The sequence below is a fragment of the Arcticibacter tournemirensis genome (assembly GCF_006716645.1).
Taxonomy (GTDB): domain Bacteria; phylum Bacteroidota; class Bacteroidia; order Sphingobacteriales; family Sphingobacteriaceae; genus Arcticibacter; species Arcticibacter tournemirensis.
Map to the genome: position 1 here is coordinate 5,014,975 of NZ_VFPL01000001.1, position 170,962 is coordinate 5,185,936.

The following is a 170,962-nucleotide window of genomic DNA, read 5'->3' on the forward strand; positions in this document are numbered from 1 at the left end:
AATTGTCCATTGTCCTTTGTCAATTGTCAATTGTCCATTATCAAAAGAATGAGGAAAAACAAAAATTGCGTTATAAACAAGACTGGCGCAGCTGGATTATGTTTCTTAAAAGGGAGATGCATAAAAAGGTATAACAGTGCAAAAGAAAACAGGTACCATGCAACATAATTCTGCGGGGGAATATCGTAGGTTTTCCATGACCAGTAATCAAAGCGAATAGCCACGGGCTCTATCACAAAGTCGAGCAGTGTGACAAATGTGGATCCCACAGCTGCAGCTAAAACAGTATTTTTTATACCTATAGATTTTACAAGCATTCCGGCGGAATAGATCACCAGGATCCAGTTAACTCCAATCATCAGGGGTATTTCCATCAGTTTCAGGCCTAAAGTGCTCCCATAAGAATATTCGCCGAAGATCATTCCTGTATGCACTCCAATCAGCTCTATCGTATATCCCGCTATATATGTAATAACAAGGAATATATAAAATGAGGAGTTCTTCTCCGGCTGACTGAAGATCATTAGAAACAGCATCAGCAGCAGGTGAAATGGTACAAGCTGCTTAAATAGCCCATTGAACGCCGGCACCATAAAGCCTGTCAGCCCCACTACGTGAAATATCACGATCAGTAAAACACATATTGAGTTACGGCTCAGCTTCATTAATTCGTATATCCAAAACAAGCATCAAGTCGTTCAATTCTGCCCGACAGCACGATATGCGTCAAGCTTCGACTTTAAACTTTTAACGTTCAACTTTCAATCCTCAACTTTCCACTCTCAACATTCAACTCTCCACTCTCCTCTCAACATTCAATTCTCCACTCTCCGCCCCTTCCAGGTAATTGTTTTGGTCAAATGTTTTTGTATCGACAAAAAAGATATAAGCACAAATGCAGCCATCTGAAAAGGGTGGAGTAAAATATTAACCAGTGGATTCTGCCCGCTTAATAAGGAAATCATCAGGCGCGAAAGGATTATCAGCGTGACAGCAAAAAATAGCAGCTGGATATCCAGATACAAAGCGATGAAAAGAGGTCCCATCATAACGAGCAGCAAATAACATATTAGTCCGGCAATATTATTATTAAACCCGGCAAGCAGATTCTTACTAAATCCAGCAGCGGCTTCTTTAAAGCCTGTATACATCCGGCAAGAAACAAATCCATTGGCGAGTAAAGCCTCTGCTTTATACTGGTAAGCTTTTATCAGTTTCATAATTGCAATATCCTCAACTACACGGTCTTTAACCTGCGCATGCCAATGATGACTATGATAGTTCGAAGCATCAAACAACATGAACTGGCCGCTTGCAGCAGAGAATGCAGTATTCCTGGTGAGGCGCACCAGGCGCAGAGGAAGCAGGTTAAGCAGTAAAAAGTGCATCAGGGGAACCACCATCCATTCTCCCAATGTGCTCATTACCTGGTTTGTAAAAAGGCTTAATAATGTCAATTTCCCCATCTTCATCCGGTTAATCGAATTATTAATCAGTCCGGGTGATATAAAAGTGTCGGCATCAAGAAACAATAAATATCTTCCTACGGCCAGATGTGCCAGCTGGTGGCATGCAAAGTTCTTCCCCAGCCATCCTTCGGGCAGAGGCTCTCCCCTCACTACCCTAAAACGGTTGTCTGTTTTGACGAAGTTTGCACAGATATCATATGTAAGGTCCGTAGAGGAATCGTCAAGCACAATCACTTCAAAATTTTGATAATCCTGGTGCTTAATAGATTCAAGGAGCTTTAAGATATCGTGCTGTTCGTTCCTTGCCGGAATAACAATTGAAACCAAATCAGTGTACTTTCTTGCAGTCTTGTTTAGCTTCGGATTGGAAATAAAATTGAATAAGGTGACAGCAAACCGAAGTATGAGAAAGAAGAAGACTACATAATATATCAACATGGTTAAACGATAGTGCGGTTTTGCAAATTCCGCGAAATTTCGTAATGTTTATTATAAGCCCGTTTAATTAGTTGCAGACTAGTAAACTCGGCATCTTCCCAGCTCATCAGATAACAATTAACAGAGGGCTTGCGGTTTTCAAAATAATCAACGAAAGAAGCAGCAAAAACGTATTGAAATCTTTTGTCGGACGAATTGATGAGATTAAGCAAGCCTTTCTCAAACTTTATCTCGTGGGTATGCGACGAATATAATTTCCCCTGCGGAAACACCAATACCAGGTTACTCTTATCATTCAAAAGTTTGCCTGCATACTCGAGAGCCTCCACAACACTCTTGGAGTGCTTTTTGACCGGAAAAGCACCGAGATATTTAAGAAACCACAGTTTTCGGTAGTTTTCTTCATTTACCATCACATGGAAGTTCTTTTTAAAGAGTCGCTTATTAAGCTCAAACATCAGAAAGCCATCCCACCATGAAAAATGATTAGCGATAAGGAGCACAGCCCTGTCCTGATCAAAAACAGGTTGATGGAAAGAGAATTCCCTAAAGTCGCGGCCAATAATCCGGCTGATGTACCACGAAAAGAAAGCTTTTACAACACGCTTATGCATGCTGCAAGTTAATGTATTTAAGGTTAGAATAAAATAGTAACAGGAACCGTTCGCCGCATTTATCAGAACCTAAACCCCGGAAAAATATCTAATTCCCCACAACCCACAACCTGCAACTTACAACTCTTACAACTCTTATAAGCCCTCAAACTTTTCCCAAAAACCGTCATGGGGCAAGGGCGCCTCAATCACTACTTCTTCTTTCTTTACCGGATGAATAAAACGAAGTCTTTTAGCATGAAGAGAAATAGTCTTCCTCAGGCTTCCCCTCGGATAACCATATTTATTATCACCTACGATGGGGCATTTTAATGTAGAGAGCTGAACCCTGATCTGATGGGGCCGACCTGTAATTGGATCTACTTCGATAAGATAATATCCTCCAACCTCTCCTATCAGCTTATAATTAAGCTCAGAACGCAGGCTGCCTGTTACTTCATGATCGTAAGCAGTAGTAACGTTCTTCTGAGGGTTTTTAACAAGCCAGTGAACAAGGTTACCACTTTCGGGGACCGGCCGGTTCCGCACCACCGCCAGGTAAGTTTTTTTCATCTCCCTGTTTTTAAACATACTATTTATCCGGTCAAGAGCCTTGCTGGTTTTTGCAAAGAGGATCACACCGCTTACAGGGCGATCAAGCCGGTGCACAACTCCCAGAAATGCGCCATTGGGTTTATTATATTTTTTCGTCAGATATCTTTTAACCTTTTCGTCTAAAGGTTCGTCACCTGTATCGTCAACCTGCACGATATCTCCCCCCCTTTTATTCACTGCAATCAGATGATTATCCTCGTACAGGATATCCAGATCAGTAATATCTGAAGCGGGAGTTTGAAAGTTTGATTTGCCCATTATCTAAAAAAAGCTGTTTTTTGCTTTGAAAGTAAGTATGGTGGTTTCACGTGCGCAAACCCCCAATATTTAATTCCTGATTCTTGTTTCTTGATACCTGATGCTAGCTACCTGATACTAGATACCTGATACTAAGCTAGTATTGTTCCTTTTCATCCGGAAAGTCACCCGCTTTAACATCATTAAGATAGGCTTTTACCGCACCGTTAATTTCATCAAAGAGATTGAGATACTGCCGCAGAAACCTTGGCTTAAATCCCTTATTAAGACCGAGCATGTCATGGATCACCAGAACCTGGCCATCGCAACCCGGACCGGCGCCAATGCCGATAGTGGGAATCTTCACGCTTGCGGTAGCTTCTTCTGCCAGTTTAGCCGGGATTTTCTCAAGCACTGTGGCAAAGCAGCCAGCTTCCTGCAAGGCTATGATATCTGCCTTCAGCTTATTAGCTTCAGCTTCTTCCTTTGCCCGTACCGTATAAGTTCCAAACTTATGGATCGACTGCGGAGTCAAACCCAGATGGCCCATTACCGGGATGCCGGCGGTGATAATACGCGCTACCGACTCACAAATCTCCTGTCCGCCTTCGAGCTTAACCGCATGGGCGCCCGACTCTTTCATGATCCTGATAGCTGAATGCAAAGCCTCCTTTGAATTTCCCTGGTATGAACCAAAAGGAAGATCGACAACAACAAGACTCCTTTTTGCAGCCCTTACAACAGACGCAGCATGATAGATCATCTGATCGAGCGTAATCGGAAGCGTTGTTTCATGACCGGCCATAACATTCGAGGCGGAGTCGCCTACCAGGATAACATCTATTCCGGCATCATCCACAATTTTCGCCATCGAGTAATCATAGGATGTGAGCATTGCAATCTTTTCACCCCGCATCTTCATATCCTGCAGCGTGTTTGTAGTGATCCGTTTAATCACTGAATTAACTGACATATCGGCTTTCAATTTAAATTCGTGGCAAATGTACATGTAAAATTCAATAAAATAATTCCAGTTCAACTATTTAAAACGGACACGGGCCTGACTCTTTTTTATCACATAACCCTTCCGTATTCGACATTATTTATCTACCTTTGTCCCCTGTGAAAATTGAAGACAACTGCTTCAGTCTGTTGTACTCGGAACCGGGTGATTCTACCGGGAAACTCAAGCTTTTTCATTTATTTTCTGACATCAATCTTTGGGATACGGATGGAAAAGGATTTATTATAGCTTATGGTCCCGGCGTAGAGTTTGCATCACACGAGTGGCTGAATGACACTATCAACCAACAACATATTAAAAATTCATACCACATAAACTGAAATGATCAACTACATCAAATTACCTGCTGTACTCCTGCTCGAAGACGGAACGGTATTCAATGGAAAAGCGGCTGGAAAAATCGGCACTACTACCGGGGAAATTTGTTTCAATACGGGGATGACAGGGTATCAGGAAATCTTTACCGACCCTTCTTACTTTGGTCAGATCATGGTTACTACCAATGCCCATATCGGCAACTATGGTGTAACCAGTGAAGAAACAGAATCAGGAGACATAAAGATCGCCGGACTTGTTTGCAAGAATTTTAACATTGCCTACAGCAGAAAGATGTCGGAGAAATCCATACAGGACTATTTCCAGGAGGAAAACCTTATTGGTATTTCTGATGTTGATACCCGGGCTCTTGTTCGCCACATAAGGGATAAAGGAGCAATGAATGCCATTATCTCCTCAGAGATTCTTGACATTGAAGAGTTAAAGCAAAAACTTTCAGAAGTGCCTTCCATGGCAGGCCTTGAGCTTTCTTCGAAGGTAAGCACCAAAGAACCCTATTTTTACGGAAAGGAAGATGGCCGGCATAAAATTGCGGTACTTGATCTTGGTGTAAAGAAGAATATTCTCCGCAATTTTGATCACCGTGATGTTTATGCGAAAGTGTTCCCTGCCAAAACATCTTTTGAAGAGATGGAGAAATGGGCTCCCGACGGATACTTCATTTCGAACGGTCCGGGCGACCCTTCTGCAATGCCTTATGCCGTAGAAACGGTAAAGAAAGTATTGTCTGCTGATAAACCCCTATTTGGCATCTGCTTAGGTCACCAGCTGCTGGCGCTGGCAAATGATATACGTACGCAAAAGATGTTTAACGGACATCGCGGTTTAAATCATCCGGTAAAAAACATCATCCTTGATCATTGTGAAGTAACATCGCAGAATCATGGCTTTGGTGTAGTTGCCGATGACGTGCGCGACTCCGACAAGGTAGAAATCACCCATGTAAACTTGAACGATAATTCGATAGAAGGCATCAGGGTTAAGAACAAAAAGGCTTTCTCGGTACAGTATCACCCCGAGTCGTCGCCAGGCCCGCATGATTCGCGCTATCTGTTCGATCAGTTCGTGGATATGATGCAATAACGAAAAAGCCGCTTGCCTGGTTGGGCAAGCGGCTTTTTTGTTAGCAATTGGCATTTGGCCGTTAGCTATTGGCTCCGGCGAAAATACTGAAAGAGTGCCAGGCAATGGTCTGACATGAAATCCAAAGCTAATTGCCAATAGTTAAAAGCCGGCGGACAGCGGTCAGCCACTGTGCGCTAAATCACAAATTAATGTAATATTCGTTATTTTTGAAACATACAAAAACACTACTTTTGGCCTGCCTGCTTAGTGTTTATCTATACGATGTATCCTTCTTTTGAATCACGCAAAGAAGATCATCCATAAAACAAAAAAGCCAATTAGGTATTAATAATTAATAAAAAAAACAATGAGCTTAATTTTAGATGTCCATGCCCGTCAGATACTCGACTCCAGGGGCAATCCTACTGTTGAAGTAGACGTAATTACAGAAAATGGTATCCTTGGCCGTGCAGCAGTACCATCAGGTGCATCAACAGGTATGTATGAAGCTGTTGAACTTCGTGATAACGATAAGGCAACTTACATGGGTAAAGGTGTTTTAAATGCTGTTAAAAATGTAAACGAAATATTAGCTGAGAAGCTTAAAGGCATGGATGTATTTGAACAAAATGCGATCGATGCTTTAATGATCGAAGTTGACGGCACAGAGAACAAAGGTAAAATTGGTGCAAATGCTATTTTAGGTGTTTCTTTAGCAGTTGCAAAAGCAGCAGCACAAGAAAGCCGTCAGCCTCTTTACCGTTACATTGGTGGCGTTAATGCTAACACGCTTCCTATCCCAATGATGAACATCATCAATGGTGGTTCTCACTCTGATGCTCCTATCGCTTTCCAGGAATTCATGATCATGCCAGCTGGTGCTCCTTCTTTCTCTGAAGCATTACGTTGGGGTGCAGAAGTTTTCCATAACCTTAAGAAAATCCTTCATGACAGAGGCTTATCTACTGCAGTAGGTGACGAAGGCGGATTTGCTCCGACTTTCGATGGTACTGAAGATGCGGCTGAAACTATCTTAAAGGCGATTGAAAAAGCAGGTTACAAACCAGGTGTTGATATTTTCTTAGCTCTTGATTGTGCTTCTTCTGAGTTCTACAAAGACGGCATTTACGATTATACTAAATTTGAAGGTGAGAAAGGTGCAAAACGCACTAGTGCAGAACAAGCAGATTACCTTGCTCAATTAACTCAGAAATACCCTATCATTTCTATTGAAGATGGTATGGACGAAAATGACTGGGATGGCTGGAAATTGTTAACTGACAAAATCGGCGACAAAGTTCAATTAGTTGGTGATGATTTATTTGTAACTAACGTTACTCGTCTTCAAAAAGGTATCGATAGCAAAACCGGTAACTCGATCCTTGTAAAAGTTAACCAAATCGGTTCATTAACTGAAACTATCAATGCAGTATCATTAGCACAAACTAATGGTTATACTTCAGTGATGTCTCACCGTTCTGGCGAAACAGAAGATGTTACCATTGCCGACTTAGCTGTAGCATTAAACTGCGGTCAGATCAAAACTGGTTCAGCTTCACGTTCAGACAGGATTGCAAAATACAATCAGTTAATCCGTATTGAGGAAGAACTTGGTGCTTCTGCACGTTTCTTAGGCAAAGATTTCAAGTTTGTGAAATAGCATATCTCAAGATAGACTTGAGTCTTGAGATTTTAGATAATAGAAAAGGGGGCCGGTTACTGGTCCCCTTTTTTATGAGATCAACACTGATATCTCATAACTAATATCTCAATATTATTTTTATATATTTGTTATATGAAGAGGGTGCTCAGCTTATTCAGTAATAAATACTTCCTTTCTACAACAGTCTTTGTGGTCTGGATGATGTTTTTTGACAGGAATGACCTGATGTCGCAGGCCGAATACCGGGCTCAGCTTGATAAACTAAAGGAAGAAAGAGACTTTTATATCGAGGAGACCGGCCGGGTAAAGAAGGACCTTGAAGAGCTAACGACAAACAGGGAAAAGCTTGAAAAATTTGCCCGCGAAAAATACCTGATGAAGAAAGCAAACGAGGATGTTTATGTTCTTATTCCCGAAAAGGATAAAGAAGAGGACAAAACTCTGTTTTGATCTTCGATATATTGCATTTAAAACTAAGTTGTGAGTTTATCTGGTAAATCTGCTATTACCGTCTTAACTGCGGTCGTTTCATTTTCGACTGCCCAGGTATTTGCCCAGGCTGACAGCAGTGCTTCCAGGAAATTAATCATCCTCGATAAAACTACAACGCTCATTCAACCCGCTTCCGCGCTTAACTACATTGGAGAAATTAAGGGGCGCTCATATATCAAATTAACTCTCCATCCTTTAGAAAAGAGAGGAGCTAATTCTGACGAAACGACCGGCATTGAGCAGTATAAAGGAAGCTACTATGAGTCTGTAAGTGGCAAAACCTATACATTAACAGGCAGTTTTGACCCGGGAACCAAAATATGGAATCTAAAATGTTATAATAGCCGAAAACAATACGTTTCGTTATTTCAAGGCAGGGAAACATCTGAAGACGTCATTGAAGGCGTTTGGAAAAACAAGCACCAAAGTCTCTCCTTTTATCTTTTCAAAAAAGACACCCAAAATTGATTATAATTCTCCGCTCCGTTTTCTTACTAACCATTCGGTGCTCAGCAACACAATAATCATAACAAAAATCCATTTCATATCTATCATCTCTTCGAATGTCCTGTTCTCATAAGAAATAGTCTTTACCAGCTCATTTTTCGAAACACGTTCATACAAGTCATCTATGCCGTCAGGCATTACCATTTCACCTCCGCTTTGCTTCGCTAAAACATTTAAAAGCTGATGATTTGCGATTGTCTGTCTCAATTCAACGCGTTCTTTTGACACGATAAACTTCCCCTCTGCCTTGTATTTCCTTTCTCCTAACTGCGTTACCGCTCCAAAAGAATACTCTCCCGAAGGCAAGGATCCTGCATCGAGAGCATACGCATTACTGGTTCTGGAAAACTGGAAAGGAAATTTTCTATTTCCGTTGCCGCTTAACACCACCGAAACATCGGGAGTATTTATAAGTTCATTTGCGTCATTATACAATTCAGCATTCAAAAGTACATGATCATTCTCATCAAATGCATTACGAGCTGTATAAACCCTGAACTTTCTCTTATCATCCTTTTCAGACAGGTACTGCACCGATTTTGCAAGCAATGCATCTGTTGCATTATGATTCCCTCTAAGCCTGAATTCATTGAGCCTCCATCGCCATATTCCCTCGCCGGCGAGAACGCCAACCTTTTGTTCTGAAGTATTAGAAAACAGCAAGAGAGGCCGGTCTGATAAAATGCTGCCTAATTGCTGATAAAGAAAAATGGATGCAGGAGATTTTATCCTGTAGCTGCCCGACGGTGAGACTAAAGGACCTAGGGCAGATAGCTGCTTTGCAAGCCCGTCAGGAATTACAAATGTATGGAAATCACTATTCACACCGGCTGTTGCTTCGAGCATACTTCCTGCAGACGTTATTTCGAGAAGATGCTGTGACTGGGAAAGCGCGGGAATGTTGCTTTGGGCACCCGTAATGAACAAAACCGGCTTCCCGCGCATTTTCCGAATAAGGCTTTGCATAGGTACAGAAACAGAAGGAAGCTGATGAAGGATCAAAAGATCCGCATCTTTCATACCCCCAGCCTCTGCCCCTGAAGCTAGTCCGCTGCTGACTTCATAGTTTTTGTTTGACTCTATAGCCTGCTTTAATGCGGCAATGTCCGGATGCGGAGAGTTAGCCAGTATAAATACTTTAACTTTTCCTTCAAGCACTTCTACAAAAAAGTCCTCTTTATTGTTTTCTATTGAAAGTTCACCCTGAAGAGGTGAGAGCGCGACCGTAAAACGATGAATGCCCGCCTTCCCTGCATGTAACGTAACCGGTACGGTTACTTGATACTCGTTAGACCGTATCTCTATTTCCTTCCCGAAAACCTGTCCATCCTTATCTGAAACCGTTAAGCGGCTCCTCATTCCCAGGCTCTGATGTGCTTCTATGCTCACTTCTGCCTGAAAGTCATTACCCGACCAGACTATCGAATTATAGTTTATGTTAGCTACCAGGAGATCCTTCCTGGGAATAGTATCGCCTAAAGCAATGGTAAAAACCGGAGCCTTTAAAGCCCTGGCCTCATATTGCGGATTGCCTCCGCGATTATAAATACCGTCACTTGCAAGAATAACTGCGCCTATATTGCGATTAGCAAACCGGTCGTTTATAAAACGAAAAAAGGAATTGATGTCTGTAGTAGTTTCATTGAAATGGAAAGAACTTCCCGGCCTAAGCTGCGATCCCAGGGTAAACGAACGTACCTCATATGCAGAAGCAAAACGAGATTGTAATGCTTTAACTTTAGCAGAGTAAGCCGCCAAATTAAAGTTCAGAGGCTTTGAAACATTCAAAGAGGCCGAATTGTCCTGAGCAAAAATAATCAGCGGTTTTTCTGTTATCCTTTCGGTTTGCTTAACAAAAGGAGCAAACAGAAGAAAACATATAACTGCGGCAGTTAAAAACCGGAATGTGAATAACCAGGCTCTTGCGGCCGTAGAAATGGAGTTCCTCCTGTTGTATAAAGCGAAAGCATAACCTGCTCCGAGTAACAGACTAAACAGTAACCACAGAAAAGAAACACCACTCAACTGAAGCATAAAAATAAGCTCTTAGCAATAAGCTATTGGCAGTAAGCAAATAGCATTTGTAGCGTCTCTGTTAAAATTAATCTTTGTTTATTTCTGCTTAACCAATAGCTAATGGCCAACCGCCAAAGGCAAAACTTCGGCTAAAAGCCGAAGTTTATAAAGTTTACAGCATTCCTCCGTCAACGGCCAGTACCTGCCCGGTAACGTAAGCACTCATATCTGATGCAAGGAAAACACAAACATTAGCTACATCATCAGTTTCGCCAGCTCTCTTCATAGGAATATTCTGCTCCCAGCCTTCTACCACTTTGGGATCGAGTACCTCTGTCATCTCGGTTTTAATAAAACCGGGGGCAACAACATTTGTTCGGATATTTCTTGAACCAAGTTCTTTTGCCATTGACTTTGAAAATCCAATAATACCAGCCTTAGACGCAGCATAATTGCCCTGGCCCGCATTACCCTGTACGCCCACAACAGAACTCATGTTGATGAATACACCTTTACGGTTCTTCATCATAATTTTGGATGCAGCCTTGGTTACATTAAAAATTGATTTGAGGTTCACCTCTATCACCTCATCCCATTGCTGTTCACTCATTCGCATTAACAAACCATCTTTGGTTATTCCCGCATTGTTTACAACGATATCAAGCGTACCAAAATCAGCAACAATATCATTGATCAATTTCTCAGCAGCATCAAACTTAGAGGCATCAGACTGGTAGCCCTTCACTTTAGTACCTGCCTGCTGCAACTCCTGTTCTAAGGCTTGTCCTTTCTCTACAGAAGAAAGATATGTGAAAGCAACGTTAGCGCCATGCTCTGCGAACTTTTCCGCAATTTTCCGGCCTATCCCTTTTGAAGCCCCGGTAACGAGAGCTGTTTTTCCTTCAAGTAATTTCATAAAGAATAATTATAGAGCACGAAGTTAAGATTTTTTTAATATTAGTGCCCGGGCCACATTCACATGTAACCGCAACTGATTCCCTCTCCAAAGTGAACCGGAGCACGCAGAATTACACATTTCTCTCCAGGTGCTCGAGGATAGAAACCGGCCGTTTGTCTTCACCCAAAGCGACAAAAGTTAAAACGCCATGAATAGCCAGTTCCCTATGTTCCTCATACATTTGCTCCACATATATATCAATACCTACCTTCAAACTGGTTCTTCCCACTTCTGTAACTTTTGCCACCAGTTCAACGATCGTTCCTGAAGGAATGGGTTTATTAAAATTGATACGATCTGAGGAAACAGTAACTACAGGCAGACGCGTAAAACGGGTAGCTGCGATAAAAGCGGCCTCGTCCATCATATGCATAGCAACACCACCATGAAGAGTATCATAATGATTGGTATTTGTAGCAAACACAGGCTTAAACATCCGTGTTTCCGATTTTTCTATACGTTCTTCAATATTCATTTACCACAAAGATAGTCAAAAGGGGAAAGCGGAAAGTTGAAAGTTAAGAGTTAAAAGTTCAGAGCGAAAAGCAGAAAGTTCAGAGTAGAAAGTTAAAAGCAAATGGCGAACGCTAAAAGCGGAAGCCAGGTCAATTGGATGTTATATTAAAGGCTGCCAGCTGTTTACTGCAGGCTTTTAGCAGTCAGCCTAAAGGAAAGCAGGGGCTACCTTAAACTTTCAGCTTTTAACTTTCTACTTTAAACCTCCTACTTTAAACTTCCTCTACTTCCCAGCTGGAACAAAGTTCATAGAAATTGAATTCACACAATGCCTAGTATCTTTGGATGTAAAGCCTTCTCCCAAAAAAACATGTCCTAAGTGCGCGCCGCAATTCGCACAAACGATCTCTGTTCTTCGGCCATCGGCATCCGGAACTCTTTTAACGGCTCCTTTTATCTCGTCATCAAAACTTGGCCATCCGCAATGAGAGTCAAATTTATCTTCCGAGTTATAAAGAGGAGCATTACACCGCTTACAGGTATAAGTCCCTTTTTCCTTATTATTCAAATATTCCCCAGTACCAGGGTATTCAGTTCCCTTGTTAATAATAACCCGTTCTTCCTCCGGAGTTAACTTATTATAATTCATATTTTTAGTAGTTTTTACAGGTTGATCACTTTTAACCTTTTTATCCTGCCCACACGAATAAAGAGTTGCAAGTAAGAGACAGTATAACAAACAGATAGTTTTTTTCATTCCCGTTTTTTACAATATAACGAAATAAAGGCGTCTCTGATATCTGAATGAGAAGATCTTACAATTCTACTACCTATTTAGCTTATGAACAGAATCATGTACTTTTGCTGTCATGAAAATTACTCTCCTCGTACTTGGGAAAACGGAAGACAAATATCTTAAGGAGGGAATCGAAAAATACACCAAGCGGCTTAAACACTATATCAATTTCAGTATAGTAGAAATTCCTGAGCTGAAGAACACGAAGAATCTCAGCGAGGATCAGCAAAAAACAAAAGAATCGGAATTGATTAGAAAGTTCGTCAGTCCTGCCGATCACCTTATCCTGCTCGACGAACGGGGAGAAGAATTCACGTCGTCTCAATTTGCTGGCTTTATTAACAAAAAAATGCTGGGGAGTATCCATAACCTGGTATTTGTTGTTGGCGGTCCTTATGGCTTTGACCATACTATTTACCAGGCGGCAGGCGGCAAAATATCTCTGTCGAAAATGACTTTCTCTCACCAAATGGTGCGCTTGTTTTTTGTTGAACAAATTTACAGGGCTTTTACCATTTTAAAGGGTGAGCCATACCATCACGAATAAAAACTACGTTAGTAAGTTATGCAGATCGATCCGAAAAAATACACAAGAAATTACAGGTTCAGAGGAGGCAACACGGGAAGTGAACAAAAGCGCTTTTGGATTTTCCTCGTTATAGGACTGTTGATAGGAATGGCTATTGTCTATTTATTTTAAGCAATTGACAGTGGACAATTGATAATGGACAGTTGACAAGGGACAGTGGACAATGGACAGAGAATAGGAAAATGCATTTATGAAATTATATGCTCTATTCAATTAACCATTATAATGTACTATTTTATATTTCTTCATTTTCAATTGTCAACTGTCCACTGTCAACTTTCCATTGTCAACTGTCAGTTGCCTTAATCCTGCGGAGCAGCTGAAGCAGGTGCTTCTTCTGCAAAGAGGGGCAGTTCCTTTAAGATATTAAACCAGTTGACTATCTTCTTAATATCGGAGGCATATACTTTCTCCTCGTCGTGACCTGGAGCAACTTCCCTAAAAAATGACCGTAAGCTCTTACCGTCAGCCTTCGCATCAGGCACAGATGAACTTTCTTTTATTCGTTCAAAGATTTCGATTAACTTCAGGTCATCATCTTCACCAAAAATGGTAATATCCTCGAGAGAGGCCATCTTAGACGTTGAAAGATTTACTACAAGCTTTAATTTCTGTTCATCAAGACTCTCAAGCACGAAGCCTGATTTATTCTGTCCTATTACTTTATACAATCCCGGTTTACCCGAAACGGATACTATTCCTCTTAAATTCATGATTTTATATTAGATATGAGGTGTGAGTATTTAGATTATCTCAATACTCTTCACTCAATTCTTACTCCTCAATTATGTCAATTCCCAGGATTTTATCGCCCTGACGAATGTCATCTACAACATCCACGTTCTCTACAACTTTGCCGAAACATGTATGATTCCTATCGAGGTGAGCAGTATTCTTCCGGCTGTGGCAAATAAAGAATTGTGAGCTTCCTGTGTCGCGACCTGCATGGGCCATGGATAATACACCCCTGTCATGGTACTGATTGTCGCCCGTCAGCTCGCACTTAATACGAGTACCCGAACCTCCGGCTCCTGTACCTGTTGGATCGCCCCCCTGGATTACAAAATCAGGAATTACACGGTGAAAGGTAACACCATCATAAAATTTTTCCTTAGCCAACTTCAAAAAGTTCGCTACAGTATTCGGAGCATCTTTGTCGTAGAACTCTACGGTCATGTCTCCTTTTTCTGTTCTTATAATCGCTTTACTCATAATCTTTCAATTTTGAATCGGCAAAGTTAACAATTTTTGGCTATTGACAGTGAGCTAACAACTTTTAGAATTAGTAATCAGATGGCAGTTGTCGGCCAATCAACATTCACCAGTTTATTAAAACACAGCTTACATTCCTTATCCTCAACCTGCAACATACAACCTCATTTCATTTAAGTACTTTTGTATGGTAATCTTTCGTTATCAATAGCATGCGCAGACTAAATATCGTTTTACTTCTGATTTTCATTACGATCAGTGCGCGGGCGGCTTCCATGTTAATACCCATGGATGAAGAACAGAAGAACCACCTGAAGGCATACGGCCTTACCTACTGGGTATTAAAAAATGGGCTCGAATCAAACTGGCTGCTTAACTATAGAGGCGGCAGTTTTCTGATGAACTACAACCAAAACGTAGAAAGCGAATGTAAGATCAGAGGAATATCCTATGAAGTGCTGGCAGACGCAAAGGCAAGTGCTATTCTGACGGAAATCAGCAACCCCGAAGTGAACATGGAAATTGTTAAGCTCGAAAAAGCGCCAAAGATTGCTGTTTACTCGCCAAAAAACAAGTTGCCATGGGACGATGCAGTTACATTGGTACTTACCTATGCTGAAATCCCTTACGACATAGTCTATGATGAAGAAGTGTTGAAAGGCGAATTGCCTAAATACGACTGGCTGCACCTCCATCATGAAGATTTTACAGGTCAGTACGGACGGTTCTGGTCGGCTTTTCGCACTGCACCCTGGTATACTGAAGATGTAAAGCTGCAGGAAGCTACAGCCCGGAAACTGGGCTACAAGAAAGTATCGCAAATGAAATTGGCAGTGGCAAAATCTATAAGGGCCTTCTGTGCTGGCGGCGGCTTTCTTTTCGCCATGTGCTCGGGCACCGATAGCTTTGATATAGCGCTTGCTGCCGAGGGGACTGATATCTGCGAAAGCATGTTTGATGGAGATGGCGCCGACCCTAATGCTCAGTCAAAATTGGATTTTAACCAGACATTCGCTTTTCAAAACTTTAATATTGACCTTAATCCCTATAATTATGAATTCTCGAATATCGATGTAACCCAGTCACGAACGCTGCAGCAAACAGAAGACTTCTTTACGTTATTCGATTTTTCAGCTAAATGGGATATTATTCCGACCATTCTAACCCAGAATCACGACAAAGTAGTAAAGGGTTTTATGGGACAAACCACAGCTTTCAGAAAGTCTGTTCTCAAACCGGATGTACTGGTGATGGGAGAAACAAAAATTGCAGATGAAGCACGTTACATACACGGCGAATTTGGGAAAGGGCAATGGACATTCTACGGGGGGCACGATCCCGAAGATTATCAGCACGCTATTGGCGACCCGCCTACCGATCTTAGTCTACACCCCAATTCCACCGGATACCGGCTCATCCTAAACAACGTACTGTTTCCCGCAGCAAAAAAGAAGAAGCAAAAAACATAAAGAAGGCCCGTGTCTTTCGGAATGTATCAGCAGGGCGAGAGTTGAGTTATAGGTTGGGGTTGCAGGTTGTAAGTTGTAAGTTGCAGGATGCGGGTTGCAGGCCACCAGGACAAAAGTCAAAATCGCTTTAATTTCTTGTAAAAGAATGATATAAAGCATCTTATACTTATTACATACAACTTATTACTTACAACCAGCTTTAATCGTAAAAATTCCAGCTCACGCCATATTTCAACAGGGCGCTTGGCATAGGATATCTGTTCACTGTATAGTATCCTTTTGAGAACAGTCCCTGGTTGAGGTAATCATAGCGGACAAATATATTTGCTCTCCGCAGTGAAAACCTCGCCCACACGTCTACGATAGGATATGACGAGAATTTAGCAGGATAGCCATTATAGAATTGACTAATATTTATGGCGTATGAAGGTGCCAGGAAAGCTGTATTCATCTTTACGTCGAACCCAAGATTTGCAGCAAGAGCGTTCTTAAAGAACCTGTTGCCGTAGTAAAAACTATTATAGGTATAAAACTCAGGTACCCTAAGCAAATCCTGATAATCTGTCTTTTGGTATACAGCGTAGCTTTCCAGGTTGAAATTACCCATTCTGAATGTTTTACCTGCCGAGAGCTTCAACATACTGATGTTGCCCCCTTCCTGCCGGGGCTCTATTACATTAGGGAATGTAGTTTCTGCCAGGTACAGATAGTTAGTCATTAGAAAATATTCCGCTTTAAGGTTAAACCGGTATTTGGGATTAACATAAGCGAACGACAAGTTATTTATTTTGGTCTTATCAAAGCTATTATCCCAGTTGTGATAAGTATAATTCAACCTATCATAAATTTGTTCGGGCGACTTATTCTGCGAATAGGCTCCCAGAATGATCCGGCCAACTGAACGGCTCAGGTTAAATTGTGCCTGCGCCTCATAAAGAAAATCACCAGCGTTTCTCCCCTGAAAAACCTGCTGAAGGTTCCCGTTTATAGTAACACGGTTACTGAAACGGTATCCGATATTGCCCTTGAAGGTTATATTCTGAAAACTCAGGTCATACCCCTCCTGATTATATTTGTAAAGGTCGTGCTGCAATCCCAGGTCGAGCTTCACTTCATTTTTAATAAAGCTTACAGCCTTCCCCCTGAGGTAAAAACTATACATAAACTCATTTCTGAAGTTACTCACCGTGGTAGTATCAACAACAAGAGCGGCATCATTGGCAATGTCGGGGAAAACATTATAAGGGTCGGCGTCATTTTTATAAAAGCGGTAGAAGTCTTTTGTATAGTTTAAAGAATGCGACAAACGCTGCGTTGGTAATACCTTAGACGCCGAATCTTTAACAAGGCTATCAATCCTGCCGATATAGTAAAACTGTTTCAAAAAGAAACCTTTCTGCTTCGACGTCTGCCGTACCGGGTCACTTGAATTATTTAGCCTGACCGTTTCCTGCGCGGCTCCCAGAGTGCTGGTAGAATTGAATATGGTGTCGTTAAGCACCGACCCGTTCTCCTCCGTCTTTAACGTATTGAAAAGTCCGTTCACCATAATATTATACCTCTTCTTTGGTGATTCATACCAGGTGAAAACAGCAGCATTCATGTGGTCGGCATTCTGATTACGATATGTTCCGCGTGCCCCGATTCGAAAATAATTGGCACCTACATTCCAGTTCGGTTTTATATTCTGAGTGTGTATCACCCTGAGGATTTGTTCGGCAGTGGATCCATTGACATAGTAAAGTGAGGTAAATGGCGTCCGGGCACGGTAATATCTCAGAGAGTCCTGCGTGAGGCGATAAATATCCATCGAATGAAAACCAGGATCAAAACCAATAGTCTTCGAGGGGTTAAATAGCATCTCCCTGTATGGAAGACCCAGATTCCCAAGGTTGACTGTAGGTCTTTCAGGCTGATTCAGTGGATTATAGTTATGAAAACGATATAAAGTGGTATCGATGGGCACCGTTTGCGTACTGTCTTTCAGCAAACCAAGGTTTGTGTACCTGATATATTTCGAATTAAAGATGAGTGTATCACGGGCCGCTTCCTCAAGCTTTCGAAGAGAATCCAGATCCGAGCCCTGCTCTGCCTTAACCGGCTCCTGTGCAAACGCTTGGATCCCTAACAGCATAAGCACTCCCGTAAGTACAACTAATAAATATTTCATTAAAAATATATTATAAAGTAGCCAGCAGCTCTTTAAGGATCAGTGTCATCTTAGGTTCAGCTCCCTCAGCAACCTTTAGTATCTCTTCTACGGATATCGGATCAGGACTCGTCTGAAAGCCCTCATCTGTGATGACCGAGACAGCAAACACCGGAAGCCCCATATGATTTGCAACAATAACTTCCGGAACAGTACTCATGCCAACCGCATCACCCCCAATTATACGAAGATATCTATACTCTGCACGGGTTTCAAGATTTGGCCCTGCCACCGATACGTAAACGCCCTTATTGCATCTAATGTTATTAGCCTTTGCTATTTCAAGCGCTTTTTCTATCATTTCCTGACTATAAGGCCTGCTCATATCAGGAAAACGCGGACCGAAATCATCGTAATTCCTGCCTCTCAATGGATTATCCGGTTGAAGGTTGATATGATCTTCAATGATCATCAGATCGCCTTTAACAATCTCAGGGTTCAGTGAGCCGCTCGCATTTGACACAAATAAATGTTTAATCCCCAGCGCCTTCATCACTCTTACCGGAAAAGTGATCTGCTTCATATCATATCCTTCATAATAATGAAGTCGTCCCTGCATTGCTACAACCTTCTTCCCTTGTAAAGTACCAAAGATCAATCGTCCGGAATGAAATTCTACGGTTGAAATGGGAAAATCAGGAATATTGGTGTACATCAGCTTGTGCTGTATTTCAATTTCACTCACCAACCCACCCAGGCCTGTTCCAAGTATAATACCCACTTCAGGCTCAAAATCGCCGATACGTTTTTTAATGTACTCTGTTGTGCTGTAAATGTTCTGAAACATATCTTTCTATTAAATAATCAAATTTATTTGCATCGGGTTCATGTATGCGTGCCCTTACCGGCAGATAATAAACCGGGAGAGCCGACAAAAGTTCAGTAAGCTCAGGATCCATCAGCCGCTGAGAGTCTTTCTCAGTGGTGACGATCAACTTTAAGGCCGCTCTATCCTGTTTAAAATCTTCTGCAAGTTTAGCAATATTTTTCGTGCTGAAAGGATGATGATCGGGGTAATCGTAATGACTGATCTTATTGGTATAGCCTTCCAGCTTACTTAACAGAGGAGAGGGATTGGCTATACCTGTAATAAGGAATAGCCGCGTCTCCTGATCTATCTTATCGAGCGGAATTTCCTGCCCTTCTCCAAATAAGGGAATAAGGTTCCCATACTCAAGAAAAGAAAAATATATTGATTGATAACTAAAAGGCTTGAGCCGTCGTACCATCCACGTTTTGTGTTCGGGTGAAAGCACCTCAGGAGTCTTGGTTACCACCAGCACATCCGCCCTTTTTCTTCCCCAAAAAGGTTCTCTTAAATTTCCCGCGGGGAGCACCAGCATAAAATCACGAAGACGCGTATAATCAAACAGAAGGATATTAAGACCTGGTTTGACAGCCCTGTGTTGAAAGGCATCGTCCAGGATAATCACCTCATGATCGTTGCGGAGATTCTCAATACCAGTTACTCTCTTCTCGGCGACGGCCACGGTGATCGGGACAAACTTACGCCTGAACTGAAGAGGTTCGTCGCCCGCCTGCTGCGCTGTATCCGAAGTTTCTACGATTCTGAACCCTTTAGTCTTTCGCCCATACCCACGGCTAAGAACTGCAACTTTCCGTTGATCCTTCAGCAAACGGATAATGTATTCAGCCATGGGGCTCTTTCCGGCGCCACCTACTGCAAGATTTCCGATACAGATCACCGGAAGATCAAATTTTCGCGACGAAAAAATACCGGCGTCATACGCAGCATTCCGTAGCAAAATAATCAATCCGTACAGCCATGAAAATGGAAGCAAAAGAAGACGCAAATATTGCATGCCGTAAAAATAGGGTTAAATTAACGAGCTGCAAACAAATATGCAGCTGCATCAAATACACTAATATGCAAAGGTGGGCAGATTTTTATGCCAGAAATAGCAAGTATTCCCAACATTCGAAAATTATTCTTGCAAATTCAAAAATTAAATCATTGCTTTGCATTTCAAAGTTCTTTTACAAATGAAAGAAAAAGACATTTATTCGGAGCTTAGTTCTATCAGAAGTTTGATGGAGCGATCCTCTAAATTTATTTCACTGAGTGGGCTCTCAGGCATTTTAGCGGGCATATACGCGCTGATCGGCGCCGGCATCGCTTATAAACTGGTTTATAGCGGGAATGCTGGTCTTGGTTACAGGGACTTCTATATCAACGAGCCTCTGATTTTATGGCAACTCTTTTTCATCGCGGCAACGGTATTAGTTCTTTCGCTCATTACGGGGGTTTGGTTAACCATCCGTCAGGCTCGTAAGAAAGGAGAAAACGTTTGGAATCCTGTTAGCAAACGATTACTTGTAAACATGTCAATCCCGTTATTCACAGGCGGCTTTTTTATCCTGATACTGCTGCTCCGCGGGGAATATGGTATCATAGCGCCTTCCTGTCTGATATTCTATGGCCTGGCCCTCATCGCAGGCAGCCATTACACTTTTTCAGATGTAAAATGGCTTGGGTTCTTCGAGATTGTTCTTGGCCTGGCAGCGGCCTTACTTCCAGGTTATGGAATAGTATTCTGGACAATCGGATTTAGCCTGCTCCATATAATTTACGGCTCTGTTATGCATTTTAAATACAATAAGTGAAAATTCCATTAGAACAATTTGATAAAGCTTTTGAAAACCGGCTGCGTCTCCAGATAATGAGCGTACTGGTAGCCAACGAGAGTTACGATTTTAACTCTCTGAAAGAGCTATTGAATGCAACCGACGGAAATCTTGCCTCCCATCTTAAAGCCCTGGAAAAAGAACAATATATCACTGTAGAAAAAAGTTTCATAGGCCGTAAACCCAACACCCGCTACTCTGCTTCAGCGACAGGTCGTAATGCTTTTAAAAAACATCTTGAAGCCCTCGAAAATTTAATCAGGCAACAAAAAAAGAATTAATTCAGCCCCCTCTTCCTTTATAAAAGTCGCCTTATTACCATGCCTAAAGTGCACATGACATTTTATCAGGGCATCCCTTATTTGGTAACAAATGAGGAGTAAATCAGGTCGTAAATATGCTTCAATTTGTATTGTAAATAACGAAGCAATACAAAATGAAAAAACACAATTTTATTATGATTCTGGGGATCCTGTTTCTTCAAAACTATTCAATAGCTCAGGATACAACAAGCTGTGGCGAGCATAAGGTGAACATACCACATTATAAAGCAGAGCAAGCATTTGAGGTAGAATCCTTATTTCCAATGTTCTTTACAGGTGGGTTTCATGCAGCTATTGGATATAGATATGGCAAGTTTCGCCTCAGGGCAAGTGTCATCAACGGAGGAGATTACAATGCCGAGCCCGCCGGACTGGATAATCAAAAGGATACGTTCAAACGGTTCTATAAAACCTCGCCGGGCTTTTTTCTGGGATACAACATATGGAAAAATCTTGAAACCTATACTTTCGTAGAAATGCACACTTTTGCTGTAGAACAGAAAGCCACAGGAAGGAGACAGAACATACGCAGTAATGATTTTGGAGGAGGTGTCAGCTACCAGTTTTTCTTTGGCAAATATGTATACCTTCAGCCTGGATTACACCTGTATTTGCGGAGCGACAAAAGTCGTGATTTTAACGGAGAAAGATATACTATTCCTAATGCCGATATTTCTCCTGTTATACGCATAGGATTCAGAATTTGGGAGAAACAGTAAGCAGACAATTTTTACGGGCTAATGTTCTCTTTACTCCGGTATATTCCATTTCAAGGCACGTTTATAACCAGTATCTTTGATGGTATAATGGGAACAGCCATCGACCTGAAAGATCAGGTACTAAAAGTATGCAATCTGAATGAAAAGGAGTGGGATATCTTTTCCAGCCATATCCGTTATAAAGAAGTACAAGGGAATCAATTTCTGCTCAGACAGGGGAATATTTGTGATTTTGTTGGCTTTATCAGGTCGGGAAGCTTTGTATATTCACGTTTCCTTGAAAACGGAGAAAGCTTCACTACTGATTTTGGATTTGCCGGGCACTGGATTACGGATATCTACAGCCGCCTCAACCATTTACCGTCTTTTTTGAATATTATCGCATTGGAGCGGTCGGAGGTGTATTTGCTTCAGAGTGAAGTATTGGATGAGCTGTATATAAAGATACCAAAGCTAGAACGTCTTGGAAGAGTATTGACAGAGAATGCTTTTATGCGCATTGTGAGGCAGACATTGAACCTTCAGATATCTGATGCTAAAGAACGCTATCTCCAGCTAATTCATGATGAGCCTGAGATAATACAAAAAATCCCACTTTATCATATTGCTAATTACCTGGGCATTGCCCCGAAGTCGCTCAGTCGCATCAGGAAAGAAATTGTAACAGGGAATCCTAAATGATGCTTTTCAGGAATTACTACTTGTTATCTCCAATTCCTCACTTCCACTCAGCAGGCCCAGCGTACTGGCCAGAGCAGCTTCCACTGTTCCTCCGTAAATACCCTGATAGGCAGCTTCTCCGGCAAAATAGATCGTGTCTGCTACAGGCGCAGCAAGTACTTCAGAGGGTTGCGGAACACTTACAGTCGGATAGGTATAGGCACCGTTTGCAAACGGATTAGCGGCCCAGTTAGAGATCTTAAAGGCTAAAAGAGATTTTTTTAGTTCTGCCCTTTCCATATCAAATATTCTGCTTAATGAGTGTAAAGCCATTTCCAGCAGCTCGTCTTCAGTTGCATTACGGTAAGATTCGGCATCCGGACCGCCCAGCCATCCTGTAAGTACCGGATGGCTCAATGGGTACTGTGTCCACCATGTAGGAAAAGCTTCATCGGAAAATATAAAGCCTGTATCAGTACCCGTTTTCGCTTCCCAAAAGGCGCCTTCAAAATACAGCACCGCTTTTATGACAGATCCAAAACCGATTGAACGGATCAGTGCGATCCTTTCAGGCAAAGGAGGATTAAACTCTATGGCACCGGGTTCAGTCACCTCCATCTTTAACACTCCGACTGGTACGGTAATAATAATCTTTTCAGCACTATAACAATTACCCGAAGAAGTTATAACTTCGGCAAAGCCCGTCCGCCAGTTGACTTTTTTTACAGTTTCTCTATAGCATATTTCGGCTCCATACAAAAGACATTCACTCTCCATAAAATCAATCAGCCGGCCGTATCCCCCTTCAATCCTGTATTGTTCGCCCTCTTCCTGCTGCCATTCCTTCGAGAGCGATAACGAACTGGCGTAGTCGGGGTCAGCAGCATCAAATCCTTTAGCAAAATCCAGCACCGACTCTCTCAACCCTTCATATTTCTCTCCGCCAATATACCGGCTCAGAAATTCTGACAGGCTGATATCCTCTTTCAGCGACTTCAGTTTTTCCATTACAAGCGACCAGTCATCTTCGTCTCCCCGCTGTTCCTTGCCTTTAAACATTCTTACACTTTTTCCATCAACAGGATAATAATGGATTCCTGCCTCCTTAAGAAGGGCCATAGTGAGCGGAAGTTTCCCGTGTATAAATTCGGCACCTAACATCACGGGCTGAGGAAAACCGGGCTCCCGCAAATCTGCAATCCGTCCTCCTGCCCTGTCTGCAGCTTCGAGGATCAGTACTTTTTTAAAGTCCCTGGTTAGTTTACGGGCGGCAGCCAGGCCTGAGATACCAGCGCCAACTATAAGAACATCAAATTGTGGCATATTACCATCATTATATGTTTTCAACAATTAGAGAAGCGACTAGTTTGCTATATAACACAAGCAGTGCTCTGCCTACTGTTACAATCAACAATAAAGTTTAAATGTATCAATCATAAAGGATTTATCAAAACTTCACCCTCTTTCCATTCAATGAGGCGATATCGTTTATGGCCGCCTTTGATCGTTGCCGAGGTTTCGTCTTTTTAGGCACCTTCTTCCCATTGGGCCACATCGCCTCCCGCAGGATATCGTTGCCGAAGTATTCCAGCATGTCAAACACCCGCTGGGGCCGCCCCGATGATTTCATCTCCCTGACGTCATCATCCACACGCTTTTCTCCGTAACCTGCAGGCGCTTCGTCCTGAGATGGATAGGTGGCGATTAGGGCCGCAGGACTATACTCTTTGGTGTTCATGCTCTCATAGCGCAGCTCATAATCGTTGTAATCCAGGCAGCTTACCGAAGCCACCAGGATCAAAAGGCTCCCCTGGGGCACCTCTCCCTCAAACAGCAGCTCCTGCGCTGCTACCCTCTCCTCTCTGCCCATCTCCACATCCTTTACACCCACATATTCATAGAACTCCTGCCTGAAATTGAAGGCTACCAGCATGAAGCGCAGCCGGTACCGGTCGATCTTCTCCGTTTTAAAGGGCGAAACAATATCTCTTTGGGCATTGATCTCTGGAAGGCTTACCAGCACCTGTCCTTGTTCATTACGCCGCACTGCCGGTTTTACCTTCAGGCAGTCGGAGAGCCTGCTGTGGAGGTTAAACTCCATCCCTTCGAGAAAACCCAGCTCGCCGTCGTGCAGGTCGCGTTCCCCGCGTCCCTTGCTGCGGCTGTTGCGGATACACTGGTAAACTGTCCGCGAGAGGCGGTTGATCATACCACCGTCGTAAAGATCGCGGTATGCCGGAAGGAAGGCCTCGCGGATGATCCTCCCGCAGCTGCTGGACATGCCGAACTCCGAGGAACTCTCCCTGCTGGCCTCTGTTTGCTGAAACTTTTTGGGCTGGCCCTGAACAATGGTCATGCCCCTGTACCTGCGATAGATGACGTTCCCGGCCTTGCCGTGGATACCGCCTTTAGTGTCTAAAATTGCCATATATCAAGCTATTCTGCTTTTACAGCAGCCAGCCATCAGCAATACGGTAAAGGAAACAGCACTGTCCGGGATATTAAGGTCTTGCAAATGCCTGCCTGCACGGAGAGTAAAGTTGGCGATAAAAAGAAAAAGATGCAGAAAAAACTGCAATTTAAAACGGATATAAAATGCAGAAAATGAAAACATTGGAGAGGTGCAGCCCTCACCGGCGTGTAGTCCGGCTGAGTATGTTGCAAAAGAGAACCATTACAAAACCAGCAGTGAGCCCACGTTTTGTATGAAAAGGTGGACTTATAATGGGCTTTGCATGGGTTGGGTATGGGTTCATAGGTACCCGGGGGATAACGGGGTTAGGGTTGGACTACAGACGCCCAACAAAAGAGATTCCTACCGAAAAGGCGGTTAAGAGAACCGCATTCTGTAGGTCATGTAAACTACCAAATGATATTTAGGGGTTGTCCATACCTGACAGCTTCATTACCTATATAATCACGAAAACCTTTTTCGGCCGAGAAAATCTTGTCGCTTTTCTCCCAGCCAGAATAAAATCTAAAATCAGAAGTTCTTCCGGGAGAGATCTTCATACTAACATAATAGGTATTTTTCACATCCGTTCCTTCGTTAGGCGTTGTGCCCGTCCCGTCACAGAGAGAGGCGGGTGTTAGAATCGCCATACCAAGATGGTCTTTATTTTCCGACTGCAGGTCGTATGTAAACAGCCCCTGTACCCCTCCTCTTGCAACAGGAGTCGACTTTTTACTATTCAGATTAACGATGCCACTCACCAGCCTGGCTCCTGCAGGAGCATTATAAACACTTACTTTGCTTTCGTAGAAATACTGTCCGCCCCAGATACTTATTTCTTCGGTCAGATCAAGGGCAGGAATCGACTCCAAAGCCTTCCAATCCGGATAATGCAACCTGAATATGGCTCTAACCGGTCCATCGGCTATCTTTTCATAAATAACGGGCCCCATATTCTGCCCTCCAAGCCTGATTAACGTATCCTTTTTCCCTGTAAGAGGCATGGACATCGCCAGAGAACCGGCGCCAAGAGACTTGCCTACAGCGAGAATATCCATTCCCCAACCGGCCAGATGGTGATAAGAATCTGAAGGATCCGCTCCTACCGTATCCAGCATCATTTTAGAAGTTGTTTTACCCCAGATATCTTTCGTATTACGTACATCGAAATAAATGCGGAAGCCCACTTTGTCATTCTCCCAGGCCGGACCTTCTGTAAGAAAGGGAGGCAATTTCTGTTGAGAGAAATCGGTATTTGGTTGTCCTGCAGGGACGCTGTCGCGTTCAAGCGCGGGACCAAATGTGGCATCGGTGTTTTTTCTTCTCTGGCGAACGTGTGCACGGACAACGGCCTTCCCCAGCAATCTGCCGGTTACGGAGACATTAAAAACCACCTTCTCGCCGGGCTTAAAAGAATAAAGAAAAGCTGCTTCATCCCACTTTTCATCTTTATCCATATCATCGAACTGAACGACCACAGGCCGGTTTGCACTTTCAATAATGCTGATGTAATTACCTTCGGGAATCTTACCAAGCTTCCTTTCGATCATTTTTCTTGAAAGTACTATAAGTTCATCCGGGCGACAGAAATCAGAGGGATTTGAAACAGATAGCTGCTTTGCTTTTTGTGCAAATAATCCGGCAGAGCTGAAAAGCATTAGTACAAAGAGAGGAAACAGGGGTCTTGTTTTAAATTTCATAGACATCTGGCTATTATGGCGTTTACGACTTCAGGAATACTATCAGGCTTCAAACATAGATAAATTGCTTTTATATGCAAAATACATAAACAGTTTACCGTTCCTTAGCATACAGTTACAAATCAAGCAGGAGAAACATCAGTAGAAAACGGGAAACAACAAAGAATAAGGTGTCCTGAAAAAAGTGTATGTCATCCTCAGATTATTACATAAAGTACTATTGCCTTTTCATTAATATTCCTTCCTGTACTTTTGATTTAAGAGCTTGATAAGCAGAAGGGTTTGATTTCCAATTCAGTTATAAACGATAGTATTAATATCCATGAAAAGAAGATGCATTTTAATTCTTCCGGTTTTTTTTATGTCGAGTTTTGTCTTCGCCCAGAACCGGATCCATCTCAGGAAGTTTAACGATAGTACGGCTCATTCGCCGTTAAAGGCTTTGGTTCCTGATCATTCGGCAGTTAGCAACCGTTCTCCCCTTTTCACCCCAAAGATTATAGACGACATAAGAAGCGGTAAGATAAGTGTAATCAAACCCGCTGTGAAGAATTCTGACGGTAAAATGTCGGAAGCACGACAAAAAACGGGGCAATTAAGTAAACCGATTTCCGCCAACACCCAAACGGACTCATCTTTTTTTAGAAAGATCTATAAATCGGAAATGTTGAAAGCAAAAGCTTTTAAATGGTATAAACCTGAAACAGACAATTAAAAATCAAAAAAATGAAAAAGCATTCTCTGATTTTAATTTGTATTTGTTTAATCTTAACCGGAGTACGGGGGCAATCACCCCGTTTCTTCTATTCTATACAAAGCCCCAATGCATCCGTCTTTAAATCGGGAGTAGAATCTCCGGTAACGCTCGACATTGGAAAGGCAGGCGTGAATATCCCCGTCTACACGCTGGAGGATAAAGACCTGAAACTGGATTTATCACTCAGTTATAATTCAAACGGGGTAAAGCCAGATGTGCATCCGGGCTGGGTAGGGCAAAACTGGAATCTTTCAGCGGGTATGGTCACGAGAAATATCCGTGGTGTACCAGATGAAGCTTACTGGAGGGAGGATTATGTGTTAACCATTGATGGTGACAACACTGGTACTATTGTTATGCCTGTCGGATATTTCTATAACTACGGAACGCTTGCAGGCAGCGACTGGAACTCCAACTCTAAAATTACCGGTCTCGCTAAGGATGGCAGTGAGCCTAACACCTTCTGGAAGGAAGCTGAACCTGACGAGTTTGTTTTTAACTGTGGCAGGTATTCGGGAAAGTTTTACTTAACTCAAAATGGTTATGTGCAAGTGCAAGGGCATCCGGACCTGAAAGTAGATGTCGACATCGTTTATAATATACCATTTGGATTTGATCCTCAAGTGCCTCTTAACCCAAACGATCCGAACTCTTTTACATCAGTACAAGACGACGGAATCTTTTACCGGTATTGCAGGTCTCGTATAGCACGTATTATGGGTTTTCGGATTACAACACCAGATGGTGTTACTTATGAGTATGGAATGTACGGAAAGGACTATGACGAATCAGACACTTTTGACGAAGTAGAGTTCACAGCTGACATTTTTGACCAGTATTACTTCAGTGAAATTTTCACTACATGGTATTTAAAGAAAATCACTTCTCCTGTTACCGGAGCGACTATCAACCTGTTTTACGGGAGAGGATACCCTATTATGCAAGCTGGCAGGAGTTTCTCTTTTTACAAAATGGGAGGAAGTGCAAAAGGTTTTATGGGTTGGCTATTTGGAGGTGTTTCTTCATATACCGAAGAGGCGAAGGAGGAATATGCCGGAAGGTTCATCAGGCCCACTTATCTTAAATATATTGAAACATCAGACTCTCGTATGGATTTTGTCTCAAGTCCATCTACGGAACTGAAATACAATTATGTTCCTATTGTCATGGATATACTGGACCGAAGCCGGTATTACGACCGTGATTATATCGCTCCTGCCCTTTATTCGCGTCTTATGCTGGGTAATCTGTATTACAATCCCAATCTGGAACCCAAAATAATCCGCTATTCAGATGAACGGTTTACTATAATCCGATATGACGGCTATATTGAAGATCTCTATTTCGACCAATTAAAATGGCAAAAACTGGATTATATAGGTCTGAAACCAAAAGGGGCTGCGGAGTATTCTAGGCGCTGGACATTTAACTACTCGAATAGCACGGCTGAGCGACTTCGCCTGTTAGGTATGCAAGACTCGAATATTCCGCAGCCCTATAACTTTAGCTATGACAACTCATCGTCGTTGCCCGGATACAATTCAATGCTGATCGATCACTGGGGATATTTCAATAACAGGTTTGTTCAAGTAAATATTGATAATTTTCAAACACTCATTGATTATAAGGGCCTTCGGGAGCCCGTTGACGCCTATCTCTATTCGGGGATACTTAACAAAGTAACGTACCCTACAGGTGGCTATAAAGAATTTACTTACGAGCCTAATAAATATAAGGCAATTGTTAGTCGTAACTCTGGCGACGGGTCTTTTTATATCACGCCACTAGACTCAGAAAAAAATGGCGGAGGTTTACGTATTAAGCAAATAAGAGAGTCGGGCGGAAATGGATTGCCGGATATCACCACTCTTTACGAATATGGAGACGGACTACTGAATGGCGACGTCCAGTATTACTGGCCAGGATATCAGGGATCTCTTTTTAATGGAAATGTTTATCAATCGGACCGGTTTGTTACAGAATCGCTGATTCCAGCTACGGAAAATACTTCGGGGGGAATTGTGTCATATGAGAAAGTAACGGAAAAGCAGAGTGGGTTGGGCCGAAAAGAATATTACTTTACGGGTTTTAACACGAACCCGGATATTCAGGGTAATAGTATTGATCCGCAAAAGTCAGTGTATTCGCCATTTGGATCGAAAAGCTTTGAACGGGGACTTGTAAAGGAAGTTAGGACATTTGATAATTCGTCGGCTTTGCCTTTAATAAAAGAAAAGTATCTGTACCAACCTAATCCTGGCCTGGCTGCTAATGTTGCAAGAGCAGTGCAATCAAGAGGATTGAGGCTGTTTGGTGGTGATAAAGTTAATGCGATGGAAGGCACTTCTTACGCACACTATTTGTATCCCTATCAGCAGAAAAGCAAACAAACAGATGTCCTCGATAAATCAAGCGGTACTTATCTGACAACATTGGAAGAATACACATATGATAATGATCCTCAGTACAACGACAACCTTTTAAAAGAGGTGAAGGTTACGGCCAGCGATGGCAGTATTGTAACAACGGTAAACAAGCACACCCTCGATTTCACTATCGGTAACCTTGGCACCGCATATACGGAAAGCAGTGGATTGTCGGCTCTTCTGGAGAAACACATCTTAGACAGAGAAATTTCTTCGTATAAATTGATTCAAAAATCAGGATCTACAGCCAATTTAGTAAAGGCTGCTATCTGTAACACTTTTAAAAGACAGCCTAATGGGACACCAGTGGGATATAAATCATATAACTTGGAACTATCCACGCCTGCAAGTTCGTTCTCGCTTGCTTTTAATCAGAGCAGCTATCAGTTAGACGACCGTTTTAAGGAAGTTGCTTATTATAAAGAATATGATAGTTATAACAATCCTGTAGAAATCACTCAAAACACATCCGGCAATGAGGCATACATATGGGGGTACAACGGGCGGTTTGTGGTTGCTGCAGCTAAAAATGCCCCATGGAAAGAGGTGGCTTATACCAGTTTTGAATCTGGAGAAAAGGGTAATTGGAGCTACGCAGGGACAACCACCGAGGATGTAACAGCCCCTACGGGACGAAGGGTGTATAATCTTGGACTCGGGCCTCTGATGCTTACCGGACTGAATAGTGGAAAAACCTATGTATTAACATACTGGATAAAGGGTTCTGCTACTCCAATAATAAGTGCAGGTTCGGAGATACCTGACCGGTCAGGAGCGCTGCATACATTTAGAGGATGGACTCAACTTCGCAGAACCTTCACCGCGGCTACAAGTATTAATATTGATGGCAATATGCTAATAGACGAAGTCCGGCTTTGTCCGGAAGATGCTGCCATGGAGACGTGCACTTATGACCCTCTCGTAGGAATAACAAGTAAAACTAATGATCGGGGAGAAATAACATATTATGAATATGACAGTTCCCAACGACTTAAAACAATCATAGACCAGAACGGCAAACAGATTAAAGCCTATAATTACCACTATCACACACCTTGATTTATATTCGGCAAAGACCAACAGTATAACAAATAGAAATGGCACGAACATATTGCATCAATTTAAAATAAGTTATGAAAGCGTTCTTGATTTTTACCACCTTTTTTATCGGATATTTCACTTCATTTCACTCAGCGAATGCTCAAACCGGGCCCGACAGTGTCCGAATGAAACAGCGCATGCTCAGCAGCACCGAACAGAAACACATTCGGGTCAATTACTATAAAGGCATCCTGAAAGTGGATTCCATTAAGGCAGACCAAGTGAACAAAGTGCAGTCGGATTTTAAAGCATCCGTGAAGGCTCTGGCCTCAGATAAAACGCTCGGTGATGACACCCGAAGAGCGGGGATCCAAAGCCTGATAGCGGAGCGGAACCGGAAGCTAGGCGCCATTTTAAGCCCGGAACAGATGGAAAAGATCATACCGTCCACGGAGCGGCAGGCAGCCAAAGGAATAAAAAAGGATTAACAGAGGATTTTCAAAGAGCTAACCATGAACCAACCTTTAAGATATAAAATCCAGGCAGCCAGATGGATGTTTCTATTGCTCATCCCCTTCCTGCTCATGATCACCAGCGGAGTACTTGCCCAGGACGGGACCGATATGTCCCAAGCAATTAATGCCGGTGTCTTCGGCGATAGAACCTTTCATGATTCCCGGGACAATACCTCAGATCGCTGGACAACCTATTACAACACCTATGATGAATATGACAACAGTGAACAGCGATATGGCCAGCCAAGTCCTGATGTTTGGTACAAGCTGACCGTATCGGGCACGACGGATCTCACTGTATCTCTCTGTGGAAGCTTGCTGGATACCTATGTTCACCTGGTGAACGAAAACGGCAGCGAGATCATAAGCAATGATGACTATTGTGATGGCGCTTCCTGGATTTCGTATTCAATACAAGAGGCCGGCACTTATTATGTGGTAGTAGAGGGTTATAATTACCTTACCGGCCCATATACGCTGGAGATAACCGGCAGCTCATCCACTATTACCCCGCCCAAAGGAACGGTCAATGCTGGCACCTTTGGGTGTGGCAACAACACGTTCTACGATTCACGGAGTAACTCTGATTATAACGGAGTACCCTATGAGGACAATTACAACGCCGATAACAACAGTGAACAGCGGTACGGCCAACCCGGTCCTGATGTTTGGTACAAGCTGACTGTATCCGGTACTACAGATCTCACCGTATCGCTTTGCGAAAGTCTTATGGATACGTATGTCCACCTGGTAGATGGATCCGGCAGTGAGATCATCAGCAATGACGAGTACTGTGGCGGAGCCTCTTATATATCGTATCCCGGGCTGACGCCCGGTACGTATTACGTGGTGGTAGAAGGCTACGGCGAACAAACCGATTACTATTTCCTGGAGATCACCGGCAATGCTTCAGGTAACCTCCCCGAAGGGGCCACCATGTATAATGCGATCAATGCCGGAACTTACAGTAATTCAGGAAATTACACTCATACTTTGAGCAATGCAGATCCCTGCCTGGGCAATGAGATGGGCCAGCCGAACAACGATATCTATTACCGGTTTACCCTAAAGGGCTTGGCAACTGTTACCTTGTCGCAATGCGGCAGTATGTTTGATACCTTCTTATACCTGCTGGACAACAGCGGGAAAGTGATTGCCCAAGACAACGGTTCCCCCGGACCGGAGTGCCCGGGGGAGCACTCCTGGTTTCAGGTGGACCTTTCTGCCGGAACCTATTATGTGGTGTCGGAGGGGTCAGGTAAAGCTACCGGCGATATCACCACGCGTATTACGGTCAATATGACCCCTCAATCACCGGTGATTGCCTACTCCTTTCCATCAGAAGTGATTATAGACAGACCTATATCGGTTAACGTCACCAGCAGCGGGCCCGCAGCAGTTTTCAGCCGAAGTGTCAGTACCTATGCAGGAACCGGATTTTACGGGTATACCAATAGTACTGCCCTGTCTTCCACCTTCTATACCCCTCAGGGGGTAGCATCCGATACATCCGGGAACATTTACGTAGTCGATGAGGGGAGTAATACAATCCGTAAGATCGCCCGCACAGGGATTGTCAGCACGCTGGCGGGAGGAGGCTATTCCAACAATTATGCAGAAGGCACCGGCCGGGCTGCCCGGTTCTTTCAGCCCTCAGCCCTGGTAGTTGATACCATAGGAAATATTATCGTTGCCGACGAAGGAAACCACCGGATCCGGAAGATCAGCCCTATAGGTACCACCAGTCTGCTTGCCGGCAGTGGGGAAATGGGGTTTGCCGACGGTATCGGCAGTTCAGCGCGTTTTAAGTATCCTGCAGGTCTGGCACTCGACACAGCCGGAAACTTATATGTAAGTGATATGGAAAACCATAGAATCCGCAAGATTACCTCCGCAGGAGAGGTAACCACCTTTGCCGGGACGGGGGTGCAGGGGAGCACAGATGGGGCTGCTCTTTCAGCAACCTTTACATATCCTGCGGGCCTGGCATTTGACCGCTACGGGAACCTGTATGTAGCAGAGCAGCGGGGAAACAGGATCCGGAAAATCAGCCACTCCGGAGAGGTGAGCACACTGGCAGGAAGCGGCACCGCAGGCTTTGCAAACGGCACCGGCAAAGCGGCCTCTTTCAACAAGCCTAATGCCATCCTGTGTGATAATACTGGAATGTTGTACGTGTGTGACGAGCTGAACAATATGGTCAGGAGGATCAGCCCTTCAGGAGTAGTAACGACCTTTGCCGGAACGACTATTGCAGGTATTGTTAATGGAACAGGTAATGAGGTGAGAATGAACGCCCCCTTTGGGATCTGCCAGGACAATCAGGGCAATATTTACGTTGGTAACAGAACCGGGAGCGTGGTCCGCAAGATTGAGGTAAATCCAGCCTTCACAATCAGCCCTGCACTTCCCGAAGGTCTTAGCCTGGATCCCGAAACCGGAACGATCGGCGGTACTCCTATAGCAACTTGCCAGGCTACCACCTATACGATTACCGCACGTAACAGCAGCGGAGGAACCGGTAGCACTACTATTACCTTTGCAGTACTTAATGGCGGGCCGAAGCCGAGCCAGGACCAGAACTATATTCTGACGATGACTCCAAGAAAGGCTTTTGACGGAGCTACAGACCTCACAAGCAAAAATGCCGGTGAGGTACAATCTACGATCCTGTATTTCGACGGGTTGGGCAGGCCTCTTCAGACGGTACAGTACGTTGGAAGCCCTGGCAGAGACAAAGATATTGTGATCCCTAATGAATACGATGCCTTCGGGCGGGAGGCAAAGAAATACCTGGGCTATGCCGATGTATCCAATACAGGAAGCTATAAGCCAAACGCCCTGACGTCTTTACCATCCTACTTCAGCGCCCCCGGAGCAGGATCCGGAGTAAGCGCTGTTCCATCCCCCTTTTCAGAGACGCGGTTTGAGCCTTCACCGCTGAACCGGGTGGAAGAACAGGGTGCACCGGGGAACCCCTGGCAGCTAAGCACCAGCGGGATCAGCGGCAGCGGCCATACGGTAAAGATTGAATACGGGACCAATACAGCTTCCGGAGATCGGGCGGTACGGTTATACTACGCCAATGTAGTGACTACCGCAGGTGAAGGATACAAGCGGACATTGAGCAGCACGGGCAACTATGAGGCCAGTCAGCTGTACCTGACCATCACCAAAGATGAGAACTGGACAAGCGGTAAAGCCGGTACAACGGAAGAGTATAAAGACAAACAGGGACAGGTAGTACTTAAACGAACCTGGAAGGATGAAAGCACCCCTTATTCCACCTACTACGTCTATGATGACTTTGGAGACCTGAGCTTCGTACTCCCTCCGGGATCAGAGCCCGACGGGGGCATGGACGACGCCCGCCTGAACAAATACGGCTATCAGTACCGTTACGACGGAAGAAGGCGTCTGATTGAAAAGAAGATCCCGGGAAAGGACGGCTGGGAAAGCATGGTGTACAATAAGATCGATCAGGTAGTTCTAACTCAGGATCCCCGGCAGGCACAGAGCGGCAAATGGAACTTTAGCAAATACGACGGGCTGGGCCGGGTAGTGATGAGCGGGGAGTACCAGAACAGTACCGGCACGCGTACTTCACTTCAGACTACAGCCGATGCCCAGACCGACACCCTGTGGGAAAGGTATACAGGAGGCAGTACAGGAGAAGGCTATACCAACCGGACTTTCCCCACCAGCTACAGCAAACTGCTGAGTGTGAACTATTACGATGACTATACCTTCCCGGGCAGCACTACATTCGGCGCCCTTCCGGTAGCCCGGAGCCGGATGATCAAAAGCCTGCTGACGGGAACAAAGACGAATGTTCTGGGCACAACAACCATGCTCACCAGCCTGACCTTCTATGACGACGACGGCCGGGTGATGCAGGTCAAAAGCCAGAACTACCGGGGAGGAGTGGACAGTGTGCTGACCACCTACACGTTTACCGACCAGCCGGAGACAGTTACCCGCTATCACACTAGTCCCTCAAACAGTGTAACGGTAAAGACCCGCTATCAGTACGATCACATGGGCAGAAAGACCCATACCTGGGAAAGCATCAATAATGCAGCCGAAGTGCTGCTGGCAAAAAACAACTATAATGAAGTCGGCCAACTGTGGAAGAAGGAACTGCATAACGGACTACAGACCACCACCTATACATATAACGAGCGGGGCTGGCTGAGCGGATCTAATTCGACAAAGTTCGACCTGCAGCTGAGGTATAACCAAACAACAAAAGGCGCCCTCCCGCAGTACAACGGGAATATCTCCGAGCAGGAATACACGGGGGACTACAGCGGCCATCGCTGGTTCACTTATCAGTATGACGCGCTGAACCGCTTAGAGAAATCAGTATATAACAACAGTAACCTTCTTGGCGAGCAGCTGGCGTACGACAAGATGGGCAACATCACCAGCCTGACCCGATCAGGATACGGGCCACTGACATATACGTATGACGGCTATGGTCGTTTGGGCAGTGTATCAGGCTTTAAGGCAGGAAGCTATGTTTATGATGCCAACGGCAATGCTTACTCAGACGGTACCCGGGGTGTTACCATTACGTATAACGAGCTGAACCTTCCTTCGCTGGTAAGCGGAACGGGTACAGCCACCTATACGTATGATGCAGCAGGAAACAAACTGCGGTCTGTACAGGGAGGAACGACCAGGGACTATATCGCAGGGATCCAGTATACCAACGGCGAGATCGATTTCATTCAGACCGAAGAAGGCAGGGCAGTACGCAAAAGCGATGGCAGCTACGCCTACGAATACAACCTGAAGGACCATCTGGGCAACACCAGGGTGGTGATAGACGACAACGGCAACAATACCCAGCGGGTGGTACAGGAAGACGAGTATTATGCCTTCGGACTGAATGTTGGAAAATATACACTTGGGAATAAAAATAATTATCTTTACAATGGAAAGGAGAAACAGGATGTCTTAACAGATGAGTATGATTATGGGGCAAGGTTCTATGACCCGGTGATTGGGAGATGGACGACGGTGGATCCGCTAGCGGAAAACCATCATGATTTTAATCCTTACAACTATACTTTAAGTAACCCATTAAGGTATACAGATCCCTTAGGATTAGACACTCTTGGAATTAATAGTACGACACAAATTCACAGGGGAGATCAAGTTGAAATATCTAAAGGTCAATATGTTACAGCTTCTTCTGATGAGATAACCGTATCAGCCTCTGGTCCGAATCACTCAGTAGCTAAGCAAGATAATACAAAATTGACTTCAAATCGAATTACTCCATCTAATGGTGCTGATGGCCTGAGTCCAACTGTAGAGATGTTAGAAAAAATAAATACGCCACTTTCAATAATAAATGAGGTCGACCCCAATAAATTTAAATACTCAAATGCCCTTTCAAACGCTGTTAATGCATATAAGTTAGCTAATAGTCAAAGTGATTTGGACCTTCAGACAGCACTTTTAGAGTTAGCAATGGAAAGGATTATAAATTCAAATACTATTACTACCGGTATTCAATTGGGTGTTGCCTATAGGAATAGTGAAAGTGGAAGGATAATGATAGGAACTAATGCAGCACAGGAGCTAAAATTAAATGAACAACTTTATAATGCCACAGGAAACCGAATGTATCAAAGAAGAGCCGAATTTTACCAAAAAAAGATGTACGAAGAAGCAAGAAAAATACTGGAATCGCGTCAAAATAAATAAGTTTTTTATAATAATAGGTATATTAATTTATTGTTCCTGTTCCAGCAATAATAAAAAAGGCCTTCATAGAGGTAGTAAAAGTAATACAATTGACGGAAAGGAAGTAATAAGTGACGAACAGTATGCGATAGAAAAAGATAAACTATTAACAAGAAAAATGTATTTAGACAGTATAATCCACGTACAGCCATCTGGAAGGGCCTATCATGAAAGGGGAGAGGTGAATTTACTCTTATTAGGACTGGATTCTTCGATTCTCGATTTTAAGCGATCGATCCGATTTAACTATAAAGTAAGTAGGTCAAATAAGATTATATCAGATATTTTTCAACTTAAGGGGATGCCAGATTCTTCGATGTTTTATAAGCTTAAATAAATGCAAATTCTGCTGTTCCATTTAGCTGTTTTATATAGTGCATTTCGCAAGTCGAATTTAACTAAAATGGAATATAACAGTTGGAGTAGATTTGCCGAAGCAATTTTTGAAGCGGCATTGGGGAATTCTCTCTATATCAGGCATTTGTTGCTATTGACAGGGAATAAAGACTATAATCAGTATTTTAAATGGTCTTTAATTGTGTTATTGATTCTGTTTTCTGTTATATGTTATTCTTCTTCAGGAAAAATCAAGCAATTAGTAGTGAAAGTCCAGAAAGATAAGGATGTCTTATTAAAGAAATGGGCTATCTACTTTTACTATATCCTTTCTGTTCTCTTGATTTTTATACTATGAGCCGTAACAGTCACACGCTACCACAGCAGTCCCTCAAACAGTGTAACGGTAAAGACCCGCTATCAGTACGATCACATGGGCAGAAAGACCCATACCTGGGAAAGCATCAATAATGCAACCGAAGTCCTTCTGGCAAAGAATACTTATAACGAAGTCGGCCAGTTGTGGAAGAAGGAGTTGCATAACGGACTCCAGACCACCACCTACACATATAATGAGCGGGGCTGGCTGAGCGGATCCAGTTCTCCGAAGTTCGACCTGAAGCTGAGGTATAACCAAACAACCAAAGGCGCCCTCCCGCAGTACAACGGAAATATCTCCGAACAGGAATACACGGGGGACTACAGCGGCAACCGCTGGTTCACCTACCAGTATGACGCCCTGAACCGCCTGACCACATCAGCATATAACAACAGCAACCTTCTTGGCGAGCAGCTGGCATATGACAAGATGGGGAACATCACCAGTCTGACGCGAGGAAACTACGGAACGCTGGGATATGTTTACGACGGAAACCGTTTAAGCAGTGTATCAGGCTTTAAGGCCGGAAGCTATGGTTACGATGCCAACGGCAATGCCACCACAGACGGCACCAGGGGTGTTACCATTACGTATAACGAGCTGAACCTTCCTTTACAGGTAAGCGGAACGGGTACAGCCGCCTATACCTATGATGCCGCAGGAAACAAACTGCGGTCGGTACAGGGAGGGACTACCAGGGACTATATTGGTGGCATCCAGTATACCAACGGAGTGATCGACTTTATTCAGACCGAAGAAGGCAGGGCAGTGAGGAAAAGCGATGGCAGCTACGCCTACGAATACAACCTGAAGGACCATCTGGGCAACACCAGGGTGGTGATAGACGACAACGGCAACAATACCCAGCGGGTGGTACAGGAAGACGAGTATTATGCCTTCGGATTGAATGTTGGAAGATATACACTCGGGAATAAAAATAATTATCTTTATAACGGAAAGGAGAAACAGGATGTCTTAACAGATGAATATGATTATGGGGCCAGGTTTTATGATCCGGTGATTGGGAGATTTACGACTGTCGATCCTAAGGCAGAGCTATACCGAATGGGATCTACGTACTTGTATGGAGCTAATAATCCGATCCGGTTTATTGATATAAACGGTGAAGGCCCGGGTGATAGAATCAAGGCGGCAAGAAGCATGACCGGAACGCCATATAAACAGGAAACCGGCTCGAACAGAACAGCAAATACACCCGAAGGAAGAAAGTATATGGACTGTTCGGAGTTTGTTTCAAGGGTCTTGGCAGCCGATCAGGTAACGGATGGAGTGAAAGGAATGAATACGAAAGATATTAAGGCTTTTGTAGGCAATAAAGACCAATTCGAACATTCTAATACCCCCGAAGTCGGTGACATTGCACTGTGGGACGGTCATGTAGGTATCGTAACTGCTGTAGACAAAGGGGGTAAGATCAAACTGATACATGCCCGGGGTGCAGGAAAAGACGCAAAGGAGAACCCTTATGCCATACTCCCAAGCCAGTATCGCAACTCGGACTTTTTTGGCTATTACCGGCCAATAGAGGAAACACCCGATGGAAAACTGGATGGAGCGAATATGTCTACAACTACTAAGCCTGCAAAGCCAGAGGAAGACAACAGGATATATAATGGGGGAACGCTTAAGGAGGCGCCTGTTACATCAACAAGAAGAACAGAAGAACAAGGACATAACTAAACAATGAGAAAGCTGAACATTAAATCGATTTGCTATTGCTTTTGCGCTATCATCTTTATCACCGCAGGCTGCTCTAACGGAAGTGCATCATCTGGCGGGCCAGAAAAAGATTCTGTTGTCACGATAGATAGTCAGGCAGTTTCTCAGGAAACGGCAGTAACTTTAAAGGATAGTCTGAAAAACCTGGCTAAAAAAGACTTCGAACTGGTCGAGCTGTCTACAAAAGGAGATACCCTCAATATCGTTTCTACTAGTGCTTTTCTGTATTATCCCCTGGGTAAGTTTCGAAGCATTGACGACTTTTCCAAAACATTTAAAAATCTAAATGTGACAACAGAACATGATGTTACTGATTCATCGATAGTGCTTAACCGGGCAAGCGGTGATGGCTGTTTTATTAAGCTGTTCAAGGATAGCGAAAAAAATGCCCTTGAGATCGTTTCCGGAAGGATCATTAATGACCAGGTAAAATTGGTAAACGGGATCGGGACTGGAATGAATAAGGTCGATTTCCTTAAGATCTTTTTTAAAGACGTTCCACCCAATGAGATCGAAAAAGTCAAGGTGATAAAGCTCATATCAGGCTTAGAAGGAATATCCCATGTCTACGTTTTTAGCCCGGACAGGTTGATTCTCTTGTACTTTGATACAGACTATTCGTTTAATAAAGACTAAGTTATCCATTAAGCCCCGGGGGTCTACCTCGGGCTTTAAACAGCTAAAAACCCGATGATGAACCTATCCCTGCTGTTATTCCTTTCCCTGGCTTCACAGCCGGGGAGCAAACGGTCAAAAGCGATAACGGCCATACGAAGAGGAATACCTACAAATGCCACCTGATGCGTAAAGATCCGGGGCAAAAGAACCCTTACACACTGCCGACGGCGTAAGGCGAAGAAGCCAGCCGTAAAATTACGGCGCATGGTTTTATGACCCCATAATCAGGGCATTTTACTATCATAAAATTAACTAACAGATACTCATTATTTTACTGGATATCTATATCAAAATCTCATTCGGGCCTTCCAATAACCTTACACTATAGGCCCTAGCGTTATTCCTTTAACGTGTTAATCTAATTTCTCTTTTCCATTTAAGGAACTCTCTTCTATAATGAAGTCCGATGGGAATTCGAAGCTTGGGGTCTTTTAAGATGACAAACTCACAACCTTCAACTGAAGTTATTTTATCTGCGTTTATAATGACAGACTTATTGATTCTTTTAAATTGCACAGGTAACTTCGTTTCAATGAACCTCAGAGACATCATGGTACAAAAACTCATGTCATTGTCAGTATAGAACGTCAGGTAATTTCTGGACGATTCAATGTATAAAATATTAGAAATGTCGATTCTTGTTTCAATCTTCCCTCCTACTCCTTTCGCGTTAGTTCGTATAAAGACTGCGGTATCGTCAATCAGACCGTAATGATACAAGATACTGTTGCTTTCAAGATCTTGATAGGGAAACGTTGACATATATCTGTGTTTAGGCAAGGGGGTATGCAAAAAAAAGTCGTTTTGAATCTCGCTTGCAGTGGTAACCTTCTTTGAGGAATATACAACCAGGGATAAGCGCTGGAGTAAGGTTACTTCTGTTGGATTTCTAAATGCAATTTCTTCGTCTACGATAACAACCTCAGGTTTATTGCTTAGTATTTCCAGAAATGCAGTTCTGAAGTTAATAGAAGATCCAACACATCTATATGAAACGAAGGTAAGATCGTTAACAGAATTGATAAGAGAGCTATCTCCATAGATATATAGGCTAATCATATGAAAGATTTAAGTTGTTGCTAAAAATAATATAAACTCTACCGGCCCCATCTTTATGGTTAGTTCAGAGAAGCTTCTAATGAGTCAAATCAAAGGAATGAAGCCAATATTTTTTGTTCAATGTTTTGCCGATTTGTCTCAAATTTACGGCAGGCAAGATGCAGACGCTCGTGTTATCGCACTGAGAAGATATAAACCATGAAACATATAAAGCGAAAAACTGTCTTTTAGACAAAATTTGGATGTTTGTCAGATAAGAATAACCCATTTATGAGATAGAATGAGAATTCATTCTTAAATTGCGTTTGAACTTCAATCCAGTCAGAAATGAATAATTATCAATCGGTGCTTGATCAGGTTCGTCATTATGTTACCTCTTACTATAAGCAAAATGACAAAGCTGACTTCACATACCATAATCTTAAGCATACAGAAGCAGTTGTTAAGGCGGCGACGAATATTTCCAACCATTACCAGCTGGATGATAAAAACTTCTTCGTTGTACTGTGTGCAGCCTGGTTTCACGATATAGGCTATTATGCCTCCACATCCAATCATGAGCAGAAAGGAGCCGATATGGCCGTTGCGTTTTTAAAAGAGCACGGAATGGACGAGGCTATCGATATTGAAGTAAAGTCATGCATTCTCTCTACCCGTATCCCACAGCATCCATCCAACCTGAACGAACAAATCATTTGCGATGCCGACCTTTTTCATTTCGGCACAGACGATTTTAAAGAAAACAACAAACGAATGAGAAAGGAGTATGAGGCTCTTCATCATATTCCGGTCGATAAAAGTGAATGGAGACGGAGTACAATAAAGCTGCTTGAACAACATCAGTTTCATACAGATTTCTGCCGTTTACTTCTGTCGGACAAGAAGGAGGAAAACCTCCGGGAGCTTAGGAAAAAGGCGACTCCGGAAAGTGATAAGCCAAAGGAACGAACTTTTGATACCGAACTGCCCGCAACAGTCCCACTAGCTGAACCGCTGGGGAAAAAGAATAAGGATAAACCCGAAAGAGGGATAGAAACGATGTTCAGGATCAGCTCTTCGAACCATCAGCGGCTTAGTGATATGGCCGATAATAAGGCACACATCCTTATTACTGTGAATTCGATCATCCTTTCAGCAATTATCAGTTTGCTGCTGCGCCGGCTTGAAGACAATATGTATCTGGCTCTTCCCACCTTTCTTCTTTTGACCGCAAGCCTCTTAACGATGATCTACGCGATACTTGCCACCCGGCCGAGTATTCCCGAAGGCACTTTCGTTCAAAAGGATATAGAAGAGAAAAAGGTGAACCTTCTTTTTTTCGGGAACTTTTACAAAATGAGCCTCGATGATTATGCTGCGGGAATGTGGAAGACGATGGACGACAAAGAATTTCTTTACGGAAGCCTCATACGCGATGTTTACTCACAGGGTGTGGTACTGGGCCGCAAATACCGCCTGCTGCGTATCGCTTACAATATTTTCATGTACGGCCTGATCATCTCCGTACTTGCGTTCATCATTGCTTCTGCCATACATGGGAAAGATTAATCAGGATACGATGACGAATTCTTTTTTTAACAGGGATATAAGCTGGCTGTCTTTTAACGAACGTGTACTAGAAGAGGCTGCCCGGGAAAACATACCCTTACTCGAAAGGATAAAGTTTCTTTCCATCTATTCATCAAATCTCGACGAGTTTTTCAGAGTAAGGATGCCGGTTATCAAAGCGCTGGGCAAAATTGAAAAGAAGCAAAAAGACAATAACATTATTGCCGAAAATGCAAGCGCCATTATAAATATACAGCAGGCCCGCTTCGGTAATATTTTAACACAAAGCATCCTTCCCCGGTTGGAAGACCATAAAGTACATCTTATATACAATGAGCCCCTGCCAAAAATTATACAGGATGATATAAGGGAGTATTTCCTGAATGAAGTACTGGCGTTTCTGCAGTTAGTTAACCTTAGTGATGAAACGATCGGCTTCTTTCCTGAAAACAATAAGCTTTATTTCCTTCTGAATGTTGTGAAAGACGGCGAAGAGCATACTATCATTGTGAATATTCCTTCCGATCAGCTACCCCGCTTCTACAGCAAAAGAGCGGAGGATGGCATTCTTTATATTGTCTTTCTCGACGATATTGTGAGATACAATACCGACCTGCTGTTCAAAGGATCAGTTGTTACGGAGTGCTTTAGCTTCAAAGTTACACGGGATGCAGAAATCGATCTTGCTGATGAGTATTCCGGAGATTTACTGGATCAGATTTCCAGGGTCATATTAAAAAGGGAACAGGGGCTGGCCACACGCTTTCTTCATCAGCCCGGCATTCCGGGAACGATGTTCAAGATCATAAATAATAAACTGAACCTGAAGCACGCGCAATTTATGGAAGGCGGGGTTTATCATAACCTTAAAGACCTGATGAACTTTCCATACTTCAACAGGGATCTTTCTTATAAGAAATGGGAACCTGTTCGTGTTAGTTCAATAAAGGCTGCATTGCCCATGTGCCAGCAAATAGCACATAAAGATCTGATATTTCACACGCCATACCATTCATACAATCCCGTCCTCCGGTTTTTCAATGAAGCAGCTACAAACGCAGATGTTGAGGAGATATACGTTACCCTTTACAGAGTGGCCAGCAACTCGAGAATAGTAAATGCGCTGATAACCGCTGCAAAGAACGGAAAAAAAGTTACCGTTCTTGTAGAACTTAAGGCCAGGTTCGATGAGGCAAACAACGTTAAGTGGGCTAGAAAGATGAAGGAGGCCGGTGTACGGCTTATTTATAGTATTTCGTCCCTTAAGGTACATGCTAAGATAGCTCTTGTAAAAAAGAGGGACGGGACGCGTTTAAAATATACCGGATTACTTGCAACGGGGAATTTTAACGAAAAAACAGCCTCTTTGTATACCGATCATATCCTGATGACTTCACACAAAGGAATCTTAAGAGAAATTGAGTTGCTCTTTATTTTCCTGGCGAGAAAAGAACGGCCCAAATCACCGGAGCTAATCCCCTTTAAATACCTTCTGGTATCTCAATTCAACCTTCTGAGCCGTTTCCTCGAATTACTCGATAGAGAGATATCGTTTGCCAATCAGGGTAAGGAGGCTGCGGTAACGATCAAGCTTAATAATCTGGAGGAGCAGGTTCTGATCAGCAAATTATATGAAGCTTCTGCTGCAGGAGTTAAGATCAGCTTAATTGTTCGTGGCATATGCTGTCTGATACCTGGTGTTGAAGGGATGAGTGAGAATATCAAGGTTAGAAGGATAGTCGACCGCTATCTTGAACATGGACGAATATTTTTGTTTAACAACGGCGGCGAGCAGCAACTGTTCCTCGGTTCGGCAGACTGGATGAACCGCAATATATACAGAAGGATCGAAGTTTGTTTTCCTATTTTAGACGGGGATGTTAAGAAGGAGATTATCTCCATTCTAAATCTCCAGCTAATGGACAACATTCAGGCGGTAAATATAACCTCTTCGGATATGAATGCTCCTTTAAGCACAGGCAATAGAGCGGTTCAATCTCAGAAGGCTATTTATGATCTGATATACTCAAAGAATGATCAAATAACGACAGAACATGATTAATTTAAGATTTACGCATATTGCTGCAGTATTATCATATGCATTTCTTGCGGCATGCGGTCAGAGCAATACGCCCACCAGGAGTCCCGATGGATATGATCTTTCAAACCCGCAAAAATTTAACATGCCTGAATCGCTTTTGGAAATATCAGGCATCCAGTTTAGTAAAGGCAATTCGGACACCGTTTATGCAGTGCAGGATGAAGAGGGAAAGATATTTCGTCTGCGTTTAGGGGATGACAGAGCAAAGCATTCAAAGTTTAGCAAGAGCGGTGATTATGAAGACCTCGCCATTCTGAAGGGCCAGATGTTTGTTCTTAAAAGTAATGGAACGATCTTTTCTTTTACTAAGCCTATGGGCGAAGAGGCTGGCATGGTGAATGAAATCAAAGGGATGTTACCAAAAGGAGAATATGAAGGAATGTTCGCCGACGAGTCGGACAACCGGCTTTACGTGCTGTGCAAAAACTGCAAAACCGACAAGGGTACAAGTGAGAGCACAGGATATATCCTGAAGGTTGAATCAGCGGATAAGCTGGTTATGGAAAAAACATTCGTTGTGAATGCTGATGATGTTGAAAATTCCCCAGGGAAGAAGAATACCCGTTTCCAGCCATCCGCACTGGCAAAGAACCCCCAAACGGGTGAATGGTTCATTCTCTCTTCGGCAAACAATTCGCTCGTTGTATGCGATGGGGCATTTAAAACCAAAGCGGCGTATGATTTAAATTCGGGATCTTTTCTTCAACCAGAGGGTATTGCCTTTGATATTCATAACAATCTTTATATATCTAACGAAGGAGACGAGCTAAGCACAGGTAATATTCTCAAATTTGTTTATTCGACACAGAAAGCCAGGAAACAGTAATCTTTTCCTGGCATTTAAAACAAAATTCCTTAATTTATCAAAATGAAATCAGCGGTTCTCCGGTTTAATAAAGAAGCAGGTCGTCAGATCGTAGACTCTGCGTTATCGTTTAAACCCTTCCTCCAGATTCTTTCCGACAGGGCAGACACCGAAGCTTCGGAAAAGAAAAAGTTTTATGATTTTATTCTTGATAAATTCAATGAACACGGCTTAGCTTCTGACCGAGTTGAGCCTGAGTGTGTTGTAAACAAAAAGGACATACTCGAACTTATCTTTGCAACCCTGACTCCGCTAATAACAGCTGAAAAAGACTACCTCTGGGCTCTGGGCACTCCGGTCCCTGAAGCTATCTTTTATTGTACGGATGCTTTCGCCCAATTTTTTGAGAATAACATTTTAGCTAACCACAGTAACGATCACGAGCACTTTGAGAGGTCTAAATATGAGTTTATATATTCTCTCGTACTGAAAAAATACTATAATATAGACGCGTTCATCAAAGATGAAAAGCTCTACGCTTACACCGATCCCCATACAGGGCTTTCTAAGTATTTAAGTATTCAGGCGGATACCCGCTTTATCGATATATCTCTTAAGGGACCACTTCCAGACCTCAACATTGCAGACATAGAACACCATATTTACGACAAAGAGGCATACCAGACTCTTATTGAATTACTACCCCTGGAACTTTTCAGAGTTGATGGATTTTCGGTTCTGACTTTTTCGGATGTTACATTAAGACATGCGATCGAGAACATCAGGAATTTGATCATAAGCAATGACTACAATCCGGCTGCATTATACGAGTCTGTTATTCAGTCTTTAAAAACCTTAGCGGGCGACAATAAAGTTGAGTTTGGCCTGCTTCCTTTTCTTATGTTAAATGGCAAACCCGTTTTTGAAGACAATGATTCATTCAGAAGTATTCTGGTTAACTGTGCATTACAGAAAGATTCTGTCGACGAGATATTTGAGGTTCTGGTCAATTCATATCAAAAGAATCCAAAGCCCGTTTTCTTTGGAACCTTAACCGAAGAGAAGACAGAACTTCACCCTGTGCTGGATTTGTTGAGGCAGAACGGCATTGTCTCGTATGCTGTATTACCTATATTTTACAACAATCAACTACCAGGTGTTCTGGAGATCTACAGCCGTGAAGGGACAATTTCGTATGAGCATATTCTCGCGCGGCTTGAACTTGCCATACCCCTGCTTGCACAGCTACTGCAGAATGTGGCAGATGAATTCAAATCAAAAATAGAAAGAGTTATTAAAAGAAAATTCACATCTCTTCAACCTTCCGTTCAATGGAAGTTTAATGAAGCTGCCTGGAATTATCTTAAGGCGAAGAGGAAAGACGGTGCTGCAAGCGCTGAAATAGAAACCATTTCGTTTAAAGATGTTTATCCCCTTTACGGAGCTATAGACATCCGCGACTCAACAACGGCGAGAAACCTCGCCGTAAAGGAAGACTCTGCCGTTCTTTTGAGATTGTGTGCCAATACCCTGCTCGAAATTAAAAAGCATCACCAACTCACTCTGATTGACGAACTGATTTATGAGTGCAATAAATGGGCAGAAAAGATCAGCGCTCAAATGGGCACCAATGACGAAATCCTGCTGTCGCAGTTTTTTGAACAAAAGGCAGATCCATTCCTGCTGCATTTTAAAAGTACATCACCTGAGCTGACCGGGGTATTGCAGGAATACTTTCGGGCAACAAAGCACGACGATGGTATCGCTTTTTCAAGGAGAAGGGAGCTTGAAGCTTCTATTCAAACGATTAACGATTCGGTCAACTCCTATATGGAGCAGGTTCAGCCCGAGTTGCAGCAGTCCTATCCCTGTTATTTTGAGAAGTTCAGAACCGACGGCGTGGAATATGATATTTACATTGGGCAATCTATAGCACCCGACAAAGCATTCAATAATCTTTATATAAAGAACCTTCGCTTGTGGCAACTTAAATCAATGATCGAAATAGCCGGCATTACTCACTCACTTTTATCAAAAACGGCCATCCCACTGCAAACGACACAGTTAATTTTCATCCACTCAAATCCGATAGATATCAGTTTCAGGAATGATGAACGAAGGTTTGATGTTGAAGGAACGTATAACATCAGATACGAAATCCTGAAAAAGAGGATAGACAAGGTGCGTTTAAAAGGAAGTGAAGAACGGTTGACGCAGCCCGACAAAATAGCGCTTGTATACTTTAACTATAAAGAAGCCGAGGAGTATGTTCAATATATCTCTTATCTGCAGGAACAGACCTTGCTGAAAATCGATCTGGAGCATCTCGAGCTGGAAGAATTACAAGGAGTTACAGGACTGAAGGCTCTCAGGGTGGGGGTAAACTATAACGATTAACGACAGGGACGCACATTGCTGCAGCTTGACTAACAGACGAGACTAAAGGATGCTGATTTACAACAAACTGACTATTTCTTTTATAATTCTTCTTTATGGATCTGCAGCTTTGGCCGTTGGTAACAAGCCGCAGAGTCGCGATACTATCACCATTGCTATAGCACCTGAATACAATGAGGTTAGCAGCTCACATCGTTTTTGGCTTGGCGAAAACTACCGGAAACTATGGGCTACCCCCGTGCGGATGCGTATTCTCGATTTAAAAAGTGAGCGGGGCGGTTTGTCTGTTGTTAAACTGGGCGGCGGCATGCAAACCAAATCACTGCGGCTTAAAGACGGCCAGGGGCAGGAATGGGTACTGCGCACTATCCAAAAATACCCCGAGCGCGGACTTCCTGAAAACCTCAGGCCGACTGTTGCAAGGGATATCCTCCAGGATCAGGTTTCTACTGCGCATCCTTATGGGGCACTAGCGGTTCCGTTACTGGCAGAAGCGCTTCAGCTTCCGCATTCAAACCCTGAAATAGTTTATGTAGCCGACGATCCGGGACTGGGCGAATACAGAGAGGAATTCGCCAACGCAGTGTACCTTTTTGAGGAAAGAGAACCGGTGGGGTTGGAAGATACTGATAATACGCTGAAGGTTCAGGATGAACTGGAGGAAGATAATGATGCCAGGGTTATTCAAAAGCTTGTACTGCGGGCTCGGCTGCTCGACTTTATGGTTGGCGACTGGGACCGTCACGAGGATAACTGGCGATGGGGCCGCGAGAAATCGAAGGGTGAAAAAATCTATACGCCTGTCCCCCGCGACCGCGATAAGGTTTTTTATAAAACTTCGGGTGTTTTCCCATGGATCCTCTCCCATCAATGGCTTAAATCAAACCTCCAGCCTTATGACAAAGGGATAAGGGACATTGCCGGCTGGAATTATAACGCCCGGTACTTTGATCGTTATTTCCTTACTCAGCTTGCTGAAAACGACTGGAAGGAGGAAATCGCCAATGTACAGAAGACAATTACAGATAGCCTTGCTGAAAAAGCAATAAGGCAAATGCCTGATACTATTTTTGCATTAAGCGGTTTGGATGTACTGGACAAGCTTAAAGGCCGGAGGGATAACCTGAATAAAATCGCACTGGATTACTATCATTTTCTTGCCGGAAACGTGGATATTCCGCTTTCTCAAAAAAGGGAATTTATTGATGTTAAATACCGCCGTGACGGGAACATTGAAGTTAGCGTATATAACAAAAAAAAGGATGGCAGTAAAGGAAGACTGCTCTATCAGCGTGTATTTATACCCAAAGAAACAAATGAGATAAGAATCTATGGGCTGGCAGGGGAAGATGTTTACACCGTGAGCGGTAAGGGGAAGCCGGCTATCAAAGTCCGTTTGGCAGGAGGAAAAGATCGCGATGTTTTTTCTGTAAACAGCTCTTTCACCAACAGGAAGCACTTATATATTTACGACCAGCCCGACAGTAATATATTTCCAGACCGCTCTCTGGCAAAACTCCGGCTTTCTAACGATAGTACCGTAAACTCTTTTGACCGTAAAGCTTTCAAATACGACCGTTTTGGTCCCATGGCGCTCATAAATTACAATATAGACCAGGGTATCCAGCTAAGGGCAGGCATCCTCTATGAAAAACAGGGATTCAGAAAAACCCCTTTCGCTGTGAAGCATGAGTTCTGGGCTAACTACTCCACCGGAAGAAATTCCTACATTTTCAACTACCTGGGGGAGTTCAAAAAAGCAATAGGAAAAAACGACCTCAGCATTGACTTAAATTCATGGGGGCCTAATAATCAAACTAACTTTTTCGGGCGGGGGAATGAAAGCATTTTTCTGCGGCATGATGAAGGAGGGATAGGTTTTTACCGCAATCGTTTCGACTATCTTACGGCAAGCGTTCGTCTCCATAGAAACATTGTAAAAAATCTAAGGGTAAATGCTGGCATCGGCACTGAGTTTTATACGAGTGCAGAAGAAGACAACAAGGCTCACTTTTTTGAAAGCTATGCTATTTCAAACCCTGAGGCCAATGTGTTCTCAGACAAGCTTTACGCCGGCTTAGTCGCAGGAGCCAGATATGACACAAGGGACGATGAATCTATGCCGACAAGAGGAGTGTATTGGAACATGCATATAACCGCTAAAAGGCAAATGAACGGCGAAAACAACAGTTATGGAAGCCTTAAGTCAGACCTTAGCTTATACGTATCCCCCCCTGGATCTGATCTCGTGATCGCAAACAGATTGGGCGGAGGAACAACGTTCGGCAATCCTGCATTCTTTCAGGAGATGCAGCTTGGCGGGGTAAACAATCTGCGAGGCTTTCACACAAACCGTTTTACCGGCAAAACAATGCTATATCATAATCTGGATCTCCGCTTACGGCTTTTTCATTTCACCTCCTATCTTTTTCCCGGCTCAGTTGGCGTTCTCGGATTTCACGACACGGGAAGAGTATGGCTCCCATCTCAATCATCAAACAAGTGGCACCACGGTTATGGCGGCGGATTATATGTTGTCCCTGCAGAGCTGATCCTGATCCAGGGAGCGGTTGGTTTTTCCAAAGAGGGATCGCTGCCTTATATTTCTGTTGGGTTTAATTTTTAAAGACGATTTCCTACACGGGGCTTACGCCCCGTGTTAGTATGGAGGCAAATTATACGTTCAGCATCTATGTCCTAAACCCTTTATTTTATCCCCAGCTCCTTTTGTATCTGTTCCAGCGACCTTCCTTTCGTTTCGGGCATAACGCGCCAAATAAATATGAAGGAGATAACCATCATCACGCTATAAAATACAAAGGAATAAAAACCACCGTTGGGACTACTTTCTACAATTACAGGAAAAGTCCACGATATAATGGCGGCCATGATCCAATGGGTGAAGCTTCCGAGGGAGCCGCCTTGCGACCGGACGGAGTTAGGGAAGATTTCTGAGATGAACACCCATATCACAGCACCCTGAGAAAAAGCAAAAAACGCAATAAAACCGATAATATAAATCAGAACTCCACTGTGTACGCCGTCTGAGGAACTAAAAGCATTAGCTGTCAGTCCGAGGAAAACGATCATCCCGGTACAGCCAATCAGCAACAACTTCTTTCTTCCAAACTTATCAATCACTGTCATAGCCAGAAGAGTAAAAAACAGGTTGGCCGCGCCTATGTAAACAGGCTGGAGATAAGCATCGGCCTTACCAAACCCGGCCATTTCAAATATTCTCGGGGCGTAATAGAGAATGGCATTAATGCCCGACAGCTGATTGAACATGGCGAGTATCACTGCATAAAGTATCGGTTTATTGAATTTCCCGTTAAACAAGCTTTCTTTCGTCCCCTTCTTGGACGATTCATGTTCTATGCGGATTAAATCAAGGGCATTATCTTCTCCAATTCTTTCGAACACCATCTTTGCTTCATGATCGCGGTTGTTCAGCACGAGCCACCTGGGACTTTCGGGAATGAATTGCAATAGAATAGCAAACAGCGCTGCCGGTATTACCATAATCCCGAGCATCCACCGCCATCCTTCATCGCCCATCCCTGCAAATAAAAAGTTGGTTAGGTACGCTACAAATATACCTGTAACTATCATCAGTTGAAAAGATCCGGCGAGCCTTCCGCGCAGATGAGCAGGGGAAACCTCAGAAATATACATCGGTCCGACAACAGAGGAGGCGCCCACTGCCAGGCCGCCAATCACCCTGAATGATATAAATAACAACCATGTGGACGTAAGGGCGCAGCCTATAGCGGAAAGTAAATACATAATAGCTATAACCATCAGCACTTTTTTACGTCCAAATTTCTGGGCAGGCACTCCGGCTATTAATGAACCGATAACTGTGCCTATGAGACTGGCGGCTACCGTAAAACCTTGCCAGAATGAGCTTAATGACCACAACTGCTGAATGATTTTTTCGGCGCCCGAAATCACCGCTGTTTCAAATCCGAAGAGAAACCCTCCCAGTGCGGCTATAAGCGAAATCCGTATAGCGTACCTGGAATTAGACAATGATCTTCTATTGGACGTGTTTTCTGCATTAATATTGCCTGATTGTGCATGCATGGTTTTTTATCAATTGGTTGCTTCAAATATAAAAACTAAAATGATTTAGCAATAAAGTTTCGTCAAAAAAACAATGACACCCTGCTGATAAGCAGAATCCTAAAGAAACACGCAAATTTGTATCTTTGCAGCCTAATTCATTGATTTATGACAAAGGGATTCTTCAATGTACCTGCGCCGGTGAATGAACCGGTTTTATCTTATGCACCCGGCAGCAGAGAACGCTCACTATTAAAAGAAGCCATTTCTATAGCATATTCTGAACAGATTGATATTCCGATGTATATAGGCGGAAAAGAAATACGTTCGGATAAAAAGGTTGAGATCAGGCCTCCTCATAATCATCAGCAAGTAATCGGCTGGTACAATGCAGGTGAAAAGAAGCATGTGCAGCAGGCTATTGATGCCGCTCTGGCAGCAAAAGAAGCTTGGGAAGCTTTAGCATGGGAACAACGCGCTGCTATCTTCCTGAAGGCTGCTGACCTGATTGCCGGTCCTTACCGCTACAAGATCAATGCTGCTACCATGCTCGGTCAGTCAAAAAATGCCTACCAGGCAGAAATAGATTCCGCTTGTGAGCTGATCGACTTTTTACGCTTCAACGTAAAATATATGGCTGAAATTTATGGCCAACAGCCGCCTGTATCTCCGAGGGGAAGCTGGAACCGACTGGAGCAACGGCCCCTGGAAGGTTTCGTATTTGCACTTACGCCCTTTAACTTCACCGCTATCGCCGGCAATCTTCCCACTTCTGCGGCCCTGATGGGTAATGTTGTGGTATGGAAACCATCAAATGCGCAGATCTACGCAGCGCGGGTAATCATGGAGGTCCTTATCGAGGCTGGTTTGCCAGATGGAGTGATTAACCTAATATATGTTTCCGGTCCGGATGCTGGTGACGTCATATTTAATCATCCTGATTTTTCAGGAATTCACTTTACGGGATCAACCGGAGTATTTCAGGACATCTGGAAAACTATAGGAAATAACATTCATAAATATAAAAGCTATCCGAGGATAGTTGGCGAAACAGGAGGGAAAGACTATATCCTTGTTCACGGCTCGGCCGACCTACAAGTTGCTAACACTGCTATTTTAAGAGGTGCTTTCGAGTATCAGGGGCAAAAGTGCTCTGCTGCTTCGAGAGTGTATATAGCAAAATCTGTATGGCCAGAACTTCGCCAGCTGATGCAACGCGACCTTGCAACATTCAAAGTTGGTCCGGTGGAAGACTTTAGCAATTTCGTCAATGCAGTGATCGACGAAAAGTCATTCAATATGCTGTCGAAAGCTATTGATGACGCGAAAGCAGATGACAGCGTGGAGATTATCGCAGGCGGGTCTTACGATAAATCAAAGGGATATTTTATTGAACCTACCGTAATCGTTACTAAAGATCCATATTATATTACCATGTGCGACGAACTGTTCGGCCCGATATTAACAGTTCATGTTTATGACGATGAGGAGTTTGATAAGATTCTTAATGTGATAGACAACACGTCTATCTATGCTTTAACCGGGGCTGTGATTGCACGTGACCGTTATGTTATAGAAAAGGCGACTTATGCTCTGCGCAATTCTGCCGGGAACTTCTACATTAACGACAAATGTACAGGTGCCGTTGTAGGCCAGCAACCGTTTGGCGGTGCAAGAGGCTCGGGCACGAATGACAAAGCAGGTTCTATGATCAACCTGCTCTTCTGGGTTTCGCCAAGAACGATCAAGGAAACACTTGATCCTGCGAAAGATTACCGCTATCCTTTTCACGAGGAAGATTGAGGTGGGTTGTGAGTTGTGTGTTAAAAGGTGAAAGGGAAAAGCTAAAAGCAAAATCTGATTGCTAATAGCCGAAAGCTAAAGCTGAAAAAATTAAGGAGCTGTCTTTGGACAGCTCTTTTTTTGTCTTATTTTACAAACGCTTACAAGCAAATCAAAAAAACCTGGAAGTTTTATTCAGGTCCTTCTTTCCTTCCATCTTCAGGATCTTTAACAATACGCCGTTTGTCCAGCCGAAGCCATCCTGATTGGGATATTCCCCGCCGCCTGCTATTAACGTAGTATCGGTAACATTATACTTCTCGAGCAGCTTGCCGGTCTTGTTAAATACCCGGATATTTTGTCTGCTCCAGCGATCCGCTATCTCTGAGGATAAATCATTCTTATTATAGTTTTTGAGTCCGGCAATTGCCATCCATTGTAGTGGGGCCCAGCCATTGGGGGAATCCCATTGCTGTCCGGTATTAACCAATGTCGTTACAAGGCCGCCGGGTTTCAGAAAACGCTGGTTGAGTAATTGGGCGACACTGTCGGCCTGGCCCTGAGTTGCTATTTTGAAATACAAAGGATATGTCGCGGCGAGATTTAAAGACTGGGTTTGCACCTTTTCTTTCCAGTCGTAGTCCTTGAACCATCCGGTATTACGGTCCCAGCAATAACGCAGTATCGCGTTCTTTCGTAGACGGGCCTGCTCAAGCATATGCTTATGTGCACGACCGTCTCCATCCCGGTTGTATGCGATGGCAAGCATCTGCTCTAGATGATAAAGAAGACAGTTGAGGTCAACTGGAATAATGGCTGTTGTACGAACTGTAGGAAGCGAGCGACCATCCGCAAACCAGCGGCTGCTGAAATCCCAGCCTGATTCAGCTCCTGAACGTAGATCGCGATATACTTCACTTTTTGGACGTTTGCTCTCTACAGCAGTCGTGACATCCTCATTATAGGCTTCCTCCCTCGGCCAGTCGCCCGCGTCAAAGTATCGGTTCATAACTGATCCGTCGGGCAAATGGACCACATGGCCAGTGGCAATCTCTTTCTTTCTACCATTGTTCATCCAGAAATGGTATTCCTTCTCAAGCACATCAAGGTTTGCTTTGAGAACAGAATCTGCTTTCCCTTTCTTGTTCTCCATCAACAGCTTTAACATAAGCGAGAAGTAAGGAGGCTGTGAACGGGTGAGGTAGTAGGTTCGATTGCCATTGGGAATAAAACCATATGTACGTATCAGAAACGCGAAATTATTCAGCATATTTTCCACAAGGTCGCCCCGTCCGCTTTCTTCGAGCCCTAACATTGTAAAATACGAATCCCAGTAATAGATTTCGCGAAAACGTCCTCCCGGGACTATATAAGGGAAAGGCAAACTAATGAGCGATGTATATTGAGCATACTTGTCGGGGTTCCGTTGCAGTACTTTCCAAAGCTCATTGATATGAGCTTCTACCCCGGCTTTGATATCACTTTTATAGATGCTGCCAGCATGATCAGGTAACTCAAAATTTTTCTCTACAAAATCATGTAGGTTAAAGTCAGGTTTGCTTTTATTTTCCCGATATTCTTGGATGATATCATCAGGCTTACCCTTGGGAGTACAATCAGGAAAGGTTTTACTATCTTCAAATATACCCGCTGATTGTACGGCTTCAAAAAGAGCCGGATATAAGTCGCGCGGCGAATCGTGTTTTACCATCTTCTTTTCTTTGCACGAGGCAAGAGAAATGAGAATCAAAACTACTGAAAGGAACGAAGTTGGCTTCAAGTTCATCATAATCGGAAAAAGAATACACAGTAAGAACACGAAATATGCCAGAGAAGTTTCCTAATACTCTTCTCCCGAATTGTCACAGTTTAGAAAGAATATAAGTTACAACATACATATCTCAACTAATCATCTATTTTTGGATGTAAAATCAGAAAGATGAAAATAAAAACACTTTTCGCAGCAGTTGCAATACTGGCATTCGCGGCATTCAAACCAGCTTTAAAAACAGAAACATTTACAATTGACACTAAAAACTCATCAATAGAGTGGGTTGCGGCAAAAGTAACAGGGAAGCATAATGGGACGGTTAAGATCTCCTCAGGAAACCTGGTATTTAACGGCAAATCGCTTCAGGGTGGTTCATTTACAACAGATATGAACAGTATCGCTGTAGTTGACCTGCAGGGAGAATCAGCGCAGAAACTAATCGGGCATTTAAGATCGGATGATTTCTTCTCGGTTGAGAAACACCCCACTTCCGAGTTCAGGATTACTAAAGTGAGCCCTGCGGGAACGGATCAGGTGAACATCACCGGAGATCTTACGATCAAGGGAATCACTCAACCGATCACTTTTCCTGCTATTGTAAAAAGACAAGGCAACGCCGTCGTTGCTGTTGCCAAAGGAGTTAAAGTTGACAGAACGAAATACGACATTAAATACGGTTCCAAGAGCTTTTTCGGCGGTATAGGCGACAAAGCAATTGACGACGAATTTACACTATCGATTAATCTGGCAGGGAAAAAATAAGTTGTGAGTTGTAGGTTGAGGGTTGTAAGTTGTGTGTGTTGTAAGTTAATATATTCAGAGCAAGATACTTAACTCATCTATTTATTAATTAAACAGTGAAACTCACAACCTGCAACCTGCAACTCACAACTCTCCCCGTATCCTGAAAGCATCATCCTTCAGTTCTACCCTGCCCATAGGTTCACTTTTAGCATGGTAGAACAGGCAAAGCCAGTTTTCTTTTGCGGCGAGTTTTCCGAACTCTTCGCGAAGTTCCATTGAACGGGCTCCATCGAAGTCGTATTTTGCTTTAAATCTGCGTAGTAGCTGCTCGGGTTCGGGAAGGATATCTCCTCCGTAAAACGCCTTTTCGCCTCCATCATTGATAAGAAATACCTGGTGAAAGGGACAGTGTCCGCCCGTAACTTCGTAGCTGATCCGCTCATTCAGCTGTCCGTTGCCTTCTATAAAATGAATGCTTCCGCTTCTCTGAACTACGTCGAATATATCTGTATGGTAAGAGCTTGAATGGCTACTGTATGCTGTTTCCCATTCATTGCGATTGATGACGTACTCTGCATTAGGAAAAGTGAGCTGCATACTGCCATTATTATCGAAGATCATCCCTGCGGCATGATCAAAATGGAGATGCGACATCAGTACCATACTTACGTCTTCGGGGTCATACCCGGCTTTTCGTATGTTTTCATGAATTATAAGCTTCCCCTCATCATTTTTGTAGCCCAGTCCCGTATCAAAAACGAGTAAACCCGCCGATGTTTCGACCAGGAATGGCTGGACATAAACAAACAATGACGCGGGACGATCTTTCGGATTATGTACTTCCGGATCGAAGGGAATAAATTTTTTTGATTTATCAACAGAGTAAGAACCTTCGTATAATGGAACAACTTTCACAATAAACTGAATAAACTGACAGTGAACAACTTAAAAACAAACGCCGAATAAATAAGAGATTAAATAGTATATTTATCCCGTAGCCTAAACAAAGATATGCAAAAAAGGTGGGTAGAAAATGAAGTTACAGACCACAAGGCTGTAGAGGAACTGAAACATCTATTAAATATAGATGAAGTTCTTGCTGCCTTGCTGGTAAGCCGTGGTATCACTTCTTTTGAAGCTGCACGCTGTTTTTTCAGGCCCGATCTTTGCCATCTGCATGATCCTTTTCTAATCAAAGATATGGAGGCTGCTGTTGTAAGGATCGAGCAAGCGTTAAGGAATAAAGAGAAGATACTGATTTACGGTGATTACGATGTAGATGGCACGACAGCAGTATCGCTGGTTTACCATTTTTTCAGCAAATACCACTATTCTATTGAATATTATATCCCTGACCGATATAAGGAAGGATACGGAATTTCAACTCAGGGAGTAGATTACGCAGCTGCGAACGGCTTCAGCCTGATTATCGCTCTGGACTGTGGAATAAAATCAAACGATAAGATTGATTATGCCAACAGTTTAGGTATTGATTTTATCATTTGTGACCATCACTTCCCCGGAACTGCCCTGCCAGATGCAGTAGCGGTTCTTGATCCAAAGCGTGCCGACTGCAACTATCCCTATAAAGAACTTTCTGGTTGTGGCTTAGGATTTAAGCTAATCCAGGCCTTTGCTCAGCGCAATGATATTCCCTTCGAAAGTATTTTATGCTATCTCGATTTGGTAGCTGTAAGTATTGCATCGGATATCGTACCGGTTACAGGCGAAAACAGGACGCTCGCGTGGTATGGTCTAAAGCGACTGAATGAGTCGCCCTGTTATGGACTGTCTGCGCTCATGGAGTTATCGGGTAAAAAACAATATACCATTTCGGATGTAGTGTTTACTATCGGTCCGCGGATTAATGCATGCGGCAGAATAGACGATGCCAGGCATTCTGTGAATCTCCTAATATCATCGACACGTGAAGCAGCAAAAAGTCAGAGCGCCTTGGTAGATCTGAAGAATGCGGAGCGAAAAGAGCATGATGTTTCTATCACAGAGCAGGCATTAAAAATGATAGAAGCAGAGCCGGCTTTATTGAACCGCAAAACCACAGTGGTTTATAATGAAGGCTGGCATAAGGGAGTAATTGGAATAGTGGCCTCGAGATTAACGGAGAAATATTACAGACCGACCATTGTACTGACGAAGTCGAACGGACATATCGCAGGTTCGGCACGTTCGGTATTAGGGTTTGACCTGTACGAAGCGCTCAGCGGATGCAGCGATCTTCTTGAGCAGTTTGGAGGCCATAAATATGCAGCAGGACTAACTCTTAAGCCGGAAAATATTCATGCACTTCGAGAGCGGTTTGAGGATATTGTTTCGCAAACGATCCCTGACCAATTGCTTACACAGGAAATCAGTATTGACGGAAGTTTAGATCTCGCAGCCATTAATGGTAAGTTTTTCAGAGTTCTTACCCAGTTTGCTCCATTCGGCCCGCTGAACCCAACACCTGTTTTTCTCAGTAAAAACGTGTACGTTTGCGGTTCGGCCTCGATTGTTGGCAGCAACCACATTAAGATGACTGTAAAACAGAAAGGATCGCCAGCGTTTGACTGCATCGGTTTTGGAATGGGCCAGTATTTGCCTCTGGTCGACAAGGGACAGGTCTTTGATATATGTTATACTATCGAAGAAAACATTTGGAAGGATAAACGTAGTGTACAACTTAACATTAAAGGGATCAGAAGTGCATCATAAGCATAAAGCAACATGATACTTAGAGCAGAGAATCTTGTAAAAAAATACAAACAACGGACGGTAGTTAACAATGTTTCTTTTCATGTAGAGCAGGGCGAGATTGTAGGGCTGCTTGGCCCGAATGGAGCAGGAAAAACGACTTCATTTTATATGATTGTAGGCCTGATCAAACCAAATGAGGGGCATGTTTATTTAGAGTCTGAAGATATCACGTCCGACCCAATGTACCGGCGTGCGCAAAAGGGAATTGGTTATCTTGCCCAGGAAGCCTCCGTATTCAGGAAGCTTACTGTAGAAGATAATGTAAAAGCCGTTCTCGAAATGTCGAAACTTAGCAAGGCAGAACAAAAGGATAAACTTGAAGAACTTCTTACTGAATTTAGTTTACACCGTGTCAGGAAAAACAGAGGCGACTTGCTTTCGGGAGGGGAACGCAGAAGAACAGAAATCGCCCGTGCACTCGCAGCAGATCCGAATTTTATTCTTCTTGACGAACCATTTGCCGGAGTGGATCCCATTGCGGTTGAAGAAATACAATCTATTGTAGCCAAATTAAAGAACCGAAATATTGGAATCCTGATTACAGACCATAATGTGCAGGAAACCCTTTCTATAACAGACAGAGCTTATCTTCTGACAGAGGGAAAAATTATGCTAACAGGCACTCCACAGGAAATAGCAAACAATGAGATGGCCAGAAAATTCTATCTCGGCCAGCATTTCGAACTTCGTAAAAAGAAACCCAGCAACACGCCCTCGTCATGACTTTTGTAAACTCAATTTTTACCTGGTTCATGAAGAAAAGAATGCACCAGATAGATCTATTTGTTAAGTATCCGCATGATGTACAGGACGAAGTGTTCAGAAACCTCATAGCATCGGCAAGAACTACCGAATGGGGTAAGCTCCATAACTACGATTATATATTTAATCAGGAACAGTTTAAGCAGGCCTTCCCTGTACAGAGCTATGAGACTTTGAAACCTTACATCGAAAGGATGATGAAGGGTGAACAGAATATTCTCTGGAGTTCAGAAATAAACTGGTTTGCAAAATCCTCCGGAACGACAAACGACAGGAGTAAGTTTATTCCAGTGAGTGCAGAGTCGCTGGAAGAATGTCATTACAAAGGGGGCAAGGATATGCTTTCTATCTATTGTAATAACAGGCCGGACTCTATGATCTTTACCGGCAAATCATTGGCCCTTGGTGGCAGTCACCAGGTAAATAACCTTAATGAGAATATTTTCTATGGGGATCTGTCTGCTGTTCTAATCAAAAATTTACCATTCTGGGCCGAATTTTACCGAACACCGGATATGTCTATTACATTAATGGACAATTATGAGCAGAAGATCGATGCCATGGCCAGAGCGACTGAGCATGTAAATGTGACAAATATCTCGGGAGTGCCAACATGGACCGTTGTACTTGCAAAACAACTACTGGAACTTACAGAGAAGGATAATTTGCTGGAAATTTGGCCTAATCTGGAACTATATATCCACGGAGCAGTAAAATTCACACCTTACAGGGAACAGTTCAGGAAGCTAATCCCCTCTGACTCAATGTATTATCTGGAAACCTATAATGCATCAGAAGGTTTTTTTGGCATTCAGGATCTTTCAGACTCCGAAGAAATGCTATTGATGCTTGATTACGGGATCTTCTACGAGTTTTTGCCGATGGAAAACTTTGGTGATGAAAACCCTTCAACCCTTGGTCTTTCGGAGGTGGAAATAAACAAGAATTACGCCCTTATCATATCGACCAATGGAGGCCTATGGCGCTATATGATCGGTGACACAATAAAATTCACATCGCTATCGCCTTTCAGGATACAAATTACAGGCCGAACGAAACATTTTATCAACGCCTTTGGAGAAGAGGTGATCATAGATAACGCCGAAAAAGCACTGACAAAAGCATGCTCCGAAACAGGAGCGATTATCCGCGACTATACTGCCTGTCCTATTTATTTTGAAGGAAATGACGCCGGCGGACACGAATGGATCATTGAATTTGAGCAGATGCCCAATAACATAGAGATCTTCACCGACACGCTGGACAATACCTTAAGAGAAATAAACTCGGATTACGATGCTAAGCGTTTTAAAGACATGGCATTACGCCGTCCTTTAATACACATAGCCCCCGAAGGTACATTTTATAACTGGCTTAAGAGTCTCGGCAAGCTTGGCGGACAGCATAAAGTACCCAGACTGGCTAATGAAAGGCAATACGTAGAGCAGATACTGCTGTTGATGAAAAAGAAGGGCTGATAGGAATATTTCGAAACTGAGATATCCCCCGCTTCATTCTCAATTGTCCATTTTCAATTGCTCATTGTCATGTCCTGATTTCTTTTTCCGTTTTTTTGGAAACATTAAGGAAGCCACGACACTCACTGTCAATATCAGCACAATTATCAGCAAAGAATGGGATGTTGTGAAACCCCAGCTCTTCAACCAACCGTGCGCCAGCATTTTCACGCCTATAAACACGAGGAGAACCGCCAGCCCTACTTTCAGATAATGAAACTTGTGAATGATATTTACTAACAGGAAGAACATCGACCTTAGGCCGAGAATAGCGAATATATTAGAAAAGAAAACAATATAAGGATCCTTGGTGACTGCAAAAATTGCAGGGATAGAATCTACGGCAAAGATCAGATCGGTAAACTCAATAATAAGTAAAACTAAAAAAAGAGGTGTTATATACTTCTTTCCCTGCTTTTTAATAAAGAATTTGTTCCCAACAAACTGAGGATAAACAGAGAAGTACCTCGAGGCAAATTTAACCACTTTATGATTTTCAGGATCAATAGTCTCCTCTTGATTCCGGTTGACAAACATCATTATTCCCGTGTAAACCAGAAACGCTCCGAATACATAAAGGATCCAACCGAATTGATTGATAAGCGTAGCTCCGAGGAAAATAAAAAGGAAGCGCATGATTACAGCGCCCACAATTCCCCAAAATAAAACGCGGTGGTAGTATTTGGGCTCCACGGAAAAAGCAGTAAAGATCAATACCATTACGAAAATATTATCCACGGAGAGAGCGTATTCAATCACATAGCCTGTTAAGAACTCGAGAGCAAGGTTCTGCCGGTATATCTGGAGACTGCCATAAAAATCGTGAGGATTTAACTGGATATTATGAAGGTGGCTTTTCGTGATGAAAGCAAGCCGTTCAAAAGTCTCAATACCATGTAACTTATGACCTTCTGCGAGCAGGAGAAAATAAAACCCAATAGCCAGCGACACCCATACCGAACTCATTATTGCTGCTTCTTTTAAACTTACAGCATGATCACGTTTATTAAACAGGCCCAGGTCGATGGACAACATCAAAATAATAAAGAGTAAAAACCCTCCAAAAAAAACAATTTCGCTTGACATATCTACTTTTTACGTTCAGTGGTGAACCTTACTAACTGCTCAAGGGCTATCCGGGTTTCGTTTTCGGGAAATGTATTAAGGATTTCAAAAGCTTCGTCCTGAAATCTGAGCATCTGCATTTCTGCATAGGCCAGGCCCCCGTTATTCTTCACAAAATGAACTACTTCGGCCACCTTTGAGCTGTCTTCATTATGGTTCTTAACGAGATTAATGATCCGTTGTTTTTCAGATTTTCCAACCTTACTTAAGGCATATATCAGCGGCAGGGTAATTTTCTTCTCTTTGATATCAATTCCAAGCGGCTTTCCAACGTCGTCTGTACCAAAATCAAAAAGGTCGTCTTTAATCTGGAATGCCATGCCGATTTTTTCGCCGAAGAGACGCATGCGTCGTACAGTTTCTTCATCAGCTCCGGCTGATGAAGCACCGCAGGCGCAGCATGAAGCAATAAGTGTAGCAGTTTTCTGCCTGATTACCTCGTAATAAATATCTTCACTGATGTCCAGTTTCCGCGCCTTTTCCATCTGCAGCAATTCACCTTCGCTCATCTCCTTCATTGTATCGGAAATGATCTTGAGCAACTTGAAATCCTCATTATTTAACGCCAACAGCATTCCAGTCGCCAGAAGATAGTCGCCAACTAAAACCGCTACTTTATTCTTCCACAAGGCGTTCACTGAAAAGAAGCCTCGCCTTTCATATGAATTATCAACCACATCGTCGTGAACCAGGGTTGCAGTATGGATAAGCTCTACAAAAGTGGCCGCCCGGTAAGTCGCTTCTGAAACACCACCACAGAGGTTTGCGGAGAAGAATACAAACATAGGCCTGATTTGCTTTCCCTTTCGCTTAACTATATAATGAGTAATGCGATCAAGGAGAGGAACGGAACTCTTCATCGAGGATTTGAACTTCGCCTCAAAATTATCCAGTTCTTTTTCTATCGGTCTTTTTATCTCGTCGAGCTTTGACATGAAATCCTTTAAAGAGTGCCTGGCAGTGCTAGTTGCCCTTAAACTGCAAACATAACCTAAAAAGTATCAAGTTGAAAGTTTAAAGTTGAAAGTGGGTTGCGGGTAGGGTTTCGAGTTGTAGGTGCAGGCTGGGCAGGAAGGTGAAAGCAGAAAGGTGAAAGGTGAAAGGAGAAAGGTGAATAAACAGCTGACGGCTGATTACTGAAGGCTGATAGCTTTCAGCTGAAAGCCAAAAAAAAAGCCCCAGGTGGGCACCTGAGGACTTTTAGTATGATGAGTTTAGAAAAGGGGCTTTAGTCAATCTCTGCGTAAACAGGTTTCTTTACACCGTTGTCATAAGGCTTAAGACTCTTCTTAAGTAATTTACGTGCAACGTGTATACGAGTTTTAACAGTTCCAATAGGGATACTCAAATAATCAGCGATCTCATGATATTTATGCCCTTCGAAGTACATGCTGAATGGCACGTAGTACTCCTGAGGTAGCTTGCCTAAAGCCAGCTTAATATCATCCATTATAAATTTAGATTCGCCCTGATTTTTTGTAGAACTGAATACAAGATTCGCAGAGGAAATTTCTTCGGATTTGGTAACAAAGGAACTGATCTTCACAAAACGACGGTAGTTGTTAATGAAAGTGTTTTTCATAATAGTATACAACCATCCTTTAAGATTAGTACCTTCTTTAAACTTATTGTAATACGTAATAGCTTTTAATAAAGTGTCCTGAACCAGATCATTTGCATCATCTGCATCGTGGGTAAAATGCAGAGCATACATCTTTAATGAACCTGCCTGACGCATAACCATTGTATTAAATTCGATCTTAGTCATTTTTAAAGGAGTTAAGGGTGATTGTTACATTAATTATCTGTTAAAGCAATCAGTTGTTTTTCATAAACTAACTTGCTCTGACCAGTGCAACAACTATGCTAAACCACCGACGTCTTTTAAAATCAGGCCATGAATAAGAATAATTTAATAAAGAATTAACTCAAATTACACATTATATAACATTTACTTCACGCTCTAATGTAACGCCAAATCGGTTCCTTACATCCTCAATAATGCGTTCAGAAAGCGCGTAAATATCTGATCCTGTAGCATTTCCGAAATTAACCAACACCAACGCCTGGTTCTTCCAGGTGCCGGCCTCACCAATTTTTTTACCTTTCCAGCCGGATTGCTCAAGCAGCCAGCCAGCGGCCAGCTTTATTGTACTATTTGATAGACAGTAGTGTACTATGTCTGGAAAAACAGACTGTAATTGTCTGAATTCATCTGCCGAAACCACCGGGTTTTTAAAAAAGCTTCCGGCATTTCCTATGGTAGAGGGGTCCGGCAGTTTATTAACCCGTATGGAAGATACTACATCAGAAATGTCTTTTATATCAGGACTCTCTATCCCTCTATTCATCAATTCCTGATTTATGGCGCCATAACTCGTATTGATATCAGGAATAGCAGAAAGCTTATAGCAAACCTCAGTAATTAAAGTCCTACCCTTGAGGCTCTTTTTAAAGATACTATCCCTGTAGCCAAATGCACAATCGTCTTTTAAGAAAACACTTATCTTTCCGCTTTCCACATTAAACACCCTGCACGAGTAGAACACATCTTTTAATTCCACACCATAAGCACCAATATTTTGAACGGGCGAAGCCCCCACAGTTCCAGGGATCAAACTTAAATTCTCAACTCCGGCGAAACCGTTTCCTACGCAGTATTTCACCAGATCGTTCCACACTTCCCCACCACCTGCTTTAACAAAGATATCTGCGCCTTTTACCTCGTGACTTATTCCTTTAATATTCATTCTGATGACAAGTCCTTCAAAGTCGCGGGTAAATAATATATTGCTTCCCCCTCCTATTATAAGCTGTGGTACCCCTTTCCATCTCCCGTCAGAAAACAATTCCTGAAGGTCGTTCTCTGAATTAATTGTAACTAACCATCTGGCGTATGCTTCTACTCCGAATGTATTAAGTTCCTTTAGCGAAACATTCTCTGAAATATGCAACATCTTTTATATTTTTCGGGGTCCAATTTCGGATTAAAATCGAAGTATCTGTAATAAAAATAAAACAGAAGTCTTTATTGTTTATTTTAAGGGCCAAAAAAGGAAATAAAACTATAATTTTGACTACGTGGAAAATCAGGATAAAAAGAAAGAATTAATTATTGATGCTGCCCTCAAACGCTTTGCCCACTTCGGACTGTCAAAAACTACGATGACAGAGATCGCCAACGATCTCTCTCTGTCAAAAGCTCTCTTATATTATTATTTCCCCGACAAAATAAGCCTTTACTCTGCTGTTCTCGGTAACATTATTAGTTTAATGGACAGCGAACTTAAAAAAGGAACAGCCCGTGCTGCAAACAGTCACGAAGCTCTTGGGCTTTTTTTAAATAAACGACAGGAGTTTATAAGCAAATACTACAACCTGCTTGATTTTACCAAAATAACCGGGTCTGATCTTCCCGAAGAGCTTGGTTCTATGTTTAAAAAAGCCAAACAGTCTGAAGTAGCAATACTCACATCCATTCTTAACAAGGGCATGGAAAGCGGCGAACTCGACACATGTGATCCTCAGGAAACCGCGATGTTGCTGATGGAGGCCTTAGGAGGTATCGTTTTCAACGTATTAAAAGTTCACACCAGGCCTTTTTTCCCCGAAAAGGAACAATTTGACATGATTTTAAAAAGACAGCAAAAGCTGGGTATCATTTTTCTAAAAGGTCTTAAAAAGCTGAATTAACCCTGTTACAACCCTTTCTCCCACCTGTTTATTAAAAAATTTTATCTTTTTTCTCTGAGTACAATTTTTTGGCAATATATTTGACCAACTTATTAAAAAAGTCAGAATATTAGATGAGTGAAAACGATAGAAAACGAGAATTAATAATTGAAAGTGCGATGAAACGTTTCTCACGCTTCGGTGTGCAGAAAACCACGATGAACGAGATAGCCGACGATATGGCGGTTACCCAACCTTCGCTGTATTATTATTTCCCTGATAAAACGAGTTTGATCGTTGCTGTGGTAGAAAAAGTTCTGAAGGATTATTTCAGCGATCTCGAATTACAGGTTAAGGGGCTTACTTCTTTGAGAGAGTTTTTTTACAGGGTCATTGAAGCGAGAAGAGCCTTCCTTGAAAGGTATTTCATGCTGCACCTTACAGACACCCCAACTGATGCCGTTATAAGAGAGAGTTGCGCTTCAGTTTTAAGTGCAAGCCGTGAAAAAGAGGTTTCTATAGTCGCAAACTTTATAAAAGAATCGGCAAGCAAAGGCGAGATAAGTACAGCAGATCCCCAAAAAACCAGTTCTCTATATCTTGATTCTATCACAGGATTAAGCATGTGGGTGATCTCCCGAAGTGAAAAAAAGATCTTTCCCGAAAGCGAGCAGTTTGAGTTAGTAGTAGCAAGACAACAGGAACTGGCTGAAATTTTTCTCAGGGGATTGAAATACGATGAAAATCAGACTGGAAGCAATAGAGGATTATAATAACACCAATAATACGAATGAACAGAATAACAAATAAATTTTTAGTACTCGCAGCGGTACTGGTACTATCCGGCATCAAAGGACTGAATGCTCAGACAGTACAATTAACCCTGAAAGATGCGTTGAATTACGCGCTCAAGAACAACGAAAACGTAAGGAAAGCAAGGCTGGATATAGAAGGTGGAAAAGCTAAAACGAACGAAGTAAGGGCTCAGGCGCTTCCTCAGATAACCGGGTCAGCAAGCATTAACGACAACCTGTTACTTCAGAAGAGTCCTATCCCTGGAGAAATCTTCGGGCGACCGGGGGAAACGATTTTTGTAGCGTTTGGCCAAAAGTATAATACCACGGCATCGGCACAACTAAGCCAGCAGTTATTCAACCAGTCTGTCTTTACAGGTTTGAAGGCAGCGAGGGCTGGTGAGGACTACTACAACCTTAATGCAGCGTTGAGCGAAGAAAACATGCTACAACAGGTAGCGTCTTCCTATTATCAGGTACTCGTATCAAGAGAAAAAATGGCCGTGATTGACACAAATATCAACTCTCTTGTCAGAATTGAAAAGACAGTTGCCGATCAGTTCAGGAATGGGCTGGCCAGAAAAATCGACCTCGATCGGGTGAAGGTAAATCTTACCAATCTGCGCACTCAACGCCAGGAGCTCGAGAACGGTGTAATACAGCAGGAAAACCTACTTAAGTTTTATATTGGCATGCCAATTAACAATACCATCCTTATACCTCAGGCTCAGTTGTCGGCTATCCCTGCCGAGGCGAGCGGGATGGCAGATGAATTGAATGTTGCAGACCTGACGCAGTATCGTTTAATTAAAAAGCAGGAGGAGCTACTCAATTATCAGAAGAAGGCATATCAGGCTGAGTATATTCCGAAGCTGTCATTTAATACCAATTTTGTTTATACAGGGTTCGGGAACAAGTTCGATTTACTGAGAAGCAACAGTACCACACAATGGGCCAAGGCATCTGCGTTAACATTAAACCTGTCAATACCTATTTTTGACGGTTTTGCCAGAAAGTCGAGGGTAAAACAGGCTGAAATCGACCTGCTGAAAGCGCAGGAAGATATCAGAAATACTACTCAATCATTAAACCTGGCTCATGATAACGCCACAATACAGATAAAAAACAGTATAAGCACCATAAAAGCGCAGGTGGAAAACATGAAGCTCGCACAAGAGGTGTATGCAAGTACGCAAAATAATTACCATAACGGATTAGCCACCCTAACAGACCTTCTTGATGCAGAAAACTCACTTGTGAGTGCCCAAAACAGTTACACGCAGGCTCTGCTTAATTATAAACTGGCCGAAATCCAGTTGTTAAAATCTAAAGGTAATATCAAATCACTATTAAACTAATTAAACGGGCAGGAACAGTCCGGATGTAAGAAAAACACATCGTCACGGACAATATAAGTACGGGGCCCTCAATCGAACAATAAAATGAAAAAGAGAAGTATAATAACAGTAATAGTAGTTGTCCTTGTACTGGCTTTAATTGCCTGGGTGTTGCAGAACAATAAAAAGAGCAACCAGGCGAAGACGGCGGTCGTTGCCGAAGGCAATACAGGTGCCGTAGCCGTGAAGACTGAAACAGCCAAAACGGGCACGGTTGATCTCGACTTTAGTGCAAACGGCAATTTTGCCGCCAATCAGGATTTAACGCTATCTGCCGAAAACTCCGGAAGAGTAACACGTATTACTGTAGATGAAGGCGACCATGTACAGCGTGGTCAGGTCGTTGCACGCATCGACGACGAACTGCTTTCTGTAGAAGCCCAGGCCGCTCAGGCAAATTATCAGAATGCGGTACGCGACCTTGAACGGTACGAAAGCTCATTTAAGACCGGCGGAGTGACACAGCAACAGGTAGATGCTATGCGATTAAACGTCAGGAATGCACTGGCCCGCGTACAAACGGCAAAGAGAAAGTCAAACGACGCAGATATCAAAGCACCTATTTCGGGGATCGTTAACAAACGCTTTATAGAAAAAGGTTCTTTTGTATCTCCCGGAACTCAGCTGTTTGAAATAGTTGACCTTTCCAAGCTCAAGCTTAAAGTGACAGCAAATGAAACACAGGTTGTTAACCTTAAAGTTGGAGACAGGGTAAAAATCACTTCAAAAGTTTTTCCGGAAAAAGAGTTTACAGGTAAGATTAGTTTTATTGCTCCCAAAGCCGATAACAGTCTGAACTTCCCGGTAGAGATTGAAGTAAGCAATAATAGCGGAAACGAGTTGAAAGCAGGAATGTACGGAACTGCAGTATTTGATTTACCACAACAGCGTCCGGTTATTACAGTTCCAAGGACAGCATTTGCAGGAAGTGTGAACAGCAATAAGGTGTTTGTTCTTGATGGAAGTACAGCACGCTCCAGAAATGTAACTCCCGGAAGAATCGCAGGCGAACGTGTCGAAATCCTCGAAGGACTAAAAGAAGGTGAAACAGTTATAACCAGCGGGCAGGTTAATCTCACAGATGGGACTCAGGTACAAGCAGTGAAATAAGATAAGTATAAGTGGCTTGTACCAGAAACTATTAATCAAAATTAAAAAATGAAATTAGCTGAAATATCGATAAAGAGACCCACCATTGTAGTAGTGCTGTTCACAGTACTTTCCCTGCTGGGGTTTATAAGCTACAGATCCCTTAACTACGAAATGTTACCGAAGTTTTCGCCGGGGGTGGTGTCGGTTACAACAACCTATCCGGGTGCTTCGCCAACAGAAGTAGAGAACACGGTCACAAAAAAAATCGAGGATGCCGTATCCTCGATGGAAAACATTAAGAAGATTACAGCTACCTCGTATGAGAGCCTGTCATCCGTAGTTATCCAGTTGAATAGTGGCGCAGATGTCGACCTCGCATTGAACGATGCACAGAGAAAAGTAAATGCAATTCTCTCTGATTTACCTGACGATGCAGAAGCACCATCACTAAACAAGTTTTCGCTCGACGATCTTCCCATTCTGACAATGTCGTCTACATCAAATATGGACGATGCTGCATTTTACGACCTGATGGATAACCGGATTGTACCTAACATCTCAAGGGTAAACGGCGTAGCTCAGGTAAATATCATTGGCGGTCGTGAGCGCGAAATCCAGGTGAATATTGACGAAAACAAACTGCAAGGTTACGGATTGTCACTCACTACAGTGCAGCAAGCTATTCGAAGCTCGAATCTTGACTTCCCTACCGGAAGTATCAGGACCGAAAACCGCGACATTCTTATTAGGCTGGCGGGGAAGTATGGAAGTGTCGAAGAACTGAGGAACCTGGTTGTTTCGGATAAGAACAACGTGCAAGTAAGACTTAGAGACATTGCCGATGTCCAGGATAGTCAAAAAGACGTCGAAAAGATCGCCAGGGTTGACCGTAAAGCAGCCCTTGCACTTCAGGTTTTAAAACAGACGGATGCTAATGCCGTAGAGGTGAGCGAAGGCGTACGCAACATAATAACAAGTCTGAAAACTGACTACAAAAACATCGACCTTAACATTACGATAGCGTCTGATAGTTCGACATACACCCTCGAATCGGCCGATGCTGTTATTCATGACTTGATATTGGCGGTAATTCTGGTGGCGTTTGTAATGCTTTTCTTCCTGCATAGTTTGCGTAATGCGGCCATTGTGATGGTATCGATCCCTGCTTCGCTGATTGCAACTTTTATAGGAATAAAACTCTTTGGATTTACGCTTAACCTGATGTCGTTACTGGGTCTTTCACTTGTAGTAGGTATCCTTGTCGACGATGCGATTGTTGTACTTGAAAACATTTACCGGCATATGGAGATGGGCAAGAACCGCGTACGCGCTGCCTATGATGCAACAAAAGAAATCGGATTTACAGTTACCTCCATCACACTGGTAATTGTGGTTGTTTTCTTCCCTATTGCTATCAGTACAGGTCTTGTTTCGGATATATTGCGGGAGTTTTGTGTGGTAGTCATCATTGCAACGTTACTTAGTTTACTTGCTTCCTTTACCATTGTACCGTTGCTGTCTTCGAGATTCGGAAAGCTTGAGCACATTGAAGGGAAGAATTTCTTTGGAAAGATTATCCTTTCATTTGAAAGACGCCTCGACAGGTTCACCGCCTGGATCACCAGCCTGCTTACATGGTCGCTGGGACATAAATGGATAGTACTGGGAGGAACGGTTGTTCTGCTCTTCTCCTCAGTTGCCCTTATTGGCGCCGGCTTTATCGGAACTGAATTTTTCCCAAAAAGTGACCGCGGAGAATTCATCGTGCAAATTGAAATGCCGAAAGATGCGTCTATTGAACAAACCAATCTGGCAACGAGTAAAGCCGAAGCTATTTTAAGCCGGAAGCCTGAAGTTACAAGACTGATCACAACTGTGGGTCAGACGAGTGATGGAATGGGGGCATCGTTAGCTACAGCATACAAGTCGGAGATAAATGTGCAGCTTGTCGATCGCAAAGAGAGAACCGACCCGTCCGACGTTTATGCTGCCCGAATAAAAAAAGAACTTGCACCTCAATTAGTGGGAGCAAAAGTTAAGACCACACCAGTGAGCATCCTCGGAAGTGCAGAACGAGCTCCTGTTGAAGTTGTAGTAAGGGGGAGTGAACTCGACAGCGTAATGAAGTTCGCCAATGTGGTAAAATCAAAGCTCGAGAAAATTGATGGAGCCACCGAAGTTAAGCTCTCTGTCGAAAGCGGAAATCCTGAAATAAGGGTACAAGTAGACAGGGATAAAATGTCGGCTCTCGGCTTAAGTCTTCAAACTGTCGGCGCTACCATGCAAACAGCATTTAGCGGAAACACCGACAGTAAGTTCAGGCAGGGAGAGTACGAATACGACATCAACATCCGGCTTGACAATTTTAATAGAAAGAGCATGGACGATGTTAAGAACCTCACGTTTATAAACAAAGACGAACAACAAATCCATCTCGAGCAGTTTGCTACGGTTACAGAAAGTTCGGGGCCAAGTCAGCTTGAACGCCAGGATAAAAGCACGAAGGTATCAGTGCAGTCGCAGGTGGTGGGGCGACCGTCAGGAACTATTTTCTCTGAACTTGAAACCCAGATTAAAGACCTGCCCAGGCCAGCCGGAGTTAGCTTTATCTTTGGCGGTGATATGGAAAACCAATCAGAAGGCTTTGGAACATTAGGTGTTGCCCTGCTGATGTCTATCATCTTGGTTTACCTTATTATGGTAGCCCTCTACGACAACTATGTATACCCATTTGTGGTGATGTTTTCTATCCCGCTATCGGTAATAGGGGCTTTGCTCGCCCTGGCACTCACAAATAACTCTCTGAATATATTCACCATTCTTGGTTTGATCATGCTTATTGGATTGGTTGCAAAGAACGCCATTATCCTTGTCGACTTTACAAATCAGCAGAAAGCGGAGGGTAAGAGTACAAGGGAAGCATTAATTATGGCCAACCACGCCCGGCTCCGCCCTATTCTGATGACAACCATTGCGATGGTTATCGGTATGCTTCCTATCGCAATTGCAAAAGGCGCAGGGGCAGAATGGAAAAATGGTTTGGCCTGGGTTATTATGGGGGGCCTTACCAGTTCCCTATTCCTCACACTCATTATCGTTCCGGTAATTTATGAAGCTTTTGATAAGATTCTTACTTACTTCGGGTTCAATAAGCACGACGACGATATAGATGTTCTGATGACGGAGCCCTATACTGGCGAGATCGACGACGACGAGTATGAAATGATGCAATATAATAAATAGGCATTAATTGATTCATGATATATAAAAAAGGGGCTTAAGGCCCCTTTTTTATGTCACCCAGATAAAGTATATTCGCTAAAATGACCGGTTATGCTTAGTCTTTTAATTAACTTCATCTGTCTTTTCAGCGCGTGTATGACATCAAACCAATTCACACTAGACGTAAAGCCGAAACAGGCGACAATTCTTGTTTTTTACAAAACGGGAGGTTATTATCATAAATCTATTCCTGCCGGTATCATGGTCATCCAGGCCCTTGGAAAGAATAATAGCTTCAAAGTTGATACAACTGCAGATGCTTCGCATTTCACCGGGGGAAACTTAAAAAAATATGCCGCTGTCATTTTTCTTAACACCACACACGAAGTTCTTGACCCCGGGCAGCAGAAGGCATTCGAAACCTATATAAGGTCAGGAAAGGGCTTTGTGGGCGTTCATGCGGCCACTGATACGGAGTATGAATGGCCATGGTATGGAAAATTAGTTGGCGCTTACTTTACAAACCATCCGAAAGTACAGAAAGCCATTATCAAAGTAACCGACAAGAAACATCCTTCCACTAAATTGCTGCCGGATGTTTGGGAACACACCGACGAGTGGTATAACTTTAAAGACATCAATCCGGACATGAAAGTGCTTGCCTGGCTTGACGAGAAAAGTTACGAAGGCGGAACGAACGGGAACGAACACCCTATCGCCTGGTATCATGAATATGATGGCGGACGCGCATTTTATACAGGCCTGGGCCACACTGAAGAAAGCTACAGTGACCCACTGTTTTTAAAACACCTGCTTGGAGGAATTCAATACGCAATAGGCAAATAGAAAGGGCCGAAATACCTGGATATTTCAGCCCTTATGTAATATTATTTCAAAGGAAATGTACTGATACTGCCGTCAGTAAACATTTCTTTGCAATTCTAACAGTAGTTAAACGGTGCCAAACAAGATCTGTTAAGAGGATTGTTATGCCGCGACTCTCAACTCTGGACATTCAACTACTTTTCACCTTCAACTCATATATGGATAGCTCTGTTATCAGAAGCAGCCAACGACGCTTCTTTAAACGCCTCCGTATAGGTTGGGTGTGCATGACTGATGCGGCCGATATCTTCAGCCGAAGCGCGGAACTCCATAGCCACTACAGCCTCCGCGATCATATCGGCAGCGCGGGGACCGATTATGTGAACTCCAAGGATCTCATCTGTTTGAGCGTCTGAGAGTACTTTTACCAGGCCATCTGTGTCCATGCTTGCACGCGCCCTGCCACTAGCTTTAAATGGGAATGAACCCGTCTTGTATTTCGTGCCCTGTTGCTTTAGTTGTTCTTCGGTAGATCCCACACTTGCTACTTCAGGCCAGGTATACACAACTCCAGGTATTAAATTGTAGTTTATATGTGGTTTCTGTCCGGCAATGGTTTCTGCTACAAACACCCCTTCCTCTTCCGCTTTGTGAGCAAGCATGGCGCCCTTTATCACATCACCGATGGCATATACTCCCTTTACAGAAGTTTCCAGATGGTCATCTACCGGTATTTTCCTGCCCCGCTCTTCAGGCTTAATTCCAATATTTTCCAATCCCAGGCCCTCTGTATATGCGGTACGACCGACAGCCACGATACAATAATCACCCTCAATAGTTATATTATCCCCTTTCGGACTTTCGGCAGTAACACTCACCCTCTTTCCCTTTACAGATGCTCCCGTGACTTTGTGACTCAAAAGGAATTCGAAACCCAGCTTAGTAAGAGATTTCTGCAATTCTTTACCCATGGTCTTGTCCATTGTAGCAATAATTGAATCGAGAAACTCAACTACTGTTACCTTAGCTCCAAGTCGTGCATAAACCGAACCAAGCTCGAGGCCGATCACGCCCCCTCCGATAACAATAAGATGTTTCGGCACTTCCGGAAGATTCAAGGCCTCTGTAGAAGTAATGATCCTTTTCTTATCAATTGGAAGAAAAGGTAAGGCAGTAGGCTTCGAGCCCGTAGCTATGATTACTTTTTCAGATGTAATCGTTTCCTCCGAGCCATCCTGTTTGCTGATCTTTATGGTGTTTTTATCTTTAAAGGAGGCAACTCCGGTATAGGGAGTAATCTTATTCTTTTTAATGAGATAAGAAATGCCCGAAGTGTTCTCCTGAACCACCTGATTTTTGCGGGAGATCATCTGTGGAAGATCAACCTTCAGATCTTTTATTAAAATACCATGTGTTTTAAAGGTGTGAGCGGCATTATAATAATGCTCAGAAGAATCGAGAAGAGCTTTTGAAGGTATACATCCTACATTCAGACAAGTACCGCCAAAAGTGTTATACTTTTCAATTATGGCAGTTTTAAGTCCTAACTGAGCACAACGGATAGCGGCAACATATCCGCCGGGTCCGCTGCCTATTACTGTTACATCGTATTGCATAATGATATCTGTTTATTCAAAGTTAAGTCAATCTATATAAAGATAAGGTCATTAAATCTCAGGATGACGTTTAAATTCACTCGAGCGATCAAAAAGGTACCGGTAAGTATGATGCGTTTTATAAACTCTGGCGCCGATCTGTTCAGCTATGTGCATCATCCTGGGGTTAAAATCACCAATCCAGTTCATCTGAACGTTCTCATAGGCCTTGTTATTTAACAGGGAGTTTGCGGCAGCGACAATCATTGCTATCTCAACGCCCTTCTTTTGCTGTTCTGGTATTATGCCAAAAACGAGGCCATACATTGTCCGGCATTTCCCCGTCCACTTGTTAAAAAGCAATCTAAGCTTTGTTGTCAGATTTAGTTTACCTTTTGCATATTTGACGAAGAGCTCATTCAACTCCGGAATACTGAGAAAAAAACCAACAGGTTCATTCTTATAATAAGCAAACCAGGCGATCCGCTCGTCGATAACCGGCGTCAGAGAGCTAATCATTTTCCTGGCAGCCTCGAAGCTCATCTCTCCTACGCCTTCATGGTTCACCCATGCTTTATTATATACAGCGCGAAAATCATGGATGTAGGATTCAAGATTCTTCTTTTTAATATTCCTGAAAGAGTAATCGGGATTACGAAATATTCTTGCTGCAACATCATAGTACACTTTTTTTAAAGGTTCTCTAACGTTTCGGAGATAGGTATACTGCTTAAAAAACACTTTAAAGCCATACTCTTCAAAAAAATCCCGGTACCAGTAAGGGTTATAATTACAACAATAACAAGGTGGGCTGAAGCCTTCAACGAGCAAGCCCCACCAACGTTCACGGCTACCGAGATTAACCGGGCCATCCATCGCTTCCATATTCTGCTGCTTCAACCAATCGCGAGCTGCATCAAAAAGCATAAACGCCGCCTTTTTGTCGTTAATACATTCAAAAAAACCTATACCACCCGTAGGCTGTTCGAAAGTGTAAGCCGAAAAAGGATTTACGAACGCAGCAATCCTTCCTATCGCTTTGTTCGTCTTATCGGTTAAAATCCATCGGATACACTTCCCTGCCTCATAGTATTTGTTATTGCCTTCAGTAAATACATTCTCTACATCTTCATCCAATGGTCTTATATAATTAGGATTGTCTTTATATAGATCTACGGGAACTTGCAGAAACTGCCGGATCAAAAAAGGATTATTTACTTCTGTTAAATTCATTAAAATTCGGAAGGAAATTATTAAAACGGCGTCAAAGCTATAACTGTTTTCCTAAATTAGCAGCATTACATTGTTTTATTCATGAAAAGATACATTATCCTGTTTTTTTTAACACTTTCTTTACAATTACGGGCCCAAACCGCCGATTCGGCGTATATACATGATCATTACAGTAAGATTGAAAAGTATATCACCATGCGCGACGGTGTGAGGTTGTTTACTTCAATCTATGTTCCTAAAGACCGGACAAAAAAATATCCGATACTTTTAAACCGAACTCCTTATACTGTAGCACCTTACGGCAGTAACGAGTATAAAAAAACCCTCGGCCCCTCGATGCTTTTCGCACGTGAAGGATACATCTTCGTTTATCAGGATGTTCGTGGAAAATGGATGAGCGAAGGTACATATGAAGATATCCGGCCTCATGTAGCGTCAAAGAAAAATAAAAAAAACATCGATGAAAGTACGGATACATACGACACGATCGACTGGCTGATAAAGAACATAAAGGAGAATAATGGGAAAGCGGGAATTTACGGTATCTCCTATCCAGGCTTCTACTCAACTGCTTCGCTTCCCGATGCACATCCCGCATTAAAAGCTGCTTCTCCGCAGGCTCCGGTAACCAACTGGTTTATCGGAGATGATTTTCACCATAACGGAGCACTCTTTCTCGCCGACGCATTTTCATTCTACTCGACCTTTGGAGTACCCCGGCCAAAGCCTATCACCCCGGATAAGGGCCCAAAAAGCTTTTCGTATTATACTCGCGACAATTATAAATTCTTCATGGACCTGGGCCCGGTTAAGAATGTAAGTAAGAAATATTTCGGCGATTCCATTAAATTCTGGAATGATGTTACTACTCACGGAACCTATGATGAATTTTGGAAAGCCCGGCTTATAACACCTCATTTGAAAAATATTAAACCTGCCACACTTATAGTCGGCGGACTTTTTGATGCGGAGGATTGTTATGGAGCATTTGCCACCTATGAGGCCATCGAAAAGCAAAATGCTAAAAACAAAAATACCCTTGTAATGGGCCCCTGGTTTCATGGAGGGTGGTCCAGATCCACAGGTGAAAGCTTTGGAGATATAAAATTTGATCAGGCAACGAGTACCTGGTACCAGGAAAATGTCGAATTCCCTTTCTTTCAGCATTATCTTAAAGACAAGCCAGCGCCCGATCTTCCTGAGGCGTTAGTATTTGAAACCGGATCTAATAAATGGAAAAAATACACAGCCTGGCCACCAGCCGAAGCAAAGCAGGAGAAGCTATACTTCCAGCCGGATAGTAAGCTTGCCTTTAATAAGCCAGATAAAGATAATAGCTATGACGAATATGTAAGTGATCCTTCACGCCCTGTACCCTATGCCGACGGCGTTCATTTGCAGCGAACCAGAGAGTATATGATCGACGACCAGCGCTTCGCATCAAAACGACCTGATGTTATGGTGTATCAAACCGAACCCCTGACGGCAGATCTCACAATTGCAGGCCCGGTAATAGCCGACCTGATGGTTTCAACTACTGGCACAGACGCCGATTATGTTGTCAAGCTGATTGATGTTTACCCTGACGACTATCCTAATAACACCCCCAACCCACGAAATATTCAAATGGGTGGATATCAAATGCTGGTACGGGGAGAAGTGATGCGGGGAAAGTTCAGAAACAGCTATGAAAAGCCGGAACCTTTTAATCCCGGCAAAATCACTCAGGTGAAGTATTCAATGCCTGATGTATCACATACCTTTAAAGCGGGACACCGTATCATGGTCCAGGTTCAAAATTCATGGTTCCCATTGGTAGACAGGAATCCGCAGAAGTTTGTTGATATCTATAATGCTGACGAAAAAGACTTTCAAAAAGCGACGCACCGCATTTATCACGAAACCCCGAACGCTTCGTGCATTATCATTCCGGTTGTAAAATAGTAGTAATGATGAGAATACGGCTCCGTTTCTTTTTGCCATTGCTGACATGCCTGATATATAGTACTATCGCACACAGCCAGTTGCTTAACAGAACTGAATTGTTTACTCGGGCCGATACCCTTAGAGGAATGCTTTCTCCGCTAAGAACCTGTTACAATATCTCTTACTACCATCTTGACCTGAAGGTCGATCCGGGAAAGAAGTATATTGTAGGATCCAATAAGTTCAGGTTTACTGCCACCACTGATTTTCGAAAATTGCAGTTTGACCTGTTTAATAATCTTAACATAGAAAAGATCCTTTTTAAAGGGAACGTACTTAAGTATACCCGAGAATACAATGCAGTTTTTGTTGATTTTGAAGATACCATCAAGAAAGGTTCTTCAGAAGAATTTACAGTATACTATTCCGGAAAACCCGTAGTTGCTAAAAATCCACCCTGGGATGGCGGCTTTATATTTACAAAAACAAGCAAGGGAAAACCATGGATAGCAGTGAGCTGCCAGGGTCTGGGAGCGAGCAGCTGGTGGCCAAATAAGGACCACCAGTCGGATGAAGTGGACAGTATGATGATAAGCATATCGACACCATCGGGTCTGGCCGATATCAGTAACGGCCGGTTGCGCTCTACTGAAAAACTAGATGACGGATATGTGAGATATAACTGGTTCGTTTCTTACCCCATTAACAATTACAACGTAACACTGAACATTGCCGATTTTAGTCACTTTTCTGATGAGTATGAAGGAGAATCGGGAAAGCTGACCCTTGATTATTATGTACTGCCGGAAAATTTAAAGAAAGCAGGGCCTCACTTTGCCAGCGATGTAAAACCGATGCTACAATGCTTTGAACGCTGGTTTGGCTCCTACCCTTTTTACCGCGATGGTTATAAGCTGATAGAAACGCCCTATCTGGGAATGGAACACCAAAGTGCGGTTGCTTATGGCAACCGGTATCAAAAAGGGTACCTGGGCAAAGATCTTTCAGAGACTGGATTAGGACTGAAGTGGGACTATATCATTATTCACGAGTCAGGACATGAATGGTTCGGTAACAACATTACATCTAAGGATATCGCCGACATGTGGATCCATGAAGCGTTTACTACTTATTCAGAAGGATTATTTGTGGAATGCAAAGAGGGTAAGGAAGCTGGAGCGAAATATATCAGGGGACAACGCAGCGCAATCCTGAATGACATTCCTCTTATAGGCCCGTATGATGTAAATAAGGAAGGATCAGGGGATATGTATTTCAAAGGCAGTAACATGCTTCATACCCTGCGTTCCGTAATCAACGACGATGAAAAATGGCGGCTGATATTAAAAGGTCTCAATAAAACCTTTGGACTGAAGACCGTTACAACTGCAGATATCATTACATATATAAACAAAGAAGCAGGAAGGGACCTAACGCCCGTTTTTGATCAGTATCTTCGCTTTACCAGCATTCCAACCCTGGAAATTAAAAAAGCCAGAGGAGGTAAAAATACGTTGATCTACCGATGGAAAGCGACAGCCACCGGCTTTAATATGCCGGTAAAGGTGCGTTTTACCGACAATAACAAAGATAAAAATAACTGGTTCTTCATTGAGCCATCAGGCAACTGGCAAAGCCTCGATTTACCCTTATCTGCACATGGTATAGAGGCTGATACCGATAACTTTTATATTAATACTAATTTACTTTAAAATATCTGTAACGTTAGGCACCCAGCCAGCGTCTTATTGATACGGAAAGAGAGGAATCCTTCATGGATATTAATCATCATCCCTGGAAACGCTACTACCGCAGAAAATAGTTTAAAATGAAAAAGATATTTGCATCATTCGGCTGGATATTGTTATTACTGCCTTTTTTAAGCTTCGCAGGTACAAGGACTATGTTTAGTCCGGTTAGTCACCCTATGGCTGATACTGAAACCAGACAGGTTTCGGGCTTTCATTCAATTAGCTCCGGAGGTTCGTTCGATGTTTTTGTTAAACTTGGCAACACTGAAAGCCTTCGTTTAGAGGGCGACGAGGATTTGTTTAGCAAGATTGAAACAAGGGTGGAGAACGGCGACTTAAAAATACGCTACAAGACTGGGGTACGCATTAGTGGATGGAACAAAAAAGTGTCGGTTTATATTACGGCCCGCTCGCTGCGCAGCCTTAGTGTCAGCGGATCGGGCGATATGGAAGTAAGCGGAACAATAAAGGGCGACAAGCTGGATACCCGTGTAAGCGGATCTGGAAGCATTACTCTTACAGCTTCAGTTAACGCGTTTACTTCCGCAGTAAGCGGATCGGGCGAAATAAAAGCTGAAGGATCTGCAAAGACTGCCAGTATACAAATCAGCGGTTCCGGTGAGTTTGAAGGAAAAGAATTACGGACAGATAAGGCAGATGTTAAAGTGAGCGGATCCGGCAGCGTAACGATTCATGCAAATACATTGCTGAATGCTGTTGTGAGCGGATCAGGTGACGTTTATTATTCGGGCAATCCCCGCGTAAATCAAACGAAAAGCGGTTCGGGAAAAGTATCAAGAATCTAAGCACAGCAGCTACATACACTTATATATTTGAAACCTCGGGCGGTGCGGTCCGGGGTTTTTTTATGAGGAAAAGCGGACTCCAAACACTATTTCTGCAACGGAGTGTCTGAAATTTACAATCAGCATTATTCAACAAGTGCAACCCTTCTAACGATGTACACTTACACCTCCTTTTAAAACCTGGTATAAACAGCCAGTTGAACAACATGGTTTGCTGTGTTACTGTTGAGGCCCCTGACGTATTGATTGAGATACCCCGCTTCGATATCTGCTTTGGGACTTAAGCGGAAACCTGCAGCTACATAAGCCCGGTTCTGATCGAACACCTTGTTATTCAAATCGCTCTTGTTCTGAAGATTTAAGAATACCTCATTTTGTAAAGCTGCAAACAGACCGCTCTTGAAGTTTCCTGAAGTACTTTTAAAGGGAATCATCAAACGGGCAAAGTATCTTAATCGTTGTGAAAACAAGTCATCATTGCTTCTTTCTATAAACCTTTGCTCTACCCGAAACCTATGGGTTAAAGGGAGAGCTTTAATTTTATGAGCAAAAATATATTGCTCCCATATACGATGTTCGGTAAGATCTTTCCCTCCAGGTATATCGCTATCGGCAAAAGTTTTTATCAAAGCATAACCGGCAGTTACATTATGCTGAGCGTTAAAATGGTAAGTTAAGCCCGGCCGTATAAGCAGATTCTTTACATATTCCCAATTATCGGCAGAGCGCGCCTGTACGTCAAAATGTATCCCTAAACGGGGAGAAACCTTATAACTATTAAACCAGGCAAGCCAGCCACTCTGCTCTGTTTGGGTCTTTTGAGCGAAAGCAGGAAGAAAGGATAAAATGAGCAGAATTAAAGTAACAATTCTTAAAATAACAGGTAGTGTGTGCATTTATGAAGATAAAAGGTAAAAGTCTAAAGGTAAAAGTGCAGAGCCAGGGGTTTTACACTTTTACCTTTATGTTGTATTTATCAGACGCCTAAGAGTAAGCGTGCCGGATCCTCGAGAAGCTGTTTTACTCTTACAAGAAAGCTAACGGATTCCCTTCCGTCAATTATCCTATGATCATATGAAAGAGCAACATACATTATCGGGCGTATTACAACTTCGCCGTTTAAAGCCACAGGGCGTTCAACGATATTATGCATTCCCAGAATAGCTGATTGAGGCGCGTTTATAATCGGAGTTGACATCATGGATCCAAATACCCCTCCGTTGGTAATAGTGAATGTACCACCCGTCATTTCCTCTATAGTTAGCTTGTTATCACGGGCTTTTCCTGCAAGAGTCAATACAGCCTTTTCAATTTCGGCCAATGTCATCGACTCAGCATTCCTGATAACAGGGACAACCAAGCCTTTAGGCGCTGATACAGCTATTGATATATCTGCAAAGTCACTGTATACCACTTCATCATTGTCAATTCGTGCGTTTACACTAGGAAACTCCTTCAAGGCCTCACATACTGCCTTTGTGAAGAACGACATGAAACCCAGACCTACACCATATTTGTCTTTAAACTTTTCCTTATACTTTGACCTGAGATCCATTACCGGCTTCATATCTACCTCGTTGAAAGTAGTAAGCATGGCTGTCTCATTTTTCACAGATACAAGCCGCCTTGCTACGGTCTTACGCAGAGACGACATCTTCTCACGGCGCTCGTTTCGGTTACCCGAAGAAACACTAACCGACACCTGCGCTTTGGCTTCCGGCTTTACCGGTTCGGCAGGGCCGGCGCCTTGTGTTTGCGTCCTGGCGGCCTGAGCTTTCTGAGCATCTTCCTTCGTTATCCTGCCTCCAACACCCGATCCATTTACAGAAGCAGGGTCCACGCCTTTCTCAGATAAAATCTTTGCGGCAGATGGAGAAGGAGTACCTGCTGCATAAGATGGCGCCCGATCCGGAACCGCCTTAACAGCCGACTCTTTCGACGGACTTTCTCCGTTCGACTTAGGAGCAGGTGAACCCGCACCTTTACTTATAGAACAAACAACAGCTCCAATTTCAAGTGTATCGCCTTCTTTCGCAATGTAGTGAAGCGTACCAGCAACTTCTGCAGTCAACTCAAAAGTTGCTTTATCTGATTCAAGTTCGGCAATCTGCTCATCCATTTCTACCTGATCACCATCATTCTTAAGCCACTTCGATAGTGTCACCTCGGTTATGGACTCTCCAACCGGTGGAACCTTTATCTCAAGCGACTCTGATTTCCCCGACTGAGCGGTGGACGTACTATCAGCATCCTCAACGCTTTCGTTTGCCGCATCGGCTTCGGGTTTTGTACCCCCGGCACTGCTTTCTTCAATTGAACAAACCACAGCTCCGATTTGGAGTGTATCTCCTTCAGATGCAATAGTTTTTAAAGTTCCCGCAGCTTCTGCTGTTAACTCAAAAGTTGCCTTGTCAGATTCAAGCTCAGCGATAACCTCATCCATCTCAACAAACTCACCATCTTTCCTGATCCATCTAGACAAGGTTACTTCTGAAATCGATTCGCCGACCGTTGGAACTTTGATCTCTAAACTCATAATATATTTATTTTTATATAATGTTCTTTTGTACCTCTTCCGGTCACCCTATCACCACTACACGGCATACTCCATCTATCCCGGCATCTTGAATATGTTGTTTCTTAAATCCTGACTCTTGCATCTTGATACTTGCATCTTGATACTTGATACCTAATCTACGTTTACAACCTTTTTGGTGGTTTTCACTACCGATTTTTTCACTTCCTTACCCGCTGCATCTTCAAAAGACTTACCAACGATATATAACTGCTGTGAAATATGCTGCTTGGAATAACCAGTAGCAGTACTGCTGCTTTCCTTTCTTGATATAACTTCAAGGTTGAAACTTGAATTCCTGAATTTCCTGCAGATAAAAGGCCATGCCCCCATATTCTCGGGTTCTTCCTGTACCCAAATGAATTCTTCGGCTTTGTTGTATTTTTCCTTAACAGCTTTTAACTGCGTATATGGGATGGGGTATACCTGCTCAACACGTACTATAGCCACGTCGCCTCTTTTATCAACCTGCTGTTTCTCCAAAAGGTCATAATAGACCTTTCCAGTGCAAAACAATACCCTTTTTACGTCCTTAGGCTTTACAAATGCATCGTCTATAACTTCTTTGAAATGCCCTTCTGTGAATTCGGAAATGTTGCTCACGCATAAAGGATGCCGCAACAGGCTCTTCGGCGTAAAAACCACCAATGGTTTACGGAAGTCGCGTTTCAACTGGCGTCTTAATAAATGGAAGAAGTTAGCCGGCGTTGTACAGTTAGCAACCTGTATATTATTTTCTGCACATTGTTCAAGGAAACGCTCAATTCTTCCGGAGGAGTGTTCAGGGCCCTGTCCTTCATAACCATGCGGAAGCAATAACACAAGGCCGTTAGAGCGCTGCCATTTTGTTTCTGCACTTACCAAAAACTGATCGAGGATAGTTTGAGCACCATTTACAAAGTCGCCAAACTGCGCCTCCCAGATAGTAAGGGATTGTGGATTGGCTAAAGCATATCCGTATTCAAAGCCTAAAACGCCATACTCCGACAGGTGAGAATTATAGATATCGAACTTATTTGCACTTCCTTCCTTCTGAATTTCACATAGAGGGACATACTCTTCTTCCGAATCCTCCATTTTAACGACAGCATGACGATGAGAAAAAGTTCCTCTCTCGACATCCTGGCCGCTTACCCTTACCCTGAAACCTTCATCCAACAAAGTACCGTAAGCAAGCAGCTCGCCCATGGCCCAGTCAAAAGTCTCGTTTTGGACCATCTTTTTGCGGTCTTCGAACAACTTCTCAATCTTCTTAAAAAATTTTTTATCGGCAGGCAAGGATGTGATTTTCTCTGCAATTTTTGTCAAAGCATCCTTTGGTACCGCTGTCTGCGACGTCTCTTCAAAGTCCTCCGGCTTTGCCATTCTAAGTCCGCTCCATGCACCCGAAAACATCGGATTGGGTTCATAGGTATTGCTTTCTTTTGATTCATTCAGCCTCTCCTGCAGCAGGGCCCTGAAGTCCTTTTCCATCTCTTTTGCAAGGCTGGCATCCACACTTCCCTGTTCAAGAAGCTTTTTATTATAAATCTCCCTTGGATTAGGGTGTTGTTCAATAATCTTATACAGGGAGGGCTGAGTAAATTTCGGTTCATCAGCTTCGTTGTGCCCGTAACGCCGATAACAAAGTATATCAATAAATACATCATTATGAAAGCGTTGCCTGTATTCCACAGCCATACCAATAGCATAGATCAAAGCCTCTACATCATCTCCATTAACATGGAAAACAGGCGACAACGTTACTTTTGCCACATCTGTACAATACGTTGACGAACGGGCATCTTTATAGTTCGTAGTAAAACCAACCTGGTTATTGATTACAAGGTGAATTGTTCCGCCTGTCTTGTAACCGTCCAGCTTAGCCATCTGAAGGACTTCGTATACAATACCCTGACCGGCAATTGATGAGTCACCATGAATCAGAATGGGAGCCAGGCGTGTATTGTCTCCGTTATACTTAAAATCAATTTTTGAACGGCTTATTCCTTCTACAACCGGATCAACAGCTTCAAGATGTGAAGGATTCGGACAAAGGCTTAAATGAACCTTCTTCCCCGATTCGGTTTCAACATCTGTTGAAAAGCCCAGATGGTATTTTACATCACCACCATAAGGTTTCGATTCATCAAACGCCCGGCCTTCAAACTCTGCAAAAATGTCTTTATAGGTTTTATGCATGATATTGGCAAGAACGTTTAAACGTCCACGGTGTGCCATGCCAATTACAAACTCTTCTATTCCGAGTTCAGCACCCTTTTCAATTACGTAATCAAGCCCGGGTATTAAACTTTCAGCCCCTTCCAGCGAAAAGCGCTTTTGTCCGAGGAACTTTGTACCAAGGAAGTTTTCAAAAACTACAGCCTCGTTCAGCTTTTTTAAAATCCGCTTTTTGGTTTCGATCGAAAGGTTGGGCGTATTACGCTCCCTTTCCATCCGCTCCCTGAACCATTTAACTTTGTGGGGATTACGTATGTATACAAACTCCGCTCCTATAGACTGGCAATAGGTTTGTTCCAGAAGATTATGGATGTCACGCAAAGTTGCAGGACCAAGGCCTACTTCTGCACCTGCGTTGAATACGGTATCAAGGTCGGATTCAGCCAGGCCAAATGTTTCAAGTTCCTTTCCTGGATAATACTTTCTGCGTTCGCGTACCGGGTTGGTTTTCGTAAACAAGTGCCCGCGCTGACGGTACCCATAAATCATATTCATCACTTTCATTTCCTTCAGGAAATGATCGGAGTTCCCGTCCTGAGCAACTTTGCCTTCGGCTTCCCTTCCGAAATCAAATCCCTCGAAAAATTTCTGCCATCCAAAATCTACTGATTCGGGATCCTGCAGATATGACTGATAAAGAGAATCTATATAAGATGAATGTGCGTTACTGAGGTATGACAAATTGTCCATGAATATCAAATTCTTAAGATAGGTCAAAAATAAAAGTTTAACCTTATAATAACTAAGTATTTTCTGTCAAAAATTATTTGGAAGGGTAAAACAACTGCCCATTGGCTTACGAGGCGTTATTGTATTCACTAAACCATTTTTTTATATCATCTTCCTGCGCCACTTCCTCAAATTTAACTATAATATTTTTGTTTGACGACAGGATCCGGCTTCCCAGTATTGTCGCCCAGGTGCCGAGATTGTTTGCAGGTGAAAAGTCAATCGCCTTTTCTTCATAGTATGCCGAACCAGCCATCCACGGAACCTTCAATGTCTTAACAAGAAACGTACCGGCATATTGTTTACATATATCACTAATGTACCCAGTAGCGTTTAGTTTCCGCATACAAGCGTCCGTCAGAGGTTCTCCGGTAACCCCCGATTTCCATCCCTCGAACTTAGTCTTCTCTTTGGAGGAAAGCGCCTTCCTGGTCTCTTCTTTTTGAGGAATTATACTGCCATGCTTTTTTAGCATAAATCGAAAGTAATCGCGCCATTGTAATTCAATAATCATTCTGGCTGCCAGATCAGGCATCTGCTTTTGGTATTTCTTTACCTCCCAATACACTTCTCTTGGAGAAAGACAACCCGCTGAAAGCCACGGTGAGAGCTTCGGCGAAAGAGACCTGCTGCCTTTATTTCCAAGCAACCCGGCTCCAAGCAGAAAGTCCTTCAGTTTTTTAATTCCTTCCGACTCCCCACCTTTAACCTCTAATTTTATGTGATCATCCTCTGGATCGGCATCAATCCCCAGAAAACTAAGATCAGGCAGCGATTCATTCCTTATCCCATCCGGGACCTTAACAAGTCCGGGAGTATCGAAACAAGGGCGCACAGTGCTGTCTCTTTCTATCTTCTTCCTGAACACAGAAAAGTCGTCGGGGATATTCTTAATAGGGAAAGGCAGATCCTCTTTATGATACAATGTGTGTCCGATAAAGTGCTTAAGGTTTATATGTTGTTTCCATAACGCAGCTTCAACCTTCGCAGAGATGTTTGTTTCCTCTGGTGCCACTTCCCGGTGATGATATACTTCTTTTACGTTATAAAGGTGACAGATATCGGGCAACACTTCTTCGGGCTTTCCTTTTTTTACGACAAGATCTCCACCCAGGCTACGCAGCGATTCTCTTAGGTTGATTACGCTTTCAAATAAGAACCGCGCTCTGAAAGCGCCGGTTTTCTTAGCCCCAAAGTCGGTCTTTTTAAAATACCTGGGATCAAAGCAATATACCGGTATAACTTTGCCGGCACGCTTTACCGCTTCAATAAGGATCTCATTATCGTGTATTCTTAAATCATTCCGAAACCAAATTAATATGGTTTTTTCACTCATGTCAATTAGCGCCGTAAAACTGGCAATATAACTAAAAAAACAGATCATCTCTCTCTCTAAGAAGGCCCTGAAACAGAATATTTACATCATCAAGACAAACACTTCACTTTCTTTTAATACAGTTATTGATTTCCAAAAAAGTGTTATATTAGGTTCAGAACAGAATATGTTTTAACTTTATGTAAAACGACCCATTTATGAAGACAGTAAGATATATTTTGCAGAACAAGCCCGGCGCTGTTTACTCAGTTGGTGTTAATACTTCGGTGCTCGAAGCGCTGAATGTAATGATGGATAAGAATATCAGCGCCCTGTTAATTACAGAAGGTGATTTGCTTCTAGGAATATTTACAGAAAGGGATTATGCACGAAAAATTGCGTTAAGGGGGAAATCGTCGAAAGATACACCCATAACTGAAGTAATGACAGCAACACCAATTACTGTTTCTCTGGATGATGAGATCGACGTATGTATGCAGCTAATGACAAATAAACACATCCGCCACTTACCCGTTACCGATCAGGAAAAGATAATCGGAATGGTATCTATCGGAGATGTGGTTAAGTCAATAATTGAGATACAGAAAGAAACGATCAAACAACTCGAAAGCTACATCAACAGCTAAGTCGCTATTTCTTTAGGGCACGCAGCTTATCGAAGTCCATAACCAGGCGTTCTACAACCCGGCCATTTTCAAGATGTTCAGTTACAATCTCTTCGACGTCTGCTAACTGAACATTCCCATAAAATACTCCCTCGGGGTATACCGCGACAGAGGGACCAAGTTCGCAGGCTTCCAAACAGCCCGCCTTCTGAGCCCTGATTTCGGTGTTCAGCTGCTTGTCTTTAATTAGTTTTTTGAATGCAGCCACCAGAGAAAGTCCGTGCCCTTCACCGCAACTTACCCGGCTTCCCTCGGGTCGTTGATTGGTACAGATAAATAGATGTTTTGTATAAAGCATAATAACAAAGATATGATAAAAGATGATTAAAACAGTTCTGATAACTGGCGCAACAGGCCTCATCGGAACGCGCCTTGCGCAATTGCTATTGAACGAAGGCTATGTTATTCATACGTTGAGCAGGAAAGGAATATCCGGTCAGCCTGAAATTAAAGCATTTAAATGGGACCCCGAAAGAGGCACTATTGACGAAAAATGCCTGGAAAATGTCGATGCAATAATCCATCTGGCAGGCGAAAGTATTGCCGGTAAAGCATGGACTAAAAGCCGTAAACAAAAGATCATTAGAAGCCGGACTGATTCGGTACGACTCATATATCAGCTTATTCAAAATAATCCTTTGTCGAAAGTAAATACTATTATATCAGCTTCAGCTGTTGGATATTATGGTGACCGCGCCGATGAATTGCTAACGGAAGAGTCACTGCCAGGCAATGATTTTATGGCTCAAACCTGCACTACCTGGGAAGATGCAGTTGACTATGGAGAATCCCTGGGACTAAGGGTTGTGAAGCTAAGAACCGGTATTGTTCTCGCATCAGAAGGTGGAGCATTACCACAACTGGCGGGTACGGTAAGAACAGGGTTTGGTGCAGTTTTAGGTTCAGGAAAACAATGGATGCCATGGATCCATCTTGATGATGCTGTGCGAATGTATAAGTTTGTCCTGACTAACGAAAAAGCCACAGGAACTTACAATCAATGCAGCCCTAACCCGGTTACCAATAAGCAAATGACCCTTGCTATTGCCGATGTTCTGAGAAAACCTTTATGGCTGCCCCGGGTTCCTTCCTTTATTTTAGGTATTGTCCTTGGCGAAATGAAGGCAGTGGTTTTGAACAGCACCAGGACGTCTGCAGGAAAAATCCTAAATTTGGGATTCACCTTCCGGTTCAACACCCTTGGGGAAGCTCTTGAGAGTATATATGGAAAAAAGTCGCGTTAACATATTCTGGTTTCGAAGAGATTTACGGCTCCACGACAACGCGGGATTGTACCACGCTCTAAAAGCGGGCCTGCCTGTTCTCCCGCTCTTTATCTTCGACCTCAATATTCTTGACAAGTTACAGGATAAAGATGATGCCCGTGTAACCTTCATTTTCGACGCCCTGGAAGCACTCAACAAAGAACTTGTTTCTTATGGATCGTCTCTTGTTGTTAAATATAATTTCCCGGAGCGTGCCTGGGAAGAACTTACCGGAGAATTTAATATTCAACAGGTTTTCACCAATAACGACTATGAACCTTACGCCCTCGAACGCGATGCTGAGATCTTAAAATTACTAGCGGAAAAAAGCATTCCGCTTCTCTCCTTTAAAGATCATGTGATCTTCGAAAAAGATGAAGTAAAAAAAGACGATAAACAACCATATACTGTTTTCTCTGCTTATAAAAGGAAATGGCATGAAATACTCAAACCCCAACAGCATTTTAGTTCATATCCGATTGAAAGTTATTTCCATAACTTCCACCATTACCAACCATTAGAAATACCAGGATTAAAGGCTATAGGGTTTCAAAGAAGCCCTATCACGTTCCCTTCAAAGCATTACGAGCATCTTATAGCGAATTATAAAGAAACACGTGACATACCGGGGATTGAAGGCACAACGAAAATAGGCATTCATTTACGGTTCGGAACACTTAGCATACGAGACCTTGCCCGCTCAGCGTATGCTCAGCCTGATGATACCTGGCTAAGTGAATTGATCTGGCGAGATTTCTATGCCATGATACTATGGCATTTCCCAACGACCACAACACATTCATTCAAAAAGGAATTCGACAATATAAACTGGAGAAACAATGAAAAGGAGTTCTTATGCTGGTGTGAAGGTAAAACGGGGTATCCGATTGTAGATGCTGGTATGCGGCAGTTAAATGAAAGCGGCTGGATGCACAACAGGGCTAGGATGATTACAGCGAGCTTTCTTACGAAGCATCTCTTAATAGACTGGCGATGGGGCGAAGCTTACTTCGCCAGAAAACTGTTAGACTACGATATGGCCAGCAATATTGGCGGCTGGCAATGGGCGGCCGGATCGGGCAATGATGCGGTGCCCTACTTCAGAGTATTCAACCCTGAACTCCAGACTAAAAAGTTTGATCCGCAATTCAAATATATAAAGAAGTGGGTGCCGGAAGTAGGCGATCCCTTCACATACCCCCAACCTATTGTCGAACATACATTTGCGCGGCAAAGAGCTCTCACTGAATTTAGAAAAGCCCTGGCGTCCAAGTTTTAACACTGAATTTACTTGATTTATACAAACATTACTATTTCAAAGCGGTTATCCCCTATTATCAAGGTATCTTGATACTTATATCTTGATACTTGATACCATAATCTATATTTTAGCCGAATGAAACCAACATTACTTATTCTAGCCGCAGGCATGGCCAGCCGCTATGGAAGCATGAAACAAGTTGACGGATTTGGTCCCAATAACGAAACTATTATTGATTACTCAATCTACGATGCGATTCGGGCTGGATTTGGCAAAGTAAGTTTCATAATCCGTGAAGAATTTCTCGACAGCTTTAAATCAATATTTGAGCCTAAACTGAAGGGAAAGGTTGAGATCGATTATGTTTTCCAAAGTTACGACCTTTCAAAATATGGTATTACTAAAAATATCGAAAGGCAGAAACCATGGGGCACTGGTCACGCAGTACTTGAAGCAGGTGCGCAGATCAACGAACCTTTCTGTGTTATCAATGCAGATGACTTCTATGGATATGATGCTTTCCAAAAAATGGCCAACTTCCTGAACTCTGAAGTCCGCGACGACAACTATTCTCTAATGGGTTACGAAGTAGATAAAACCTTGTCAGAATACGGTGCTGTATCACGCGGAATTTGTAGAGTAAACAGCGAAGGCTACCTGCAGGAAATCAATGAGCGCACAAAAGTCTATACAAAAGAAGGACAGATTGTTTTTGAAGAAGATAACGGGAACATAACTCCTTTGCATGAAGATGCACGTGCATCAATGAATTTCTGGGGTTTTACACCAGCAATCTTTGAACAAGCGAAGCCTATGTTTACCCGCTTCGTTGAGGCCAATGAGAACAATCCCAAAGCCGAATTCTTTATCCCTTTAATGGCCGAAGAACTTGTTAAAACCGGCCAGGCCAACTTCAAAGTAATTCCGACTTCTTCGAAATGGTTTGGAGTAACCTATAAGGAAGATAAACCGATTGTTCAAAAGAGTCTTGCTGACCTGGTAGAAAACGGTACATATCCGGATAAACTCTGGTAAACAAATAATTACCAAAAAAAAGAAGCTGCTCTTTCGAACAGCTTCTTTTTTTTTTTGATATATAAAGAAGAGTATTACTCTGCTTTATCTTCACCCTTTGCAGGTCCTGTCTCAGGAGCATTGTCTTCAGCAGAAGGCTCAGCTTCTGCACTAACAGGAGCTTCTGTTTCAGCAACTGGAGCAGTTTCTGCCTTCTTTGCTTTACCAGAACCACGTCTGCGTGTTGTTTTCTTTTCAGGTTGCGCAGCAGCCTCAGCTTTGTAAGTAGTATTATAGTCTACCAGCTCAATAAGCGCCATTTCTGCGTTATCACCCAAGCGGTTAACCAACTTTATAATACGGGTATAACCTCCAGGACGGTTGGCAACCTTCGCTGCTACATCGCGAAATAATTCAGTAACTACTTCCTTATCCTGAAGATAACTGAAAACAGTTCTGCGTGAATGAGTTGTATCATTCTTAGCCTTTGTGATTAAAGGTTCAACATAGGTACGTAAAGCTTTAGCTTTAGCCAATGTTGTAGTGATACGCTTGTGTTTAATAAGCGAAGAAGCCATATTTGCCATCATCGCTTTACGATGGCTGTCAGTACGGCCTAAATGATTGATTTTCTTTCCGTGTCGCATTTTACTTTTGTTTTACATGCTTATACCGTTCCGGTTTGCTGGAGGAATTATAAACATGTCGCTTACTCTTTTATTATTCCCTGTCCTCTCGACAAGGCTTATTCTTCTTCTAATTTATATTTAGACAGGTTCATTCCAAAAGAAAGACCTTTTGACTTTACCAAATCCTGGATCTCTGTTAATGATTTCTTACCAAAGTTTCTGAATTTAAGCATATCTGCTACATCATATGAAACCAGGTCAGCAAGTGTGCGAATATCTGCAGCTTTCAGGCAGTTAAGGGCACGTACTGAAAGATCTAAATCAACTAATTCAGTCTTAAGGATCTTACGCATATGAAGAATTTCCTCGTCTACTTCCTTAGTCTCCTCTTTAGCCTGAGCTTCAAGCATGATATTTTCATCAGAAAATAACAGGAAGTGATGTATAAGGATCTTTGCAGCTTCTTTTAATGCATCTTCAGGATGAATAGAACCATCTGTTGTAATATCAAGAACAAGTTTCTCGTAGTCAGTTTTCTGTTCTACACGATAGTTCTCAATAGTATACTTAACGTTCTTAATAGGTGTGTAGATAGAATCTATAGCTATAACTCCTACGTTCGCATCAGGATTCTTATTTTCTTCAGCGGCTACATAACCTCTGCCTTTAACAACTGTTAGTTCAACCTCCAGAGTGACATTCGATTCCATATTACACAGAACCAAATCAGGATTCAATACAGTAAAGTTGCTCGAGAATCTGGTGATGTCTCCAGCTTTAAATTGCTCCTGACCGTTAATCATCACATATACCTTCTCTGATTCACCGGTTTCGCCAGTCTTTTTAAACCTTACCTGCTTCAGATTCAGGATAATCTCAGTAACATCTTCAACAACACCTTTTATGGTTGAGAATTCGTGAGAAACCCCAGAGAAACGTACAGACGTAATTGCATAACCTTCGAGGGAAGACAATAAAATACGACGTAAAGCATTACCTATGGTAACACCGAAACCAGGTTCCAACGGACGAAATTCAAACGTACCGTCGAAATCCGTAGATTTCTGCATGATAACTTTATCAGGTTTCTGGAATGCTAAAATTGCCATTTATTTTCAGTTAAGTTTTTTTAAACTGTAAAGACTGCCAGACACAACCGGTCTGGCAGTTATATATTATTACTTAGAGTACAACTCGACGATCAGGTTTTCCTTGATGTTTTCAGGAATCTCATCGCGGCTTGGGTAGTTCAGGAATTTTCCTGTAAAATTATTAACATCCCACTCTAACCATGCATATTTATTGATTCTGCGTCCGGCAACTGAGTTTGTTACGGTTTCAAGCGACTGTGAACGTTCGCGAACAGCAACAACATCACCAGCACGTAGAGAATACGAAGGAATATTTACAACTTCACCGTTAACAGTGATATGTTTATGACCAACTAACTGACGTGCTGCAGATCTTGTTGGTGCAATACCTAAACGGTAAACGGTATTATCTAAACGAGCTTCAAGGAGCTTCAGAAGGTTCTCTCCGGTAATTCCTTCCTTGGCAGAAGCCCGGTGAAATAAATTCTCAAACTGACGCTCAAGAACACCGTATGTATATTTAACTTTTTGTTTCTCCATCAGCTGAACAGCATATTCAGACTGTTTTCCACGGCGCTTTGAAGCACCATGCATTCCTGGAGGATAATTTTTTCTTTCTAATGCCTTGTCAGGACCAAAAATTGGTTCTCTGAACTTACGGGCGATCTTGGATTTAGGACCAGTGTATCTTGCCATTTTGTTCGTTTAAAGTATCAGGCAGCCCGCAGCTGCCGAATCTTATCTTTAATTAATTATTTACGTTCTTATGTCCACTGTTTCGTGGCACGTTTTGAGTTTAGTTTTAGCTTTCAGCTAATTAAACTCTTCTCCTCTTTGGAGGGCGGCATCCGTTGTGAGGAAGCGGAGTAATATCCTTAATGGTTGTTACTTCGATACCTGCTGTCTGTAGTGTACGGATGGCAGACTCACGACCAGCTCCCGGACCCTTAACAAATACTTCAACCTTACGGAGACCTAAATCAAATGCCACTTTACCGCAATCAGCAGCAGCTTGTGAAGCAGCATATGGGGTATTTTTCTTAGATCCTTTAAAACCCATCTTTCCTGCAGATGACCAGGATATTGCCTGACCCTGAGAGTTGGTTAAAGTCACTATGATATTATTGAAAGTAGCGTTTATGTGTGCCTGTCCAACCGGCTCAATAACCACAATACGCTTTTTCGTTACTTTTTTAGTCTTAGCCATTACTTATCTCGTATTATTTAGTAGCCTTTTTCTTGTTAGCAACAGTCTTACGTTTTCCTTTACGGGTACGGGTATTGTTCTTAGTCCTTTGTCCGCGTACAGGTAATCCTTTACGATGACGAAGACCACGGTAACATCCAATATCCATTAAACGCTTAATGTTCAACTGAACTTCAGAACGGAGAGAGCCCTCTACCTTAATCTGGTCGTTAATAATCGAACGGATCGCCGCTAACTGATCATCGGTCCACTCTTGTACTTTCACATCATACCCTATACCGGCTTGATCTAAAATGCTCTGAGCTGTAGCTCTTCCGATACCGTAAATGTAAGTAAGGCCGATCTCTCCTCTTTTGTTTCTTGGTAAATCAATACCTGCTATTCTTGCCATATTTTTTTAATGATTGATTGATTGAATGATCGATTGATTGAATACCGGATTAATCTTAGTCATTCAACCTTTCAGTCCTTCAATAATTATTTTACCCCTGGCGCTGCTTGTACTTAGGGTTCTTTTTGTTAATTACATAAAGTTTACCCTTACGGCGAATTATTTTGCAATCAGCGCTGCGCTTCTTTATGGATGCTCTAACTTTCATCTTATTTATATCTGTAAGTAATTCTGCCTTTTGTTAAATCGTATGGTGACATTTCCAGTTTTACCTTGTCGCCAGGCAATATCTTAATATAATGCATTCGCATTTTGCCTGATATATGAGCAATAATTTCATGCCCGTTTTCAAGCTCCACCCGGAACATGGCATTGGATAATGCTTCTTTTATTATACCGTCTTGTTCAATAGAGGCTTGTTTAGCCATATTTTATTGATTTCTATTTAATTATACCCTAACATTTGGGGTTGCAAAATTAAATAAAAAAATTTAATTTATTTGCTTCCTTCCTGTATTTTCTTATTTTTTGTTATATCGTCGCAGCGCCAAGCACTTCGTCGATATAATCAAATGAAGAAAGCACATCCGCTTTACCTTTGCGCACGGCAACGGTATGTTCATAATGTGCAGATGGTTTTCCGTCAATCGTACTTACAGTCCAGCCATCTTTCCAAAATTTCACTCCCGCTCGTCCCAGGTTGATCATTGGCTCTATCGCAATCACCATGCCTTCCTCCAGCTTCATTCCCGATCCGCGCTTACCGTAATTAGGTACCTCCGGCTTCTCATGGAGCGAATATCCAACCCCATGTCCCACCAATTCTTTAACTACGCCAAACCCGTTTTTTTCAGCATGATCCTGAACAGCAAAAGCGATATCTCCAATCCTCAAACCGGCTACAGCCTTTGCAACACCAAGGTCAAGACATTCCCTTGTAACTTTCAGAAGCTTCTTTACAGCCGGATCGATCTCTCCAACCGCGAAGGTAAACGCCGAATCGCTAACAAACTTATTCAGTATTACACCACAGTCAACGGAAATTATATCCCCCTCCTTCAATTCATAGCCCCCTGGGAAACCATGTACAATACTATCGTTAGTGGATATACATAGCGAATAAGGAAATCCATTGTAGTTCAGGAAAGCCGGCACACCGCCATTATCCCTGATATACGTCTCGGCAGCGTTATTGATCTCAATGGTTTTAACACCCGGACGAATAAGTTTTGCCATTTCGCCCAGGGTTTTTGAAAGAAGTGAAGAACTGGCTCTTATGAGCTCTATCTCCTCATCTGTCTTAAAATTAACCTTTGGCATGTTCTTAAATTAAAGTGCGGGACCAGTAGCCCCTGTTGCAACAGGAGTACGCCCTCTTAGTCTTCCCGTCTTCATCAATCCGTCGTAGTGACGCATTAACAAATGGCTTTCAATCTGCTGCAGTGTATCTAGAACAACACCCACCAGGATAAGGAGTGAAGTACCCCCATAGAAGTGAGCAAAGTTGCTGTTTATACCCAGAATGATCGCAATAGACGGTAGTATGGCAATAATTGCAAGGAAAACAGAGCCCGGAAGCGTTATTTTAGAAATAACAGCATCGATATACTCTCCTGTAACTTTGCCTGGTTTTATCCCCGGAACAAATCCGCCATTCTTCTTCATATCATCCGACATCTGAACGGGATTAACCGTTATCGCGGTATAGAAGAATGTAAAAGCAATAATCAAAAATGCAAATGTTCCATTATAGGCAACAGAAGTATAATTGGTTAATGCCGACAACACAGGTCCCTGAGCACCAGGGAAAAATTGCCCGATACTCATTGGTATAAACATCAGAGCCTGAGCGAAAATGATAGGCATTACACCAGCAGCATTCACCTTTAAAGGAATATACTGACGAACGCCTCCATATTGCTTATTTCCGACTATCTTTTTAGCATACTGAACAGGAATCTTTCGAACCCCCTGAACAATAAGGATAGTAAATACTACCACAAAGAATAAGGCGATAATTTCAACGATAAAAGGAATGATTCCACCACCAGTTAATCTTGAATCAAGCTCGGCTATAAAGGCTCCGGGAAGCTGGGCGATAATCCCAACCATGATGATCAATGAGATCCCGTTACCTATTCCTTTATCAGTTATTTTTTCCCCTAACCACATTACAAATAATGTACCTGCAGTAAGAATCACCATAGAAGAGATCGAGAACAAAGGTTCTCCAAGCATCTTCGCATCAGGAGTAATCTGTGTACGAACATACCCAACCGCTTGTAATAATGTGATAGCAACGGTAAGATAACGTGTGATCTGATTCAGTTTCTTCCTTCCGCTCTCTCCCTCCTTCTGCATCTTCTGAAAAGTTGGAACAGCAATACCTAACAGCTGCACAACAATGGATGCAGAGATATAGGGCATTACACCTAAGGCGAATATTGACGCCCTGGAGAATGAACCTCCTGCAAACATATTTAATAAACCAAGGAGGCCTTCCTGTGCCTGATGTTCAAGCGCAACAGGGTTTACTCCCGGCAATACAATGAAAGAACCAACACGGTAAATTAAAAGAAATAAGAGTGTGTTTAAAATACGCACTCTTAAGTCTTCAATTTTCCAGATATTGGAAAGGGTAGTGAATAACTTCTTCATTAATTACAATTTAACAATTGCACCACCGGCTGCTTCAATCGACTTCTGAGCAGAAGCTGTAAAAGCATGGGCTGTAACTTCAAGTTTGCTTGTTACTTCTCCTCTTCCAAGGATCTTTACACGGTCATTCTTTGATACTAATCCGTGTTCCTTTAAGGTGTCAAAGTTGACACTTGTAAGGCTGAATTTCTCTGCAAGGGCTTGTAAAACGTCTAAGTTAACGCCTACATATTCCACGCGGTTAACATTCTTAAAGCCAACCTTTGGTACCCGGCGTTGTAAAGGCATCTGTCCGCCTTCGAAACCAACTTTCGATGATGTACCTGAACGGGAACCAGCACCTTTATGACCACGGGTTGAAGTACCCCCGCGACCGGAACCAGTACCCCTGCCTATACGTTTCTTATTTTTAGTTGAACCTTCTGCAGGTTTCAAATTACTTAAGTTCATGATTAAATACTTTCTACTGCTACAAGATGATTAATTTTCCGTACCATCCCGATGATAGCCGGGGTAGCTTCTACCTCTACAGTCTGGCTGATTTTGTTCAAACCAAGAGCCTGCATGGTTCTTTTCTGGCGCTCGCTTCTGTCGATAACGCTTTTAATCTGAGTGATCCTGATTTTCGCCATGATACTTATCCGTTAAAAACTTTACTAAGATCCACACCACGTTGCTGCGCTACTGTGTACGCATCTCTCATCTGAGATAAAGCAGATACTGTTGCTTTTACCACGTTATGCGGGTTTGATGATCCTTTAGACTTTGCTAATACGTTATGAACACCGGCACTTTCAAGTACTGCACGCATAGCACCACCAGCAATAACTCCGGTACCATTTGAAGCAGGTTTGATTAACACATAACCACCTGAAAATTTTCCATATTGTTCGTGAGGCACAGTTCCGTTAATAACCGGAACTTTCACCAGGTTCTTTTTAGCATCATCGATACCTTTAGCGATTGCTTCGGTTACTTCTTTAGCTTTTCCAAGTCCATAGCCTACCACTCCGTTTTCATCACCAACCACTACGATTGCTGAGAAACTGAATGTACGGCCCCCTTTAGTAACTTTAGCAACACGCTGTATGCTAACTAAGCGATCCTTTAATTCGATTTCGCTTGATTTTACTCTTTTTATATTGATCGTTGACATCTATTCTTCAGATTAAAAATTAAGACCACCTTCACGTGCGCCTTCAGCCAGTGATTTAACACGTCCGTGGTATAAATAACCATTCCTATCAAATACCACCTGGCTGATACCGGCTGCAACAGCTTTCTCTGCTACAAGCTTACCAACAGCCTTAGACTGTTCAACTTTATTTCCATTTGCAGAAAACTCCTTTGATAAAGAAGATGCTGAAACGAGGGTCTTACCTGTAGTATCATCAATAACCTGAGCATAAATTCCTTTATTGCTTCTGTATACTGACAAACGGGGGCGTTCAGTAGAGCCAGCCAATCTGCGTCTGATGCCTTGTTTAATTCGCGCTCTGCGAGATAATTTACTTCCTGCCATGACTTATTATTTTTTAGCTGCTGATTTACCTGCTTTTCTTCTTAACACTTCACCTACAAACTTAATACCTTTTCCTTTGTAAGGCTCAGGAGCACGCAGGGAACGTATTTTAGCTGCAACTTGTCCTAATAATTGTTTGTCGATACTTTCCAGTATAATCGTTGGATTTTTACCTTTATCAGCAGTTGTTGTTACTTTAATTTCTTTAGGTAATTCAAACACATAATGGTGTGAATATCCAAGCACCAGGTCCAGGGTATTTCCTGTATTAGAGGCACGGTAACCCACGCCCACTAGCTCCTGCTGCAATTTATATCCTTCAGTAACACCTTTAACCATGTTGTTTAAAAGTGACCGGTAAAGACCGTGAAGGGCTTTATGGCGTTTCTGTTCAGACGGACGCACTACTAGTAGTTTTCCATCTTCCTGAGAAACAGTTATATCTCCGTCTAAACGTTGTGATAATTCACCTTTGGGGCCTTTTACTGTAACCACATTATCTGCAGATACGGTAATAGTAACACCACCAGGGATTTCTATTGGGGCTTTTCCTATTCTTGACATCCTTTAATCCTCCTGATTAATGTACGTAACATAATACTTCGCCACCAATGTTCAGGTTGCGGGCTTCCTTATCGGTCATTACTCCCTTAGAGGTAGAAATGATCGCAACTCCCAAACCATTTAATACACGTGGCATCTTGTCTACACCTGCATATTTTCTCAAACCAGGCTTACTCACACGTGTAAGGGTGCGAATAGCAGGAACTCTAGTTACCGGATGATATTTCAATGCAATTTTGATTGTACCCTGTGCATTGTTGTCCTCGAACTTGTAGTTCGCGATGTAACCTTTATCAAAAAGAACTTTTGTGATCTCCTTTTTGAGGTTTGATGCAGGAATTTCTACAACCCTGTGGTTGGCCTTAATGGCATTCCTTACTCTCGTAAGATAATCTGCTATTGGATCTGTATTCATTATTTGTTGTTTTTGGTAGTGGTATCACACATTGGACCTGCTACCGGTTAATATTTATTGTTGCGGGTTCCAGGTTGTAAGTTGTAGGATAAAGCGCCTTACAAAGGCCCGCAACCCACAACTTACAACCTGCAACTCTTTATTACCAGCTGGCCTTCTTTACTCCCGGAATCTTTCCGGCAAGAGCCATTTCGCGGAATGTTACACGAGAAATACCGAACTGCCTCATATATCCTCTCGGACGACCAGTTAATTTACAACGGTTGTGTAAACGAACCGGAGAAGCATTTTTAGGTAATTTATCCAATGCTGCAAAATCTCCTTCAGCTTTCAAAGCAGCTCTTTTCTCAGCATACTTGGCAACTAATTTAGCACGCTTAACTTCCCGTGCTTTTACACCTTCTTTAGCCATTATTTACTGTCTGATTTTTAAATGGTAAACCAAATTGCTTTAATAATTCCAGCGCCTCAACATCGTTTTTTGCTGAAGTTACAAAGGTAATATCCATTCCCATAATTTTACTGATCTTGTCAATATTGATTTCAGGGAAAATGATTTGCTCAGATATACCTAAAGTGTAATTGCCGTGTCCGTCAAAACCTTTGTCGTTGATTCCTTTGAAATCGCGGATACGAGGTAAAGCAACAGAGATCAAACGATCAAGGAACTCATACATCTGGCTGTCACGTAAAGTAACACGAACGCCAACCGGCATTCCCTTACGCAACTTAAAGTTAGAAATATCTTTCTTTGACTTTGCTGCAACCGCCTGCTGACCAGTAATTGTAGTAAGTTCGCTGATTGCCGTTTCTATTAACTTTTTGTCTGTAGTTGCTGCTCCAACACCCTGGTTGATAGCAATCTTTTCAAGCTTAGGAACCTGCATCACGCTCTTGTACTGAAATTTATCTTTCAGTGCAGTGCGGATCTCGTCCCTGTATTTTGATTTTAATCTTGGTACGTAACTCATTGCTTAATTTCCTCCCCGGATTTTTTAGCTATTCTAACTAGTTTACCTGCAGCATCCTTTTGTCTCCCGACACGGGTTGGCTTACCGGTTTTAGCATCAACAACCATCAGGTTAGAGATATGAATAGGAGCTTCCTTTTTAATAATACCGCCGTTAGGATTTGCAGCATTAGGCTTGGTATGGCGTGAAACCATGTTCGCACCTTCTACAATAGCCCTGTTATCTTTTAGAATTATTTCTAAAATTTTGCCCTGCTTACCTTTAGAGTCGCCGGCTATTACCTGAACCAAATCACCTTTACGGATTTTCAGCTTAGGCTTTACTTTATTATTCTTTACCATGTTACAATACCTCCGGTGCTAATGATACAATTTTCATGAATTGTTTTTCACGCAGCTCTCTTGCAACCGGACCGAAGATACGAGTACCACGTGGTTCGTCCTGATTATTCAATAATACAGCTGCGTTATCGTCGAAACGGATATAAGAGCCGTCCTTGCGCCTGATTTCCTTTTTGGTCCTTACCACAACTGCTTTCGACACAGTTCCTTTTTTAACGTTACCAGAAGGAAGCGCACTTTTCACGGTTACAACGATCTTGTCACCAACAGAAGCATAACGCTTCCCGGTGCCGCCCAGAACACGGATCACTAAAACTTCTTTAGCTCCGCTGTTATCTGCAACATTCAGTCTTGATTCCTGTTGTACCATTACTTAGCCCTTTCTAAAATTTCAACTAATCTCCAGTTTTTATTCTTACTCAGCGGACGAGTCTCCATAATCAACACTGTATCACCGATACCACAAGTGTTGCTTTCGTCATGAGCCATAAATTTGGTAGTCTTGTTAACAAACTTTCCATAGATCGGATGCTTAACCTTCCGTTCTACAGCAACCACGATGGACTTATCCATCTTGTTGCTAACTACCAACCCGGTACGGGTTTTTCTTAATTTTCTTTCCATTTCGACTCTAAAATTATTCAGTTTCAGAAGCGGACTCTGGCTTAGCAGCAGCATCTGCCGCTTTACGCTTAGTCAATTCTGTATTTAAACGTGCGATATCTTTTCTCACCTTGCTAATACGAGATGGATTCTCTATGGCAGAAACTGTATGCGCAAATTTTAATTTTGTGAGATTGGCTCTTTCCTCGCTTATGCGGGAAACAATCTCTTCAGTTGATAGCTCTAATATTTCTGAGGTTTTCATCTTTTCTTTATTTGTTGTGTGTTCCGGGTTGCGGGATGCGGGAAGGAACCCACAACATTCAACCTGCAACCTTCAACATTTATGCTTCTACGTAATCTCTACGTACTACAAATTTGGTTTGTACCGGTAATTTCTGAGCGGCTAAACGCAATGCCTCTTTAGCTATTTCCAAAGGCACACCTTCAGCTTCAAAAATCATTCTACCCGGACGGACAACGGCAACCCAGTATTCCGGAGCACCCTTACCTTTACCCATACGTACTTCCGCAGGTTTCTTGGTAACAGGCTTGTCAGGAAAAATCCGAATCCACACCTGGCCTTCACGTTTCATATAACGTGTAACCGCAATACGTGCAGCTTCTATCTGGCGACTTGTTATCCACGCCGGTTCCAATGATTTAATTCCGAAAGAACCGAAGGCAAGCTCAGCACCACGGGTAGCTAAACCTTTCATTTTGCCCTTCTGCATCTTTCTGAACTTCGTTCTTTTTGGCTGTAACATCTCTGTTTGTATTTATATCGTTAACGATGTCTGAACTTCTATTTATTTCTTTCCGCGAAATCCTCCGGCCGCGCCACCACGGTTCGGGCCAGCCTGGCCTCCGCGATTTTGTCCTCCGGGACGATTCTGACTGCCACCACGGTTCTGGCCACCCTGACCGCCACGGTTATCTCCTCCACTGCGTCTGTCGCCTCCACCGCGTCTGTCATTAGCGCCTCTGCGATCATTTCCACCTCTGCGGTCACCTCTTTCACCACCTCCGAAAGCTGCAGCGCCTTCGCCTCTGCCTCTTACGCCGGTTGTCTGACCGATATTCGGAGAAAGATCACGTTTACCGTAAACTTCACCTTTACAGATCCACACTTTCACGCCAATCTTACCATATGTAGTAAGAGCTTCTGCAAGTGCGTAATCAATATCAGCACGGAAAGTATGCAATGGAATTCTTCCTTCTTTATATTGCTCAGTACGTGCCATTTCAGCTCCACCTAAGCGGCCTGAACACATTACCTTGATTCCTTCGGCACCTATACGCATCGTTGAAGCGATAGAAGTTTTCATTGCACGACGGAAAGAGATACGAGCTTCGAGTTGCTTTGCAATTCCTTCTGCTACTAACTGAGCATCCAGTTCAGGACGTTTGATCTCGAAGATATTGATCTGAACATCTTTCTTTGTCAGCTTCTTTAACTCTTCCTTGATCTTATCAACTTCCTGACCACCTTTTCCGATAACAATACCTGGACGGGCAGTGTGGATGGTTACTGTAATACGCTTTAATGTACGTTCGATCACCAATTTAGCAACACCGCCTTTAGCGATACGAACAGAAAGATACTTGCGAATCTTTTCATCTTCAACTAATTTATCGGAGTAGTTGTTGCCACCGAACCAGTTAGAATCCCAACCTTTGATGATTCCTAATCTGTTACCTATTGGATGTGCTTTTTGTCCCATTTCTCCTTAATTAGTTTGTGTTTCTAGATTCTTGCTGTCAACAACCAGAGTTACGTGGTTAGAACGTTTACGAATTCTGAATCCACGGCCCTGAGGGGCAGGCCTAAGCCTTTTTAACTGACGGCCACCGTCTACAAACACTGTTTTCACAAACAATTCGTTGTCTTCCGGACGTTGTCCTTCGTTCTTGGCTTCCCAGTTTTTGATGGCCGATAACAAAAGTTTCTCAACTTTCTGGGCAGCTTCTTTATTTGTATACTTTAAAATATATAGTGCCTTTTCAACACGCTCACCACGGATAAGGTCAACAACCAGTCTCATCTTACGAGGCGAGGTAGGGCAATTATTTAGTTTTGCTACTGCTTCCATTGCTTATTTTCTCTTTTCAGCGTGACCTCTAAATGTTCTGGTTGGAGCAAATTCTCCCAACTTGTGACCAACCATGTTTTCAGTTACATAAACAGGTATAAACTTGTTACCATTATGTACTGCAAATGTATGACCTACGAAATCCGGAGAGATCATCGACCGGCGTGACCAGGTCTTAATAACTGATTTCTTACTGGTTTCGTTCATAGAAAGCACTTTGCCTTCCAGATTGTGATCAATATAAGGGCCTTTTTTAATCGAACGTGCCATTATTTCTTCCTCCCTTCAATAATATAACGATTTGAGGTTTTCTTCTTATTACGGGTCTTATAACCTTTCGAAAGTACCCCGGTTCTTGAACGTGGATGACCACCTGAAGCCCTTCCTTCACCACCACCCATAGGGTGATCGACAGGGTTCATTGCAACACCACGAACACGTGGGCGATAGCCCAGCCAGCGTTTTCTTCCAGCCTTACCCAAAACTTCATTTGCCTTTTCAGAATTTGAAACTGTTCCGATAGTGGCAATACAAGAGGCCAGGATCATACGGGTTTCGCCTGAAGGCATCTTAATGATAGCATACTTCCCGTCACGGGCAGATAGCTGAGCATAAGTACCTGCACTACGTGCAATCGACGCACCCTGACCCGGATTGAGCTCAATGTTATGAATAATTGAACCTAGAGGAATGTTCTTTAAGGGAAGAGCATTGCCTACTTCTGGTGCTACTCCTTCGCCGGATACTACGGTTTGACCAACCTGTAATCCTTCGGGAGCAATAATGTAGCGCTTTTCGCCGTCGGCATAGTGCAACAGAGCGATACGTGCAGTACGGTTAGGATCGTACTCTATAGTGGCAACAGTTGCGGGGATATTATTTTTATCGCGTTTAAAATCAATCAATCGGTATGCTTTTTTATGTCCCCCACCGAGATAACGCATAGTCATTTTACCGGAATTATTCCTACCGCCTGATTTCTTGATAGAAACTACTAACGACTTTTCAGGAACGTTTGTAGTAACATCTGAATAATCGCCTCCTACGCGGAAACGAGTACCAGGGGTAACCGGTTTAAATCTTCTAACTGCCATGTTCTAATTAAATATTGCTGTAAAAGTCAATAGTTTCACCATCTTTCAGCGTTACAATAGCTTTCTTGTATTTAGGCGAACGCCCGGAAACAAATCCTGCTTTTGTGTAACGGCTTTTTGCTTTACCAGAAACCACCATCGTGTTTATCGCCTGGATATTAACACCATACATTTGTTCAATTGCACCTTTGATCTGCAATTTGTTGGCTCTGTAATCTACTTTAAATGCAAACCGGTTTAACTTCTCAGTTAACGCGGATGCTTTCTCTGTTAAAATAGGTTTTTTTAAGATTTCCATAATTACCTGGCGAATGCCTCCTCCAATGTTTTAACAGAACCAGTAGTTAACAAAAGCTTTCCTGCGTTCAATACATCATAAGTATTCAACTGATCGGCAGTGATCACTTTCGCTTTCTTAATATTTCTGCTTGATAAATACACATTATTATTAGCAGCCGGTAATACCAGCAAAGTCTTTTCTGAAGCAATGTTCAGATCTGTCACCATCTTGATGTAGTTCTTTGTCTTTATAGAATCGAAAGAAAAATCTTCAAGAATGACAATGTTATTGTCTTTTGCCTTGTATGATAAAGCCGACTTACGGGCCAGTTGCTTTAACTTCTTGTTTAATTTAAAGCTGTAGTCGCGTGGCTGCGGACCGAAAATACGGCCACCACCATTAAACAATGGTGATTTAATGCTACCTGCACGCGCACCGCCTGTACCCTTTTGTTTATATAATTTACGGGTCGATCCGGCAATCTCGTTACGTTGCTTAGATTTATGCGTACCCTGACGTTGATTAGCAAGATATTGCTTAACGTCCAGATAAATTGCATGATCGTTAGGTTCTACACCAAAAATCTCTTCAGGAAGTTGCACCTTGGCACCTGTTTCTTTACCTGAAATGTTTAATACGCTAACTTCCATCTTATTTATCCACGATTACGTAAGAACCCTTAGCTCCCGGAATAGAACCGCTAACTACCAATAAATTTTGTTCAGGATAAATCTTCAAAACCTGAAGGTTCTGAACTTTAACTCTTGAACCACCTGTACGGCCTGCCATACGCATGCCTTTAAATACACGTGAAGGCCATGAAGAAGCACCTAACGAACCAGGAGCTCTTAGTCTGTTATGCTGTCCGTGAGTCGCCATACCAACACCACCAAAACCATGACGCTTCACAACGCCCTGGAAACCTTTACCTTTTGAAGTACCAACAACATCAACGAAGTCGCCTTCAGCAAAAAGTTCAACAGTTATTGTATCGCCCAAACTTTTCACATCTTCAAACGTTTTAAACTCCACAAGCTTCCGCTTTGGAGTAGTGTTTGCTTTTGCGAAATGGCCTTTTAACTGTTCGGTAGTGTTCTTTTCTTTCTTCTCGTCGAAAGCTAACTGAACTGCCTCGTACCCGTCTTTCTCAGAGGTACGAACCTGTGTTACAACACAGGGGCCAGCTTCGATAACCGTGCATGGAATATTGCGTCCATCGGCATCGAAAATGCTGGTCATTCCTACTTTTTTTCCAATAATACCTGACATTTTCTTTTATTTCTTTTGCGCCCATCGAAGCAGTAGGGCTTCGCTCAAGGCATAATAATCCCTCGAAAGGGAGGGCAAAGATAGAAATGTTTAATTAATTATCAAATAGTTAGGATGTTATTTTTTAAAGAAAATCGCAGCGAAGACTGTCACACTACTCCCCCGCTTTTAGTTAATACCAAAAACGTACTGTTTGCCCCGGCGGAATATCACTTGTGCGACAAATATATGTCGTTTCTCCGTCACGCTGACGAACAGCTGACGAACAACTGACGAACAATTGTAAAGCAGTTGACAAATAACTGACGAGCAATCGACAAGGGGTTGACGAACAGCTGTCTTGTCCTGAAATAGCTATACAGGTTAATGAATAAATCCTGAATTAATTATACACTTCGATTTGTTATTCCTGTTTCGATTATACACTGCAATTTGTTAATCCTGTTTGAACTATACAAGGACAAGTCCCTCCTTTTTTGATTTTTTATTTTTCCAGCGTTTCATCAAGACCCCTGCCCGTAAATGCGCCTGCTCAGGGGTTAGGTAATCACAACTGGCATGAGGTCTTACCTCATTATATGCCCGGATGCTTTCGGCGATCTTTGTTTTGGTGTCCTCAAAGCCGAGTCCTGAGTGATGCAGATTGAATTCTTCTTTGAGAATCCCGTTCACCCGTTCAGCCAGTGCATTTTCATAGGGATCGCCATTTTCGGTCATACTGATGGCAATCCTGCTGCCCAGTAAAACCTCTACATACTCTTTGCTGCAATACTGGGATCCCCGGTCGGAATGATGGATCAGTTCATCCTGATAGATCCGCTGGTCCAGGGCCATTCGCAGTGCTTCTACACATCCTTCCGCGCTGAGATCTTTATGAAAGCAGTAACCCATGATCTTGCGGGAGTAAGCATCCGTCACCAGGCTGAGATAACCCCATCCGCTGTTCATGCGGATATAAGTAATGTCACTCACCCATACCTGCTCGGGACGGTTAACCCTCAATTCTCTCACCAGATTGGCATATTTATGCATCCAATGGCGCGAATCGGTCGTCACTACCCGCCTCTTTCTGCGACGGATATCCAGTCCGTGCTCCCGCATCAGATCAAATAAATAGTCCCGCCCGATCCGGATGCCATGCTCTGCCAGCATGGGAGCGAGCATGTAATGTAATTTCAGGGTACCTGTCCGCGGAAGGCCCTGACGGATCTGATGGACATGCTGAAGGGTGATCTCCTCTTTTAATCCAATATCCTCATAGCGCCACTGGTGGTCATACCAGGCATGGCGGCTCTTGCCAAACAATCTGCACAGCGTCTTTATTCCCATTCGGGGCTCCTCCTGTTTCATTTTGGTGACTGTTTGGCTCCAGACTTTTTTCGGATATCGATTTTAAGCTGTTCTTCGGCTATATCGATCATCGTCTCCAGGGCCCGGATCTTTAACTGTGCCTCTGCCAGTTGTTCCGCCAACCTCTTGACCTGGCCTGACGAATCTCCTTTTGGTTCCTTCTCTTCTGATTTCACGGGTGCTATTTGACGCCTAAGTTCGGCATTTTCTGCTTTCTGTTGTCTTAGCCAGCCGGCTACTACTGTTTTGCTCCTTATTCCAAAAGCTATACATGCTTCCCGAACCGACATCCCTGACTCCACGGCCCGCAGCACTGACCGTTTCTCCGAGGGACTATACCTCCGGTTTTGCCCTGCATGATACGCCTCTGATCCATACCGGCTCATCCAATTGGTCAACGTTGATTTGTGCATCCCATATTCCCGCAGTATCTCCCGACGCGGAACTCCTGATTCGATCTTTTGGACTATTGTCTCAATTTCTCGCTTGGTAAAGGGAACATTCTTATTCTCCCTTGTTGACTTTTTTTCTCCTCTTTTTGTTTCCATACACTTCTTGTTGGGTGTATAGCTTTTTTAGGAATGGACAAGCTGACGAGGAAGAAGAAAGCCAGGAACGAATGAAAAACAACCAGAAAGCGAAGATCTAAGACAGAAACGAAAACCATGTGACGAACGTAAGAGAAAAATCAGGAGACAAGAATAGAGCGGGAGAATTATGTTTGTTCTCCCGCTCTATTCTTAAGAGTGCTGCCCTTCGTGAATACCTTCAGCAAACTCTTCACACATTTTCCGGTTAAACGCAGGAAGGTCGTCAGGGGTACGGCTTGTTACCAAACCCTGATCGACAACCACTTCACGATCTACCCAGTTTGCGCCCGCATATATAAGGTCTGCCTTAATTGAAGGATACGAAGTCATTTCCCTGCCTTCAACTACTCCTGCGGTAATGAGCGACTGAGGGCCATGACAAATTGCTGCCACAGGTTTACCGGCATCAAAGAAATCTTTAATAAAGCTTATCGCCTGGTCGTTGAGGCGCAACTGATCTGGATTAATCACTCCTCCCGGCAACACGAGCCCGTCATAATCTTCGACTTTTACCTCCGAAATGTGTTTATCAACCGGCACATCTATCGACCATTCATGATTTTTCATGGCTCTTACAGTCTCCTTTTGCGGCGAAATAACGTGCACGTTTGCCCCCGCTTCTTCCAGTGCCTTTTTCGGGCTGGTCAATTCAACTTCCTCAAAACCACTCTCCGTAAGAATAGCAATGTTGCGATTACTTAAATTTGCCATAATGTTTTTATTTGGTAGATTATAGATATAAAAAGTAACGCCTCGAAAAATCATTTGTTTTAAAGATTTTAAAGTGCAGCAGCCCTCTCTTCGGCGAGCAGCAGCTTTGGGCTTACACTTTTGTCCTCTTATCCCTTTTCCTTATCTTTGGATTGTAACTCATCACCATGCTAAAAAAACGTATTGCCATCTTTGCATCCGGTTCGGGCTCGAATGCCCAGAAGATAATGGAACATTTCAAAAAACACGCCGATGCAGAAGTAGCCATTGTACTTTCAAATAATCCAAATTCATACGTTTTGCAGCGCGCCGATAATTTTGAGATCCCGTCGCATGTATTCGACAGGTTTGAATTTTACAAAACAGATAATATCGTTACCCTCCTTAAAAAAATGGAGATTGATATTATAGTGCTGGCCGGTTTCGTATGGTTAATTCCGGAAAACCTTTTAAAGGCATTTCCTAATAAGATCATCAATATTCATCCGGCGCTTCTTCCCAAATATGGAGGCAAAGGAATGTATGGCGACAACGTTCATAAGGCCATACTTGCAAATCACGAATCCGAATCGGGTATTACTATTCATTTTGTAAACGAGAATTTTGATGATGGGGAAATTATCCACCAGTCCCGTTTCAAAATTGAAAAAGGCGATGACATCGAAATGATCAAATTTAAAGGTCAACAACTCGAACATCTGCATTATCCAAAAGTGGTAGAAAGCTTATTAAAAAAGATGAAGAGTCTGTAAAAGCAGAAATCAGCTGTCTTTCGGAAATTTTTTGTCGGGTAATGTAATTATTTTATGTTTTACCTCGTCATATCTAAAATCAATCTAATGAAACCATTATTTCCATCTGGTAAAAACCCTTTCAGTAGTGTTATATGGTCTCATTGTTTTTCTAACTCCACATCATTCACTGCTGTCAGTATTGTCTATGCTATAATTATGGCAATACTTATAGGCGGATGCAGTCACGACAGAGGCAAAATAAAGCTTCATGCCAGAGATTCTGCTGACAGCGCGATCTCCGGCCACTGGGTACTAATAGACAGTTCCTCAAAAAGCCAGCAAAGGAGTACATCGTTGGATCGGGATACTCTTACAGCTTTCATCCTGAACGAAGATCATTCAGCAACATTATACAAGAAGGGGCCTGCTGCAATTAAAGAAATGGCAGGAAACTGGAAATGGAGTAAAGAAATTAGTGATTCTGCAGGCCGGCCAGTAAAGCAGCATAGCAAAGCGATTGTGATCACTGATCACACAACAAACGATTCTATAATCAGCCTCAAAATCACGGGTGATCTGCAGAAAGACGAACCTATATTAAGCATCCCTAATAGTTTATCCTATAAAAAAGAGCCGGAAAGAACGCACTGATATCCTCTCCGGCAAAAGGCGCCCTCATGCGAACATGCGGACTCCTTTTCTTCTTCTTTCTGCGGGAACCAATCAGTCCCATATACTTTCAAGCTGGTACACTTTCAAATCAGAGACAGAGGCTGTACCTCCCCTGGCCGAAATGGAAAGTGACCGGATCTCTGGTTTTATATTTATATTGACCGGCATAAACAGCAGGCCATCACCCGCGAACACCTCCAGTCCGGTTCTGTCAGCGTATATTATTAATTTTTGTTTACCTTTTTGTAATGGGGCGGAGGCGGTAACTCCATCGATGGTGAGCTCCTGTTTAACCGCATTATAAATCACCGGAACCCCGCGAACGTTTAGTACTACTTCTTTCGCTGTACCAGGTTCAAACTCAAGCCTTATTTCTGCCAGCTCAATATCAAGGGAAGACAGAGGGTTTGCGGAGTTGTCCTTCAGCTTCATTTTGCCGTACGAATATGTTTTGTTACGTAGAGCTTCCAGCTCTTTAACAGGTCTGCGGATGAGTCTTAATCCCTCTGTTCTCCGTTCCAGTTTCAGTTCCAAAGGGATACTCATTGATTGGTTAAAGTTCATTCCCTCTCTGTCGGTATGAGTTCGCCACCAGCCAATCTCAATACGCCGGCCCTTAGGTTCGTTGCTGTAAGTTTGGGCGGCATAAAAATCCCTTCCCCGTTGTCCGTTTAACCTTTCTGTTTCGGGTTTAAAAACCTTACCGTCAAAGTTCCCTATAGCATATTCGCTGTTTGCCCCCGTAAGTATCCATTTCGTTTCTTTGCTTCCTTCAACAGTGAGTTGAAAAAACTCCGGACATTCAAACAGGTAGCCATCTCTGCCTGCTCCTCCATTGATACTACTGACAGGAGTCCAGTCCTTCAAGTCAGGAGAAGTGAGGAACTGCATACTATGCTGCTCGTGCGCTCTCTCCACATAAACCACCATCACCCATTGCTTAGACGGTTCGTACCATACTACTTTGGGATCCCGGTTGTCCTTGTTGATCCTCGGAACAACGGCCTTTTCGAGCTTCTGAAAACTACGGCCGTCTGTGCTCCAGGCCAGATACTGCGACCATGCTCTTGCACCAGTAAAAAACATCACCATCGCAGGCTTGCCGGGCTTACCCAAACCACTTGTATTCTCCTGATCAACCACGGCACCACCACTGAAAACCGGACCGAATGGACCAGGATGAAGAGCAACGTCCAGTTCTTTCCAATGTACCAGATCTTTACTTACAGCATGGCCCCAACTCATATTTCCCCATCCGCGTCCATAAGGATTATGCTGAAAAAAAAGATGGTATTCACCATTATAGTAGACCAATCCATTAGGGTCATTCGTCCAGCCTCTTTTAGGAGAGAAGTGAAACTGCCCGCGAAACTTTTCTTTATATAATCCGTCATCATTGCCGTCTGTATCGCTTTGCACTATCGGATTGAATACCCCCGACCCTTGCTTAATCTTATCCACCCTTAATTCGACTGGTTTTCCCTTCCACTGGGAAATATCAAGATAAGCCAGCCAATCGGGTGTTTCCTCAGCGAGCTCTATGTCAAAAAAACGTGTGTTAATACCATCCACCCAAAGTTCAACATTACGTTTAGGCGCGCCGTTCTTTACCGGCAAAACGAGGTACTTTTTTTCAGCTGTAAAATATTTGCTGTAATTCACCTCGGGCGGTGCATTACGCTCCTGTGCCCACGCTGTTATAGATAATAAAGCGAGAAAAAAAATGTTCGAGAATATCTTCATGAAATGTGATTTAAATTGACCTGACTTATTTACCATCCCTTATTCTGCTGGTACAATCCTTTACTGTAGTTTATTTGGTTAAGGGGAATGGGTAAGTATTCGTCCCTGCCCTTAGTAAATTTAGCCTCCGCTAAATGCGCTGACCTTGTCTTTTCAATGCTAAAGTAAGTATTTATTACTTCTGCAGCTATTCCCCATCTTACCAGATCAAAAAACCGGTAGCCTTCTGTTGCAAACTCCAGCCTGCGTTCCCACCTTAAAGCCTGGCGGGCAAAATCCCGGGTCCAGGTACAATTGATCCCTGGCTTATAGACGTCGATACCATAGTGAGAAATCGGAGTACCATCGGCTTTTTTCAGCAGAGAGAGACTACCAGCGGCCCGGGTTCTCAATTGATTAATCAGAGGCAAGGCTTCGTCCTGCCGCCCCAGCTCAATAAGCGCTTCGGCTTTGAACAGTAATACATCATCGTAACGTATTATATCCCAATTCTTAGAGCTTGACATAAAGGGCGGAATTTTCTGAAAGGAGGGGTCATCAGGGGCAACAACTTCCTTCATACTGGCAAAGGCATCATAAACTTCAGGAGCCCGCGCCCATGATCTTTGAAAGATGAAATTAGCTTTATACTTATAAGGATGTCCCGGAATAGCAACGGTGTGGTCGAGCCGCGGATCAAAAGTTCCGGTAGTATAATCGCCTGAGGCGGCAACATCATTACTATTGTATGAGTTATACATTGGAAGGCCTTTTTCATCCGTTTTAAAAGCGTTGATCAAATCGTGACTGGGGACGTGGAATCCACAGCATCCGTATTCCTGATTCATGGGGTAGCTCAGCTTATGCCCTTCGTCAAGTCTGCCCTTTGGCGTTCCATCATCTTTCGAATACTGAATAGCAAATACAGATTCGGCACTATTTTCGTGCTGGGTAAGAAAATTAGCGGCAAAGTCAGTATTTAAGTGATAGTTTCCGGAGTTGATCACCTCGTCGCAAAGATTGTTCACCTCAGTCAGCAAAGCAGCATCAACAGAAGTCACTGCATTATCTTCATTCTGTTTATATGCCTGATACAACAACGCTTTAGCTAAATAGGCCTTGGCTGCATATTTATCCGGCCTTCCCGCATCCGTTCTGGTCTGTGGGAGCCGATCGGCCGCATCCCGGAATCCTCCTGTTATTTTATTCCAAAGCTCATCATCAGATAGTGTTCTGTTAGATACAGAATCATAAGTTGCTTTGGGAACAGTTTCGTCTATATAGGGGACGTATTTAAAGAGTATTTTTGCAAGAAAGTAGAAATGTCCGCGAAGGAAATACATTTCTCCCAGGCGCTCCGATTTGAGGGGATAAACAGACTGATCTATTGCATTCAATCTTCTTAACGCGTCATTAACCCGGCCAATACATACATATAATCGATACCAAACAAGATCGGTTTTTGAATTATCTACCCGATTTAAAGAGAACGTTTCATAGAGGTGAAAGTCGCCTATATCACCAGGACCGTCTCCACCTTTATATGTATCTCCGCCACGAATGCTTCCGTAAGGCCACATACTTGAGTATGGGGCCTCGAAGTAGTCATTTCCCAGGCCTGAATAGGCGGCAATTACCATTTTATCAACGTTTTCAGGTGTATTAAGATCCTCATCAGATATAACGCCCTGCGGTGTTTCATCCAGAAACCTCTTACATGATGATAAAACCCCAAGAATGAGCACGATTATCAGGAATTTACTTTTCATATTCACTAATTTTAAGTTTTTAAAATGATACGTTTACTCCGATGGTGGTAATAGTCGGAATAGGGAAAGCCTGATTTGGGATTTCCGGATCGGCGGCGGTAAATGATTTACTCTTTATAGTAAAGAGATTACTGCCCTGCAAAAAAACGCGCGCTCCCTGGATCCCTGACGATTTAAAAAGATTTTTAAGATTATACCCCAGCTGAAGGTTTCTTAATTTTAAATACGAGCCCTTTTCATAAAAATAAGTTGACGCTCGCCCTTCGTTATTTCGATCGACTAAAGTTAGTGCCGGAATTTCCGAACTACTATTTTGAGGAGTCCAGGCATTCAGGGTTCTTTCGCCCCAGTTACTGCCCACCCACAGGGATGAAAAGTCGGTAAATGTTTTGAATTCATTATAAACATCATTGCCCTGAATACCCTGGAAGAAACAGCTGAAGTCAAAACCTTTGTATCGTAGTTCGAGATTAAGCCCATATTGAAATTTAGGATTACCGTCGGCAATGAAGTCGCGGTCTTTATCATCAATAACGTTGTCGCTGTTCAGATCTTTGTACCTTATGCGGCCAATACCCTTTCCGGTTTGAGCCGGAGAATTGTCCACTTCCTGTTGTGATTTAAACAATCCATCTGCCACATATCCGAAAGAAGAATTAATAGAGCGGCCAAGAATTGTTTTGTCAGTTCCATTACCGGGGTATGAAGCTAAAACCTGAGAAGGAAGAGAGGTTACTTTGTTCCTGTAGGCGGAAATATTTGCGGTTGCTGAAAAGGACCACTCCTTTGAAAGGTTTCCGTTATAAGAGAGCAAAAACTCAAGTCCCTTATTTTGCATGGAAGCTCCATTAAACCAATAATTTCCTCCTTCGCCTAATACAGCGAGGAACCCTGGACTAATTAAAATGTCGGAGGTCTTCTTTACGAAATAATCGACCGATCCGCTGAGGCGATTTCCAAATAAACCAAAGTCGGCACCCCAGTTCGACTCAGTTGTACTTTCCCACTTCAGTTTATCATTTGCCTGCTGGATCAAAGTAAACCCAGATGGCAGTTGTCCTGAACCTGCGCCGGTTATATCATAAGCAGATCCACTGTCGAAAGCAAAAGTCTGATCTATTCCATAAATAGCGGAATACAATGCATAAGTAGCGTTATTTGCTATTTCCTGGTTACCTGATTTGCCCCATCCATACCTAAGCTTAAGATCTGAAAGGATAGTATTGTTTTTCAGGAAAGGCTCCTCGCTGATTCTCCAGCCCAAAGAAAAGGCAGGAAAAACGCCGTACCTGTTATCTTTACCAAAGCGCGATGATCCGTCCCGGCGAAGAGTAACAGAAGCCAGATATTTATTATCATAAGAATAATTCCCTTTACCGAAAAAAGACAATAATGAATATCCCGTACCGCTCCCTCCGTTGTCTTTATTAGAGGAACCAGCATCGAGGTAAGCATAATCAATATTCTCCAGAGCATACCCTTGCCTTGATGCAAAAAAGTTCTGGTTGATATACTTAATCTGTTCATGCCCTAAAACGAAGTCGGCACGATGTTTAGCTGAACTCAACGTGTAGTTGATCGTGTTCTGCCATACCCAATTACCGTCGTAACCCTGATTGGTGACATTTTGATTAGAGGGGTCAGATAAAAACCCGGAAACGTATGACTTCCGAAGTGTCCTCTGATAAGATCCGTTATAATCTACGCCAAGACTGGTTCTGAAATGTAAATTTGGAACAACTGCGAAATCGGCATAGGCATTACCGAAAACGCGATAGAAATATCCTGAATTTTGCTTGTTGTCTTCTATCAGCCGCACAGGATTATGCCGGTCGGTCATGCCTGGTGCTGGTCCGCCCCATCCCCCATCTACGGTGTGTACAGGTACAACTGCCGGCTGTACAAGAGACGTAAAGAGGATATCACCGAGAGGGATTAATGCATTTTTAATGTAAGTAACATTCATGTTCTCCCCTACCTTCAGCTTATTCTTCCAAAAGCTATAGTCCGAGTTAAACCGGGAGTTAATCTTGTTACTTTTTGAGGATTTAACAATACCCTTATTGTCATAATAGCCCACAGAAAAGAGACTATTTCCACGTTCTCCGCTGTTGCTGAGCGAAATATTAACTTGTTGTATCTGGGATGTCTGGCTGATCTCGTCGTACCAATAGGTATTGGCGGGCTTCATCGTCTTTGCAGCATCAATAAATTCAGGATAAATAATTTTGTTCAGCACCGGGTCATCGAAGTTGCCGTTCCAGTCGTACTGATAAATCTGATTGTTATTAGGGTTTGACCGGTCATTTACAGCAGCCTGCCAATACGCCCGTCCTTTCCCATCAGCATCAAGGGTCTTTTGTTTAGAAATATAAGATTGAAGAGAGGACGAAACATCGACATCTATTTTGGTATTGCCCTTTTTAGCTTTTTTTGTTGTAATAATAATCACTCCATTTGCCGCCCTAGAACCATAAATTGTAGCAGACGAGGCGTCTTTTAACACCTGAAATGATTCAATGTCGTTGGGATTAAGTTCCTGGAGCCCCCGTTTAGTAGGAATACCGTCGATTACATACAAAGGATCGTTGTTTCCGAGGGTTCCTACCCCCCTTATTCGTACAGTTGCCCCACCTTGAGGCGATCCATCGCTGGTAATAAACACTCCGGGCACTCGACCCTGCAACGCTTTCACAGGATTGCCCACTGGAATATCTTTAATCTCATTTACATCAACAACCGACACCGCTCCGGTTAGATCAGCCTTCTTCTGACTCTGGTAACCGGTAACCACAACTTCATTCAGAGACCGGGGAGCACCTGTTAATACAACATCTATTACAGTCCTGCTATCGACGGTTATCTCTCTCGATACATAACCAATATAAGAAAATACAAGAGTAGACCCCGCATTTGGAACCTTAATAGAATAACGGCCTTCGGCACTTGAACTGGCACCGATGTTCTGACCCCGTACCAAAATACTTACCCCCGGTAACGACTCGCCCTTCTCATCGGTGATCTTGCCAGAAATAGTGATACTTTGCGACCTTGCAACATGAATGCAACAAGTCATAGCAATTAGAAAATAAATAATTCTCATTTGACTAATTGGTTTTTAAAGCCCGTGAAATACTATGAATAGGACACGGCGCTTGGTTTGCGATACTCATTTCTAATGAGTTGATTCGTATTTTTCGATAGGATTTACCATGGGAGTTGGATACTGTATCCGGTTCTCAACCCATAAATCGTCTTTTCTTCATTTTTTTAAGTTTAACTGGTTAATTGATTTAGTTAATGGGACTATTTTCCATAGCCGGATTCGTTGGCTAAAGCCTGACGCTTTTGTAATCGTTCATAAACAGATCAAGATCTGACACTGTATAAGAAGGGCAGGCTCCATAATGAGACGTGACAAATCCGGCCAGCGCCGACGCATAATTAAGCGATTCGCTTATTGTATTTCCGCGGCACCTTTTAGCGAGAAATGCAGCAAGAAAAGAGTCTCCACTGCCTACTGTATCTTTTACAGCTACTTTGTGTGAAGGAACATCATATTGGCGATCCCCATTGTAATACGAAGCCCCTGCTATCCCTTTTGTTACCAGAACCTCACTGATTCTAAAGCGATCCTGAAGCTGCTTTACATTCTCCTGTTCTGTATCAAAAGATCCACCTGTTAGTTTGGCAATGATCTTCAGTTCATCACTATTCAGTTTAACGAGGTCCGCCCTTGTAAGTAGCTCCGTTAAGTTCTCAGGTGTATAATATGGCTCACGTAAATTAATATCCAGAACCTTGTATTGTGATGCCTCAAGCAAACCAAAAAGAGTTTTACGAGTTACGTTATTCCTGCTTGACAAGCTTCCAAAGACCAGCGCCCCGGCATTTGAAACAAGAGGAATCAGGTGATCGTCGGGTTGTATGAAATCCCAGGCAACCGGAAAGCGTATATCGTACCTTATATCGTGGTCCTCCATCACAATGGCTTCAACAGTTGAAGTTGGGTATGCCTGGTCCATCTGACAGAAATCTGATTGTACCCCAATATCATTCAGGAATCGTAAAAGCCCATTCCCATCGTCGTCATTTCCGACACGACTAATCAAGAGGCTTTCTATCCCCAGTTGCTTCAGGTGGTAGGCTACATTCATAGGGGCACCGCCCGGTTTTTTACCTGAAGGAAGGTTGTCCCAAAGAATCTCTCCAAAACAAACGACTTTAATATCTCTGTCATTCATATGAATATTTTTTAGGTTAATGCATGACTACGTTTTCCTGAATCTGCTCAAGCGATTTCCCCTTCGTCTCCGGCATTACACGCCATACAAATAATAATTGCAAGATCATCATGATGCTAAAAAACAGGAAGGTGTTGCCGCCACCCAGCTTTTCTGCGAAGTATGGAAAGCTGAATGCAATGGCTGCGGCCATTACCCAATGAGTAAAACTGCCGAGGGTCTGACCTTTTGCCCGGACTTCATTGGGGAAGATTTCAGAAATAAATACCCAGATGACAGCCCCTTGTGAAAAGGCAAAGAAGGCAACATAGATCATTAGATAAAATGTTATCAGAAACCCGTTAAAATGGCCCGAGTAGAACGTGAATGATACCATGGAAAGCGACGCTATCAGACCAAAAGAGCCTATAAGCATGAGTGTCCTCCGCCCTATCTTATCGATAAAACCTATGGCAATAAGCGTAAAGGTGAAATTCACTAATCCAATGCCAACCGTAGACAATAAAGAAGTATGTGCACCAAGACCAGCCATTTCAAATATCCGGGGAGCATAATAGATAATGGCGTTTATTCCTGAGACCTGATTGAAGATCGCAAAAAGTATAGCTAACATAACGGGGAACTTGTACTTTTTCGACAAAAGAGGTTCCTGGATACTCAGCTTTTGATGCTGGCCGGAAAGAGTGATAGCCTCCAGTTCTTTTTCATATGAGAGAGGACTAATTCGCTTCAGGACTTCACGGGCCTCATCAAAACGCTGCCTCTGTAAAGCGAGCCATCTGGGGCTCTCAGGGATAAAACGAATTAATACGAGATATATAAGAGAAGGGAAAGACTGAATACCCAGCATCCATCTCCATGAAGTCTCACCACTTTGCCCGATCAGATAGTTCGACAGATACGAAATCAGTATTCCAAGTACCACGTTAAACTGGAATAAGGCAACAAGGCGCCCTCTTGACCGTGCAGGAGATATTTCGGATATATATATAGGGGCAGTCACAGAAGAAACTCCTACCCCAATGCCACCGGCAAAACGAAAGAATAAAAACACATACCAATCCGATGCGAGTGCTGTGCCGAGAGATGAAAGCAGATATAATAAAGCAACCAGGTATAACGTATTCTTACGACCAATCCGGTCGGAGGGAATAGCACCTAATAAAGCTCCCAATACTGTTCCAATTAAAGCGATAGATACCGTTAATCCGTGTTCGATGACATTTAGGCTCCAATATTGCTGTATAGATTTTTCAGCGCCTGAGATTACAGCGGTGTCAAATCCAAATAAGAACCCTCCTAAGGCCACTACAAGCGACCACGCTATTACGTAATTTTTTTTCATGAATTATCCAGGTTTACCAATGCAAATAAGAAGGGAAATCGGCCGGCCGGCGTTAAATTGCATTCCAAAGTCTTTAAACTTTAAAAAAGGCCAAAAAAACATCTAAGTAACTGGATATCTGCCGAATAATTATCGATTACAGATTCAGACGCCCGGCTAAAGTTTAAACATGTTACACGTTTCTTTAAAATTGATTCATAAAGCGCCATTCAAACTTATTCAGAGCTAATGACTAAGAATCTGGAATTTTAAGTACTCAATATATTTTCTTAATTTTCTCAAACCGGTATCGCATTATCTCAACTCCTTATGATAAAGATTAGAAAGGGAAGCGCCTTTGAAATGCTTATGAATTTTCTGATGCTCCCGTTGGTCATCTGCCTGAGTACTGTTCTCATCCAGGGATGCACTACCTCTTCAAAAAATGATGAACCAGAGTACACCATCGGGTTTTCGCAATGTATAGGTTCTGATGAATGGAGAAGAACCATGCTGGATGAAATGAAAAGGGAGCTTTCATTTTATCCAGGTGTTAAGTTATTGTATGAAGATGCCGAAGGAAATAGCAAAAAGCAGATAGGACAGGTCAAAGAAATGCTCCGCAAAAAAATCGACTTGCTTATCATTTCGCCTAATGAAGCCCGGCCTTTAACGCCGGTGGTAGAAGAAGCCTTTAATAGAGGAATACCGGTAATTATAATCGACAGGAAAATATCCTCAAACTTATATACTTCCTATGTAGGCGGCAACAACTTTGAAATTGGAAGAATAGCGGCGGAATATATAGCCGGCAAACTGAACGGCAAAGGTAAGATACTGGAAGTAATGGGATTACCGGGATCCTCTCCGGCAATTGAGAGACAAAGGGGATTCAATGAAGGTATCAGTAAATACCCCGGCGTCCATATCGCAAAACAAGTGTATGGGAACTGGCTAAAACGCGAAGCTGAAAAAGAAGTTGCAAAAGTAATATCCGCTTATCAGGATATTGATGTGGTCTTCGCCCACAATGATCAAATGGCATTGGGTTCATATCAAGCTCTTAAGAGATCGTTGCCTGCAAGCAAGATTAAAATAGTGGGGGTTGATGCACTACCTGGCGCAAGCAACGGCTTGAGATACGTTTCAGACGGCATTCTCTATGCATCTATGCTCTACCCTACCGGAGGTAAAGAGGCTATCAGAACAGCATTGGCCATCTTAAATCACATGCCGTTTGATAAAGAGAATATCCTTAAAACGCTGGTTGTCGATTCAAGCAATGTTCAATTGATGAAGCTGCAATCAGACAAAATCAACAGTCAGCAAATAGACATCGAACGACAGCAGGAGATGCTGGAAGAACAAAGGAAGATCTACCACAACCAACAGATCTTTCTCAATATACTGGTGGTAAGCCTCGTTCTGGCGATTGTTTTTGGAGGCGTGGCTTTTTATGCGCTAAACGAAAACTGGAAAAACAATAAGGCACTTGAAATCAAGAATGAGGAAATAATAAAACAACAGCAGCAGCTCATCGAAATGTCTGCCAAGGCAAAAGCCGCTTCAGAAGCCAAATTTAATTTTTTCACTAATATTTCGCATGAGTTCAGAACACCCCTTACCTTGATTATGACATCGCTCGAAGATCTGTTTTCCGATTCCCGTATGACAGCCGGAACAAGAAAACATCTCTATATGATTAGTAAAAACGCAAGCAGGCTGCTGAAACTGATCAATCAACTCGTTGATTTCCGTAAAATTGAATATGACAAGATGAGCATTAGCGTATCGGAAAACAATATCATTTCGTTTATCAGCGAGATCATGAGTTCCTTTAAGGAGGTAGCCCATAAAAGGAATATTGATATACGGTTAGTAAGCAGAGATAAGGAATTAAATATATGGTTTGATGTCAATATGCTTGACAAAGTAATTTTCAACCTCTTATCCAATGCCTTTAAATTTACGAACGACAATGGCAGGGTTCTGATAACAATATCCTCAAAACCAGAGGAAGGCATTGCTGAAATAGTTATAGAAGATAACGGCATCGGCATGTCGGAAGAAGCGGTGTCTCATGCTTTTGATCTTTTTTACCAGGGAGATACCGATCGGTCTAAAGGATCGGGAATCGGGCTTTCTTTATCAAGAGAAATTGTTATTCTCCATAAAGGGACAGTAACTGTTAACAGCACAAAGGGAAAAGGCACCGCCTTTAAAATAACACTACCTCTTGGAGATAATCACATTGGGCAGAAGGAGAAAATTTACGGAGCAGGGCAGTACATGCCGGATGAGGATACCATCAGACTATATACCGCAGAACTTAAAGATTCGGGGCTTAGCGATCATCATGAAGAGACGGCGATAGTTACAAAGGAACATTCTGTATTAATTATTGAAGACAACGACGATATGCGGCAGTTCCTGCAGGAGAAATTGTCGGAACACTACGAAGTATATACCGCGGCAAATAGTACAGAAGGGCTACACGAAGCTTTTGAAAAGATACCCGATCTTATTATTTCAGATGTAGTAATGCCGGGTCAATCGGGCACTCAACTTACGCAGATATTAAAAAATGATATCCGGGCTTCTCACATCCCGATTATTCTTCTCAGCGCAAGAGCAAACCCCGAACAACAGCTCGAAGGAATCAAAGCTCTTGCCGACACCTATATTACCAAACCTTTTAAAATCCAGTTTCTACTGGAAGCCATCAGAAATCTCTTAAATAACCGCCAGTTACTTAGGTCGCGATATACAAGTGAACTTCCCGTTGATGCAAGAACCAGTACTTCAGGCAAACTCGATAAGAAGTTTCTGACAGTATTTTCAGGCATAGTAGAAAGCAATATCTCTAACGAAAACCTAAACGTGGAAGATATTTGCAAATCAATAGGTATCTCCCGCGTGCAGCTATATCGCAAGGTGAAAGCTCTTCTGGGCTGTAGTGTGTCAGAATACATTATTAACAAGCGGTTAAAAAAGGCTAAATACCTGTTATTAAATGAGGATCTTTCGATTGCAGAAATTACTTACAAGGTAGGGATCTCCTCTCCTACTTATTTTTCTACACTATTTAAAGCAAAGTACGGATGTACACCTTCGGAGTTCAAAAGGAAGAATGTTGCAGAAAAGCTTATTCATAGCTAATAAACCATCCATGAATGATCAGCAAAAAGGGTGCCTCTCAAAAGAAGCACCCTTTTCTATAAGCACACTTATATTACTTAAGAGCGTATTTATATACCACTGTTTTTCCTTCGCTGTTTTGCCCGGCGAGATAAGGTACTCCATCGGCAGATATCTGCATATCGAAATTATTAACAGTCCCGCTGATCACGAGCCTGGCTTTATTCCAACTATTCAAATCTTTATTGAAGGTCTTTACATATAATCCTGCCGCGGTGCTTTCAACCTGTGGCTGGACCCATGCAAAGAATAAGGTACCATCGGGATGTACAGAAAGAGCAAAGTTATCAGAAGTACCAAGAACAGGAACTCCCTGTCCGACTTCTTTCCAGACACCGCCCTCGAGCTTCATCACGTGGTCAACCCTTTTACCAGATACCGATTCCTGATAGGCAGCATACGTGGTGCCATCGGGCGCAACTGCAGGGCTAACCATCTGATATCCGGCAGTAGCATTAGCGCCGAATGAACTCGTGCCCACAATATTCCAGGCAGAACCATTTAAAACAAACACAGATGGCCTGTTGGTATTGGTCGAACGGTCCATTACTCCAAGATATAACTTACCGTTTGCCTTGATCAGCTGGGTATAAAAAGCCAGGATGCCAGGAGTGCTGTCGTATGACCATTGTCCATTTTTAAAGCTCATCACAACCACTGCCCGGTTAGCTATTCCCGGCTCGGGAGTAGCGCCGTCTTTAGTCATCGAAATGTAGGGTATGTTCGAGTCGTCAAGTGCTATTGAGAGGTAACTGGGCTTGAACAATGTAAACCGGCTGCTACCTACAACAGACCAGGTACCAGTATATTTAATTACAGTTACTTTCTGCTCACCACCCATGTAATCCTTATAGGCAACATAGGTATTTCCTGCTTTATCGTATGCGATGGCAATATTATCAGCTCTGAATTCCGACACGCCCTTTTGCTCTCCCAGGAATTGCCACCCGCTCGCGGTAAGAGCGGCAACAGCGCACTTCTTATCATTTGTGGCAATAGATGCCCCATTTTCATCGGTTCCTGTACGTTGATAGGCAATTGCAGGAAGGTTCGTTACTGGGTTGATAGCCATCTTTATCCCTGCAGCGCCTGATCCTGTAACGTTCGATCCTATTAGCTGCCATTCATATTCTTTAATATATGTGATGGTGACTGAATATCTCTGGGACTCAGTGGATCCTGGCTCTGACACTTCATATACCAGCTTATTTTCCGACGATTCAAGGGAGCTGGAAAAGTCGTTCTTACTTACTCTGCTTTGTTGCTCTACACCGGCCACCTTTACGACACACCCTTCCGAGACCTCAAAACGGGCAGCAAGCTGCGACAGATCTCCTGAAAGCAGCGGTAATATTCGATTGGCTTTATGTTGTGTTTTGACTGCCACTTTTTGCCAGGCTTGGTCGACATCTACAGAAGAAAAGAAGTCCAAATCCTTTTGGACCGATTCGCTATCTCTAAAAGATTCTAACAGCTTCCTGTTTTCTTTGTCCTCATTGAGCCATTTTTCGAGCGATTCACTCTCCGTTGGACTCAATTTACCCTTGAGGAAACGGGCAATTAAGCCGGCATATTCAAAAATACTCTTCTGCATTTTCATTAATTCCTAATAAAGAAACCTGAAAACAGAAACAGGGTGACAAACACTAAAAAAATATTAACAAGTGCGGGTTTATTTTACAAGAAAACAGAAAAAGAAATAAATAAAAGACTTATTTAAAAACAAATAAAGCGAAAACCAAAAACACCTCAGGATTCAACTTCAAACGAAGCAATTGAAGCCCTCTTTTCTTTTGGGTTTTAACAGTATTTATACTCACGCCTAGCTTCTCTGCTATTTTAGGATTTTTAAGTCCTTCCAGATAGCCTAACTTGAATACCTTTTGGCAGCCATCGGGCAGAGTATCTATAACACGGTAGATTTCATCCATTACCTCTGAACGGATAATGGCATGTAAAAAACGGGCGTCTTCACTCGGATCGGGATCCTGGGATAGGATATATTTTTCCTCAACTTTCTGTCTTCTAAGGTAGTTAAGACTTGCATTGCGAATACTCGAGTACAAAAAGTTTCTGATTGCTCCCGGATGAGATGATATTTCGGCACGCAAATGCCAATACCTGATAAAACACTCCTGAACTATATCTTCGGAGTGGCTTTTATCTCCTAATATTTGAAATGCGAAATGACAAAGCCTGGGATAATAGCATCTAAACAATTCCTCAAGCGATGGAACAATTACGTCTTCGTTAGGCCACTGGTCTTCCATATTCAATTCGCACCGATAATATCAATAAAATGGTTAACAGAACGCTCCAACACAGGCTCATACTATAACCACTTTTGCCACTTCCAAAGTCAATATGAATTTCAGGGAGAGGTAGTGATCTGCCGGTCCGGCAGAAATCTTTCTAAAATTAGAAAACATTGAATTAAAAAAGAAATATTTTGAAAGATTTTCAGCAAAAAGGCCAACCAAGTTAAAACTTCACAACGTTCCGTGCATTCTATTGTATTGATCATTATGCATTTTTTAATAAAAAAAGTATTGAAGGCTGTTACTCCAGAAAGCACGATATTAACATTCAATTCTTTTTTTAACATTCCTTTTTATTCAAATTTTTTAACTCACAAAAATTCTATCTTTGCAGCTTAAAAATCTCACTCAATGAACCATCCTGTTAAGATAAAAAATGCTTTAATTTCAGTGTATTATAAAGACGGACTGGAGCCGTTAATAAAAAAATTAAATGAATCGGGAGTAACGTTTTACTCTACAGGTGGTACGGAGAAGTTTATAAAAAGTATGGGATGCGAGGTTGTGCCCGTTGAGGACCTCACCGGTTATCCTTCTATTTTAGGAGGCCGGGTAAAAACATTACATCCTAAAGTTTTTGGAGGGATTCTTTCCAGAAGGGACCTGCTGGAAGATAAAGAGCAGAGTACGCAATATGAGATTCCTGAAATTGACCTGGTCATTGTAGACCTTTATCCATTTGAAGAAACTGTAAAAGCGGGGCTGCCTGAAGACGAAATTATAGAAAAGATCGACATTGGAGGCATCTCGCTTATCCGTGCTGCAGCTAAAAATTTCAACGACGTAGTGATTGTTGCCTCAAAGAATGACTACAGCACGCTTCTGGACATTTTACAGCAAAATGAAGGCAGCACGTTTCTGGAACAACGGCGCGAATTTGCAAAAAAGGCATTTAACATCTCTTCGCACTACGATACTGCGATATTCAACTATTTCAACCAGGAAGATCCGTTACAGGTTTTCAAACAGAGTATGCAGCAGGTAAAGACACTGCGTTATGGAGAGAACCCCCACCAGAAAGGTTATTTCTACGGTGATCTGGATGCCCTGTTCACTCAGCTTAACGGAAAAGAACTTTCGTACAATAATCTTGTAGACGTGGATGCTGCGGTAGCTCTAATCGACGAATTTACTGAACCTACATTTGCTATTCTTAAACACACCAATGCTTGTGGAGTTGCTACCAGATCAAATCTTCTGACCGCCTGGAAAGATGCGCTGGCATGCGATCCGGTTTCGGCCTTTGGTGGTGTGATTATCTGCAATGGTGAGGTTGACGAAGAAACTGCTATAAAGATCAACAAACTCTTTTTTGAAGTTCTTATTGCACCATCCTTCAGCGCGGATGCCCTAGAAGTTCTTACAGAAAAGAAAAACCGCATCCTGCTGCAACGTAAAGAGGTAAAACTCCCCGGAAAGCTGTTTAAGACGCTTTTAAATGGAGTGATTGAGCAGGATAAGGATTCTGTTATTGAAGGCCCGGGACAAATGACTCCGGTTACTGTAAATAAACCAACCGAAGCGGAGCTTCAGGATCTTTTCTTTGCAAACAAACTGGTAAAACATACTAAATCAAATACGATTATCCTCGCAAAAAACGGACAGCTTCTTGCCAGCGGAGTAGGTCAAACCTCACGAGTTGATGCACTGAAACAGGCCATTGAAAAAGCAAAATCCTTTAATTTCGCTTTGGATGGAGCAGTAATGGCATCCGATGCTTTTTTCCCTTTTCCAGATTGTGTAGAGATCGCAGCTGAGGCAGGTATTACAGCCGTTCTCCAGCCTGGAGGTTCTGTAAAAGATCAGCTTTCTATAGACATGGCAAACGAAAAAGGAATTTCCATGGTGATGACCGGAGTGCGACATTTTAAACATTAAATCGTATAAATAGGGATAAGACAGATAAGAGCCTTTAACAATCTCTTATTTAAAAAAAAGAATTTAACTTTGCATACTTTTTTAAATTTTAAACACTTCCCTGATGGGTTTATTTAATTGGTTTACACAAGAGATTGCTATTGACCTGGGTACAGCAAATACCCTCATCATACATAACGATAAAGTGGTGGTTGACGAACCGTCGATTGTTGCCTTCGACCGCACAACAAATAAAATCATCGCCATTGGCCGCCAGGCAATGCAGATGGAAGGTAAGACGCACGAAAATATCCGTACTGTCCGGCCTCTTAAAGATGGTGTTATTGCCGATTTTAACGCGGCAGAGCACATGATCAGGGGAATGATCAAAATGATCAACAACGGAAAAGGATGGTTTTTCCCTTCTTTAAGGATGGTAATTTGTATCCCCTCCGGCATTACAGAGGTTGAAAAGCGAGCGGTAAGAGATTCAGCCGAAATAGCGGGAGCAAAGGAAGTTTACCTGATCCATGAGCCAATGGCTGCTGCTGTCGGTATCGGAATAGATGTGGAAGAGCCGATGGGAAATATGATTATCGACATCGGTGGCGGAACTACCGAAATCGCGGTAATTGCACTTTCAGGTATTGTATGCGACCAGTCAATCCGCGTTGCGGGCGACAATTTCGACAGCGATATCGTGCAATATATTCGTCGCCAGCATAATATCATGATTGGAGAACGTACCGCCGAAAAAATAAAGATTGAAGTCGGCGCTGCACTTCCCGAATTAACCGATCCTCCTGCTGACTTTGCTGTACAGGGACGTGATCTGATGACCGGTGTGCCGAAACAAATTACCGTTTCTTATACCGAAATAGCCCATTGTCTTGATAAGTCTATATCCAAGATCGAAGAGGCTATTCTGAAAGCGCTTGAAATAACGCCTCCTGAGCTGTCAGCTGATATTTACCAGACAGGTATTTATCTTACCGGCGGTGGCGCCCTGTTACGCGGACTGGATAAAAGGGTAGCAGCGAAAACAAAATTACCAGTTCACGTGGCCGAAGATCCTTTGAGAGCAGTAGTTCGCGGAACAGGTATAGCCCTTAAGAATATCGGAGGCTTTAAATTTTTAATGCAATAAATGAGTTATAAGTTGTAAGTAGTACGTTATAAGTATTTAAACCTTGTAATTTTTCTACTTACAACTTATAACCTACAACTTACAACTCATATGCGTAATCTCTGGCTTCTTATCAGTAAGTATAACGCATTTTTCCTTTTCATTATTTTTTTCATTGTCTCGGTTGCCCTTATCATACGAAATAACTCTTTTCAGAGAGCCGGGGTACTCAATTCATCAAACCAAATCATAGGTCAGGCGTATGAACGCATGAACCAGTTCCAGGCTTACCTGAGGCTTGCCAAGGTAAACGACAGTCTTGCTGCAGAAAATGCACGACTCAGGGGCCTGTTAAAAAATGCTTTTTTTGATGATAGTGTTCAGCAAAAAACAGTTAAGGATACTGTGGCCAGACAACAATATACCTTTATTGTTGCGCGCGTAATTAATAACTCTGTTCATCAAAAAGACAATTACCTTACTATTAACAGGGGGATGCGTCATGGAATTAACAGAGGGATGGGTGTTATCAGTTCTTCGGGTATCGTCGGAATTGTGAAAGACGTTTCGAGCAACTTCGCAACAATCACATCGCTTTTAAACAGTGACACGAAGATCAGCGCAAGTATCGCAGAGAATCAGGCATTCGGATCGCTCGTTTGGGGCGAAGGGAACCACAATCCTCAAATAGCCCTTTTGCAGGACATTCCGAATCATATCATAGTAAAAAGAGGGCAGCATGTAGTGACATCGGGATACTCTACTTTATTCCCCGCCGGACTCCCTATCGGAAGAGTCATCGGTACAAAAGCAAAAGGAGGGGATAGTTTTCCCGAAATAGAGGTAATGCTTCATACTGATTTTTCAACGTTACAATACGTGTATGTAATCAGAAACGTATTTGCTGCAGAAAAAGAAAACTTAGAAACCGGGAGTAAACAGTAATGGGAAGGACTATTATTAAAAACATCGTCCGCTTCGCGGTACTAATATTTATCCAGGCATTCCTCCTGAAGAATATCGGTTTTTATAACCTGGCGACTCCATTTTTATATATCCTCTTTATTCTTCTGCTCCCTTTTGAAACACCTAACTGGCTTCTGTTTCCAATCGCGTTTCTTACAGGCTTAACCGTAGATGCGTTTTATGATACCGCCGGGATTAATGCAGCTGCTTGCACCGTACTGGCCCTCGTGCGCACTATTTTTATAAACATTACTGTTCAAAGACAGGGGTTTGAGAACGAACCTGAGCCAAAACTTGGGATCATGGGATTCCGCTGGTTCTTTTTCTATACGGTAGTTCTCACACTTTTCCATCATCTTACGCTGATCTTTCTGGAAGCATTTAGTTTTTCTGATTTGAAATACATACTAATTCGCTTCCTTTTATGTTCTCTTTTTACAGTATTTTTAATTTTAATATCAGAATTTATTTTCTTCCGTAAGAAAGAGCGCTAAATGAATAGTTTCTTCCCCCGCAGGTATGTTGTACAAGGGATATTTATAGTAATAACCGTTATTTTACTGGCTCGCCTGTTCTATATTCAGGTGATAGATAAAAGCTACTTCCTTTCTGCCAATAACAACGTGTTAAGGACGGTTACTATCTATCCGGCCCGGGGAGTAATATTGGACCGCAGGGGCAAAATACTTGTACAGAACGAACCGGTTTACGACCTTATGGTTGTTCCAAGAGAAGTAACACCCTTTGACACTCTTGAGTTCTGCAGGTTAATCGGAATTTCCAAGGCCAACTTTACAAAGAAATTCGAAAAGGCAAAAAGCTTCTCCCCTTACCGGGGCTCGGTTCTCGAAAAACAATTATCTGCAGTTACCTTCGCCAGGTTCCAGGAAAAGCTATTCGAGTTTAAGGGATTCTATATTCAGAAACGATCTGTGAGACGTTATCCTGACAGCATCGCAGCCCAGTTCCTTGGATATATTAATGAGGTGAATGAGAATGATATCAATAAATCAAACGGCTTTTATAATCCCGGTGACTACATCGGCCGAACAGGAGTTGAAAAATCATATGAAGAGGTTTTAAGGGGGCAGCGAGGAGTACAAAAGCTAATGGTCGACGCCTTCAATCGCCCAAAAGGCCACTATGCTGAGGGGAAATATGACACCCTTGCGTCAACCGGAGATAATCTTATTTCATCACTTGATAAAGACTTGCAGAAATTCGGCGAGCAGCTGATGAACAACAAAATTGGCAGCATTGTAGCAATTGAACCGTCGACAGGAGAAATCCTTGCATTTGTCAGCAGTCCATCGTATGACCCTAACCTAATGGTGGGAAGATATAAGGGAAACAACTACATGCGGCTATTAAACAGCCCGAATAAACCATTGTTTATTCGCCCGATACAGGCCGAGTATCCGCCGGGTTCGATATTTAAGGTTATTAACGCACTGATCGGTCAGCAGTCGGGAGCTATCAACGCGGGAAGCCAGTTCTTTTGCGGTGGAGGATATCGTTATGGACGCAGGGGACTGATGCGCTGTACGCACGTTCATGGCTCTCTTGACCTGGCACAATCTATCCAGTATTCCTGCAATACATATTATGGCTTCGTCTACAACAGGATGATTGATCACTCGGGTATGCGTTCGGCAAAGGCCTATCAGAAGTGGTTCGACGCTGTTGCCCGCTTCGGCGTGGGAAGCAAACTAGGAATCGACCTTCCTAACGAACGAAAAGGCAACCTACCGTCTGTTTCCTTCTATACGCGCCATTTCAGAAGCGACAAATGGACCTCCAGTTACAATATCTCGCTCTCGATCGGGCAGGGAGAATTGGGCATTACTCCCTTACAGATGGCAAACGTAGTGGCAGCGGTTGCCAACAGAGGTTTCTTTTACACACCTCATCTTATAAAAGCGTTCGGTGAGAAAAAAGTGATTAAGGAAGAGTACACCCGCAAGAATAGTGTCGGGGTTGATGCCAGGTACTTTGCTCCGGTTATCGAAGGAATGAGTCGGGTTGTAAATCAACCCGGCGGTACAGCTTCTTATTCAAGAATTTATGACATTGAAATGTGCGGTAAAACAGGGACAGTACAGAACCCCCACGGCGAGGATCACTCTGTATTTTTCGCGTTTGCCCCCAGGAATAATCCCAAAATAGCCATTGCAGTGGTTGTAGAGAATGCAGGGTTTGGCGCTACCTGGTCGGCTCCTATTGCAAGCTTAATGGTCGAAAAATATCTGCGTGACTCTATATCCAGACCGAAAGCCTACGTTGAGCGCCTGCTTAAAGCAAATCTGCTGCCGGGCGCCAAGCCGAAGCCGCGGGCAATACAACGCAACACAGGAGATTCCACCGTGCAGAAACTGGAGTTGCAACCCGTTGAAACAATCACACCTAAAGCTGTTTTGAAAGATGAATAACCAAAGAAGCTTCTTTTTCAATATTGATTGGCTCACCATCCTGATTTACCTGGCTCTTTGTGTTATAGGGTGGTTTAATATCCATGCAGCAGTATACGATCCGCTGCATCCAAGTATTGTGGATATGAGCACCAATTATGGTAAGCAATTCGTCTTTATCATTACTGCTTTAATACTGGGCCTGGTCATCATCTTACTCGACAGCAAGTTTTTTAGCACATTTTCTCCTGTCTTTTACGGTATAACTCTTTTGCTGCTGATCACGGTCCTGATCGTAGGGCGCAACGTAGGAGGAAATCAGGCATGGATACCTTTGGGTAGCTTCAGATTACAACCATCCGAATTTGCTAAGTTTTCAACCTGCCTCCTTTTAGCACACTATATAAGTTCGACCAACTTAAAGATGGGCGATCTGAAAATGATCGGAGTGTGTATCATTATCCTATTTATTCCTACCGCTCTAATTATGCTGCAGCCGGATACAGGATCGGCTCTTACATTTACTTCGCTGGTTTTTGCTTTATACCGGGAGGGGCTTTCAGGTTATATACTGATTATTGGGGCCATACTAATCGTGCTGTTTATTTTGTCGCTGCTTATCAACAAATTTATTTTAGTCACCATACTTGTTGCCATTGCAGTAATGGCACTGGCTCTATTCAGGCAGAGCCGAAAATTTGTTGTTCCTATTACGGTCACCACCGTCGCATGTATTGCTTTTATCTTCAGTGTAAATTTTGCGTACCAGAATATCTTGCAATCACATCAGCGAAATAGGATTGATGTAATTCTGGGAAAGGTTAACGACCCGAGAGGCCAGGGATATAACCTCAACCAGTCAAAGATTGCGATCGGCTCAGGCGGTCTGTGGGGCAAGGGCTACCTTCAGGGAACACAAACTAAATACGATTTTGTGCCAGAGCAAAGTACCGATTTTATTTTTTGCACAGTTGGAGAAGAATGGGGTTTTGCAGGAAGTTTCGTGGTTATCGGTTTATATCTGATCCTCTTGCTTCGAATCATAAACATTGCGGAACGTCAACGCTCATCCTTTTCAAGAATCTATGCATACGGAGTTGCTTCCATTATCTTCTTCCACTTCTTTATCAATATAGGAATGACAATAGGGCTTGTACCCGTTATTGGTATTCCACTACCCTTCTTAAGTTACGGAGGCTCTTCGTTATGGAGCTTTACTATTCTTCTGTTCATCCTGTTAAAATTAGATTCTAACAGGATGGGTATTATATAGCAGAGGTAGGTCTAAGAGAAACGTCTGTGCAATAGTTCGTAAAACTTGTCGACCGTTGTTTGTTTAGAAGCCCAGTTATTCTTTGTTGCATAATTAGCCTGCAGAAAATGGTCGGCTGCTTCAAAAGAATCAAAACGATTCAGGATCTCAATAGCTTCGCTATATGCAAGACTATATCCATTGAAAAGCTCTTTTATAAACAAAAGCTTGTCGTTGAGGTTAATGATCGATTTGAGGTCATTTACCGCCTGACTGCTAAAACGTGGTGTTGAGGGACTTTGCGCTGCCTTCTGCTCAGACATTAAATCATTTAATGTAAGAACAGGACGCTGTACCGGCGTTGGTTCAGGCTCTTCCTTCCTTTCAGGTACTACCTTTACCGGAATAGCCGTTTCCTTAATCTCGGCTTCCTTTTCAGCGATTCTGATTTCCGGTTGCTTTACCTCGGGAACATGCACAATTTCCGGTTGCCTAACCTCGGGTACCGGATCAACCTCAGGCACTTTAACTTCAAGTTGGTTATTCTCCGTCCGAAGATCAAATTCCTCCGGCAGAATGTTGTTTGCCAACGGCGTTGAAATATTTTCAGTCTTAGGATATATACTACTGTCACCAGTTTTCGGCGTTTCAATCTCGTTCCTGATGTCGGAGGGCACAGTTCCTATTGCAGGTTTATCTTCCGGGAATACGCTCTTACTTTCTTCGTGACTGTGACTCACAACTTTCTCAACAGCGGGCTGTGTAGTCTGATTCTTAACAGCCGGAACAGGTTGAGCCGGCTTAACGGCAGTAAGCTTCATTAATATTTTGGTGTGCTCTGCAAGAAAGTCTGCATTCGCTGAAAACAGCTCCAGCTCCAGCTCATTAAAGCTGTCGGGATTTTCTGCAATGAACTGGTACTGATCATTTAACTCTGCTAAAATCCCTCCTACCTTCCTGAATAAGTCTGCTTTATTGATCATGATTGAAAATAGAATAAATATGTGTTGGTAATTCGGTTCCCAAAAGTAGTATTAAATTCTGATATTAGTCCCCCACAAAAGCTGCGTATGCTGTTTAGCGAGTTACATTTCAGATCAAAAAGTGGTCCAAGAGGAAGTATCGAGGTCATTTGCGGCTCTATGTTTTCCGGAAAGACAGAAGAGCTGATACGCCGATTAAGAAGAGCACAGATTGCTAAACTGAACGTCGAAATATTTAAGCCTAAGACAGACACACGATATGACGAATATGCGGTCGTTTCGCACGACTCGAATTCTATTCAATCTACTCCCGTAGACAACTCAGTATCCATATTGCTTCTTGGGGCAAACACACAAGTAGTGGGAATAGACGAAGCACAGTTCTTTGACGACGGGCTTCCTGAAATATGTGTTAAGCTAGCCAACAGAGGCATACGAGTGATTGTAGCGGGCCTCGACATGGACTTCCAGGGGAGGCCATTTGGCCCTATGCCGGCTTTGATGTCGATAGCTGAAGACGTTACGAAGGTTCATGCCATATGCGTCCAATGCGGCGCCCCCGCCAGTTTTTCGTATCGCACTGCCGATACCAATACAAGGGTCCTGCTTGGAGAAAAAGAAAGTTATGAGCCACGCTGCCGCCAGTGCTTCTGTGATAACGCCGAATAGCAATGGTATTCCTTATTTAACCACACTGATTTTATGCGTTTTTACCGAGTTATTATAACGCATCCGGAGAAGATAGATCCCACTGCTTAAGTCCGAAAAGTTATAATACATCCTGTGTATGCCTTTATCCAAAGAGGTATTACTGAGCAGTGACTTAACTCTCTGTCCTGTCAGATTGAAAAGATCAAGCGAAACAACAGCATTATCCGGCAAGTTTACAACCGTTGTTATATTATTGTTGTAATATGGCGTTACAGGGTTAGGATAAGTATACAGGACAGCCGACGATCCTGCGGGAACGCTCTGATTATCATAATGAATTTGCGCTGCCATCAAGTTCTGCTGAAGGTCGCCTAAATCTGTTCCGCCCCCTAATGCAAAAGCCACTTTAACCGAGCCATTTGCAGCGATAGTAAAAGGGCCATAGCCCGAAACAAAAGAAATATCCGTACCCGAAGAGCCTGCCCCGGGCTGCCTGATCCCTGAAGACAAGGTAGTATACTTTTCGGCTGTCGTAAAATTACCATCCCCCAGCGGACTTGTGCTGAGCGAAAGAGGATAATACGCTGGCTGCGCGGAAGTACTTAACAATTTAACTCCTGCGTATGCGGAAGTACTATTTGCGCTATAGGCATAAGCAAGTCTATCGATGGCGTTATACCTGGTGGCATTAAACTCCGGGTCATCAATATCCCAGTCGGTGAACAGCCCTATGTATATCCCATCGAGGTTACTTGTACTCCTGTTCACTACTTCATATTCAGCAATAATGTACTTATTGGCCGGCGACTTACTATTCACCGTAACTTTATGCCTTACATCAATTTTCAATCGCGAGGGATTACCGCTATCATCAAACTCAGAACTGCCGCTAATGGTACTGTCGGTTATGGCCTCCTTAACGGATACCCGTTTAATAAAGTGTTCATCAGCGTCACCGTTGCTGCTTCTAGCATTGTTGGAGACAGACGAAGCTGAATTACCAATCATTAATGAAGCCTCATACAATAGCTGGCTGCCTTTATATCTGAATCCGAGCCCTCCCTGCTGCCCCTGTGAACTGAAGCCTATTCTGCCATTGCTGGTTACGGTAGTCTCAAGGTTATCTGTTACGATATTCAGGTAGTCGAGGGCTACGGTCTGAGTAAACATTTCAAAGTCCTGATAAGTATCATTATTGCCCGTATACTCTATTCTAAACTCAACACGAGCGTTGTCCGGCATGTCGGGACTTATATAGACGCGGAATGGGCCAACCCTGGTTTTACTTTCTAAGGTAGCAATAGACCCAACGTTTTGAATAGCGTCTGTAATTGTAACCCGGGAGTCAGAGCTTTTCAAAGTGACCTTAAGGCCTTCAACAGGCATCAGGAAATTTTTTAGATCGAGATAAATCTCAGCAATGCTTCCTGCAGTTAACCGACCATTATTATCGTCCTCAAAAGTAATGTTCTGTTGTCTCACAGAGGGAGAGCTTTCGGTAAGGGCACGATACACATTGAGTCTTCCCTTGCCCAGCTTACCGTCATATTCAGGATTTATGCTGTATATATTATCAGCGGTAACACGCAGAAGCTCGCCCACCTGCTGCATAGACAACTGCGGATAATACGACTTTACAAGGGCTGCCGCACTTGATACGATGGGCGATGCCATTGAAGTACCCGACTTATATCCATAACTATTGCGGAATGTAGTATTATAAATATTATTACCAGGAGCCGCAATCGAAACGTACCCGCCATAATTTGAGGAAGACGACTTCCGGTCATTGCCAAGTACGTTGGCCACCGCAATAACGCCTTTATATCCCGCCGGATAATCGGGTACGCTACTTCCGTTGTTTCCCGCCGCAGCGACAATAAGACACCCACGGGCTATAGCGTAATTAACGATATCCTCTCCGTAGAAACTTCTGTCCTGACTACCCCAGGAGCAGTTGATTACGCTGGCACCATGGTCCGCAGCATATTTAATCCCATCATATCCCCGGTAAATATCTTCCGGCTGGTTATCCGCGGCCACCTTTACAATGAACAACCTGGCATTAGAAGCAATGCTGGCAACTCCCTTCATATTGTTGCTAACAGCAGACGCTAATCCACTGACATGAACACCGTGGTCATTTTCAGCCCTCGCTACGTTGGGATCGTTATCTTCCATGAAATTCCCTGCATCGGCACCAACAAGGTCCCATCCTCCGGCAATATTAGCCGACAGATCTTCATGCGTTAGCTCCGATCCTGAATCTACGATCCCAATGATTATTCCGTCGGCATTACGATAAACATCCCATGCCTCCGGTGCTTTTACCTGCATCAGATAACTTTGCGCACCTGCATATAAGGGGTCATTTGGCGTATAATTCAGATGGTGGATGTAACTTGGCTCTGCATATTCAATACTCTTGTCTGATAGCAATTCATTAATCACCGTTTCGATGCCGGCGTTTCCGGAATATTTTAATTCATATATCCGGTTAAGGCCAATGCGCACTGACTCACGTAATACAGAGCTTCGGTCTTTACTATTTATCGTGCTGCCTGAAGGAAACTTCTGTGTAAGACTTACTACGGAAACTTTGTTGAGCAGAACCGTGGGTTTGTCTGAAAGGGTTTTGGCCCCCGCAGAAGAACTTTCTTTAAATTTGACTATAACAACATTGGGAAGATAATCGCCTGGCTTGGTATTAACCGATAACCTGAAAGTACGGCTTTTACCATAGTTACTTTGCGCCAGGGATGAAACGGCCAGGCCTAAAAGCAACATAGAAAGTAAAAGTTTATTCATCCCTTTCGTTTTACCAAACATAAAAAAAAGAGTTGAAAGTTGAGAGTTGAAAGGAGAAAGTCTGAAGGCGAAGGATAAGGGTAAGGTGAAAGGTTAAAGCTGAAAGCTCAAAGTTGAAAACCGCTGAAGCTATTTGAGAACATCCAGTACATTAAACATTTTCTGACGAATAGTCGATGTACGACCGTTATAGTGATCAGTGATAAAAGAGAAAACGAGGGGAGTGCCATCTCCGCTTTTTTCGTAGCCGGTATAGGCAAGGACGTTGCGGATACTGCCGCTCTTCATTTTCATATTATTATAGAGAGGAAGGCTTTCATAGAAACTGTTATACCAGGGTTCTTTAATGGCCGACTGAAGAATTCTGGCCATTGTCAGGGTAGTAATGCGGTTTTCGGGCGACAGGCCGCTGCCATCCAGTATATCTAAAGCATCTGTATCTAGCCCGAGCCTCTTATTCCAGTAATCTTTAATAACCTCTACTCCATCGGCAAAACTCCCCTTCTTTCCCTGCTTTATTGCAATGGTTTTCAGGATGTTCTCGGCATACAAGTTCAGGCTCTTTTGATTCAGCCAGTATACCACCTTAGAAAGTTCAGGCGATTGATACCTGTCGAGGATGACAGAAGCTGGCAGAAAACCTGTCTTCTCAATGCTGATCTTTCTCGCCGTTGTTGCCTCCCCGGAAACAAGAACTCCATTCTGAGTGAGTTTTACTCTCAGGTCGGCCGAAAGCTGCGAAGCCGGATCAGGAACTGAAAGCATGATTGTTTTTCTAAGATCAGATGCATAGGTACCGCGTACATAAACTATATCAGAATATGGCGCAGAATAGGCATAAACATTATCTCCGCTGCCTGCAGCTCCTGTGGTCACCTCATTTACTATTTTCAGGCCAGCCATGAGAGGATCTGTACCCTGAAAAACAACCGGATCACCCATCCTTGCGCCGGGCTTAATAAGTAATCCAAATTGATTTTCCTCCCATGTAGCTGATGTGGCTCCTGCGCCGTAATAGTTGCCAATATCCTGCCAGATCCAGCCTTGAGGAAGACTTTGTGTTCCAAACAAGCGATCGTCTGCTATCACTCTCCCTTGAATCTTCTGAATCCCGCTTTTCTTAACGACAGCAAGCCAACGGTTTAACAGGACAGCCGATTTAGATTGTTCGTAACGATTGCTTCCCAAAGTAGCGTCGCCGCTCCCGGTAATGATAAGATCGCCGGAAAGGACTCCATTGCTTATCGTTCCGGTATAGCCCAAGGTCGTTTCCCAGCGAAAATCTTCAGCCAATAGATTAAAAGCAGTAATAGAAGTTACAGTTTTTAAGGTCGATGCCGGAGCAAGACCAGTATTCCCGTTTTTAGAAAAAACTATTTCCCCTGTTTGAGCATTTAACACAGTCAACGAACTATTCCCGTATTTCAACTGCGGATCCGCCTCAAACCGGGCGTATGCTGCCGCGATCTTTTTCTCAAGCGTTTGGGCATTGTTAATGAGATGGCAAAAAAGCAGACAAAAACTAAAAAAGATCCTTTTCATAAATTACCAGCTGTTAGCTATGCCGGTTGGGCTCTAGCTTTTAAACAAAAACTGGTTTAAGCTTCACGCCTAAACCAGTTAATTATTCATTTTCAATTATCAATTGTCCACTGTCCACTGTCAATTGTCAATTGTCCATTGTCAACTACCCAAGCATTCCCTGCTTTACAAGGTATTCAGCAATCTGAACGGCATTCGTAGCAGCACCCTTACGCAGGTTATCGGCAACCACCCATAAGTTAAGGGTATTCGGTTGCGACTCATCCCGGCGGATACGGCCTACTAAAACTTCATCCTTCTCATGAGCGTCCATTGGCATCGGATATTTCAGGTTTGCCGGATCGTCAACTACGATCAGCCCTTCCTGCTGTTCAAGTAAGCTTCTCACCTCTGCGAGGTCAAAATCGTTCTCAAACTCAATGTTTACCGCTTCAGAGTGCCCGCCCATTACAGGGATACGAACGGTTGTAGCCGTAACGTTGATAGACTCGTCTCCCATGATCTTCTTGGTTTCAAGGATCATTTTCATTTCCTCTTTCGTATATCCGTTATCGAGGAACACATCAATGTGAGGTATTACGTTCAGATCAATCGGATAGGCATAGGCCATCGGCCCTTCTACTCCGTTACGCTCATTCATCAGCTGATCAACGGCTTTCTTACCAGTACCGGTAACCGACTGGTAAGTAGAAACAACTACTCTTTTTATCTTATATTTATCATGAAGCGGCTTCAAAGCCACTACCATCTGTATAGTAGAACAATTCGGATTTGCAATAATTTTATCCTCTGTTGTTAGTACATTTGCATTAACCTCAGGAACAACCAGCTTTTTAGTGGGATCCATGCGCCACGCTGACGAGTTATCGATCACTACAGTACCGGCTTCTGCAAAACGCGGAGCCTGCTCAAGAGAAGTACCTCCCCCTGCCGAGAACAATGCCACATCAGGTTTCATTGCAATTGCATCATCCACTGTTACTACCTTGTACTTCTTACCCTTAAATTCTACTTCTTTACCAGCACTTTTTGCTGATGCCACGGGAATTAACTCAGTAACCGGGAAATTGCGCTCTGCTAAAACTTTTAACATCACCGAACCTACAAGGCCCGTAGCGCCTACAACTGCGACTTTCATTTTTAATTGTGTATAAATATGTTACTTAATTTTTGAATCTGGCAAATATGAAAAAATGTTTACTCTTTTTCGCCATTTTTTATACGAATTTTGCCTTTGCCCAGTTTCAGGATTCATTTAATGACGGCAACTTTACATCTTCACCCCTCTGGACTGGATCTGCTTCTTCATTCAGGGTTAACTCCTCTGCACAACTTCAAACTGCGAAGAGCGATTCGGCAGGGATAAAATATCTTTCAACAGAGAGTACATTATCCACCGATGTTTCCTGGGAATTTTATATACAACTGAACTTTGCGCCCTCAGCGTCAAACTTCGCCTGCATTTACCTTATCTCCGACAAGCAGGACCTGAACGATGAGCTGCAGGGTTATTATATCCAGATTGGAGAAAACGGATCAAAAGATTCATACGACCTATATAAAGCCAATGGCGATCAAGCTGAACTCCTGATTGACGGTCGCGACGGACGGGCAGGCGGCAGCAAGGTAATGGCCCATATCAGAGTCAATCGCACAAAAGATGGCAAGTGGACCCTCCTTTCCAAAAATGCGGGCGAAAGCAGCTATTCAGTAGAAGGTGAGGCTAAAGATCCCAGGCCGATATTCACAACCAAGTGGTTTGGGGTGCAGTGTATATACACGAAATCAAGGTCCGATCAGTTTATTTTCGACGACTTTGTAATAGGCCCGATAAAAGATGACGGTACGCCGCCTGATAATCCGGGCCCCAATAATCCGGGAAGTGGCGATATAGAACCCGGCAATATCCTGGTCAACGAAGTGCTCTTTAATCCCAGGGCAGAGGGTGTAGATTTTGTCGAGGTGTACAATAACTCCGGGAAGGTTCTCGACCTCGCTAATTTATCGATAGCAACGGTAAAAAAGGACAGTTTAACAAGCGTCAAAGCGGTTAGCCCGACGGCCTATCCTTTTAGTCCCGGTAGCTATCTGGTCCTCACTACTGATCCTGATAACATCAGAAAAGAGTATTTCACAGAAAACCCTGATGCTTTTTTAAAGATGACTTCCATGCCTGCCTTTAACAATGATGCCGGTACAGTGGTATTGCTAGCCGACTCTATCCGAATTGATCAGTTTGACTATAATGAAAAAATGCATTTCCCGTTGATAAAAAATCCCGATGGCGTCTCCCTCGAAAGAGTGAGCTTTAACCGCCCTGCAAATGAAGCTGGTAATTTCCGCTCTGCAGCCGGCGTTGTCGGATATGCTACCCCGGGATATAAAAACTCGCAGTTTGCAGAAGCAATTCCCTTTGAAGAGGAGATTTTTCTCAATTCAAAAACATTCTCCCCGGATAATGACGGATTTGAAGATGCGTTGATGATCAATTATAAATTTCCTCAGGCCGGTAAAGTAGCAAACATCACCGTTTACAATGAGAAGGGAGTGCTTATAAAACGCCTGGCAAAAAACATGAGTCTGGCAACTGAAGGAGTAATATCATGGGACGGCTTGAATGAAGATAGCATAAAGCCCCCTGTTGGAATCTATATATTGTACATTGAGCTGTTCGATACGAATGGCAGCGTAAAGAGATATCGCAGACCTTGCGTACTTGCAGCAAAGCTGTAACTCAATTACCTTTTTCAGAAACTATACCATCTGCAGATTGTTAGGATTTTATCTATCAAACTATAAAACAACTACATCTGCTATGGAAACATTAAGTAAAACCGCATTGATCACCGGAGGATCCGGCGGAATCGGATTAGAGCTGGCAAAGCTATTTGCAAAGGACAAGTACAATTTAATTCTGGTTGCAAGGGACGAAGTCAAGCTCATGAGTGCCGCCACTGAGCTTATGGCTCAATACAATATTCAGGTTGTCACCCTCGCCAGGGATTTGTTTAAACGCGAGAGCCCTTTTGAGATCTACGATGAGCTTAAATCAAAAGGGGTGACAGTAAATGTGCTTGTAAATAATGCAGGACAGGGAGAATACGGTGAGTTCTCCGAAACCGACATCAACCGCGAGTTCGACATCATTCAGCTGAATATAGGGGCATACATCAGCATGACCAAGCTGTTTCTTCAGGATATGCTCATCAGGAACGAAGGTAAAATATTAAATGTCGGTTCAATCGCAGGCGAAATGCCGGGTCCATGGCAGTCGGTCTACCACGGAACAAAAGCGTTTGTTAATTCATGGTCTGAGGCGATAAGGAACGAGCTAAAAGACACAAACATCAGTGTCACTGTGCTGCTACCCGGCGCTACAGAAACAGACTTCTTCAACAAAGCAAGTATGCAGGATTCCAAAATCCTGGAAACAGGTTTATCCAGCCCTGCGGAAGTAGCTAAAGACGGCTACGAAGCGCTAATGTCGGGTGACGACAAGATCATATCCGGATTCAAAAACAAAGCGATGGTTGCTATGGGTAATGTAACTCCTGATAGCATGGCTGCTGAAAACATGAGAAAGCAGCAGGAACCTTCAGATAAAGGTTAACCGGCAATTTAAATAAAGCTCCGGCCGCACCGGAGTTTTATTTAATCGGCAATCTTATGGTAATAAACGTACGAAACCATCAGAATTGCAAAGACAAAAAGAGGAAAGAGAGTCTGACCACCGAAACCGTCCACTGCCCAGTGGCTGACACATGCAGAAATCATCGTGATACTCAGACCTGCATAAGCCCATTCCTTAATATTCCCCTTCATAAATGACAGAATTAAAACAAGAGAACCTGCCACTTTGAAAACCGTGAGCATGACCCTGAAATAGTCCGGATACCCCAGATGCCTGATACCCTCAACGGCCAGATCAGTATGGGATGTTAAGGCAGGCATCACTCCTTCAAATAGAAATATTATCCCCGTTGTTGTCCAGTAAATAATTTTAGCTGTTTTAATCGTCGCCATGATTAATAAATTTAATTTACATTCAAAATAAGCGGTTTTGCTTTACTTTAAGCGGGTGTTATTATGACAACTTGAAGGGCTGATTACGACATTACATCAAAATTTGTACTATCGATTGTTTCACATCCTCCCTACTCTTCGTATTATACCAGACTGATGGGTAAATAACGATAAGTATTATGCGCAAAGCTTTTTTAAGTATAATCCTGCCATGCCTCTTTTTCATCTCATGTTCAAAAGAAAGGCAGGAAGTTCCTGTAGTTCCTGAATCCCTAAAAACGATAATGGAGACATCCGACTGTGTTTGCGATGGATATATCAATTTATATACATGGAAGAATCAATCGGTATACGTGCTAGGTTATAAAGGCCCTGCATGCGACTGGCGCCCCGTTTATTTCGACCAGAATGGAGAAGAAATTGAGATGGAGAAGGCATATAGTTATACAGATTTTCTGCAGGAGAGTAAGTTGATTAAAAACATCTGGTCTTGTAAGTAGTGTAAAGTTATACGTAATAAGCCGCAAGTTCCAAGCAAAAACGACTGATAGTCTTTATTTTACGAGAAAACAATAAGTGGTTTAACCAATAACATGACACTAGAACCATTATTGCTATTTGCGGGTTCTCGCAAACGCAAAGAAAAAGAAAACAGCTGTTGTAAAAACCAGAAAGCTCAGAGTTATCAGCAGTGAATCGTAGACATCCCATACCCTGATATGGCTCGTTTTCTCGACCGCATCAATTACATCAGGCTTAACAGAACGTTTGCTTAATTCCACCAGATTCTGAGACTCTTTAAACAGCAACAATGCTTCATCTCTGCGGTTTTTCTCTAATGCAAGCATCTGATACCTGTTGCCCGAAGCGAGACTGGCAAAACGGGCGGAAGTCTCAGCATTTCCCAGCTTCGAGTGAACAGACGCAAATGCCGACCTGATATCTGCCAGGGCGCTGATATTTCCTGTATTTCTCGCAAGTCGCTCTGCTTCTTTAAAGTCCTTCAGCGCCAGGTCGTAGTCCGTTATAGCGACCTTTACTTTCCCCAGGTAAAGGAGAGAGCTAATAATCCCCTTGCTGTTATTCAATTTCCGGGCCTGCATATTCTCCTGGATGAAAAACCATTTCGCCTCAGAGAACCGTTTCTGCTCCCGGTATGTATGCCCCAGGCTTCTGAAGCATTTAATCCGGCCGGTGGCATTGCCAGCACCCCTGTAGAGGGGCAAGGCTCTTTTGAGGATCAGTGACTCTGCTTGCCGGTAATTTCCTAAAGCGCGGTTAATATCAGCCATGAGTACGTAGGCCGACGCCGAACTATCTTTTATTCCTGCTTTACTGTAAAGCCTTGCAGCAGAGGCGGCATGCTTTAGAGCCGCCGAATAATCATCGTTCTTTTTGAGAATGTAGGCAAGATGAATGGATGATCCGGCCGCATGTTTTATATCCTTCAGCTGATCCTGAATAGATAATGCCTCTTTATAAAGTCGTACAGATTCTCTCCAAATCCCGTTCCTTTCGTAAAAAGCAGCAATTTGGGAGTAGGTTTGCGCCTGCCCCGGGGAATTGTTTGTTTTTAAATTTGAAGAATGACGCTTTAACAGCTCTGTTAGTACAGAAACAGCACTACCTGACACCGGGCCTTCTGCATAAGTATAACCAGTGCCGATAATACTCAGCGCAATAAACAGCCCTATAAAAATCCTGGTTTTAGACAACAAGTGTAACTCCCTATAAATATGCAATATACGATATTAAAAGATTTAAGTTACGCTTATTTCAAAACCATAAAATACACTATTGAGCTATGCCAGGGCTCATTTAAATACTTCTGCAAACAGTTGGAAAGAACGCATTCTAGCTTCATGACTGAAGATGTGCGAAGTAGCCATGACTTCGTCAACACCTGTTTTGTTTACAAAATCCTGCAGGTCCTTTTTTAACTTCTTCGTCCCTCCAATGAAGGCATAGCCAAGCATTTGATTTACGGCCTCCTCTTCATAAATATTCCAGATGCCGTCCATGCTATCCACAGGGGGCTGCAGCAACTGCCGCTTACCGGATATCACGCCAATAAAGAACTGTTGTAAAGAGGTAAACAGCCGCATGGCCTCATCATCTGTATCAGCAGCTACGACGTTAACGCAAGCCATCACATAAGGCTCCTTCAGATGCGCTGAAGGCCTGAAGTTTCGCCGGTAAAGGTCTATCGCGGATAAAAATTGCGTAGGAGCAAAATGACTGGCAAAGGCGTATGGAAGACCCATAGCGGCCGCCAGCCTTGCACTATCCGTACTGGACCCTAATATCCATATAGGAATATCAAGCCCTTCGCCAGGGATAGCACGGACACTGCCTGTAGAATTGTCCTCCGAGAAAAAGAGCTGAAGCTTTTCAACATCCTGCGGGAAATGATGCTGCGCATAAAAATCTTCACCCCTGATCTCCTTTGCTGTAAGCTGATCAGAACCGGGAGCACGCCCTAAGCCCAGGTCAATTCTATCAGGATAGAGAGAAGCAAGAGTTCCAAATTGTTCTGCAACTATCAAAGGAGCATGATTAGGGAGCATAATCCCTCCAGATCCAACACGGATAGAAGAAGTTCCGGCGGCGATGAATCCTATCAGAACAGAAGTGGCCGAGCTAGCCACATTGATCATATTGTGATGTTCTGCAAACCAATAACGCTTATAGCCCAGCTGTTCGGCAAGTCTTGCTATTTCCAGGCTGTTACGAAAAGTATCTGCAGGAGTGCGGCCCTCTGCTATTGTAGCCAGATCAAGTACAGAATAAGAAATATCAGTTAATCGCTTTGAATCCATTTAGTAGTTTTTTTCGGCACGAACGACGGTAGATGACATTCGTCAGTTTCAAAATTAAAGCAAATCAAGCACCTCTTACAATGATCGGCAGATAAATGACTTTCAGTTCACAAGTCCCCTCCCTGTGGTGCTCTGCTATCAAAGATTTGAATTGCTTCTCACCGTACGAAAACGTGCAATGAATATTCATAAACGCACAACACCAGATGACAGAAAAAGCACAAGTATTTGATAATCAACAAATGGCACTTACGGCATTTGTTTGGCCTTTCTCTTTAAAGAAGCACAACAATTTAATAAAGAAACAATGCTCAAATTAATTTACCGCTCAATATCCTGCATTCGCCGAATAGTTCCTGCCGATAGCCTAAATAGCATTGGCCGGCCTCCATTCTGCGGCTACTTTTGAATCGTCAAACAAAACATAAACAAACAAAACTCTCACTAAAATTAATTACAATCATGAAAACTCTCAAATCTCTCGCTGCTGCTCTGCTCATTATTCTTACAGTAAGTGCCTTTGCTACTGATGAAACTAAAAACAAGAAACTTTTAATGGAGAATGCTGTCAACAGCTACATCGATGCACTGAGCTATGGTAAGATTAAAGGCCTCTCCTCCGTTATTGACCAGGAAGCTAAATTTACGATAAGCTATGGGGAAACAATCCGCACCTATGGTAAAAGCGAAATGCTCGAAAGCCTTAGAGCACAGGAAAACATTGTTCAGAATTGCAAATCCGACTATACGATGATTGAGTCAAGCCCGGCCCAGGCTATCGTAAAGGTTGTAATGAAATACGATACGTTCTCAAAAACTCACTTCTTAACCCTTTCCAATACCAGCAAGGGATGGAAGATCACCAACGTCTCCTCTTCCTTTAATTAATGATTAAATAAACAAGCAGAAAGGTCCGCTCGCCGGGCCTTTTTTGTTTTTATCTCAGGTATACTATCTTCCTAACAAGGTGATTGTTCATATCGGCACAAGATACTGTGCGATAGCGGACACCGACATCCCTCCAAAAAGAGCAACACTTTATCTGTCAGACAATTATATTGATGGCATGTATTCTGTAGGTAACGAGTTATAAAATTGTCAAGTTACAAAACTTGTCATCACAGACTTATGATCAGAAACTATTTCATAGCAGCATGGCGCAACCTGTTAAAGAACAAAGCGTTCTCATTTATAAATATTGCCGGGTTAGCCATTGGTATGGCGAGCGCCATACTCATTTTTTTATGGATTCAGAATCAACTAAGTCACGACCGCTTTCACGAAAAAACAGATCGCATTTATGTTGCAAATAACCGGGATAGAAATCCTGAGGGTGAACTGTGGGCATGGCAATGGACGCCCAAAATCCTTGGTCCGACCCTAAAAAATACCTATCCTGAAGTTGAGGATTTTGCAAGAGCAAATGAGTGTTCATTCTACTTGACTCTAGGAGACAAGCAATTGCAGTCCGACGGCCTTTTTACAGATCCTGGCTTTTTGAATATCTTTAGTTTTCCACTGAAGGAAGGTAATATCAATGAAGCGCTGAACAGTAACAACAAGATTGTGCTTACCGAAAAGCTTGCAAAGAAATTCTTTGGTGAAAGCAATCCCGTAGGAAAGGTTGTAAGGATAGACAGTACCGACAATATGATTGTCAGCGGAGTACTAAAGGACCTGCCCAACAACACCTTATTTCGCTTTGAATATATCCTCCCCTGGTCTTATATGAAAAAACTTGACTGGGATGACAGCAATTGGGGGAACAATTCTGTGAGGACGTTCATTCTTTTGAAAGCAGGTTCAAGTCAGCAGGCCTTTGATAACAAGATTAAAAACATCACGATTAACCATACTTCAAACAATAATTATAAAGCGACCACTGAAGTATTTACTCAACCCTTAGCTGACTCATGGTTATATTCCGAATCGGTAAATGGGCAGTATACCAGGGGACGAATCGAAAGCGTCCGCTTGTTTATCGTAATTGCCTTTTTCATCCTGCTAATAGCCTGTATTAATTTCATGAACCTTAGTACGGCGCGCAGCGAAAAAAGGGCAAAAGAAGTGGGAATCAGAAAAGTGGCAGGCGCTCAAAGATTCACATTGATTGTTCAGTTTATCTGTGAGAGTGTCCTCCTGGCGATGGTCTCGGGGGGTATTGCCATTCTTCTGGTACAATTGAGCCTACCTTTTTTCAATCAGCTCGTCGGAATAGAACTTTTCCTCAATTACCCAAACTTCTTTTTTTGGTTATCCTTTATACTTTTTATTCTCTTTACCGGCGTTCTTGCTGGAAGTTACCCTGCATTTTTTCTTTCATCATTCAGGCCGGTAAAGGTTCTGAAAGGTTCTTTCAGAACGGTACAATCGGCAATCAGCCCACGGAAAATACTTGTAGTCCTGCAGTTCACTTTCGCCATAACACTGATCATCAGCACAATTATAGTAAAACACCAAATAAACTATGCTCTTTCACGCAACCCAGGTTATTCAAAAGATCGACTCGTGTTTTGCTCGCTTCAGGGCGACATTAGTAAGAATTATGATCTGATCAGGAACGAACTACTAAGTACCGGCGCCGCAGTTTCTGTCACCAAAACGATGAGTCCTATTACCCAACGGTACAGTGACGGGTGGGGATTTGAGTGGCCGGGAAGTACAGAAAAGGACAAAAAAGTTGACTTTATCAGAATGTCAGCGGATGCCGGCTTCACTAAAACAATGAACATTACATTGCTCCAGGGGCGCGACATAGACATTTTCAGCTATCCAACAGACTCTAACGCTGTAGTTCTCAATGAAGCAGCCGTTAAAATCATGCGTCTTAACGACCCGGTAGGGCAAGTTATCAAAGAGGGCGATATGCGCTGGCATATTATAGGAGTGATCAAGGATTTCGTTTTTGAATCACCTTATGCCTCTATTAAGCCGCTGCTTTTGCTCGGTCCCAAATCGTGGTTCAATGTTATCCATTACAAATTATCCCCCAACCGTTCGACGTCCGAAAGTTTAAAGTTAGCTGAAAGCGTCTTCAAAAAGTACAATCCCAATTATCCGTTTCAATATAATTTCACAGACGACTCTTATGCGCTGAAATTTAAGGAAGAACAGCGCACGAGTACCCTTGCAACTCTATTCTCAGCACTTACCATCTTCATTTCCTGCCTTGGACTGTTTGGACTTGCTACTTACATGGCCGAAAACCGTATCAAGGAAATTGGCATACGGAAAGTTCTGGGAGCAAGCGTTTACAGTATCACCTCATTGCTTTCGCTAGACTTCCTTAAGCTTGTTGTTCTTTCGTTTCTCATCGCGTCTCCTGTGGCCTGGTACGCGATGAGCAGCTGGCTCAAGAATTATGAATACCGCATCCAGGTTGAGTGGTGGGTATTTGCTGCAGCCTGTCTGTTTGCCGTGACCATTGCAATACTTACTATTGGGTTCCAGTCTGTCAAAGCAGCCCGGGCAAACCCGGTAAAAAATCTACGGACAGAATAGGATAATTTTTCAGATTGTACCTGGCATGAAATGCGTATAAAAAAAATAAATACGTATATTTGTTTATATGAAATCAAAAGTAAATCTTACTATTGACAATAGCCTGCTTGAAAGTGTAAAGGCATACGCATCAGGTAAAAAGACGAGTGTTTCGGCACTGGTCGAGAATTACTTTAGAAATATTACACGTCCTGGGAAGCAGAAGAGCATCATTGAAATGGTAGAAGAGCTTCCTGAACCTGCAATAACAGTCTCAGAAGACATTAAAGAGAGCTATTACAAAGAGAAATCATTTAAACATGGCTTCTAAAGTCTTTCTTGACGCTAACATTATTCTCGATTTCACTTTAAAGCGTCCGCACTACAACGTTGCAAAAGAGATAATCCATCTTGTTGTGACTGGCAGGATTAATGCGTTTGTTACGCCTTCAATCATACAAATCTGTGGATATTGGTTAACTAAAGCGTATGGATATGCAAAAGCGAAAGAACTGTTGCTTGCCCTGCTGAATGACATCACATGTATTGATCTCCCGCACGATAAAGTTGTAAACGCTCTGCATTCATCTATTAAAGACATGGAAGATGCAATTCAATATTATTGCGCTCTCCACCATAAAATTGATTACTTCATAAGCAGGGATAAAGATTTACACAAGCAAGGGATCCCAGCCTTACCTGTTTATAGCCCGGAGGATTTTTTGCAGGATTTTCTGTAATTAACAATTTTACCGCCCGATATCCGTCATTCACCGAATGGTACCTGCAAGTGGCCTAATCAGGGTTGTACGGCCTCATTTGTAGAGCTACTTTTGAATCAACAAACAAAATCATTGCAACTCAAAAAAACAATTACAACCATGAAAACTCTCAAAAACATCGCCGCCGCTCTGTTATTCGTTCTTTCTGTAAGTGCTTTTGCCGCCGAACAAACGCAAAGCAACAAATCGCAGATAGACGCTGCTGTAACAACCTACATCGATGCACTGAATTACGGCAAAATAAAAGGCCTTTCTGCTGTACTTGATCAGGATCTTAAATTCACCGTCAGCCAGGGGCAAACTATTTTGAACTATAACAAGACGCAAATGATCGAAAGCCTTAAGGCGCAGGAAAACATAGTTCAAAACTGTAAGACAGATTACACAATGATTGAATCGAACCCAGGACAGGCAATTGCCAAGGTTACGATGAAGTATGATGGCTTTTCAAAAGTAAATTTTGTTACCCTCTCAAATACCAGTAAAGGCTGGAAGATCACCAACATCTCCTCTTCTTATAATTAATGATTAAATAAAAACAAAGGAAAAGGTCCGGCGAGCCGGACTTTTTCCTTTGTTTACTGCGTTCATCATCATATAGATTGCAACCGAACCACATGCTGTATAGAAAGCCAGCCATTCTGCACATGCGTCATACCCTCTCCCGGCTGGCTTCGGCGCAGCTATGAGATTTCTTCTAGAGTTCTTCTAAAAAAACCAATACCCAGACCGAAGCCAAGTCATAGCCAGACAGAACCTGAGAAGCAGCCAGTACGAACGTTGTCAGGAGAAGGTGGTCATTGTGTCTTGTCCTTGTCTATTGTTTCTGCTCCGTGAACCGGAGGTGATCACTTCAGACCGGCAAACGGACTCCCGCTACCAATTTTAAGCCAGTACCAATTTGAGACCAGATATGTTACTAGTTCTCTGCAAACAGCTTGATCGTATAATCAAGTAATGATGTATTTCCATACTGTCCATGTCCCGGAACCACATATTTCGCATCGGGGAAACTGCTTTTCACCTTTCGAACCGTGTTGGGCCATGCCTCTACATCTGCGTCTGCCAGATTCCCCTTCCCGGCACCCAGTTCTTTGATCAGGCAGCCGCCAAATAACACCTTCTCCGAAGGTATATAGCTAACTATATTATCTCTGGTATGCCCTCCTCCGTAATACCGGTTTACTACTTTCCCTTTACCGACGTTGAGAACCAGCTCTTTGTTAAAACCGTGCTGGGGGACTTCAGGTTTAGCATTTGTATCTTGTTGTGCGTACCGCCGGGTGAGGTTGCCGGAATAAGATGCAGCACCATTGTCATGAAACGTTTTCAGTCCGCCAAGACAGTCTTCATGAAAATGATTCACCACCACGGCCTTTAGTTTTGCGTGGAGGTCCTGCCTGATCCAGTTGATCAGAACAAGAGACAGCGAATCGTTCACCGGCGTATCAAAAACAACAGCTTCCCCATCACGGCAATAGATCAGTCCGTTACAATATACCTTACCCCACTGCGCTGTTTGAAAATAGGTTTTATGAACAAAAGTGTTAGACGAAAGCTTTTCTATCACGAGATTTTCTGAGTGAAATACCTCCTGACAGTTAACCGTTCTGGCTCCAGCAACCAGCAATAAAAGGATCACCAATCTATTTTTCATGCTATTTCCATTAATTGTCCATAAGTATTTCAGACCCTCCAAATCTACGATACAATGATTAAAACTATTGGCTTTTTCCATTTGTAAAATGTAAATTCCGCTCATAAAAAACAACCGATGATTAGCAACCATGAAATAGACTACCGCATTTTCGGAGAAGAAATGCAGTATGTAGAAGTAGAACTCGATCCAAATGAAACCGCTGTGGCCGAACCAGGTTCATTTATGATGATGGACGACGGCATACAAATGCAGACCATCTTTGGCGATGGAAGTCAGCAGTCGGGCGGCTTACTGGGAAAATTATTCAGCGCCGGCAAACGCCTGCTTACCGGAGAAAACCTGTTCATGACTGCTTTCACAAATGCAGGATATGGTAAAAAGAAAGTAAGTTTCGCTTCGCCGTATCCGGGCAAGATCATACCTGTTGACTTGCAGCTTCTGGGAGGCCGGGTAATCTGCCAGAAGGATGCCTTTTTGTGTGCAGCAAAAGGCGTAAGCGTCGGCATAGAGTTCCAGCGCCGGCTTGGTACAGGTCTGTTTGGCGGCGAGGGTTTCATTATGCAAAAGCTGGAAGGCGACGGCATGGCGTTTATGCATGCCGGAGGCCACGTGCTTGAAAAGCAGCTCATGCCAGGCGAACTACTAAAAGTTGACACCGGATGTCTTGTTGGTTTTACTTATGGTGTCGACTATAACATTGAGTTTGTTGGCGGCATCCGTAATACCATATTTGGAGGAGAAGGTGTTTTCTTTGCTACATTACGAGGCCCTGGGAAAGTGTGGATCCAAACGCTTCCGGTTAGTCGCCTGGCTGCGCGTATTTTACAATATGGCACCGTACAACGCAAAGAAGAAGGCAGTATTCTGGGCGGCCTCGGCAATCTTCTTGATGGCGATGGAAGGTAAAAAAAAAGCCCCGTCACGATGAGCGTGAGCAGGGCACCTAAACCTTATCGATATTATTAACTTAAAAAACGTGCCAATAGTATAATTCCAGACAAAATTTCAGCTATTCTGCATGCAAACGCCCATTTTCCCTTAATATTTGTTTAGATCTCAATCGCTCCATACGTTCATTACCGAGACAATTGATGACAGCCTTCCCCGCTATACTATTTTCTTCCCCATAATTACCCTCACATCCAAAGAAACGCGGCCATGACATGATTTTGCTGACAAAAGTGCTTATTCATTGCGCATATATTTATCGATACCCACAGAGGGCTTCCAATTGCTATGAGGCTCAAAGTAATGCCAGAGAAGCGAAGATATACGACGAATAAGCTGGTGGGCTTGATTCGTTTCCGACCAACTTTGATCTTTATTATTTTTAGTGATGACCGAAAAAACATAGTCGCCGTGCGGGGCATTCACCAGAACCGTTTCAGATCGTGAAGCATCGACAGCTCCCTGCTTACTGGCAGCCTGCACATAAGGGGGAATCTGCGATAGCGCTCCTTCGTCCCAATAGATCCGGACAAGATTACGATAAATTCGTTCGCTGGCAGCGGGACTAACGACCTTCCCATTTCTAATCAAGGTAAACAAACGGCACATTTCGTAGGGAGTAGTAACGCCCCATCCGTATATTTTGCGTACCGGCTCCCGGCCTTCCACACGCGAATTAACACGCATTACCTTGAACCCGTTTTGATCAAGCCAGTTATTTATGTAAGTTCCGCTTACGAGCTTTTGAAGCCAGAGACTAGCGGTATTGTCACTCATCGTGATCATCAACATGGCTACTTTACTAAGATCAATTGTCTCATTATCTTTAAAAGAGCCTAAAATATCCACACCCGGATAAAGCAGAGAATCGCGATAAACCAACTTTTGATTATACAGCAATTCCCCCTTCTCTATTTTGTCCATCACCCCGCAGAGAATGCTCACCTTTATCATACTCGCAGTTGGAAACAGCGTATCCGCATTGATTGCAGCAGTTTTATTCGTTTTAAGGTTTTGTACATAAATACCCACTGTGCCGTCGAAGCCTTTTGCAGCATCCTGAAGCAATGCTGTAAGTTTTTTATCGACCTGGGCGAGCACGCTCACAGAGAAAAAAATGAGAAAAGACAGTAGCTTATATTTCATGTTTATTAAGGATGGTAAGCAAAAATAGCAATAATCATCCTATGGAGGCGGGCGTTAAGCGACATATTATTGAGGAGAATCAGAATTCGGCTAGCTGCTATTACCAAGGGCACAACAGCTAACCAAAAAGGATTGGAGCCGCTAAATCCTGGCTGGATGTTTAAGACACTTTTCTCTCACTTCCAAAAGATGATAAAAAGGATCGGTATGTTCTGTTTGCAGTTTGCCATTCCTCTTTAACCCTTTCAAAATAGTCCAGATTGGCCTTATCGATAATTCCTTCCTGCCGTACCAATTCCTGTCCGGCATTTAAATACAGCAAATGTTTTTCCTGAGCTGCTTTTTCTAGTTGTTCTAAAATTTCTATAGTGACCATGGTGCTTACCCTTATTCTACAATAACCAACTTTTCTCAAAAAAGTTGATCACAATAAAAAAAATTGCACAAACGACCTGTCGCGTCTGCCACCTTAAAAAGTCACTTTTACACCCCCAATTTGTGCAGTTGCCGGAGTAAATTTGATGTATATAAAATAAAAGGAACCACCTATGTCCGATGTATTTCAAGCAATCAAATGGAAGCTAGCTGAAGAAGACTACAAATTCCTGCATCTTTTTCTGTAAATTCGATTAATAATTTGACTTACAATGCGTTATTTCCTTTGTATCATTCTGCCTCCCGTTGCTGTTCTTACTACAGGACGAATAGGCGCTCTGATTTTGAATATTGTTCTCTGTCTCTTTTTTTGGATACCGGGAGTTATACATGCTATTCTGGTTACGAATGACTATTATGCCGACAAAAGAAACAGAAAACTGATAAGGGCTGTAAAGAACAGCAGATAAACCAGAAAAGAACACCAGATGTTCGCTTTCGCACAGTTCCGACCAGAGTCAACCCTCACAAAACACTAATAATCAACCATTTTAAATACAGGCATTTTAAATGCAGGATAAAACAAAAAAGGTTGATTCATGCTAAAAAATTTCTTTACTGTCGCTTTAAGGAACATTAGAAAAAACAAAGGGTATGCTTTTATTAACATAGTAGGGCTTTCCCTTGGCATCTGTTGCGCACTGATCATTTATATTCTCGTCAACTATCATTTAAGTTTCGACACGTTTCATAAGAGCACAGACCGTATTTACAGGGTAATTACAGAATTTCATCAGGAAGGTGTGGAACTTGAGCGAGCGGTGCCTCAGCCACTAGGTAAGGCTTTTCGAAACGACTTTGGTTTTTCTGAAAAGGCGGCGCGTATAGCAACATTGAACAGCAGCTTCATTGCTGTTCAATCAGGTAAAGAAGTAAAGAAATTCGACGAAGCAAATGGAGTAGCCTATGCAGAGGCAGAGTTCTTTGAAATCTTTAATTTCCCATTGGAAGAAGGCGACAAAAGAACCGCTTTGATCCAACCTAATACTGCGCTAATTACCCGAAATATCGCCAGGAAATATTTTGGCAAGGAGGAAGCTTTAGGGAAAACGATCAAAGTAAATAACAAAGACATTTTCACTGTGACGGGAGTTTTAAAAGATTTGCCGTCCAATTCAGAAAGAAAGAATGAGATATTCCTTTCTTATGATAATCTCAAAAACTGGAACCAGTGGATTGCAAGTGATAGTAGCTGGACCGGCGTTTTTGGTGGACTCGAATGCTACACTCTTTTAAAAAAGGGAGTACACCCGGAGACGGTTAATAAAGCCCTTGCAGGCTTATCAGATAAATACTACGACGAGGAAGACTCAAAAGTATTCAGGTTTATTCTGCAACCGCTAAAAAACGTTCATTTCAATACGGGGATGGATGGCGAGATATCCACAAAAACCCTTTATACACTGTCGGCAATAGGCGTGTTTCTTCTTATTGTTGCATGCGTTAACTTCATCAATCTTGCCACAGCGCAATCATTGAAAAGAGCAAAGGAAGTAGGCGTCAGAAAGGTACTGGGAAGCAAGTTCTGGGAGCAAGCGAGAACAGCATTATTTGGCTTTTCGGAAAAGAATTCACCATATTGGTTCTGCTGGCGTTTGTAATCGCTGCTCCTCTCGCAGGATGGGTTATGCATCACTGGCTGCAGAACTTTGTATATCATATTCCTGTTAACTGGCTAATCTTTTTAATATCTATTGTTATAACATTGGTAATTACCGCATTAACGGTAGGTTATCGGTCAGTTAGAGCTGCAAGAAGTAATCCAGTCCAAAGTCTGAGGATGGAATAGTGCTATTCGTTTCGGGCTGCGCGGAAATTATTAGCTTTGCCTGTTTAGAGATTAAATGCGCCAAGTAAGGAAACCGGTAAAGAGAAAGACGGCTAAAAGCACTGCACGTAAAAAGAAAACTGACAACAAATGGTCTTTACGCATCAGGTTGATCGTGGCAGCGATGCTTCTCATTTTACTTTCTCCCTTGTATTACGGATACGTTTTAAAACCCTTTTCAGCGACCTGGCAATGGATTAAAGATATAGGTGAAGACCCTGAATTTCCTACTTACTCCAGTTACGATATCCGCATTCCCCGTAAATACGGTATTCACGGGATCGACGTATCCTATGCACAGGGAAAAATCGACTGGCAAAAGGTAAAGGCGATGGAAGAAGACGATGTGCGAATACAATTTGCGTTTATAAAAGCAACAGAAGGAATAACGCTCGTCGATCCTTATTTTCAGCGTAACTGGCGTGAAGCTCCAAAAGCGGGTATCATTTGTGGTGCTTATCATTATTTCCATCCCCGGAAGAGCGGAAAGCAACAGGCCCGCTTTTTTCTTCAGACGGCCTCATTTGAAACCGGAGATTTGCCAATGATCGCAGATGTTGAAACATTGGACGGACTTCCTCCGGAAAGAATGCGAAGGGAATTAAAGTCCTTTTTGTCACACATAGAGAAAAAAACTGGCACTAAGCCGATTATTTATACGGGACTTAGTTTTTACAGGGATTACCTGAAAGACTATTTTGATGAGTATAAACTTTGGATTGCCCACTACTACAAGCCCGAACTAAAAGCCGGCGCGAATACCAACTGGTATTTCTGGCAGCTTTCTGACAAGGCTAAAGTAAGTGGGATCAACCACCCTGTCGATTTTAACGTTTTTAAAGGTGACAGTACTGCATTCAGACGTTTAATTTATCATTAAAAATTAGTATTTATTACCAGCAGCGTGGTAACCCTGATAGGCGGCAGAGAAAAGCCCCGCCGAAACTATTGATCCTGGCGGGGCTTTTTCCTTATATCTTAATGCTCATTACTTTTTTATTCTTGCGACTTTCTTCCGCCATAAAGCCCATGATATGGCTTTCGATGGATTCATCTATCGTTGAAGTAAGCAGTTTAGGATTCTGTTGCGCCACGGCCTGTACAAAATCACGAACGAGAAGAAGGTCACCTCCTCCGTGTCCGCTATTCTTGTATCCTTCCACGTCGTCTGCTGTAGGCACCAGCTTCAGTTCCTTTCTTGATCTGAAATCTGTTATGACAAGTTCTTCCATATCTCCCACCATGTCGCCCATTGACCCCATGACACGTGTTCTCCGTCCATGATAGGAAGTGAAAGCCTCCATGGAAAAATTTGCAGTGACATTATCTCCGAACAGAATGCTTGTTACATAGTGATCCGGCTGATCATTCTCCATACGATACACGCATCGTCCATAATTGGTGGTCTTCAACCGTTCCATAATCACTTCTGCATGTTTGCTCTTATCTTCGGGAAGATCGAGCACCGATGTCCGCGAACGCCGCTCATAGTACTCCTTGATGGCTGAATAAGGGCACTCTCTTTCAACTTTACATCCGTCTGTACAGCGGGCAGTGCTGCCTTCAGGGGCATTCTCCTTCTTAAACCACTTTAAATCGCCCATGGCAACAATCTCTTTTGCCGGTTTATCGATCACCCATTTTATGATATCAAGGTCATGACATGACTTGGCAAGGATGATTGGAGTAGTAGCCTTTGAATTGTGCCAGTTTCCTCTGACGTACGAATGCGCCATATGCGTGTGTTCAATAGGCTCAAAGTGTTGTATGCTGATGATTTCGCCTATAGCTCCCTTAGCTATCAGTTCCTTCATCTTTACGAAATAGGGGGCATAACGCAATACATGACAAACACCTACTATCCGACCCTTTTTCTTTGCAAGGGCAAGGATATCCCGGCACTCTTTTTCTGTGGGAGCAATTGGTTTTTCAAGAAGTATATCGTAGCCCATTTCAAGAGCTTTCATACAAGGCGCATAGTGCAGGTTATCGGGTGTGCTGATGATCACTGCATCGGCAAACTTTGGCCGCTTAAAAACATCTTCCCAGGTATTGAAGCGGTTAGATTCAACGATCTTATGCAACTTCGTGTGCCGCTCATTCCGTAAAGGGATCGGTTCTGCAACTCCTACTATCTTTAATTGTTCCGGAAACTTAACCGCATAACTTCCATAAACCGTTCCCCGGTTTCCGGCACCAAGGATTATCGCAGTAACAGGCTTCGACAGGGGCTTATGTAAGGGGTTTTCAGGCAGCGTATAGGCATACTTGTTTTCCGAAAGTTTGGCAAGCGCTTCGGCACTTATTACAGTAGCCCCTACGCTGATGCCCAAAGTTTTTAAGAGATTTCTTCTGTTCATTTGTGTGTTTATGAAGTTTTATAATGGATTCTAATCAGCACGAAAAGATAGTACAAAATCAAATAAATTCCAAAGACTACTTATAGAGAACTTCCCTACCGTAAAATGAGAAGATATAACACAATTAAACCACACTGAGTTACAAACAAGGCAACGACTTAGTGTAAAAGGCCAAAAAAAAACAACGTTATTTATCTTTTAAATAACTATTTTAGTTTTTTATTCAACAAAACAACAAAGAATGCACTTTCTTTCTTTTTTAGCAGCTTTCTTGCTGGTTCGGCGTATCCAAAAATATCTACAACCCTCGCCCTTATATCAGAAGTGGAACAGGCTGCTCAAAACAGCAGAAGCCTCCATTATAGTCCTTTTCGTTTTACTCGCTGTTTTTTCTACAGAAAAGATCAATTGCTTCGCGGGAAGCTTTATGTTGTTGGGAATTATCCTTTTTGCCGATAAGCAATATGATTTCAGGCATTATAAACCTTTGTTACACGCACATTATCCCCTGGTCGGATCAGTATTTTTAAATGGTCTTGTGTGGCTGGTTTTTCCTGGTTTCTATGATGAATGGGAGATTTACTTTCAATTTGCGGTGCTACTTGCTTTTGCCTGGATATATGTAAGATGGGCAAGCTCCAAAAAACAGCAGGAGCTGAAAATAGTAGCAAGCCGTAAAGATGAATTAGAGGTTATGGTTGCTGAAAGAACTGCAGAAATCAACAGGCAAAAAGACGAACTTCAGGAAGCGGTAAAAGAATTACAGGCAACACAAGCTCAACTGATTCAACAAGAAAAGCTGGCTTCTTTGGGAGAACTTACGGCAGGCATCGCTCATGAAATACAGAACCCATTAAACTTCGTAAATAACTTTTCGGAGGTAAGCACCGAGCTTCTGGAAGAACTTAAAACAGGTCCGCTTGAACAGCTTCCTGAATCAGAAAAAGAATATGCTGAAGAAATTATCAGGGACCTCACTCAGAACCTCGAAAAGATAACATTCCATGGTAAGCGAGCAGACAGCATTGTAAAAGGCATGCTTCAACATTCCCGTGCTAGCACAGGTCAAAAAGAACTTACCGACATCAATGCTCTCGCAGATGAATATTTACGGCTTTCCTATCATGGATGCCGAGCCAGAGACAAAAGTTTTAATGCCACCATGGAAACTCATTTCGCACCTTTTAGTCCCCAGCTAAAAGTAGTGCCGCAGGATATGGGGCGGGTGCTCCTTAACCTTTTCAATAATGCTTTCTATTCGGTATCAGAAAAGAAAAAGCAATCGGACGGGAGCTATCAACCGACAGTGGAAGTAAGGACGACACTGATAAACGGTTTTATGGAGATTAAGGTTAAAGACAATGGCATCGGTATACCCGAACATATTAAAGATAAAATTATGCAACCGTTCTTCACTACCAAGCCTGCCGGTGAAGGCACGGGACTCGGCTTATCCTTAAGTTACGACATCGTTGTTAAAGGTCACGACGGCAAAATAGACATTGAAAGTGAGGAAGGAGAATATACGGAGTTCACTGTATCTATTCCCGTTTAGCTTAAATATTAGAAACCCTATATGAAGATACTGGTAGTTGACGACGAGGCGGATGTTCAACCGCTTTTCCTGCAGCGTTTCAGGAAAGAAATAAGAAGTCATGAACTGGAATTTGATTTCGCTCTTTCCGGCGAAGAAGCGCTTCAATACCTTGAAGAAAGGCAATCAAAAGTAGTGTTGATTCTTTCTGACATTAACATGCCAGGCATGAGTGGGATTGAATTGCTCACGCATATCAGGAAGGAGTATGATGTACCACCTCCTGTTGTGATGATGATCACCGCCTATGGCGATGAAGAGAACCACCGGCAGGCGATAGAGCACGGAGCTAATGACTTTTTAACGAAACCTCTCGATTTCAATCTGCTTAAAGAAAAACTTAAACTTTTTGTGAATAATGGCTAAAATATTAGTGGTAGATGATGAAACTGATCTGGAACTATTGGTTAAGCAAAAGTTCAGACGAAAGATCCGTGAAAACATTTATGAATTTGTCTTCGCTCAGAATGGTGCCGAGGCACTGGAAAAACTTCAGTTGCATCCGGATCTTGACATCGTGCTAAGCGATATCAATATGCCGGTGATGGATGGACTTACACTATTAAACCGACTTCCTGATGTCAATCCGACGATAAAGGCCATTATCGTTTCAGCCTACGGCGACATGGAAAACATCAGGACGGCGATGAACAGAGGTGCTTTTGATTTTGTGTGCAAGCCGGTAAACTTCGAAGACCTCGATGTGACGATGGAGAAAACGATTAACCACGTGAGGCAGTTGCAAAACACCCTGAAAGCTATACGTGAGAATAATATCCTTAAGATGTATGTGGATGAAACCGTGCTTAATTTCATGAATCACAGAGAGTTTGAAAATACTATTATGAAAAACGAGACTCTTGAAGCGTCGGTTATGTTTGTAGACATCTGTGGCTTTACGGCGATCACTGAAAAAGTTCCGGCCAATGCAGTGGTCAACCTGATCAATACCTTGTTTGATAAAATAGTAAAGGAGATCATTGCCCTGGGTGGTCATGTGGATAAGTTTATGGGCGATGCTGTAATGGCGGTATTCAGGGGCGATTATCATCTCGACAGAGCAATAGACGCCGCCCTTGCTGTGAGAGAACAGTTGGAAGGGGCCGAAGAAATAACCGCTGGCGACAGGACTTTTAAGCCCGAAATATCGGTAGGCATAAATTCAGGGGAAATGATTTCAGGCAATATCGGATCTGCCTCGCTCAGACGACTAGACTATACCGTAATTGGCGATTCTGTTAATCTGGCGCAACGCCTGCAATCAGCAGCAAAGCCGGGACAAATAATCATCACGGAAGAAGTATATGAAAAAGCCAAAGAATCTTTCAGCTGTGAAAAAATAGGTGAAGTATCTTTAAAAAACAAGGCTAAACCAGTGATAATCTACCAGGTACTAGCTTAAACTAGTGCCTGGCTCTTCTCTTTAGCACCCCTCCTGCTGCTTCTTTGATCGAACTTGTGAATACAAACGCCTTGTTGTCTATCTCATGGACCATATTTCTTAACCGGCTCACCTCCAGCCGGGTGACTACGGTGAATACGATATCAACAGGGTTACTTATATCAAAACTTTCCTTAAGGAATCCACGCTCGCCTTTATATACAGTAATACCTCGCCCAAGTTCCATTACTAAACGCTCCTTTATCTCTTCACTCTGGCCTGATATGATCGTGACTCCTGTATATTCTTCGAGCCCTTCGACAACAAAATTAATCGTACGGGAAGCTGTGTAATAGGTAAGTATCGAATAGAGTGCTGTTGGCAGTCCCAGATGAAAAGCAGCAATCAGGAAAATTACAATGTTAATCCCAAGAATAATTTCGCTTATGGTAAAGCTAATGCGCTTTCCGGTATATAAGGCCAGCACTTCGATACCATCCAGCGCAGAACCGCCTCTCATGGCCAAACCCACGCCAATGCCCATAAACACGCCACCAAAGATAGACACAAGCAATTTATCTGTAGTAACCTGCGGAAAGGGCACTACAAGTAAACAGATACCAAGTCCTATTACAGCAGCAAGTGTTTTTAAAGCAAAAGTTTTGTTTACCTGATAAGCGCCCATCAAAATAAAAGGCAGATTAACAATGACTATTACATAAGCTATATTAAAGTGATATATCTCATGAAGCAACAGCGAAACTCCGGTAACACCTCCGTCGAAAAACTGATTTGGCACCAGAAAACTTTTTAAGGCAAAACCACAGAAAAGTATTCCGGTTATGGTGTAAACAATATCTGCAATCTGCTGGGGTAAACGTAGGATTTTCATTCGGGTAATTATTTATTTAAGTTTCTCTTTAATCTTGTCCAGGTGTTCGTTCTTCTTTGTATTGCGCAGATTGATGGCTGTCGTCGTAAAATAATGGTGTTCTTCTAAAAAACGAACCTGCATCTGGTTCCATTCATCCTCTTTTTTGATCGTACCGAGAAACTCCAGCTCTTTAAACAATTTTTCGCTCAGATCAAAAAAATCATCTCTTCCGAGATAATCAAGATCAGCGTCTGCAATAATCTCTTCAAGGTGATTTTTAGGGGTTTGGGGCAGTCTTGTGGCCATTATCATCCCGCAGATCTGAGAGATCTCGCTTTTCGTATAATTATATCGCGGCAACTCCTCTATGGCAATGCCGCACGATGCTTCCTCATGACCCGTGGTTTTCAGTAAGTAGCCGGAGTCGTGATAACATGCCGCGGTTAACAACAGCTTAAGATCGTACTCAGATATATTCTCCAGTCTTCCAATCTTATCGGCGGCCGAATAGACATCCTTTACATGTTCAATGCTGTGATAAGATAGATGCGATGAAAGTTCCTTGTTTAATTTATTGAGAATAAAATCTTTTGCACGCTCAAACTGCATATTTTTTTACAATTGCGGCCCTAATATACAAAGTATGTTGTAAATAGGCCGAAACGACTTATATGCATAAAAAAAATCGCTTTCAAATCATGGCCTTTGTGACCTCTGATTTGAAAGCGATTTCCTTATTCTATCCTGCGACTGAGAATTTATACTGTTAACTGACACAAACGACTGAGCGTTCAGCCAGTTCACATTCACTAAATCCTTAATCAAGCGTGGACATATCAATTACAAATCTGTAATGTACATCGCCACTTATGGTACGTTCATATGCCTCATTAATCCTGCTCATGGGGATTACTTCAACGTCGGAAGTAATATTATGTTCAGCGCAGTAATCCAGCATTTCCTGTGTTTCCTTAATACCTCCCACGAGGGAACCAACCAAACTGCGACGGCCAAGAATCAGGCTCACAGCATGAACATCCGAAGGCTTTGGCGGCACGCCGAGAAGCACCATTACTCCATTTGTTCTGAGCATTGCAAGGTAACTGTTATAGTCGTGTTCGGCAGATACCGTATCTATAATAAAATCGAAGGTATTAGCCAGTCCTGCCACTGTTTGCTGGTTAATAGTAAGCGCAAAATGATGAGCGCCCAGCTCCTGCGCGTCCTTCTCTTTACCAGGTGAACGGCTTAGCATTGTTACCTCTGCGCCCATTGATGCTGCAAGCTTTACCGCCATATGACCTAATCCACCTAATCCAACGACGGCGACTTTATCTCCTTTCTTAACACCCCAATGGCGTAAGGGAGAATAAGTAGTAATGCCGGCACATAAGAGCGGAGCAACTTTCTCGGCAGGAAGGCTCTCGGGAACCCGAAGCACAAAATCCTGTGTGACGACAATATGACTTGAATACCCTCCGTAAGTAATCGTTTTTTTATCCTGAAGCAATGAATTATAAGTCTGCGAATGGCCGTTTTCGCAGTATTGCTCATTGCCTTCCCGGCAGTTGTTACACTCGCGGCAGGAGTCGACAAAACAGCCTACTCCAACAAGGTCGCCTTCTTTGAATTTTGAAACGCCGTTGCCGGTGCGGGTAACCCTGCCTACTATTTCATGTCCGGGAACCACCGGGTACATGGTGCCGCCCCATTCATTTCTTACAGTGTGAATGTCCGAATGGCACACTCCGCAATACAGGATCTTAATCTCCACATCATCTGATCCAGGTTCACGTCTTTCTAACTGAAATGGTTCAAGTGGTTTGTCCGCTTTATGAGCCGCGTATGCTTTAACTAAAGTCATAATTTCTTTTTTTAATAACCCTATTATATAAGTAAAGTTACGTGGAATTTAAATTAATTCGGCAAGTGCTTCTTTTCTGAAGCCCTTCAATTCTCCAGTGCGGTTATCGCGTATTTTTTGCATCCACTCCGGATCTGCCAATAAGGGACGTCCAACTGCAACCAGATCAAAATCGCCTCTATCGAAGCGACGGAGCAACTCGTCCAGAGAGCTGGGCTGTGAACTTTCGCCCTGAAATGCGGCAAGGAACTCCCCTGTGAGGCCTACCGATCCAACCGTTATAGTAGGTTTACCGGTTATCTTTTTAGCCCATCCGGCAAAATTGAGATCTGATCCTTCGAACTCGGGTTCCCAGAAGCGTCTTTGAGAACAATGGAATATATCTACCCCTGCTTCAGCCATCGGGTTCAACCAGGCTTCCATCTCCTGCGGAGTTTGCGCAAGCTTATTGTTATAATCGGCAGGCTTCCATTGAGACAACCTGATAATTAAAGCAAAATCATCTCCTACCTGCCTTCTGATTTCTTTAATTACTTCGAGCGCGAAACGGCTGCGTTCGGGCAAACTCCTGCCTCCGTAAACATCGCTACGTAAATTGGTTTTCTCCCAAAAAAACTGATCAATAAGATATCCGTGTGCTCCATGAATTTCTATACAGTCAAAGCCGAGTTGTTTAGCATGATACGCGGCCTTCCCAAATGCGGTGATGGTATCAGCGATATCGGAATCCGTCATCGCCTGGCCGTTTTCGGAACCGGGCCTGTTAAGTCCTGATGGACCTTCAAATGGAGCATCAGGAAGCCAGCCGGAGTAGTGATTATCCATAACACCCATATGCCAGATCTGTGGGCCCATGCTTCCGCCAGCACTGTGAACATTGTTTATAACGTTCTGCCAGCCGGCTAATGCTTTCTCTCCATAGAAGTGCGGAATGTTCCTGTCGTTCGAAGATGCAGGGCGGTCAATCACTGTTCCTTCTGACAAGATCAGTCCTACCTCTCCTGCTGCTCTCTTCGTGTAATACACGGCAACATCATCAGTGGGAACTCCATCCGGAGAAAAAGAACGCGTCATCGGCGCCATCACAATGCGGTTCTTAAGGTTCAACGATTTCAGCTGGAATGGGCTGAAAAGACTATCTGTTTTCATATTTTAATTTTTTATACTACAAAACGTTGCTGATCAATTCTCCTAGCTCCTTAAAAGCTTCCTCGTTTCTCTTATAATATGTCCATTGCCCAATTCGCGTAGCCTTGATCAGCCCGGCTCTTTGCAATGTACTCAGGTATTCAGAGACAGTAGATTGAGTAAGACCCGCTTTCTTCTGTATCTGGCCTACACATACACCGGCTTCATCAAAACCCACAGACTCCTGAACGGGAAAGTACTTTTCGGGCTCTTTCAGCCACTGCAGGATCTCTAACCTGCTCCTATTTGAAAGTGCCTTGAATATTTCCAATTGATCCATGAGGGCAAATATATATCGGATTTTCCCGATATCCCTATCTGCTAAAGAATAATGACATTTACCTGATTGGGCCAGGAGTAGGCGGGCGGGTAACAATCTAAATAGCCTGAATTCGTTTTATCCCCTTAACAAACGACAATACAATCCCTTTATCATCCTCAATGTTAAATGATGCGACCGCATCGATTTTCAAAGTACCCTTTAAGACGGCATTACGAACATCAATTGACTCGTAAGCTCCCCAGGTTGACAGGTCTCCGAAATCAGCAACTGAAAACATTTTTGTTCTGTTTTTTCCTGCCGCGTCAAGTTCCTCGGTATAGTTTAATCCTATATCAGCCTTAATGTAGCCTGCCGGTGAAGCGACTTTGCAGTTCCGGATAAGAAGATGGAATATCTCTTTATTATTTAACGGTATGCGATGATAGGTATTCTCTTTTTCATTACTGTATACACCAGTGGCTATTTGCTCAAGCGAATGTAAAAGCAATTCAAAGTTTAGTTGCCTGACGAGCTGTTTTTCGTCGTCGTCAACAAATCCACCCGCCTCCACAAGAACTGTAGAAATTCCGCGACTCTGAAAGACTTCGCCCACTGCCCGGGGTTCATACTCCTCGCTCCAGCGGCCAACTTGTCCGGGAATCTTTGTATGCAACAAGTTGTAAACCGATGCCGCCAATTGCATTGCCTTTAACCTGGATGGAGTGACAGTAGCATTGCAATCTACCGGAGGTGCTAGCAAGGAAATCGCTGCGGACTTTCTGCTCCCGGTAACAGACCATAGCGTGTTTTGGTCGTGAAGGTTAAAAGCAAATGCTGGCTGTATTTCTTCCTGTGCATTCAGAAGAACCTTCGCCTCGGGCGTTTGCATTGCTAAAAAGTCGCGGTTAATATCAATGTTAAGGGCATTTCTTCTTTGAAAGAAGTCTGCACCGTCGGGGTTCAACATGGGAATAAAGTGCACGGTGCATTGAGACAATATCGTATTTCTTACATGTTCAAGATCGTTTGATCCTAGAAAATTTAGCAGGTCGAAAATGGCCATCGTCCCGGTAGGCTCATCCCCATGCATCTGACTCCAAATAAGAATATTCACTTTTCCATGGCCCGCAGATATACAAAATATTTCTTTGCCTAACACTGATTGACCAATTTGTCTTACCTTAAACAGACCTCGTTCCTTTATTTGTCGCACTCTGCTTTTTATAGAGTCGTGTTTAAAAAACCGGTCAACAAAAGAACCGTCACGATAAGCGCTGGCATGTAAATTCACCTGCCAAAAATAGAGAACAAAATTCTTACTTTTGCACATGCATGAAACCATTTTAGTAATAGGCGCTAACGGACAAATAGGAACGGAGTTAGTTACCGAATTACGAAATATATATGGCGGCAGCGAGGTAGTTGCCTGCGATATCCGGCGTCCTGACTATGATACGAGAAATGCCGGCCCTTTTGAATTTGTTAATGTTCTGGATAAAGACAATCTGAAAGCTGTTTGCCAGAAATATAAGCCTTCTACGATTTACCTTCTTGCAGCGATACTTTCGGCTACAGGTGAGCAGAATCCAAAACTCGCGTGGGACCTTAATATGAATGGATTGCTGAATGTGCTTGATTTTGCCATCGAATTTAACGTCAGGAAAGTATACTGGCCTAGTTCGATTGCTGTATTTGGCCCTGGTTCACCCAAGGATAACACCAGCCAATTTTGTGTGATGGATCCAAATACGGTATATGGAATCAGCAAGCTGGCTGGAGAACGCTGGTGTGAATACTATTTTCAAAAACACGGGCTTGATGTAAGGAGCCTGAGATACCCTGGGTTAATTAGCTGGAAAGCTGCGCCAGGAGGAGGAACAACCGACTATGCAGTTCACATTTTCCACGACGCCCTTAAAAAAGGCAGTTATAGCTCTTTTCTTTCTGCAGATACCCGTTTACCTATGATGTACATGGACGATGCTATACGCGGAACCATAGAACTGATGGAGGCTCCCGCGGCAAAAGTAAGCATCCGCTCGAGCTATAACTTCGCCGGAATGGACTTTACACCCGAAGAGCTTGCTTCTGAGATCCGTAAACATATCCCTGATTTTAAATTAGATTACACCGGCAGAGATCCGCGTCAACTTATTGCGAACAGCTGGCCACGATCTATCGACGATAGCTTCGCAAAAAACGACTGGAACTGGAAGACTAAATTTGATCTGCCGCAGATGACGGAAGAAATGCTGACGCATCTCAAGAAATAATTTATTATTAATTAAGTTTGACACTTTAAAGGTTCTGCCTGTCCACAGGCTTACTTTATACTTTTAACTTTAAACTTTACACATTATATGGGAAGAGCTTTTGAATTCCGTAAAGAAAGAAAATTTAAGCGTTGGGCGAAAATGGCTGTCCAGTTTACACGCCTGGGGAAAGAAATAGCGATGGCCGTAAAAGCCGGAGGGCCTCATCCTGAAACGAACTCGCGACTGCGTACTGCCATTCAGAATTCGAAAGCAGTAAACATGCCTAAAGACAGGGTGGAAGCGGCCATTAAACGGGCATCAAGCAAAGAAGAAAAAGATTACGAAGAAATTGTGTACGAAGGTTATGCACCACACGGTGTAGCTGTATTGGTAGAAACGGCGACTGATAATACCAATAGAACCGTTGCCAATGTACGTAGCTATTTTAACAAGACTGGCGGTACGTTAGGAAAAACAGGTTCTCTGGATTTCATTTTCAGCCGCAAATCGGTATTCCGTTTCGATCCAAAGGAACTCGACCTTGAAGAGCTGGAGTTCGAACTCATTGATGCCGGGCTGGAAGATCTGTTTGTAGAGGCCGATGAAGAAGGCAATGATATTGCCGTTATCCATACTTCATTTGAAGATTTCGGTAAAATGCAAAAGACCCTTGAAGAAAAAGGCATTGAAGTAAAAAGCGCTAAACTGGAACGAATCGCACTTTCAACTACAGAAATAAGTGAAGAACAGGCTGCCGACGTGCTGAAGCTTATTGACAAGCTGGAAGAAGACGACGACGTGCAGGCGGTTTATCATAATATGGCATAAAATTAGTATCAAGATATTAGTATCAAGTATCAAGACAATTATTAAAAGGATGCCAGTCGTAGCATTCTATGAAATGTACAATCTTGCTACTTGATACTTAATACTTGATACTTGATACCTGGCTCAATATGACTTTTGAAGAATTTTTCGCAAAAAAGAAGATAGACATTGATCAGCTTGCGAAAGCTGACCATGGCCTCTATACAGAATTCAAAAGCCATTTTGTGCTGATGGGCGAAAAGAGCTTCGACCATAGCAAAAAATTCTGGTTTAACAGGCTTAGGCGCCTGTATCACCTTCAACAGCCTGCAAAAGAAGCCACTACCCAAGTAGAAACACAGATAGCTTCGCAAGCCGAGCCTCTAAGTTCACCAACTATAGAGCAAGCTCCGGCTTCTGCTCCGGCTGCTTTTAAACCGAGGTTCAAAGCAACGAATGTCCCGGCAAAACCGGAAGCTCCTGGCGAAGTCGCAGACAAGAGGGACGAGGTTCCTTCTGAAGCGATTCCTGCACAGGCAAAAAGACCTCCCTTTAAACCAAAGAATGTCAAACCCATATCCGGCGCACCTTCCGAGGACGCTCAAACAGTGGAAAGCCGGCCGGGGCAAACTGAAGTGTCGGACATACCGGTAACAAGTCCCGCTGCTGCTGAGAAACCAGCTTATAAACCGAAGTTTAATATCCGAAACATTCCTAAGAAGCCGGCGGGGACGGAAGAGCAGTCGGGGCATACAACCGAAGAAAAGTCTTTTGCTGATTTGAATGATGTGCCAGAAAAGATCCCCGAACAAAGGCGCGATGAGGTGCCCGAAGTACCAAAGATCGTCGAACAAGAGGAGGTGAAGGCAAAACCAGCTTATAAGCCCCGGTTTAATCTTAAAACTATTTCTAATAAGGCAGAAAAGGAAGAAGATAAAGCTACTCGAGAACCACAGAATACACCGGAGCCGGGAGAAACAACAAACGTTCAGGAACCGCCTGCAGGGACCAATGAAACAAGCGCAGAAGATACAGACGTACAACCTTCCGACAAGCCGGCAAAGCCGATATACAAGCCCCGTTTTAACGCAAAGAATATCAAGCCTAAAACGGAAGAGTAAGATCTCTTCAGCGCCAAAGGGGAGAAACAAGGATGTCATTTTCCAGATGAATAATGCTATGCTTATTAATAATTAGCCCTGCATAATTTATTAGATTATGCAGGGCTGAAATTGCTGTCCAGACTAAAACGAGGAAATGTCTTTTATTGCAGGATCCACATTAACTGATTATTATCATCATTACCGTTATACTGGCGGGTAATGGCAGCCTGTACATTCTCAGAATTATAATCCAGCTCCTTCTGTGGGTAGGGCCATCTGACCGGGAACTTCGAAGCAGGGGTATTCCGATTTGTTGCACTGTTTAATACAAACGTGGGATAGCCGGTACGCCTGTTCTCGAACCATGCGGTATAATCAACATTATGAAAGAAACCAGCGATGTATTTCTGACTGATGATCTGCCTGATCTGCTCCTCGGTAGTTCCCTGTAAAGCATTCTGCTGTGCAAAAGTATCTGCATACGCAGCGCTTAGGAGCATATTATGAGAATAGCTTGACGGGGCATAATTAGCCAGAAACGCCATGGAGCCTTTTATTCCGTTCGCATAATAGGTTTGAGCTGGAGTCCCGCTGATCCAGCCTCTTACAGCAGCTTCAGCCAAAACAAACTGAAGATCCCAGTAATTGAACAACCCGACTGGCTCGGCATTGAACATTTCAACATAACGTTTATTTACGTCGCAGAAATTTCCCGAGTT

159 protein-coding genes are annotated in these 170,962 nt (G+C 42.9%); 69 read left to right on the forward strand and 90 right to left on the reverse strand.

Annotated features, from left to right (window positions below; all coding sequences use genetic code 11):
* Positions 1-26: 26 nt before the first annotated feature.
* The 5 genes from BDE36_RS20945 to panB form a co-directional block, all read right to left on the reverse strand.
* A complete protein-coding gene (locus BDE36_RS20945; protein ID WP_235904335.1) occupies positions 27-665 on the reverse strand; it encodes a carotenoid biosynthesis protein in 639 nt (212 codons plus the stop codon).
* Between the two features lie 150 nt (positions 666-815).
* Positions 816-1,907: a glycosyltransferase family 2 protein gene (locus BDE36_RS20950; protein ID WP_141816373.1), complete on the reverse strand. Its 1,092-nt coding sequence runs from the start codon at positions 1,905-1,907 to the stop codon at positions 816-818.
* A 2-nt stretch (positions 1,908-1,909) separates the two neighbouring features.
* The gene (locus BDE36_RS20955; RefSeq protein WP_141816374.1) at positions 1,910-2,521 is read right to left on the reverse strand and encodes a lysophospholipid acyltransferase family protein; all 612 of its coding nucleotides are present in this window, start codon (positions 2,519-2,521) and stop codon (positions 1,910-1,912) included.
* A gap of 135 nt (positions 2,522-2,656) precedes the next feature.
* Positions 2,657-3,373 (reverse strand): RluA family pseudouridine synthase, encoded by a 717-nt coding sequence (locus BDE36_RS20960; RefSeq protein WP_128770505.1) that lies wholly within the window; start codon positions 3,371-3,373, stop codon positions 2,657-2,659.
* Positions 3,374-3,509: 136 nt separating this feature from the next.
* Positions 3,510-4,325, reverse strand: a complete 816-nt coding sequence (gene panB, locus BDE36_RS20965) for a 3-methyl-2-oxobutanoate hydroxymethyltransferase (protein WP_141816375.1) — start codon at positions 4,323-4,325, stop codon at positions 3,510-3,512.
* A 149-nt stretch (positions 4,326-4,474) separates the two neighbouring features.
* On the opposite strand from panB, the gene BDE36_RS20970 reads away from it, so the two are divergent.
* The 5 genes from BDE36_RS20970 (at position 4,475) to BDE36_RS20990 (ending at position 8,400) form a co-directional block, all read left to right on the forward strand.
* Complete coding sequence (locus tag BDE36_RS20970) at positions 4,475-4,696, forward strand: hypothetical protein (RefSeq protein ID WP_128770503.1); 222 nt, start codon at positions 4,475-4,477, stop codon at positions 4,694-4,696.
* Between the two features lies 1 nt (position 4,697).
* Entirely contained in the window at positions 4,698-5,795 is a 1,098-nt protein-coding gene (carA, locus tag BDE36_RS20975) for a glutamine-hydrolyzing carbamoyl-phosphate synthase small subunit (protein ID WP_128770502.1), read from the forward strand.
* 349 nt (positions 5,796-6,144) lie between these two features.
* A complete protein-coding gene (gene eno / locus BDE36_RS20980; RefSeq protein WP_128770501.1) occupies positions 6,145-7,437 on the forward strand; it encodes a phosphopyruvate hydratase in 1,293 nt (430 codons plus the stop codon).
* Between the two features lie 135 nt (positions 7,438-7,572).
* Positions 7,573-7,890, forward strand: a complete 318-nt coding sequence (locus BDE36_RS20985) for an FtsB family cell division protein (RefSeq protein WP_128770500.1) — start codon at positions 7,573-7,575, stop codon at positions 7,888-7,890.
* 30 nt (positions 7,891-7,920) lie between these two features.
* On the forward strand, positions 7,921-8,400 hold the full coding sequence (locus BDE36_RS20990; RefSeq protein ID WP_128770499.1) for a hypothetical protein: 480 nt from the start codon (positions 7,921-7,923) through the stop codon (positions 8,398-8,400).
* On the opposite strand, the gene BDE36_RS20995 is transcribed toward BDE36_RS20990, so the two are convergent.
* The 4 genes from BDE36_RS20995 to BDE36_RS21010 all read right to left on the reverse strand — a co-directional run bounded on the left by BDE36_RS20995 (position 8,401) and on the right by BDE36_RS21010 (position 12,626).
* Positions 8,401-10,473: a hypothetical protein gene (locus BDE36_RS20995; protein ID WP_141816376.1), complete on the reverse strand. Its 2,073-nt coding sequence runs from the start codon at positions 10,471-10,473 to the stop codon at positions 8,401-8,403. It lies immediately after the preceding gene.
* Positions 10,474-10,627: 154 nt separating this feature from the next.
* Entirely contained in the window at positions 10,628-11,371 is a 744-nt protein-coding gene (fabG, locus tag BDE36_RS21000) for a 3-oxoacyl-[acyl-carrier-protein] reductase (protein ID WP_141816377.1), read from the reverse strand.
* Positions 11,372-11,483: 112 nt separating this feature from the next.
* The gene (locus BDE36_RS21005; protein ID WP_128770496.1) at positions 11,484-11,888 is read right to left on the reverse strand and encodes an acyl-CoA thioesterase; all 405 of its coding nucleotides are present in this window, start codon (positions 11,886-11,888) and stop codon (positions 11,484-11,486) included.
* Between the two features lie 264 nt (positions 11,889-12,152).
* Positions 12,153-12,626: a methionine-R-sulfoxide reductase gene (locus BDE36_RS21010; protein ID WP_128770495.1), complete on the reverse strand. Its 474-nt coding sequence runs from the start codon at positions 12,624-12,626 to the stop codon at positions 12,153-12,155.
* Between the two features lie 112 nt (positions 12,627-12,738).
* On the opposite strand from BDE36_RS21010, the gene rlmH reads away from it, so the two are divergent.
* Entirely contained in the window at positions 12,739-13,212 is a 474-nt protein-coding gene (rlmH, locus tag BDE36_RS21015) for a 23S rRNA (pseudouridine(1915)-N(3))-methyltransferase RlmH (protein WP_128770494.1), read from the forward strand.
* A gap of 344 nt (positions 13,213-13,556) precedes the next feature.
* On the opposite strand, the gene BDE36_RS21020 is transcribed toward rlmH, so the two are convergent.
* Together BDE36_RS21020 and BDE36_RS21025 are read right to left on the reverse strand one after the other, a co-directional pair.
* Positions 13,557-13,967, reverse strand: a complete 411-nt coding sequence (locus tag BDE36_RS21020) for a DUF5606 family protein (protein ID WP_128770493.1) — start codon at positions 13,965-13,967, stop codon at positions 13,557-13,559.
* Between the two features lie 61 nt (positions 13,968-14,028).
* Positions 14,029-14,466 carry a peptidylprolyl isomerase gene (locus BDE36_RS21025; protein WP_128770492.1) on the reverse strand — a complete coding sequence of 146 codons (438 nt, stop codon included), beginning with the start codon at positions 14,464-14,466 and terminating at the stop codon, positions 14,029-14,031.
* A 287-nt stretch (positions 14,467-14,753) separates the two neighbouring features.
* Between BDE36_RS21025 and BDE36_RS21030 the strand changes: the two genes are divergently transcribed.
* Positions 14,754-15,935 (forward strand): asparagine synthetase B, encoded by a 1,182-nt coding sequence (locus BDE36_RS21030; RefSeq protein WP_202616942.1) that lies wholly within the window; start codon positions 14,754-14,756, stop codon positions 15,933-15,935.
* 199 nt (positions 15,936-16,134) lie between these two features.
* Here the strand turns inward: BDE36_RS21030 and BDE36_RS21035 are convergent, their stop codons facing one another.
* Genes BDE36_RS21035 through lpxK form a run of 3 tightly spaced genes read right to left on the reverse strand, consistent with a single transcriptional unit; the run spans position 16,135 to position 19,967 of the window.
* Positions 16,135-18,105, reverse strand: a complete 1,971-nt coding sequence (locus tag BDE36_RS21035; protein ID WP_141816378.1) for a putative porin — start codon at positions 18,103-18,105, stop codon at positions 16,135-16,137.
* Between the two features lie 10 nt (positions 18,106-18,115).
* On the reverse strand, positions 18,116-18,931 hold the full coding sequence (locus BDE36_RS21040) for a purine-nucleoside phosphorylase (RefSeq protein WP_141816379.1): 816 nt from the start codon (positions 18,929-18,931) through the stop codon (positions 18,116-18,118).
* Positions 18,894-19,967, reverse strand: a complete 1,074-nt coding sequence (gene lpxK / locus BDE36_RS21045; protein WP_141816380.1) for a tetraacyldisaccharide 4'-kinase — start codon at positions 19,965-19,967, stop codon at positions 18,894-18,896. Before lpxK ends, BDE36_RS21040 begins: the two co-directional genes overlap by 38 nt.
* A gap of 181 nt (positions 19,968-20,148) precedes the next feature.
* On the opposite strand from lpxK, the gene BDE36_RS21050 reads away from it, so the two are divergent.
* The 4 genes from BDE36_RS21050 (at position 20,149) to BDE36_RS21065 (ending at position 22,513) form a co-directional block, all read left to right on the forward strand.
* Positions 20,149-20,769, forward strand: coding sequence for a hypothetical protein (locus tag BDE36_RS21050; protein WP_141816381.1), 621 nt, complete (start codon positions 20,149-20,151; stop codon positions 20,767-20,769).
* On the forward strand, positions 20,766-21,071 hold the full coding sequence (locus BDE36_RS21055) for a winged helix-turn-helix domain-containing protein (protein WP_141816382.1): 306 nt from the start codon (positions 20,766-20,768) through the stop codon (positions 21,069-21,071). The genes BDE36_RS21050 and BDE36_RS21055 overlap by 4 nt, the downstream gene beginning before the upstream one ends.
* 155 nt (positions 21,072-21,226) lie before the next feature.
* On the forward strand, positions 21,227-21,832 hold the full coding sequence (locus BDE36_RS21060) for a hypothetical protein (protein ID WP_141816383.1): 606 nt from the start codon (positions 21,227-21,229) through the stop codon (positions 21,830-21,832).
* 21 nt (positions 21,833-21,853) lie between these two features.
* Positions 21,854-22,513 (forward strand): Crp/Fnr family transcriptional regulator, encoded by a 660-nt coding sequence (locus tag BDE36_RS21065; RefSeq protein WP_244939632.1) that lies wholly within the window; start codon positions 21,854-21,856, stop codon positions 22,511-22,513.
* 6 nt (positions 22,514-22,519) lie between these two features.
* Here the strand turns inward: BDE36_RS21065 and BDE36_RS21070 are convergent, their stop codons facing one another.
* The 3 genes from BDE36_RS21070 to BDE36_RS21080 form a co-directional block, all read right to left on the reverse strand.
* Positions 22,520-23,815: a flavin monoamine oxidase family protein gene (locus BDE36_RS21070; RefSeq protein ID WP_141816384.1), complete on the reverse strand. Its 1,296-nt coding sequence runs from the start codon at positions 23,813-23,815 to the stop codon at positions 22,520-22,522.
* Positions 23,816-23,939: 124 nt separating this feature from the next.
* A complete protein-coding gene (locus tag BDE36_RS21075; protein WP_141816385.1) occupies positions 23,940-24,920 on the reverse strand; it encodes a hypothetical protein in 981 nt (326 codons plus the stop codon).
* Between the two features lie 434 nt (positions 24,921-25,354).
* The gene (locus BDE36_RS21080; protein ID WP_235904341.1) at positions 25,355-26,644 is read right to left on the reverse strand and encodes a DUF4861 domain-containing protein; all 1,290 of its coding nucleotides are present in this window, start codon (positions 26,642-26,644) and stop codon (positions 25,355-25,357) included.
* A gap of 322 nt (positions 26,645-26,966) precedes the next feature.
* Between BDE36_RS21080 and BDE36_RS21085 the strand changes: the two genes are divergently transcribed.
* From BDE36_RS21085 to BDE36_RS21110, 6 genes are all read left to right on the forward strand, one after another.
* On the forward strand, positions 26,967-27,359 hold the full coding sequence (locus tag BDE36_RS21085) for a hypothetical protein (protein ID WP_141816386.1): 393 nt from the start codon (positions 26,967-26,969) through the stop codon (positions 27,357-27,359).
* Positions 27,360-27,370: 11 nt separating this feature from the next.
* The gene (locus BDE36_RS21090; protein ID WP_141816387.1) at positions 27,371-30,886 is read left to right on the forward strand and encodes a hypothetical protein; all 3,516 of its coding nucleotides are present in this window, start codon (positions 27,371-27,373) and stop codon (positions 30,884-30,886) included.
* Positions 30,887-30,960: 74 nt separating this feature from the next.
* Entirely contained in the window at positions 30,961-31,356 is a 396-nt protein-coding gene (locus BDE36_RS21095) for a hypothetical protein (protein WP_141816388.1), read from the forward strand.
* Positions 31,357-31,380: 24 nt separating this feature from the next.
* Entirely contained in the window at positions 31,381-37,101 is a 5,721-nt protein-coding gene (locus BDE36_RS21100) for a DUF6443 domain-containing protein (protein WP_141816389.1), read from the forward strand.
* Positions 37,102-37,909: 808 nt separating this feature from the next.
* Complete coding sequence (locus tag BDE36_RS21105) at positions 37,910-39,556, forward strand: RHS repeat-associated core domain-containing protein (protein ID WP_141816390.1); 1,647 nt, start codon at positions 37,910-37,912, stop codon at positions 39,554-39,556.
* 3 nt (positions 39,557-39,559) lie between these two features.
* Positions 39,560-40,231 carry a hypothetical protein gene (locus tag BDE36_RS21110; RefSeq protein WP_141816391.1) on the forward strand — a complete coding sequence of 224 codons (672 nt, stop codon included), beginning with the start codon at positions 39,560-39,562 and terminating at the stop codon, positions 40,229-40,231.
* Between the two features lie 35 nt (positions 40,232-40,266).
* Here BDE36_RS21110 and BDE36_RS21115 read toward each other — a convergent pair whose 3' ends face one another.
* Together BDE36_RS21115 and BDE36_RS21120 are read right to left on the reverse strand one after the other, a co-directional pair.
* Positions 40,267-40,479 carry a hypothetical protein gene (locus tag BDE36_RS21115; protein ID WP_141816392.1) on the reverse strand — a complete coding sequence of 71 codons (213 nt, stop codon included), beginning with the start codon at positions 40,477-40,479 and terminating at the stop codon, positions 40,267-40,269.
* Positions 40,480-40,618: 139 nt separating this feature from the next.
* Positions 40,619-41,332: a LytR/AlgR family response regulator transcription factor gene (locus tag BDE36_RS21120; protein ID WP_141816393.1), complete on the reverse strand. Its 714-nt coding sequence runs from the start codon at positions 41,330-41,332 to the stop codon at positions 40,619-40,621.
* A 327-nt stretch (positions 41,333-41,659) separates the two neighbouring features.
* On the opposite strand from BDE36_RS21120, the gene BDE36_RS21125 reads away from it, so the two are divergent.
* Genes BDE36_RS21125 through BDE36_RS21145 form a run of 5 tightly spaced genes read left to right on the forward strand, consistent with a single transcriptional unit; the run spans position 41,660 to position 50,809 of the window.
* Positions 41,660-42,880, forward strand: coding sequence for a Pycsar system effector family protein (locus BDE36_RS21125; protein WP_141816394.1), 1,221 nt, complete (start codon positions 41,660-41,662; stop codon positions 42,878-42,880).
* Positions 42,867-44,942, forward strand: a complete 2,076-nt coding sequence (gene ppk1, locus BDE36_RS21130) for a polyphosphate kinase 1 (protein ID WP_235904343.1) — start codon at positions 42,867-42,869, stop codon at positions 44,940-44,942. The genes BDE36_RS21125 and ppk1 overlap by 14 nt, the downstream gene beginning before the upstream one ends.
* Complete coding sequence (locus BDE36_RS21135; protein ID WP_202618159.1) at positions 44,935-45,807, forward strand: SdiA-regulated domain-containing protein; 873 nt, start codon at positions 44,935-44,937, stop codon at positions 45,805-45,807. The genes ppk1 and BDE36_RS21135 overlap by 8 nt, the downstream gene beginning before the upstream one ends.
* A 42-nt stretch (positions 45,808-45,849) precedes the next feature.
* Positions 45,850-48,183, forward strand: coding sequence for a GAF domain-containing protein (locus tag BDE36_RS21140; protein WP_141816395.1), 2,334 nt, complete (start codon positions 45,850-45,852; stop codon positions 48,181-48,183).
* Positions 48,184-48,232: 49 nt separating this feature from the next.
* Entirely contained in the window at positions 48,233-50,809 is a 2,577-nt protein-coding gene (locus BDE36_RS21145) for a BamA/TamA family outer membrane protein (protein ID WP_141816396.1), read from the forward strand.
* An 80-nt stretch (positions 50,810-50,889) separates the two neighbouring features.
* Here the strand turns inward: BDE36_RS21145 and BDE36_RS21150 are convergent, their stop codons facing one another.
* The gene (locus BDE36_RS21150; protein WP_141816397.1) at positions 50,890-52,269 is read right to left on the reverse strand and encodes a sugar porter family MFS transporter; all 1,380 of its coding nucleotides are present in this window, start codon (positions 52,267-52,269) and stop codon (positions 50,890-50,892) included.
* Between the two features lie 147 nt (positions 52,270-52,416).
* Between BDE36_RS21150 and pruA the strand changes: the two genes are divergently transcribed.
* A complete protein-coding gene (gene pruA / locus BDE36_RS21155) occupies positions 52,417-54,051 on the forward strand; it encodes an L-glutamate gamma-semialdehyde dehydrogenase (protein ID WP_141816398.1) in 1,635 nt (544 codons plus the stop codon).
* A 151-nt stretch (positions 54,052-54,202) separates the two neighbouring features.
* Here the strand turns inward: pruA and treF are convergent, their stop codons facing one another.
* Positions 54,203-55,819 carry an alpha,alpha-trehalase TreF gene (treF, locus tag BDE36_RS21160; RefSeq protein WP_235904345.1) on the reverse strand — a complete coding sequence of 539 codons (1,617 nt, stop codon included), beginning with the start codon at positions 55,817-55,819 and terminating at the stop codon, positions 54,203-54,205.
* Positions 55,820-55,969: 150 nt separating this feature from the next.
* Between treF and BDE36_RS21165 the strand changes: the two genes are divergently transcribed.
* Positions 55,970-56,563 (forward strand): YceI family protein, encoded by a 594-nt coding sequence (locus BDE36_RS21165; protein ID WP_128770471.1) that lies wholly within the window; start codon positions 55,970-55,972, stop codon positions 56,561-56,563.
* Between the two features lie 123 nt (positions 56,564-56,686).
* Here BDE36_RS21165 and BDE36_RS21170 read toward each other — a convergent pair whose 3' ends face one another.
* Entirely contained in the window at positions 56,687-57,460 is a 774-nt protein-coding gene (locus tag BDE36_RS21170) for an MBL fold metallo-hydrolase (protein WP_202618160.1), read from the reverse strand.
* A gap of 96 nt (positions 57,461-57,556) precedes the next feature.
* Here BDE36_RS21170 and recJ point away from each other — a divergent pair, with 96 nt between their 5' ends.
* From recJ to BDE36_RS21185, 3 genes are read left to right on the forward strand one after another with little or no spacing between them, the layout of a single operon-like run.
* Positions 57,557-59,257, forward strand: a complete 1,701-nt coding sequence (gene recJ, locus BDE36_RS21175) for a single-stranded-DNA-specific exonuclease RecJ (protein ID WP_128770469.1) — start codon at positions 57,557-57,559, stop codon at positions 59,255-59,257.
* Between the two features lie 12 nt (positions 59,258-59,269).
* The gene (gene lptB, locus BDE36_RS21180; RefSeq protein WP_128770468.1) at positions 59,270-60,022 is read left to right on the forward strand and encodes an LPS export ABC transporter ATP-binding protein; all 753 of its coding nucleotides are present in this window, start codon (positions 59,270-59,272) and stop codon (positions 60,020-60,022) included.
* Positions 60,019-61,539 (forward strand): GH3 auxin-responsive promoter family protein, encoded by a 1,521-nt coding sequence (locus tag BDE36_RS21185; RefSeq protein ID WP_141816400.1) that lies wholly within the window; start codon positions 60,019-60,021, stop codon positions 61,537-61,539. The genes lptB and BDE36_RS21185 overlap by 4 nt, the downstream gene beginning before the upstream one ends.
* Before the next feature lie 39 nt (positions 61,540-61,578).
* On the opposite strand, the gene BDE36_RS21190 is transcribed toward BDE36_RS21185, so the two are convergent.
* The 4 genes from BDE36_RS21190 to murB form a co-directional block, all read right to left on the reverse strand.
* A complete protein-coding gene (locus BDE36_RS21190; RefSeq protein ID WP_141816401.1) occupies positions 61,579-62,664 on the reverse strand; it encodes a TerC family protein in 1,086 nt (361 codons plus the stop codon).
* Positions 62,665-62,666: 2 nt separating this feature from the next.
* Positions 62,667-63,638, reverse strand: coding sequence for a polyprenyl synthetase family protein (locus tag BDE36_RS21195; protein ID WP_128770465.1), 972 nt, complete (start codon positions 63,636-63,638; stop codon positions 62,667-62,669).
* Between the two features lie 293 nt (positions 63,639-63,931).
* Positions 63,932-64,471 (reverse strand): sigma-70 family RNA polymerase sigma factor, encoded by a 540-nt coding sequence (locus tag BDE36_RS21200; protein WP_128770464.1) that lies wholly within the window; start codon positions 64,469-64,471, stop codon positions 63,932-63,934.
* Positions 64,472-64,643: 172 nt separating this feature from the next.
* Positions 64,644-65,660 carry a UDP-N-acetylmuramate dehydrogenase gene (murB, locus tag BDE36_RS21205; RefSeq protein ID WP_141816402.1) on the reverse strand — a complete coding sequence of 339 codons (1,017 nt, stop codon included), beginning with the start codon at positions 65,658-65,660 and terminating at the stop codon, positions 64,644-64,646.
* A gap of 124 nt (positions 65,661-65,784) precedes the next feature.
* Between murB and BDE36_RS21210 the strand changes: the two genes are divergently transcribed.
* The 6 genes from BDE36_RS21210 (at position 65,785) to BDE36_RS21235 (ending at position 73,726) form a co-directional block, all read left to right on the forward strand.
* A complete protein-coding gene (locus BDE36_RS21210) occupies positions 65,785-66,396 on the forward strand; it encodes a TetR/AcrR family transcriptional regulator (RefSeq protein ID WP_128770462.1) in 612 nt (203 codons plus the stop codon).
* A 113-nt stretch (positions 66,397-66,509) separates the two neighbouring features.
* Complete coding sequence (locus BDE36_RS21215; protein ID WP_141816403.1) at positions 66,510-67,148, forward strand: TetR/AcrR family transcriptional regulator; 639 nt, start codon at positions 66,510-66,512, stop codon at positions 67,146-67,148.
* Between the two features lie 17 nt (positions 67,149-67,165).
* On the forward strand, positions 67,166-68,527 hold the full coding sequence (locus BDE36_RS21220; protein WP_141816404.1) for a TolC family protein: 1,362 nt from the start codon (positions 67,166-67,168) through the stop codon (positions 68,525-68,527).
* An 84-nt stretch (positions 68,528-68,611) separates the two neighbouring features.
* A complete protein-coding gene (locus BDE36_RS21225) occupies positions 68,612-69,676 on the forward strand; it encodes an efflux RND transporter periplasmic adaptor subunit (RefSeq protein ID WP_128770459.1) in 1,065 nt (354 codons plus the stop codon).
* Between the two features lie 48 nt (positions 69,677-69,724).
* Positions 69,725-72,901, forward strand: a complete 3,177-nt coding sequence (locus BDE36_RS21230; protein WP_141816405.1) for an efflux RND transporter permease subunit — start codon at positions 69,725-69,727, stop codon at positions 72,899-72,901.
* A 135-nt stretch (positions 72,902-73,036) separates the two neighbouring features.
* Positions 73,037-73,726 carry a ThuA domain-containing protein gene (locus BDE36_RS21235; protein ID WP_235904347.1) on the forward strand — a complete coding sequence of 230 codons (690 nt, stop codon included), beginning with the start codon at positions 73,037-73,039 and terminating at the stop codon, positions 73,724-73,726.
* A gap of 191 nt (positions 73,727-73,917) precedes the next feature.
* On the opposite strand, the gene lpdA is transcribed toward BDE36_RS21235, so the two are convergent.
* Together lpdA and BDE36_RS21245 are read right to left on the reverse strand one after the other, a co-directional pair.
* Entirely contained in the window at positions 73,918-75,321 is a 1,404-nt protein-coding gene (gene lpdA / locus BDE36_RS21240; protein WP_141816407.1) for a dihydrolipoyl dehydrogenase, read from the reverse strand.
* Positions 75,322-75,372: 51 nt separating this feature from the next.
* Positions 75,373-76,533 carry a hypothetical protein gene (locus BDE36_RS21245; protein WP_141816408.1) on the reverse strand — a complete coding sequence of 387 codons (1,161 nt, stop codon included), beginning with the start codon at positions 76,531-76,533 and terminating at the stop codon, positions 75,373-75,375.
* 81 nt (positions 76,534-76,614) lie between these two features.
* On the opposite strand from BDE36_RS21245, the gene BDE36_RS21250 reads away from it, so the two are divergent.
* From BDE36_RS21250 to BDE36_RS21260, 3 genes are all read left to right on the forward strand, one after another.
* On the forward strand, positions 76,615-78,477 hold the full coding sequence (locus BDE36_RS21250; RefSeq protein WP_141816409.1) for a CocE/NonD family hydrolase: 1,863 nt from the start codon (positions 76,615-76,617) through the stop codon (positions 78,475-78,477).
* Positions 78,478-78,482: 5 nt separating this feature from the next.
* On the forward strand, positions 78,483-80,171 hold the full coding sequence (locus tag BDE36_RS21255; RefSeq protein WP_317132922.1) for a M1 family metallopeptidase: 1,689 nt from the start codon (positions 78,483-78,485) through the stop codon (positions 80,169-80,171).
* 116 nt (positions 80,172-80,287) lie between these two features.
* A complete protein-coding gene (locus BDE36_RS21260) occupies positions 80,288-81,016 on the forward strand; it encodes a head GIN domain-containing protein (RefSeq protein ID WP_128770453.1) in 729 nt (242 codons plus the stop codon).
* 173 nt (positions 81,017-81,189) lie between these two features.
* Here BDE36_RS21260 and BDE36_RS21265 read toward each other — a convergent pair whose 3' ends face one another.
* The 4 genes from BDE36_RS21265 to BDE36_RS21280 all read right to left on the reverse strand — a co-directional run bounded on the left by BDE36_RS21265 (position 81,190) and on the right by BDE36_RS21280 (position 87,876).
* Positions 81,190-81,912 carry a DUF2490 domain-containing protein gene (locus tag BDE36_RS21265; RefSeq protein ID WP_141816410.1) on the reverse strand — a complete coding sequence of 241 codons (723 nt, stop codon included), beginning with the start codon at positions 81,910-81,912 and terminating at the stop codon, positions 81,190-81,192.
* 80 nt (positions 81,913-81,992) lie between these two features.
* Positions 81,993-83,552, reverse strand: a complete 1,560-nt coding sequence (gene odhB / locus BDE36_RS21270; RefSeq protein ID WP_141816411.1) for a 2-oxoglutarate dehydrogenase complex dihydrolipoyllysine-residue succinyltransferase — start codon at positions 83,550-83,552, stop codon at positions 81,993-81,995.
* A 153-nt stretch (positions 83,553-83,705) separates the two neighbouring features.
* Positions 83,706-86,501, reverse strand: coding sequence for a 2-oxoglutarate dehydrogenase E1 component (locus tag BDE36_RS21275; protein ID WP_141816412.1), 2,796 nt, complete (start codon positions 86,499-86,501; stop codon positions 83,706-83,708).
* Positions 86,502-86,607: 106 nt separating this feature from the next.
* Positions 86,608-87,876: a DASH family cryptochrome gene (locus tag BDE36_RS21280; protein WP_161987747.1), complete on the reverse strand. Its 1,269-nt coding sequence runs from the start codon at positions 87,874-87,876 to the stop codon at positions 86,608-86,610.
* A gap of 197 nt (positions 87,877-88,073) precedes the next feature.
* Between BDE36_RS21280 and BDE36_RS21285 the strand changes: the two genes are divergently transcribed.
* Positions 88,074-88,502: a CBS domain-containing protein gene (locus tag BDE36_RS21285; protein WP_128770448.1), complete on the forward strand. Its 429-nt coding sequence runs from the start codon at positions 88,074-88,076 to the stop codon at positions 88,500-88,502.
* A 4-nt stretch (positions 88,503-88,506) separates the two neighbouring features.
* Here BDE36_RS21285 and BDE36_RS21290 read toward each other — a convergent pair whose 3' ends face one another.
* On the reverse strand, positions 88,507-88,839 hold the full coding sequence (locus BDE36_RS21290; protein ID WP_128770447.1) for a (2Fe-2S) ferredoxin domain-containing protein: 333 nt from the start codon (positions 88,837-88,839) through the stop codon (positions 88,507-88,509).
* Between the two features lie 22 nt (positions 88,840-88,861).
* Between BDE36_RS21290 and BDE36_RS21295 the strand changes: the two genes are divergently transcribed.
* The 3 genes from BDE36_RS21295 to BDE36_RS21305 all read left to right on the forward strand — a co-directional run bounded on the left by BDE36_RS21295 (position 88,862) and on the right by BDE36_RS21305 (position 92,102).
* Positions 88,862-89,785 carry a TIGR01777 family oxidoreductase gene (locus BDE36_RS21295; RefSeq protein WP_141816414.1) on the forward strand — a complete coding sequence of 308 codons (924 nt, stop codon included), beginning with the start codon at positions 88,862-88,864 and terminating at the stop codon, positions 89,783-89,785.
* Positions 89,766-91,085, forward strand: a complete 1,320-nt coding sequence (locus tag BDE36_RS21300; RefSeq protein WP_141816415.1) for a cryptochrome/photolyase family protein — start codon at positions 89,766-89,768, stop codon at positions 91,083-91,085. Before BDE36_RS21295 ends, BDE36_RS21300 begins: the two co-directional genes overlap by 20 nt.
* A gap of 117 nt (positions 91,086-91,202) precedes the next feature.
* Positions 91,203-92,102 carry a nucleotidyltransferase family protein gene (locus BDE36_RS21305; RefSeq protein WP_141816416.1) on the forward strand — a complete coding sequence of 300 codons (900 nt, stop codon included), beginning with the start codon at positions 91,203-91,205 and terminating at the stop codon, positions 92,100-92,102.
* A gap of 74 nt (positions 92,103-92,176) precedes the next feature.
* Here the strand turns inward: BDE36_RS21305 and rplQ are convergent, their stop codons facing one another.
* The 32 genes from rplQ to BDE36_RS21465 all read right to left on the reverse strand — a co-directional run bounded on the left by rplQ (position 92,177) and on the right by BDE36_RS21465 (position 109,860).
* Positions 92,177-92,728, reverse strand: coding sequence for a 50S ribosomal protein L17 (gene rplQ, locus BDE36_RS21310; protein WP_141816417.1), 552 nt, complete (start codon positions 92,726-92,728; stop codon positions 92,177-92,179).
* Positions 92,729-92,826: 98 nt separating this feature from the next.
* The gene (locus tag BDE36_RS21315) at positions 92,827-93,819 is read right to left on the reverse strand and encodes a DNA-directed RNA polymerase subunit alpha (protein WP_128770442.1); all 993 of its coding nucleotides are present in this window, start codon (positions 93,817-93,819) and stop codon (positions 92,827-92,829) included.
* Between the two features lie 69 nt (positions 93,820-93,888).
* On the reverse strand, positions 93,889-94,497 hold the full coding sequence (rpsD, locus tag BDE36_RS21320) for a 30S ribosomal protein S4 (RefSeq protein WP_128770441.1): 609 nt from the start codon (positions 94,495-94,497) through the stop codon (positions 93,889-93,891).
* 121 nt (positions 94,498-94,618) lie between these two features.
* Complete coding sequence (gene rpsK / locus BDE36_RS21325) at positions 94,619-95,008, reverse strand: 30S ribosomal protein S11 (RefSeq protein WP_128770440.1); 390 nt, start codon at positions 95,006-95,008, stop codon at positions 94,619-94,621.
* A 13-nt stretch (positions 95,009-95,021) separates the two neighbouring features.
* Positions 95,022-95,399 carry a 30S ribosomal protein S13 gene (rpsM, locus tag BDE36_RS21330; protein ID WP_128770439.1) on the reverse strand — a complete coding sequence of 126 codons (378 nt, stop codon included), beginning with the start codon at positions 95,397-95,399 and terminating at the stop codon, positions 95,022-95,024.
* A gap of 91 nt (positions 95,400-95,490) precedes the next feature.
* On the reverse strand, positions 95,491-95,607 hold the full coding sequence (gene rpmJ / locus BDE36_RS21335; RefSeq protein WP_008506259.1) for a 50S ribosomal protein L36: 117 nt from the start codon (positions 95,605-95,607) through the stop codon (positions 95,491-95,493).
* A gap of 1 nt (position 95,608) precedes the next feature.
* The gene (infA, locus tag BDE36_RS21340) at positions 95,609-95,827 is read right to left on the reverse strand and encodes a translation initiation factor IF-1 (protein ID WP_021071231.1); all 219 of its coding nucleotides are present in this window, start codon (positions 95,825-95,827) and stop codon (positions 95,609-95,611) included.
* 103 nt (positions 95,828-95,930) lie between these two features.
* Positions 95,931-96,719: a type I methionyl aminopeptidase gene (gene map / locus BDE36_RS21345; protein WP_141816418.1), complete on the reverse strand. Its 789-nt coding sequence runs from the start codon at positions 96,717-96,719 to the stop codon at positions 95,931-95,933.
* 9 nt (positions 96,720-96,728) lie between these two features.
* A complete protein-coding gene (gene secY, locus BDE36_RS21350) occupies positions 96,729-98,057 on the reverse strand; it encodes a preprotein translocase subunit SecY (protein WP_128770437.1) in 1,329 nt (442 codons plus the stop codon).
* 3 nt (positions 98,058-98,060) lie between these two features.
* Positions 98,061-98,507 (reverse strand): 50S ribosomal protein L15, encoded by a 447-nt coding sequence (gene rplO, locus BDE36_RS21355; protein ID WP_128770436.1) that lies wholly within the window; start codon positions 98,505-98,507, stop codon positions 98,061-98,063.
* A gap of 2 nt (positions 98,508-98,509) precedes the next feature.
* Positions 98,510-98,689 (reverse strand): 50S ribosomal protein L30, encoded by a 180-nt coding sequence (gene rpmD, locus BDE36_RS21360; protein WP_128770435.1) that lies wholly within the window; start codon positions 98,687-98,689, stop codon positions 98,510-98,512.
* Between the two features lie 5 nt (positions 98,690-98,694).
* Positions 98,695-99,213, reverse strand: a complete 519-nt coding sequence (gene rpsE, locus BDE36_RS21365; RefSeq protein ID WP_128770434.1) for a 30S ribosomal protein S5 — start codon at positions 99,211-99,213, stop codon at positions 98,695-98,697.
* Positions 99,214-99,225: 12 nt separating this feature from the next.
* Entirely contained in the window at positions 99,226-99,579 is a 354-nt protein-coding gene (gene rplR, locus BDE36_RS21370; protein ID WP_128770433.1) for a 50S ribosomal protein L18, read from the reverse strand.
* Between the two features lie 6 nt (positions 99,580-99,585).
* Positions 99,586-100,143 carry a 50S ribosomal protein L6 gene (rplF, locus tag BDE36_RS21375; protein ID WP_128770432.1) on the reverse strand — a complete coding sequence of 186 codons (558 nt, stop codon included), beginning with the start codon at positions 100,141-100,143 and terminating at the stop codon, positions 99,586-99,588.
* Positions 100,144-100,159: 16 nt separating this feature from the next.
* Entirely contained in the window at positions 100,160-100,558 is a 399-nt protein-coding gene (gene rpsH / locus BDE36_RS21380; RefSeq protein WP_128770431.1) for a 30S ribosomal protein S8, read from the reverse strand.
* A 142-nt stretch (positions 100,559-100,700) separates the two neighbouring features.
* Entirely contained in the window at positions 100,701-100,970 is a 270-nt protein-coding gene (gene rpsN / locus BDE36_RS21385; RefSeq protein ID WP_128770430.1) for a 30S ribosomal protein S14, read from the reverse strand.
* The gene (gene rplE / locus BDE36_RS21390) at positions 100,963-101,529 is read right to left on the reverse strand and encodes a 50S ribosomal protein L5 (protein WP_128770429.1); all 567 of its coding nucleotides are present in this window, start codon (positions 101,527-101,529) and stop codon (positions 100,963-100,965) included. The genes rpsN and rplE overlap by 8 nt, the downstream gene beginning before the upstream one ends.
* Positions 101,526-101,870, reverse strand: a complete 345-nt coding sequence (gene rplX / locus BDE36_RS21395) for a 50S ribosomal protein L24 (protein WP_128770428.1) — start codon at positions 101,868-101,870, stop codon at positions 101,526-101,528. Before rplX ends, rplE begins: the two co-directional genes overlap by 4 nt.
* Position 101,871: 1 nt before the next feature.
* Entirely contained in the window at positions 101,872-102,240 is a 369-nt protein-coding gene (rplN, locus tag BDE36_RS21400; protein WP_128770427.1) for a 50S ribosomal protein L14, read from the reverse strand.
* Positions 102,240-102,494, reverse strand: coding sequence for a 30S ribosomal protein S17 (gene rpsQ, locus BDE36_RS21405; RefSeq protein ID WP_128770426.1), 255 nt, complete (start codon positions 102,492-102,494; stop codon positions 102,240-102,242). The genes rplN and rpsQ overlap by 1 nt, the downstream gene beginning before the upstream one ends.
* Positions 102,495-102,507: 13 nt before the next feature.
* Positions 102,508-102,738 (reverse strand): 50S ribosomal protein L29, encoded by a 231-nt coding sequence (gene rpmC, locus BDE36_RS21410; protein WP_128770425.1) that lies wholly within the window; start codon positions 102,736-102,738, stop codon positions 102,508-102,510.
* A gap of 79 nt (positions 102,739-102,817) precedes the next feature.
* A complete protein-coding gene (gene rplP / locus BDE36_RS21415; protein ID WP_128770424.1) occupies positions 102,818-103,240 on the reverse strand; it encodes a 50S ribosomal protein L16 in 423 nt (140 codons plus the stop codon).
* Positions 103,241-103,282: 42 nt separating this feature from the next.
* The gene (gene rpsC, locus BDE36_RS21420; protein WP_141816419.1) at positions 103,283-104,197 is read right to left on the reverse strand and encodes a 30S ribosomal protein S3; all 915 of its coding nucleotides are present in this window, start codon (positions 104,195-104,197) and stop codon (positions 103,283-103,285) included.
* A 6-nt stretch (positions 104,198-104,203) separates the two neighbouring features.
* Positions 104,204-104,566, reverse strand: a complete 363-nt coding sequence (gene rplV / locus BDE36_RS24040; RefSeq protein WP_128770422.1) for a 50S ribosomal protein L22 — start codon at positions 104,564-104,566, stop codon at positions 104,204-104,206.
* Between the two features lie 3 nt (positions 104,567-104,569).
* Entirely contained in the window at positions 104,570-104,836 is a 267-nt protein-coding gene (gene rpsS / locus BDE36_RS24045) for a 30S ribosomal protein S19 (RefSeq protein WP_128770421.1), read from the reverse strand.
* Positions 104,836-105,660, reverse strand: coding sequence for a 50S ribosomal protein L2 (rplB, locus tag BDE36_RS21435; protein WP_128770420.1), 825 nt, complete (start codon positions 105,658-105,660; stop codon positions 104,836-104,838). Before rplB ends, rpsS begins: the two co-directional genes overlap by 1 nt.
* A 7-nt stretch (positions 105,661-105,667) precedes the next feature.
* A complete protein-coding gene (gene rplW, locus BDE36_RS21440) occupies positions 105,668-105,958 on the reverse strand; it encodes a 50S ribosomal protein L23 (RefSeq protein WP_128770419.1) in 291 nt (96 codons plus the stop codon).
* A 2-nt stretch (positions 105,959-105,960) separates the two neighbouring features.
* Complete coding sequence (gene rplD, locus BDE36_RS21445) at positions 105,961-106,590, reverse strand: 50S ribosomal protein L4 (protein ID WP_128770418.1); 630 nt, start codon at positions 106,588-106,590, stop codon at positions 105,961-105,963.
* Between the two features lies 1 nt (position 106,591).
* Complete coding sequence (gene rplC / locus BDE36_RS21450; protein ID WP_128770417.1) at positions 106,592-107,209, reverse strand: 50S ribosomal protein L3; 618 nt, start codon at positions 107,207-107,209, stop codon at positions 106,592-106,594.
* Positions 107,210-107,659: 450 nt separating this feature from the next.
* On the reverse strand, positions 107,660-108,559 hold the full coding sequence (locus tag BDE36_RS21455) for an IS3 family transposase (RefSeq protein WP_141813453.1): 900 nt from the start codon (positions 108,557-108,559) through the stop codon (positions 107,660-107,662).
* Positions 108,556-109,107, reverse strand: a complete 552-nt coding sequence (locus BDE36_RS21460; protein ID WP_141814556.1) for a helix-turn-helix domain-containing protein — start codon at positions 109,105-109,107, stop codon at positions 108,556-108,558. The genes BDE36_RS21455 and BDE36_RS21460 overlap by 4 nt, the downstream gene beginning before the upstream one ends.
* Positions 109,108-109,299: 192 nt before the next feature.
* Positions 109,300-109,860: a type 1 glutamine amidotransferase domain-containing protein gene (locus BDE36_RS21465; protein WP_141816420.1), complete on the reverse strand. Its 561-nt coding sequence runs from the start codon at positions 109,858-109,860 to the stop codon at positions 109,300-109,302.
* 167 nt (positions 109,861-110,027) lie between these two features.
* Here BDE36_RS21465 and purN point away from each other — a divergent pair, with 167 nt between their 5' ends.
* Together purN and BDE36_RS21475 are read left to right on the forward strand one after the other, a co-directional pair.
* Complete coding sequence (purN, locus tag BDE36_RS21470) at positions 110,028-110,612, forward strand: phosphoribosylglycinamide formyltransferase (RefSeq protein ID WP_128770415.1); 585 nt, start codon at positions 110,028-110,030, stop codon at positions 110,610-110,612.
* Between the two features lie 198 nt (positions 110,613-110,810).
* Entirely contained in the window at positions 110,811-111,245 is a 435-nt protein-coding gene (locus tag BDE36_RS21475) for a hypothetical protein (RefSeq protein ID WP_141816421.1), read from the forward strand.
* A gap of 72 nt (positions 111,246-111,317) precedes the next feature.
* Here BDE36_RS21475 and BDE36_RS21480 read toward each other — a convergent pair whose 3' ends face one another.
* The 5 genes from BDE36_RS21480 to BDE36_RS21500 all read right to left on the reverse strand — a co-directional run bounded on the left by BDE36_RS21480 (position 111,318) and on the right by BDE36_RS21500 (position 120,346).
* Positions 111,318-113,009 (reverse strand): glycoside hydrolase family 32 protein, encoded by a 1,692-nt coding sequence (locus tag BDE36_RS21480; protein ID WP_161987749.1) that lies wholly within the window; start codon positions 113,007-113,009, stop codon positions 111,318-111,320.
* Positions 113,010-113,038: 29 nt separating this feature from the next.
* Positions 113,039-114,757 carry a RagB/SusD family nutrient uptake outer membrane protein gene (locus tag BDE36_RS21485; protein ID WP_141816423.1) on the reverse strand — a complete coding sequence of 573 codons (1,719 nt, stop codon included), beginning with the start codon at positions 114,755-114,757 and terminating at the stop codon, positions 113,039-113,041.
* Between the two features lie 19 nt (positions 114,758-114,776).
* A complete protein-coding gene (locus BDE36_RS21490) occupies positions 114,777-117,860 on the reverse strand; it encodes a SusC/RagA family TonB-linked outer membrane protein (protein ID WP_202618184.1) in 3,084 nt (1,027 codons plus the stop codon).
* 229 nt (positions 117,861-118,089) lie between these two features.
* A complete protein-coding gene (locus BDE36_RS21495; RefSeq protein ID WP_141816424.1) occupies positions 118,090-119,001 on the reverse strand; it encodes a carbohydrate kinase family protein in 912 nt (303 codons plus the stop codon).
* A gap of 16 nt (positions 119,002-119,017) precedes the next feature.
* Positions 119,018-120,346, reverse strand: coding sequence for a sugar porter family MFS transporter (locus tag BDE36_RS21500; protein ID WP_141816425.1), 1,329 nt, complete (start codon positions 120,344-120,346; stop codon positions 119,018-119,020).
* 309 nt (positions 120,347-120,655) lie between these two features.
* Here BDE36_RS21500 and BDE36_RS21505 point away from each other — a divergent pair, with 309 nt between their 5' ends.
* Entirely contained in the window at positions 120,656-123,484 is a 2,829-nt protein-coding gene (locus BDE36_RS21505; RefSeq protein ID WP_235904404.1) for a substrate-binding domain-containing protein, read from the forward strand.
* 73 nt (positions 123,485-123,557) lie between these two features.
* Here the strand turns inward: BDE36_RS21505 and BDE36_RS21510 are convergent, their stop codons facing one another.
* On the reverse strand, positions 123,558-125,117 hold the full coding sequence (locus BDE36_RS21510; protein ID WP_141816426.1) for an NHL repeat-containing protein: 1,560 nt from the start codon (positions 125,115-125,117) through the stop codon (positions 123,558-123,560).
* Between the two features lie 118 nt (positions 125,118-125,235).
* Positions 125,236-125,793, reverse strand: coding sequence for an RNA polymerase sigma-70 factor (locus BDE36_RS21515; RefSeq protein ID WP_128770406.1), 558 nt, complete (start codon positions 125,791-125,793; stop codon positions 125,236-125,238).
* Between the two features lie 399 nt (positions 125,794-126,192).
* On the opposite strand from BDE36_RS21515, the gene purH reads away from it, so the two are divergent.
* The 6 genes from purH to rodA all read left to right on the forward strand — a co-directional run bounded on the left by purH (position 126,193) and on the right by rodA (position 133,471).
* Positions 126,193-127,719: a bifunctional phosphoribosylaminoimidazolecarboxamide formyltransferase/IMP cyclohydrolase gene (gene purH, locus BDE36_RS21520; protein WP_128770405.1), complete on the forward strand. Its 1,527-nt coding sequence runs from the start codon at positions 126,193-126,195 to the stop codon at positions 127,717-127,719.
* 103 nt (positions 127,720-127,822) lie between these two features.
* Complete coding sequence (locus tag BDE36_RS21525; RefSeq protein ID WP_128770404.1) at positions 127,823-128,845, forward strand: rod shape-determining protein; 1,023 nt, start codon at positions 127,823-127,825, stop codon at positions 128,843-128,845.
* Between the two features lie 90 nt (positions 128,846-128,935).
* On the forward strand, positions 128,936-129,769 hold the full coding sequence (mreC, locus tag BDE36_RS21530; protein ID WP_128770403.1) for a rod shape-determining protein MreC: 834 nt from the start codon (positions 128,936-128,938) through the stop codon (positions 129,767-129,769).
* Positions 129,769-130,284 (forward strand): rod shape-determining protein MreD, encoded by a 516-nt coding sequence (locus tag BDE36_RS21535; protein ID WP_141816427.1) that lies wholly within the window; start codon positions 129,769-129,771, stop codon positions 130,282-130,284. The genes mreC and BDE36_RS21535 overlap by 1 nt, the downstream gene beginning before the upstream one ends.
* Positions 130,285-132,219 carry a penicillin-binding protein 2 gene (gene mrdA / locus BDE36_RS21540; protein ID WP_141816428.1) on the forward strand — a complete coding sequence of 645 codons (1,935 nt, stop codon included), beginning with the start codon at positions 130,285-130,287 and terminating at the stop codon, positions 132,217-132,219.
* Positions 132,212-133,471 (forward strand): rod shape-determining protein RodA, encoded by a 1,260-nt coding sequence (gene rodA, locus BDE36_RS21545; protein ID WP_141816429.1) that lies wholly within the window; start codon positions 132,212-132,214, stop codon positions 133,469-133,471. Before mrdA ends, rodA begins: the two co-directional genes overlap by 8 nt.
* Before the next feature lie 11 nt (positions 133,472-133,482).
* Here rodA and BDE36_RS21550 read toward each other — a convergent pair whose 3' ends face one another.
* Complete coding sequence (locus BDE36_RS21550; protein WP_141816430.1) at positions 133,483-134,433, reverse strand: hypothetical protein; 951 nt, start codon at positions 134,431-134,433, stop codon at positions 133,483-133,485.
* 87 nt (positions 134,434-134,520) lie between these two features.
* Here BDE36_RS21550 and BDE36_RS21555 point away from each other — a divergent pair, with 87 nt between their 5' ends.
* Positions 134,521-135,102, forward strand: coding sequence for a thymidine kinase (locus BDE36_RS21555; RefSeq protein ID WP_128770398.1), 582 nt, complete (start codon positions 134,521-134,523; stop codon positions 135,100-135,102).
* Positions 135,103-135,114: 12 nt separating this feature from the next.
* Here the strand turns inward: BDE36_RS21555 and BDE36_RS21560 are convergent, their stop codons facing one another.
* The 3 genes from BDE36_RS21560 to BDE36_RS21570 form a co-directional block, all read right to left on the reverse strand.
* Positions 135,115-137,892 carry a S8 family peptidase gene (locus BDE36_RS21560; RefSeq protein WP_161987751.1) on the reverse strand — a complete coding sequence of 926 codons (2,778 nt, stop codon included), beginning with the start codon at positions 137,890-137,892 and terminating at the stop codon, positions 135,115-135,117.
* Between the two features lie 129 nt (positions 137,893-138,021).
* A complete protein-coding gene (gene dacB / locus BDE36_RS21565) occupies positions 138,022-139,434 on the reverse strand; it encodes a D-alanyl-D-alanine carboxypeptidase/D-alanyl-D-alanine endopeptidase (RefSeq protein ID WP_141816432.1) in 1,413 nt (470 codons plus the stop codon).
* A 145-nt stretch (positions 139,435-139,579) separates the two neighbouring features.
* A complete protein-coding gene (locus BDE36_RS21570) occupies positions 139,580-140,572 on the reverse strand; it encodes an aspartate-semialdehyde dehydrogenase (protein WP_128770395.1) in 993 nt (330 codons plus the stop codon).
* Between the two features lie 47 nt (positions 140,573-140,619).
* Here BDE36_RS21570 and BDE36_RS21575 point away from each other — a divergent pair, with 47 nt between their 5' ends.
* On the forward strand, positions 140,620-142,167 hold the full coding sequence (locus tag BDE36_RS21575; RefSeq protein ID WP_141816433.1) for a lamin tail domain-containing protein: 1,548 nt from the start codon (positions 140,620-140,622) through the stop codon (positions 142,165-142,167).
* 82 nt (positions 142,168-142,249) lie between these two features.
* Complete coding sequence (locus BDE36_RS21580) at positions 142,250-143,044, forward strand: SDR family NAD(P)-dependent oxidoreductase (RefSeq protein ID WP_141816434.1); 795 nt, start codon at positions 142,250-142,252, stop codon at positions 143,042-143,044.
* Positions 143,045-143,085: 41 nt separating this feature from the next.
* Here the strand turns inward: BDE36_RS21580 and BDE36_RS21585 are convergent, their stop codons facing one another.
* Entirely contained in the window at positions 143,086-143,457 is a 372-nt protein-coding gene (locus BDE36_RS21585; protein WP_235904405.1) for a DoxX family protein, read from the reverse strand.
* A gap of 179 nt (positions 143,458-143,636) precedes the next feature.
* Between BDE36_RS21585 and BDE36_RS21590 the strand changes: the two genes are divergently transcribed.
* Complete coding sequence (locus BDE36_RS21590; RefSeq protein WP_141816435.1) at positions 143,637-143,957, forward strand: hypothetical protein; 321 nt, start codon at positions 143,637-143,639, stop codon at positions 143,955-143,957.
* 114 nt (positions 143,958-144,071) lie between these two features.
* On the opposite strand, the gene BDE36_RS21595 is transcribed toward BDE36_RS21590, so the two are convergent.
* A complete protein-coding gene (locus BDE36_RS21595) occupies positions 144,072-145,199 on the reverse strand; it encodes a tetratricopeptide repeat protein (protein WP_161987753.1) in 1,128 nt (375 codons plus the stop codon).
* 72 nt (positions 145,200-145,271) lie between these two features.
* The gene (locus BDE36_RS21600; protein WP_141816437.1) at positions 145,272-146,276 is read right to left on the reverse strand and encodes an LLM class flavin-dependent oxidoreductase; all 1,005 of its coding nucleotides are present in this window, start codon (positions 146,274-146,276) and stop codon (positions 145,272-145,274) included.
* 462 nt (positions 146,277-146,738) lie between these two features.
* Between BDE36_RS21600 and BDE36_RS21605 the strand changes: the two genes are divergently transcribed.
* The 5 genes from BDE36_RS21605 to BDE36_RS21625 all read left to right on the forward strand — a co-directional run bounded on the left by BDE36_RS21605 (position 146,739) and on the right by BDE36_RS21625 (position 151,063).
* Complete coding sequence (locus BDE36_RS21605) at positions 146,739-147,164, forward strand: nuclear transport factor 2 family protein (RefSeq protein WP_141816438.1); 426 nt, start codon at positions 146,739-146,741, stop codon at positions 147,162-147,164.
* A gap of 240 nt (positions 147,165-147,404) precedes the next feature.
* Complete coding sequence (locus BDE36_RS21610; RefSeq protein ID WP_141816439.1) at positions 147,405-149,777, forward strand: ABC transporter permease; 2,373 nt, start codon at positions 147,405-147,407, stop codon at positions 149,775-149,777.
* Between the two features lie 67 nt (positions 149,778-149,844).
* Complete coding sequence (locus BDE36_RS21615) at positions 149,845-150,087, forward strand: DUF6364 family protein (protein ID WP_128770386.1); 243 nt, start codon at positions 149,845-149,847, stop codon at positions 150,085-150,087.
* Positions 150,077-150,496 (forward strand): type II toxin-antitoxin system VapC family toxin, encoded by a 420-nt coding sequence (locus BDE36_RS21620; protein WP_128770385.1) that lies wholly within the window; start codon positions 150,077-150,079, stop codon positions 150,494-150,496. Before BDE36_RS21615 ends, BDE36_RS21620 begins: the two co-directional genes overlap by 11 nt.
* A gap of 141 nt (positions 150,497-150,637) precedes the next feature.
* Positions 150,638-151,063, forward strand: a complete 426-nt coding sequence (locus BDE36_RS21625; RefSeq protein WP_235904407.1) for a nuclear transport factor 2 family protein — start codon at positions 150,638-150,640, stop codon at positions 151,061-151,063.
* 394 nt (positions 151,064-151,457) lie between these two features.
* Here the strand turns inward: BDE36_RS21625 and bla are convergent, their stop codons facing one another.
* Positions 151,458-152,195, reverse strand: a complete 738-nt coding sequence (gene bla / locus BDE36_RS21630) for a subclass B1 metallo-beta-lactamase (protein WP_141816440.1) — start codon at positions 152,193-152,195, stop codon at positions 151,458-151,460.
* A gap of 117 nt (positions 152,196-152,312) precedes the next feature.
* Between bla and BDE36_RS21635 the strand changes: the two genes are divergently transcribed.
* The gene (locus BDE36_RS21635) at positions 152,313-153,104 is read left to right on the forward strand and encodes a TIGR00266 family protein (RefSeq protein WP_141816441.1); all 792 of its coding nucleotides are present in this window, start codon (positions 152,313-152,315) and stop codon (positions 153,102-153,104) included.
* A gap of 279 nt (positions 153,105-153,383) precedes the next feature.
* Here BDE36_RS21635 and BDE36_RS21640 read toward each other — a convergent pair whose 3' ends face one another.
* Both BDE36_RS21640 and BDE36_RS21645 read right to left on the reverse strand, forming a co-directional pair.
* On the reverse strand, positions 153,384-154,292 hold the full coding sequence (locus BDE36_RS21640; protein ID WP_141816442.1) for a serine hydrolase: 909 nt from the start codon (positions 154,290-154,292) through the stop codon (positions 153,384-153,386).
* Between the two features lie 160 nt (positions 154,293-154,452).
* Positions 154,453-154,668 (reverse strand): hypothetical protein, encoded by a 216-nt coding sequence (locus tag BDE36_RS21645; protein WP_128770381.1) that lies wholly within the window; start codon positions 154,666-154,668, stop codon positions 154,453-154,455.
* 271 nt (positions 154,669-154,939) lie between these two features.
* Between BDE36_RS21645 and BDE36_RS21650 the strand changes: the two genes are divergently transcribed.
* The 4 genes from BDE36_RS21650 to BDE36_RS21665 all read left to right on the forward strand — a co-directional run bounded on the left by BDE36_RS21650 (position 154,940) and on the right by BDE36_RS21665 (position 157,435).
* A complete protein-coding gene (locus BDE36_RS21650; RefSeq protein ID WP_128770380.1) occupies positions 154,940-155,137 on the forward strand; it encodes a YqaE/Pmp3 family membrane protein in 198 nt (65 codons plus the stop codon).
* A 129-nt stretch (positions 155,138-155,266) separates the two neighbouring features.
* A complete protein-coding gene (locus BDE36_RS21655) occupies positions 155,267-156,328 on the forward strand; it encodes an ABC transporter permease (protein WP_141816443.1) in 1,062 nt (353 codons plus the stop codon).
* Entirely contained in the window at positions 156,307-156,516 is a 210-nt protein-coding gene (locus BDE36_RS24380) for an ABC transporter permease (protein WP_394366868.1), read from the forward strand. The genes BDE36_RS21655 and BDE36_RS24380 overlap by 22 nt, the downstream gene beginning before the upstream one ends.
* A gap of 55 nt (positions 156,517-156,571) precedes the next feature.
* Positions 156,572-157,435, forward strand: coding sequence for a glycoside hydrolase family 25 protein (locus tag BDE36_RS21665; RefSeq protein WP_141816444.1), 864 nt, complete (start codon positions 156,572-156,574; stop codon positions 157,433-157,435).
* Positions 157,436-157,526: 91 nt separating this feature from the next.
* Here BDE36_RS21665 and BDE36_RS21670 read toward each other — a convergent pair whose 3' ends face one another.
* The gene (locus BDE36_RS21670; protein ID WP_141816445.1) at positions 157,527-158,915 is read right to left on the reverse strand and encodes a Gfo/Idh/MocA family protein; all 1,389 of its coding nucleotides are present in this window, start codon (positions 158,913-158,915) and stop codon (positions 157,527-157,529) included.
* Between the two features lie 241 nt (positions 158,916-159,156).
* On the opposite strand from BDE36_RS21670, the gene BDE36_RS21675 reads away from it, so the two are divergent.
* Genes BDE36_RS21675 through BDE36_RS21685 form a run of 3 tightly spaced genes read left to right on the forward strand, consistent with a single transcriptional unit; the run spans position 159,157 to position 161,911 of the window.
* The gene (locus tag BDE36_RS21675) at positions 159,157-160,470 is read left to right on the forward strand and encodes a sensor histidine kinase (RefSeq protein WP_128770376.1); all 1,314 of its coding nucleotides are present in this window, start codon (positions 159,157-159,159) and stop codon (positions 160,468-160,470) included.
* Between the two features lie 21 nt (positions 160,471-160,491).
* Positions 160,492-160,875: a response regulator gene (locus tag BDE36_RS21680; protein ID WP_141816446.1), complete on the forward strand. Its 384-nt coding sequence runs from the start codon at positions 160,492-160,494 to the stop codon at positions 160,873-160,875.
* On the forward strand, positions 160,868-161,911 hold the full coding sequence (locus tag BDE36_RS21685) for an adenylate/guanylate cyclase domain-containing protein (RefSeq protein ID WP_202618185.1): 1,044 nt from the start codon (positions 160,868-160,870) through the stop codon (positions 161,909-161,911). The genes BDE36_RS21680 and BDE36_RS21685 overlap by 8 nt, the downstream gene beginning before the upstream one ends.
* A gap of 1 nt (position 161,912) precedes the next feature.
* Here the strand turns inward: BDE36_RS21685 and BDE36_RS21690 are convergent, their stop codons facing one another.
* The 6 genes from BDE36_RS21690 to BDE36_RS21715 all read right to left on the reverse strand — a co-directional run bounded on the left by BDE36_RS21690 (position 161,913) and on the right by BDE36_RS21715 (position 167,408).
* Complete coding sequence (locus tag BDE36_RS21690) at positions 161,913-162,782, reverse strand: YitT family protein (RefSeq protein WP_141816448.1); 870 nt, start codon at positions 162,780-162,782, stop codon at positions 161,913-161,915.
* A gap of 12 nt (positions 162,783-162,794) precedes the next feature.
* A complete protein-coding gene (locus BDE36_RS21695; protein WP_141816449.1) occupies positions 162,795-163,373 on the reverse strand; it encodes an HD domain-containing protein in 579 nt (192 codons plus the stop codon).
* Between the two features lie 208 nt (positions 163,374-163,581).
* Positions 163,582-164,628, reverse strand: a complete 1,047-nt coding sequence (locus BDE36_RS21700; protein WP_141816450.1) for an NAD(P)-dependent alcohol dehydrogenase — start codon at positions 164,626-164,628, stop codon at positions 163,582-163,584.
* 48 nt (positions 164,629-164,676) lie between these two features.
* Positions 164,677-165,777, reverse strand: a complete 1,101-nt coding sequence (locus BDE36_RS21705; protein ID WP_141816451.1) for an NADH:flavin oxidoreductase — start codon at positions 165,775-165,777, stop codon at positions 164,677-164,679.
* A 16-nt stretch (positions 165,778-165,793) separates the two neighbouring features.
* Positions 165,794-166,096, reverse strand: a complete 303-nt coding sequence (locus BDE36_RS21710) for an ArsR/SmtB family transcription factor (protein ID WP_141816452.1) — start codon at positions 166,094-166,096, stop codon at positions 165,794-165,796.
* 97 nt (positions 166,097-166,193) lie between these two features.
* A complete protein-coding gene (locus BDE36_RS21715) occupies positions 166,194-167,408 on the reverse strand; it encodes a M14 family zinc carboxypeptidase (RefSeq protein WP_161987755.1) in 1,215 nt (404 codons plus the stop codon).
* Here BDE36_RS21715 and BDE36_RS21720 point away from each other — a divergent pair.
* From BDE36_RS21720 to BDE36_RS21730, 3 genes are all read left to right on the forward strand, one after another.
* Complete coding sequence (locus BDE36_RS21720; RefSeq protein WP_128770365.1) at positions 167,407-168,351, forward strand: NAD-dependent epimerase/dehydratase family protein; 945 nt, start codon at positions 167,407-167,409, stop codon at positions 168,349-168,351. The two genes, BDE36_RS21715 and BDE36_RS21720, sit on opposite strands and share 2 nt — an antisense overlap.
* An 87-nt stretch (positions 168,352-168,438) precedes the next feature.
* Entirely contained in the window at positions 168,439-169,161 is a 723-nt protein-coding gene (locus BDE36_RS21725) for a YebC/PmpR family DNA-binding transcriptional regulator (RefSeq protein ID WP_128770364.1), read from the forward strand.
* Between the two features lie 128 nt (positions 169,162-169,289).
* Positions 169,290-170,261 (forward strand): hypothetical protein, encoded by a 972-nt coding sequence (locus tag BDE36_RS21730; RefSeq protein WP_141816454.1) that lies wholly within the window; start codon positions 169,290-169,292, stop codon positions 170,259-170,261.
* A 143-nt stretch (positions 170,262-170,404) separates the two neighbouring features.
* Here the strand turns inward: BDE36_RS21730 and BDE36_RS21735 are convergent.
* On the reverse strand, positions 170,405-170,962 hold a 558-nt coding region (locus BDE36_RS21735; protein ID WP_141816455.1), incomplete at its 5' end, for a SusD/RagB family nutrient-binding outer membrane lipoprotein.

Coding starts and splice junctions, on each gene's coding strand:
- carA (WP_128770502.1), top strand. CDS start 4,698: ATGATCAACTACATCAAATTACCTGCTGTACTCCTGCTCGAAGACGGA.
- mreC (WP_128770403.1), top strand. CDS start 128,936: ATGCGTAATCTCTGGCTTCTTATCAGTAAGTATAACGCATTTTTCCTT.
- rplR (WP_128770433.1), bottom strand. CDS start 99,579: ATGGCAGGAAGTAAATTATCTCGCAGAGCGCGAATTAAACAAGGCATC.
- BDE36_RS21065 (WP_244939632.1), top strand. CDS start 21,854: ATGTTCTCTTTACTCCGGTATATTCCATTTCAAGGCACGTTTATAACC.
- BDE36_RS21460 (WP_141814556.1), bottom strand. CDS start 109,107: ATGGAAACAAAAAGAGGAGAAAAAAAGTCAACAAGGGAGAATAAGAAT.
- rpsC (WP_141816419.1), bottom strand. CDS start 104,197: ATGGGACAAAAAGCACATCCAATAGGTAACAGATTAGGAATCATCAAA.
- BDE36_RS21600 (WP_141816437.1), bottom strand. CDS start 146,276: ATGGATTCAAAGCGATTAACTGATATTTCTTATTCTGTACTTGATCTG.
- BDE36_RS21300 (WP_141816415.1), top strand. CDS start 89,766: ATGGAAAAAAGTCGCGTTAACATATTCTGGTTTCGAAGAGATTTACGG.
- BDE36_RS21710 (WP_141816452.1), bottom strand. CDS start 166,096: ATGGATCAATTGGAAATATTCAAGGCACTTTCAAATAGGAGCAGGTTA.
- BDE36_RS21265 (WP_141816410.1), bottom strand. CDS start 81,912: ATGCACACACTACCTGTTATTTTAAGAATTGTTACTTTAATTCTGCTC.
- BDE36_RS21190 (WP_141816401.1), bottom strand. CDS start 62,664: ATGTCAAGCGAAATTGTTTTTTTTGGAGGGTTTTTACTCTTTATTATT.
- BDE36_RS21120 (WP_141816393.1), bottom strand. CDS start 41,332: ATGATTAGCCTATATATCTATGGAGATAGCTCTCTTATCAATTCTGTT.
- BDE36_RS21315 (WP_128770442.1), bottom strand. CDS start 93,819: ATGGCAATTTTAGCATTCCAGAAACCTGATAAAGTTATCATGCAGAAA.
- BDE36_RS21510 (WP_141816426.1), bottom strand. CDS start 125,117: ATGCAGAAGAGTATTTTTGAATATGCCGGCTTAATTGCCCGTTTCCTC.
- panB (WP_141816375.1), bottom strand. CDS start 4,325: ATGTCAGTTAATTCAGTGATTAAACGGATCACTACAAACACGCTGCAG.
- BDE36_RS21060 (WP_141816383.1), top strand. CDS start 21,227: ATGAAAAAACACAATTTTATTATGATTCTGGGGATCCTGTTTCTTCAA.
- BDE36_RS21480 (WP_161987749.1), bottom strand. CDS start 113,009: ATGAAGATATTCTCGAACATTTTTTTTCTCGCTTTATTATCTATAACA.
- BDE36_RS21090 (WP_141816387.1), top strand. CDS start 27,371: ATGAAAAAGCATTCTCTGATTTTAATTTGTATTTGTTTAATCTTAACC.
- rplN (WP_128770427.1), bottom strand. CDS start 102,240: ATGGTACAACAGGAATCAAGACTGAATGTTGCAGATAACAGCGGAGCT.
- rplW (WP_128770419.1), bottom strand. CDS start 105,958: ATGGAAATCTTAAAAAAACCTATTTTAACAGAGAAAGCATCCGCGTTA.
- BDE36_RS21280 (WP_161987747.1), bottom strand. CDS start 87,876: ATGAGTGAAAAAACCATATTAATTTGGTTTCGGAATGATTTAAGAATA.
- BDE36_RS21665 (WP_141816444.1), top strand. CDS start 156,572: ATGCGCCAAGTAAGGAAACCGGTAAAGAGAAAGACGGCTAAAAGCACT.
- rplD (WP_128770418.1), bottom strand. CDS start 106,590: ATGGAAGTTAGCGTATTAAACATTTCAGGTAAAGAAACAGGTGCCAAG.
- rplC (WP_128770417.1), bottom strand. CDS start 107,209: ATGTCAGGTATTATTGGAAAAAAAGTAGGAATGACCAGCATTTTCGAT.
- dacB (WP_141816432.1), bottom strand. CDS start 139,434: ATGAAAAGGATCTTTTTTAGTTTTTGTCTGCTTTTTTGCCATCTCATT.
- BDE36_RS21650 (WP_128770380.1), top strand. CDS start 154,940: ATGCGTTATTTCCTTTGTATCATTCTGCCTCCCGTTGCTGTTCTTACT.
- BDE36_RS21290 (WP_128770447.1), bottom strand. CDS start 88,839: ATGCTTTATACAAAACATCTATTTATCTGTACCAATCAACGACCCGAG.
- murB (WP_141816402.1), bottom strand. CDS start 65,660: ATGTTGCATATTTCAGAGAATGTTTCGCTAAAGGAACTTAATACATTC.
- BDE36_RS20950 (WP_141816373.1), bottom strand. CDS start 1,907: ATGTTGATATATTATGTAGTCTTCTTCTTTCTCATACTTCGGTTTGCT.
- BDE36_RS21500 (WP_141816425.1), bottom strand. CDS start 120,346: ATGAAAAAAAATTACGTAATAGCGTGGTCGCTTGTAGTGGCCTTAGGA.
- BDE36_RS21305 (WP_141816416.1), top strand. CDS start 91,203: ATGAAACCAACATTACTTATTCTAGCCGCAGGCATGGCCAGCCGCTAT.
- BDE36_RS21070 (WP_141816384.1), bottom strand. CDS start 23,815: ATGCCACAATTTGATGTTCTTATAGTTGGCGCTGGTATCTCAGGCCTG.
- BDE36_RS21035 (WP_141816378.1), bottom strand. CDS start 18,105: ATGAAATATTTATTAGTTGTACTTACGGGAGTGCTTATGCTGTTAGGG.
- rlmH (WP_128770494.1), top strand. CDS start 12,739: ATGAAAATTACTCTCCTCGTACTTGGGAAAACGGAAGACAAATATCTT.
- rplV (WP_128770422.1), bottom strand. CDS start 104,566: ATGGAAGCAGTAGCAAAACTAAATAATTGCCCTACCTCGCCTCGTAAG.
- fabG (WP_141816377.1), bottom strand. CDS start 11,371: ATGAAATTACTTGAAGGAAAAACAGCTCTCGTTACCGGGGCTTCAAAA.
- purN (WP_128770415.1), top strand. CDS start 110,028: ATGCTAAAAAAACGTATTGCCATCTTTGCATCCGGTTCGGGCTCGAAT.
- BDE36_RS21150 (WP_141816397.1), bottom strand. CDS start 52,269: ATGCATGCACAATCAGGCAATATTAATGCAGAAAACACGTCCAATAGA.
- BDE36_RS21075 (WP_141816385.1), bottom strand. CDS start 24,920: ATGGCAATTTTAGACACTAAAGGCGGTATCCACGGCAAGGCCGGGAAC.
- BDE36_RS21230 (WP_141816405.1), top strand. CDS start 69,725: ATGAAATTAGCTGAAATATCGATAAAGAGACCCACCATTGTAGTAGTG.
- purH (WP_128770405.1), top strand. CDS start 126,193: ATGAACCATCCTGTTAAGATAAAAAATGCTTTAATTTCAGTGTATTAT.
- BDE36_RS21615 (WP_128770386.1), top strand. CDS start 149,845: ATGAAATCAAAAGTAAATCTTACTATTGACAATAGCCTGCTTGAAAGT.
- mrdA (WP_141816428.1), top strand. CDS start 130,285: ATGAATAGTTTCTTCCCCCGCAGGTATGTTGTACAAGGGATATTTATA.
- recJ (WP_128770469.1), top strand. CDS start 57,557: ATGCAAAAAAGGTGGGTAGAAAATGAAGTTACAGACCACAAGGCTGTA.
- BDE36_RS21555 (WP_128770398.1), top strand. CDS start 134,521: ATGCTGTTTAGCGAGTTACATTTCAGATCAAAAAGTGGTCCAAGAGGA.
- BDE36_RS21115 (WP_141816392.1), bottom strand. CDS start 40,479: ATGCGCCGTAATTTTACGGCTGGCTTCTTCGCCTTACGCCGTCGGCAG.
- rplX (WP_128770428.1), bottom strand. CDS start 101,870: ATGGTAAAGAATAATAAAGTAAAGCCTAAGCTGAAAATCCGTAAAGGT.
- rpsD (WP_128770441.1), bottom strand. CDS start 94,497: ATGGCAAGATACACTGGTCCTAAATCCAAGATCGCCCGTAAGTTCAGA.
- BDE36_RS21515 (WP_128770406.1), bottom strand. CDS start 125,793: ATGGAAGACCAGTGGCCTAACGAAGACGTAATTGTTCCATCGCTTGAG.
- BDE36_RS20995 (WP_141816376.1), bottom strand. CDS start 10,473: ATGCTTCAGTTGAGTGGTGTTTCTTTTCTGTGGTTACTGTTTAGTCTG.
- rpsE (WP_128770434.1), bottom strand. CDS start 99,213: ATGTCAACGATCAATATAAAAAGAGTAAAATCAAGCGAAATCGAATTA.
- rodA (WP_141816429.1), top strand. CDS start 132,212: ATGAATAACCAAAGAAGCTTCTTTTTCAATATTGATTGGCTCACCATC.
- BDE36_RS20985 (WP_128770500.1), top strand. CDS start 7,573: ATGAAGAGGGTGCTCAGCTTATTCAGTAATAAATACTTCCTTTCTACA.
- BDE36_RS21285 (WP_128770448.1), top strand. CDS start 88,074: ATGAAGACAGTAAGATATATTTTGCAGAACAAGCCCGGCGCTGTTTAC.
- BDE36_RS21570 (WP_128770395.1), bottom strand. CDS start 140,572: ATGAAAGTCGCAGTTGTAGGCGCTACGGGCCTTGTAGGTTCGGTGATG.
- map (WP_141816418.1), bottom strand. CDS start 96,719: ATGCCAAAGGTTAATTTTAAGACAGATGAGGAGATAGAGCTCATAAGA.
- rplQ (WP_141816417.1), bottom strand. CDS start 92,728: ATGCGACACGGAAAGAAAATCAATCATTTAGGCCGTACTGACAGCCAT.
- BDE36_RS21525 (WP_128770404.1), top strand. CDS start 127,823: ATGGGTTTATTTAATTGGTTTACACAAGAGATTGCTATTGACCTGGGT.
- BDE36_RS21475 (WP_141816421.1), top strand. CDS start 110,811: ATGGCAATACTTATAGGCGGATGCAGTCACGACAGAGGCAAAATAAAG.
- BDE36_RS21585 (WP_235904405.1), bottom strand. CDS start 143,457: ATGGCGACGATTAAAACAGCTAAAATTATTTACTGGACAACAACGGGG.
- pruA (WP_141816398.1), top strand. CDS start 52,417: ATGACAAAGGGATTCTTCAATGTACCTGCGCCGGTGAATGAACCGGTT.
- BDE36_RS21560 (WP_161987751.1), bottom strand. CDS start 137,892: ATGAATAAACTTTTACTTTCTATGTTGCTTTTAGGCCTGGCCGTTTCA.
- BDE36_RS21125 (WP_141816394.1), top strand. CDS start 41,660: ATGAATAATTATCAATCGGTGCTTGATCAGGTTCGTCATTATGTTACC.
- BDE36_RS21040 (WP_141816379.1), bottom strand. CDS start 18,931: ATGTTTCAGAACATTTACAGCACAACAGAGTACATTAAAAAACGTATC.
- BDE36_RS21535 (WP_141816427.1), top strand. CDS start 129,769: ATGGGAAGGACTATTATTAAAAACATCGTCCGCTTCGCGGTACTAATA.
- treF (WP_235904345.1), bottom strand. CDS start 55,819: ATGATGAACTTGAAGCCAACTTCGTTCCTTTCAGTAGTTTTGATTCTC.
- BDE36_RS21685 (WP_202618185.1), top strand. CDS start 160,868: ATGGCTAAAATATTAGTGGTAGATGATGAAACTGATCTGGAACTATTG.
- BDE36_RS21260 (WP_128770453.1), top strand. CDS start 80,288: ATGAAAAAGATATTTGCATCATTCGGCTGGATATTGTTATTACTGCCT.
- BDE36_RS20955 (WP_141816374.1), bottom strand. CDS start 2,521: ATGCATAAGCGTGTTGTAAAAGCTTTCTTTTCGTGGTACATCAGCCGG.
- BDE36_RS21485 (WP_141816423.1), bottom strand. CDS start 114,757: ATGAAAAGTAAATTCCTGATAATCGTGCTCATTCTTGGGGTTTTATCA.
- BDE36_RS21025 (WP_128770492.1), bottom strand. CDS start 14,466: ATGAGTAAAGCGATTATAAGAACAGAAAAAGGAGACATGACCGTAGAG.
- BDE36_RS21030 (WP_202616942.1), top strand. CDS start 14,754: ATGGATGAAGAACAGAAGAACCACCTGAAGGCATACGGCCTTACCTAC.
- rplB (WP_128770420.1), bottom strand. CDS start 105,660: ATGGCAGTTAGAAGATTTAAACCGGTTACCCCTGGTACTCGTTTCCGC.
- BDE36_RS21215 (WP_141816403.1), top strand. CDS start 66,510: ATGAGTGAAAACGATAGAAAACGAGAATTAATAATTGAAAGTGCGATG.
- BDE36_RS21095 (WP_141816388.1), top strand. CDS start 30,961: ATGAAAGCGTTCTTGATTTTTACCACCTTTTTTATCGGATATTTCACT.
- BDE36_RS21200 (WP_128770464.1), bottom strand. CDS start 64,471: ATGACTAAGATCGAATTTAATACAATGGTTATGCGTCAGGCAGGTTCA.
- BDE36_RS21275 (WP_141816412.1), bottom strand. CDS start 86,501: ATGGACAATTTGTCATACCTCAGTAACGCACATTCATCTTATATAGAT.
- BDE36_RS21625 (WP_235904407.1), top strand. CDS start 150,638: ATGAAAACTCTCAAAAACATCGCCGCCGCTCTGTTATTCGTTCTTTCT.
- BDE36_RS21730 (WP_141816454.1), top strand. CDS start 169,290: ATGACTTTTGAAGAATTTTTCGCAAAAAAGAAGATAGACATTGATCAG.
- BDE36_RS21135 (WP_202618159.1), top strand. CDS start 44,935: ATGATTAATTTAAGATTTACGCATATTGCTGCAGTATTATCATATGCA.
- BDE36_RS21020 (WP_128770493.1), bottom strand. CDS start 13,967: ATGAATTTAAGAGGAATAGTATCCGTTTCGGGTAAACCGGGATTGTAT.
- lpxK (WP_141816380.1), bottom strand. CDS start 19,967: ATGCAATATTTGCGTCTTCTTTTGCTTCCATTTTCATGGCTGTACGGA.
- BDE36_RS21250 (WP_141816409.1), top strand. CDS start 76,615: ATGAAAAGATACATTATCCTGTTTTTTTTAACACTTTCTTTACAATTA.
- rplF (WP_128770432.1), bottom strand. CDS start 100,143: ATGTCAAGAATAGGAAAAGCCCCAATAGAAATCCCTGGTGGTGTTACT.
- BDE36_RS20945 (WP_235904335.1), bottom strand. CDS start 665: ATGAAGCTGAGCCGTAACTCAATATGTGTTTTACTGATCGTGATATTT.
- rpmD (WP_128770435.1), bottom strand. CDS start 98,689: ATGGCGAAAATCAGGATCACTCAGATTAAAAGCGTTATCGACAGAAGC.
- rplP (WP_128770424.1), bottom strand. CDS start 103,240: ATGTTACAGCCAAAAAGAACGAAGTTCAGAAAGATGCAGAAGGGCAAA.
- BDE36_RS21690 (WP_141816448.1), bottom strand. CDS start 162,782: ATGAAAATCCTACGTTTACCCCAGCAGATTGCAGATATTGTTTACACC.
- BDE36_RS21185 (WP_141816400.1), top strand. CDS start 60,019: ATGACTTTTGTAAACTCAATTTTTACCTGGTTCATGAAGAAAAGAATG.
- BDE36_RS21605 (WP_141816438.1), top strand. CDS start 146,739: ATGAAAACTCTCAAATCTCTCGCTGCTGCTCTGCTCATTATTCTTACA.
- infA (WP_021071231.1), bottom strand. CDS start 95,827: ATGGCTAAACAAGCCTCTATTGAACAAGACGGTATAATAAAAGAAGCA.
- rpsH (WP_128770431.1), bottom strand. CDS start 100,558: ATGAATACAGATCCAATAGCAGATTATCTTACGAGAGTAAGGAATGCC.
- BDE36_RS21165 (WP_128770471.1), top strand. CDS start 55,970: ATGAAAATAAAAACACTTTTCGCAGCAGTTGCAATACTGGCATTCGCG.
- BDE36_RS21145 (WP_141816396.1), top strand. CDS start 48,233: ATGCTGATTTACAACAAACTGACTATTTCTTTTATAATTCTTCTTTAT.
- BDE36_RS21670 (WP_141816445.1), bottom strand. CDS start 158,915: ATGAACAGAAGAAATCTCTTAAAAACTTTGGGCATCAGCGTAGGGGCT.
- BDE36_RS21675 (WP_128770376.1), top strand. CDS start 159,157: ATGCACTTTCTTTCTTTTTTAGCAGCTTTCTTGCTGGTTCGGCGTATC.
- BDE36_RS21105 (WP_141816390.1), top strand. CDS start 37,910: ATGGGCAGAAAGACCCATACCTGGGAAAGCATCAATAATGCAACCGAA.
- BDE36_RS21635 (WP_141816441.1), top strand. CDS start 152,313: ATGATTAGCAACCATGAAATAGACTACCGCATTTTCGGAGAAGAAATG.
- rpsN (WP_128770430.1), bottom strand. CDS start 100,970: ATGGCTAAAGAAGGTGTAAAAGCACGGGAAGTTAAGCGTGCTAAATTA.
- BDE36_RS21645 (WP_128770381.1), bottom strand. CDS start 154,668: ATGGTCACTATAGAAATTTTAGAACAACTAGAAAAAGCAGCTCAGGAA.
- BDE36_RS20960 (WP_128770505.1), bottom strand. CDS start 3,373: ATGGGCAAATCAAACTTTCAAACTCCCGCTTCAGATATTACTGATCTG.
- BDE36_RS21495 (WP_141816424.1), bottom strand. CDS start 119,001: ATGAATGACAGAGATATTAAAGTCGTTTGTTTTGGAGAGATTCTTTGG.
- BDE36_RS21220 (WP_141816404.1), top strand. CDS start 67,166: ATGAACAGAATAACAAATAAATTTTTAGTACTCGCAGCGGTACTGGTA.
- rpsM (WP_128770439.1), bottom strand. CDS start 95,399: ATGGCAAGAATAGCAGGTATTGATTTACCAAGAAACAAAAGAGGAGAG.
- BDE36_RS21680 (WP_141816446.1), top strand. CDS start 160,492: ATGAAGATACTGGTAGTTGACGACGAGGCGGATGTTCAACCGCTTTTC.
- BDE36_RS21140 (WP_141816395.1), top strand. CDS start 45,850: ATGAAATCAGCGGTTCTCCGGTTTAATAAAGAAGCAGGTCGTCAGATC.
- eno (WP_128770501.1), top strand. CDS start 6,145: ATGAGCTTAATTTTAGATGTCCATGCCCGTCAGATACTCGACTCCAGG.
- odhB (WP_141816411.1), bottom strand. CDS start 83,552: ATGAGTTTAGAGATCAAAGTTCCAACGGTCGGCGAATCGATTTCAGAA.
- lpdA (WP_141816407.1), bottom strand. CDS start 75,321: ATGCAATACGATGTAACAGTAATAGGCAGCGGACCCGGCGGATATGTT.
- BDE36_RS21100 (WP_141816389.1), top strand. CDS start 31,381: ATGAACCAACCTTTAAGATATAAAATCCAGGCAGCCAGATGGATGTTT.
- BDE36_RS21225 (WP_128770459.1), top strand. CDS start 68,612: ATGAAAAAGAGAAGTATAATAACAGTAATAGTAGTTGTCCTTGTACTG.
- secY (WP_128770437.1), bottom strand. CDS start 98,057: ATGAAGAAGTTATTCACTACCCTTTCCAATATCTGGAAAATTGAAGAC.
- BDE36_RS21715 (WP_161987755.1), bottom strand. CDS start 167,408: ATGTGCAAAAGTAAGAATTTTGTTCTCTATTTTTGGCAGGTGAATTTA.
- BDE36_RS21620 (WP_128770385.1), top strand. CDS start 150,077: ATGGCTTCTAAAGTCTTTCTTGACGCTAACATTATTCTCGATTTCACT.
- BDE36_RS21580 (WP_141816434.1), top strand. CDS start 142,250: ATGGAAACATTAAGTAAAACCGCATTGATCACCGGAGGATCCGGCGGA.
- BDE36_RS21590 (WP_141816435.1), top strand. CDS start 143,637: ATGCGCAAAGCTTTTTTAAGTATAATCCTGCCATGCCTCTTTTTCATC.
- BDE36_RS21245 (WP_141816408.1), bottom strand. CDS start 76,533: ATGAATTTAACAGAAGTAAATAATCCTTTTTTGATCCGGCAGTTTCTG.
- rpsS (WP_128770421.1), bottom strand. CDS start 104,836: ATGGCACGTTCGATTAAAAAAGGCCCTTATATTGATCACAATCTGGAA.
- BDE36_RS21110 (WP_141816391.1), top strand. CDS start 39,560: ATGAGAAAGCTGAACATTAAATCGATTTGCTATTGCTTTTGCGCTATC.
- BDE36_RS21610 (WP_141816439.1), top strand. CDS start 147,405: ATGATCAGAAACTATTTCATAGCAGCATGGCGCAACCTGTTAAAGAAC.
- BDE36_RS21490 (WP_202618184.1), bottom strand. CDS start 117,860: ATGAGAATTATTTATTTTCTAATTGCTATGACTTGTTGCATTCATGTT.
- BDE36_RS21720 (WP_128770365.1), top strand. CDS start 167,407: ATGCATGAAACCATTTTAGTAATAGGCGCTAACGGACAAATAGGAACG.
- BDE36_RS21505 (WP_235904404.1), top strand. CDS start 120,656: ATGATAAAGATTAGAAAGGGAAGCGCCTTTGAAATGCTTATGAATTTT.
- BDE36_RS21575 (WP_141816433.1), top strand. CDS start 140,620: ATGAAAAAATGTTTACTCTTTTTCGCCATTTTTTATACGAATTTTGCC.
- BDE36_RS21255 (WP_317132922.1), top strand. CDS start 78,483: ATGATGAGAATACGGCTCCGTTTCTTTTTGCCATTGCTGACATGCCTG.
- BDE36_RS21005 (WP_128770496.1), bottom strand. CDS start 11,888: ATGAATATTGAAGAACGTATAGAAAAATCGGAAACACGGATGTTTAAG.
- BDE36_RS21550 (WP_141816430.1), bottom strand. CDS start 134,433: ATGATCAATAAAGCAGACTTATTCAGGAAGGTAGGAGGGATTTTAGCA.
- BDE36_RS21455 (WP_141813453.1), bottom strand. CDS start 108,559: ATGAAACAGGAGGAGCCCCGAATGGGAATAAAGACGCTGTGCAGATTG.
- BDE36_RS21010 (WP_128770495.1), bottom strand. CDS start 12,626: ATGAAAAAAACTATCTGTTTGTTATACTGTCTCTTACTTGCAACTCTT.
- lptB (WP_128770468.1), top strand. CDS start 59,270: ATGATACTTAGAGCAGAGAATCTTGTAAAAAAATACAAACAACGGACG.
- BDE36_RS21465 (WP_141816420.1), bottom strand. CDS start 109,860: ATGGCAAATTTAAGTAATCGCAACATTGCTATTCTTACGGAGAGTGGT.
- BDE36_RS21195 (WP_128770465.1), bottom strand. CDS start 63,638: ATGTCAAAGCTCGACGAGATAAAAAGACCGATAGAAAAAGAACTGGAT.
- rpmJ (WP_008506259.1), bottom strand. CDS start 95,607: ATGAAAGTTAGAGCATCCATAAAGAAGCGCAGCGCTGATTGCAAAATA.
- BDE36_RS21655 (WP_141816443.1), top strand. CDS start 155,267: ATGCTAAAAAATTTCTTTACTGTCGCTTTAAGGAACATTAGAAAAAAC.
- BDE36_RS21725 (WP_128770364.1), top strand. CDS start 168,439: ATGGGAAGAGCTTTTGAATTCCGTAAAGAAAGAAAATTTAAGCGTTGG.
- ppk1 (WP_235904343.1), top strand. CDS start 42,867: ATGGGAAAGATTAATCAGGATACGATGACGAATTCTTTTTTTAACAGG.
- BDE36_RS21640 (WP_141816442.1), bottom strand. CDS start 154,292: ATGAAATATAAGCTACTGTCTTTTCTCATTTTTTTCTCTGTGAGCGTG.
- BDE36_RS21085 (WP_141816386.1), top strand. CDS start 26,967: ATGAAAAGAAGATGCATTTTAATTCTTCCGGTTTTTTTTATGTCGAGT.
- BDE36_RS21700 (WP_141816450.1), bottom strand. CDS start 164,628: ATGACTTTAGTTAAAGCATACGCGGCTCATAAAGCGGACAAACCACTT.
- BDE36_RS21295 (WP_141816414.1), top strand. CDS start 88,862: ATGATTAAAACAGTTCTGATAACTGGCGCAACAGGCCTCATCGGAACG.
- BDE36_RS21705 (WP_141816451.1), bottom strand. CDS start 165,777: ATGAAAACAGATAGTCTTTTCAGCCCATTCCAGCTGAAATCGTTGAAC.
- rpsK (WP_128770440.1), bottom strand. CDS start 95,008: ATGGCTAAGACTAAAAAAGTAACGAAAAAGCGTATTGTGGTTATTGAG.
- BDE36_RS21695 (WP_141816449.1), bottom strand. CDS start 163,373: ATGCAGTTTGAGCGTGCAAAAGATTTTATTCTCAATAAATTAAACAAG.
- BDE36_RS21080 (WP_235904341.1), bottom strand. CDS start 26,644: ATGAAATTTAAAACAAGACCCCTGTTTCCTCTCTTTGTACTAATGCTT.
- rplO (WP_128770436.1), bottom strand. CDS start 98,507: ATGAACTTAAGTAATTTGAAACCTGCAGAAGGTTCAACTAAAAATAAG.
- bla (WP_141816440.1), bottom strand. CDS start 152,195: ATGAAAAATAGATTGGTGATCCTTTTATTGCTGGTTGCTGGAGCCAGA.
- BDE36_RS21235 (WP_235904347.1), top strand. CDS start 73,037: ATGACATCAAACCAATTCACACTAGACGTAAAGCCGAAACAGGCGACA.
- rplE (WP_128770429.1), bottom strand. CDS start 101,529: ATGAGTTACGTACCAAGATTAAAATCAAAATACAGGGACGAGATCCGC.
- rpsQ (WP_128770426.1), bottom strand. CDS start 102,494: ATGGAAAGAAAATTAAGAAAAACCCGTACCGGGTTGGTAGTTAGCAAC.
- rpmC (WP_128770425.1), bottom strand. CDS start 102,738: ATGAAAACCTCAGAAATATTAGAGCTATCAACTGAAGAGATTGTTTCC.
- BDE36_RS21050 (WP_141816381.1), top strand. CDS start 20,149: ATGAAAGAAAAAGACATTTATTCGGAGCTTAGTTCTATCAGAAGTTTG.